A 230,686-nucleotide genomic window follows, 5' to 3' on the forward strand; every position below is an offset into this window, starting at 1 on the left:
AGTAAGAATTGTCACTGCTGCTTCACTTTTTGATGGTCATGATGCTGCCATCAATATTATGCGTCGAATTATTCAGTCAACAGGGGTTGAAGTAATTCATCTTGGTCATGACAGAAGTGTAGAAGAAGTGGTGAATACCGCTATTCAGGAAGATGCCAATGCTATTGCAATGACTTCATACCAAGGTGGTCACAACGAATACTTTAAATATATGTATGATTTGCTTCGCGAAAAAGGAGCAGGCCACATTAAAATCTTCGGTGGTGGAGGTGGTGTAATTCTTCCTAGCGAAATTTCAGAATTGCATGAATATGGTATTACAAGAATTTATTCTCCAGACGATGGCCGTTCTTTAGGACTTCAAGGAATGATTAACGATTTAGTACAGCGAGCTGATTTTCCTATTGGAGATAAACTGAACGGAGAAATCGATCATATCGAAAATAAAATTCCTACCGCAATTGCACGTTTAATTTCTGCAGCCGAAAACTTCCCAGAAATTGCAAAACCAGTTTTTGATAAAATTCACGAAAGCAATGCTTCTTCAAAAATTCCAGTTTTAGGAATAACAGGAACGGGAGGAGCAGGAAAATCTTCTTTGGTTGACGAATTGGTTCGCCGATTTTTAATTGATTTTCCAGAAAAAACAATCGGATTAATTTCTGTCGATCCTTCTAAGAGAAAAACCGGAGGAGCGCTTTTAGGAGACAGAATCCGTATGAATGCTATTAATAATTCTCGTGTTTATATGCGTTCATTGGCGACACGTCAATCAAATTTGGCTTTGTCTAAATATGTAGCCGAAGCGATTCAGGTTTTAAAAGCTGCAAAATACGATTTGATTATTCTGGAAACTTCAGGAATTGGTCAGTCTGATACTGAAATTATGGATCATTCTGATGTTTCTTTATATGTGATGACGCCAGAGTTTGGAGCTGCAACACAATTGGAAAAAATCGACATGCTTGATTTTGCCGATTTAGTGGCTTTAAACAAATTTGATAAACGCGGCGCTTTAGACGCTTTACGCGATGTAAAAAAACAATATCAAAGAAACCATAATCTTTGGGATAAAAGCCCAGACGAAATGCCAGTTTTCGGAACAATTGCTTCGCAGTTTAACGATCCGGGAATGAACACGCTTTATAAAGCAATTATGGATAAAGTGGTTGAAAAAACGGCTTCTGATTTGAAATCGACTTTTGAAATCACTAAAGAAATGAGCGAGAAAATCTTCGTGATTCCGCCGGGAAGAACGCGTTATTTATCTGAAATTGCAGAGAATAACAGATCTTATGACGAAATCGCACTTTCGCAGCAAAAAGTAGCGCAGAAATTATACGGAATTTTCAAAACCATCGAATCGGTTTCTGGGAAAGTGCCTCAAATAAATAAAGCTGGAATCGACGATTCTACAGTTTTACCAAGCGGAATTCAAGAACACGACGAAAACAGAATCTTTTTAAATCTTTTACTGAATCAATTCGATAAAGTAAAAATGGATTTAGATCCCTACAATTGGGAAATTATTCTGAATTGGGATGAAAAAGTAGCGAAATACAAAAATCCAGTTTACTCCTTTAAAGTACGTGATAAAGAAATCAAGATTGCAACACATTCTGAAAGTTTATCACATTTACAGATTCCGAAAATTGCTTTGCCTAAATATGAAGGTTGGGGTGATATTCTGCGTTGGAATTTACAGGAAAATGTTCCTGGAGAATTTCCGTTTGCTTCTGGATTATATCCGTTTAAACGTGAAGGCGAAGATCCGTCGAGAATGTTTGCCGGCGAGGGCGGACCAGAAAGAACCAACAAACGTTTTCATTATGTAAGTGCAGGAATGCCAGCAAAACGTCTTTCGACTGCTTTTGACAGTGTTACTTTATACGGAAACGATCCAGATTTGCGTCCAGATATTTACGGGAAAATTGGAAATGCAGGAGTTTCAATCTGCTGTTTAGATGATGCGAAGAAACTATATTCAGGTTTCGATTTGGTTCATGCTTTAACTTCGGTAAGTATGACGATTAATGGACCTGCGCCAATGCTGTTAGGTTTCTTTATGAACGCGGCAATCGATCAGCAATGTGAGATTTACATCAAAGCAAATGATTTAGAAAAAGAAGTTGAAGCTAAAATCAACAAATTATATAAAGACAAAGGAATCGAAAGACCGAAGTACCAAGGCGAACTTCCTGCTGGAAATAACGGATTAGGATTAATGCTTTTGGGTGTTACGGGAGATCAGGTTTTACCATTGGACGTTTATAACGAAATAAAAGTAAAAACGTTAGCTCAAGTTCGTGGAACGGTTCAGGCTGATATTTTAAAAGAAGATCAGGCGCAAAATACTTGTATTTTCTCAACTGAATTTGCTTTGCGATTAATGGGCGACGTTCAGGAATATTTTATTACTAAAAACGTTCGTAATTTCTATTCGGTTTCTATTTCAGGATATCATATTGCAGAGGCAGGAGCAAACCCAATTACGCAATTGGCATTTACGCTTTCAAATGGTTTCACTTATGTGGAATATTATTTGAGCCGTGGAATGAACATCAACGATTTTGGACCAAATTTATCTTTCTTTTTCTCAAACGGAGTAGATCCAGAATATTCAGTTATTGGACGTGTGGCGCGTAAAATTTGGGCAAAAGCCATGAAAAATAAATACGGAGCCAACGAAAGAGCACAAATGCTGAAATATCATATTCAAACTTCTGGACGTTCGTTACACGCGCAGGAAATTGATTTCAACGATATTAGAACAACTTTACAAGCTTTATACGCGATTTATGACAACTGTAATTCATTGCACACAAATGCTTACGATGAAGCGATTACAACGCCAACAGAAGAATCTGTACGTCGTGCAATGGCAATTCAGCTGATTATTAATAAAGAATTAGGTTTAGCGAAAAACGAAAACCCAATTCAAGGTTCATTCATCATCGAAGAATTGACTGATTTAGTTGAAGCAGCTGTTCTTCAAGAATTCGACAGAATTACAGAGCGTGGAGGAGTTCTTGGCGCAATGGAAACGATGTACCAGCGTTCTAAAATTCAGGAAGAAAGTTTGTATTACGAAACTTTAAAACACAATGGCGATTTTCCAATTGTGGGTGTAAATACTTTCCTGAGTTCAAAAGGTTCGCCAACGGTAATTCCGGCTGAGGTTATTCGCGCAACCGAGGAAGAAAAACAATATCAAATTACGATGTTGGATAACTTGCACAATTTCCACGAAGCAAAAGTAAACGAGCATTTGAATACCTTACAGCAAGCCGCTATTAAAAACGAAAATTTGTTCGATCATTTAATGGAAGCTACAAAAGTTTGTTCTTTGGGTCAGATTACTTCGGCGTTGTTTGAAGTTGGTGGGCAGTATAGGAGAAATATGTAATCTTTGATTTTTTTAATGATATGGAAAACCTCTCAAGATTATTGGGAGGTTTTTTTATTAGAAATTTTCCAATAAGGCCAAAGGCCTAAAAGCATTTTAGCATTGGGCAAACGCCCAATGTCTGTAATAGGATTGAATAAGAAAGCCCTGAAAGGGTGTAAGCAATTAGATGACAAGAATGTCTATTGCCCTTTCAGGGCTTCGAGTTGTATTGAGTTTTAGCTAATAGGGCGTTGCCCTATTTTGGAGCTGTTAGCCTTTCAGGCTTTTTTATGCAGACTTTTAAGAATCTAAACCTCTCAATAAATTCTATTAAAAAAGTAGTTCACTAATGCCCCGATAGCGCGAGCGTCTCGCTCGTGAACGCAAAGTAATGCACGAGCGAGACGCTCGCGCCAGCAAAAAAATCCTATTATCAAATATAGCCCGTGGTTTCAACCACGGGTACACAATCGGAGCAAGACAATATTACGTTCCCGTGGTTGAAACCACGGGCTATGTCTATATCGTTTTTGAATAGCAAAGAAGAAAATCACTCAACAACCTCCCCAACAAACCCCAAAAACTCCATTTCATCCATAGGAAACAAATGCAGAATCGTTTCCAAAATCAACGAAACATTAATAGTTGTACTTTTATCTGCTTTAGAAAAATTATGCATATCATTATCAAGTGCCAGAATACATAATTTTAATAAATCGGTAATAAGACAACCGAGTTCTAAATAATTGACAACCTTAAATTGCGCGGTAAAAGAATTGGCTTCGTTGGTTGGTTTTAGCGTTGTAAAATACTGAGCGGTTAATTTTTGCAGTTTTTGTAGCTTTTCTGTTTCGTTAGTTTCCATAAGGCGTATATTTTTAATTAGTTTACAATTTGACTTTTACAAAATTATTATAAGAAAAATTGTACTTTTGTTTGATTCGGCGAAGGAAGAAATAGATTTTGCTGTACCAAATCATTTTTTACTGTATCGCATGGCAAAAAAATCTGTTTTTTACATTTTACCGATTTTGAGACTTTATTATTATCTTTGAATTATGAGCACACTAACAAAACCAAATCATATAGGGCGAAAAATAAGCCGTATTCGTGAACTTCGTGATATGAAACAAGAAGCTTTGGCGCAGGCTTTAGGAACAAACCAACAAGCGATTTCGGCTATGGAAAACAGCGAAACCATTGATGACGAAAAACTTGTTGAGGTTGCAAAAGCACTTGGTGTAACCGTTGAAGCAATTAAGAATTTTTCAGACGAAGCTGCAATTAATTATTTCAATAGTTTTAATGAAGCGGTTCATAATAGTCATTTTGGAAATAATAATCATTGTACTTTCAATCCATTAGATAAATTAATGGAAACGGTAGAAGAAAATAAAAAGCTTTACGAGCGTTTGCTTCAATCAGAAAAAGATAAAATAGAATATTTAGAAAAATTGCTAAAAGATAAATAGTAAGCTTTTTAAGAATATAGAAACCTCTCAGAAATGAGAGGTTTTTTATTTTACAAAAAAATATCGTTTTACGGCTTTCCTCAATTTAGAAGAAATTTGTTTGTATATATTAGCAACCAGAAAAATAGAGATGAAAAGCTTTCTGGGAAAGGCAAATCAATTATAAAAACCAAAAACTATATATAACCTCAAAAATTAATTTTTAAATGAAAAAAAGCATTTTTATTTTAGGATTGCTATTTATTACAAGCTTGAGTTTTTGCCAGACCAAGGTTAAGCAAGACATAAAAGCAACTAATAAAACAGAAAACAAAACATACGACTCAAAACTTTTTGGATGCTGGAAAGGCTCTGAAACAGGACAGCAGCAAGATGGTGTAAGTAAATATTGGGTTTCATGCCGTTTTGAAAACGGAACTAGTACTTTATTATTTGTTGTAATTTATCCAAGCGGTAAAGTCGATCAAACAACTGAAAATGGCAAATGGTGGGTTGAAAACGGAAAGTATTATGAATTACATAACTACGATGGCGTAATTGATGTTTACGATTATCAAGTTACAGAAGAAGGAGTTAATTTTCAATCGGTTGAATTAATGGGAAAAATGGACAATACTTATAAATTTACCGATTATAAAATTGCTGATTAAGTGAAATTGAAAGATTATAATTTAATAGAAAAATCTCTCAGAAATGAGAGGTTTTTTTGTTCATCTATTTTATACTTATATATTTACTTTTAATAAAAAAAACTTGCTAAACAAACCAAATGAAAACAAAACTACTTTTATTTTTTATACTCTGTATTTTTATCGAAACCAGTGCTCAACAGAAAATCTATGATTTAACTAGTAATCCAAACAGTTTTTTAAAATTTAATGGCAATTTATTTTTTGAAGCTAGTGCTGAAAATACAGGTTTTGAAATATGGAAAAGTGATGGAACTCCTGAGAACACAGCTATTCTTCACGCTATGAATGTAAGTAAAGGTTTTAATCCAAAAAGAATATTAAATACAGGTTCAGCTATATTAAATGGTAAGTTGTTTTTTATTGCAAGAGACAATCTTTCAAATGGAGAAATTTGGCGAACAGATGGAATAAATGAAACTGTAAAAATTACAGATTTTCTTAAAGGTAGAGTTGAGAAGCTTACAACTGTAGGAAATTCGATTTTCTTTTTAATGAAAACCAGCGATTATGTATTGCAGATCTGGAAAACGGATGGTACAAAAGAAGGAACAGTATTGATAAAAGATAATTTACCTATTTGGAATAAACCAACTTTTGAAGGTGAATTAAATAATATATTTATTTTTACTTTTCAGGTAGTTAATTCGAATGATTCTAGAGTGTGGAGAAGCGATGGAACTTCAGAAGGGACACATCCTATATCAGATCAAATGGATGGCAATGGTTCAGGATTAGGAGGTACTGCAGCATTTAGTCCATATATTAAAAGCGCTAATAAATTGTATTTTGTTAGCAGAAATTATTTATTTGAGACGGATGGAACTCCTGAAAATACAATAAATAGAGGAAATGTATGGAATGGAAGTTTTAAAATAGCAAATTTTAGTGATGTTATCGAAGTTAATGGAAATCTGTATTTTATGTTTTTTTCTGCGGATTATTTTAATGTAGAAATTTGGAAATTTAATTTAGCGAATAAAAATCTTTCTATGATATATTCGGCTCAAAATTCACAATATTTTTATCCTTCTAGTTTTGTATATAAAAACGATTCTTTAATTTTTTGTGGTCCAAATAGTGCTAATGGTACTTCATTGTTGTCTATGAAGCTTAGTAATAACGAGATATCTGAAATAAAGGAAATGCCATCAAGATCAAAGCCTTTTGTCTTTTTTGCTTATGAGTCTGCTGCTTTAATTTATAATATTAATAACAATGAATATTTTATCACATCACCTGAAGATGAAAAGCAAGAAAGAAGTGGTTATATTTTCAATTATAATTTGCAAAAAGTTGAAAATATTACTGCATTAGACAATGTTTCGGAGGCGATTAGTTATAATGATTATTTATATTATTCAAAAGACAACAAATTGTGGAAATATGCAAGTAATCTGAATGTAATATCAATAGATAAGCAACCATCATTAACTTTATATCCAAATCCTTCAACTGATTTTGTTCAAATTAATCTGCCTAATAGTGAAAGCATCCAAACGGTTAATATTTTTGATATAAATGGAAGATTGGTAACCGATTTATCGACTTTTCATGATAATAGAATTGATGTATCAAGATTGACTAAGGGAATTTATAATGTTCAGATTAAGTATGGAAATTCTCTTATAAATAAGAAAATTGTAAAGATATAAATTGAAGATTTGTAAAGTATCCTATAACGAAATTTCATGAAATTTGTCATTTCGACCGAAGGGAGAAATCACACTAGAAGCTTGACAAAGTAAGTCGCCAATCTTTGCGGAATTACGTGTGTGATTTCTCCCTTCGGTCGAAATGACAAAAATTGTGTTTAAATAATATCATCCATTTCGCTTATATCGCAACGCATGGTAGTAAGTATTGGTTTAAATCCTGCCTTTTTATAAGCGTTGACAGCGGCTTCATTGTCATGATATACCTCTAATCTAACTTCGGTTATTCCTTGAGATAAAACCCATTTTTTAAGACGGTCAATTAATAGATTATTAAGACCTTTTCCTCTAAATTCTGGATCTATAAACATAAAACCAAGATACCCGAAAAATTCATGCTTTTGAAAGGGCTTAGCTTGTCGGATTTGGCCATATCCACAACCAACGATTTGAGTGTTAAAATCTATAACCAAAAGTTCTGATTTGGGGTCAGAAATAAATTCCTCTATACTATAATAAAAAATCTCTCCTTCTTTTAATGTTACGTCGAAAGGTCTTTCTGCGTGCACTAAATGTTGCAGAAATTCGGCAAGTTTAGGTAAATCTGTATTTATAGCTTGCCTGATCAATATGTCTTTATTTTCATTCATATCTCAAATATATTGAAAATAAATTTTCCTTGCTCTGGATTTTTCCCTTAGATCAAAATGACAAGATTGTGTGTTTTAAATATAAAAACCTCCCATTTCAGAGAGGTTTTTATATATCAATTCAGGTTCTTTTATTAAACTTTCTTTTTTATCGAAGTTTTTGGTTTACGTTTTAATTTTTCAATCAGAGCATCGGCTTTTTCGTTTTCAGAAATAGAGCGTAAAGATTCTGCGTAGCGGTAATAGTAAACGGGATCTAAATCTGTGGTAAGGGCAAAGAGTTCGCTGTACCATTCGGCTGCTTTTTCAAGTTCGCAATTCGAGTACGATGAATTTCCTAATTTTTGAAACAAGTCTACAGATTTGTAGCCCTTTGCAGCGACTTTTTCGTAGGTCTTTATAACGTCAACATAAGCGTATTTTTCGCCGACTTTTTCGGTTCTATAATAAGTTTCATTTTGCGCCGTGGCGCGAAATGAAAATACGATTAACAATACTAAAATTGCTAAATGTTTTTGCATAGGTTTAGTTTTGGTTGTGGTATTTAATCGTATTTTTTAAATTGTTTTTGAAAATATTTTCAGCTCGATAAAAGCTTGCTAAATCAATAAACGTCAATTTTGGTCTATTATTTTGCATTTAATGATGCTTTTATTATACAAAGATATGTAACTCAGTAATATAAAGTGTTTTTAAACGATGTTTTTTTGATTTGGTCGATTATATTATGTTTTTGTAAATAATTGATTTTGTTTGATTTATATGTTTTTTTGAAAGTGAAAAACGATTTTGAGGTAGGTATTTTTATTTTTTAAAAAGAATATAATTTAACTTTATATCAGAAAGAACATTACGATGACAATACAGGATTATCTAGATAAAATAGAAAGCTTGCAACGCGAAAAGACTAAGATTACATTTTCTGACAATAATGATCTTGAGCTTTACGTTCAAAAAATGCAGCAAAGTGCCACATCCTTTTTTATGCTTGATGATGTATTGCAAAAAACTTCGGAAAGGATTCTTTTAAATAACGAAGCATTAAAATTGTTTGCGAATCGCTTAGGTTTGTTATTCTTAGAAGAAAAAGAATCAGGAAATGTATGTTTTGCCAATAGCGAAGAAGTGCGTCCAGAATATCGGCAAAGTTTCAGATTGATAGATTTCTTAGATTATATTTATGCTTTTATGCATTCTATGGTATATAAAGAAACAAAAAAAATAATCATCTTATCAGAGTCAGTAATTTTTTGGAAACTGGTAAAAATTGGTTCAGATTTGAATAGAAAATGTAAATAGGAGACAATTTATTTGAGTTGGTTTTCTGCTTAAATTTGTAATGTATTGGTGAGAACTTATTATTAACTTGTTAATTAATTGTGTGTTTTTTCTTATTTTTGTAAAAATAAAGAATGTAAAGAAAAATGAAAGAAGAAGGTGCTATTCAAATATTTGAAAAGAAGAAAGTAAGGGCAATTTGGGATGAAGAGCAAGAAAAATGGTATTTTTCTATAGTTGATGTTATACAAGTATTAACTGATAGCCCTAATGCAAGGAAGTACTGGAGTGTATTAAAACTTCGTTTAAAAAAAGAAGGAAGTGAGTTGACTACAAATTGTAGTCAACTGAAAATGCAAGCCACTGACGGTAAATATTATAAAACAGATGTTGTAGACACAGAACAAATATTTAGATTAATACAATCTATTCCATCGCCTAAAGCAGAGCCTTTTAAATTATGGCTAGCGCAAATTGCATCTGAACGTTTAGATGAAATGCAAGATCCTGAAATTACAATTGATCGAGCTTTAGAACAATATATGCAATTGGGTTATTCAGAAAGTTGGATTAATCAGAGATTAAAAAGTATCGAAATTCGGAATGAATTGACTAGAGAATGGAAAAGTAGAGGTATAAAGGAAGGAATGGAATTTGCTATTTTAACAGATATTATTTCAAAAGCTTGGTCAGGAAAAACAACTAAAGAATATAAAGTACTGAAAGGGCTTAAAAAGGAGAATTTGCGAGATAATATGTCTAATACTGAATTGATTTTAAACATGCTGGCAGAAGCATCTACAAAAGATATTTCAAGTGCTACAAATCCAGAAAATTTTGATGAAAGTAAAGAAGTAGCAAAACAAGGAGGAAATGTTGCTAAAGTTGCTTTAAACGAATTGGAATCTAAAACAGGAAAAAAAGTAGTAACTTCTTTAAATTCAAAAGATTTTATAGAGAAAAGAATTGAGAAATAAAAAAAAGCAGCTCCTGGTACGAGCTGCTTTTTTAATTTTTAGGGCAAAAAATTAACGACGGAAAGAAGGACTCTGGTTTACAGATTGGTCTAACTTTACAGTCTTAATTTTTTTAGCAGCAACTTTAATTTCGTGTTTCGCCACTTTGTCGTTTGCTTTCAATTCAAGAACATAAGTTCCAGCTGGAAAACTTTCTAAACTAATAGTTTTTGAAACCTCCAATTTGTCTGCTGCAGCGTCTCCTGCATAAAGTAAATTGTGATTCTCGTCATAAATAGAGAAAGATGCATTTTCTACAATGTCTAAAGTAAAGCTAACTACTTTTCCGTTTCCTGTTTTAATGTTTAAAATATAATCACCTTTTCCATCAATGGCATAGGTAAACACAGTCGCTAAAAAAAAGGCAGCAACTAAACCAGCTTTGGTAAATTTTGTCATGTTTTTTTTAAATTGTTAATTACTAAATGTGGAACGCGTAAAACTACAAATACAAATTTAATTTTTAGCAAAATATTGGCACTTTTCGATGTATAAGTTGCTGAATTGTAATTATTTCGGTATTTTGTTTAAACTATGTACGTAATTACTGGGTTTTCGGATTTGTTTTTAGAAAACATTTTTTAACACTTAAAAATCAAAGGGTTGAATTAATAAGAATAATTTTCAGAAATTTTCTGTTTCATCATCTCTTTTGATTTTTAAACAAAAAAAACAGCTCTGTAACCGTCAAGAGCTGTTTCTTATAATCGTAATTTTTAAAATTTTCTAACCTTAATTTATACCTTTTTGTGGTATAAAATTTTAGCGTGTAGCAACACTTGTATTTTTAGCAAAACCTGCTTTGTAAACATAAGAAACTGCATTTCTAGATAAAGATGCGTTATCTCCTATTGTGATTTCGTATTTTGCTTTTTTTACACTGTCTTCTACTTCTAAAAAATAAGTTCCTTCAGGAAATTCTTCTAGACTAAAAGTTCTTAAAATTCCATCTTTTCCAGATGCTGTTTCAGAATAGATTAAAGTCCCGTCTGTGTCATAAATAGCTAAATTGGCTTTCTGTACTTTGTTAAGTGCGAAAGTGATCAGTTTTCCATTAGCTTTTAATACATGAAGATTAAAATCTCCATTTCCATCAATTGCGTAAGTGCTTATTCCTGTGAAAAGCAACGCTGCTACTAAACTCAATTTTGCAATCTTTTTCATGGTACTTCGTTTTTAAATTATTAGTTCTAATTCTCTGATGCTAAATTACTTATGTAATACATGAAAAAGCGCAACTGTATTTTCCTATTTCTATGCTATATTCTCATTTACGAAACCGTTATAGGTTAAAACATGAATTATTTTTAACGTTTTTGTTAATTAGATTATTATTTTTCAATGTTTAGCTTCATTTTAAGTTTACAATGGATTAAGGATTTATTTACAAAAAAAGATGCTAAGGTACTAAGATGCTAAGGTTTTAAGTTTTTGAAAGATCTTGAGATTCTAAGCCTTTTCTTTTTTTGTTTTAGCTGTAGAGGCGCACTGCAGTGCGTCTTTTTTTTACGAACAATTTATATTTATGTGTCAAGATTTAGATCATAAGAAAAAAAACTTAGAACCTTAGCATCTTAGTATCTCAGAACCTTACATAAGTATAAAACAAAAAAAAACAGCTCAATAACCACAAAGAGCTGTTTTTAAAACTTTTGAAAGTTTTTAAACTTACTAACTATCTAACCTCACTTTTATACTTTATGAAAGCATAAACTTTTTAGCGTGCTGCCACGCTTGTATTTTTAGCAAAACCTGGTTTGTAAACTGAAGAAACTGCATTTTTAGATAAAATAGTAGCATCGTCAGTTATTGTGATTTCGTATTTTGCTTTTTTTGCATCGTTTTCTACTTCTAAGAAGTAAGTTCCTTCTGGAAATTCTTCTAAGCTAAATGTTCTTAGAATTCCATCTTTACCTGAAGCAGTTTCAGAATAAATAAGAGATCCGTCTTTGTCATAAATAGCTAAGTAGGCTTTTTGTGTTTGGTTAAGACCAAATGTGATCATTTTCCCATTAGCTTTAATAACATGCAGATTAAAGTCTGCTGTTCCATCAATTGCATAAGTGCTTATTCCTGTGAAAAGCAATGCTGCTACTAAACTCAATCTAACAATCTTTTTCATGGTATTTAGTTTTTAAATTAATAGTTCTAATTCTCTGATGCTAAATTACTTCAGTTGTAAGTAAAAAAGCAATACTATATTCTCCAATTTCTATGCTATATTCTCATTTACGAAACCGTTATAGGTTAAAATTTGAATTATATTTATCGTTTTCGTTAATTAGGTTATTATTTTTCAACGTTTTTGATGATTTTTGATTTACATTGAGATAACGATTTGTTTAAAAATGTAAGAAATTGTAAAGATGTTAAGGTGCTGAGGCACTAAGCTTCTAAGTTTTTAATTTGAATGTGTATTTAACCGCAAAAATCACAAGGTTTTTTTCTTCGGATTGTGAATATAAACGCAAAGTTCGCAAAGCTTTGTCAAAAAAAACTTTGCGAACCTTGCGTTCCCGATAGCTATCGGGATTGCGCGCTTTGCGGTAAAAAAAACTTTACTGTTAAGAAAGTATAAAGCAAAAAAAAACAGCTCAGTAACCACAAAGAGCTGTTTTTAAAACTTTTGAAAGTTTTTAACTTACTAACTATCTAACCTCACTTTTTATACTGTATTAGAGTATAAAGTTTTAAGTGCCGTGAAGAAAATTGCACTTAACCTTAATATTTTCTTAGTTAACAGAAACTGTTCCTTTTGAAGACAAAACAGAACTATTAGCGTTAACAGTGATATCGTATTTTACTTTTTTGAAGCTGTCAGCAACCTCTAAAATATATTTTCCTTGAGGGAATTCTTCTAAACTGAAAGTTCTTAAGATTCCGTCTTTACCAGAAGCATTCTCAGTATAGATTACATTACCATTTGTATCAGATATACTAATAACTGCTTTTTGTAATTGATTAATTCCAAAAGCAATTACCTTGCCATTTCCTTTTAATACATGAAGATTTAACGCTTCATTTCCATCAATTGCATAAGTACTCATTCCTGTTAGAAGTACTGCACATACTAAACTTAATTTCATAACCTTTTTCATATTCTATAGTATTAAATTTTTTTCGTTCATTTTTCTAAGGCAAAGTTATGGCAGCATGTGTGGTATTTTAACATCTATATTTTCCAATTTATATGCTATATTCTCATTTACGAAACCGTTATATGTTAAAATTTGACTTTAATGTTGTGTTTTTGTTAATTTGATTGTTTTTATTCAAAGTTTTTCAAAAACTGAATACTTCTTAAAATTTCCATTTTTCTTACAATTTTTAACAAATTGGTATAAAATCGAGTTTTAAATAGGATAAATAGAAAAAAAGTCAGGAAAAAAAATAAGACCCTAAAAAAAAGCCGATTTTGATGTAAATTATTCAGTGTTAAGAACGTTATTTTAATGTAAAATTCGCATTTACGAAACCGTTATAGGTTAAAATTTAAATTATTTTAGGTGATTTTGTTAAATTTGCTATTATTTTTTAAAGAAATTATCATGAAGACAATTGCCCCAGCTCTTGAAGTGATAACTAACTCATACGGAAGTTCTTTTACCTACGCTAAACACGCCGAAAAGACCAATAGTAAAGCTCATTTATGGCACTATCATCCAGAAATTGAGTTGGTCTATATAAACGGTGGGGCAGGGAAGAGACAAATAGGAAGCCATGTTTCTTATTATACCAATGGTAGTTTACTTTTAATAGGAGCTAATTTGCCGCATTGCGGTTTTACAAATGAGCAGACTGGAAATACAACGGAAACCGTTATCCATATTAAGCCTGAATTTTTAGGAAGCGACTTTTTTGTGGCTCCCGAAATGAGAAAAGTTCAGAATATTTTAAAGCAAGCTAAAGGCGGAATCGCTTTTGGTGGCGAAACGAAAAAGCGTATCGGAAAGAAAATTGAAATGATGGAAAATGAACCGCCATTTCAGAGATTAATGACGCTTTTGAGTGTTTTAGACGAATTGGAATCGGCTGAAGAATATACCATCTTAAATGCTGACGGGTTTTCGATGGAATTGCAAACGCAAGACAACGATCGTATGAATGTGGTTTTCAATTTTGTGAAAGATCATTTTCAGGAATCTATTTCTATAGATGAGGTTTCGAGTCTGGTAAGCATGACTACGCCATCTTTCTGCCGTTATTTCAAGAAGATTTCAAACAAGACATTTACTGAGTTTGTAAATGAATATCGTTTAGTGCACGCTTCAAAACTTTTGGCAGAACAGCCTATGAGTATTAATGAGGTTTGTTACGAAAGCGGTTTCAATAATTTCAGCCACTTTAGTAAATCGTTTAAACAATACACCGGTAAAAGCGCTTCGCAATACCGTCATGAACATAAGATTATTATTAGTTGATAATTTTATGCCACAGATTACGCAGATTTAAATGATTTTGTATTATTCTGGATTGAAGTGTAAATAAAAAAAATCCATAAAATCATTTTAATCTGTGGCTAAAAAAGAAATCCGACTAGTTAGAACCTAGTCGGATTTTTCATATATTTTATTCTGAAAAAAGTTATATTTACAAACCCTAATCAGAAAAAAAAAATATCAAAATGAAGAAATTTAAAATGCTATTGTCTGCATTTTTGCTTTGTCTTACCACCATGACATACGCTGCAAAAGTAGACACACTTCAAGTTGCGAGTACCGCTATGGGTAAAACCTATAAGGCAGCGGTAGTTTTACCAAATTCTTATGCAAAAAGCAAATCGACTTTTCCGGTAATGTATCTTCTGCATGGTGCGTACGGACATTTTAGCGATTGGCTAAAAAATACGCCAAACAAAAAACTGGTTCATAATCTAGCAGATCAATACAATATGATTATTGTAATGCCAGAAGGAGAAACGTTTAGTTTTTATATTGATAGTCCTGTAAATAAAGAAAGTCAGTTTGAAACTTTTATTACGCAGGAAGTTATTCAGAAAATAGATAAAACATACCGAACTATTGCTAATAAAAACGGAAGAGTAATAACAGGACTTTCTATGGGCGGACACGGTGCATTGTATTTGTCTGCGAGACATCCAGATTTGTTTTGTGCAGCTGGAAGTATGAGCGGTGCTGTAGATATGAGTACGATGCTTAATAGAGATTCTTCGGCTCAAATTGTAAAATTAATGCAGCCTGTTTTTGGTGATAAAAGCGGAAACACCGAATTGTATGAACAAAATTCTGTTTTAAGAATGGCGGATAAACTCAAATCGAACAAATTACCTTTAATAATAGATTGCGGAGTAGACGATTTTTTGATTGAGCCAAATAGAGAATTACACAGAAGATTGGTTTATAATAAAGTGGATCACGATTATACAGAACGTCCAGGAGCTCATACTTGGGATTATTGGGAAAATTCACTTCCGTATCACGCTTTATTTTTTAATAAAATACTAGCTAAAAATCAGGTGACTGCAAAAAAATAAGGGCATTTTTGTTTTAAAATTATCCAAATCACTTTTTTTGGTTTAATTTTTGGAATACCTTTATATAGTATAATCCTTAAAAAAAATAATTATGAAAAAGATACTTACCTTATTTGCAGTTATCGGTTTAATTGCATTTTCTAGTTGTGAAGGGCCAGAAGGGCCTCCAGGACCTCCGGGATATGATGGAGTTGGAACAGTTTATGAAAATGCACCTCCTAATTATTATAATTTCAATTCAAGTTCAGATCCACTTAAAAATTTTAGAGTTAGATTTGTTTTTCCACAACGAATTTTTGATTCAGATGTAGTTTTGGTGTATCGATATGGAGGTGTGGATAGTGGCAGAGATGTTTGGGAATTTTTGCCTGAAACGCATTACTTTGATGATGGTACAAGGGACTTTTCTTTTGATTTTACATTTAGTGATTCTTTTGTGGATATTTATTTAAATGGTAATAATCTAACTGATTCAGCACTTGATCCTTACAGATTTAATCAGATTTTTAGAATTGTTGTAGTTCCTGCTGATTTTGCAAAATCTGTTAATAAGGCTAATTATTTGGAAGTTATGAAAGCAGCTAACTTAAGTGAAAGTCAAGTACAAAAAATTAAGCTTTAATTTCTCTTAATTATAAATAAAAAAAGGAAATCGTAAGATTTCCTTTTTTTATGAATATATGTTTTGAAGCTAATTATTCTTCGCTTGACGAATCATTTAAAACCTTTTCTGGGCCAAATTTAAGAGAAACTAGAATTCCTACTAGAAGAGATAAAGCAATAAATCCTAAAGAAGCCCATTCTGGAACGTGGAAGAAATCGTGTAAAAGCATTTTTAATCCAACGAAAGCTAGAATTGCAACTAAGCTGTATTCTAAATAACTGAATTTTGCCAGCATATTTGCTAAGAAGAAATACATAGAACGTAATCCAAGAATCGCAAAAATATTCGAACTAAATACTAAAAACGGATCTTTGGTAATAGCAAGAATTGCTGGAACACTATCTACAGCAAATAAAACGTCCATCACTTCGATAACAATTAAAGCTACAAATAATGGAGTAGCTGCTTTTTTTGCAGTTTTGGTCGAAATGAAAAACTTCTCGCCATCTGTCTCTGCTGTAATCGGCATAACTTTGCCTAAAGCTTTATAGATAAAAGAATCTTTTGGGTGGAAATCTTCTTCTTCTCCCGAAAAAAGCATTTTTATTGCGGTAAATATTAAGAAAACTCCAAAGACATACGTTGTCCAAGAGAATTTGTTAATTAGCATAACTCCGAAGAAAATCATTAATCCGCGGAAAACAATAGCGCCTAAGATTCCCCAGAATAAAACACGGTGCTGGTATTTTTGCGGAATTTTGAATGAAGCAAAGATAATAGCGATAACAAAGATATTATCGACACTCAGCGAAAGCTCGATCAAATAACCCGTAATAAACTTCATTGAAGCGACAGCTGGTTTCAAATTGTCTGGATTATCAATATAGTCTGTGGTGTAAAGCCAATAAATTACTCCCGAAAAGAGGAAAGATAAAGTAACCCAAACTAAGGTCCATTTGCTGGCTTCTTTTGTACTAATAATATGTGGCGTTTTATTAAAGACACCTAAATCTAAAGCAAGAATAAAAACTACAGCAAGTAAAAAGAGTGACCAGACTATCATAATGATTTTTTTTAATGATTTACAAAGATAAGTTTTGATGTTTAACTTAAAAATTAAATTTAATCCTAAAATTAAGTAATATTTGTTATTTGTAAAGTGTTAAGTATTATAAAGTTATGAGGTTTTTTGAGGCTTAATTTGTTTTGTTTTTTTAGTTTATAGAATTTTGCTCTTAGTTTTGTCATTCCGAGGAACGAGGAATCACACTAGAAACTCCGCAAAGAATGTCATCAATCTTTGTCGAATCCCGAGTGTGATTCCTCGTTCCTCGGAATGACAAACAGTGTGGCTCGTTATGTCGGGTTTATGGTAAAAAAAATGCCAGCAAATAATGCTGGCGTTTTTAGTATATAATTTAAGCTTAAAATTATAGCGCTGATTTAACAGTTTTGATAATTCTAGCAGCAATTTTGTAAGGGTCTCCGTTTGAAGCTGGTCTTCTGTCTTCCAACCATCCTTTCCAACCTTTTTGAACAGTCATTAAAGGAATTCTGATAGAACATCCTCTGTCTGAAACTCCATAAGAGAAATCGTGGATAGAAGCAGTTTCGTGCTTACCAGTTAAACGCTGATCGTTGTAAGCTCCGTAAACTGCAATGTGTTCAGCAGTAACAGGACGGAAAGCTTCACAGATTCTTTCGTAAGTTGCTTGGTCTCCACATGTTCTTAAAACTTCGTTAGAGAAGTTAGCATGCATTCCAGAACCATTCCAGTCTGTATCTCCTAGAGGTTTTGGGTGATATTCAATATAGTAACCATATTTCTCAGTTAAACGGTCTAATAGGTAACGAGCAACCCAGATTTCATCTCCAGCTTTTTTAGCACCTTTAGCGAATAATTGGAATTCCCATTGTCCGCAAGCAACCTCTTGGTTGATTCCTTCAAAGTTGATTCCAGCAGCGATACATAAATCAGCATGCTCTTCAACTAATTTTCTACCGTGTGTGTTTTTTCCACCTACAGAACAGTAGTACATCCCTTGTGGAGCAGGGTATCCTCCAACTGGGAAACCAAGTGGAAGTTGTGTTTTAGTATCCATAATGAAATACTCTTGTTCGAAACCAAACCAAAAATCATCATTATCATCATCAATTGTAGCTCTACCGTTAGAAGGGTGTGGAGTTCCGTCTGCGTACATAACTTCAGACATTACTAACCATCCGTTGATACGAGTTGGATCTGGATAAATTGCAACAGGTACTAAAAGACAGTCAGAAGAACCACCTTCAGCTTGTTTAGTTGACGAACCATCAAATGACCAGTTTCCAAGTTCTTCTAATGTTCCTTTGAAGTTTTCGTGCTCTTCAACTTTAGTTTTACTTCTAAGATTTTGAGTTGGTTCATATCCATCTAACCAAATGTACTCTAACTTAATTTTAGCCATAATAATATAAATTAATTTTTTTGTTTTTTTCGTTGGGTCAAATATAGATTTATTTTTTTAGTCCTAAAAATTAGGGGGCTATTTTGTTTTGTGAAGTATAATTTTTTGGATAAGCGCAATTTTGTTAGGGGTATATTTTAAAAAAAGCAATTTTAATTACCTTAAAAAAATAAATTCGTAATAATTACGGCTCATTTTTGAATTTATGGGTTAAGAAATTATGAAAAAATGTTTATTTAATCAATAATACCGTACAGTTTTGTTATATTTCTGTGATTTGAATTCATTATTCTTCGAAAAAAGCATTTTATGTTGAAAAATCATTGGCTAAAAATCTAAAATTTATATTCCAAACAGGTACTTTAATTGTTTATATTTGCTGATCATTTTTTAATGAAAATTAGTACGAATTTAAAATATACATAACCATGTCAACATTACGTTTTCAAGCTTTACAACAAGCTTCTAACAGAAAGCCGGTACATTTTGAAGAAATTGGCCGAAAATCAAATCTTTTTGGTGCAAATGTGTTTAATGAAAAGGCGATGAAGCAATATTTAACTTCAGATGCATTTAAAGGAGTAAGAGATGCTATCCAGCACGGAACTAAAATCGACAGAAAATTAGCAGATTATATTGCCATGGGAATGAAAGAGTGGGCTCTTTCTAAAGGTGTAACACATTATACGCACTGGTTTCAGCCACTTACAGGAACTACTGCAGAGAAACACGATGCTTTTTTTGAAACCTCTTATGACGGAAGCGAATCTGTAGAAAAATTTGGAGGCGCACAGTTAGTGCAGCAAGAACCAGATGCATCTAGTTTCCCGAATGGCGGAATCAGAAATACTTTTGAGGCAAGAGGTTATACAGCTTGGGATCCGACTTCTCCAGCTTTTATATATGGTACAACTTTATGTATACCAACAGTATTTATTGCTTACACAGGTGAAGCTTTAGATAATAAAATACCTTTATTAAGAGCATTATCTGCAATTGACGAAGCGGCTACAGAAGTTTGTAAATATTTTGACAAAAACGTAAAAAAGGTAACAGCAACATTAGGCTGGGAGCAGGAATATTTCTTGATTGACAAAGCTTTGGCAAATTCTCGTCCTGACTTAATGATGACAGGAAGAACCTTATTAGGACACACTTCTGCAAAAGGTCAACAATTAGATGATCATTATTTCGGATCTATTCCAACTAGAGCTCTTACTTATATGAGAGATTTAGAGCAGGAATGTATGCTATTGGGTATTCCGGTAAAAACGCGTCATAATGAAGTTGCGCCAAATCAGTTTGAGTTAGCGCCGATTTTTGAGGAAACGAATCTTGCTGTAGATCATAACTCTTTATTAATGGATGTAATGCAGAAAGTGGCAGAACGTCATGACTTTAAAGTATTATTTCACGAAAAGCCTTTTAAAGGAGTAAACGGTTCTGGAAAACACAATAACTGGTCGTTGGCTACAGATACAGGAGTTAATTTATTGAGTCCGAGCAAAACGCCAATGAGCAATTTACAGTTTTTGACTTTCTTTATTAATACAATCAAAGCGGTTAATGATAACGAAACTTTATTAAGAGCTTCTATTGCAACAGCAAGTAACGATCATAGGTTAGGAGCAAATGAAGCACCACCAGCAATTATGTCTGTATTTATTGGAGCGCAATTGACAAAGGTTTTATCTGAATTAGAAAGTGTAACTACAGGAAAACTTTCGCCAGAAGAAAAAACAGATTTGAAATTGAACGTGGTGGGTAAAATTCCAGACGTATTATTAGATAATACAGATCGTAACAGAACTTCGCCTTTTGCTTTTACAGGAAACAAATTTGAGTTTAGAGCTGTAGGTTCAAATTCAAACTGTTCAAATGCAATGACAACTTTGAATGCAATTGTAGCAAAACAGTTAATTGACTTTAAAAATGAAGTAGAGAACTTGATTGAAAATAAAGACATGAAAAAAGACGATGCGATCTTTAATGTCTTAAGAGAGTACATCAAACAATCTAAAAAGATTCTTTTTGAAGGAGACGGTTATAGTGAAGCTTGGGAAAAAGAAGCGGCTAAAAGAGGATTGAGCAACTTTAAAACTACTCCAGAAGCTATTAAAGCTAAGGTTTCTAAACAAGCTTTAGAATTATTTGAACAATTAGGAATCTTTAATCACGTAGAAGCCGAGGCTCGTTATGAAATCGAATTGGAAGAATACACTAAAAAAATCCAAATTGAAGGTCGTGTTTTAGGAGATATTGCTAGAAACCATGTAATTCCAACTGCAATTCGTTATCAGAATACATTAATTGACAATGTAAAAGGATTAAAAGAAATTTTCGGAAAAGATTTTGAAGCATTGGCTAAAGAGCAGATTGTTTTGATTAGAGAAATCTCAGGTCATATTGAAGGAATCAATTCTAAAGTATTGGCAATGACCAATGAGAGAAAGAAAGCCAATCAATTGACAGATGCTCAAAAAATGGCTGAAGCTTACTGTAATAAGGTAAAACCATATTTTGAAGATATCCGTAATCATTGTGATAAATTAGAATTATTGGTAGATGATGAAAGCTGGACATTGACCAAATACAGAGAATTATTGTTTACGAAATAATGCTAACGTAACAATTTGTTAAAGCCTGTCTCAAAAAGACAGGCTTTTTTTTGAGATTATACTAAAAAAATGGTTTAAGAAGGACTTTTTTGCTAGTTATACACCTTGAAATGTAAAGAAATTGTATTAAGTATCTTTTTTCCTATAAAAATTTTAAAGTATTTTGGCAGTTCATCGAGATAGTTTTACAGTTCATCGAAAAGAGGTTAATATGTTGTAAAATAGGTATTTATACGTGAACCGATTTTACAGAAAGTTTTCTAATTTTGGTCATGAAGTTGAGAAAATAGGATTAAAAAACTATTTCAAATGATGTTCTGGAGCCCCCTCCCGTTTCCCCCAAATTGTCAACCTGCAAGTACCTACATAATAATTTGTATTAATAACCAATTAAATATATTTATTATGAAAAAAGTAATTTTAAGCATCTCAGCGATGCTGTTTGTAGGGTTTGCTGCCGTTGCGCAGAATAACACAAGTAATGTTGACCAACTTGGAAATACTCAAGTATCTTCAGTAACTCAACATGGTAGTTCAAATGATGCGCAAGTAAGACAAGGGGTTTTACCAAGTCAATTAGCTGCGTCAAACAATAATACCACAACAATTTTTCAACAAGGATCAGGTAATGCTGCCTTTACTTCGCAAAACAATTTACAGAATGATGCATATCAAACTCAATATGGTAACAGTAACCAAGCTACTATTTGGCAAGATCAGTTGGAAGGTAATGCAAGTCAAGGATATGATTTAGCAGTTCAATACCAAAGCGGAAGTAATAATAAAGCAACTATTGATCAAGGAACAACGGGTAATAACCCTAAACCAACAAACCCTCCTTTTTCTGCAGCACAAAAACTTGTAATTGATGCTGTTGTTGTTCCTGCAGCTCCACATGCGCTTAATGATGCATACCAAACACAAACTGGTACTTATAGTGTGGCTTATGCTAGCCAAGGTGGTTGGGATAATTACTCAAATCAAGTGCAAAATGGTACAGGTGGAAATGATAGTGATAAAAACGTTTCAAACCATTATCAATACGGAAATTATAACCAAGCATGGTCTAATCAAAATGGTTGGGACTTAACTACTGATACAGTTCAAATTGGAAACTATAACTTTTCATCAGTTACTCAAGCTAATAATGGTCATTCTAGTGTTGTTTTCCAAAATGGAACTGCTAACGTTTCAAATGTTGCACAAACAAATTAGATAAATAATTGAAAAGAATATAATAATGGGAAAGCGATTAGCTTTCTCATTATTTATATTTTAAAAATATCAGAAAATGAAAAAAATACTTTTAATCTTGATTCTATCATCTGGTTTTTGTACTGCTCAAAATCAAAGTGATTATAAGAATGATGATTTTAAAAATTATAGTTCTTCTATTTTTAATTCAGAAGAGAAAGCTTTAAGTGTCGTTACTGGTATGAATACAAAAGCACAAGATAATTTAAAATCAAAAATTCAGACTGGTATCCAAATACAGCAAATAGGAGATTTAAATAAAGTGCATGCAAATTTAAAATCAAATGAGACAAAAGTTGCTGTAACTCAAAATGGTGATTACAACACTTTATTGCTAGATAAAAATGCTAAAACAATTACTCAAAATGTTGTGCAGCAAGGAAACAACAATCGGATCACTGATTATACATTGTACACTAAATACAATGTAAATATGGAAATGATCCAAAATGGTGATAATCAAAATATTCAAAACATTGGAACCAATTCACTGTCCAAAAACATGAAAATTACCCAGACAGGAAATGGCGCTTCAATAATTCTTATAAATAAATAAAAGATGCGTTTTATAAACAGGCATATCATACTCTTTTTAATGTTTTTTTCATTTATAATGTTAGGACAAGTTCCGCAAGATAAATTCAAAGCAAAAATCGAAGTAGAGAAAGTTGAAAACAGTGTAAAAATCACTGGTACTGCAGAAAACCTAACAGATGTTATTCGCAGTGCGGGCTATCGCTTGTCTGTTATAAAAAATAATGATAAAAGTAATAATCAATCTAATAATGAACAAGTTGGTGTTTTTACCTTACAGCCCAATGAGATTCAAAAATTATCTACTTCTCAGATTAATTTGACCGCAGAAGATGAAGTAATTGTTTTGCTATTGTTTTATGATGAAGACAAACAAATTGTCGCAAAAGACCGTGTGGTATTAGGTGAAGAAAAAAAAAAGATAATGTAATAGTCCTTCCCACTGATGGATTTGTTTTAAGGGGTATCATTACCGATGATACTAAAACAAAAGCAGGAAAAGATTTTTACGATAGATATTATTACAAATACAATGAAATAGGGATAAACGCCGAAAAAATAGTGACAATAGGTGAAGAATATAGTTTTGCCAGAAATACAGCAATATCTATAACTATAGATAATGAGGTTATTTATAATTTTTTAATTAGGCCAGACGACGAATTTTTAGATGCGGTTGCAGAAGAAGCTGTAAACGCAACCTTTACTTATTTGAAAGAAAAAGAAAAACAACGCAAATATTTCACTCAGTATTAATTTTATTATTAGCGACATGAAATTTATTTTAACCTTCGCAATGGTACTCTGCATTTCTCCGTTTATAAACGCGCAGGCACTAGTTTATAAACCAGTCAACCCGGCTTTTGGAGGAGATACTTTTAATTATCAATGGCTTTTAAGCAGTGCAGAAGCACAAAATAAACAAAAGGATAAAACAGCAGATGCTAAACCACAAACTGATTTAGAGCGATTTAAATCGAGTTTGAATTCGCAATTATTAAGTCAGATTTCCAGTCAACTTTACAAACAGCAATTTGGTACAGATGGTATCAAAGAAGGCTCTTATACTTTTGGGAGTTATTCGGTTGATGTGTTCCCCTCTTCAGGTGGACTGACACTCAATATTCTGGATACCAATACAGGAGAGCAAACTCAAGTAATCATCCCAAATCAATAACATGCGATTACATTACTACTCATTTATCTTAATTGGATTTCTTTTTACTGGCTGCGGCGCTTACTATAATCAACCCACTGGAGTTCAAAAAGCTGTTTTGGGAGAAGGAACGCCTGCGACGTCATTATTAAAAGATCTGCCAAAACCTAAGGAACCAGTTGTGGTTGGTGTCTATAAATTTAGAGACCAAACGGGACAGTATAAACCTCAGGAAAACGGAAGCAGTTTTAGTACAGCTGTAACTCAGGGAGCGACTTCTATTTTGATAAAAGCGCTGGAAGATTCTAAATGGTTTGTTCCCATTGAACGTGAAAATATTGGAAACTTATTGCAGGAACGAAATCTTATTCGTGCAACAAGACAGGAATATGTAAAAAATGCTAATCCCAATGAGCCGCAACTAACACCTTTATTGTATGCGGGAGTTTTATTAGAAGGAGGAATTGTTTCCTATGACTCTAATATTATTACAGGCGGATTTGGCGCAAGATATTTTGGTGCGGGAGCATCTGTAAAATATCGTCAGGATCGTGTAACAATTTATCTGAGAATGATTTCTACATCAAACGGAAAAATTTTAAAATCGGTTTATATATCAAAAACTATTTTGTCTCAGGCAATTGACGAAAGTCTTTTCAGATATGTCAATTTTAAAAGACTTTTGGAAGTAGAAACAGGTTACACGACTAACGAACCCGTACATATGGCTGTTACAGAAGCTATAGAAAAAGCCGTTGAATCTTTGGTTTTGGAAGGAATAAAGGACAATATTTGGGAAGCAGACGCGCCAAAATGGGAAGTTGATAATTTATTAAAAGCTTACGCTGAAGAAACAAAAACTGCTGATGTGACTGGTTTGTATGACCGTGTACTTGAAAACAGAAGAAGTAAATTTGGCATTGAGCTTTCTGGTGGTACTACTTTAATGGATGGAGATTATCAAGATCCGCTATTAAGACCTTTTGGACGTGGAGCCTTAAAATGGATGCTTACTCCAAGTTTTACGGTAAGTGCTTCTACGAACGTTGTAAACCTTGCTAATAAAAATTTGCTTGATGTTGGCTACATTACCTACGACCTGAACATGGAATGGATCATTCTTCCAAAAGACCGTCTTACTCCATATTTATATATTGGAGGAGGGTATGGTATGAATAGGAAATTTGAAAATACGTATGGAAAAATTCAATATGGTGCGGGCTTAGAATATATGGCATCAGACCAAATCGGAATTAAATTGTTTGCTGAACAGAATATTAATTTCAGTGACAATCTTGATTATATCGTAGCAGGAACTCGTGATGATTACTATTATAAATTCGGGTTAGGACTAACGTTTTACTTTGGTAAAAAGAAAAAGTAACAAGTTAGAAATTTCGAAAATAGAAGACACACGTTTAAAATTTAAAGCAAGCTAATCATGAAGAATTTATACAAAATAATAAGTGCAATTTTTTTAGTGGTTTTGATTTCCTGCAGCGAAGAAAAAATAGGAGATTCTGAATTTGGAACTGTTACAGGAAAAGTCGTTAACAGCGAAACCTTTGAGCCAATGGAAAATGTAAAAATTATGTCTAGTCCAACTACCAGTACAGTTTTTACAGATGTAGAAGGGAAGTTTACAGTAACAAATGTCAAAGTTGGAGAATATTCTTTTCAAGCCCAAAAAGAAGGCTTCATTGCAAAATTTGAGGCAGCTAGTGTGACGGCAAATAGTACATCACAAATTGTTTTTGAATTAAGTAAATCTACTGCAAATAATAAACCGCCAACAGTTCCTGTTTTAGCAGCTCCTGTAGATAATAGTGTAAGTCAGCCAGTAAATTTAGATTTAACATGGACGGTGACAGATCCAGATAATGATACAATGACATACACCGTGACACTCAGAAACGATAAAAACAGTGATGTAGCGGTTTTTAATGACATCAAAGATAAAAAATTGACTCTCACAGATCTGATTTTTGGAACTAAATACTATTGGCAAGTTTCTGTAAGTGATGGGGTGAATACTCCTGTATTAAGCACTATCAGCGCTTTCTCTACAATAGCTTTTCCGGCAACAAGAAATTTGTTTGTCAAAAGTATTAGCGGTAATAATGTGATTTTCGCTGCAGATGACGCAGGTAAACAATATCAATTGACAAGTTCAGATAAAAATAGCTGGCGCCCTAGACGAAACAACCAAGCTCAGAAAATTGCTTTTATCGGGACAAGTGGTTCACAAAATGATATTTACACCATGGATTTTGATGGGACTAATATTAAAAAAGTAACAAGTTCGGTCCCTATTGCAGGATTTAATGCTGATTTTTTAGGGTACTCATGGAATGCATCGGGAAGTGAATTTATCTATCCAAATTTTGATAAATTATACCGAATAAAGAGCGATGGCAGCGGATTGACCAAAATCTTCCAGACTCCAAATGGTAAATTTATTTCAGAATGTGATTGGAGTTCAGATGGCAGTAAAATAGCCTTAAAAGTGAATGATATAAATGGGTATAATGTGGAAATTTATGTTATAAATCCGTCTGGTGCAGTTGTTACACCCATATTAGCTGGAGAGACAGGAGCCGTTAGTGGCTTGAATTTTTCTGTTTCAGGCTTAAAATTGGTTTACACAAAAGATGTCTCGGGATTTGAAAGTTCCAATTATCGCCAGTTGGATTCTAAAATTTTTGAATATAGTTTTCTTCTTGGAAATTCATATCAATTGGCTACTGAAAAACCAACAGGGACAAATGATTTAGATGTTCGATATTCTCCTAATGAAGCAGAGCTAATTTTTCTAAATACTTCAAATGATGGTATTTCTGTGAAGAATGTTGTAAAATGTGGTATTGGAATTGTGAATTCAAGGGTGACATTGTACACAGGTAGCTCAATGCCCGATTGGGAATAAAAATAAACAGCCAAGAGCTTCATAACCAATTTTATTTCGGGAAATCGGCAGGAAATAATCTTCTGCCGATTTTTTTTAGAATCAAATAATCGAATAAGTCAAAGAATTAAAAAAAGGGATTATCTTTGCAGCACATCAACACAAACTAATTTTCATGAGTTCAGATTCTAGCAAAAGATATGCACAAAGAGGTGTTTCGGCATCAAAAGAAGACGTACATAACGCTATTAAAAATATTGACAAAGGTTTATTTCCGCAGGCATTCTGCAAAATTGTTCCAGATTATTTAACGCAAGATTCAGAACACTGTCTTATCATGCACGCCGATGGAGCTGGAACAAAATCGTCTTTGGCTTATATGTACTGGAAAGAAACTGGAGATCTTTCTGTTTGGAAAGGAATTGCTCAAGATGCCTTAATCATGAATATTGACGATTTATTATGTGTTGGTGCAACAGATAATATTTTGCTTTCTTCTACTATTGGAAGAAATAAAAATCTAATTCCTGCCGAAGTTATTTCTGCAATTATCAACGGAACAGAAGAATTAATCAACGAATTAAAATCATTCGGAGTTACGATTCATTCAACAGGAGGAGAAACTGCTGATGTTGGAGATGTAGTTCGTACTATTATTGTAGATTCTACTGTAACAGCAAGAATGAAACGTTCTGATGTTGTAGACAACGCAAACATCAAAGCTGGAGACGTAATTGTTGGTTTGGCTTCTTTTGGTCAGGCAACTTACGAAAAAGGATATAACGGCGGAATGGGAAGTAACGGATTAACTTCTGCACGTCATGATGTTTTTGGCAAATATTTGGCTAAAAAATATCCAGAAAGTTACGATGCAGCCGTTCCAGAAGAATTAATTTATTCGGGACAAGTAAATTTAACCGATGAGGTTGAAAAAAGCCCAATAAATGCTGGTCAATTAGTACTTTCTCCAACTAGAACTTACGCTCCAATTATCAAGAAAATTTTAGATAAATATACTCCAAAAGAGATTCACGGAATGGTGCATTGCAGTGGAGGTGCACAAACTAAAATTTTGCATTTCGTAAAAGATTTGCATGTTATAAAAGACAATTTATTTCCAGTTCCGCCATTGTTCAAATTAATTCAAGAACAATCAAAAACAGATTGGAAAGAAATGTATCAGGTTTTCAATTGCGGTCACAGAATGGAGCTTTACGTTCCAGAAAGTATTGCGCAAGATATTATCGAAATTTCGAAATCTTTCAATGTTGATGCGCAGATTGTAGGTAGAGTAGAAGCTTCGGATTCTAAAAAGCTTACAATTACTAGCGAATACGGAACATTCAACTATTAAAAAAATAACCATATAAGTGATATAAGTTCATTTTAAGTTAGATTGTCAGACTGAGCGAAGTCGAAGTCCTATTTTGATTTGACAGCTTTCTATTTCACTCAGAAAGAATTTATATTTTCTTATATCACTTATATGGTTTAAAAATATTTAACTATGTACGAATTACTTTTCTGGAAATATCTAGACGAAATTTACCTGAACAATCAGGAAGTTTATGAAGCGCTTGTAGAAAAACAAGAGGTTGAAGGTTTAGCAGAACTTCAAGTTGAAGTAATCGTAAATAGAATTAATTCAGTCTTTTCAGATTGGGAAAGAGTAGATGAAAACAGCTGGAAAAATCCAAAAGGGAAAGGTGCATTTCAAGTAATCACTACTCCACAAAGCATAAAAATTGACTGCTACGGAACAGAAGGAAAAACCATGAATAAATTGGTTGATATCATGGAAGAATTCAAATGTCCGCTTTACGATCCGCAAGTTCCAGAACGTTATGATGAAATGAACGAGTAAAAAATAATTGTAAATTGTTAATTGTAAATTGTAAATGGCGAATTATGAACAGCTATCAATCATTTACAATTTACAATTCACAATTCATAATTAAAACTACCCGTTTTTCAAAAGTACATCCTGTTCTTTTCTCATTTTAGCTAGCAATTGATCAACATGTGTTTTTATTTTCTCCGGAAGCATATTCCAATTTTGATCTTTTTTGAAACTTCTGCAATCGTCTAAATCACATTCAACTGCGCGAATAGCGTATTTTTTGTTTTTATAAACGGTAATTACTTTTACTCTTCTTATATAGCCGTCTTCAGTTCGTGTTCCATAGACAATAATAGGATCAATAAATCCATCTCCATCAATATCTTTTGTACTGCAATATTTTGTCCAGAACCAGATATTAGTTTCTTTAGGGAGATTATCTTCAAGAAGATCATTTATTCTCCATTTTTCTAAAAATCCGCCGTGATCATTAATTACACAAATTGCTTGTATTTTGGTATTTAAAGTATCTTTTTTAGAAATTGTTTTTTGATTTTCGCTCAAAACCAATTCGTAAACACCACCTTTATCCTGAAATTCAAAAGCTCTGTAAATAGGAAAATCAGTTACGTTTTCAAGTTCCCTTTCTGAAATTTCCTTTTTCGTTAATCTGTGGCTTTCAATTTTTTGAGAAAAAATAAACGATGAAGAGAAAGAAAGTAAAATTAAAATATATTTTTTCATGTTTTGGCTTGGCTTTTAGTATGCCAAAGATATTTAAACCTTTTGAGTCAGCTAAATTTATGTTTTTTAAAAATAGATTTTGTTGTACTTTTCTGCATTCAAATGACAACAAAGATTTCAAAGAAAAACTATAAAAATGATCAAAATAAAACGCGGTAATTTTCTTCTTGTATTAATATTGCTTTCAGCTGTTAATGTAATGGCGCAAAAAAAAGTAATTCAAAGTAAAAACCTTATCCAGTATGTAGATCCAATGATTGGAACGGCAAAAATGGGACATACCTACCCAGGAGCAACAGTTCCTTTTGGGAGCGTGCAATTGAGTCCAGAAACCGATACAATTGCTTACAGTTTAAACGGAAAGTATAATGGTGAAGTTTATAAATATTGTGCAGGATATCAATATGAAGATAAAACGATTGTAGGTTTCAGTCACACGCATTTTAGCGGAACTGGACATTCAGATTTAGGCGATTTCTTGATTATGCCAACAACAGGAAAACTGCAATTAAATCCGGGCGTGGCGTCTAAACCATTGTATGGTTATAGATCGGCATTTTCGCATGCAACAGAAAAAGCAGAACCCGCTTATTACAGTGTTTTTCTAGAAGATCATAAAATTAAAGCAGAATTGACCGCAACGACTCGCGTTGGAATGCATCAATATACTTTTCCAAAATCTAATGAAGCCCATATTATTCTCGATTTGACTTCAGGAATTTACAATTACGATAAAAAGAATGTCTGGACATTTGTTCGTGTAGAAAACGATACTTTGATAACAGGATATCGCCAAACAAATGGCTGGGCAAGAACTAGAACGGTTTATTTTGCAATGTCATTTAATAAACCAATTAAAAGTTATGGACAAGCAGCTCAGGAAAAAAGCGTTTATAGAGGTTTTTGGGGAAGATTTGATCAGACTAAAAATTTTCCAGAAATGGCAGGACAAAACCTAAAATTATTTTTTGATTTTGATACCAACGAAGGAGAGAAAATCAAAATGAAGATGGCATTGTCACCAGTCAGTTCTGCTGGAGCACTTGAAAATATGAAAAAAGAAACACCAGATTGGGATTTTGAAAAAGTAAAAAAACAAAGTCAGGAAGTTTGGAATAAAGAATTGAATAAAATTCAGATAGAAACCATTCAAAAAGAAGATCGAGTCAATTTTTATACCGCAATGTATCATGCCTTTTTGGGACCAACAGAATACATGGATTTAGACGGAAGTTATAAAGGATTGGACATGAATGCTCACAAAGCTGAAAACTTTACAAATTATACCAGTTATTCACTTTGGGACACCTATCGTGCTTTGCATCCATTATTTAATATTGTGCAACCCAAAAGAAATGGAGATATGGTGAGTTCCATGCTGGCACATTCAGAACAAAGTGTTCATAAAATGCTTCCAATCTGGTCGCATTATGCCAATGAAAATTGGTGTATGATTGGTTACCATTCGGTTTCTGTTGTAGCAGATGCTATTGTAAAAGGCAATATTAGTTTTGATGCTGAAAAAGCACTTCAGGCTTGTGTTAATACTGCAAAAGTTCCATACTACGATGGATTGGAATTTTATATGAATAAAGGATATGTTCCAGAAGACAAAAGCGGTGCTTCGGTTTCTAAAACCTTAGAATATGCTTATGATGACTGGGCAATTGCGCAAGCTGCAAAGAAATTGGGTAAAACCGAAATTTATAATGAATTCATCAATAGATCAAAAAATTATAAAAATGTTTACGATGAGAAAACAGGTTTTATGCGTCCGAAATTAAACGATGGGACTTTCAAGAAAGAATTTGATCCATTAGATACACACGGACAAGGTTTTATTGAAGGGAATTCTTGGAATTATAGCTTGTACGTTCCACAAGATCCAGCTGATATGATTCAATTGATGGGAGGAAATGAGAAATTTAAAGTCCGTTTAGATTCGTTATTCAATATGCATCTTCCAGATAAATATTTTGAAAATACTGAAGACATAACAAGAGACGGAATCATTGGAAATTATGTTCACGGAAACGAGCCTTCACACCATGTTGTCTATTTATACAATTGGACAGATTCTCCATGGAAAGCTCAAGATAAAATCAGAATGATTTTAAAAAAAATGTACAAAAATGGTGCTGATGGTCTAGGAGGAAATGACGATTTCGGGCAAATGAGCGCTTGGTATATTTTTAGCAGTTTAGGATTTTATCCAGTTGCTCCCGGTTCTGATGAATATGCATTGGGAAGTCCGCTACTGAAAAATGCTGTTTTGAATTTAGAAAACGGAAAAACTTTTGAAGTCGAAACCGTAAATCAATCTGATAAAAATGTATTTGTGAGCAAAGTTTTGCTGAACGGAAAGCAATTGGAGAAACAATTTTTAAAGCATTCAGATGTTATAAATGGAGGGAAGATTACGTTTTATATGAGCAACAAACCAAATAAAAAGCAATATCAAAATTAGTTTTACGTCTGTCACCCTGAGCGAAGTCGAAGGGCTTTATAGCTTAAAAAAGGCTTCGACTCCGCTCAGCCTGACAAATGATAATATTTTAATTCGTGAAAATTTGTGTAATTCGTGGCTAAACAACAAAAAACTTCACGAAATTTGCACTTCAAATAAAGACAATCAATATGAAGATCAATTTAAAATCAGGAATAGATAAACTGCTTTTCGGAATGAAGCAGAATGACGTAACAGCTGTTTTAGGAAAACCTGATAAAAATTATAAAGACGAAGATGACAACGTGATTTTTGTTTATAATGCATATAAAATCAGATTGACATTTTATCAGGAAGAAGGTATGAAATTAGGTTATTTAGTAGCTTCAAGTAATGATCTAGAAGTTTTCGGATTCAAATTAATCGGAAGAAAAATTGCTGATGTAAAGAAAGATTTTGCTGCAAAAGGAATTACAAAGTACAATCAAGAAACTTTTGATACTTTCGAAAATTACTTCAACGAAGACAATTGGTTTATCCTTCAAACAGAATTTGATGAGGTGGTGAAGTTTGAAATTGGCGCAATTATCAATAGCAAAGACGAATTTGACTGGAAATTTCCTGTGAAGAAATAGCATATTTTTTGTCATCCTGAGGAACGAAGGATCACACAAGAAGCTCCGCAAAGTATGTCGGACAATCTTTGTCGATTTACGTGTGTGATCCTTCGTTCCTCAGGATGACAAACAATAAAAAAAACCGACAATCACTTGTCGGTTTTTTTTATTGTCTTTAAAAAGAAATTATCCTTTTAACCAAGCATTTTTAAGTTTCTCTTTTGAAGCATCAGTTGCTTTAAAAGTTTCAGATTCTTCAAATGGTAACTTTACGGTTCCTTTGATGGTTTCTTCTTTTCCGCCACGTTTTACTTTCAAAGTGATTGGGTCATTATCTTTCCAGTTTTCACTTTCAGTAATCAAATCATAAATGTTATCTAAATTATATGATTTATTGTTTACAGCTAAGATTTTATCTCCACCTTTTAAATTTAAGTTTTTGAAGAATTCAATTGATTCTGATTCAGGACGAACAGCAATTTCTTTTGTTGCTTTGTCAATAGTAATATTTGGAGTTTGTCCTTTAATAAACGGATTTCCTGTTTTTTTCTCCATTGCTTTGGTCACACCAACTTTAGCTAAATAGAAATCGTAAGGAATTGGAGTCGTTCCAGCAACATATTTGTTTAAAAATTCTCCAACTTCAGGGTAAGTTAAAGAAGTGATTTTAGCGAATAATTCATCATCATTAAATGGTTTTTCAACACCATATTCGTCAGATAATTTATGCATTAAGTCAAGAATTCCTCTTTCTCCATTACTTTTTTCTCTAATGATAATATCGATGCACATACCAATTAAAGCTCCTTTTTGGTATACGTTTAAGTATTGGTCTTTGTAAGGCTGTTCTAATACATTTTTACTCATTACAGTAAATGACATTGTATCATTTAAGCCCTTAGCTTGCTCAATTTTATCGGCAATACGAGAGTAGAATTCAGCTTCGTCAATCAAACCTTGGTTGATTTGGAAAAGATTTGCAAAATATTCTGTTACCCCTTCATACATCCATAAATGCTCAGACATTTTTGGTGCATTGTAATCAAAAAACTGAATTTCTTTTGAATGAATAGTTAATGGAGTAACAATGTGGAAGAATTCGTGAGAAACTACATCTTTCATAGATTCTACTAATTTTTCTTTTGGCATCGATTCTGGTAAAACGACAGTTGTAGCAGTTGGATGCTCTAAAGCTCCAAAACCATGTGCATCGTCTTTTGCCATGCTTGATAAGTATAATAACACCGTATATTTTTTAGTAGAATTTACTTTTCCTAAAAAGTTTTTCTGTGCTGTCATCATTGTTTTCATCTCTGGAGTGATGCTTTCAGCTGTATATTTTCCAGTAGGAGAGTACACAGCAATTAAGATGTCCATTCCGTTTACATTAAAAGTAGTGTAGTCAGGTTTAGAATACATAATTGGGTTTTCTACCAAAATAGCATAACGAGCAGTGGTAAACACATCAGAAGTATTGCTTGCATCTTGATCTGTCATAGAAGTTGCTCCCCAAAGTGTTTCAGGATGCGTGATAGTAACTTTGTACGGAACGTCTAATTTGTCTTTAAAATATCCGACAAAACCATGCGTGTTAACCATGAAATTTTTTCCTGCATCGATATTTGTTCCTGCTGGAGAAAAAACGTCATCATTTCCAAATCCAGTTCCTTTTTCAGTATCGAAAGAATCGTTTACTAAATAAGTGATTTTTTTTAGTGCTTTTGCGTTTGAAATAGACCAAGAATTATCGTCTAATCTTTTTACTGTAAGCGGATTTCCTTTAGCATCAAATGCCTTGAAATCTTCTGAGTATTTTCCGTAATTATCTGTTGAATAAGTACCAGGGACAGTTTTTGGAATACTGTAAACAACTTCATCTGTTTTAAAGGCTGGCGGTGTAACGGTTACCAAAACTTTATCATCTTTAACATCGGTTAAATTGATATTCACTTCAACGATATTGCTTTTTGCGGCTCCAGTGCTCCCTGTTTTACAGCTCCAAAAGGTGACCGCTAGAGTTAAGGTGTAAAGTATTTTTTTCATTTCTATATGTTTAGTTAATTGTATTTGACTCAAAAATCACCAAAAAGTTACTAAAAAATTACATTAAATTGAAACATAAAAAAAAACTCCTGAAAAACAGGAGTTTTATGTTAGTCTAATTTATTCTTGATATAATATTTTCCGTCCAAATCTTCATCAAAATCATCTATTTTAACAGGTTTTGGTTTTGGTTTATTTGCAATTGCCTTCTTTTTCCACATCTCAAATTTTTCAAGAGGCATTTTCTTTTTCATGATGTCTAGGACTTCTTTTTCTGCCAATCCAAATTCTTTCTTTATAATTTCAAATGGATTTCTTTCTTCTAAAGCTAACGAAACAAGTCTTTCAATTTGTTCCGGAGTTAATTCTTTGCGGCTACTCTTTTTCATCTCGTGAAAATTAATTCAAAATAGGGTGTTAATTATTAATAGATTGATTTTCAATTCTTGTATCAATATTAAAAAAAAAAATAATAAGTTGGTTCAGTAAAGTGCACTTTTTTTAGAGAATTTAGCTGTTTTTAAAGGATCTTGATTTTTGAAATGGAATTTTTAGCAGATTCTTCAATTCATTGTTTTCTTCTGGAAGCATATGAGTGTCTACACCGTATACCAGCTGCTCTTTGGGTAAGTAAGAGAATGTTCCAAAAAGTCTGTCCCATATAGAAAAAATATTTCCATAATTACTATCGGTGTAAGGCAGCACATAATGATGATGTACTTTATGCATATTCGGAGAAACAATGAAATAGCTTAAGAATATATCCAGCTTTTCAGGAAGCGAAATATTGGCATGATTAAATTGTGATGCGATAACCGATAATGACTGATAAAGAAAAACCATCCACATTGGTGTTCCAACAATTAAAACTCCTAAAGTGGTAAAAACAAAACGAACTACGCTTTCTCCAGGATGGTGTCTATTGGCTGTCGTAGTATCAATCCAAGTATCTGTATGATGCACCAAATGAAATTGCCAGAGAATTTTTACTTTGTGTTCTACTAGATGAGCTAAATAAGCTCCAATTAAATCCAAAAGTAATAAACCAATTATAGTATATAGCCAGATTGGCATTTTTGGGAGCCATTGCAGAATTCCGAAATTATGTTCGATTGTCCAAGCAGCAGTTCTTATTAAAATAAATGCTAGAATAAAGTTGACGACAATGGTAGTGAAGGTGAAAAAGAAATTTATTCCAGCGTGAGGCCATTTTTTATAGTGCATTTTAAACAGGGGAAAACTGTTTTCAATAAGCCAGAAAATAGTAATGCCTCCAACCAAAATAAGGCTTCTGTGAGAAGAAGGAATGGTACTGAAGTAAGAAATGATTTCGTTCATAATACATAAATATTTGAGTTGAAATAAAATTTTCTTGTCGATTTCATCCAAACAAAAAGAGAAAATCAAATATAAATATATCAGATTTTCTCTTTCGAATTTAATTATGTACTAATAATTGCGTATTATTTTTTGATGAGGCTAATTATAAATAATAAAACCCATGCACCCCCTACAGCAATCAGAATCTGCCACAGAAGGCCTCCGCCTCCAATACCAAGTTTTCCGGCAATCCATCCTCCGATAAAACCTCCTATGATTCCGACGATAATATTGCCAATTAAACCAAAGCCGGCACCTTTCCAGATTTGACCAGCTAGCCATCCAGAAATGGCACCTATAAGTAAGAAATATAAAAATTCCATATTTTTTTTTTTATGATGTGTCGATTTCTTCTTTCAGCTACTATGCTTCTGCATGATTTTGAAGCAGTGTTTTATATAGAAAACCTGCAGCTAATGCACCAAGAATAGGGGCGACCCAAAACAGCCAAACCTGAGATAATGGTTCTCCTCCAACAAAAATTGCCTGAGATAAAGATCTCGCTGGATTTACAGAAGTGTTCGTAATTGGAATACTGATTAAGTGTATTAAAGTCAGTGCCAAACCAATTGCGATTCCAGCAAATCTGCCATTTGCAAATTTATCAGTTGCTCCTAAAATCACCAATAAAAAGAATAATGTAAGGACAAATTCTGCAATAAAAGCAGATTGTAACGAATAACCATCAGGAGAAAAAGCTCCAAAACCATTAGATGCAAAGGCGCCAGCTTTTGTATTGTCTATTGCAAAACCAGCCTTTCCAGAAGCTATTGTGTATAAAGTTCCTGCAGCTGCTGCGGCTCCAACACATTGTGCAATAATATACGGAATAAGATCTTTGGCAGAAAATCTTCCGCCAGCCCATAAACCAAAAGAAACAGCGGGATTAAAGTGACCACCAGAAATATGGCCAACAGCATAAGCCATTGTAAGCACAGTTAAACCAAATGCCAGCGCAACACCAGCAAATCCAATTCCTAGGTCAGGAATTCCGGCAGCAAAAATAGCACTTCCGCATCCTCCAAAAACAAGCCAATAAGTTCCAAAAAACTCTGCAAATAATTTTTTCATAATAAAATAATTTAATGGTTAATGTTTAGAATGTATATTGGTAAGCCCAATAAATTAAAACAAATTGTAAGGGCAAACGTACAAATAAAATCCATCTTGGTAAACCAAAACCTGCTTTTTTATTTTGAAACATGTACAAATTGGCAGGGAAAACAGCAATTAACAGCACTATAATTCCCCACGCGGCAAAATTTGATGAAAAAGGCAGGACTAAAAAGATGCCCAGAATAATCTCGGCGGCACCACTTAAAATATTTATTAATTTGGGGTTTTTAAATGCGGGTGGAATGATTTTTATATACATTCCAGGATTTCTAAAATGATTTAGCCCAGCAAGAATATAAAGGAAAGCCATTAAATACAAATGCCAAGGTAGAATCATGATATCTAATTGTTTATCACGAATTTATAAAAAAATTAACAATTATTGCATTACAGTACTTCTTTTTTTGAAACTATGTATTTTGAGTTATTTTTTTGACTTGAAATTTACATTCATAATAATTATGGCCAGAATAATTAATGCAATACCAAGCCATTGAGAAAAGATTACTTTCTCGTTTAATAAAACATAAGCCATCATTACAGAAACTGGCAGTTCAAGGGCAGACACAATGCTTCCCAGTCCGATTCCAGTTAACGGAAATCCAGCTGTCATTAATAGGGGTGGAATGATAGTTCCGAATAGTGCCAATACAATTCCCCATTTTAAGAAGATTTCCATATTGAAGGCTGTAACCTGCGTTGCAAAAGCAAACGAAAATACAATTATAGCTCCACCTAAAAGCATATAAAGGCTTCTTTGCGCAGACGAAATTTCGGTTGCAACACTATTAGCAGTAAACATAGTTGTAGTGAAAGACGCAGCAGCCAACATTCCCCAAACTAAACCTCTCCAGTCTAATTGGATATCACTATTGATAATATTTGTGGCTAAAACAGTTCCGAAAAGTACAATAAAGACAGCAATGACTTTTTGTTTTGAAGGCAGTTTTTTTTCTAAAATCATTTCAAGTAAAACACCCATCCAAACGGTTTGCATCAATAAAACGATTCCGATAGAAACAGGAATGTATTTTACAGCCAAATAATAAAATAGGCTGGTCATTCCTAATGAAGTTCCTGCAAGCATTAAACTGAAAATATTTTTACGAGATGCTTTTATGGCAGGTTTGTTTTTATTTTTAATGCGCTGAAAAAGATTGATTAGAAGAATTCCAAGAATTCCGTAAATAAATTGTGAGGTCGTTACTTCTGCAGTTGTGTAGCCTTCAGAATAAGCTATTTTTACAAAAGTAGCTAGCATTCCGTAAGTAGTTGCTCCCAAAGCAACAAGAAAAACACCTTTTAATACATTATTTTGCGACGTCATAAATTATCTCTTTTTAAAAAATTAAGCCGGCAAAGGTAAGCTATTTTGTTTAGGATTCTCTTGTACTATGTTGAAAATAGTGATTTAATTACAATAGAATTGGTTTTTAAAGGCTTAAATTAGGAATTCATTAAAAAACGAGATACCGAAAAACAAAAAAGCCATCAAAAATAATTCTGATGGCTTTTTATATGTATAAAGAATTAATCTTCTTTGTTTCCTAATTACTTAGGTTGGTTTTGATAGGTTTCGATTTCAAAAATTAAAGTTGCATTTGGTGGAATAACTCCGCCAGCGCCTTTTTCGCCATAAGCTAAATTTGAAGGTAGGAAGAAAGTTGCTTTTTCTCCGTCTGTCATCATATCAAGGGCTTCAATAAAACCAGGGATCATTCCATCTTTTTTACCAACTGTAAAAGGAAAAGCTTTGTAACCGCCTTGTGCATCTCTGTTTGCATCATATTTACCGTATGCTTTTGCTACTTGAGCCATGCTGCTGTCGAATAGAGTGCCATCTTCAAAATATCCTGCATAGTGAAAATAGATTGTAGAACCTTCAGCACCTTTAACGCCAGTACCTTTTTGAGTTACTACGTATTTTAAACCAGAAGTTGTAGTGGTTGCTTTAGCTTTTAAGTCTTTAAAATACGTAGCTTTAGCAGTCACTACTTTTTTAGCTTCTTCTTTTTTAGCAGCCTCTTTTTTTACATCATCACTTAAAACTTTTAAAGCATCAAATTTCTTTGCTGCCGCACCTTTACGTGTAATAACAATTTTTGTCATTACATCGTCCTGAACAATTTTATTTACATTATCCATCCCAGAAACAACATGGCCAAAAATAGTATGTTTTCCGTTTAACCAAGGAGTATCTTTATGAGTAATGAAAAATTGGCTTCCATTGGTTGCTGGGCCAGAATTTGCCATTGCTAGAACACCGCCTTTTTCGAATTTTAAATCGTCTACAAATTCATCTTTAAACGAATATCCTGGGCCTCCAGAACCATTTCCGTCAGGATCACCACCTTGAATCATGAAATCGTTAATAACTCTGTGAAATTTTAATCCGTTGTAAAATGGTTTTCCTTTAAGCGACGCTTTGACATTAGGATTTGTACCTTCTACCAAAGTAATAAAGTTTGCTACTGTTACAGGAGCTTTTACATATTCTAAAGAAAGAACAATATCTCCTTTTGAAGTAGAGATTGTAGCAAAAATTCCGTCACCAGGATTTGCGGCTACAACTGCTTTGCTTGTAGGTTTTGCTGCTGGTTTTGTTGCAGGCTTTTTAGTTTGAGCTTGAATATTTACTATTGCTAAGCAAAATAAAAATAGAAATTTATATTTCATTGCTTTTAAAATTTTAAGTCTTTAATTCAATTACTGTTTGTCTGAGATCTGGATTTCGAAGATGATATTAGCATTTGGCGGAATCACACCTCCAGCACCAGTTGCTCCATAAGCTAAGTGAGATGGAATGAAAAGAACTGCTTTGTCTCCGTAAGATAATTGCTCAACTCCTTCAATAAAACCAGGAATTAAACCATCTTTTTTACCAGCTTGAAATTGAATTGGTTGGTAGCCGCCTTGTGCTGCTCTCGCAGGATCGTATTTTCCGAATTGTTTTGCCACTTCTTCAATACTAGCGTCAAATAAAGTTCCGTCTTCAAGGAAACCAGCGTAGTGAATGTAAATTGGACTTCCTGCAGCAGGTTTTTTACCGCTTCCTTTTTCTGTAATTACATATTCTAAACCACTAGTAGTCTTGGTTGCTTTTGCTTTTAAAGCCGCATAATAATCTACTTTTTCTTTTTGAACGCCAGCGTATTTGCTTTGTTCTTTTGCAATGTCAGCAAAATAATCATGGAATACTTTTACAGCATCAAATTTCTTAGCGGCTTCACCATTTCTGATAATAGTTATAGAAACGATATTGTCGCCTTGTACCACTTTGTTTACTACTTCCTGATCTTTTGCATCTACAACATGGCCAAAAATGGTGTGTTTTCCGTCTAGCCAAGGAGTTTCAACATGTGTGATAAAAAATTGGCTGCTGTTTGTGCCTGGACCATTATTAGCCATTGCCAAAACACCTGCTTTGTCAAATTTTAAATCTGAAAATTCATCTTTAAATTTATAACCAGTATCTCCAGAACCAGTACCTAATGGATCACCACTCTGAATCATGAAGCTTTCAATAACTCTATGGAATTTCAAACCATCAAAGAAGGGCTTGTTTTTAAGGTTTTCATGTGTTACAAACTCGTTTTTACCTTCAGCCAAAGTCACGAAGTTAGCGACCGTTATTGGGGCTTTTTTGTAATCAAGTTCTACAATAATGTGACCTTTGTTTGTCTCGATGTCAGCATATAAACCATCTGGCAGATTGCTATGGTCGTCTTTACAAGAATAAAATGAGCTTACGGCTATTAGTAATAATAAAATACTCTTTTTCATTTTAAGATATTGTTTATTGAGTTAATGTGTCTTTTTTAGCTGGCGCTGCAGGCTTTGCAGCTGCAGGTTTTGGTGCTACGGTTTGAGTAGGCTGTGCAGCAGGTTTTACCGTTTGTGCAGTTGGATCTGGGACAAAATTTCTAAGCGTAACGGTAACAATTAAAGATTCGTTCGTACCAATTTTTTTATTGTCTCCATGATATCCATAAGCCATATGTGATGGAAATAAAAACGTAACAGTTTCATTTTTATGCATTCTTTTGATTCCGTCACGCAACCCCATCATAATGTCTTGTTTGTCTACATAATAAGTTTGAGGTCCAAGATCAGATTCTGAATAAATGACGTTGCCTTTTATGTCTTTTATTTCCATGTTAAAATAGGCAATATCGCCTTTTCTAGGAGCTAGAGTTTCTGTCGCATTCTTTTCTTCATAACAAAACCAATATCCTTTTGGAGTGGCAAAATATTTTACTTTCGGATTGCTTTTGATTATTTTTTTTATGACTTCCTCTTCGTTGGCCACTAATTTTTTATTTCGGTCTGCCGATTTTTTCATGAATGTTCCCGAAGCTCTAGAAATTGGTCTTCTGGCTTCTTCATGATGCTTACAGCTGCTTATTAAAACAGCAAAAAGCAAAGTGTAAATGCTAAGTTTTAGGTAATTCATGATTTGGACTATAATTTTAGTTTTTTTACTAAATCTTCAAATTTATTAATGGTGTTTTCCATAGAATCTTCAGATCTTCCTCCAGCTGCATTAACATGTCCGCCTCCGTTAAAGTGATCTCTTGCAAATTGATTTACATCAAATCCTCCTTGAGAACGGAAAGAAATTTTAATTATTTTTTCTTCTTTGTTTTCAATAAATATAGCTGTAAAAACAATTCCGCGAATGCTTAAGCCATAGTTTACAATTCCTTCAGTATCTCCTTTTACATAGTTAAACGAATCCAGTTCTTCCTGTGTAAGAGTCATGTAAGACGTTTTATGTTCTTCAAAAATTTTCATATTTTGAAGTGCACGGCCTAATAACTGCAAACGGCTAAAAGAACTATTATCGTATAGTAAAACCGGAATTTGAGTGTTTTCAACTCCTAAATCAATTAATTCGGCAATAATTCTATGCGTGTTTCCTGTAGTTCCTGGAAAACGGAATGAACCAGAATCAGTCAAAATTCCAGTATAGATACAAGTTGCTATGGTTTTATCGATATCTTCTTTTTTATTTAAAAAGGCAATAAAATTATAAACCATTTCACAAGTAGATCCGAAAGAAGTGTCTGAGTACGTATAAGCAGCATAATCATGAGGTTTTTCATGATGATCGATCATGATAAATGGTGCTGTAAGTTTTGCCAGAGTATGCTCCATTTCGCCAGTGCGATGAAAAGCATTAAAATCCAGCGTAAAAATAAGTTCAGCTTCTTCTAATATTTTAATGCAGTTTTGAGTGTCTTTTTCATAAACTTTAACTGTTTCTGAACCTGGAAGCCAAGCTAAAAAATCAGGAAAATCATTTGGAGAAATAACTGTTGGCTGATGATTATTTTTGAGTAAAAAATGGTATAAAGCTAGAGTCGAACCCATGGCGTCACCATCTGGTCCTCTGTGCGGAATAATTGCAATTTTCTTTGGCGTAGCAAGCAATAATTGAATTGCTTGAATATCTTGTATTTTCATAGTTTGCGAATTTACATTTTTTTAATGTAATGCTGAAAATATTTAGTCGCAGTTTTCAGTTTCAGTTTTCAGATATTTTAGGGGTAAAAAAAATGTACGTGGATGAAACTGATTCGCTATCGTGAAAACGCGGATTTGGACGGATTTTTTTATTTTGAAACTGAGAGTGTAAACTGCGACTGCGACTGAAAACTCCGTTTAAAGAAACCTCTGATACAATTTATATTTCGCACCTTTTACAATTTGAGATTTGTAAATTCCGACAGAACCAGAAGAAAAATAAGCAATTGTACAGGCGATTGCGATGAAGATTCCGGGAGCAATTCCGAACAATTCCATTCCCATAACGGTACAGGCAATAGGAGTGTGGGTTGCGCCTGAGAAAACCGCAACAAATCCGATTCCTGCTAAAAGAGCAATTGGCATCGGAATTACAGTTGATAAGGCACTTCCTAAAGTAGCTCCGACAAAAAATAACGGCGTTACTTCGCCACCTTTAAATCCAGCTCCTAACGTGAATCCGGTGAATAAAATTTTTAGCAGGAAATCGTACCATTGGTTTGTATTGGAAAAAGAATCGACAATAACGGGAACTCCCAAACCAGAGAATTTTGTAAATCCGAAACCAGCAATGGCAATAGCCAAAACTACACCACCAATTACAGGACGAAGTGGAGGATATTTAATATTTTTTGAAAAAAGAGAACCCCAGAAATGTGTGCTTCTAGAAAATAATAGAGCAGCAAATCCAGATAAAATTCCAACAATTATAGTAAAAACAATGTTGTTTAAACTAAGTTCTGGAACAATTGGAATACTGCAATGTGTATGTTTAATTTCCCAGAATTCTACAGTAAAATAAGCTGCATAAGCAACTAAGAAAGAAAGAAGAATGCTTTTAAAATTAATTTTACTGAAATATAAAACTTCCAAAGCAAAAATAGCTCCCGCAAGAGGAGTTCCAAAAACAGAAGCAAATCCAGCACTGATACCTAGAATGATTAAAATTCTGCGTTCAGAATTATTTAGATTGAAAAACTTTGTGAATTGATCGGCAATTGCGCCTCCCATTTGAACGGCTGTTCCTTCGCGTCCTGCAGATCCTCCAAATAAATGAGTCAAAAGCGTTCCTAAAAGAACTAATGGAGCCATTTTAAAAGGAATGACTTTTTTAGGGTTTTCGTATTCTTCCAGTAAAAGATTGTTTCCTTTTGCAACTGATTCTCCCCAATAATAATAACTCAATCCAACTAGAAATCCGCCGAAAGGTAAAAGCCAAATAATCCAATCATGCTGAATTCTAAATTGCGTCACCCATTCTAAAGAAACTAAGAAAAATGCTGAAGCCGATCCGGAAAGTATACCTATTAATGCACAGATAAGAATCCATTTTGGAAGAGAAAGCAGGAATTGTTTTGGATTTAATGAAGTCATTAATGAATTCTAAAAAGTTTGCCACGAATTTCGCCAATTTTCATGAATTAAAAGGGAAAAAACAATCATTTTAATCCATTATCCCGATAGCTATCGGGAGTGCCATAAGAAAAATAATTAGTAGAATTAGCGAAATTCGTGGCAAAAAAAATATTATACTACAGCTGTAAATTCGATTTCCACCAAATATTCTGGAGCAACCAATTTACTGATTCCGTAAAATCCTGTAGTTGGTTTTACATCTTTAAAGAAAGCAGAGTGTGCTCTAGCTACTTCTTCGAAAGTAGAAACGTCTGTTGTGAAAATTCTTGTTCTAATAACGTCTTTCATGCTTACATTTAAATCTTCTAAAACTTTTTCTACTCGTTCCAAAATATTATACGTTTGAGCATAAGCGTCATCAGCTTTTACTTTATCGCCGTCAACAATGGCTACAGTTCCAGAAACTTCCACAATATTGCCAATTCTTACGGCACGGCAATATCCCATTTTGTCTTCCCACGGAGATCCAGTTAAGATGTTTTCTCTTTTCATTTTTTATAATTTTTGCGAATTTGTCTGTATGGTTTTAAAAGCAAATTCAGGTTGATTAAAGATGCTGCAATTTAAGAATTATGGTTTTTACAGCGATTAAAAAAAGCTTGAAATCAATTCAGAAATCAAGCTTTTTTGTGATATTAATCGTTATTCAGTTTCTTTTTCTTCGTATAGTCGAAGCTTGTTTTGTACCGTATTTAAATTTTGCTGTAAGGCCTCAATCTTATTTAATAAATGTGCAATTGCATCAATTCCTTCCAGATTTATTTTAAGATCGTAATGCATTCGAATCATTTTTTCGACCGTTGGAAGCTGTTCTGGTTCCAGAAATTCGTCATTTTCTTGTGTAATAATATGAATGAGTCCATAATTATTAAGTTCGGTTATAAAAGTATTTTCAATTTCGTGGTAAATACAAAACTGTTTTATCTGGATCAAATTTTTATTTTTCATGACTTCTGAGTTTTGCTAATTCTTCAAATAATTCTTTTTCTTTATTCGACAGTTTTGTTGGGAGTTTTATAGTGTATGTTATGTATAAATCACCAAACTGATTTTCTTTTTTATAAACAGGAAAACCTTTTCCTTTCAACTTCACTTTGGTTCCAGGCTGTGTTTCTGGCGGCACTTTAATTTTTAGCTTTCCGTCAAAAGTATTGATGTAAGTTTCTCCGCCTAAAATTGCCGTGTATAAATCAATTGGAGCCTCGGCATAAAGATTGTTGCCTTCTCGTTTAAAATCTGAATTGTTAGAAATTATAAAAGTGATGTATAAATCGCCATTTGGTCCGCCATTAACACCTGGACCGCCATGATTCGGAATTTTAATAATCTGTCCATTTTCTACACCAGCAGGAATTGTAATTCGAATATTTTTTCCGTTTACAGTTAAGTTTTGTTTGTGCGTGGTATAAGCGGCTTTAAGATCCAGTTCCAATTCGGCATTAAAATCCTGTCCTCTATATTTAGCCTGCGATCTCGATTTTCCGCCTCCATACATCGAATTGAAAAAATCTGAAAAGTCGCTTCCAGAAAAATCTCCGCCTCCAAAACCAGAGAAATCACCTTCAGAATATTGATAACCACCTTGCTGTCTGCTTTGCTGCTGATTAGGATCGTAACCTGCTTTTTCAAATTCGTCAGCATGTTTCCAGTCTTTTCCGTATTTATCGTATTTTTTTCGATTTTCAGGATTGCTTAAAACTTCGTTGGCTTCGTTTATTTCTTTGAATTTCTTCTCGGCTTCTTTATCATTCGGATTCAAATCAGGATGGTATTTTCTCGCCAGTTTTCGATATGCTTTTTTGATGTCTGCTTCAGTAGCCGATTTTGTAACATCTAATACTTTGTAATAATCGATATAATCCATTTTTCTGAGATTTATAAATGGTAAATAAAGTCTTCAAGTTAAGAATAAGTTGTTAATAATCAAAATGCTGAATGTTTTTATAAAGTGATTTTTTGGAATTTATAAGATTTGAAATTTGAAATTTATTTTTTTTGAAATAAAAAATTTTGGCAGGTTTTTTGATTCCAAAAATTAGCTTAATTTAATGTTATAAAACTCCTAAAGTTGTAGCAAGTAAGTAAATTATACTATTTTTGTGAAGCTGGACTTTTGATTTATATTAATTATAAAAGGCGATTCGATAATACTTTTTCAATGAAGCACATTTTATTTTTCATATTATTTTTTACTGCACTGTCTGTATCAGCCCAAATAGAGTCTAGTACTAAATTTAAAACTATTCCTGGAGGGAAATTTACTGCCAAGCCTAAAAAGACTCCAGTTCCTGAAGTCAAAGACCCGCAGGCAAATTTTAATGATATGCCAGCAATTAAAACTCCAAATGTTTTTGAAAATACGACTATAACTCCAAAATCAAAATTTCAGATTGGCGAAGAAAAAAGCAAATTTACCATGTCTACAGAAACCGATTTTGCTAATCCAGGCGATCGATATGTGGCAAAAATGGAGAAAGATTTAGATAAATCTTTAAAAGATGCCGGACTAAGAGAAGGTCGTGGAGTATTGGTAAAGAAAAATATTTCTTTAGGAGATTTTAGAACCAAATCGGAATTCTTTATTGTTAAGTTCCGAGATTTCGGAGCAATTGACGGTGATTTAGTAAAAGTTTCTTCAAATGACAACATAATTCGCGATAGAATTTTACTGGATTCTAATTTTCAGCAAGTAAAAATTAATCTTACACCAGGCTTTAATAAATTAGATTTCGAAGCCCTAAATATTGGAACATTAGGAGGAAATACAGCCGAAATTCAAGTCTATGATGATAAAGGCAATCTGGTAACAAATGATTATTGGGATAATCTAGCTGCAGGATTTAAGGCATCTATTATTGTTACGAAAGAGTGATTTTTTTAAGATGCTAAGACACTAAGGTTCTAAGATACTAAGTTTTTTTTCAGAAGCTTTAATACAAACAAAAAGGAGATTCTATTTTTAGAATCTCCTTTTTTTATACAATCTGATTAAAATCTCAGAATCTCAGAACCTTAGTGTCTTAGCATCTTAGACTAGAATGGATCGGCAGTCACCTTAAATTTCATTTCTGCTTTTACTGTAACATCTTTAGTTAAAGTTTCTTTTAATGTTACCTGTGTTCTTATTTTGTAACTATTTGCTTTAATGTATTCATCTAATCGTTTATCTGTACAAATCAAATCAACTGAATTGCTCGATACATTAATGTTGTCTGCATACGCTAATTCAATTTCTTCTGAATTTGCTGTTGAGATATACAAATGAACCGATTTTAGAAATGTGAAAGTTTTATCGGAAGGATCTGTAATCGAAAGTTTCAGCGATCTTAGCTTTACATCTTTTACTAGATTTGCTTTTGTTTTGTTGTTTTCAAATTCCGCAGATGAATTGGTTGTAACCTCGGGCGTAATAATCTCCGATGGCAAGTTAATTGGTGAAGTGCTTTGAATTTTAATCGAAGCATTGTTCGAAATAGTAAAAGTTAGCAAATCATCAACAGTGTCGCACGAACTAAAAAAGATGGACAAGAAAGCTGTCAGGGCAATAATTTTTGATTTCATAGTTAAATTTAATATCGGTTTTTCGTTAGATACGAATTTTTGGATTGTTTGGATTTTTTTTTGAGGTTCAAAGTTACAAAGGTTTAAAGGGAGCAAAGAAAAAAAACTTTGAACCTTTGCTACTCAGAACCTTTCAGTCTAAAAATCGGAACATTGAAAAAAAATATTTATTTTTTCAACGTTCCGATTTTTGAATTTCGAATATAAAAAGTACTTTTGCGCATGCAACACAACGTACTTATTTTAGATTTCGGGTCGCAATATACTCAGCTTATTGCGCGTAGAGTTCGCGAATTAAATATATTCTGCGAAATTTTTCCTTACAATCACATTCCAAGTGATTTATCAAGTTATAAAGCCGTAATTTTAGGAGGAAGCCCTTTCTCTGTTAGAGGAGAAGATGCACCGCATCCTGATTTATCGCAAATTAGAGGTAAAATGCCTTTACTTGCTGTTTGTTACGGAGCACAATATTTAGCACACTTTAGTGGTGGAGAAGTTGCTGCTTCAAACACAAGAGAATACGGAAGAGCAAACTTGTCTTATATTAAAGAAGGTGAAACTTTTTTTGAAGGAGTTTCAGAAAATAGCCAAGTTTGGATGAGCCATAGTGATAGTATCAAAGCGCTTCCAACAAATGCTGTAAAGCTTGCAAGCACACATGATGTAGAATATGCAGCTTACAAAATTGAAGGCGAAACTACTTATGCAATTCAATACCATCCAGAGGTTTACCATTCAACAGATGGAAAGAAAATGCTGGAAAACTTCTTAGTTAAAATTGCTGAAGTTCCTCAAAACTTTACTCCAAATGCTTTCGTTGATGAAATGGTAGCAGAATTAAAAGAGAAATTAGGAAACGATAAAGTAGTTCTTGGTTTATCTGGAGGAGTAGATTCTACTGTAGCAGCAGTTTTATTAAACAAAGCAATCGGACAGAATTTATATTGCATCTTCGTTAATAACGGTTTACTTCGTAAAAATGAATTCCAAAATGTATTAGATCAATACAAAGGAATGGGATTGAACGTAAAAGGTGTAGATGCTGGAGATCGTTTCCTTGGCGAATTAGCCGGAATTAGTGATCCAGAAACAAAACGTAAAACAATCGGTCGTGTATTTATCGAAGTTTTTGATGATGAATCACACTTGTTAGAAGACGTAAAATGGTTAGCGCAAGGAACTATTTACCCAGACGTTATCGAGTCTGTTTCGGTAAAAGGACCATCTGCAACAATTAAATCGCACCACAACGTTGGTGGATTGCCAGATTATATGAAATTAAAAATTGTAGAACCGCTTAGAATGCTTTTCAAAGATGAAGTAAGAAGAGTAGGAGCTACATTAGGAATAGATCCTGAATTGCTAGGAAGACACCCTTTCCCAGGACCGGGATTATCAATTAGAATTTTAGGAGATATTACTCCAGAGAAAGTACAGATTTTACAAGATGTAGATTCTGTATTTATCGAAGGATTAAAATCTTGGGGATTATACGATAAAGTTTGGCAGGCTGGAGCAATTTTGCTTCCTGTAAACAGTGTTGGTGTTATGGGTGATGAGCGTACTTACGAAAAAGTAGTAGCGCTTAGAGCTGTAGAATCAACTGACGGTATGACTGCTGACTGGGTTCATTTACCTTACGATTTCTTGATGAAAGTGTCAAATGACATCATCAATAAAGTAAAAGGCGTGAATCGTGTAGTTTACGATATTAGTTCAAAACCACCTGCAACAATTGAGTGGGAATAGTAGCATAATTTAAAATTAAGGTCTTACATTTGTAAGGCCTTAATTTTTTATAACCTACTATTTATGAGAGAACTTTTAACGATTTCTCTTGTGTTTATTTTGTCTTTTAACAAAATAACTGCACAAGATGCAATAATTGAACACAGAATTCAACAAGGAGAAACCGCTTTTTTCATTGCCCAAAAATACAAGGTTTCTGTAGACGAGATTTACAAACTCAACCCCGAATCGCAAAACGGAATCAAAGACAATCAGGTTTTAAAGATTCCAATTCACCACTCAGAAAACACAACTTCAAAGCAGCAAACCCATATTGTTGCGCCAAAAGAAACATTGTTTGGTTTGTCAAAGCAATATCATGTTTCAGTTGAAGCACTTCAGAATGCCAATCAGGAAATTTTGGCCAGCGGACTTCAAATCGGTCAAGAATTAATTATTCCTCAAAATTTAGAGTATTCTTCAAAACAAGAAAATGTTATTTCGTCTAAAACTTCTCATCAGGTTTTGGCTAAAGAATCGCTTTTTAGTATTGCAAGACAATACAATGTTTCGGTTGAAGATTTAGAAAACCTAAATAAAGATATTTTAATTAACGGATTGCAAATTGGACAGACGATTTCAATTCCAAACAAAAGAAAAACATTAGACGGAAGGGTTCGTGTTATTAATCAGGAAACGGTTTTTCATGTTGTTGAACCAAAAGAAACCAAATTTTCGATTGCAAAGAAATACGGCATTTCAATCGATCAATTAGAGTCTCAAAATCCCGAAATCGTAAACGGATTAATTGTCGGGAACAAATTGGCTATTAATACTACAGCAATAAAGCCTGCAAACGAGAGCGAAGAATTGATGTTGGCTTTAGCTGAAAAACAGGTTGTGGTTGAAAAAACAAAAGCGAAAACAGTAGAAATTGAAGATTTGAAAGACCGTTTGGTTGTTCAGAAAGAAATGAATCAGAAAATTATAAAAATTAATGATTTGAAAGTAAATCTGAATGATATGAATGGTTCTAAAGAAAACTCTGTTGAAAAATTGCGTCTGGTTTTAGAAGCCAATAAAAATGTTCAAGATGTTTTAATGGCAAAATTAGATTCGCTTGTCAGTTCAATGAACGACGATTTGAAGGAATTGAAGCGAATGGATTTTTTAAATGTTGAAGAATCAAAAAGATTAGAAAAACAATCTTCAGAAGGAATCAATAAAACCAATGAATTATCGTCTCAGCTGAAAAAAGAATTGGCTGAAAACAGAAAAGTTTATGCCGGATTGATGAACAAAGTAGAGAAAATTGCTGTTGAGGAAAATCAGGAGTATAAAAAGAAAATCCGCGAAAGCGAAAAAAAGGCAAATACAGAGCCTTTGCAACAGCGTTTATCTTTAGAAGAAATTAAACGCTATAAAGAAGACCAGCAAAAAGGAGATGAAAAAAATCAACTTTTGATTGCTAAAATTGATTCTTTGGATACTCAGAAAAAAATTGAAGTAAAAAGACACATCAGCAAAGCTGCTTATTATAGTATGGAAGCTAGAAAATTTGATGATAAACTGGCTTTGGTGAAATTAAAGAAATATCAAGACGAAGCGGTTAAAAAACAGAGGAAAAATAATACCGCTGAAAATTCAAAAATAATTTCATTAGAAGAAATGAAACAGGAATTGAAAGACAATCCTTTAAGAACAGATAAAACAGTAAAAGTAGAAGTTTATGATAATCTTAGAGAAGTTTCAAACGGGTATTACTTAGTTTTAGGTATATTTACAGACGCAGTTGACCGCGATAAGTTTATTATGAAACTCATTGATTCTGGTGCTTTTAATGCTAGTTTCTTTTTCAATATTAACAGTCTTTCGTACTATGTTTATACCGATAAGTATGAAAACATGGAAGAAGTGCTTTATAAATGCAAGAAAAAAGAAGAAGATGAGTTATATAAAGAAATCATAATTGCCAAAGTAGAAATCGACTTGAGGTAAATTTGATTGCAATAAACAAACGGCGCGAATTTTGCTTTTAGCAGAATTGAAACTTATTTTAGAATTAGAAATTAAATTGTTTTAAGCCTTATTATGAAATATTATTTAACATTATTATCCTTTGTATTCTTTATTAGTTCAAGTGCTTTTTCGCAGGAAAAGGTGGTTAAGTATAAAGTATCAAGCGGTGAGACTATTAATCAGATTGCACAGAAATTTAAAGTAACACCTTTTGATATTTATCAACTCAATCCTGACGCTCGAACAGGATTGGTGCCAAACTCTGTGCTTTTAATTCCAACAAAAACAGGGGAAGCAAAAAAAGAGGTTGTTGAAACTAAATCTGTAGCTTCAGGAAAAGAAATAATCCATGAAGTGCAGCCTAAAGAAACATTTTATAGCATTGAACACAAGTACGGAATTTCAGATGAAGCTTTAAAAGCGGCAAATCCGTTTTTAGAAAAAACAGGAGTTCAGATTGGACAGAAACTAGTTATTCCTGCAAAAGGAACAACTCCAAAAACAGCTGCCAAACCTACTAAAGAAAAAGGTGCTGAAAAATATGTTTACCATGATGTTCAGCCAAAAGAAACAAAATTTGGAATTGCAAAACAGTACAATATGACTGTTGATGAATTGGAAAAACGCAATCCGGATATTGTTTCAAGCCTGCCAGTTGGTTACAGATTAACCATAAAAGGAACCGCACCAAAAACGGATAGCATTCCAGCAGAAACAATAAAACCTGCTGAAAGTAAAAAACCTGCTGAAGCTTCTAAAAAAGCAGTTACTTACATGGATTATCAGGTAAAGCCAAAAGAAACTTTTTATAGTTTAGGAAGAGTTTTTCATTTAACACAAGATGAATTAGTAGCCTTAAATCCGTCACTTTCTGAAGGTGTAAAAGAAGGAATGGTTTTGAAAGTTCCTGCTGGATACATAGCTCCTGCGCCAATTATAGCAGCACAAGTTCCTACTGAAAAACCAGCTGATTCTTCAATAAGCAAACCAATGGAAACTACTGGGGGTGGAATTAAGATTGTCGATAAAGTAAAATCTACAGAAAACGAAAATGCAGAAATTGTAGAATTAACCAAAAAAAGAGGGATTAACGAGCGTAAAAAAGTAGTTTTATTGCTTCCTTTTAATATGGCAAAAGTACAAAGCGATACGTCTGGAACGGCTAATAGAATTAAAAACGATAAGTTCTTAAATATGACTCTAGATTTTTATTCTGGAGCTTTGATGGCGATTGATTCTGCAAAAACATTGAAACTGCCAATTGATGTTGCTATTTACGATTCTCAAGAAACTAAAACAACTTCTAATGTTGTAGGTTTAACTCCGAAACTTCAAGATGCAGATGCTGTAATTGGGCCATTTTACCAAAGTAACGCAGAAACGACAGCAAACATGTTGCGTTCGTATAATGTTCCTGTAATTTCGCCTTTATCAAAAGATAGTGCCAATCCGATTGACAATTTATACCAAACAATACCTTCAAATGATGTGATTAGAAATTCGGTTTTTGATTATATGCGTTCTAAAAACGGTAATATTGTTGCGGTAGTAGACAAGAAAAAAGAATCGGTTATCAATTATATCAAACAAAATCAAAAAGGGGTGGCATTTGCTTCTTTGACTGAGACTGGCGGACTGGATGTCGCTAATCTAAAAAGTTTGTTGCTGCCAAATCGAATGAATTATGTTGTAATGGAAACAGGTAATACGGCAATGGTTAAAGCAACAATAAAAGCTCTACTTGATTCTCAGAAAACATGTCAGGTGCAATTGGTGATTTTGGAACCAAATAGCACATTAGATACAGATGAAATTAGTTTTGATAATTTGGTAAAACTGAAATTAATGTATCCATCTGTTACTCGAGAGAGCGACGAACAGCCAGTTTTAATTTATGAAAAGCAGTATCGTCTGAAAAACAAAGCTAATCCAACGACTTATGCAACGAGAGGTTTTGATGTGACATTTGACACTATGATGCGTTTGATGCAGGGAAAAACATTTCAGGAAACAGCTGACTTGATGACGACTCAGCAAGTAGATAATAAATTTCAATATTATAGAAAAGAAGATGGCGGACACGCTAATAAAGGCGTTTACATCTTATATTATGATAGTGACTTAACTTTAAAAGTAGCAAATTAATGACATCAAAAGTAACCTATTTAGGAGATTTAAGAACAAGTTCAATTCACGTGCAATCAGGAAGCGAAATCATTTCTGACGCACCAGTAGATAATAACGGAAAAGGAGAAGCATTTTCTCCCACAGATACTGTAGCAAACGCATTAGCAAGTTGCATGATGACAATTATGGGAATCAAAGCTCGTGATTTAGAAGTTGATTTTGTTGGTTCAACAGCAGAAGTAACTAAAATTATGAATGCAGAACCTAGAAGAATTGGAGCAATCGAAATTGTATTTCAAATGAAAAGCAACGCTGACGAAAAAAGCAAAACTATTTTAGAACGTGCTGCAATGACTTGTCCAGTTTTTCTAAGTTTAAGCAGTGAAATCGAAAAGAAAATTACGTTCAACTGGAATTAATTTTTTATCAAAAATAAAAGAAGCCATCTGAGAAAATCAGGTGGCTTTTTTGTTTTACGAATTGTCTAAAACAGACAAGAGAGCAACATCTACTTTGCTCTCTTGTCCCCACTTTAACTAACCAATAATATTTATTCTGAAAACTCTAATTTTTTAAGTTTGTTCCAGCCTCCGCGAGTAAAATCTGGGATTTCAACAGGTGCTGAATTATGGTCTAATGAAATTTCAGTTAATGGGCCAAGGCAAGACCATTCGGCTAAATCGTAAACGTCCATGTCAAGCGGAAGTCCTTTTTGAAGGCAGTGAATTAAACGATAATCCATAATAAAATCCATTCCGCCGTGACCGCCTACTTTTTTGGCTTGTTCTTCAATTCCTTTGGCAATTGGGTGTTTGTATTTTTCCATCAATGCTTTTTTCACTTCTTCTGGAACAAAAGAATGAGCACTTAATTTTTCGTGATTTGGTTTTACGTCATCACCTAATTCTTTTCCATCCAAAGCATAACCTTCTAATGGATATTTGTTGGCAAATCCTTTTGTACCGCTCAACTGATACATTCTGCTGTAGGGACGAGGAGAAGTCACATCATGCTGAATTTGGATTGTTTTTCCGTTTTCAGTACGAATCATTGTCATCGTGTGATCTCCATTTCTAAAATCTTTAATTTCCTGTCCTGATTTTTCTTTAATGTAAGCAGGATTTCCCACGGCTTTTGTATCCATAGAAACTAAGAAATTCATTTTGTCACCACGGTGAATATTTAGTGCCTGACACGCAGGCCCCATACCGTGTGTCGCATAAACATCACCGCGGTGTTTGATGTTGTAATCCATTCTCCAGTTGTTCCAGTATTCTCCCCAAAAAGGCTGTAAACCATGAATATAAGAACCTTCTGCATGTAAAATTTCGCCAAAAACACCTTGTTGTGCCATGTTTAATGTTGTTAATTCGAAGAAATCGTAAACGCAGTTTTCCAATTGCATACAATGTTTTCTCGTTTTTTCCGAAGTGTCGATCAGTTCCCAGATTTCTTTCATAGTTAAAGCGCCAGGAACTTCTATTGCAACGTGTTTTCCATCTTTCATAGCCTGAACTCCAATTATAGCATGATGTTTCCAATCTGTGGCAATATATACTAAATCTACGTTTGGCAAGGCCGTTACTTTTCTCCAAGCATTTTCGTCACCGTAGAATTCTTGTGCTTTTGGAAAACCTGCTTTCGTTAAAATCTCATTTGATTTTGCAGTATTTTCTTGAGTCATGTCGCACAACGCTACAATTTCTACACCCGGAATATGTGTCATACGTTCTACCGCGCCAGGTCCACGCATTCCAAGTCCGATGAAAGCAACACGAACGGTTGGAATTGGATCTGCGGCCATTCTCAATACATCTTGCTGTCCTTTGGCACGTGCAGGAGTTTTAGTCTTAATCATTTGTGCAGAGGCAATTGTCCATCCGAACAAAAGAAAAAGGATTGTTATAGGTTTTAAGAAAGTGATTTTCATGAGTGATTATTGTTAGATAATTTTTTAAAATAACCTCTCTAATGAACCAAATTAGAGAGGTTTTCAAAAACAAAACAGATTCTAAGAATTCCTATAATTATTTTTGACTACTAAATCTTTTCATTAAAGGCGTTACATGTTTTTTGGTATCGTCATCTAATGAAGCCAATGCTTTATCTGCTTCGGCTGGTGCGTATTTTGTTAATCCCGCTAATCCTGCTGCAATTACGTTGTATGATTGTTCTTTAAGGCTTTCGTCCATCAATGCTTTATAAGAAGCATCTCCTGTTGAAGCTAATTTTACAATAGCATTTGCTCTTGCAATAGTTTTTTTGTCATTTTTAGCAATATCAAGAAGCGTTTTTAAAACCTGATCTTTGTTTTGTTTTTCATTTAAATCAATTGCTTTGATACTCAATACTCTTAAATCTTCTTGAGGATCTTTTAAGCCTTCTAGTAAAATAAGCTGGGATTCCTGACTTCTATCTTTTGAAGCAAATTTTATAGCTTCAATTCGGTTATAATACGATGGTGCATTTTTATATTGATAAAGATAATCAGCAGCCGTTTTTTTATCGACATTCATTTCTCCAACTAAGATTTTATCTGGATCTAAATCAATAAATTCAGGTTTTGAAGGAAGATCAAAACTGAAACTTTGTTGTCTTTTATCAATTAAAATATCCTTTCTGATTTTAGTTCCGTTTACGTAAAAATCAACTTTTAAAGGTAGTGTAAAGGTTTGCACCGAACTATCTTGCGATTGACTTATTGTAATGGTAACTTTTCCATTAGCGTATTTATAAGTCACATCCAGAATCGGACTTCCAGCATTATAATACCATTGATCGAAATATGGCAACCAGTCTTTTCCAGTCACTTCTTCCATCGATAAACGCAACTGATGCGGTTCGCCAGATTTATATGCATTTGTAGTCAAATAATGATTTAGACCTTTAAAAAAGGCTTCATCACCCATTTGATTTTTCATGGCATATAAAATAATTGAACCTTTAGAATAGCTGATATTATCAAACATATCATCTGCGTTTCTGTAATGAAAACGTGCTAAAATAGGGCTGTCACCATTTTTTTGAGAACGTAAATAATTCTGCAATTTTTCATAACGAGATCTGTCTTCACCATCTTGTCCGGCATCGTGTCCGTGCCAAAGCACTTCTCCAAAAGTGGCAAACGATTCATTCATGGTTAAGTTTGACCAAGATTCAGCCGTTACATAATCGCCAAACCATTGGTGAAAAAGCTCGTGAGCAATGGTGCTTTCTTGATTATCATCTAATAATTCTCGTTCTGTTTTCTGAACATATTCGCCATGAACAGTTGCAGAAGTATTTTCCATCGCACCTCCAAAATAGTCTTTCACCACAATTTGCGAATATTTTGCCCAAGGATATTCTACACCAAGCATTTTGCTGTAAAAATTCATCATATCTGGCGTTTTATAAAAAATCTGTTTGGCATATGGTGCATATTTAGGTTCTAAATAATAGCTGACTTCTTTACCGTTATAAGAATCTTTATAGATTTTAAAATCACCAACGGCCATCATAAACAAATAAGGCGCATTTGGCTGTTCCATTTTCCAGATATCAGTTCTTGTCCCGTCTTTATTTACTTTTTGGGAGGTTAATTTACCGTTTGAAAGTGTCGTATATTTTGCCTCAACAGTCATCGCAATTTCAGAAGTTGTTTTCTGATTTGGTTTGTCAATTGTTGGGAACCAGCAAGAAGAAGCTTCTGTTTCGCCTTGTGTCCATATTTGTGTTGGTTTGTCACCTTTTCCGTCAGGATTAATAAAATACAATCCGTTTGAGTTGGTAATCGATTCGCCTGCTTTACTTTTCAGTTCTGCTGGTTTTGCAGTATAATTAATGAAAATCGTATACTTTTCTGTGCTTTTGTATTTTCTGTTTAAAGCGATTGAAAGTTCTTCGTTATCGTATTTGTATTGCAACGGAATGCTTTTTTTACCGTCAATAATGGCGATTTCTTTGAAATCCATTCCTTTTGCATCCAACTTAAGCGAATCAGTTGCATAGAAATGAGGTTTTAAAGTAATCCATTCCTTTCCGTACAAATAACGTTTTCCGTAATCGAAAGAAACTTCCAGTTTGGTATGAATTAAATCGTGTGTTTTTAATGGAGTAGCGCGGTAAATAGATAATTCATCAACCTTTTCTGCTTTGTTTTGTGCCTCAATTTTTGGACTCATCAAAACGACAAGACCTAAAAAAGTATATTTTAAAAAATGGTTTTTCATTTTTATTTTTTTTGAAAGTTCTTTACAATTTTTCGATAATTCTAACTTCGCCGTCTTTTTCATCTTCACTCAAAATATTCGATGGTTTTTTCGTGTAAGACAATAAAGTCCACTGCACTATTTTATTTGCTGGATATAAATCTGCCTGAGTTTTAATCCATTTTTCTGCCTCTTGTGAAGAAGACGTTTTCTCAATTGCCCAAGCCGAAACAAGGTTGTTCGCCGGAAGGAAATTCATAACCGTATTATCCACTACAGGACGGAAAGCGACAATTTTATCTAAAGATTTAGAAGCCATTTCTTTATTTCCAAGACTGTTGTAGCATTGATAATCCAGCCAGTTTTCTAGTCTTTCATCTATGTTTTCGTCATACGGTTTTCCAACGCCTAAATTCTCTGGAAACAATTTGGCATCTGAAATAAATTGTAATGCTTTTTTGTATTGCTTGTTTTTGATTTCTGCTAAAGCCTGCATCAATTTAGCTTCGTGATACAATTGTCTTCCTGCTGTTGCGCCTTCAAACGGAAGGATTTGCAATTTGGTCAAGAACGAATCGGCTTCGCGGTATTTTTTATTTAGCAATAAAGTTTTAGCATACAGCATTCCAATCAAATAATTGTCTTGATGTTTTTTATAGAAAGATTCAGCCGTTGTAAGCGCTTTATCAAATTGTTTTTGAGCGATATAATGTTCCGCAAGCATTTTATGGTATCTCCAGCCTTGCGGATCCAATTTTATAGCTTGCTGAAGACTTGCCAATACTATTGAAGCATCGTCTTTAAACAAAGAAGCTTTTGCGCCATAAAAAGCTGGATCGATTGGTTTTGCACCGCATTCTGAAAACAATCTTTTAGCTTCTGAAATACTGTTACGATTCCATTCAATTAATCCTAAATGATATTTTAATTGGTATTGATCATTTGTTTTAATTAATGATTTTAAAATTTCAGCAGTTTCATTTCTAAAAGGGAAACTAGTTCCAGGTTTGATTTTGCTTACATCAACAGGTTTGTTTTCTAAAAAGGCTTTCCAATAAATAATTTCAGCACTTGGTTCTGCAATAGAAAACACTTTTAAAGCTTCTTCTTTACGACTTATATTATTATACCAGATTCCTAATTCAAGAAAAGTTTGTTCTGGCATTTCGTTTTGAATGGCAGCGACAAATGCATTTTTTGAATCGTTTGAATTGTTCGAAAGGTATTTTTCAAAATCAGCAAAATGATTCAGCGGATCCAATTTTGTAATGGTTTTTAAAACTGAATTTGCTTTATCGGAATTATTTTGAAGACGATATAAAACCGCTAAAACCTGTAAACCTTCTATGTTGTATTGATTGAATATCAAGCTTTTTTCAGCATATTCAACCGCTTTTGAAAGATCGTTTTCGGCCAAATAAATTTTGCTTAAAGCAGTATAAGCTGGACTGCGAAATTCGACACTTGCAGCCGCAATGTCAAAACCATCTTTTGCATCGGTATTATTTCCTAAATGGAAATTAGCCAAAGCATAAAAATAATTACCCGCAGGATCATAAGTGTCTATCGATAAAGCTTTACTTGCCGAATTTACAGCCGCTTTGTAATCTAATTTTCTGATTTGCAAAGAAGCCAATGCAGAAAGAGCAGGAGCGTAGTTAGCATCTAATTTTATACAGGCATTTAGTTTTTCTTCGGCAAGTACATAATCTTTAAAACTGATGTAATTTTTCCCCTGCAAATACAATCCATAAACCGAATTATGATCAAAATCTTTTGGAATTTCTACAGGGCGATTGATGTTTCCATCTTCTGGAGCAGAATTCCAAACCAATTTATTGCCGCCCAAAACAAATTTCAATTTATTAGAATCAACTTTTATTTGAATTGAATCTTTAAAAGTTTGCATCGTATTCAGTGCAATATCTTTAGAATATACTTTTTTGTCATTTTCAAAAACTTCAATTTTTTCGTTTAATTTTTGAAGCGGAGAAAAATAGATTTTCAGCCAGCCGTTTTCGTTTTTGATATTTACAGAACCATAATTATTCGCTTTCACAAAACCTTTTGTCTGTTTTACAGGAAACCAATATTCTGTCCAGGTATCGGTTTGATATGGTGCGAATGAACGCTGTTTGAAAGGTGTAAGATTACTGCCTTCGCTCGCCTGATTAAACAATCTACCGCTTTGCACTTCTACATATTGTCCGTCAGTATCGGTTAATAATTTTTCCCAAATCATTCCTTGTTGCGACAATCCCCAAATCCAGATTTTTTTGCCCGGTTTATCGTCGTGATTGCCGTATCTTCCCATTCCGAAATCTTCGTCATGGTAATATCCGCCAAAGAAATCATCGTATTTCCCGAAAACATGATACGATTTGTAACCGCCAAAATTGTTGTTTTTGTAGAAAGATAAATCTTTGCCGTTTTCTTTGTCAATTGGCCATGCATGGTAATCTCCGTTATGACCAATATAAGTTTGTCCTGGATAAATAAACTGCAGATTTTCGGCCGCTTTAATTCCCGTATTCATCCAAGTATAGTAAGGCTGTTCGAATTCGGTTGTGTTAGACCAAAACGAATTTGTGGTAAAATACGCTTTATCTTTTGGCAGATTGATGTCTAATTTCCAAGAAGTTCTTGTCAATAAATCTAAAACCCCAATAACGCAGCTGATGCTTCCGTCTTCTCGGTTTATGATTTTATAATCGACGGGAGTTGCGCAGTTTGGCGTATGGCCTATAATTCCGTAATTGCCTTCAACACCGCCGCTTGTCCACGGTCCGCGCATGGCAATGTCTCTAAATTTTACCACATGATTGTTGTAAACGATGTCTTTTCCTGTAGATTTTTCTATAGCCGACCAGACTTTTCCACCAATTTCTGGTAGAATCATCAGTTTGATATAATCGTTTTCAATTTCGATTACTTTCCATTCTTTCTGAATCGGTTTATCGGTAAAACCATCAAAACGGAAATACGGATAAAACTTGGTATCTGGTTTCGGAATCGGATCAGGATCTGAGAACGGATATGTTGTAAATACTTTTTTGTATTCTTTTATAGTGGGTTTGTTTTGTGCTGAGACAAAAAGGCTTCCAAGGAGTAAAAAGGATAGTAGTGGTCTAAATTTCATGGTGGAGAGCTAGTTTTTGTGGTTGTTTTTTTGCCACAGATTACACAGATTAAAATGATTTTTTTTAATCTGTGTGGACAAATTAATCTGTGTTAATCTGTGAAATCTGTGGCATTATTTTTTTAAGCTTTTTTGTCATTTCGACGAAGGAGAAATCTTCGTGAGAAACTCCGCAAAGTATATCGTCAATCTTTGTCGATCTACTAGTGTGATTCCTCGTTCCTCGGAATGACAAATAAAATGCTGTAATTGTTGATTACTTCACAATCAATAACCATCCTTTTCCTTTAGGAACAGTTATTTCGTCTTTTGCTGTGAACGTTTTTGCAGGTTGGAAATTGGTAACTTCTGGAGCAGTAATAGTTGCTTTTGAAGGATTGATTCCTAGCTTTTTCCAGTCGATATTTAGTTTCACATTTACATCAGCATCTGCCCAACTTGCGATTGAAATTAAAGCCGTTCCATTCTTTTTGTAAACTGTTGCAAGAACTTTGTCGTTGTTTGTTTTTACAGGACAGTTTTCGCTCCAATATCCAATCATTTCAGAGCCTTTAATTCCGAAAGAATCCCAAACTTTCCAGATGTTTCTTGGGTCAGCACCGTCGCTCCAAGGCAATCTGTTTGTCATTCCGTAAACCATTCCTCTCCAAGGATTTCCACCATCTTGAAGCATTTCTCCCATTAATCCAAACGGAATTCCGCTTACTTCTGTCAAGAAAAAGTCAGGCTGATTTTTTTCATAATCAAAATATTCTCCAAACCATAATTTATTGATGTACGGGAAGTGCTCCATGTATAAGTTGGCACTGTTATTAAATCCGTCGCTTTTGTTGTATTGGTTCGCACTATGCAAATCGATAATTCCAGGGTGACCATCTTTAGTTAAAACTCTTTTGATGCGTTTCATCGTGATTCTATCAAAAGCAACATCATCTAGATAAATTCCGTCAATACCAACATTTTGAGTCAGCCAGTTCATTCCTTCAACATAATAATTATGCCAACGGTTCATACCGCTGTTTACAATCGCAGCATCTTTAATTTCAGGAACAAACCAAGCAGCGATATAATCGTCTCCAACATGCTCTTGCAACCAAGAGAATCCGCCACCTTTTCCTGGAGAATAGATTTCGTGACCTAAACTTCTTAAAGCGAAAGTCTCATAAGCCTTGTTAGAAACCTCTCTAACTGTGTTGTAGATTTTTACTTTTAATCCTTTTTCGTGTGCTTCATCGATATACGTTTTCATCTTTTTAAATTCGATAAAAGGATAATTGATATACGGATTGATTGCATTTGCGTGGTGAATATTAATTACCGTTGCTCCAGTTTTAGCAATAGAATCGATTGGGCTGTATTTGTGGTAAAACTTTGTATCCCATTGAAAATCGGTATTTATGGTATGGAAAGGTGTAATCAATAAGTTGAAGTTATAGTACAAAACATCGCCTTTTTTCATTGTTCTAGCACCGCTGTACGCATTTACTAGAACCGATTTTTGGTTTGGCGCAATTGTAATACCGCCCTTATTTTCGTTACCCCATGAAGTAGGCAGTAATAAAGGTTTTTGTAAATAGAAATTAGTATTTAAAGGGCGGCTATATTTTTCATCTCTTAAAGAAAATTGCAATCCAGAATTTACAGCTCCAATCCAAGCGCCGTCTTGGTTTTTATGCGCTACATCCCATTTCCAGTCAAAAGTTGCAGGACGATCGCCTCCTTTTTGACCTAATCCCATCATGTATTTTGCAGATGTTGGCTGCATTGGCATTTGGAAATTAATGTCATTAAAGGCAACATCTTCAAGAGCTGTGACTTTCACGATATAATGTACGAAACCATCAAATTCAACAGATGCGTTAACATCCATTTGAACCGATTTTGAAGTCGAAGTGCTTTCCCAAGAAACCGTTCCAGCTTCTTTTTTAGTGAATTTTACACCACTGTTTTTCCATTGCACTTCTTTTCCTGATGCATCAACAAAATGAAAATCGATTGGTGAGCTTAAAACGTCATTTGCTTTTGCTGTTACAGAAGTCATTTCTGGAGTAAAGAAAGTCTGGATTTGGGCAGGGAATCCGTTTGGTGCTAAGATCAGTTTTCTACCTAATAAAGCAATTTCAGAATTGTTTACTGTTAATGGAGTATAAGGAGCAATAACCGTATTTTCTTGCGCTAAAGTTGAGTTTAACCATTTTAGACGCGTCATTTTTTCTGGACTGTCGATGCCTCCGTTTTTCGTTACTTGGTTAGAAACCGTAATTTGAAGATTGATTTCTTTTGATTTTCCATCAGCAATAACAGTTGCTTTTCCGTTGTACGTTCCAGCAGCAGCTGTTTGCGGAACATCGATACCGCACCACATTGCCTGAATTTTTCCTTTTGAAACAGAAACAGTATTGGTGAAAGGATTACCGTCATATTTCGTTCCGTCAGTATTGATACAGCTGATATCTTTCGCTTCGATTGTTGCGCCAGTTGTACTAACTAGATTGGTAAAAGTTACTTTTATGTTTTTTAAATCTTCAAGAGCATAAACTCCCAATTGAAAAGCTAAATATTCACCTTTCATTGCCGTATAAGAAAAGCTGTTTTGAACGCCTTTCTGAATCCATCTTTGTGGCAAATCTGATTTTAATTTGATAGAATGTTCTCTGTCTTCTGGGAAAACTAAGAAAGAATTTCCGCTGTTTTTTGCCACAAGAGCCGAAGTTTCGGCAGCTGTAGCAATTACTTCCATCGGGTAAAAACTATTGAAAGCATTCACGCTCTGAATTTCTGTTACAGCCGCATTGTCTTTTAAGTTTGCTTTTACGTTAGAAAGCCATTTTGCATCGGCTTTGTCTTCAGGTTTCTGATAAATTCCTTTTGGATAATTTGCAGTTCCTTCATCAACATAAGGCATATAATAAACGTAGTATGTTCCTTTTCCCGAAATTGGTTCAAAGAAAATAGTTCCGTTTTCTCTATTGATGTTTTCGGTTTTTATATTCTGAATTTCTTTTCCAGACGCATCCTGAACGATAATTTTTTTAAGTTCTGGATTAGTGTCTCTTCTTCGCCATTCGATAGTTGTTTTAGCAACATTTCCTGAACCAGAAAAAGCAACTACAGCACGGTGATTCCCTAATTTATTCGGATTCCAGCTGTCATTTCCGTCTGAATATTTAATTTGTGCAGTTAGAGGAATGCTGATCGTGATAAAACACATTATCAATATTCTGCTTAAAAGCGTTGTGTTGTTTAGGTTTAGTTTCATTGTATTGTATAATCAGGTTAAATAGTATATTTTGATTTTAGTAAACGGCTTTCCATCCTTGTTTTTTCCAATAAGCTATAATAGGTTTATAAGGGCCGTATTTATGCTGTTCTTCAGAGAAATTATCATTAAACGGACTGTGTGCATAATCGATTGGTTTGCCCATTTTATCAGGATAATCCAATGTTTTTGGGTTTGGTCTTGAATGTTGAGAATCGTCATTTACATAAGCCGCAATGTCAAGTGCTTCTTTGTCTGTAAGATACGGTTTTCCTAGTTGAACTTTATCATAAGGCATATTGCTTTTTAACCATTGCGCCTGTTTGATTACGCGGTGCATGCTTGATCCTGGCTGATAACCGTATTGTCCCCAAAGTGGAGGATAAGTATAGCCTGATTTATCTGCATTGTAAACTCCCTCTCCATTATTTCCGTGGCATCTCGCGCAGTTTTCAGCAAATAAAACTTTTCCTCTTTCTGGGCTTGCAGCAACATCTGGAAATGCGATTTCTAAATTTTTGGCTCCTTTAAATTTACCGTCTTTTGGAACAAATTTACTGATCCATTTAAAGTACGATAAAAACGCCACCATTTCTTTGCTGTCCAGCGGAAGCGGTTTTCCAGAATGCGGACGCATAATGCAGTTATTAACTCTTTCTGCTAAAGTAAGGACTTTGTTTTCGCGTCCGCGATATTGTGGATAATTGTCATGTGAAGACATTAAATTGAATGCATGAGGTTTTGTTCCTGCATCTTGATGACAATTGGTGCAGTTCATTTTATTACCTAAATATTGTCCGTTTTTTCCATTCGGACCAATGTAATAGGCGGTTTTCATCATTAATTCTCTTCCGTAACGAACCGATTCTCCAAATTGATCATCAGGAATTTGAGAAGTATCAATTGTGATGTAACCTTCATCTTCTTCTCCTTCTTCGGTTGATTTTGAAGCCAAAGTTTGAGAATTGGTTTTGGTGCAGGAATTGAAAACAGCCATTGATAATGCTGAAAAAAGTCCGATAAGAATTGTTTTTTTCATGGTTACTATTTTTTAATTTAGAAGAAAAGGTTTTAGTTTTTCTTCAGGAATAAAGATGGTTCTGTATGGCGGAATTTCAGATTCTAAAGCCCATAGCAAAACACCTTTTTTATTGGTTAAAACGGTAATATGTCTTTTTGAACAACAAACCAAAAAGAGGTCTTTATTGATCATATAAGCACTTCCCATTCTATCGTTGTATATATCTTTTGGTAATTTGATATGAAAATCAAGTTTTACATCATTATTTTTTTCATCCACTTTTAAGGCAAAAACAGAAGATTGTTTGATGTTGACTCCATTATCAAAAAACAATAAACTTCCTTCTTGATCAATATGTGCGGCATGTGCCTGAGAGAAATTAGTGGCTGGAGCCATTTTCATTGTGCCTCCTTTTCCTAATTTCCAGATTACTTTTCCAGTTTTAGAATTGATTTTCCAAATCTGACCATTGTTGTAGAAAGAAATTAAAAAGTTTCCATCTGTATCGTAGCTCAAACTGTTGGCATGCGTCCAATCCTTTTTGGTTTTTAGTAAATCCTTATCTTTAAACGGATCTAAATCATCAAAAACACTCCATTTCCAAAGCTGTTTTCCTTTTTTATTTAAGATTATAATTCCGTCTCCGTTGATGGTATCTTGTTTTTTTCCTCCGATAGAAGTCAAATCGATTATTTTTTGCTCAACAGTTAAAGCGACAATTTCGTCAGCCGATTTTTTTATGATTTCATGATGAAGAACCTGCTTCAAATCGCCTTGTCCTTTTTTGATATGAGTTAAAGTATCGCCTTGAAGGTTAATTTCTAAAATCTCACTTCCATAACTTGTTGGTTCATCATTTGTACCCAAAATAGAAAGAATCGTTTGGTCTTTTGTAAAATGAGTTACTTTAAATCCAGTTCCTTCGAGCGTATGGTACCATCTTAGATTTCCTTTGTAATCAACAATATAAGCAGTTCCCGGAGTTTCTCTTTTCGCTAAAAGTAAAAATCCTTTTTTGAAATTTTCAGGAAGCAATTCTGGTTTCGGACAATTGGCTTTGAATTGTTTCTGTAGCCATTCTGGAAGTTTTCTCGATTTGAAAGTATAAACTTTGCTGGTTTGTTTATTGCCTCCTTGAACCGTAATTAATTGAAAACTATAATTGGTTTCTGGAATAATGTTGCAAAGTACCAACGAATGTTTAAGACCAGATTTTGAAATAGGAGAGGTTATTTTATGTTCTATTCCTTTTTTGTCAGACCAATATTCTGCATATACCTGAGCTTGGTCATTCGTAGTAACATCGATCTGAATTTTCAGTTCGTTGTTGCCATGAGTGCCAATATTGATATTGGAGATAATTTGGTTGTTAGAACAACTTGCCAATGCAAGCAGGACTAAAATAAAACTTCCGTATTGTATTAATTTTTTAATCATCTGAAAAGCTTCTTTTGTGAAACAGAAAAGTACTTTTATTGTTGTAAAAAATCAAGAATAGACAGACATTTAACTGTCTATTCTTGATTGGGTATTTTTTATTGTCTGTCGGAGTTGCTTAAGTTTGGATTAAGATCAACCTGACTTTGTGGATAAGTATAATATTTGTTTTGTGGCATTTTGATTAAAGCTGCTTCTCCAACTCTAAGGTGATATGCATTCACCAAAACATCATATTTGTTCATTCTGATTAAATCTGAACGGCGTTTTCCTTCGTAGAAAAGTTCCCAACCTCTTTCCTGTAAAATGGCATCTCTTAAACTAGTTTGCGTGTGATCTGATAAAACTAGAAGTTTTGCATGTGATCTTCCTTTTACTTGATTGATAAGGTCAATCGCTTCTTGAGTTGGCCCGCTAATTTCGTTTAAGGCTTCAGCTCTGCTCAATAAAACATCAGCATAACGAAGGATGTTTACACTATGGCCATCATAATAAGTAGTCGTTTCGTCGTCAGCATATTTTTTTGTAGAAACATCTTGCATGTAGAATTCTCCAGCTGGCGGTTGAGCTCCCAATGAAGGTGCTTGTTTATGAAGAAGACCGTCTGTACCCATAAATTCTGGAAAGAAACATTGTTTTCTTTCATCTTCGTCACCAAAAGTGTTGTAGAAATCCCAGTTTACAGTATAATATTGCCATCTGTTTTGAACAACAGGGTGATCAACAGGACCAAAGTGATTTAGTAATTCAGTTCCGTTTGTGTTGGCATCGCTTAAAGAAGAGAAGATGTTTTCGCTGCACCATTTGTTACTTTCTTTAAACAAACCTAAGTAAGAAGGATATAAATGATATTCGTTTAAATCCATTACTTTTTGTGTATAGGTAACCACTTTTTGCCAATCATGGCTTCTCAAGTATAATTTTGCCAATAATGTAAGAGCAGCACCTTTTGTAGCGCGTCCCACATCGTTTGTACCATAAATATCATTGTTTTTATAATTAACTGGAAGCACATCAGCAGCTTCGGTTAATTCTTTAATCATAAAAGCATCGATTTCTTCTACAGAAGATGGTGGAGTTTGATCTAAATAACCTGGATTTCCTAGATTGGCTTCTGTAATTAAAATTACTGGTCCCCAAGAATCTGTTAAATCCATGTAAGCAGAACATCTTAAGAATTTAGCTTCTGCAATAAATTGTGCTTTTTCTGCAGCTGTAATTCCACCCATTGGTGTAATGTTGAAAATCGCATTATTAGCATTGGCAATCAATTTATACATCGCGTTCCAATCTTCTTTTAGAAGACCGTTTGCTGAGTTCCAAGTTCCTAATGATAATTGTCCTGGATCTCCTCCAAATTGGCAATGTCCTAAATCTGTTGCGATATCAGTAAGGGCAAAGTGTCTTGTAGCCCAATAAGAAAAGTTATCGCCTACAGAAGGTCCTTTTAATCTTCCATAAATGGAATTGATAGCCGCAATAGCATCCGATTTTGTCTGATACCCATTGGTATTAGTCAAGCTGCTATATACCGTGGGATCAAGATCTTGATTGCAAGAAACTTGTGTTCCAGCGGCAAGTAAAAGTAATAAGATTGTATATTTTTTCATTTGAATCAATTTAATGTTACTATAAAGCATTTTAGACTAGTGAATTGCTACTTTAATTCCAAGTATAAAAGTTCTTGAAGCTGGGAATGAGTTAAAGTCGATTCCTCCACCTAAATTTTGTTTTGTTGCATTGTCGGGAGTAAAATGTCCATTAACCTCAGGGTCATTTCCAGAATAGTTTGTAATTGTCAAAAGATTTTGTCCAATCGCATACAATCTAATGCTATCAATAAATTTTACTGTTTTTAATGCGCTTTCAGGAATTGTATATCCGATAGAAACATTTTTCAGACGCAAATAAGACGCTTCTTCAACAAATTTAGAGTTCACATAACTTCCGTAAGTGCTTTTGTAATAACCATCTCTAGGAATATCTGTGTTTTCGTTTTTTCCAGCAACCCAACGGTTTAGAGCATCAGTGCTTGTAGAAGACTCACCAACCATTTTAGTCATATTGTAAACTGAATAATCAAAAGCGCCTTGGAAAAAGATATTCATATCAAAATTTCTATATCTGAAATCGTTATTAAAACCAGCCACATAATGCGGGATAGAATTTCCTAAATATGTTCTATCTTTTGCTGTAATTTTACCATCGCCATCAACGTCTACATACTTAGGATCTCCAGCAACAGATAATGGTTGAGGAGCGTAAGTTTCTCCAGTTTTGATAACTCCGGCGTATTTGTAACCAAACAAAACTCCCATTTCTTTTCCTGGTTCCAATCTAGTAAATTCTTGACCAGAAACCGTTCCGCTTGGATTTGAAGTATTTGTACTGATGATTTTTACATTGTCAGCTAGAGATACCACTTCTTGTTTGTTATATGCAACATTTAAAGAAGTCGTCCAAGTAAATTTATCATTTCTATAGTTTGTTGTGCTTATTCCTAATTCGACACCGTGGTTATCAATTACTCCAGAATTAATTCTTTGAGTATCAAATCCCCACCATCCTCCAACAGGAACATTTAAAAGGGCATCACTAGTTCTTTTTTTGTAATAATCGAATGTAATAGAAAGTTTGTCATTAAATAAACCTAAATCTAAACCAATATCAGTTTGAGCAGTTTGTTCCCATTTTAGATTTGGGTTTGCTAAGTTGGCAGGCTCAGTTCCTGATACGAATTGATCTGGAGAAATAGTTACACCCCAAGAAGACAATCGGCTCATATAAGCATAATCCCCAATACCGTCACTACCTGTGATACCATAACTTGCTCTCAATTTAAGTTCAGAAACTGCTTTTACGTTTTGCATAAAAGATTCGTTAGATATTTTCCAGGCAACGGCTCCAGAAGGGAAAATACCAAATTTGTTATTTGGACCAAAACGAGAAGAACCGTCTTTTCTAATAGTAAAGGTTGCTAGGTATTTATCATTGAAAGCATAATTTAACCTTCCAAAATAAGATGTCAATTTCGTTTCTGTTTTTTCTGTTTCAGGTTTTAAATATACTGAAGCTCCTTGCAGGTTGTAATAAGTCAATAAGTCACTAGAAAAACCAGTACCTGCAGCTCTCATTCTTTCGTACGTATCTTTTTGGTTAGAAGTACCGATCATTGCAGTAATTGCATGTACTTCTTTGATGTCAAATTTATACGTTAAATATTGTTCTGTACTCCATCTGAAATATGTTTTGTTTTCTTCTGAACCAGAACCTTTTAATGCAGCTCCTGCTACTAAAGTACTTGGAGTATATTTTCCTTGAATGTTTTCCTGCCATTCTGCACCAGCACCAAAATGATATGTTAATCCTTTAATAATTTGATAATCTAAAAACATGTTTCCGTTTACCAATCTGTTGATTGTATGATCTGTCGGTTCAAGTAAAAGTGCTAATGCATTGTCTTTTCCTTGAAATTTATAATAAGAACCATCTGCATTGTAAATTGGAATAGCTGGCGGAGCAGTTTGGATAGAGAACATTGGAGACAAAATATTATCGCCAAAATCACTATTATTTCCTTCAGCAAAAGCGCCATAAGCATTCATACCCATGGTCAGCTTATCGTTGAATTTCTTTTCTGCACCCATTCTCACAGTATATCTTTCAAAATCAGTATTAACTATAGCTCCAGTTTGTTTTAAATAGTTTCCTGAAAGAAAGAATTTTGAAGTTTGGTCGCTTCCGCTAAAAGTAAGCGTTCTGTTAAGCACTTCGCCAGGACGAGTTGCAGCGTCAAACCAGTTAGTGTTGGCAACAGGGAAGCTTGAAGGGAAAAGTGGAGGTCTTCCGTTTTCAGCATTAAGAGCATTTTGATAATCTGCATATTGCTGTCCAGTCATTAAAGATGGTTCTTTTATGATATTTTGAAAACCATCAGAAATCTCAGCTTCCACATTCATTTTTCCAGCTTTTCCTTTTTTAGTTGTAATCAAAATTACCCCATTTCCTCCGCGAGCACCGTAAATTGCAGTAGAAGCGGCATCTTTTAGAATCTGAATATTTTCAATGTCGTTTGGACTAATTGAAGCTCCAGTACTAGTAATGAATCCGTCAACAACATATAACGGAGCATTAGAAGTATTGATTGAGTTTCCACCTCTAATTACAACCTGCGGATTTGTTCCCGGTGCATAACTATTTTGCTGAACCTGTACTCCCGAAGCACGTCCTTGAAGAGCTTGTCCAACATTTGCAACCGTTCCGCCTAAGTTTAAATTGTCTTTGCTAAGTGAACTCACAGAACCAGTAAGGTCTTTTTTTTTAGATTTTCCGTATCCAATAACAACTTCTTCTAGTTTTTGTCCAGCTTCTTTCATGACAATTTTTAAAGGAGAGCTTCCAATGCTTACTTCTTGATCTTCCATACCAATGAAAGTAATCACAAGTTTTGTAGCATTATCTGGAACTGTAATGGCAAAAGTCCCGTCAACATCTGTCTGAACACCTTTTGTAGTTCCTTTAACTACAACATTGGCGCCAGGAAGAGGCATGCCGTTTTGATCTGTTACAGTACCTTTTACAGTTTTTTCAAAAAATAGTGCCGTATTGTTTTTATCAGAAATATTTATAGAAGAAGCTGCAGAGGCTTGAAATGTAAAAACTAATAACGAGAGAACCGTTATTCCGATTTCTTTACGGGATAAATTGTTAATCCGAAAATCTCTTGGCTTTTTTTGGGTTAATAATTTCATACTTTGAATTGGTTTTGGTTAATGTTTAATTGTTTTTTCTTTGTTTGTAGGTTTTAGATTTCTTTTTTGATCTGGAAATTCATTTTGCCTTTTTAATTGTGTTGTGATTGAGTTGTTTTTTAGATCAATCAGAGCTTTTGTTTTTTGCTTTAAATACTGCTTGTTTAGCTCAATTTTTTACTTCCTGAAGCGTGAAAATCACCGAATATTTTTCATAATTAACTTAGTTTTAAGATTAATCTCTGACGAAACTAGAGATTATATTTTTATAAAACAAGAAAAAATACAAAAAATGTGCTCGAACACACAAATTTTATGTTCTCGAGCACATAAAATTGTGTGAATCATTTTTTTTGACTTAAATTGCTGTGATATTTTTAAAATAATTTAGAAAAAACAGTGTGTGTAATATTGATGGTTTTTTGAATTATAAATAAGGATTTATTAAAAACTTATGAATTTCGCAATCACTAAACGAAAAACGTAAAAATTAAGCAGTCTTTTCTTATGCTGAAAAGAGCGGAATTTTTGGTTTTAATTATGAATTCGGTTTGTTTTTTAATTCGATTTTTGAACTATATTGGTCACGAAGAAAAAGGACGAAAACGCGAAATGAATTAATGGTCATTTTGACCTTTTTTGAAAATGAAAAATTAACAGATTTTAAGAAGAAGAATTTTGAAAGAATACCACATACAAATAATAGATAAAAATCAAGAAAATGCAACCCGTATTTTAGATTCTTTTTTTTGGGAAAAAGCAAATTGTTTGACCGATTTTACTTCTCCATGGAATAATGATCCAGTTTTAAGAATTGAATTTCGTGCACTCTGGGATAAGGATAATTTCTATTTTAATTTTAGGGTTTTTGACACGGATATCTATATAGATAAGAAAGATAATAGTGTAGACAGTATTTGTGAGTCAGATAGAGTGGAGCTGTTTTTTAGGAGTAATGATAAGCTTAATCCTTATTATTGTTTAGAAATAGATCCTTCAACTAGATTGTTGGATTTCGAAGCGCGTCCAGATAAAATTTTTGACTATGACTGGAAGTGGGCTGAAAACCATATAAAGTTGGCATCTTCAAAAGACGAAGTTTCTTTCACGGTTGCGGGATCAATTAGTATTGCATCTTTAAAAGAATTGGATTTAATTCATGATAATATTATCGAAACTGGGGTTTACAGGGCTAAATTTGTCAAGCAAAAAGGCGGAAATTACGAACCAACCTGGATAACGTGGGTAGATCCTAATACTGCAGAACCGAATTTTCATATCGCTTCTTCTTTCGGGAAATTTGTTTTGATGGAATAGTTTTGCCTGCCACAAAGGCGCGAAGACGCAAAGGTTTTTTTTAAAGGGAATAATCTAATTTGGATTGCCTCCAGCTTTAACTTTTGTTGTTTTTTTGCGTCTATTTTTAAACACAGTCCGTGGTTGAAACGATGAACTAAACTGGAATACAAGTAAAGTATTGAAAGTATAAAAAAACTTTGCGCCTCCGCTCCCGATAGCTATCGGGATTGCGAGATTCAAATAAAAAAAACTTTGCGTTCTAGTGGCTTCGTGGCAAAATCCTAGCTAATGTAAAAAGAAGCGTTTTCGACATTTATAATATCAATAGGAAGCAAAATAGTTTCCGGAATATCTTTTCGGAATAAAAAGTGTTCGACTAAAGTGCTGACTCCCAAATAAGCTTGTCTCTTCTGATTCTGATGAATTAAAAAATGAATCAATCCCTGATTAAGAAAGCTGACGTTTTTATCAACTAAGTCGTAACCGATCAAAGCGATTTTTTCGTCTGTTATATTTGAAAGCGTAGAAGCGATTTGGTAAGCTTTTGAAGTGGTGATGAAAATACCGCTTAAATCTGGATTTTCATTTATAAAGGCAGGAAGCTTAGTTTCGATGTTAGAATATTTGAGTTTTAAAGTGGTTAAAGAAAAATCTGAAAGGTCTTTTTCTTCAAAATAACTTCTAAAACCTCGTTCTTTTTCCTGCATGTGAATCGCGTTTTTAAGGCTTTCATCAATATGGATAATGGCGATTTGGCCTTTCGACAGAATTAAATTCATTAAACTTGCAGCAACTCGGCCACTTTTGTATAGATCTTGCCCAACAAAGCTTTTTATTGACGAAGATTCAACTTGATTGTTGAAAGTGTTTACCATAATTCCCAGTTCCTCATATTGTTTTATGATTTCTATGGTTTCTTTATGGAAAAGCGGTGCTAATAAAACAGCATCTGGCGATTTGGCTACAATAGCTTCATGAGTCTTTAAAAAAGATTTTGTGCTTTCAGGATTGAAATAATGCGTTTCAATAACCACATTATAAGCCTTGAATTCTGTTATAGCGTCTTGGATTCCGTTAACACATGGAAGCCAGTATGGGTCAAATACAGGATCTGGAAGTAAAACGCAAATGCGGTACACTTTTGTGCTTTTTAAATTTCTAGCAATTAAGTTGGGTTCGTAATCAATTACATTCAAAACTTCATTGATTTTTTCGAGTGCAGCAGGAGAGACTTTTCCTCTATTATGCAGCACGCGATCCACAGTTCCTTTAGAAACTCCAGCCATTTGTGCTATATCCTTAATTGTGTACTTTTTATCCATATAGACAAATATAAAAACTTTGATTTAATAAATGCATTTTTTCTGTAAGAATTATAAAATGTGCTCGAGAACATAAAAATAGTGTGTTCGAGCACATTTTTGTATTTTTTCTTGTTTTATAAAAATATAATCTATAGTTTCGTGAAATCAAAACCGAAAAACTAAAATAAAAAGATAACCTAATAATATTGTAATTTATTGAATTGCAATATTTTAACACAATGTGTTTACGTGAAAAAAATTACCTCATTAGCTCCCGGCCGAACCTGTCTTTTTGGAGATCATCAAGATTATTTAGGATTGCCTGTTATAGCCTGTGCGATAGATAGAAGTATTAAATTAATAGCAAAAGAAAATCAGACCGACACATTTGTTCTGAATATGGTTGATATTAATGAAATTCGAGTTATCAATATACACGAGGCTTTCGAAAAATTAGAACCAAGAGATTATTTTGCATCCTCGTTGCGTGTCTTGCGCAGATATGGCTGTAAACCAACATCTGGTTATACGATTACCATTACTGGAGATATTCCAATTAATTCAGGAACTTCGAGTTCGTCAGCCTTATTAATGGCTTGGATTCGTTTCCTGATAGAAGCTTTCGGAATAGATCATGAAGTTACGCCTGAATTTCTTTCTAAATTAGGTTATGAATCTGAAGTGTTAGAGCACGGAGAGCCAGGCGGAATGATGGATCATTTTAGTATTGGCGTTGGAAATATTGTCTACATTAATACCAAAAAACCGTTTTCTTTTAATGTAATAGGAACGGAGTTAAAAGGTTTGATTACAGGAGTTTCAGGTGTTCCAAAGGAAACTATCGGACTTCTTGGTGAGCTGAAAGGAAATGCTTTAATGGCAATTGATATTGTGAAACAGAATTATCCGCAGTTTGATTTAAATGCTGCTGAAATAGAAGATTTGGATAAATACAGAAATTGTCTGCCAGATCGCATGATTCCGTTTTTTGAAGCGGCAATCAAAAATTATCATTATACCAAAGAAGCATTAAAGGAATTTGAGAAACCGGTTTTAGATCTAAAAAAAATAGGTGCATTAATGAATGCCCATCATGAAGTTTTGCGTGATTTACTGAAAATAACTGTTCCGAGAATAGATGCAATGGTTAACGCTGCATTAAAAGCAGGAGCATACGGAGCAAAAATTGTGGGCTCTGGCGGTGGTGGAAGTATTGTTGTAATTGCTGATCCTAAGTATGAAGATGTGGTTATAAAAGCGATTTTACATGCTGGAGCACAAGAAGCTTATGCGGTAAATGTTGATCCCGGAGTACGAATTATTAATAATATTGAAAATTAAATAAAATGCACGACAATTTAGTGATTTTAGCAGGTGGAGCTTCTTCTCGTATGAAAAAAGAAGCAGTTGCCAATAATCTTTCTCCAGAAGAAATTGCTCAGGCTAATGAAAGGAGTAAAGGCTTAATAGGTGTTGGTGCAAGCGGAAGGCCTCTTTTGGATTATCTTTTATGGAATGCAAAAAAAGCAGGCTATAAAAACATTTATATTATAATAGGAGAGCAAGGAGAATTGTTTAAAGAATTTTATGGAAGTAAAATGAAGGATAACGATTTTCACGGACTCAATATTTCATTTGCTGTTCAGTATATTCCTGAAGGAAGAGTGAAGCCTTTTGGAACTGCAGATGCTCTGTTTCAAGCTGTAGAGCAATATCCAGAACTAAATTCGCAGTTTTATTCGGTTTGCAACAGCGATAATTTGTATTCGGCTGAAGCATTGCTTGCTTTGAGAGAAACTGAAAGTCTGAATGCTTTTATTAGTTATGATCGTGATGCAATGGATTTTCCGCTGGAGCGTATTTCGCGTTTTGCAATTGCAAAATTGGACCAGAATAATCAGTTGCTGGATATTTTAGAAAAACCTACAGAAGAAGATTTGGAGCAATATAAAGATACGGAAGGAAAAATACGTGTTAGTATGAATGCTTTTAAGTTTAATGGCAAGACCTTATATGTGCATCTTAAAAATTGTCCTGTTCATCCAGAGCGTGATGAAAAGGAGCTTCCGACGGTTCTTTTGAATTCTGTTAAGGAAAATCCGAATACAACGATCGGAATTCCGTTTTCTGAGCACGTTCCAGACCTAACCGCAAAAGAAGATATTGCCGAAGTAAAAACATATTTGGCAAAATATTATCCTGATTTAAATTGGAATAATAAAAATTAACAAAACTTTCATATCTAAATTAGAGAATAAGGAAATTTAATGTAGTACTTTTGTTTTGCAAAAAAAATGCAGATATTTGCATAAATTACGCAATCAATAATGTGAGAGTTGATTCTAATTTAGATTTTGAATTAAATAAATCTATAACTAAATCAACCAAAAATTATGACAAACATTCAAAGTACATTACAGCTGGAGAAAAAAAGTACCATTGTTCCTATGGTAATTTTAACCTTATTGTTTTTTATTCTAGGATTTGTAACCTGGCTTAACGGACCACTAATTCCGTTTTTTGAATTAGCTTGCGAATTAACTTCTTCGCAAGCCTATTTTGTGACTTTCGCATTTTATATTGCCTACTTCGTAATGGCAGTTCCTTCTTCTTATATTATTGAAAAAGTGGGGTATAAAAACGGAATTTCTTTAGGATTGTTGATTATAGCCGCAGGAGCTTTTATGTTTTATCCAGCGGCTTCAAGTCGTACATTTCTCTTGTTTCTATTAGCTTTATTTATCATGGGAACTGGTTTGGCAGTTTTACAGACAGCTTCAAATCCGTATGTTGTTGTAATTGGCCCAAGAGAAAGTGCTGCTGCAAGAATTAGCGTTTTAGGAATTGCAAATAAATTGGCAGGTTTTGTTGCGCCAATTGTGCTTACTATTTTGGTTTTGTCTAATATGCAGGACTTTACCGCAGACAAAATTGCCTTGATGGATGAAGCTGCAAAAACTAGCGCATTAAATTCTCTTGCTTTACAATTACAAACGCCGTATCTTTATATGGGGTTGATTATTACTGTTTTAGCTTTAATGGTGAAATTTTCTCCTCTTCCAGAAATTGATTTGGGCGAAGATGGAAATGTGTCAGAATTGAGTGTTTTTAAACAAATTAAAAATGCTTTTCAGCACCCGCAGTTAGTTTTAGGAGTAATAACTCTAATGTTGTATTTATCTGCCGAAGTTTTGGCGGGAGATTCGATTGGAGCTTTCGGAAAACAGCTGGGAGTTTATGGTGAAGAAGGGAATTTTTATCTCAAATTGACCTCATTTACCATGTCAGCAATGGTGATCGGCTATATTCTTGGTATAGTTTTGATTCCTAAATATGTTTCGCAGGTCACTGCTTTAAAAGTGTCTGGATTGCTTGGTTTGGTGCTAGTTATGGCAATTGTTTTGATCTCTCCAAAGATAATGATTGCATTGCCAGGAACTCCAAATATACCATTGGTGATACTTTTAGTAGCGCTTTTAGGACTAGCAAATGCTTTGTGTTGGCCAGCAATATGGCCAATGGCTCTGCAAGATTTAGGTGGTTATACAAAGATTGGAAGTGCTATTTTGATTATGGGAATTATCGGTGGAGCAGTTTTTCCACTTTTTTACGGAATGATCACCGAAAGTATCAATTCTGCAAATGTTGCAAAAAATATGCAAGAGGTTTCGAAAAGTGGAAATCAGTTAGCATATTTAATGCTGTTGCCTTCTTATGCAATGATTTTGTTTTATGCTGTTAAAGGGCATAAATACAGGAAATGGAATAGTTGAACAAAAAATAAAAATTAATATATCATGTTAAAAAGTAAAATCGACAAAGCAACAGGTTTCGAAAAACGATTCGAAAACATTAACACAGTTGTTTTTGAAAACTCAACGGATGCTTCAAAAGAAGTAGCGCAAGAAATTGCGTCTTTAATCAAAGAAAAACAAAAAGAAGGAAAGCCTTGTATTTTAGGATTAGCTACTGGTTCTTCTCCAAAAGGTTTGTATGCTGAATTAGTGCGTCTTCATAAAGAAGAAGGTTTGAGTTTTAAAAACGTAATCAGTTTTAACTTGGATGAATATTATCCAATGGAACCAAATTCAATCAACAGTTATGTTCGTTTCATGAAAGAGCTTTTGTTTGATCATGTCGATATTTTACCTGAAAACGCTCACGTTCCAGACGGACTTTTAACAAAAGAACAAATTGCAGATTATTGCCACGAATATGAAGCTAAAATTGAAGCTTTGGGCGGAATCGATCTTCAGATTCTTGGAATTGGAGGAAACGGACACATCGGATTTAATGAGTCTGGTTCGCTTCAAAACTCTAAAACTCGTTTGGTGGCTTTAGATCATATTACAAGAGTTGCGGCAAGTAAAGATTTCTTTGGTTTAAATAATACGCCAAGAACTGCGATTACGCTTGGTGTTAAAAAAATCATGGAAGCAAAAAGAGTGATCTTGTTAGCTTGGGGTGAAGGAAAAGCAAACATTGTAAAAAAATCTGTTGAAGATGAAGTTACAAATCGAGTTCCTGCTTCATTCTTGCAAGAGCATAACAACGCAGTTTTTATTTTAGACAAAGAAGCTTCTTCAAAATTAACGAGAATCAACAAACCTTGGTTGGTTGAAAAAATTGTTTGGACAGATAAATTGACTCGTAAAGCAGTTTTAGGATTAGCATTAGATCTTAAAAAACCAATTTTAATGCTTACAGATGCTGATTATATCGAGAATGGTATGAGCGATTTGTTGGCGGATTCAGGTCCAGCTTACGATACTAACATTAAGATATTTAATAAATTACAAAATACAATTACAGGTTGGCCAGGTGGAAAACCAAATGCAGACGATACAAACCGTCCTGAAAGAGCAGAGCCGGCTAAAAAACGCGTATTGATTTTTAGTCCGCATCCTGATGATGATATTATCAGTATGGGAGGAACTTTCATGCGTTTGCAAGAGCAAGGACATGAAGTGCATGTTGCATACCAAACTTCAGGAAATATCGCTGTCGCAGATGATGAAGCTTTACGTTTCGCAAGATTCGTAATTGATTACAATGAAAAGTTCGGAATTAAAAGTGCGGAGGCAGATAGTATCTACAAAAAAGCAGAAGCATTTTTACAGAACAAAAAGAACAGCGAAATTGATATTCCAGAAGTTCGTTATATTAAAGGTTTAATTAGAAAAGGAGAGGCGAGAGCTACAAGTCATTTTGTTGGTCTTCCGGATTCTCAAATTCACTTTATGGAATTGCCTTTTTACGAAACAGGAACAATCGAGAAAAAACCAATCGGTCCAGAAGATATTCAGTTGACAGTTGATTTAATTGAAAAAATTAAGCCACATCAAATTTATGCCGCTGGTGATTTAGCAGATCCACACGGAACACACAAAGTTTGTTTAGATGCTATTTTTGAGGCAGTTAAAGTTTTAAAGCCAAAAGAATTCATGAACGACTGCTGGTTATGGTTATACCGTGGAGCTTGGCAAGAGTGGGGAATTGACGAAGTTGAAATGGCAGTTCCAATGAGCCCAGACCAAGTTTTAGCAAAACGTCACGGAATCTTCAAACACCAGTCACAAAAAGACGGAGTTGTTTTTCAAGGAACAGATGCAAGAGAGTTCTGGCAGAGAGCGGAAGACAGAAACCGCGAAACAGCAGAATTGTACCACCAGTTAGGTTTGGCAACTTATGCTGCAATGGAAGCTTTCGTGAGATGGCATTACTAAAAAAAGGTTCTAAGGTGCTAAGTTGCTAAGGTTCTAAGTTTTTTTAATCTTTTGAAATTTAGTGCTTAGTCTTAAATAATATTTTTGAAGCAGGAAGAGGGAACGAAAATAAGTTCTTTTTTCTTGCTTCTTTTTTTAAAAGGTGCTAAGGTTCTAAGATTCTGAGGTTCTAAGTTTTTTAATTTTTGATTTAATAATCTGTGAGAATCCTTTTAATCTGTGGCAAATTAATAATAGCTTTGCAACTAATTGAAGCAAGAAGAAGGCATTGGTCTTTCTTCTTGCTTCTTTCTTCTTAAAAACTATGGATCAAGATAAAAAGCAACTTATAAAATTAGCTCACACCAAAATGCCTTTCGGAAAATATGAAGGTAGATACTTAATTGATTTGCCTGAATATTATGTGGTTTGGTATCATAATAAAGGATTTCCTAAAGGAGAATTAGGCCAGCAGCTACAGCTTATTTATGAATTAAAATTAAATGGTTTGGAGGAGTTAATAAGGAATATAAAGAAGCAATATCCTAAGAGTTAAAAAAAAAGAGTACTATGCACTAGTAACTGAGTAAAATTATTTCTATATATTTGTAAAAAAAATCTTATATAAATGAATAATAAAATGTATTCTTCAAATGCTGGACAAAACATGGGTATTTTGGCTTTAGTATTTGGTATTATGGCTTTAATAGTTGCAATTATACCGTGTTTCATCGCATTTATTTCTGTTATCTTAGGGATTATCGCATTAATTTTTGGAACTATAAGTTTTTTTCAGGCAAAAAAAAATAACGCTTCAACACAATTGTCAAAAGCAGGTTTAATTTTGGGTATTGTAGCAATTGTAATTAATATTATTTGGGTTGCATCTTTCTTTAGTTTTTTTAAATTTCTTGATTCTAAACAAGACGAAATAAATAAAATAGACTCAATAGAAATACATACTGTAAAAATAGACTCTGCAAGTACTAAAATAATAACTGATTCAATCCAAATTAAATAAATCTTGTAACCTGTTGAATTAGAAATTATTTATAAAATGAATTCTTATAAAAAAATAAATTTAATTTTTATTTTATTAATTCTGTTTATCTTTTTTTATTGTTTTTTTCTTCCCTATTTAAATTTTGGTTTGCGTTCATCCTGTGAAGGATTTCCATTGATGTACTGTAAAAGCCGTGGACTTACGAGGGCTTTTTCTCAAATTCTTAGAATGAATTTTCAGCATGCAATAATTTACAATCCATTTAGTCTAAAAATTTTTAGTTTCTTTTTCTTTCAGCTTCTTGCAAGGTTTTTCGTTAACTGTATTATTTCTTTTTCTGTATTTAAAAGACTATTGATTTTTGATGTTTTAGTAGGTGCAATTTCTTTTTTCTTCTGCTTTTATAATTTAATATTTCCTTATTAGAAATCAATTAGATTGTATCCTTAGGTTTAGTTATGTATTGTTGCTGTAAAAAGGCAATATCCCAAACCAATTTAAATAGTAAGAAAAATCTTTGGCAGTTTGATTTTTTTTATATAAGTTTGAAATACAAAATATTATAATTTCCAAAAACAAAGTGATACCACAGAATTCCAGCCTGAATTCATAAATGTGTACAAGTCAGTGTTTTTTAAATTATAATATTTTTTTTTGCTCAAAACTTACCTCTGCAGCAAGTATTGTCTGCTTGCGTGAAAAATTTCAAAGGGATAATCCCGATTTTATATTACATGTATAAAAAGGATCTATAATGATTGTCCAATACAATAAAAAAATCGGATTTTTAAATTGTTAAGGTTATTGTTTATTAGTTGCGAATTTGCAGCTAAAAACAGAAAAATCTTTCGTTTTCTTATGGAGGAACTTTAAACCTTTATTTAAATCGAAAGAACTCTAAAAATTTAAAAATTATCTCATTCTGGAATTGATAAATTGTCTAATTAAATTTGTACTTTTGCCAAGTTTTTTACACAACTACTTACAAACAACAACAGAATGAATCAAACAAAATATATTTTTGTTACAGGAGGTGTGACCTCTTCATTAGGAAAAGGGATTATCGCGGCATCTTTGGCAAAATTGTTACAAGGAAGAGGATACCGTACAACTATTCAGAAATTTGATCCATACATTAACGTTGATCCAGGAACTTTAAATCCTTATGAGCACGGAGAATGTTACGTGACAGATGATGGAGCTGAAACTGACTTAGACTTAGGACACTACGAGCGTTTCTTAAACGTTCCTACTTCTCAGGCTAATAATGTTACTACAGGAAGAGTTTATCTTTCGGTTATTGAAAAAGAAAGAAGAGGAGAATTTTTAGGAAAAACGGTTCAAGTTGTTCCTCATATCACAAACGAAATCAAAGACAGAATGCAGTTGCTAGGTAAATCTGGCGATTATGATATTGTTATTACTGAAATTGGTGGTACAGTTGGTGATATCGAATCTCTACCTTATATAGAATCTGTTCGCCAGTTAGTTTGGGAGTTAGGTGAAAATAACGGAATCGTAATTCATTTGACATTAGTTCCTTATTTGGCTGCTGCAGGTGAGTTGAAAACAAAACCAACACAGCACTCGGTTAAGACTTTAATGGAGAGCGGTATTAAAGCAGATATTTTGGTTTGTAGAACAGAGCACGAATTGTCTCAGGAATTACGCCAGAAATTAGCTTTATTCTGTAATGTGAAGAAAGAAGCGGTTATTCAGTCAATCGATGCTTCTACTATATATGAAGTTCCAAACTTAATGCTTGAAGAAGGATTAGACGTTGTAGCTTTAAAGAAATTGGATTTGCCTAAAAAAGCATCTCCAGATCTTAAAAACTGGAATACTTTCTTAAAAAGATTAAAAAGCCCAAAACAAACGGTAAATATTGGTTTGGTTGGGAAATATGTAGAAATGCAGGATTGTTACAAATCTATTTTGGAGGCGTTCATTCATGCAGGAGCTGCAAACGAAACAAAAGTAAACGTAATTTCTATTCACTCAGAGCATATCAATGCTGATAATGTGGAAGAGAAATTAGGTTCTCTTGACGGAGTTTTAGTTGCTCCAGGTTTTGGTGAAAGAGGTATTGAAGGAAAAATCGAAGCAGTTCGTTTTGTACGTGAAAACAATATTCCTTTCTTCGGAATCTGTTTAGGGATGCAAATGTCTGTTATCGAGTATTCTAGAAATATTTTAGGTTATGCAGAAGCGAACTCTACAGAGATGAACGATAAAACGTCTCATCCGGTTGTGAGTTTAATGGAAGAGCAGAAAAATGTAACCGATAAAGGAGGAACAATGCGTTTAGGTGCTTGGAAATGTGATATTAAACCAGACACTTTAGCATATAAAATTTACGGACAAAAAACTATTTCGGAGCGTCACCGCCACCGTTATGAGTATAACAATAAATATGCTGATGAATTACAGAAAGCTGGTTTAAAAGCTTCAGGAATTAATCCTGATACAGGTTTAGTTGAAATCGTAGAGCTTGAAAATCACCCGTTCTTTATTGGTGTACAATACCATCCAGAATACAAAAGTACAGTTGCAAATCCGCACCCGATCTTTGTAAACTTTGTGGCTGCTGCGGTAAATGCGCATAAAAAATAATAATTATATTCTGAGAAGATGTAACATTTGAGTCAGACTCATTACTAATAACCTTCAACGAATAACTTTTTAAATTAATAATGGAAGAAAAAAAATTAGACTTTAATTCGATCATTGGTTTTGTATTGATCTTCGGAATTTTGATTTGGATTATGTATCAAAATCAGCCTTCTGAAAAAGAAATTGCTGCTGAAAAAGCCAAGAAAGAATTAGTTGCTAAACAAGAAGCACAAGCAAAAGCAGATAAAGCTAAAACTGCGTCATTACCAGCTGCAGCTGTAACTCCTGGAGATACAGTTCAATTGGCGCAATTGCAAAAAACTTTAGGAGGATTTGCTTATTCTGCAACCCTTCCTTCTGCTAAAGAAGCTTTTACTACAATCGAAAACGAAAAATTAAGATTAAAGATTGCTAATAAAGGTGGTTATATTGTTGAAGCTACTTTAAAAGAATTCGAAAGATTAAAAAAAGGTTCTGGACAATTAGTTGAGTTAATCAAAAACAACAACTCTAACTTAAATTTACAACTTCTTACTACAGATAATAGAACATTAAACTCTAAAGATTTGTACTTTGAACCAACTTTAGAAAAAATTGGTGCAGACCAAGTTTTGTCTATGCGTTTGAAAGCTGGAGCTAATGAATTTTTAGAATATAAATACATTCTTAAACCAAACGATTACTTAGTTGGTTTTGATATTCGTTCTCAAGGATTAAATAGAGTTTTAAATTCTGCAAAACCAATTGATTTGCAATGGGATTTAAAAACATACAGAAATGAGAAAAGTATTGCGTATGAAAATCGTTATGCACAAATTGATTTTAAATACGAAGAATCAAAATACAACAACGTAAGTTCGCACGGACAAGGGAAAGAAGAGACGCCTACAAAAGTGAGTTATGTTGCTTTCAAACAGCATTTCTTTACTACGATTTTATCTACAGACAAACCTTTTGAAACTTCAAAATTACAATCTGACGATTTAGTTAAAGACGAAAAAATCGATACTGTTTTCACTAAGCAGTTTAGAGCTAATTTGCCTTTAGCGTTTTCAAATGGAGAGATCGATTACAAAATGAATCTGTACATGGGTCCTGCAGATTACAAAACATTAAAAGCTTACGATAAAAATTTCGAAAAGATTATTCCATTAGGATGGGGAATCTTTGGATGGATTAACAAATGGATCTTTATTCCTTTATTTGGATTCTTAAGCTCAACAATCGGATTATCATTAGGTATCGCGATTATCATTTTTACAATTATCATCAAATTGGCCATGTCGCCAATTACCTATAAGTCATTCTTGTCTCAGGCTAAAATGAAAGTTTTAAGACCTGATATTGCTGAGTTGGGAGAAAAATTCAAAAAAGACCCAATGAAGAAACAGCAGGAAACAATGAAGTTGTACAACAAAGCAGGTGTAAACCCAATGGCAGGATGTATTCCGGCATTGATTCAGTTGCCATTTATGTATGCATCGTTCCAGTTTTTCCCTGCGGCGTTTGAATTAAGACAAAAAAGTTTCCTTTGGGCAGACGATTTATCTTCTTTTGACTCGGTTGTAAAATTACCATTCACTATTCCGATGTATGGAGATCACATCAGTTTGTTCCCAATCTTGGCGGCAATTGCGATTTTCTTCTACATGAAGATGACTTCAGGAGATCAGCAAATGGCAGCTCCTCAACAAGAAGGTATGCCAGATATGGCAAAAATGATGAAAATCATGATTTATGTTTCGCCATTAATGATGTTAATTTTCTTCAACAATTACGGTTCAGGATTATCTTTATACAACTTCATTTCGAACTTAATTACAATTGGAATTATGTTCGTAATTAAGAATTATATTGTAGATAGTGATAAAATTCACGCTCAGATTCAAGAAAATAAACAAAGAGAGCCTAAGAAGCCAAGTAAGTTCCAACAACGTCTTCAAGAAGTAATGGAACAGCAGGAAGCCGCAAAAGCTCAGAATAAAAAGAAATAATTCTCAATAAAAAAATCTCGATTTATCGGGATTTTTTTATACCATTATACTTTATAAGTAAGATTTTCGTTAAGCTTAAAAATTAGAACTTATTATGATCTCAAAAAAAATCATGTTTGGATTATTATTACTGACAACATTAATGTCAAATGCCCAAACCGATATAAATAAAGTTGATGCATCTGGAAAAAAAGATGGACTTTGGAAAGGTACTTATGCGGAATCTAAACGCCCTCGCTACGAAGGAACTTTTGATCACGGAAAAGAAACAGGTGTTTTTAAATTTTTTGATGATACAAAAAAGGGAGACATTGTAGCTACAAGAGATTTTAGTGCCAATGATGGAAGTTCATACACAATTTTTTACGATCAGAGCAAAAATAAAGTAAGTGAAGGAAAAGAGATTGGAAAAGCTCGTGAAGGCGAGTGGAAATACTATCATAAAGCGTCTAAAGTTTTAATGACGGTTGAGAACTACAAAAATGGAAAACTAGAAGGCTTAAGAACGATTTATTATCCAAATGCTCAAATTGCAGAAGAGATGACGTATAAAAATGGTTTAAAAGAAGGACCATATAAAAAAATAGGTCAGGATGGAACGCTTTTGGAAGAATCGAACTTTATGAATAACGAATACAATGGAGAATCTGTTTTTTATGATTCAGACAAATCTATTGCATCTAAAGGTAAATTTGTGAACGGTAAAAAAGCAGGAATCTGGCAATTTTATCAGAAAGGAAAATTGGTAAAAGAAGTAAATATGAGTGATCCTAAAAACACGAATAAAGCTTCTGAAAAAGGTGCAGCGTCGAAAAAGTAGTAGTCTAAAAAGTTCAGAATTCAGTCATTAAAAAATAAAATAGGTAAAGAATAAATTGATTACATTTGATTAACCAATTATTCTAACCAATGGATTTAAATGAACTTTTAGGACGATTTTTACTGTTGTTTTGCTCAATTTTAGTTCTGTATTTTTTCTCCAATAGAAAAGATAACGCCACCATAAATCCGTTGATGGTCATTGTTGGGCTTTGTACTTTTTCTCTTTGTTACCTTTTTACTAAAATCGAAATTGGCGTCGGAATAGGGTTTGGATTATTTGCGATTTTTTCAATACTCCGTTTTAGGACACAATCCTTTACTGTAAATGCAATTATATTTCTGTTTGCAACAATCACATTGTCTATTTTAGACATTATGTATCCGTTTGAAAAGATTGAATTATTACTATTCTTTCAGATCATAATCATCGGATTTTACATCGCAGCTTCGATTATTGTCAATAAAAAGGCTTCAAAATACCTGAATTCAGTTGATGTGAAAATTTCGCTTGACGAAAATTTTTCATTAAACTCCGAAGTAATTAGAAAATCAATTCAGCAGAAAATTAAAATTGAAGACTTTGATTTTCGAATTGTATTAATCAACACAACAGCCAACGAAATAGATTTATTAGTATTCTATTAATCGTTGAAAGGACGAACTTGTTTAATGTATAAATCTCTTTTTTCGCCCACAATTTTAAACTCAATATCTACCGGATGAAATTGGTTTTTACGCCAATATCGATACATTTTGGTTTCAATTTTTTTGCTGACATCATACAGATTACTCATTTCTTTTCTGGTCAATAAAGGCTCATTATTGTTTAAATTGGAATTGGAAGTATAATCGATATCAAAATCGGTTTCGTCTTTTCCGTCATTAAAATGATAAGCGACAAATTGTTCGCAGATTTCTCCTTTTTCGGGTTTTACAACAGAGTTTTCTCCTTTTTGAACATTAACTGTAATTCCTGGAAAGTTTTCTCTAAATATATTTTTGGTGATAATAACGCCATTTGCTAATTCGTCAGGAAAAGAGCGATGCACTAAAACGCCCATTGCAATATTCTGCTGATCGATTCCAAAAAGTTCTCTTTCGTTATACGAAGCTTCATTCCAGACACTTGCCCATACTTGTTTTATAGCTTTTTCGAAAGTTTTGATAGAATCGCCTATAATTCCTGTTTTTGAATCGTACAATCCAGCGCCATTAAAGTCATCCAAATCTTCTGCGTTTGTAGAAGAACGAAATCTGAAATTTTTGAATTTAGCATCTTTAAAAGCAATGTTCAATTTCGAAATCAATTCAGGATCAATAGGCTCTTTTTTGATAGCGTCTCTAATCTTCTTAAGCTGTTTATTAATCCAAGCCGTAGAATCTTTTTTAGAGGAAGCCAAAAGCTCTGTAATTAATGAAGAAATAGCAGGATTCTGAATGTGCTTTGTATAATAGTAAAACGGAATAGCGTGTGCATTTTCGGGTACTTTAAACGGAATTTCTTTTGAAATCGCAATTAAATACGCCATGTTTTGTGCTTTTGAACCAATATAATTCACTCCTTTTTTTGGAATTTCAGCCAAGTTCACTAATTCAGTAACGCTATTATCAATAATGAGTTTTTTCTTTTTTCCAGAGGCTTTTACTGGAATCTTTTTGGTTGTTTCTTTGAGGAAAAAAGTATCGACTTCGATTTTTAGTTCTACTTTTTTAGATAGCAGTTTTTTGATATTGTTGTCTTTTTCAATATCGGTGTAAGCCATAATCGGAATCTTTCTATTTTTTCCTAGAAGAACCAAATGGCTTAAAGGCGTCTGGAGTTCATTTACAATAATTCCTCGCACATTTGGAAGAACATCAGGTGTTCCGTCCAAAATAATGATTTCATCAGAATTAGGTTTTGTGGTTTCTAATTCCTTGATTTTGTATTGCTTCAAAATTCCAATATTGGTTCCTCGAACAACTTCTTGATATTTGATTTCGCCAAAAATATAATCTGATTTTACGCAAGGGATTTTGAATTTCTGTTCTTGATACCATTGCATCATATCTGGATTGTTCAGATAAAATTTCAGTTTTTCTCCAATAAAGGTGGAATTTTTAACCATACCAAAAAAACGTTCAATTAGTGGAACTGGCATATGATCAGATGCAGCAAGTTCGAAAATCCATTTATCTGTTCCTTTTATGTGGTTTAAATTTCCGAGAAGAAAATCTCTGTTTTTTTCTGTATCGCTGTAATTTTCATTGTTGAATACTTCAAGATCTTGGCTGTAGCCTAAATAGTTAACCACAAAATCATAATGAAGTAAAATAACACTACTGTTGAAATAATACATTTTCTGTTTTCGCATATCATAAATCACTTTTACCGATTCGATATTCGAAAATTTATCAGACAAAGGTTTTCCTCTAAATGCCTTGTAAGCTTCATAATTTGACAGGGACGCGCTAAATCGCTGTGCACTTAAAGAAGTTAAGGCAAGAAAGAAAAACAGGCTGTAAATGTATTTTTTCATGTTTTAAAAATGTATGACTAAATGTAATTAAAAAAGTAATAAGTTTTATCTACCGCAGGATTGCTTAAACTAATGAAAACCATGGTGAAATTTTCTATTATTTGGTGTACCTTTGCAACCTTAAAAAATTAAACATTTCAAAATGAAACGAGTAGTTGTTGGACTTTCAGGTGGAGTAGATTCTAGTGTTGCAGCATATTTATTGCAGCAGCAGGGATACGAAGTTATTGGCCTTTTCATGAAGAACTGGCACGATGATTCGGTTACTATTTCGAACGAATGTCCTTGGCTGGAAGACAGTAACGATGCTTTGCTTGTTGCTGAAAAACTGGGTATACCGTTTCAAACTGTTGATTTAAGTGAAGAATACAAAGAAAAAATCGTTGACTACATGTTTAACGAATACGAAAAAGGAAGAACTCCAAATCCTGATGTGCTTTGTAACCGCGAAATCAAATTTGATGTGTTTATGAAAATCGCTTTAAGCCTTGGTGCAGATTATGTGGCAACAGGACATTATTGCCAAAAAAGCGAAATTGAAGTAGACGGAAAACCAGTTTACCAATTAATTGCTGGAAATGATGTGAACAAAGATCAATCGTACTTTTTATGCCAGTTGTCTCAAGAGCAATTGTCAAAAGCTTTGTTTCCTATTGGAGCTTTAACAAAACCAGAAGTACGTGAAATTGCTGCCGAAATGGAATTGGTTACAGCTGAAAAGAAAGATTCTCAAGGTTTATGTTTTATTGGAAAAGTTCGTCTTCCAGAATTTTTACAGCAAAAACTACAGCCTAAAGATGGTAAAATTGTTCAGATTGATAAAAATGATCCGATTTATACTGTTGAGAAATCGGCTGAACTTTCTTTGGAAGAAAGACTAAAATTAGAATCTCAAAAATTAGAATATCTTCCAACAATGGGAAAAGTAGTTGGAAAACACCAAGGCGCACATTATTTTACAGTTGGACAAAGAAAAGGTCTGAATGTAGGAGGTACAATAGATCCTTTATTTGTAATTGCTACTGATGTAGAGACTAATACCATTTATACAGGTATGTCAAGCCAGCATCCAGGTTTGTTTAAAAAAGCACTTTTTGTTGGAGAATCTGAAGTACACTGGATTAGAGAAGACATGACTCTTAAACCTGGTGAGAAAATGGAAGTGATGGCTAGAATTCGTTACCGTCAGCCTTTGCAAAAAGCTGTTTTATATCAATTTGAAGACGGAATGTATGTAGAGTTTGAAGAGCCGCAGTCTGCTATTACAGAAGGACAATTTGTTGCTTGGTATTTGGAAAATGAATTAGTTGGTTCGGGAGTAATTTCTTAGCTTTATACTTTATTTGGGAGTAAATCCCTTAAAGGTATAAATTGATGAGATGTAGCTTTACTTTTCTTTTATTACTTCTTTCGTTTACAGTATTTTCACAAGAAGATGCGTGGGTTTATTTTAATGGTAAACCTAATGCACAAGCTTTTTATGACAATCCATTAAGCGAGCTTTCGCAAAGAGCCTTGGATCGAAGAACGAGCCAGAATATTGCTTTAGCTATTACAGATGCTCCTCTAGAAATCTCTTATGTAAATCAAATTGCTTCAAGCGCAGGAATTACTATAAAAGCGCAATCAAAATGGTTGAATGCACTTCATATTCAAGGAACTCAATCGAATATTAATGCCTTAAAATCACTGTCTTTTGTTTCTAGAATTGAGTTTGCAGATAGAACTTTAAATACTACAGGGAAAAGAGTTTCTGAAGCTTCTATAAACCAAGTTCACGAACAGTTAAAGACTACAATTTATTATTCTTATGGAAATTCTGCGAATCAAATTCAGATGCTAAACGGACAAGTTCTCCATCAGCAGAATTATACAGGAGAAGGAAAAATTATAGCAGTTATGGACGGCGGTTTTCCTGGCGTTAATACTGCGCAGCCATTTGAAAATCTTAGAAATAATAATAAGATTCTAGGTGGTTATGATTATACGACCAGAAACAGCAATTTCTATACGGGCGATTCTCATGGAACTTCGGTGCTTTCAACTATGGGCGGTTATAAAGCAAATTCTTTAGTAGGAACTGCTCCAAATGCATCTTATTATCTTTTTATTACAGAAATTCAAGCTCAAGAGATTCCGTTGGAAGAATCGCTTTGGGTTGAAGCTGCGGAAAAGGCTGATGCTTTAGGAGTCGATATAATTACTACTTCATTAGGCTATTTTTTGGATAGAGACGAAATTAGGTACAATCACACCTACAGCGAGATGAATGGAATTACGACTTTTATTTCTCGCGGTGTTGAAATTGCTTTTAGTAAAGGAATTTTGGTTTTGGCATCTGCTGGAAATGAAGGAACTCAAGTAGAAAAACATATTGGTGCTCCTGCAGATGCGGTTTCTGTGTTGACAGTTGGTTCTGTTAATGCTTCTAAAGTAAGAGCTAGTTCTAGTTCTATCGGACCAAGTTACGATGGAAGAATAAAACCAGATGTTATGGCGCAAGGAGCATCGGCGGTAGTTTCCGATGCAAATGGAAATATTGTGACAGCAAGCGGAACGTCATTTTCTTGTCCAATAATGGCGGGAATGGCAGCTTCTTTATGGCAGGCATTTCCAACTAAAACCAATAATGAAATTAGACAAATGATTTTGCAATCTGCCGATAGATATGCGAATCCTGATAACAATTACGGATACGGAATTCCAAATTTTGGTGCTGCATTGAGTGTTGATGATTTTATTGCCGAAACTGCTTTTTCGGTTTATCCAAACCCAACTCAAACATCGATTACTTTTTCTTTTTTAAACGAAGACAATACAGCATCAGTAACTATTTATTCTGTTTTAGGACAGAAGTTAATTGAAGAAAAAATTAGTAATTTAAATCCCGTTCTGTCTTTACAATCTTTACAAAGCGGACTTTATTTTTATAGTTTTGACGCCAATAAACTGCATAAGACAGGAAAGATAATCAAGCAATAATTTTCTTAATGAATAAAATCACCCAACTTTTCAATATAAAATATCCAATCATTCAAGGCGGAATGATCTGGAACAGTGGTTATAAATTGGCTTCGGCAGTAAGTAATGCTGGAGGTTTAGGGCTTATTGGTGCAGGTTCGATGTATCCAGAAGTTTTAAGAGAACACATCCAAAAATGTAAAAAAGCAACTGGCAAACCTTTTGGTGTCAATATTCCGATGTTATATCCAAATATCGAAGAAATTATGAATATTGTGGTTGAAGAAGGCGTTAAAATCGTTTTTACGTCGGCTGGAAATCCTAAAACCTGGACTTCTTTTTTGAAAGAAAAAGGAATTACAGTTGTACATGTAGTAAGCAGCAGTATTTTTGCTTTGAAAGCGCAAGATGCTGGTGTAGATGCGGTCGTAGCCGAAGGTTTTGAAGCGGGAGGTCATAACGGACGCGAAGAAACCACTACTTTGACTTTGATTCCAATGGTGAAAGAAAAAATAAAAATTCCTTTAATTGCAGCGGGAGGAATTGCTACAGGAAGAGGAATGCTTGCTGCAATGGTTCTTGGAGCAGATGGTGTTCAGGTTGGAAGTCGTTTTGCGGCATCTATAGAATCTTCTTCACACAATAATTTTAAAGAAACTATAGTTAGTACTATAGAAGGCGGTACGCAGTTGACTTTGAGAGAATTAGCGCCTGTTCGATTAATAAAAAATAAATTTTATCAGGATGTTCAGGATTTGTATCAAAAATGTCCATCCAAAGAAGAATTGGTTCAGCTTTTAGGAAGAGCTAGAGCAAAAAAAGGAATGTTTGAAGGAGATTTGGATGAGGGAGAATTGGAAATTGGACAAGTAGCAGGTCTAATTCATGAAATCTTACCAGTTGAGCAAATTGTTCAACAAATGATAGCCGAATTTGAAGTCGCATCCAAAGAAAAGAGTACTTTTGAGTTTTAATTACCTGCAAGAAATATTTTATGAATTTCCTACGCCCCTACATATTGTTACTATTTTTAGCTTTTGGATTGCAACAGGTTCAGAGTCAGTCTTATCATTTTAAAACCTCAGGATTTAGTGTTCTGGAAAAAAATGAAAGAGGCAAGTGGGGTGAGTGGTCCAATCTAGATCTGGTAAATCTTTCGGTGGTTTTAGATACCAATAAACATAGGATTGTTGTGTATTCTCAAGAAATCCAGCTTTACAGTATTTTAGATTATATAGAAAGAGAAGAAAACGATACCGACATTGTATATTCCTTTATGTGTAAAGATAATGACGGAAAAGAATGTAAACTGTCAATTATTACTCGAAAAAAACAAGACTATAGAAAACAGCTTTATATCAATTATGACGATCATATTATTGTGTATAATATTATTACAGTATAATAAGGTTCTAAGATACTAAGGTTCTGAGGTGCTAAGTTTTTTATATAGCAAACCCGACAGGTTTTTAAACTGTCGGGTTTGTTGTTTTATTTAAGCTCAAAAGGCTTAGAACCTTAGTATCTCAGAACCTCAGAACCTACAAAGAATCCACATCCTTAATAAACTCATCATATTCTAAATAGAACATTTCTAGAGCGTGCATATTTTCGTTGAAAAAATCAAAAATAGTATCCCAAGTATTTTTATTGCTGAAACCAACGCCTAGTTTTTCAACCCAAATTCTGCTGATGGTTTTACCACTTTCTAGAGTATGATTTTTCTCAAAGACTAAATCTTTAATAAATTCTTCTTCTAAAATATTTTTTAAAGCTTCCAGTTTTTCGAAATACGCAATGCGTTTTTCATCGCTTCGCTGTTCAATGTCAATTAAAACTTGAGCCTTTTTGTTGTCAACATAAAACTTAAAAGAAAAGTCTTTGATCTTTGTATCATAAAGCACCCATTTACGAGGATATTTTTCGGCAAAAGCTACCCAAAATTCTCTTTTTATTCTTTGTGATTCTTCTTTGCTGTACATTTTTTTAGGCTTTAATAATAGAAAACTTGTGGTACTGCGTTTTCTGGAGTATATTTATGTTTTATTTGAAAGTACAAAAATAAGCTTTGATTATGAATTTTCAAGACTTTTTGAAATATGTTCCCAATATAATTCCTGTAGAGCTGCCAGCAGTAACCTCACATTTAAAAATGGCACCCAAAGAACGTATAGAAGGATTAAAAAATCTTGATATCGAAGCGCTAAATGCCAGAATGGCTGGAGTAATGATGCTGTTTTATCCAAAACAAGAAAAAACACATCTCGTTTTGATTGTGAGAAACGCTTATGATGGTGTTCATTCGGCACAGATTGCATTTCCGGGAGGAAAGTATGAAAAGGAAGATTTAGATTTTGAAACCACAGCACTTAGAGAAACACATGAGGAAGTAGGAATTACTAGTGACAAAATAAATATAGTTAAGCGTTTTTCTCCAATGTATATTCCGCCAAGTAATTTTTTGGTACATCCGTTTTTAGGAATTGCAACAGAGGAACTTTCTTTTTACCCTGATATAAGAGAGGTAGCCGGAATTATAGAATTGCCTTTGTCTGTTTTTTTAAATGATGATATTGTTATCGAAGCCAGATTATCAACTTCTTATGGAGCAAATATTTTAGTTCCAGCCTTTAATATTCAGAACCATATTGTTTGGGGAGCCACAGCGATGATTTTGAGTGAATTGAGAGATGTTTTGCAAGCAGTTATTGCAAAATAAATTTGATAAAGTTTATTTAATGATTTGATATTCATTTGGATAACTCTTAATTGGAGAAATTGTTTTATACTGTTGCTAAAAGAATAATTTTTGTATGTTTGCGACCTAACAAAAAAATAAGATAAATTAGTTATGGGATTGTTTAAACGAAATCCTTTTGGGCATATATTATTCATCAAGAAATGGTTAATCCGTATTTTGGGGGCCATGACTCATAGAAGATATAGAGGTTTTAATGAATTGCAGATTGAAGGATCTGAGATTATTAAAACGCTTCCAGATAATAATGTTTTGTTTATATCCAATCACCAGACTTATTTTGCAGATGTGGTAGCGATGTTTCATGTCTTTAATGCCAGTTTATCTGGACGTCAGGATACAATTAAAAATATTGGTTATCTGTGGCAACCTAAAATGAATATTTATTATGTTGCGGCAAAAGAGACTATGCAAGCTGGTTTGCTGCCGAGAATTTTGGCTTATGTCGGTGCAATTACCGTTGAACGAACATGGCGCGCTAAAGGTGTTGATGTTACCGAAAAACGTGAGGTAAACCCAAACGATACTGAAAATATTAGAATTGCCCTTGAAGACGGTTGGGTAATTACTTTTCCTCAAGGAACTACAAAATCATTTAAGCCTGTTCGTAAAGGAACTGCACATATTATCAAACAGCACAAACCAATCGTTATTCCAATTGTAATTGACGGCTTCCGTAGATCATTCGATAAAAAAGGACTTCGAATGAAGAAAAAAGGAATACTACAATCTTTCATTATCAAAGAACCTCTAGATATTGATTATGAAAATGATACAATCGAACAAATTGTAGAAAAAGTAGAATACGCAATTGAACAACATCCATCATTTTTAAAAGTTATTCCTGCTGAAGAAATCAAAGCACAAGAAGAACTTAATGAAATGAGAAGATGGAGTTACAAGGATTCTGAAAATGAATATTAGATTTAAAAATCAATTTTTTTCAATTCTTTATAATTAGCATATAATCTGCGTAAAAGTGTTCCGTAAATCACTCTGTAGAAACACCAAAATAATCCGAAGAAACCTAAAATTACTAAGATTAGGATGCCTATTGTTACAAACATAGCTTTTCCGTTCATGGCTAATTTTTCTCTAAGAAACTCCATGTCTGGATTGTACACAAAAGCAATAAAAAAGCTCAGAATTGCTGTGATTACAATCATTCCCAAGTTGTACCAAACATAATATTGCACCGTTTTACGGGTTTTTAGGATAGCGCTCATCAAAGATTTTGTGGCTATTGTAGTCGAAATTGTTTTGTAATTTTTATAGAAGATGTAAACAAAAATTAAAACAACCACATAATTGAAATAGGTTAGAAACTCTAAAGCAGTTACAATTTCAGGATGGTTCATTTTGTGCAATACATCGTCTGTATTGATGAAAATATTTGAAAATGTCCAAAACGAAATTTCCAAAATGCTGATAATCAAAATCCATTTTACAATGGAAGATGACTTTCTGTGAATCATCTTGTAGATTTCGTTTTCAGAAATTTGTTGAAAAGAACCTGAGTTCTTTTGCCAATCTTTTTTTAATAAATCCAGTTCTTTCATAATAATTTTTAAGGATTTAGTATTTTTTTAAGTTTCCCCTTAATTCTGTTCATTTTCACGCGCGCATTCACTTCGCTGATTCCTAGGGTTTCAGCTATTTCTTGATAATCTTTGTCTTCTAAATACATAAAAACTAATGCCTTTTCGATGTCATTTAATTGATAAACTGCTTTGTACATCAGTTTAATCTGTTCTTCTTCTTCATAATTATAGTCAACATCTTTTACAAAATGCTGATGGTTTTCATAATCTACGGTCGATATAGTTCTTTTGGTTTTGCGGTATAAGGTAATCGCTGTGTTTAAGGCAACACGATATGTCCAAGTCGAAAATTTACTGTCGCCTCTAAATTTTGGATAAGCTTTCCAAAGCTGTATGGTAATCTCTTGAAACAGGTCTTTATGAGCGTCTTCTCCAGCAGTATATAATCTACAAATCTTGTGGATTATATTCTGATTTGCCTGCAGCTGCGCAACAAATGACTGTTCTAGATTTTCGCTCATAATGTATTAGTAGTTATGAAATCATTTTTGTTACAGTTGAGTTTATTTTTTTTGCCACAGATTGAACAGATTTTAATGATTTCTATTTTTAGACTAAATGATTAAAAGAGATTAGAAATCATTTTTAATCATTTAATCTGTGGTAAAAGAAATTATAGTTCTCTTGTTTTATAATAATTAATAGTCAAATCGATGAATTTACTATAGCTTTTCATTCCATCTTTTTGGTTATTTGTTTTTAAAAAACTATCCCAAAGAAAATGAAAACCTTCGTCTATAAATGTGTCATATTTTTTCCAGAAATCTTGGTCTTCTTGATAGTTTTTTAAAATTCCAGTATTTACTTGTTTCTTTAGTATTTCAAAAATTTTCTCGTTTTTAAACTGCCAGATTCCGAGACAATAACGTAATGCAAAACTATATCCTGCATATTGATAATATAAATTGTCATTTTTGACAGAAGCCAAAAGACCAATAAAATTGCATTCGCTTTCACTTGCAAAACCAATCTGATGCGCCATTTCATGAGATGTAGTTAGCGGAAAAGTGTACATTGGCAATAAGTCGTTAATTTGCGCTTCGTTTGTAAATGGATTTAAATAGCCGCCAAATCCCATATAAGTTAAAGGAAGGCTGAACAATGATTTTTTTACGCTTAATGTTTTGTATTCAAAATAAGGATGTTCTTTTGCTAAATTATCATAACCGTTTAAAATCATGTTAAATGACTCTTTCTGTGAATATGGAAAGACAATTTTAGAGCTATTATTTTTTGTGATTTGAAACTGAACTTCATTCGTCTTTGCAATTAATCTTTTGGTGAAAGCCAAAAGATCAGCATCGGTATATTCTCTTTTGATTTCCATTTTCTCAAAAAGAGGTTTGCGATAATAATTGAAAGCCCAAAGCAGATGGAAGAAAAAGTAAAAAACAGAAATTTTGCCTATTATTTTTAAAAGATGATCTTTCCAATTAGCCTTCCATGTTCCTCTTATTTTCCAAAACCAGCTAATTATAGAAATCATCAAAATAGCATAAATTATGTCGCCGACAGAAAACGGAATATTGCCTAAAACTGTTCTAGAAAAATGTGAAATCCTGGCGAATAAATTTTTACTGTAAAAACCTTCAACAAAATCTGGGAAGTATGGAAGGATTTTATAAAAGATGATTTGAACTATTAGAAATAAAGGTAAAACGTATTTTGATTTCACAAGGTAAATTTTAGATACGTAAATATAAACACAATTATTTGTAACTAAAAAAGAATAGTATTTGTGAAATTTGATTTTAAAGTGGATAATTAGTGCTAATTCGTGAAATTTGTGGCGAAAAAAAATATAAACTTTGTAACTTTGAAGCTCTTAATTGTTAAACATCAAACAAAATATAATGAGTCAAGAAATTAGAAATCTGGAACCAAAAGCACTTTGGAACAAATTTGCAGATTTAAATGCTGTTCCTCGTCCATCGAAGAAAGAAGAGCGTGTAATTGAGTTTATGAAAAACTTTGGAAACAGCTTAGGTTTAGAAACTTTCGAAGATGAAATTAGAAACGTAATCATCAGAAAACCGGCAACTCCAGGAATGGAAAACCGTAAACCAATCGTAATGCAGGGGCATTTAGATATGGTGCACCAAAAAAATGCAGATACCGTTTTTGATTTTGATACACAAGGAATCGATATGTATGTAGATGGTGACTGGGTTCGCGCGCGCGGTACAACACTTGGAGCTGATAATGGGTTAGGAGTGGCGACTATTATGGCAATTCTAGAAAGCAAAGATATTCCGCATCCTGCAATCGAAGCTTTATTTACAATTGATGAAGAAACAGGAATGACTGGAGCTTTAAATCTAAAAGGCGGAATTTTGCAGGGTCAGATTTTATTAAATTTGGATACAGAAGAGGATGATGAAATTGATATTGGATGTGCGGGTGGAATTGATGTAACGGCTACAAGAACATATCATGAAGAAGAAGTTCCAGAAGGTTCTGTTGGTTATACTATTACAGTAAAAGGCTTAAACGGAGGGCATTCAGGAATGGATATTCATAAAGGTTTAGGAAATGCCAATAAAATCATGAATCGTTTATTGTTTGATGCATTTGAAAACTTTGGTTTGCAGATTGTAGAAATCAATGGTGGAAGTCTTAGAAATGCAATTCCGAGAGAAAGTGTTGCTAAGGTAATTATTTCTCAAATGTTTGATGAGGCTTATGTTTATGATATGCAGGAAATCATTTCTGATATCAAAGCAGAATATAAAACAACTGAACCAAACTTATCAATTGAAATCGTAAAAGGCGATTTACCTGAAAAAGTAATGGAACTTGGTGTTCAAGAAGGAATCATCAGAGCGATTTACGCAGCGCAGAATGGAGTCTATAAAATGAGTGCTGATATGGCCGATTTGGTTGAAACTTCAAATAATATTGCTCGTGTAGTAATTAAAGACGGTGAAATTTTAGTTGGATGTTTAACGCGTTCTTCTGTAGAATCTTCAAAATTTGATTTGGCTAATTCTTTGCGTTCTGCTTTTGAATTGGTTGGATGCGAAGTAGAACTTTCTGGTTCTTATCCAGGTTGGACACCAAACGTAAACTCTGAAATTTTAGAAGTTCTAAAAGAAATCTACGAAAAACAAAATGGAGAACAGCCAAAAGTTGTGGCTTGTCACGCTGGTTTAGAGTGCGGAATTTTAGGAACAAATTACCCAGATATGGATATGATTTCTTTTGGTCCAACAATTCACGGAGCGCATTCTCCAGACGAAAGAGCAAGTATTTCTTCTGCTCAAAAATACTGGAAATTTGTATTGGAAATTCTTTCTAATATACCAGTTAAATAGTATTAGTTTTCAGTCACAGTCTCAGTACTCGGTTTTATAAAACTGTATACTGAGATTGTATACTGAGACTAGACTAAACTAGAAAGTCCCCGTCTATTATTAGCAATTCGACACCTTTAGTTGTAACGGAGCGATGAGAACTCATATCGTCAGAAACGATATAGGTCATCCCCTTTGTTAATATCATTTTTTCACCGTTATCTAATTCATTGATGAAATTCCCTTTCAAACAATGCACGATGTGTCCTTTTTGGCACCAGTGATCAGCAAGATAATTTTTACTGTAAACAACTTTTCGAACACGTAAACCTCCTAATTGTATGGTCTGCCAATAAGCAGTTCCGGTTTCTCCTGTGTGTTCTGTTTTTTCGATTTCACTCCAATCAATCGTCTGAAAAGGTATTGTAGACATTTTTTTTTGTAGTTTTGTTAGTTAGTAGTTATATTTAAAACAAAAAAAAATCCTCAGTTTTAAAAATGAGGATTGATTTTTTATGTTGTGAGTTTAATTTCGTTTCAAAACTTTATACTGTTCGTAACAAGCGCTGATTGCATCCATAATCTGAAGATCGTTTGCAGATTGAATGAAAGAATCAGAATAATTGCAACGGTGCATAATTTCAGGGATTTCATCCTTGCTGATGCCTAATAATACTGCAACCGTTTCACGATCGTATTTAGATTCTAAAAGCGTTCGTACGGTATCGTCTTTTTTCATTTCCTTTAGCTTCTTGAGTTCTTTTCCGTTCTTACCAAAGAAATTATAAAGCATGTCGGCAGGGTTAAAGATCGAACCGAGGACTTTTCCAAAAGCATTTGGAGCATATTCTCCAGCTTCGTAACCTTGTGTTAAACCTGAAATGCTATAACGGTAGTTTTCTTTTGTTGGAATTAATTTAGAGTCAATTTCAAGATATCCAGTCAAAGAGAAAGGTGCAATAACAACTTCTTCCAAAGCAATTGCTTTTTCAGTAAGCTGAATTCTAGTTACTTTATTTTTTATCCAGTCATTTGTGACCCTGATTCTTAGCGATTGAAATCCTAGAATAGAAAAATGAAGCGTGTCATTGACTTGCACATCAATTTCAAAATACCCTTTTTCGTCAGATTTTGCACCACGTACTTTATTGGTGTTAATGATATTTACGCCAGCAAGCGGTTGTTTGCTGTCGTCGTTAATAACATAACCTGAAACTCTTTGAGGAACTGTTGGCTGCTCTGTGTCTTGTGCAAAACCAATGTGAGCGAGAAGTGTAAAAAAGAAAACTGCGAAATATTTCATATCCTGATTTAAAGCTCTAAAAGTAGTAAATCGGGATTAAATATCTCATAGTCTTGGAATTTAATTATAAGAAAATTAACAAAGACATTGATAAGATTATTAGATATAAGAAAAAATCCCAAATTCCATATAAAAGTAGGAATTTGGGATTTATATTTTAAGATCTTAAATGATTAATCTCTTCTAGATCTTCTTGGTCTTGAGCTATCGCCGAAGTTTTCTGAACGTCTTGGAGCTCTATCTGAACCTCCTTCGCTTCTTGGAGCAGAGCTTCTGAAACCACCTTCTCTTCTAGGAGCTGAGTTTCTATCACCTCTAAAACCTCCGTCACGAGATCCGCCTTCGCGTGATCCACCGTCTCTTGAAGAATTTCTATCGCTTCTGAATCCGCCGTCACGTCTAGGAGCAAAGTTTCCTTCTCTTCTTGGTCCACCAGAATTACGTCCGCCACCACGGTTGTTGTGATCACGTCTTCCGCCACCATCATTTTTAGAAATCTCAACATTGATACGACGACCCTCTAATTGTACGTTGTTTAAAACGTCCATTACTTTGTCTGTATGCTGTGGATCTGTGTTGAAGAAAGAGAATCCTTCTTTAACATCTACTTTAAAGATATCATCACGACCTAAATCTAATGTTTCTTTTAAGTAATCTTTTAATGACATCCAATCGAAGTTGTCTCTAGAACCGATGTTTACAAAATAACGAACAGCTCCGTTGTTGCTGAATTCTCTTGGTTCAGAATCACCTCTTTCGCGTCTTTCTCCACCTACAGAAATATCTCTATTTTTCTTGTAATAAGTGATGAAACGGTTAAATTCTACTGAAACCATTTTCTTAATCAATTCTTCTTTAGATAAATCTTCAAGAACATTGTTGATTGCTGGTAAATAGTTGTCAATTTCGTGATCAACCTCAGTATCTTTAATTTTGTTTGCTAAGTGTAATAACTGAATTTCGCAGATTTCGATTCCAGATGGAATAGTTTTTTCTTCGAATTTTTGTTTAATGATTCTCTCGATAGAAGAAATTTTACGTAACTCGCTTTTTGTAACAATTACAATAGAAGTTCCTAATTTTCCAGCTCTACCAGTACGGCCAGAACGGTGGTTGTAAGTTTCGATTTCGTCAGGCAATTGGTAGTTCACAACGTGAGTTACGTTGTCAACGTCAATACCACGTGCAGCAACGTCAGTAGCAACAAGCATCTGAATTTGTCTTCCACGGAACGATTTCATTACACCATCACGTTGCGCTTGAGATAAATCTCCGTGTAACGCAGCGGCACTATATCCATCTTCAATTAATTTCTCTGCAATAGCTTGCGTGTCTCTTTTTGTACGACAGAAAACTACAGAAAAAATATCTGGATTAGCATCAGCTAAACGTTTTAAAGCTTCGTAACGATCACGAGCATTAACTAAATAAAATTCGTGAGAAACTGTAGATGAACCTGAATTTTTAGTTCCTACAGTAATTTCTAGAGGATCGCTCATAAATTGTTTTGCAATTCTAGCAACCTCTTGTGGCATAGTTGCAGAGAACAACCATGTGCTTTTTTCATCTGGAGTATCTGATAAAATAGATACGATATCATCATAGAATCCCATGTTTAACATTTCGTCAGCCTCATCCAAAATACAGTAATCTATATTTTTAATGTTTACTAGACCTCTGTTAATCATGTCTTGCATTCTTCCTGGAGTTGCCACAATAATTTGTGCCCCTCTCTTTATTTCTCTTGCTTGCTCTGTTATACTAGCTCCTCCGTAAACTGCTACCACATTAATACCTTTTTCGTATTTTGAGTAGTTTTTAAGTTCGTTAGTAATCTGTAAACATAACTCGCGTGTTGGCGATAAAACTAATGCTTGTGTATTTCTGTTGTCGGCATCAATTTTTTGAATTAGCGGAAAACCGAAAGCTGCCGTTTTCCCTGTCCCTGTTTGAGCCAACGCAACCATATCCGTGTCTTTTTCCAATAATAGGGGAATCGCCTTTTCCTGTACCTCTGACGGATTTTCAAATCCTAGATCTAAAATCGCCTTCAGTAACGATTCATTCAATCCTAATTGTTCAAATTTATTCATATGTGTTTTAAAATAGGGTGCAAAATTACTGCTAATTATTCAGATAAACTAATGCAATTTTAAGAATTATGTATTTGTTAAGAATTGATTATCAAAAAGTTACATTTTTGTTGAAATAAATTTTCGTGTTAAATGAAGAAATATGCCAAAAAACACGTCTCAAAATCTAAAATTTAGCTAATAAAATGTTGTATTTTAAACAATTATTTTGTGGTGCTCAGAAAATCAATGAGTTGCTTAACTGCTTTTCCGCGGTGACCTATAATGTTTTTAGTTTCCAAAGGCAGTTCTGCAAAGGTCTCGTTAAAATTTTCTGGTTTAAAAATAGGATCATAACCAAAACCATTTGTTCCTGTTTTGGTTAGCGTAATTTCTCCTTTTGCAATTCCGGTAAACAAATATTGCTTTCCATTCAAGTTTAAAGTGATAACGGTCTTGAACTGGGCGCTGCGATTTTCTTCATTTTTTAATGCGTCTAAAAGCTTGTTCATGTTGTCGTCTGCATTTTTTTGTTCGCCTGCATATCGCGCAGAATAAACTCCAGGTTCTCCATTTAACGCATTTACTTCTAGGCCTGTATCATCTGCAAAACAATCGTAACCATATCTTTGAGTTACATAATCTGCTTTTAGAATAGCATTTCCTTCTATAGTGTCAGCTGTTTCTGGAATATCTTCTAAACAATTAATATCTTCTAAACTCAATATTTTGATGCTTTCAGGAAGCATACTTTGAATTTCGGCGATTTTATTTTTGTTATTTGAAGCGAAAACGAGTTTCATAAGTATAATGTGTTTAAATGATTTTCAACACAAATTTAGAATTCTTATATTTGATATGTTGGCTAAAATTCAAATAAATGCAATTATCAGTACTTTATAAAAAAATCTTGCCTTTTGTAAAGCCGTATCGAAAAATGGTAATTGCAACTTTACTGTTAACTTTCTTGGGTTCATTTGCGGCGCAGGTAAATGCTGTAATTTTAAAATATACTGTAGATACCATAAACAATTTGATGGTTGCCCACGAACCTTTATCCAAGGGATTTCATTTACTCGGAATTATTAGTATCGTCTTGTTAACTAAAGAATTGGTTAATTCTGTGGTTCAATTTGGGCAGAAATTCTACGGAGAAAAACTCCGAATTTTCATTACGCGTGATATTTCGCAAACTATAGTAGAAAAAATTCTAAGTTACCGAATGGAGTTTTATACTTCTGATGAAAATGAAAGCGGAAAATTGCAAACCAGAATTGACGCTGGAATTAGTAGTTTGACCAGATTGGTTCAAAATTTCTTTATTGATATTCTGCCTTTGTTTGCCAACGCTTTTGTGGCTTTGGTTATTATGTTTTATGCCAATGTTTATGTGGGTTTGGTAAGTTTATGTATTATTCCAATTTATTTTTATATCAGTCAATTGCAAGCGACAAAATTGAGTGGATTCAGACGCCGAATGCGCAATTATCGTGAAACTAAGAACAACGGAATTATCAGTTTAATTGAATCCATAACGGTAATTAAATCCTTTGTACGTGAATCTACAGAAGCCGATCGTCATGAAAAGATTCAGTTTGAAATGACCGAAAATCAGCTGCAGACAAGAAAGACTAGCTTTATTTTTGAAAGCATTAAAAGCTTTGTCGAACAGATTGGAGTGGTAATTATCATTATTCTGACTGCTTATTTTGTTTTGAATAATCAAATGACAATTGGAGCGATTATGTTTCATATTATGCTCTTCAATAATGTTTCGTCGCCAATTAGACAATTACACCGAATTTATGACGAGGTAAATGACGCTTTGATTTATTCTGAAGGATTCTTTGATATTTTAGAAGCAGAAAAAGAAGTGGAAACGAGCGGTGATTTTATCCCGGAAAAAGTTGTTGGATTGATCGAAGTAAAAAATGTAGATTTTGTATATCCAAACGGAACTCAGGCGCTTTACGATATTAATTTCACTGTAAAACCAAATGAAACAACAGCTTTGGTTGGATTAAGCGGAGCTGGAAAAAGTACGATTATTAATCTATTGGATAAATTCTACTTGCCTTCGTCTGGTCAGATATTTTTGGATGGAGTTGATTTAGTGGAATACAATACAGATTTTTTGCGTAAAAATATTGGTTTGGTACTTCAGAAAAACCACATTTTTAAAGGCACAATTGCAGAGAATATTTTGTACGGAAAACCTGAAGCTTCCAAAGAAGAAGTTATAGAAGCGGCAAAACAAGCCTATATTCACGAACAGGTAATTCAGCTGCCAAAAGGATATGATTCTGATGCACATTTGCTTTCAGGCGGCCAGCAGCAACGTATTGCAATTGCTAGATTGTTTTTAAAAAATCCGCCAATCATTTTCCTCGATGAACCCACAGCAAGTTTAGATGCTATTGCAACAGAGCAAATTAAAAAATCTTTGGACGCCATCAAAAAAGATAGAACCGTGATTATTGTATCGCACAGTATTTCGCAGATTATTGATGCTTCTAATATTATCGTTTTAGAAAAGGGAAGATGTGTAGAAAAAGGAACGCATGATGAATTATATGATAATAAAGGAACGTATCATCAGATATTTATGGCAATGGCAAACAGTTTAAATATCGAAAAAATTACGCAGACTTTTGATTGAGATAATGCAAGGTAAATTTCTCAGTTATAAAAACCACAAGAATTCCAAAAGTATAAGCCAGAATATCTTCCCAAAGAAATCCCTGTCCTAAAACGTATCTTCCAAAAAGTGTTTTTCTGAGTTCTATCATCCATTCACCTTGATACAATTGTAGAAATTCAATTCCGTAACAAATCAATAAAGAAAGCAATGCAATTCCGAAAGCATTTTTAAACGGAAGAAATATTCGAACCAAAAAATAAATCATCACAGCATATAGAAAATCACCTATCCATAATGGAATAAACGATATTTTTCTTGAAAGGATTCCGAGGAAAATGATGCTTATAAAAGCTAAGAAATAGTAGATTCTGGTTTTTTTCAAGTTGAGATTGGGTTTTGGTTAAAGCAAATGTATGTAATCAGTTGTAATTTTTCTTTGTCAAAGTTTAAAAACAAGAGTGTAAGAAATCTTTAGTTTTACACAGAATAGCCACGATTTTTGTCATTTCGACGAAGGAGAAATCTTCACAAGTAACTCCGCATCGAAAGTCCAATCTTTGTCGAGCTTCTTACGGAGATTTCTCCTTCGTCGAAATGACAAAAATGCGTAAAAAGCAACTTTATCATTTATTTTTTATTAAAATACCTTATAACCTTAGTCTTAAACTTTGACAAAGAGGAAAGAGGTATAGAACATGAATAAAGGTTAATAAAATGGTACATCAATAATCCACTTTTAGGTAACAAAAAGTACAAAAACTTAAAGGGTTCACTTTATTTCATAAATTTATCGATTAAACAAACTATCAACCACATGAATGCAAAAAAAATTGCCTTGCTTGCCGTTTTCTTTATTTTAGGAAATCAGGGTTATTGTCAAAAAGACAAAACGTTTAATATTAAAAAACAGTTAGATTATTGCGCAGAACAAGCTTCTAAAACTTTAAAAGTAATTCCAAGCGACGGTACTTCTCCGAGAACAGTGCCAAACGGAAGTAAAGAATGGAAATTTGTCGGTTATAAAGACTGGACAAGCGGATTTTGGCCTGGAGAATTGTGGTTTTTATATGAAGCTACAAAAGATAAAAAATGGGAGAAAGAAGCTGATAAATTCAGTCGCTTTTTAACGCCTCTATCAGTAAGCAAAGCTGCGGATCACGATTTAGGTTTTCAGATTTTTAATAGTTTTGGAAATGGATATAGATTGACTAAGAATCCAGAGTACAAACAAATTATTTTAAAAACAGCCGATACGTTGGCAACACTTTTTAATCCGAAAGTGGGAACAATCCAATCTTGGCCTCATAATAAAATGGGCGGACACAATACTATTATAGATAATATGATGAATTTGGAGCTTTTGTTTTGGGCTTCAAAAAATGGCGGAAGTAAAAGTTTATACGATATAGCGGTTAAACATGCCGAAACCACATTGGCCAATCATTTTAGGTCAGATAATACTTCGTATCATGTTATAATTTACGATTACGAAACTGGAAAAAAGATAAAAGGAAGAACAGCGCAAGGATACAGTGATGATAGTATGTGGGCGCGTGGTCAGGCTTGGGCGATTTACGGTTTTACAATGACTTACAGAGAAACAAAAGACGTTAAGTTTTTAGATTTTGCCCATAAATTAGCACGTGTTTATTTGGATAAATTAACTACCGAAGATTTGGTTCCGTATTGGGATTTTAATGCGCCAAATATTCCTAACGAACCTCGAGATGCTTCGGCGGCAGCGATTGTTTCGTCTGCACTTTTAGAATTAAGTTCGTATACAAAAGATAAGAATTTAAAAGATGAATATTTGACAAAAGCTAAAAAGATGATCGTTTCGCTTTCAGATAATTATCAGAGTCATGATGTCAATTCGGCATTTTTATTACATTCAACAGGGCATAAACCAGCAAACAGTGAGATAGATTGTTCTATAAATTACGCAGATTATTACTATCTTGATGCATTATTAAGACTTCAAAAACTAAAATAGAAGATTATGCTAAAGAAAATAAGCCAGATTGCCTTTGCAATAATGATGGTATTGATGCTTGCAAGTTGTAAAAATACCAAACAGAAACTTCAAGAGTATGTTGTTACGTACAACAAAAACATTGCTCCAAGTTTTAGAGCCGAAAATGTAACGCTTACTACAGCAAGAGGTTACATTAATGATAATAAAATTGAATTGAGATTTGAAACTGGCTTAGACCAAAATGAAGGCAATAAATTAGCTTCTTCTATATCATTTGTCAAGTTGATAAGATCGATGATTGAAAAAGATCAGATTCCAAGACAATTAATAGAAGAGGGGGTGCAATTTGATGTTTACTTTTTGGCAAATGATAATACTGTTTTAGATAAAGAGGTGATTACAGGGGAATCTCTTAAATATATTTTGAAATAATAAATCACATTTTACAGAAAACGGATCATTTTGATTCTTACATATTAAAAGTCTCTTTAAAGTTTATTTAAAGAGACTTTTTTGTATTTACAGTTAAAAATTAAGTGGAAAGGAAATGTTTTTATTCTTACAAATATTTCCTTTTCACGAATATAATCAGTTTGAATTCAAAGAATTACAGGTGTTTTTTTGTAAAAGTATATTGGTTTTATGTTATAAATTAATTATGTTTGAGTTAAAAAATAACTATTAAACCAAAAATTTATGAAAAAAATTACCCAAATCGCATTTGCGCTAGCTTTTGCATTATTTTTAATTAGCTGTAAAAACACCAAACAGAAAATTCAGGAACATGTAAGTAATTACAATAATTCATCTTCTATAAAAGGAAGCGGTATTACTAGTACAACAGCAAAAGCTTTTCTAGACGACAATAAAATTGAAATCAGAATTGAAACGAATTTAGAGGAAAACGATGCAAATAAATTAGCCTACAAAGAATCTTTTCCAGGCTTATTAAAAGAGATGATTAAAAACGATCAGATTTCATCTTCTCTCATTGCAGAAGGTGTAAAGTTTGATGTGTATTTCTTAGCTTATAATAATGCTATTTTGGCTCAAGAATTGGTAGATCAAGAAGAATTAGCCGCTTTAGAAGGAAATACAAGCGCAGGTAAAGAAACAGCAAAATTGTAATTAAAATAGATTTTTAGAAAAAGCCTCTTCAATTTTGAAGAGGCTTTTCTGTTTATGAGAATTGAGTAACGTTTTTCAAATTGTCTGGGAAATAGAGTTCCGATAAATTGGTAAACTCATCTCCACGCATAAATATGTTGATATCAACATCTGCAAATGAGGTTTTTCCGGCTGCAGCCAAAAGTTCATTTGCCGCATGAAGCGTGTTTTTATGAAAATGATATACTCTTTCAGATTTATCTGTAACAACCAAACCTTTCATCAGCATTTTGTTTTGCGTTGCCACTCCGGTTGGGCATTCATTATTATGACAGCGTAAGGCTTGAATACAGCCTAAAGAAAACATAAATCCTCTTGCACTGTTACACATATCTGCACCTAAAGCAATGGCGTGTAAAATAGAATAGCCAGAAATGATTTTACCGCTTCCAATAATGCGCATTTTATCGCGAATACCTAAACGTACCAAAGTTTTATTTACAAAAATCAAAGCAGGTTCAAAAGGCATTCCTACGCCGTCTGCAAATTCAAGAGGAGCAGCTCCAGTTCCGCCTTCTGCACCATCGACAGTGATAAAATCGGGATAGGTATCTTCGTTGATCATTTCTTGGCAGATTGCTTCAAACTCCTCAGTATTACCAATACATAATTTAAATCCGATTGGTTTTCCGTTAGATAGCTCGCGTAATTGTTTAATAAATTGAATTAATCCATTGGCATCAGAAAAAGCATGATGGCCTGGAGGAGAAAGAATCATAGTATGTGGCACAACGCCTCTAATTTTAGCAATCTGTTCTGTGTTTTTAGCCGCAGGCAATACACCTCCATGACCTGGTTTTGCACCTTGAGAAATTTTAATCTCGATCATTTTTACATTTGGAAGATTTGCTTTTTCAGAAAAATTTTCAGGACTAAAATTTCCTTCTGCATCACGACAGCCAAAATATCCTGTACCAATCTGCCAGGTAATATCACCGCCTCCTGCAAGGTGAAATTCAGTTAGTCCACCCTCTCCTGTGTTTTGATAGAAATTCCCCTTTTTTGCTCCAATATTAATGGCGCGAACTGCATGTTCGCTCAGCGAACCGAAACTCATTGCCGAAACGTTAAACAAAGAAGCAGAATAAGGCTGTTTACAATCTTTTCCCCCAACTAATACACGAGGTAATTCTTCGTTTACTTTTGCTGGAAAAATAGAATGTTTGATTCCTTCGTAGTTTTCAGTATTTAAGTTTAATTGTGTTCCGAAAGGTGTACTAGAATCAATGTTTTTAGCTCTTTGATAAACTAAGGAGCGCTGGTTTCTAGAAAAAGGTTTTCCGTCTGTAGATCTTTCAATAAAATATTGCTGAATCTCAGGTGCAATCATTTCAAATAAATATCTGAAATAACCTAGAACAGGAAAGTTCCTTAAAATAGCATGTTTTTCTTGAGATGCATTATAAACTCCTACAATTAGTAAGATTGGGATAATAAATACGAGCAAATAACCTCGTCCAGTATAGTAATAAATTGCAGCAACAATTAGAAACAATAAGAATCCGTAAATAAAAAATTTTTTTCTCATGATGTATCTTTGTAATATGTGATTTTTTTAGTTTTTTTTCAAACAGAGAGTTAATTAAGTTTTTAACTTTGAGGTTTGTCTATAAAAAAGAAATCAAATCTAATCTTTAAAATATTCAAAACCAGTAGTGTTTATATAGCCCCATTTTCCTTTTAATTTGACTTTCAGCAAATCGTCATAAGAATATTTTAAAAAATCATATTTCGGTTTGATTTCGGTTCCTGTTTCTAAATCAAAATAACCATACTTTCCTTTGTCTTTAATGAAAATATTACGATATCCTAATTTGCTGTAATCTTCATAAATTGGTGGTAAAAGGACATTATTATTAAAATCAACAACAGTAATTTTATTGCCATTTTTTGCTAAAAAGAACCTTGGAATCATAGCCGGCTCATCAAAACGAATATCAATTATAGTATCGTATTGAGGTACGATCAATTTTTCTATTTTATATTTCAGCAATTCATCAATTTCAACGAATCCAGATTTGCCATTTTTATAAATTTTAACCAAATTAGAAAATGCTCCCCAAATTTCATAAGGTTTAGTCGAAAAGGAATCTATCTCCGTTTTATTGTTTTCTATTATTTGTCGTTTGTTCTGTTTTATATAGTCCCATTTTTCGTTTTCTAATTTTTTGAGATCATCTGGAAAATAACCCATCACGTATTCGTGATTTTTTGAATCGTAATCTGTTTTATTTATTTTTTTGACACTAAACTGAGCATCAATAATAAAGTAATCTTTTCCAATTTTTGATAAGTAATAATATTCTTTAGAAGAATTTTTACTGTATTCATAATTTTCAGCAATGCTATCATAAATCATAGGAACTACAATTTTGTTTTTGCTGTTTATAATACCATATTTGGTTTTGTTTTTAGCAATTAACAAGCCCTTGTGTATCAATTCTAATTTTTCATATTGAGCAGGGATAATTACTTTGTCATCATTACTTATTAAGCAATATTTTTTATTAATGATATTGATTGCTACATACTTATTGAAAAAATTGTCTTCATTGAAAAAGTTTACAGAATCATATTTCGCGGGTATAAATAATTTCCCTTTACTATTTGAGTACCCCCATTTGTCTTTAATTCTATAAGGAACTAGATTTTTTAAATCTATTTTTAATTGTATTTTGTTGAATAATTCGGTCCAGTTTTTATTATTATGTAAACTTTCTAAATCCGTATCTTTTTTTAAATGATCGACATTTGTCCAGCCTCCATCTATTGCTTCATTTAAATATTTAAATGCTTTACTTGGAATATTTGCCAAAGCAGCGGTACATGCAGCATTGTAAATATCTACATATTCATCTGTATTTATTTTAAAAGCTTCTTCGTATAATGCTAAAGATTTATTGTAGTCTTTAGACTGATATAAAGAATTGGCTTTTTTTATTGTTTCCGAGTAATTCTGTGCATCTGCTTTATAAAAAGTAAAACAAAAAAGCAGAAGTAAAAGAGGTATTCTCATTTAGTTTCAGTGTATAAATATTAAAAGTTTAATTGAATCTTAAACGTACATAAACGTGCTTGATTCCTTTTTTGTCTGACTCTCTTTCGTCGATTTCCAGAATATCAGTTAATGATTTAAGCATTGGTGTCAATTTAGAGAAACCATAGTTTCGAGGGTCAAATTCGGGTTTTTTCTTCACGATCAGATTTCCGACATCACCCAAAAATGCCCAACCATCGTCATCTTCAATATCTTCGATTGTAGCCTCAATAAGTTCAATAGTTTGTTTATCAATTTTATGAAGTGCTTTTTCGGCAGGTTTTTCAATTGGCTTTTTGGTATCAGTGGCGGTTGTTTTAGGTTTTTTCTTTTGAATAGCTCCATCCAAAACCTCAATATAAATAAATCGGTCGCAGGCCACAATAAACGAGTTTGGCGTTTTCTTTTCTCCAATACCAATTACTTTCATACCCGATTCACGAAGTCTCACAGCAAGCCTTGTAAAATCGCTGTCACTGGAAACAATGCAAAAACCATCTAATTTTCCGGAATAAAGTAAATCCATTGCATCAATAATTAGAGCAGAATCTGATGAATTTTTCCCAACGGTATAACTATATTGTTGAATAGGGGTAATGGCATGTTCCAGTAAAACGCCTTTCCATCCATTTGCATTTGGTTTTGTCCAGTCGGCATAAATCCTTTTCGTAGTTGGCGTTCCAAGTTTTGCAATTTCTTCCATCATGCCTTTTACATTGCTATATGGCACATTGTCTGCATCAATAAGGACTGCCAGTTTTAAATCTTTTGAATTGCTTAAAGGCATTTGTTAAATATTTAAAATTTAATACTCTCAAAGTTAAAATTAAAATTGGTTTTTATCAGAATTGAATGATGAATATGTGTAATTATTGATACTAATTAGTTTCATTATAAATAAGATCTGATCTTTAGAAAAATAATTAAAGATAAATTTGTCTTTTATTTAAAACCTGTATATCTTTGTGTGGAATTAATTAGGGATGTATGTTTTCAAAAGCGTGTGAGTACGGAATAAGAGCTTCAATATTTATTGCAACCAAATCTTCTAAAGGGATTAGGGTTGGAATAAAAGATGTTGCTAAAGAAATTGATTCGCCAGAACCATTTACAGCCAAGATTATGCAGGTTTTAACCAAAAGCGGCATAATTCATTCAACAAAAGGAGTTGGGGGCGGATTTGAAGTTTCGCCAGAAGCATCGAAAAAAATAAAGTTAATTCAGATTGTAGATGCTATTGACGGAAATAAAATATACAGCGGTTGTGGAATAGGATTGAAAGAATGCTCGGAAGAACATCCTTGTCCCGTTCATCATGAGTTCAAGAAAATAAGAGGGCTGCTGTTAGAAATGCTTAAAAACACAACTCTGGAACAGCTAGCTTCTGATGTAAAATCGGGAGATTTCTTTCTTAAAGCGACAAATGCGAACAATTAATATTATTAAATATTTTAAAAATGAATACAAAAACCAAAATTTCAGTACTAATCCTAATGGGATTTTTAGCAGTTACTTCTTGTGGTAAAAAAGAAACAACTCCAGCTGAACCGACAGAAACAACCGAAACGTCTACCGAAGGCGAACAAGCTCCAGTAGCTGCAGCCACAGAGGAAAATGTTTTAGTTATTGAAGGAAATGACCAAATGCAATTTAATGTAAATGAATTGAAAGCTGTTGCCGGAAAACCAATCAAATTAACTTTGAAACACGTTGGTAAAATCCCGAAAGAAGCAATGGGACATAATTTAGTTATTTTACAAGAAGGAACAGACCAAGCAGCTTTTGCTTTAAAAGCGAATGATGCCAAAGCAACTGATTATATCCCAGAATCTGAAAAAGCTTCAATCATTGCGCACACTAAATTAATTGGTGGTGGAGAAGAAGATACAATCGAGTTTACAATTGATAAAAAAGGATCATATCCATTTATTTGCTCTTTCCCTGGTCACGTAGCCATGATGAAAGGTGTATTAATTGTAGAGTAAATATTCAAAGCTCCAAATGCTTTAACAGCTTTGGAGTTTTTTTAAAAACTAATAAAAGATAAAATTGTCTTTTATTGAATAAGAAAAGAATGAAAAGAGAAAAAAAATTATGGCTGGTTTTTGCATTGGTAATGAGTATATCATTTGCAGTGCTGGGTTATTATGGTTATGAGATTTATCAGCAGGCACCACCAGTCCCAAAAGAAATTGTAACCGATTCAGGTAAAGCCGTTTTTAGTGAAAGCGAAATTAAAGACGGGCAAAATATCTGGCAAAGTATAGGTGGCCAGGAAGTGGGATCTATCTGGGGGCACGGAGCTTATGTGGCCCCAGACTGGACCGCGGATTGGTTGCACAGAGAAGCCGTTTTTATATTGGATATTTATGCTAAGAAAGATTTCGATAAAAAATATAATGAATTAGACGCCGAAAAACAATCGGCTCTTAAGGTTCGTTTGCAGAAAGACTTAAGAACCAATCGATACGATGCTGAGACAGGAGTGCTCACCATTTCTGAAAATCGTTTGGCCGCAATTGAGTATTTAAGCGAATATTATAAAGGTCTTTTTACGAATGATCCTCAATTTGATAAGTTGAGAGAAGAATATGCGATTCCGAAAAACTCGATTAAAGATGTAGAGAGAATGCATAAAATGAATGCCTTTTTCTTCTGGGCAACATGGGCAACAGTCACCAATCGTCCTAATGGAGATATTTCGTATACACACAACTGGCCGTCAGATGAATTGGTTGGAAATACCGCCACAACCGAACTTTTAGCTTGGTCTGGAGTAAGTATAATTTTACTGATTTTGAGTGTCGGAATCTTGGTTTTCTATCATGCAAAATCGGGTGAAGAAGAAGAATTTCCGCTTCCAAAAGAAGATCCGCTGATCAAGCAGGGGAAAACCAAATCGATGGGTTTGGTAACCAAATATTTCTGGATTGTAAGTCTGCTGATGGTTCTGCAGATGGTTTTCGGAATCATAACAGCGCATTATGGAGTAGAAGGAAATGGTCTATATGGAATCCCGATTGATAAAATTCTTCCTTATGCTGTAACGCGTACATGGCATACACAATTGGCGATTTTCTGGATTGCTACGGCTTGGCTGGCAACAGGATTGTATATCGCTCCAGCAGTTTCGGGTAAAGATCCTAAATTTCAATGTTTTGGTGTCAATTTCTTGTTTGTTGCACTGTTGATTATTGTTTTAGGTTCTATGGTTGGACAATGGTTTGGAGTAATGCAGAAATTAAATTTAGTTCAAAATTTCTGGTTTGGACATCAAGGTTACGAATATGTTGATTTAGGACGTTTCTGGCAGATTTTTCTTTTAGTTGGACTGTTTTTATGGCTGGCTTTAATGATTCGTCCGTTGCTTCCAGTTTTAAAGAAAAAAACAGAAGAGAAAAACCTAATCATTTTGTTTCTGGTTTCTTGTACTGCAATTGCCATGTTTTATGGAGCTGGATTAATGTGGGGAAGACAAACTAATTTAGCTATTGCTGAATATTGGAGATGGTGGGTTGTTCACCTTTGGGTTGAAGGTTTCTTTGAAGTATTTGCAACAGTTGTAATTGCCTTTCTGTTTGTTCGTTTGGGATTATTAAAAACTAAAACGGCCACTTTAAATGTGCTTTTTGCAACCATTATTTTCATGTCTGGAGGTATTTTAGGAACATTCCATCACTTGTATTTCTCAGGAACGCCAACGGCAATTATGGCTTTAGGAGCAACATTTAGCGCTTTAGAAGTGGTTCCGCTGACTTTAATAGGTTTTGAAGCGTATCAAAACTATAAAATTTCAAAATCAACACAATGGATTGCAGATTACAAATGGCCGATTTACTTTATGATTTCGGTGGCATTTTGGAATTTCCTTGGAGCCGGAATTTTCGGATTCATTATTAATCCGCCAATTGCCTTGTATTATGTTCAGGGATTAAATACAACACCATTACACGGACATACCGCTTTATTTGGAGTTTACGGAATGCTAGGAATTGGTTTGGTATTATTTGTATTGAGAAGCTTATACCGAAATGTGACTTGGAATACCAAATTGCTTAAAATTACTTTCTGGTCTTTAAATATTGGTTTATTCCTAATGGCAATCTTAAGTCTTCTTCCAATTGGAGTTTGGCAGGCTGTGGAAAGTATTAATCACGGAATGTGGTATGCTCGTTCATCAGAATTAATGCAACAGCCAACAATGATTACTTTAAAATGGCTTCGCGCTATTGGAGATTCAATTTTCGGAATCGGGTTTATAACAATGGCCTGGTTTGTATTTGAACTGACATTAAAAAACAAAAAATAAAAACACACAAAAACAAATAGATTATCATGGAAAATTTAAAAAACAAAACAATAGGATCATTTGTGGCTGAGGATTTTAGAACCGCTGCAGTTTTTTCAAAATATAGAATAGATTTTTGCTGCAAAGGAAACCGAACAGTTACTGAAGTATGTGAAAAACAAAATATTGATGCAGATGCTTTATTAGAAAGTGTTTCGGAAGTTTTAAAATCAGAAAATAGCGGAAGCATTGATTTCAATTCATGGCCATTAGATTTATTGGCAGATTATATTGAGAAAACACATCACCGCTATGTGGAAGAAAAAACGAATGTTTTACTGCCGTTTTTAGATAAATTATGCAAAGTTCATGGAGCAAATCATCCTGAGTTATTCAAAATCAATGAGTTGTTTATTGGTTGTGCAGGAGAATTATCTCAGCACATGAAAAAAGAAGAATTGATTTTATTTCCATTTGTAAAAAGAATGGTGAAAACAAAAGATACAGACGGAGTTTTACATCAGCCATCTTTTGTAACCGTTTCCAATCCGATTGCGATCATGATGCACGAACACGATAATGAAGGCGAACGTTTTAGAGAAATCGCTGCGTTGACCGATAATTATACTCCGCCAGCAGATGCTTGTACGACTTACAAAGTGACTTTTGCCATGCTGAAAGAGTTTGAAGCTGATTTGCATAAACACATTCATTTGGAAAACAATATTTTATTTCCAAAAGCTGTGATTTTAGAAAAAGACTTTGTTGAAGTAGAATAAAGGTTAATTTTAATAGTTAGAAAACATCGGTAATAATCCTCTAAAATGATAATTATCGGTGTTTTTTTTAACCATATAAGTAATATAAGTTTATTAAAAACAGACTTATAATTTCTTATATTACTTATATGGTTTAATAATTTTATAGGTTTAAAAGTTGCAATATGAATTCTCAAAAAGCTTGGATACTTTGCTGTTTTTTTAATTTTCTGATGGCCTGTGTTTTTGGATTATTAATGCGGTTTATGTATCTGTTTCCTTTAGATTTTTTGAACTATAGTTTTTTGCTTCATGCGCATTCGCATGTTGCCATGTTAGGCTGGGTTTATATGATCGTTTATGTTTTGGTAGTTCATTTTTTTATTCCAAAAGAAAAAAGCCAGAAACCAATTTATAACCGTCTTTTTTGGCTGACAGAATTTTCAGTTATCGGAATGATGATTGCTTTTCCAATTCAAGGATATGCTTTGTTTTCGATTGTATTTTCAACCATGCATATTTTGCTGAGCTATTTTTTTTGCCGTTTGGTTTGGAAAGATTGTTTAAGAGATAAATCTCCATCGCAAAGACTTTTGTCGATTTCTATTTTATTTATGGTTTTATCGACTTTTGGAGTTTGGTGTCTTGGTCCGGCCGTGAGCACGTTAGGAAAACAAAGCGATTTTTATCAGATCGCGATTCAGTTTTTTCTTCATTTTCAATTTAATGGTTGGTTTATATTGGCAATTTTAGCTTTGTTTTTAAAACAATTTCAAAATAAAATTGATGAGGTAAAGTTTAAGAAGCTTTACTTTTTGATTATTATTTCTACACTGTTAACAGTCGCTTTTCCTGTGAGATGGTTTATAGAAAATGACATTTTTAGTTATGTCAATGCTTTAGGAGTTTTAATTCAACTTGGCGCTTTTGTTTATTTCTATAAAATGTTGCAGCCTGAAATTAGTCATTTTAAAAGCACTTTAGATAAATCGACTAAAATAGTTTATGGTTTGGCATTATGTTCTTTGTTTTTGAAAGTAGGAATTCAATTGCTGACTCTTTTTCCTAATCTGGCAGAAGTTTCACATCAAATCAGAAATTTTGTAATCGGATTTATTCATTTAACCACTTTAGGAATCATAACGGGATTTTTGTTTGGAATTTTATTGCAGAATAAAATGCTTTCTGCTGATTCTTCAATATTGAAAATAGGAGTGAAGTGTTTTATTTTAGGATATATTGCAACCGAAGTTTTATTGTTTCTGCAAGGATGGTTTTTCTTTTTTGGAGAAGGAACAATTTCAGGATATTTTCAAAGTATTTTGATATTGAGTATTCTTTTGGTTTTGGGATTGGTTTTAATAATGGCATCACTAGTAAATTTTCGTTCCAATAATTTCAATAAATAAGTTTCGGTGAAACGGCATATTTATAATAGAGGGATGACACATTATAAAGCTTCGAAGAAGCGAAATATTTATAGAAAACGTTTTGACAAAGATGAAAGAGGCCCCAGCGGAGCGACATATTTATAGAATCATATTAGGATTGTAATTTGTTAACCTGATAAATATTTCGCTCCGCTGGAGCTTTCTATGTGGGTGATTTAGATTTTTCTATAAATATTTCGCTTCTCCGAAGCTTAACTTAGCTTTTTAGATAAATAAAAAACAAGAGTCAACTTTATTTCTAAATCTGCTCTTGTTTCCTTACTAATTAACCTATTTAAATATCTATATTTTTGCTGCTTCCTGATTTATGGTTTCAATTGTTTTTTCATTATTAACTCCTAAACCTTCTTGCTGAAATACCAATTCTCCTTCTGGATTAAAAACGCTAATAATATTAGAGTGCGAAAAATCTATTGGAGAGATTTTTTTATAATTGACAGCCAAAACTGCCGCAAACTCTCTCGTGTTTTCTTCAGATGAACGAAGGAAAATCCAGGGGTCTTGATTCATTTTATTTTCAATTGCAAACGATTTTAATCTTTCGGGAGTATCTGTTTTCGGATCTATACTGACCAATATTAATTTTACATGCTGTTTTGTCTTTTTCTCCAGTTTTGATTCAATATCGCGCATATCGGCCACTAATCTAGGGCATGCCGCTTTACAGCTTGTGTAAATCATTACCATTACGAGAACATTCCCTCTGAGCGATTTTAATTCAATGTCTTTTCCATTTTGCGTTGTCCATTTTGATGGCAGATTATAAATTGATAAATCGCTGATTTCTTTATTTGTTTCTGCTTTAGTTTCTTTATTATCTGCTTCTTTACAGCTGTAAAATGAGAATAGAAGAAGAAAAGCAATTGCTATTTTTTTCATTGTAAACTAATTTAAATTAGATTTTCGGTTTTGTTGAACTGGCGCATCTAAACCCAAGATTTCGTGTTGAATATTGCGCTTTCAAGCTTCCTCGGAATGCATAGCGCATAAAAGCGGCATAATCCATTAAATCGGAAGCATTAACTGATCCGCTTCCGCAGAAAAGATTTTTGTCAGTGCTTTTGTCTTTTCTAGATTCTCCTGATAAAAAAATACTATTGAAATCAGATGTCCATTCCCAAACTAAACCATGCATGTCATACACTCCCCAATAGTTTTTGAACGTTTTTCCTATCTCGTTTTCATAAGTTCTTGATTTCTCGTACCAAGACAAAATGTATTCGTTGAATTCTTTTTTGGTTCTAGCATCTATTTTTTTTGTGTCTGCCATTGCCACATATTCCCATTCGTCCATTGTTGCCAAACGTTTTCCTTGACATTCGCAGTATTTTTTTGCAGCAAACCAAGAAACACTTGTTACGGGCGATTTTGGTTTTGCATTTCCAAAATCAAAATCGTTTGTCCAGTAAGACAAATAACTTTTATCGGCAAAAATTCCTTTAATTTTTGATTTTTGATAAGAAGGATTTCTTTTGATAAATTCTAAAAACTCACTATTTGTTACAGGATAAATGTCAATATAGAAAGATTTTACCGTAACAGGTTTTTGAGAAACAGTTCCATAAAGAGGGATATAAGATCCCTCTTTTATGAAAGCCATTCCTTTTTCTTGCGCCTTCATGACACTAAACACAGAGAAAAAGATAGTTAGTATGAAAATGTATTTTTTCATGCTGAATGTTTGCTGTTTATCTTAATGATTTTACCATTTCTGGCGTAACTTCAGTTTTGTTATTTCCCCAACTGTTATAAATATAGGTCAGTACATTTGCGATTTCATCATCAGATAAATTCTGAGCAGGCATTACGTTATTGTATTTTTTACCGTTAACGGTTACTTCTCCAGTTAAGCCATGAAGGATTGTTTTAATCGCGCGTTTAGAATCGGCATTTAAATAATCTGATTTTGCTAAAGGTGGGAAAGTGCTCGGAATTCCTTGCCCTTCAGATTGATGGCAGGCAAAACAGGTTGTTCCGAAAATTTCTTTACCAATATTAATTTTCTCAGCAACTGTTCGTTTTGGAATTGCAGTTTTTACAGCAGATCCGCCTGGCATTTTTTGTATGGTTCCACCTTCAGGCAGGTAAATACCTTCTTGGATTGTTCCAGAATAAATGTTTTTATTTTCTTTTCCTTCCACTTTCAACATTCCCAACGCACCTTTATTAAATGCTCTAAAAATTGAGTGATCAACCAGAATAAAAGTTCCCGGAGTTTCGACTTTAAAATCTACAATAGCAGCACCACCAGCAGGAATCAAGGTTGTCTGCACATTTTTATTGATTGTACTTCCACCTTCAATATGTACACTATCGAAAATTTCTCCAATAACGTGGAAAGAAGAAACTAAATTTGGCCCACCATTTCCAACAAATAAGCGAACCGTTTCTCCAACTTTTGCTGTCAATTCATTTCCATTAGTTAAAGAACCTACTTTTCCGTTAAAAACAACATAATCAGGAGTTTCTTTTACGGCTTTGTTCATATCAAACGGCTGAAGACCTTTTGCGCCGTATTCACCTTGAGTGTAAAAATCACCTTGCATTACATAATATTCTTTATCAACAGGAGGAAGTCCGCCTTCTGGTTCAACCAAAATCAATCCATACATACCATTTGCAATGTGCATTCCTACAGGAGCTGTCGCACAGTGATACACATACAATCCAGGATTTATCACTTTAAAGCTGAACACTTTTTCATGTCCTGGCGCTACAAGAGAAGAAGTGGCTCCACCACCTGGCCCTGTTACAGCATGTAAATCGATATTGTGAGGTAGTTTGTTATCAGGGTGGTTTTTTAAGTGAAATTCGACTTCATCGCCCACACGAGTTCTAATAAAACTTCCCGGAACAGAACCTCCAAATGTCCAATAGGTATATTTTACGCCATCAGTCATTGTACCTTCTTGTTCCTTAATTTCCATGTTTAGTTTTAGCTTCATCGCTGTTCTGTCTCCAACAGGTTTGGGTACATGAGGAGGTGCAGTAAGTTCGGCATCCATTTCGCCTTCTGTCATAATATCTGCATAAGCTTTCTCTTCGTTTTTCTTGCAGCTTCCTAAGAGGAGAAGCAAACAAAATAAACCTAAAAGGACACGCAGTTTGCTTAGGGTTTTGTTTTTGTTTTTCATAATTGTTTGATTTTGTATTGGTTATAGTCTAATTTAAAAGTGCTAAAATTTTATTCAAAAATAAAAGACATATTTATCTTTTATTATGATAAAAATCATACTTCCTAAAGAATTAGTATATTAAATTAGATTTGGCAATTATTACTTTAAAAACTAACAGTGTTAAGAATAATGTTTCGAATATTTTTTAATAAAAATAAATGAGGGTCTGAATTTTAGAAGAATAATGATTATTTTTGCTCGCTGATAAAGTAAAAAAAACTACTACATTATATTATGGTAAAAGATTTATTCGAAAGAATTCAGGACAATAAAGGACCTTTAGGAAAATGGGCTTCTCAAGCAGAAGGTTATTATGTTTTCCCAAAGTTAGAAGGAGAGTTGGGTCCTAGAATGCAATTTCACGGAAAAAATATTTTAAACTGGAGTTTAAATGATTATTTAGGTTTAGCTAATCATCCAGAGGTTCGTCAGGCAGATACAGATGCAGCAATTCAGTTTGGTGCAGCTTATCCGATGGGAGCTCGTATGATGTCTGGACACACTACGTACCACGAACAATTAGAAAATGAGTTAGCTGAATTCGTAATGAAAGAATCTGCTTATTTATTGAATTTTGGTTACCAAGGAATGGTGTCTATTATTGATGCTTTGGTTACTAAAAATGACATTATTGTTTATGATGTTGATTCGCATGCTTGTATCATTGATGGTGTTCGTTTACACATGGGTAAGCGTTTCACATACAAACACAATGATCTTGAAAGTATGGAGAAAAACTTGCAGCGTGCTACTAAAATGGCAGAAGAAACAGGTGGAGGTATTTTATTTATTACTGAAGGTGTTTTTGGAATGCGCGGACAGCAAGGGAAATTAAAAGAAATCGTTGCTTTAAAAGAAAAATACAATTTCAGACTTTTGGTAGATGATGCTCACGGATTTGGTACATTAGGTAAAACTGGTGCTGGAGCAGGTGAGGAGCAAGGAGTTCAAGATGAAATCGATGTTTATTTCTCTACTTTTGCAAAATCTATGGCTAATATCGGAGCTTTCGTAGCGGCTGATAAAACGGTTATCGATTATTTGAAATACAACTTGCGTTCTCAAATGTTTGCTAAAGCATTACCAATGATTCAGACAATTGGTTCTTTGAAACGTTTAGAATTATTGCGTAAATCTTCTGCAATTAAAGATAAGCTTTGGGAAAACGTAAATGCATTGCAAAACGGTCTTAAAGAAAAAGGATTTAATATTGGAGATACCAATACTTGTATTACTCCAGTTTACTTAGAAGGAAGTATTCCTGAGGCAATGGTAATGGTAAACGATTTAAGAGAAAATTATGGTATTTTCCTTTCTATTGTTGTTTATCCAGTTATTCCAAAAGGAATTATCTTATTGAGAATGATCCCGACAGCTTCACATACATTAGAAGATATCGAAGAGACTTTAACAGCTTTTGAGGCAATCCGTGAGAAATTGACAAACGGAACTTATAAAGAAATTGCAGAACGTACAACTGTTGACGTTTCGTAATGACTTAAAAAATAAATTCTCAACATGGGAATTATGTAAAAAAATCCATTCGTTATGCGAATGGATTTTTTTTATTTAAAGTAACTTTATTTCATAATCAACAAAATAAAAAATAAAGATAAGTATGAAAAAAGTTATAACAATAACAGCTCTTATACTAGTAGTTTTCACATCTTGTAAAAAAGAAACCACTACTATAGAGCCAGTACAAATTACGCCAAGTCCGCCAAAAGAAGCTGAAATTGTAGAACCCGCAGGAGATCAATGTTATGCTTGGAAATCTAATGGAAGTGTGATAGAAATGAGTTTTAATGTTAATTCTCATCAAGAAGTAAACGGAAAGCTAAGCTATAATTTGGTTGGAAAAGATAAAAACGAAGGAACTTTGATAGGAAACATGAAAGGCGATACATTAATTGCCGATTACACCTTTAATTCTGAAGGAGTTTCATCTGTTCGAGAAGTTGCTTTTCTGCAAAAAGACGGGGCTTTTATTGAAGGATATGGCGATGTCGTAACAGCTAATGATAAGGTTTCTTTTAAAGATAAATCAAAACTAAATTTTGATGCAAAAAATACTTTGACAAAAGTAGATTGTAAAGTAGAGTAAATGATGTGTTTATGAAGTGAAAAATCCATTCGTTTGGGGGCGAATGGATTTTTTTTATTGTTAATTTTCTAAAACTGAAAATTGCGATTGCGACTGAAAACTAAAATTAAAGATATTTTAAATAAGTCTTTCTTTGGCAGTGAATAATTGGGTCAAAGTTTTTCCAAAGCAAATGAATAGCATTATTTTCTAATAGCTCAGGCGTTCTGATACAATTTCTAATTCCTTTCTCCGAAAAAGTTTTATAATATTCATCAAAAATAAGTGCAGTAACACCTTTATTTTGATAATCAGGATGAACTCCAATTAAATAGAATACAACATCTTTGCTATGCTTTTTTGCTTTTAGGAGCTCTAAGAAGCCAAATGGAAATAGTTTTCCTTTTATTTTTTGCAATGCTTCCGTAAAACTTGGCATTACAATACTAAAAGCTATTAAATTGTCATTTTTGTCAACTACAAACTTGATATACTCAGGATTAATAAAGCTGATGTATTTCTTTTTAAAATATTCTTTTTGAACGTCAGAAATAGCAACAAACGAAGCTAGTTTTTCATAAGACTCGTTAAACAAATCAAACATTTTGTCAACGTGTGGCATAATGTCTTTTGTTTTGGTAAAAGTTAGCGTTTTTAGTTCATAACGCTTTTTAATCAATGCGGTGGCCTTCTGGAAAAATTCAGGTTTTACATTTGAAAAAGGGAAAATACTTTCGATATACTGTTTTTCAACTTGAAAGCCCAATTCTTCAAAATGTCTTACATAATACTCGTGATTGTACCATGTAATCATGGTTCCAACTTGATCATAACCTTCGGTCAAGACGCCAACTTTGTCTAAGTTAGAGAATCCCATTGGACCTTCAGCGTGTTCTAAGTTATGCTTTCTTCCTAATTCATACACTTTTTCAAGAAGCGCTTTGGTAACTTCAATATCATCAATTACATCAAACCAGCCAAAACGGACTTTTCTTTTATGCTGATTGTTAACCTCAGACCAGTTGATGATCGCAGTAATACGGCCAACAATTTTATTGTCTCTGTAAGCCAGATAAAAATAAGCTTCGGCATTATCAAATGCAGGATTTTTCGTTTTGTCAAAAGATGCCAGTTCATCTGAAATAATAGGCGGTACCCAATACGGATTATCTTTATATAATGAAAAAGGAAATTTAATGTATTCGGTTAATTCTTTCTTGCTTTTGGCTTCTTTAATTGTAATCATTAATATGGTATTGAGAGGCCTAAATTATAAAAAAGGCTCCAGTTATTTACATTTTATTCGTATTTTGCTTTACGCTTTCTCTCTTTTTCTTGATAGTCAACTTTTTTCTCATTATCTGGATTCTTTTTAGCTCTGTCTGCTGCTTTGTTTATTTCTACTTTTTCTTTATACCATCCGTCATAGCGCCATGATATTCCAACTCCTCCATATAATATAGAAGGTGTGTTTTTAAAGTTTGTACTTATAGAAGCATCAACCTGCATGTTTGAAGAAAGAAGAAAAGCAGCCCCTCCGCGAAGAATCGAATCACTGTAAAAGTCGCTTTTATATCCTTGATTTTCGACAAAACCAGACCATCTGTCATTGAATCCGTGCGTCAAAGTTAGTATATATCCGTAAGTTGGATAGTCAGTACTGATATAATCTGCAAAAATATTGGTGACAAAAACCCAAGATCCGCCTCCAAGAAGGTTTTGTGTAATAAGCGAAACTTTTGGAGAAATTTCACCGTTTGGAGAAAAATAGTAGGGATTATCTGCTCCAATAAAATTTGCTCCTGCAAAAACTGAAACAGCTGGGATTAATTCTCGCCATTGAAAATTTCGGTTGGCTCTGTAGCTGTAAATATTCACTTCACGTTTATAGTTTTTATAAGGATCGTAAACAAGGTACTTGGCTCCTAAGACAGTTTGTCTAAAATTGTTTTTTTTGTAGCTAGTGTATGGAGTGTCAAAGTTTTCCGATTGGTATTGTAAATCAACGATAAATTCTAATTGTTCTAGAAAAGCACCGTATCTTAAGGTTAGATCGGTACCAAATCCGCTGGCATCGTAATCTAGTAAGTCGTGTTTTTCTTTAATGCCATAAATACCAAATTCAGCTTGAATTACAGATTTACCAACAGCATAAGCAGACATGGTTTCTCCTGGGCGGTTAGAATTAATAACATCAGTATATTGCGCAAAAAACAGTTGTGGAATAAAAAAAAGTACCGGGGCAAGTAAGTTTTTAATTTGGAACATATAATTTTTTTTGGATTAAAATATAATAACGCATATCAAATGTACATATTTTATTATTTATTTAAGATTCATATTTTATTTTTAAACAACGGATTTATTAATTTTGGAAAAAAATATATAGTTATGCAAGAAGCGTCATTTTCGGGTTTGTTTAAGACCATCATGTGGGTTATAGCTTTTTATTACATTTTTAAATTTTTAGCTAGAATCTTTTTGCCAGTATTGGTTAAAAAGGCAGTAGAGAATGCCAGTGAAAATTTTCAAAGACAACAACAGCAGTATAATCAGGGCAATACGTATCAGAATAATCGCAATACAAATAATAATGATGAAATAATCATTAATACTGCCAATGCTAAAAACCCGCGCGAAACCAAAAAAGTGGGAGAGTATGTTGATTACGAAGAAATAGATTAGATTTGTGTCCTGAAAATTTAGGATTCATTTTAACCCAAACTAGCCAAAATTGAAAATAGTAAATAAGTTCTATCCGCATGCCCTTGTTATCTTGGGCTTTATTTTTGTTTCGTTAATTTATTTTTATCCAGTCTTACAAGGAAAACAGATCTTCCAGTCTGATATTGCTCAATACACCGGAATGGCAAAAGAGCAAAACGATTTTAGAGCAACGGAAAATGCTGAACCTTATTGGACAAACTCCGCTTTTGGAGGTATGCCAACGTATCAGCTTGGAGCAAATTATCCGAACGATTTTATTGGTAAAGTTGATGACGTATTACGTTTTCTTCCGCGTCCTGCAGATTACTTATTTTTATATTTCCTTGGTTTTTATGGCTTACTATTGGTTTTAAAAACAGATCCTTTGAAAGCCTTTATAGGTTCAATTGCATTTGGTTTTTCAACTTATATGATTATTATTTTAGGTGTTGGGCATAATGCCAAAGCACACGCTATTGCTTATATGCCTTTGGTAATTGCTGGGTTTATACTCGTCTTTCAGAAGAAATACATTAAAGGAGGTTTGCTCACTATGTTTGCCGTGGCATTAGAAATTAGTGCCAATCACTTCCAAATGACCTATTATTTATTGATTTTCTTATTGATTCTTTCAGGTTATTACGCTTACAACTTTATCAAAGAAAAAGATTTTAAAGGTCTTTTAATTTCTTGTGGAGTTTTATTGGTTGCAGGAATTTTTGCCTTAGGAGCCAATGCTGGTAATTTAATGGCAACAAATGAATATGCTAAATATAGTATTAGAGATAAAAGTGAGCTGACCTTTAATCCAGACGGATCTAAAAATGAGACCACTGCTTCTATGACCACAGATTATATCACAGAATATAGTTATGGTATTGCAGAAAGTTTAAATTTAATTGCTCCAAGAATTTTTGGAGGTTCAAGTCACGAAAATGTGGGTACAGATAGCAGTATGTACGCATTTATGCTTGAACAAGGAGTTCCAGCTTCTCAAGCTCAAGATTTTGTTTCGGGAATGCCAACGTATTGGGGAGATCAGCCAATTGTTTCTGCACCAGCTTATATTGGAGCTGTAGTTTTCTTTTTGGCAGTTTTAGCTTTATTTATAGACGAAAGAAAAATCAAATATGTTTTCCTTGCTGGAGCACTTTTTACTTTAGTGCTTTCATGGGGTAAAAACTTTTCTTTATTGACAGACTTTTTTATTGAATATGTTCCTCTTTACGATAAATTTAGAGCGGTGTCTTCAATTCAGGTTATTTTAGAATTATGTTTCCCTGTTTTAGCTGTTATGGGATTGCAATCATTTTTTAAAGCTAAAGATGAGCCAAAATTACAGCAGAAAGCATTAATCCAAACAGGAGTTTTTGGCCTAGGAGTACTTCTTATTCTTCTAATAGCAAAAAGTTTCTTCCATTTCACAGGAATGAACGATAATGCTTATTTGGAAAGCTACGGACCAGGTTTCGTTGATGCTTTAAGAGAAGATAGAATGACGATGTATTATGCGGATTTACTAAGATCTGGATTCTTAATTATAATTGCGTTTGCTGTTCTTTGGATGTTTGTAAAAAATAAACTTTCTCAGACAACAACTTTAATTATAGTTGGTTTAGTGATGATTTTCGACTTGTTTTTTGTAGACAAGAAATATGTTTCTGCTAAAGACTTTGTAAGCCCGGTTCAGATTGCGGCACCTTTTCAAGAAACACAAGCAGATGCTCAGATATTAAAAGATACTTCAATATACCGTGTATTTGACCTTCAAGGGCAATTGCAAGGAAGATCTTCTTATTTCCATAAAACAATTGGAGGTTATAGTGCTGTAAGACCAAGAAGAATGCAGCAATTGTACGATTATCAAATTGCTAAAAATAATTTAGAGATACTTAATATGTTGAATGTTAAGTATGTAATTCAAGTGGATAAAGACGGAAATCAGATTCCTGCAGTTAATCCAGATGCGAACGGAAATGCTTGGTTTGTAGAGTCGGTAAAATTGGTAAACAAACCAGACGATGTAATGAAAGCGCTGAATACTTTGGATACTAAAAAAGTGGCGGTTTTCAATGTTCACGAACATGAAAGCAAGTTCCAAAACGCGAGATTAAAGAAAGCTTTTGATACAACAGGAACTATTAAAGTTGTTACTTATAAGCCAAATTATATCAAATACAAATCAGAAAACAATGGAGATGGTTTAGCTGTTTTCTCTGAAATGTATTATAAAAATGGTTGGAATGCTTACATAGATGGAAAACTAACAGATCATTTCCCTGTTGATTATGTTTTAAGAGCAATGGAAATTCCTGCTGGAAAACATACTATCGAATTTAAATTTGAGCCTCAGATTATTAAAACTGGAGGAACAATTACTTTAATTAGTTCAATAGGAATGTTACTTCTTTTAGCTGGAGGAATTTATTTTGAGAGTAAAAATTCTAGCAAGAAAAAAGAAGCCTAGAACTTCTAAACTCTAAATTTGCACTTTAAAATAGAAAACTGATTTCCATTGGAACAAAAAAAACTCTTAATAATTACCTATTATTTTCCACCTGCGGGAGGACCTGGTGTACAGCGTTGGCTGAAATTTGTAAAATATCTGCCAGAATTTGATGTTCAGCCAATAGTTTATGTTCCAGAAAACCCAACTTATCCAATTGTTGATGAAGGTTTGGTAAGTGAAATATCAGATAAAGTAATTGTTTTAAAGAATAAAATTTGGGAGCCTTACCAATTGGCTTCCATTTTTTCGAAGAATAAAACCAAGAAAATCAGTTCTGGAATTTTTCCGCAAAAGAAAAAACAGACCTTCTTAGATAAGACTTTTCTTTGGGTTCGAGGAAATCTTTTTATTCCGGATGCCCGCGTTTTTTGGGTAAAGCCATCTGTTTCTTATTTAGAAAAATACATTCAAGAAAATAATATTGATACGATTGTGACTTCTGGGCCGCCGCACAGTTTGCATTTAATTGGTTTAGAATTACAGCAAAAATTAAAAGTAAAATGGTTTGCCGATTTCCGTGATCCTTGGACAACAATTGGTTATCATAAAGCACTTCGTCTATCTTCTTATGCAGAAAAAAAACATAAGAATTTAGAGCATAAAGTACTTAACTCAGCAGATGAAATCATTGTAACCAGTAAAACCACAAAAGCTGAGTTCGAGGCTATTACCAATAGGCCAATTACGGTAATTACAAACGGTTATGATATTGAAACTGTAGAAAGACAAACTTTAGATACGAAATTTACTTTAGCTCATATTGGTTCTTTCTTGTCTGATAGAAATCCGCCTTTTTTATGGGAGGTTTTGGTGGAATTACTGCAAGAAGTTTCAGAATTTAAATCTCATTTAGAAATTAAATTAATAGGTGCCGTAAGCCAAGAGGTTTTAGATGCTATTCAAGAACATCAATTAAATGATTATTTAAATTTAGTGGGTTACGTTTCTCATAAAGAAGCTGTCGCGCATCAAAGAAAATCTCAAGTCTTACTTTTAATAGAGATTAATTCCGAAGATACAAAAAGCATTATTCCAGGAAAATTATTCGAATACATGGTTTCAAACCGACCGATTATTGCCATTGGACCTCAAGGTTCTGATTTTGCAGACATCGTAACGCAAACCGATACCGGAGTATTTTTTGATTATTCTGAGAAAGCGAAATTAAAAAGTGTAATTTTGGACTTTTTTAATCAGTTTTTGGAAGGGAAGCTGCAATCACATGGGATTGGTTTACAGCAATATTCAAGAAAAAACCTTACCAAACAATTGGCACAGCTGATTAAAGGATAATCAATTAAACATTACATACAATCTAAACTCAAGAAATGGGTATTGTCTTAAATCAGTCTTTTAAAAACACTATAATTACATACATTGGTTTTGGTATCGGAGCCATTAATACATTATATCTTTATCCCGTTTTTCTTGGGGCAACATATTACGCCTTAACAAATTATATTACATCTGCAGCAAACGTAATTATGCCTTTGTTTGCAATTGGAATGCAAAATACACTTGTAAAATTTTATTCGCAATATAAAACAGAAGAAGAAAGAGAGCAGTTTTTGTCTTTTACAGCACTGTTTCCAATTTTAATGTGTATTCCGCTAGGACTTATCGGAATCTTCTTTTACGATGATATAACCGATTTTGTTTCTAAAGAAAATCCAGTCGTTCGTGAATTTATGCTTCTTATTCCGTTTATCGGAATCTGTATGGCTTACTTTGAGATTTTTTATGCGTGGGCGAGGGTTCACATGCATTCTGTTTTCGGAAACTTTATTAAAGAAGTTGGTTTAAGGCTGCTTTCTACATTTGCTTTAATTGGATTGTATTTTAACTGGATCAGTTTGGTTGAGTTTGTCTACGTAACTGCAGGTATTTATTTTTTGGCTTTCATTGTTACAATGTTTTATGCATTTTACATTAAAAAGCCTAATTTCCAGATTACAATACCAGAAAATGTAAAAAGTGTAATGGAGTATACTTTTTATATTATCTTATCAGGAAGCGTTGCTAATTTACTTCTAGATGGAGATAAGCTTATGCTGAATCAATACATGAAGATTGAAAATATTGCTTATTATTCTGTAGCAACATATATCGCTTTGGTAATTTCTGTTCCAAGCCGCGCGATGCACCAAATCGTGTATCCGATTACAGCAAAATTAATGCATGAAAACAAGCATGATGAGTTAAATCAGCTGTACAAAAAGACGTCAATTAATTTACAGATTGTCGGCGGATTTGTAATGCTGTGCATTTTTGTGAATATAAGGCAATTGTATGAATTAGTTCCAAAAGATTACAGCGGTGGTATCTCAGTTGTATTTATGATTGGACTTTCTAAATATTTTGACTTGATCTTAGGAAATAACAATGCTATTATTTTCAATACGAAATATTACCGAATGGTATTGTATTTAGGATTAATGTTGGTTGTTTTAACTGTAATTTTAAATATGTTGTTCATTCCTCATTTTGGAATTATGGGTTCAGCGTTTGCTACACTTTTATCTATTACATTATACAGTTTGGCAAAATTACTTTTTGTAGTTAAGAAGCTTGATTTGTATCCTTTTACCAAACAGACGATTCATTCAATACTGCTAACATTTGCATTGTTTTTAGTATTTTATTTCTGGGAATTTCCATTTTTTCAATTAATCAGTATTGCTTTAAAATCGATATTAGTAACTATTTTATATGTGTATCTAAACTATAAGTTCAAGATTTCGTCAGATATCAATAATGTTATTGATTCTATTTTCAAAAAGTTAGGTTTTAAAATTTGATCTGATTTTTCTGTAAAAAAGAAAACAATTTAAAAAATCGTAGCTTTTTTGTTTTTATATTTGTTAGAAAGGATAACTAATTTATTTCTAAATTTAATATGAGGATAAAAGTACTTAGGTTATTAGCTTTCTTTTTTGTTTTGTTTTCTTTTTCAGTAATTGCGCAGACCAAAAATCTGAAAAGCTCTGAAAAAGAAGCAGTGACAGTGAAATTAAAAGGTTATCCTGTAAAGCCTTTTAACGATACACTTTTTCTAGTATATCATAATGTCGGTTCTTTTTCTGCAAAAGAAAGAGCGCAATATATTACCAATAAGATTAAAAGGCTTTATAATGAGTCGTTCTTCGAAAAAGACTCTATAAAAATCATTCCTTCCGATGTTTCTATGGATATTGTATACCAGAGCGATTTGGTGATAATGTCTGTTTTAGAAGCCGATGCAAAAGCCGAAAACAGCACGGTAAGTGCAATTGCTAATCGTAATTTGGCTAAAATTAAAAGTGCAATAATTTATCAGAATGAAAATTATTCGCAGCTTCCTAAACGAATTGGTTATACGGTATTATTAACGCTTATAATTGGATTAGTCTTATTTTTGATATCGAAAGTTTTCAATTTCATAAAAAGATATATTGTAAAAAATAGAGTTAGGTATTTTAAAGGAGTCAGTTACAATTCAATTAATATATTATCTCCAGACAAGCAGCTGTTTTTGTTCCTTCGAATTTTTGGGATTATAAAGATAATTACGCTTATTTTAATAGTATATCTATCGCTTCCTGTTTTGTTCAGCATATTTCCTGCTACAAAAGAGTATACGACAACATTGCTCAAATGGATTTTAACGCCTGCTAAATTGGCTTTTATGGGATTTATAGGCTTTTTGCCAAGCTTGTTTACCATAATTGTAATCATCATTATTTTTAAATATTCACTGAAGGTTATTAAGTTTTTCTTTGATGAAATAAAATCAGAAAAAATTAAAATTGACGGTTTTTATAGCGATTGGGCACTGCCAACATTCAATGTTATCAGACTTTTAATGTACGCTTTTATGCTGGTCATTATTTTTCCGTATTTGCCAGGTTCAGATTCGCCTATCTTTAAAGGAGTTTCAGTATTTGTCGGAGTTTTGTTTTCGCTTGGTTCTTCAAATGCTATTGCCAATATGGTTGCAGGTTTGGTTATTACATACATGCGTCCGTTTAAAATAGGGGATTTTATTAAAATTGGAGAGGTAAGTGGAGAAGTAATCGAAAAAACCGCCTTAGTTACTCGAATTAGAACATCAAAATTTGAAGATATTACGATTCCAAATGCTACTGTTTTATCAAGCACCTCTACCAATTACTCGGCAAACACAAATCAGTCCACAAACGGATTGTTAATTCATACCACGGTAACAATTGGATACGATGTGCCATGGAAAGATATACATGCAGCTCTGATAGAAGCGGCTCTTAATACTGAAATGATAGAAAAGGAGCCAAAACCGTTTGTTTTACAAACTAGTCTTGATGATTTTTATGTTTCGTATCAGATTAATGTTTATACAAAAGAACCCACAAAGCAGCCTCGTATTTATTCGTCGCTTCATCAGAATATTCAAGATTCTTTTAATGCTGCTGGTATTGAAATTATGTCGCCACATTACGGTGCTTTGCGTGACGGAAACACCACAACGATTCCGCCTAATTATTTAAAAGAAGATTATGAATCTCCAGTTTTTACTTTTAAGAAGAAAGGTTAAATAATTGATAACGAGTGATTAAATTTAAAACTTTAACACTTGAATACTTTGTAATTAATTTAATAAAAATTAACTTTATCATGAATGTTTAGCAGTACTTTGCTCAAAACGTAGTTTTTTTTCTAACAAAATGACTAAATGTAGGTATTTTTTTTATTTTTTAGAATTAAGTACTTTTGCAGGAAATTACAAATAAAAGTGTAACCAGAATTAATTGTAGATTAGAAATTATGAAGTACAATCATCTCAGCCATGAACAAAGCATGCAAGTATTTTCTAATATGATATCAAACAAAGTTCATAATGGATTTACTTTAGAAGAAAGAAATGATGAACTGCTTTTTGCGGTTTTATCTAAAGGTGGAAAAGTGGTTAATCACAGTTTAAATTTTTTGATTTTTTGTTTAACTCTAGGTTTATGGTCATTTGCATGGCTGTATCTTACTTTTGAGGCTTCAAAACAGAAAAAGATTTTAGTGGCTATTGACGAAGATGGTCTTCCTTTTGAGGAAAGATGTCTGGTAGCTTAAGAACATTAAAAAAGTGAAATAAAATACAAAGCCATAAATACAAATTAATCCTTGTATTTATGGCTTTGTTATTTGAAAGCGATCACTATTATAATTTATCTTTTAAATAAACTCCCGTTACAGATTCTTTTACTTTTACAATTTCTTCTGGAGTTCCAGATGCCAATAGGTGACCTCCGTTTTCTCCTCCTTCAGGACCTAAATCAAGAATCCAATCGGCGCATTTTATTAAATCAAGATTATGTTCGATTACAATGATCGAATGTCCTTTTTCGATTAAAGCATCAAATGAAGCTAAAAGCTTTTTGATATCATGAAAATGAAGACCCGTAGTAGGTTCATCAAAAACAAATAAGGCTTTGTCTTTTGTAGCGCCTTTTACTAGAAAAGAAGCCAATTTAATACGCTGTGCCTCTCCACCAGAAAGAGTAGAAGAGGATTGCCCTAATTGAACATATCCTAAACCAACATCTTGCAATGGCTGTAACTTTTGAGTAATTTTTGCTTGCTTATTTTTTTCAAAAAAAGCAATCGCATCATCAATGGTCATGGTTAGAATGTCATTGATATTTTGATTGTCAAAAGTAACTTCTAAGATTTCTTTTTTAAATCGTTTTCCACCACAGGTTTCACAAGGCAACGAAACATCGGCCATGAAAACCATTTCAACATTTATAGAGCCTTCTCCTTTACAAGTTTCGCATCGACCTCCATCAACATTAAAAGAGAAATGTTTGGCCTGATAACCTCTTATTTTTGATAATTTTTCTTTCGCATATAAATCACGAATATCATCATAAGCTTTGATATAAGTAACAGGATTTGATCTTGAGCTTCTTCCAATCGGATTTTGGTCTACATATTCAATATGTTTAATTTGTGAAAATGATCCCGAAATCTCAGTAAATTGTCCTGCTTTTTCAGAAGCACTTTCCAATTTTTTCTGAACGGCAGGAAATAAAATTTTCTTTATTAAAGTACTTTTTCCACTTCCAGAAACACCTGTAACAACCGTTAGAACATCTAGAGGAAAAGTAACATTTATGTTTTTTAAATTGTTTTCGCGTGCGCCAATAATATCAATATGATTTTTGAATTTTCTTCTTTTTTTCGGAACAGAAATTTCTAAATCACCATTTAAATATTTTGCTGTTAAAGAATCCGATTTTAAAATTTCATTATAAGTTCCTTGTGCAACCAATTTTCCTCCAAAAGTTCCAGCTTCTGGACCAATGTCAATAATCATATCGGCAGCTTTCATAATATCTTCGTCATGTTCAACCACAATTACGGTGTTGCCAAGATCACGAAGAGAAAGCAGTACTTTGATCAGTCTTTCAGAATCTTTTGGGTGCAGACCAATACTTGGCTCGTCGAGAATATACATGGATCCAACCAAACTGCTTCCAAGAGAAGTTGCAAGGTTAATTCGCTGAGATTCTCCCCCCGAAAGAGTTGCAGAATTTCTATTGAGAGTAAGATAATCTAATCCAACTTCGGTTAAAAAAGACAAACGATTATTGATTTCGACCATTAATCGTTTGGCAATTTGCTGTTCGTACTGATTTAATTCAATGTTTTTGAAGAAAGTAACCAAATGTTTAATTGGTAAATCAACAAGATCAGAAACCGTTTTTCCATTAATTTTTACGTAAGATGCTTCTTCACGCAGACGTTTGCCTTTACAGACATGACATTTCGTTTTTCCGCGGTAACGCGAAAGCATTACACGATTTTGGATCTTATAATTTTTTTCTTCTAATTCTCTAAAGAAATCATTTAGCCCTTGGAAATATTGATTTCCAGTCCAGATTAAATCCTTTTGTTCTTCTGTTAGTTGAAAATAAGGCTTGTGAATTGGGAAATCAAATTTATAAGCATGTTTTACCAATTCATCTTTATACCAGCTCATGCTTTCGCCGCGCCACGGATAAATTGCACTTTCATAAATAGACAATGCTGTGTTTGGAATTACAAGGTCGGCATCAATACCGATTATATTTCCATAGCCTTCACAAACAGGGCAAGCTCCGTAGGGATTATTAAAACTGAATAAATGAACATTTGGCTCTAGAAAAGTCATTCCGTCAAGTTCAAAATTATTCGAATATGAAAATCTTTTCTCTGCATTTAATTCTTGCAAATAACAGAGTCCCTTGCCTTCAAAAAAAGCGGTCTGAACGGCATCTGCCAGACGATTGTAAAACTCTTCTTCTTCCTTTACAACAATACGGTCAATAATTAACAATATGTCTTTATTGTCGAATTGATGTAAATCTGAAGCCGAAAATTCATCTAAACGAATCATTTCATTATCAACCAAAATACGAGCAAAACCTTGCTGTAAAAGTACTTTTAGTTTGTCTTCGAGCTGTCTTCCTTCTTCAAGATGAATAGGGGCAAGCAACAGCCATCTGCTATCGAGCGGAAGACTTTTAACGTCGGAAATAACATCAGTAACTGTATTTTTTTTGACTTCCTGTCCAGAAATAGGAGAGTAGGTGCGTCCGATTCTAGCAAACAAAAGTTTGATGTAATCGTAAATTTCTGTCGAAGTCCCAACTGTAGAACGGGCATTAGTTGTATTTACTTTTTGCTCAATCGCAATAGCAGGAGCAATACCTTTTATGTATTCTACTTTTGGTTTGTCTAAACGGCCTAAAAACTGACGAGCATAAGATGACAAGCTTTCTACATAACGTCTTTGTCCTTCGGCATATAAAGTATCAAAAGCTAAACTCGATTTTCCTGATCCTGAAAGACCTGTAATAACTACCAGTTTATTTCTAGGAATAACAACATCTACATTTTTCAAGTTATGTACCTGTGCTCCTTTAATTATAATATTTGATTTTGGATCTATTTTAGAAAGGTCAATTTGCATAAAAAAGTCAATTTTTACAAAAGTAAACAATTTTGAATTGGATTTTGTTAAGGATTTAGTTCCAAATCTTAACTATTTTATCATAATTAAAATGCCTTTTGGTCGGCCTATTTAAGTTCAAAGAATTTGATTCTAGTATACAAAAACATGCTGCTTAAAGTCTTTTTGAGAAAAATATCAAATAATAATCAATTTATTCCGATAAAATTTGTAATTTGAATTTAGATTTAGTGCAATCGTTAAGTTTTATCTTGCTAATTATAAGTAAATTACGCTTTGTGTTTGAATTTTTTCACGAGCTTTTGTTTTACGGATTTTTAGCTCTTTTTAGGTAAAATTTATATTTATTGTACATTAATAAAAGTTTTACTAATAATAATTAATGATTTTATTTGCTTTTTAAAAGTAAAATTTGTTAAATTTGGTCACAATATTAACATAACCCAAAAAAGGCACGCCTATATAAGAAAACTACTTTTTAGAAAATACTCCAAATTTTAAAACAAAACTAAAAAAGTAGTTATTATGGCTGATCTGCATACTCCAGACGCTCTATTAGTAAAAAATTATGTTGACGGTAGCGAAGCTGCACTGGCAACATTAATAAAAAGGCACGAATCTAAGATATATGGTTTTATATATTCTAAGATTGCTGATAGAGATATTTCAAATGATATTTTTCAAGACACATTCATTAAAGTTATTAAAACTTTAAAAAGCAATTCGTATAATGAAGAAGGTAAATTCTTGCCTTGGGTAATGCGTATTTCTCATAACTTAATCGTAGATCATTTTCGAAAAACTAAGAAAATGCCAATGTACAGAGAAACAGAAGAGTTTTCTATTTTCTCTATTATGTCAGACGATGCATTGACAATAGAAGGCAAAATGATTGTAGACCAAGTCGAGATTGATTTAAAAAAACTAATCGAAGAACTTCCAGAAGATCAAAAAGAAGTACTGGTAATGCGTATGTATCAGGATATGAGTTTTAAAGAAATCTCAGAAGTAACTGGCGTAAGCATCAATACTGCACTAGGGAGAATGCGTTATGCGTTAATGAATTTGAGAAAAATAATAGAAAAACATCAAATTATTTTAACCAACTAATACTATTTTGATAATTAGCCCGTTATACTAGTATAAAACATTTTGAATAGTATGGGGAAAATTTACTCAAAAAAAGCACAAGCTTCTAAAAATCTTAAACCTAAAAAAGAAGTCGTTTCTTTTTTATTGAATTATTCTAAAGCCTTGACAGTAGTTAAGATTGACGATAAAAATTTTGAGATTATAGCTAACTAAACAGCCCACTGCTCCTGTCGGATGTTTATTAAAACAAACCAAATGGTCGTTTTGGTTGAAGAACTCACTGTTCGTATATTTCATTATACAAACAGTGAGTTTTTTGTTTGTTTATATTCATAAATAAAAAATATAAGTATTTTACAGCATTTTTCTTCTGTTTTGTTAAAATTTAATATTATGATGGGAATTAATGTGTTTATTTGTTTTTTAATTCTATTTTAGTTAAAAAACTATTTTTTTATTCGTTTAATGTGCTTTTTATAAGTGTTATTCGTATTGAGAAATTTGTTTGTTTAAAATAATAAACTAAGAATTAAATATTTAACCCCAAAAAACTATTTATGAAAAAAAACTACCCTACTTTATTTCGTTAGGTTTTGATGCTAATTTGATTTTGAGGAAAATATTTGAACCAGCAAATGTTTACTCAAGAAAATAGTAAGGATAATTTTTAAACCAGTTTAATTATCTGTTTTGCTATTTCTTAAAAGAAAATAAGAAAATCATTTAACCACCAAAACTCAACCGCAAAATGAAAGACAATATTAAAGTGCTGTCATGCTTATTGATGATAAGTATTGGCGCATTTGCACAGAAAGACAAAATTAAAGAAGCTCAGTCTTTATTTGATAAAGGAAATAGCCAAGAAGCTTTGGCAATTTTAACTAAAACAGAATATCTTATTCTTAATGCTTCTGATGAAGATAAATCAGATTACTACTTCTTAAAAGGAAACGTTTTAAAAGACTTAGCTGTAAAAAATATTGATGCAGCTAATAATTTTACATTAGCGTCGCAATCGTACCAAGATGTGTTTTTATACGAAAACGAATCAGGAAAATTTAAATGGACAGTTAAAGCAAATATGGCTTTAAAAGATATGAAAGCCAGTCTAGTAAACGGAGCAATGGCCGATTTTAATGCTGGAAAATTTAAAGAGAGTGCAGAAAAAAGTTATAAAGTATATCTGTTTGACAAAAAGGATACCCTGAACTTGTTTAATGCGGCGTCTTCATCTATCAATGCAAAAGATTTTAGTTCGGCAGTTACTTATTATGAACTTCTAAAGAAAATTAATTTTTCAGGAAAAGGGGTTTTGTACTATGCTACAAATAAGAAAACAAAAGAAGAAGATGTCTTTGTTTCGCCAAAAGCTAGAGAATCAGCAATTCAACAAGGATTCTATGAAAAACCAAGAACAGAATCTGTACCGTCTAAAAAAATAGAAGTAAACAATAATCTTGCTTATGCATACCTTGAAAGAAAAGATTATTCTAAAGCCGAAGCGGTATATAATTATGTTTTAGAATTGAATCCAAATTATGTAGATGCCTATATTAATCTGGCTTACTTAAAACTACAGATGAAGAAAGATTTAGCCGATGAAATTTCTTCATTGGGAACTACTCCAGCTGAGATGCAGAAGTACGATAAGCTTAGTGCAAGAAAAGATGATATTACAAGAAGTGCGATTCCGTATCTGAAAAAAGTGCTTACACTAGAGCCTAAGAATTCAGATGCAACAAAAACATTGCTAGGTGTTTATAGATCGCTTGATATGACAGCAGAATATAATGCTTTAAAAGCGGGAATGTAAATAAATTGGGTAATGAGAAAATTTGATAATTAGAAAATTTCTATAGATTCCGAACACATTGCCTAATTTTCTAATTGGCACACTATAGCACAAAGATTTTTAATCTTTGTGCTTTATTTTTTTGAAACTGTTTTTTCAAGTTCTTCAATGAGAGATTTCTTTCCGACCGTTTTGGTGATAATATCTTTTTCAAGATTCCATCCACGTGCTGGAGAATATTCTCGGCCATACCAAATAATTTGTAAATGCAAGTCGTTCCATAATTCTCTCGGAAATAATCTTTTAGCATCTTTCTCCGTTTGAGCTACATTTTTTCCATTAGATAAATTCCATCTGTACATCAATCTGTGAATGTGTGTGTCAACAGGAAAAGCTGGAACACCAAAAGCTTGCGACATTACTACACTTGCTGTTTTATGGCCAACCGCTGGTAAAGCCTCAAGCGCTTCGAAACTCTGCGGAACCTCGCCATTATGTTTTTCAATTAAAATTTCAGATAAACCGTGAATTCCTTTAGATTTCATTGGAGATAAACCACACGGACGAATAATTTCTTTAATTTCCTCGACCGACATTTTAACCATATCATACGGATTATCGGCCTTTGCAAATAATAAAGGTGTAATTTGGTTTACACGAACATCGGTACATTGTGCAGATAATAAAACAGCGATCAAAAGCGTATAAGGATCTTTATGGTCAAGCGGAACAGGTATAGTAGGGTAGAGTTCTTTTAATTTATCAATAACAAATTGTACACGAGCTTCTTTATTCATTTTCGTATTTTTAATGTTGTAAAAATAGTATAATTTTAATGATGTGCCTAATCCAGCTTTTCGTTTCAACTCCTCATTATGATAGCAACATTTTTAAGTATTTAAAAGAGCTTCCTTCGGTCGCTTTTTAAATACAAAAAATGTAAGCTATCATAATTCCGGGGTTTTCACTGCAATCTGGGGCATGAAAAAAGTTATGAGTTATAAGTTATGAGTTATCTTTGTTAATCTAAAGGCTAAAATCAACAATCTAAAATATAAAAATATGACAACATTAAAAGCAGGAGATAAAGCGCCAAATTTTTCAGGAATAGACCAAGACGGAAAAACACACAAACTGGTAGATTACGCAGGAAAAAAATTGGTTGTTTTCTTTTATCCAAAAGCGAGCACTCCAGGGTGTACAGCGGAGGCATGTGACTTGAGAGATAATTTTCATCGTTTTCAAGCTAATAATTACGAGCTTTTAGGAGTAAGTGCCGACAGTGCAAAAGCACAAATTAAGTTTAAAGACAAATATGAATTACCTTTCCCGTTAATCGCAGACGAAGACAAATCGGTTATTAATGTATTTGGAGTTTGGGGACCAAAGAAATTTATGGGAAGAGAATACGACGGAATTCATAGAACAACTTTTGTAATCGACGAAAAAGGAATTATCGAAGAAGTAATCGAAAAAGTAAAAACAAAAGAACACGCTTCGCAGATTTTGAAATAGAGATTTTTGTTTCAAGTTTTAAGTTTCATGTTTCAAGTTATCTGTTATGACTTATATTTAAACGCAAAGCACGCTAAGATATACGCAAAGTTCGCAAAGCTTTATATAGATTAAGCTTTGCGAACTTTGCATTTTTGGCATAAACGTAGACAAGAAAACTTAACGTGCTTTGCGTTAAAACTAAACGTCATGTAAAACAACTTGAAACCTGAAACAAAGAAAACTTGAAATAAAAAAAAGTCCCAAGGAGGGACTTTTTTATTATTGTTTATTTTGTTCTAATTCTTTCTCAGGATGATATCCAAAAAGATGATGTTCTTTAATGATTTCTGGAATTCCCGGAGGCAGCATTGGTTCCCAGCCCGTTTTACCTTGATTAATCATTTTTAAAATTTCTCTAGAGAAAACATCTAGAATATTTGGATCGTAATCTTCAATGTCAACCACTTTTCCGTTGAATTTAAAGAATTTGTATAATTCTTTCATTCTAGGATGAACCTTCAAATTGTTTGAATTCATTAATGAGCCATCTTCGTCTAACATTGGATATAAGAATACTTTCATATCGCGATAGAATAATTTTCCGAAAGCTTCCAGAATTCCACCACTTAAATGGCGGTAGTACTTCTCGTCAAAAATATCAACAAGGTTATTTACCCCCATTGCCAATCCCATACGAGCTTTGGTGTAGTTTGCAAAGTATTCTACAACTTTATAATATTCTTGGAAATTCGAAATCATAACGGTTTGACCAAGAGAACAAAGCAATTCGGCTCTATCCATAAAATCTCTTTCATCAATTTCTCCATCTGATCTTAAATTCGAAAGAGTAATTTCAAAAATTACAAGCGTATTGTTCTTTTCAACCTTATTTTCTTTAAGAAACATTTCTAAAGATTTCTCATACATATCCATGTTTACCTTTGTAACAGGACGGAAACTTCCTCTCAAAGCTAAAAGGTTCTTTTTGTATAAGATAGCTGCTGGTAAAATATTTTTTCCTTCTGGGTTAAACATTACGGCATCTGTCATTCCGTTTTTAACCAATTGTAAACTCATTAAACGATTGTCTACATCGGCAAAACGAGGTCCAGAAAAGTTGATGGTGTCGATCTCTAATTGATCTTTATCTAAGTGATCGTATAAATATCTAAGTAATCGTTTTGGATCATTGTATTTGTAAAAAGCACCGTAAATTAAGTTAACTCCTAAAATTCCCAGTGTTTCTTGTTGTAATCTAGCGTCAGTCTCTTTAAAACGAATATGAAGTATAATTTCGTTATAAGCTTCGTCTGGTTCAATTTGGTATCTAATTCCAACCCATCCGTGACCTTTAAATTGTTTGGCAAAATCTATTGTTGCAACGGTATTGGCGTAACTGAAAAAAAGTTTTGTTGGGTGTTTTTCTCGGCTTAAACGCTCTTCGATGATTTGTCCTTCATGGGTAAGCATTTTTTTTAAACGCTCTTCGGTGACATATCTTCCGTCATTTTCGGCTCCATAAACTGCATCACTAAAATCTTTATCATAGGCAGACATAGCTTTTGCAATGGTTCCCGATGAACCTCCAGATCTGAAAAAGTGTCTAACGGTCTCTTGTCCAGCGCCAATCTCAGCAAATGTTCCGTAAATATTTTCGTTTAAATTAATGCGTAACGCTTTGTCTTTTATAGAAGGAATCTGTTCGATGACCTTGTCACCCTTGAGTTTTATTTCTGTACCCATTTTGTTTTAAATAGATTTGTTACAAAGTTAGTAAATTAGGAGTCTAATGAAAGAGAAATAATCTATTTTTGTAAAAAAATTAAGTTCAATTGAAGGTTTATTTTTTAGGTACAGGTACTTCTCAAGGCATTCCAATTATCGGAATCGATCATCCAGTTTGTAAAAGCACTGATGCTAAGGATAAAAGGCTTCGTGTATCCATTTGGATAACATGGGACGAGCATTCTTATGTTATTGATTGTGGTCCCGATTTCAGGCAGCAAATGCTTTCTTGTGGATGTCGAAAACTCGATGCGATTCTTTTTACGCATGAGCATTCCGATCACACTGCAGGTTTAGACGATATTCGTCCGTTTAATTTCCGACAAGGAGAAATTCCGATTTACGGACATAAACGTGTTTTAGATAATCTAAGACGCCGTTTTGATTATGTTTTCGAGACCGTAAATAAATATCCAGGAGCTCCAAGCGTAAAAACAATCGAAGTGCAAAATAATGCGCCTTTTGCCGTTGGAGATAAAATGGCAATTCCGATAAATGCTATGCATGGTGATTTACAGGTTTTCGGGTACAGAATTGAAGATTTTGCTTATTTGACCGATGTAAAAACTATTGAACAAGCTGAAGTTGAAAAACTGAAAGGAATTAAAGTTTTGGTGGTGAATGCTTTGCGTGTTGAACCTCATGATACTCATTTTAATCTTCAAGAAGCGCTTGATTTTATTGATCTGGTTAAACCTGAAAGAGCCTATTTAACTCATATTAGCCATGTTTTGGGTTTTCACGAAGAAGTCCAGCAGAAGCTTCCTGAAAATGTTTTCTTAGCGTACGACAATTTAGAAATTACAATTTAATTATACCACACAATGAAAAAATCCTTAATGCTTTATCTTTTTATTCTTGCCATTTTAATGAATGTCTTTACTTATGCGTTCTACAGCGGTGAAGTAAAATTTGCGCAGAATAGATATGATAAAACAACTAAGAAACTAAGAGATAGTATTAATCTAGTAAAGACTCAATTGGCAGAGGCTGATTATTTTTCTTTAGAACATAATGAAAATGCACAAAATTACTTTGATAATAGCGCTTCTGGCGGAAAAGTGATTTTATATGAAAAATTGATTCCAGTTGTGACCGAAAAGTTATTAGATCTCAATTCAAATCCAAAAGGGAATCCTTATACAGGACAGGATATGATTGATGGAAAGAAATTCATCATCAATAAAGTAAAAATTTTAAACCACAGATGGATTATTGCAGATTACAGTAATGGTGAATTATGGGGAGAAGTCTTGTTAAAGTACTTTGTAGATAACGACGATAATATTACCTTTGAAGTAAATCAAACTTGGTTATATCAAAAATAGGATTTTATAATCCTATTTTTTTTTGAACTTTAAATAAATTTAGGATTATGAAAAAGATGTTTTTGTTTTTGATTATAGCAAGTGCAATTTCTTGCGGAAAAAAAGTTTCTCAAGAAAATACAAGTACAACTCCGAAAGAGACGCAAAAAGAAGTTGCGGTAGGAGGAGATTCCGATTCGCATGGTTGTAAAGCTTCTGCTGGATATACTTGGTCTACGCTTAAGAAAGAATGTATTAGAGTTTTTGAAAACAGCACAAGACTAAATCATGCTGAAGATGGAAAAACGTATTCTACTGTTTCCTACGTAATTTTTGACGGAAATAAAGCTGAGCTTTTTCTTGATACTCAAAAAGAATCAATCATCCTTGAAAGAAAATCGGAAGGTGATTCTTGGAAAAAAGATGATTTGGAATTAATTCCTTGGAAAGGGTATGTTTTAAAGAAAGCAGGAAAGATTATTTATACAGGAGAATAAAAGTAAAATGTAAAAAGTGAAATGTAAATTGGTTCAATCATTTTGCATTTCACTTTTTACATATTTAAATGATTTCTTTAATAAAATCAGAAGCAACAACCTGAGCAAATTCTTCATTTAAACTTGCTAAAGCTGTCTGGTGTATTAATTCGGCAGAGAAATCTTCTCCGTTTAAACCTTTTTTATTAAAAGTTGCTGTTGCATCAGAAACTAGGTAAACATTGTAACCAAAGTTTCCTGCCATTCTTGTTGTGGTAGAAACGCAATGATCTGTAGTTAAACCGACAATTACAAGATTTGTGATTTTGGCAGTGTCAATTAGCTCTTTTAAATTCGTTCCTATAAAAGCACTATTGACATTCTTTTTGATTACTGTTTCTCCTTCAAGAGGTTTTACTACATCTTGAAACTCATTTCCAGGATTTGTCTCGTTTAAAATCGAATTTGGATTTGAAGAACAATGCTGAATATGAAAAATAGGCAGTTTTTTGCTTCGCCAGATCTTTAGAAGTTCGCCAGCTTTTTCTTCTGCCGTAACATTATTACGTTCTCCGCCCCAATATGCAACATCATGAAAACCTTTTTGAATATCAATTAAAATTAATGCAGGGTTGTTAAGTTTTGTATTCATTTTAATTAAGATTTTAAAAATGATTTAGTTACTTTATCTAGTAGGCTATAACGTTCTAAGACGATTCCTAAGTATTTATGATACCTCAAGCCAGAGGTTTCTGCGTTTGCATTTTCATTTGCCATTTCAGCATATTTTTTGCCAATCTCTGCTTTAGAATTGTAAAAGTTTATTATTGCAAGTAAAGAGAAAGCAATATATTTTTCATTAGGAAATAACAATCCTGAAATTTTATTTTCCAGCATTTCTTCAGCTACTGGATATAAATCTTTGTATTGATTTTTAACTACAATTTCAGCATAATCTAAATACGATTGAGTAATTACATTTGGATATGTTTTTTCAAAATCAACAGCGTTTTTAAAATATTCAAGTGCTTTCTCGATATTGTTTTCAAGTTGAAAAATATTTCCAAAAGTATGATAAACAGCACCTTTGTTGAAGTTGTCGTCTGGATATTCATTTAGAACTTTACTTAATAATTCCTTCGCAACTTGTAAAAGCTTAGGCTTTTTAGTGTCAACTAATTCTATTGCTTGAATTTTAAGATATTGAGCTCTTCCATCTTTTCTGGCACGAGAAAGTTTCGCAAAGAATTCTTCTTCATCTGTTTTTGACCAAGATTTTCTACGATACCAATCTGTTGCCATAAAAAAAATATTTAGTTAAAAATTACGACCATAAACTACGACTGAATGCTAACTAAGCAACCAATTCTTAAAATCAAAGAAATTCTGAGGAGCAACTCCATGTCCAACGGGATATTCTTTATAAGTAAGCGGAATATTTAATTTTTCTAAGGCAGCAGGTGTTTTTCTAGCCCATTCAATTGGAATAACTTGATCTACAGTTCCGTGTGAAGCGAAAAACTTTAAGTCTTTGAAATCATTGTTTTCAAAACCTTCTTTGATGATTTCTTCGTTGAAATAACCACTCATTGCCACAACTCTTTGAATTTTTTCTGGATAAGAAAGCGCGGTTGCATAACTTAATATAGATCCTTGGCTGAATCCGATTAAAGTTACATTATTGGCATCAATTGGGTAATTTGCTACTAGTTCATCAATAAAAGTTGCAATTAAATCTCTTGAAGTTCTAGCTTGCTCGTTATCTGAAAATTTATTTTGGTCGGCATCAAAATTAATGGCATACCAAGCGTAAGCACCATATTGTAAATCGTAAGGTGCTCTTGCGGAAATGATGTAATAATTATCTGGAAGTTCAGAAGCAAAAGAGAATAAATCGGCTTCATTGCTGCCGTATCCGTGCAACAAAAGCAACAACGGGTTTTTATCTAAAATTACTTTTGGTTCTCTTATTTTATATTCTAAAGATAGATTCATTTTTTAATTGTGAGTTGTAAGTTGTGAATTGTAAATTTTTAGTCTCAGTCTCAGTCTCAGTTTTCAGTTCTTAACTTTGACAAAGTTTTTGACGTTTTTAGTTTAGAATTTGGTTCTTAAAAATTAACCAATCTTTTTAAACCATTTTTGAAATAAATTTCCAACTAACGGAATTGGTCTCATTTGTCCTTGAATGGCATTAAAGATTCCGAAAGTCCAAAGAATTGAAATACAGATCCACATTGGGAAAGTAATGAAGAAACTATCAAAATTGCTAATGATTGCTCCTAAAGAAATAAAGGTTAAAGATAAGCCTAAAGCCTGACGGATATGAAAAGAAGCAAAACTGTTTTTGTTTTCAGAGTTCATACTCATGGCGATTAAAACACCAATGATAAGAATGTAACTTGTAATAGCAATTGGTTTTCCTTCTTCGACTGAATTATTCATTTTATTATTTTGTAACTAATTGATTTTGATTTAAAATTCCATACACAGAACCTTTAAGTTCAGTTCCTAAAAAAGCAGAATTTTTAGATTTTGAAAGAATGTTTTCTTTTGTAAAAATTGATTTTCCTTCTGTTGCAAACAAAGTTAAGTTTGCTTTTGCACCTTCTTCGATAACATTGTTTTGTAAACCAAAAACGTTTCTTGCAGCAGTTAATTTTGCTACAATCGTTTCTACAGGTAAAACTGTCAATAAAGCTCCAAAAGCACTTTCTAAACCAATTGTTCCGTTTTTGGCAGTATCAAATTCCATTTTTTTGAATTCAATATCAATTGGGTTGTGGTCTGAAGTAATCATGTCGATTGTTCCGTCAGCAATTCCGTTAAGCAAAGCTTGTCTATCAACTTCTGTCCTTAATGGCGGAGTAACTTTAAAACGAGTATCAAATCCGTCCAGTTTTTCATCAGTTAAAACCAAATGATGTACAGATGCACTGCAAGTTACGTTTAAACCTTTCGCTTTCGCTTCTCTAATCAATTCAACCGATTTTGCTGTAGAAATTGTCGGAATATGAAGTTTTCCTCCAGTATATTCCAGTAAAAATAAGTTTCTTGAAATTTGCAGTTCTTCGGCTAGGTTTGGAATTCCTTTTAAACCTAATCTTGTAGAAACAATTCCTTCATTAGCAACTCCATTTCCTTTAATGTTTGGGTCTTGAGAGTAAGCAATTACCAATCCGTCAAAATCTTGTACATATTGTAAAGCGATTTTAAGAATATTAGCATTGTCAATACTTTTGTTATAATCTCCAAAAGCGATTGCTCCCGAGTTTTTCATATCAAAAAGCTCTGCCATGTCTTTTCCTTCACTGGCTTTTGTTAAAGCGCCTATTGGGAAAATTTCTGTTGCAAAACCATTTGCTTTATTTTTTACAAAATTTACTTGTGACTGATTGTCAATAATTGGCAACGAATTCGGCTGTAATGCAATTGCTGTAAATCCACTTTTTGCTGCCACGTTCAGTCCGTTTGCGATCGTTTCTCTGTCTTCATAGCCAGGTTCTCCAAGAGAAACACTGCTGTCAAACCATCCTTGAGAAACATGAAGATCGTCAAATCGTACCACTTCTGCATCGTCATTTGGAAGCGAAACGCCTATTTTTTCTATTACACCATCCGCAATTAAAAGATCAACGGTCTGATTGTGAAACGGACTTTTTGAGTCGATAATTTTGGCGCTTTTGATGATTAGTTTCATATGTAGATATTTTTTTGTCGTAAAATGATTTTTGTAAAAAGTAAAATGCCTTTAAAAGAAGCGCAAATTCTATTTCACAAATTTTATAATTGCCATTTCTAATGCTAAAAATAACAGTGCAAAGATAACAAACCATTTCCAAATTTGGCTGTCAGTTCGTTCTGTTTGTAGTGTATTAAAAATAGTTGAAATGGTATCGGCTGTTTTGAAATCAGAAACTACATTAGTGTTTACTTGACTCAAATCACTTTCGGTTCTTTTGTAATTAAAACTAATGTTTTCAACCCATTCTTTTTTATCGAAAACACTATAATTTCCAGCTGTTTCAGGGAAATCATTAAAGGTTAATTTGACTTTATTATTTAAAATCTGCTGAATCGGAATAAACGAATCGTCTGTTCCTTTTACTTCCAAAATAGCATCTTTAGTCAATAAAACGTCAACAAAATAAGGCTGATTATTTCCAATTGTTAAAGCATTTACACCAGTTTTTTGATTGTTTTGAGCGATTTTATAAAATAACGGAACAATTAAAGGCGATTGCTGAAAATTTGAGTTGGCACTGTTTATTGGTGCTGTAAAAACCGTTATTCCAGAAACCTGATTTTGAACAGTAGTTACAAAAGCGGTTTGATCTTCAAACGAAAGAACGGCAGGATAAGAACTCGAAACGGCAAATGAACTATTTACTTTAGGATATTGGAAATTGGTTATTTTGTTTTCGAAAACGCCCGAAAACAAGGGATGATCAAAATTAATTTTAGTAATCAATTTAGCGTTGGTCTCTAAATTTCCAAATTGAATTTTTCCGAAATTCCCCAATAATGCATTTAAGCTAGAAAGAGAAGTTTTCTCAGACGGAATCACAACTAAATTTCCGCCTTTAGAAACAAAAGCTTTCAAAGTGGTTTGTAGTGCTTGCGGAATATCAATTAATTCATTTAGAATAATAGTATTTTGCTTTTCTAAACTATTATAATCTAAAGCACTAATTGAGTAGTTGTTATAATTGAATTCTGCTGAAGTATAAATTCTCGACAAGAAATTGCTTTTTTCGGGTTCGCCAATACTGATAACGTTTGTTTTTTTGTTTTTTGAAATGCTAAAAAATAATTTGTTGTCGTAAGTAAGACCGTTGTCTTCAATTAGTACATATCCGTGAAAAGCTTCTTTCGGAATGGTAAAATTGATTTTCTTTTTCTTCGTATCAAAATTGACAATAGTTTTGGCAATCAGTTTGTTTTGATTGTAAAGTGCCGTTGAAACAGGTTTGAAATCTTCGCCATAAGCTGATAAATTGATGCCAATTTCGTAGAAGTTTTCTAAAGTTTGATTGATGTAGACGCTGTCAATTGAAACATTGTTTTTTTGTTCTGCTTCAGGAACTATGAAGTATGGTTTTTCGTCGAAATCTATAGTTTTAATAGCTGCTTCTTTTAAACCAACAGCATCGGTGATAATGACAATGTCTTTTTTATGAGCCGATTTGTGTGCTTTAATTTTGGCTGTAATTGCTGAAAGATCAAAAGGAGAAGCGCTGTATTTTAAGTTTTGTAAAGCGCTCTTAGACGATTTAATATCGGTATTCCAGAAGTTTTCGGTGTTGGTTAAAAGTGAAAACTGAGTGTTTTCTGGAGTGTTTTCAAGTAATTCTTGAACGGCTCTTTTTAGTAATTCTCCCTTTTTGCCTTTTGCCTGCATACTGAAAGAATTATCCAATACAATATACATCTCATTTGAAGCGTTCTTACTGTCGGCAGCTTCAAAAAAAGGCTGTGCAAACGCAATAATGGCACAGGTAAGCAACAGTAAACGTGTCGCTAATAAAAGACGCTTTTTAATTTTAGAGCTTTTACGAGTCTGAATAGCAAGCTCTTTTAAAAATCGGACGTTGGTGAAATAGGAAGTTTTAAATCGTCTTAATTGAAATAAGTGAACCAAAATTGGAACAATCAATAAAAACAGAAAGTATAGAATTTCGGGATGTTTAAAATGCATTCTGGCTTCGATTTACTTCACTACGTTTTGTTTTTCGCGAAGATGCAGGTCAAAAATACAAATTAAAATTATTTAAACCATATAAGTTCATATAGAGATTATAAGGAAATAGCAAATAAAGACTTACATAACTTATATGAACTTACACGGTTCTAAAAAAATATCAAAAAATGTAACTTTTGTAATTTCTTTGTAACTTAGGAGTTCCTTCAAGCAGATATTATTGCTTATTTTAGCTAATTCAAAAAAAATAAAAATAAACTATGAAAAAAATATATCTAGTATTATTTTCGGCTTTATCATTAACTGCGGTTAAAGCTCAAAATAAATTCAATTTATTGGTTGGAACTTATACCAATACTTGTCAAAGCAACGGAATTTATGTGTACGATTTTGATGCTTCGACAGGAGATTATAAATTGAAGGGATCTTCAGAGAATGTTGTAAGTCCGAGTTATTTGTCGGTTTCAGCAGATAATAAGTTTATTTATGCCGTAAACGAAAATGGAACTCAAAGTACAGTAAGTGCTTTTTCATATGATTCGCAAGCTGGAAAGATCAATCTTTTGAATAAAAATGATGCTTTAGGGGCAGATCCTTGCCACTTAATAAATGATGATAAAAATGTAATTGCTGCCAATTATTCTGGCGGAAGTATTGCTGTTTTTAAGAAAAATCCAGACGGAAGTATTACAGAAGTTCAGCAGTTGATTCAGCATGAAGGAAAAGGACCAAATGCAGCACGTCAGGAAAAAGCTCACGTGCACATGGTTATGTTTTCTCCAGACAAAAAGTTTGTATTGTCAAATGATTTAGGTTTGGATAAAGTGTTTATTTACAAATACAATCCAACTGCAAAAAATGAAATTCTGACTTTAAAAGGAAGTGTTGATGTAAAACCAGGAAGCGGACCAAGACATTTAACTTTCAGTAAAGACGGAAAATTTGTGTATTTGGTTCAGGAATTGGATGGAACTTTAACAACATTAAGTTGGGATAAAACGGGAAGTTTAAAAGTAGTTGCAGAAACAAGTATCCTTCCAAAAGATTTTAAAGGAGGAACAGGAGCAGCGGCAATTAAACTTTCGCCTGACGGAAACTTTTTATATGTTTCAGACCGTGTAGATGCCAATGCTATTTCAGTTTACAAAATTCTTAAAACAGGAGCTTTAGAATTGGTAGAGCAGCAAAGCACTTTAGGAAAAGGTCCACGCGATTTTGCAATTGATCCAACAGGAAATTATCTTTTAGTAGGACATCAATATACTAATGATATAGTTATTTTTAAGAGAGATATAGCAACAGGAAAAATTACAGACACTGGAAGACGAATCCAGATGTGCTCGCCAGTTGGGCTGTTGTTTACGAAAATTTAGTTAAAAAAGGTTCTAAGGTGCTGAGATGCTAAGCTTCTAAGCTTTTAATAAAAAAGGGTAAAGATTCAAAGAATCTTTACCCTTTTTTAGTGTTATATAAAAAACTTAGAACCTTAGCAACTTAGTAGCTTAGCATCTAAAAAAAAATTATTTTTTCTTCTTCTTTTCATTTCTCGTCTTCAGCATATTTCTGTTAACAGAACCATGTGTTTTCTTTTTTGTTTTTGAAGGCCCGCCAAGATTGACTTTTTGGTTCTTTTTAGATTTTTCGTGAAAAGCGCCGTCACCTTCTAGTTTCGGTTTTTTCATTAAAAACTTTCTTGGTAATTTATCTTTTTCAGCTTCAATAAGCTTTTCTGAAATTTCTACTTCTTCAGGGAAATCAGCGATTTTAAGTTCCTGATCCATTAAAAGTTCTGTTGCTATTTTGAATTCTTCTTCTCTTGGAGTAACAAAACTGATTGCTGTTCCTGTTGCGTCTGCACGTCCTGTACGACCAATTCTGTGCATGTAAAGCTCTGGTTCTTCTGGAAGTTCAAAGTTGATTACGTGTGTAATATTAGAAATATCCAAACCTCTCGCCATAACATCGGTTGTAATTAAACCACGAAGATTTCCTTCTTGGAATTCAGCCATTGTACTCAAACGATAATTTTGAGATTTATTAGAGTGAATTACACCAAATTGTCCGTCAAAAAGCTCATCAATACGATTGAAAAGCATATCTGAAATCTTTTTGTTGTTTACAAAAACTAGAATACGACTCATACTTTCGTCAGTTTCTAGTAAGTGCTTTAAAAGATTTACTTTGGTATTGAAATTCGGAACATTATAGGTAATCTGAGTAATTTTCTCAAGAGGAGTTCCTGATGGTGCTAATGTTACTTCTTCAGGAAAATCAAAATAATCATTTAAAAGATCATCAACTTCATCTGTCATCGTTGCCGAGAATAGAATATTTTGACGTTTTGTTTTCATCATTGCAAAAAGCGAAGTTAGCTGTGGTCTGAAACCTAAATTTAGCATTTCGTCAAACTCGTCGATAACCAGTTTTTGTGTTTCGTCAAAGCGAACTACGGCATCAAGAGCTAAGTCCATAGTACGTCCAGGAGTTCCAACTAAAATGTCAACACCTTCGTAAACGGCTTTTTTCTGTGTATTTATGTTTACGCCTCCGTAAATACCTAAAGTTTTAACCGACATATATGTAGTCAATTTTTCTACTTCTTCAACCACCTGAACTACTAATTCGCGGGTTGGCACAAGGATTACGATTTTTGGGGTATTGGTATGTGTAAATTTGTACAGCTTTAAAAGAGGTAGTAAATAAGCAAATGTTTTACCGGTTCCGGTTTGTGCAATTCCCATCATATCACGACCAGACATGATTACAGAAAAAGATTTTTCTTGAATAGGAGTAGGCGTAACAAATCCTAATTCGTCAACTGCTTTTTGTAATGATTTTGGAAGATTAAATTTTTCGAAAGTGCTCATTTGCTTTAAATTTTGTGCAAATGTACGTTAAATTCATGGTTTGTTTATCAAATTCTTAAAATCATCTGATAATTTATTAATCTAACTGTTTAATTTTCAATATTAAAATCCTTCAAAAACTCCTAATCCAAACAAAGCAAAATCGTATTTTACAGGATCTTGGGCATCCATTTTTCTTAATTTGGTATCTAATTCCAATAAAGCTTTAGCATCATTTTGCTTTCGCGAAAGAATTCCAAGTTTTCGAGCAACATTTCCAGAATGAACGTCAAGAGGACAGGATAAAACAGATGGTGAAATGCTTTTCCAAATTCCCAAATCGACTCCTTTTGTGTCTTGACGCACCATCCATCGCAGATACATGTTGATTTTTTTTGCCGCTGAATTGTTTAACGGATCTGAAATATGTTTCTGAGTTCGAGCTAAATGATCTGTTTCGAAGAATATTTTTTTGAATTCACTTATACTTTTCTGTAGACTGTCTTTTTCCTGATTTTTAGCAAAAACAGATTCTAGTCCGTTGTGATTTTCGTAGATATGTTTTAGGCCTTTTATGAAACCTGCAAAATCATGTCCGTTAAAGGTTCTGTGTACAAAAGTTTCTAGTCTTGCCAAGTCTTCATCGGAATGTGACATAACGAAATCGTAAGGTGTGTTTCCCATTAATTCCATCATTTTATGCGAATTCTTAATAATCATTTTACGGTTTCCCCAAGCAATAGAAGCACTAAGAAAACCAGCAATTTCAATATCTTCTTTTTGAGTAAAGATATGCGGAATTTGAACAGGATCACTTTCTATAAAATCCTGATTATTATATTGGATGACTTTTTCGTCTAGAAATTCTTTGAGTTCTGTACTATTCATTTTTAGTAAGGTCTTTGGCGTAAAATCCGTCTTTTAAATTATTGGTGCGCATTTGCGGAATAATATGATAATATTTTTCAAAATAATCCAGTTGCTGTTTGTCAACACAAGGAAGCCCACCATTACCATTTGCCCAGAAAAAATTATTTTTTACAGGAGAATTATATTTTAGATTTCCTAACTGAATAGATTCAAAGGTAGTGTTGCTTTTTGAGTTTTGATACGGAAAAAAAATATTTTTTATGGAAAAATTGCTGATTTTCAACATGAATTTATGACTGGAAAATCCATTAAGATTTACAGAGAAAAACAGTACAATGCAAGTTGGAAAAAGGGATGCGATGAGAAAATATTTGATTGTATTTTTGCCATAAAAAATACATGTAAAACAAAAGAGGGAAAAAAACAATATAAAGTTCATAAAGAATCGATACTGAGGCGAAGTCAATCCTAATAGGAGTAATTGTAAGACCATTACAAAATAAAGAATCCAAAGCGCTTTTTTGTTTTGGTATTTATAAATGAAAAAAGGCACAATCAGTATTAAAAAAACACTTATTTTATTGAATAACCCGTGCAATTTTGGCATAGAGAGCCAATGTAAAAATAATTCGGCAAGAGTCATTTTATTGTATTGTGCTGCACTTACAAAAAAGCCATAGTACTTAACCTGATCGTAATAAAAATCTTGTATTACATTCGGAATTGCATAATCTGCTGTAAAAGAATTAATCTTTGAAGGAAAAATTGGCGACCCGCAGATAATCATATTTTTTATTATAAAAAGAGCGGCAATCAAAATGGTGAGCATCGCTGGTTTTAGCAGTTTTTTTGAAAGTGAGCTAAAATGATAACCCAAAAGAATAATTGGGATTACAGCAAAAGTTAAAGTCGTATTTTTTATATAAAGCAGAAACAGAACAAGTATTAAAATAAGATTGAAAGTTTCAGAATTTGTGTTTTTAAAATTTTCTAAGAAATAGAAGAACAGAATAAATGAAAAAACATAAACGGGAATATCTGGGGAAGGCGCACTTATGAATTGAAAAAAGAAAATATTGAATAAAGGCAGTAATCCGACTAGTAAATAGTTTTTATTGTCATTTTTGTTGTATTCGTTGAGTTTTTGAATAGAAAATACATTTCCTAATAATAAGCAAAAGCCACTTAAATCATTAAAATTTTTGTATAAAAAAGAAAAGCTAAAAACACTTTGCGTAATATGCCAACCGCTTGTCTGTCCATAAAATAAATGAAGATTTACAAGTCCTTTTACAAAGCCATATTCGTTAAGCCATTTTATAGTTTGAATATAATAGGATTCATTATCAATTACAAAAGGAATTGAAGAACATTGTAAAATAATAAGAACTGAAATAACAGTTAGAATAATTTGTAAGCTTTTTTGTAACTGCTGTAATTCTAATAAAAATGACTTATAAACATTAATAATCTGATTGTAAAATTTCAGCAATAAAAAAACATTCAGAAGTAATAAAACGATATGAAATTCAATATTAATTCTTCCAAAAATAGCCCAAATGCTTGCAAGAATAGTTGCTGAAAATAATCCTAGGATAGAAGTAATTACAAAATTTTTAGTATTGAGGTTTAGTATCTTATCCAAACCAAAACCTAAATTAATGGTTGTAAATAAAATATATATCCAGCTAATCGCAATTAGAATCATTAATTAAGAATTTGTCCGTCGGACATTACTAATTTTCTATCGGCCATATTAGCTAATTCTTCGTTGTGGGTTACAATTACAAAAGTTTGTCCGAATTCGTCTCGAAGCTGAAAAAATAATTGATGCAAGTTTTCGGCAGAATGTGTGTCCAGATTTCCCGAAGGTTCGTCTGCAAAAATGACATCTGGTTTATTGATTAAAGCCCTTGCAACTGCTACACGCTGCTGTTCTCCGCCCGAAAGTTCGCTAGGTTTATGATTGATTCTATGTGAAAGTCCGAGATAAGAAAGGAGTTTTCTTGCTTCTTCTTCCGTTTCGGCTGTTTTTTTTCCTGCAATATGAGCCGGAATACAAACGTTTTCTAAAGCTGTAAATTCAGGCAATAGCTGATGAAATTGAAAAATGAAACCTAAATTCAAGTTTCTAAAATCAGATAAAACTTTGTCTTGCTTGCTTTTCTTTTTGAAGTAACGATTATAGTAAAAAAATAATAGAAGAGAAGGTATGAGAATTATTGTCCAAGTACCATAGCCGAAAATGTTGTTTTCTATTTTACTTCTAAAAAACAATACAAACACTGCCAATAAAACGAAATAAAAGACTCCTAACCAAGTAATGATTTTGAAGGCTTTTTTCTGATTTGAATTATCGTTTTTGATGTCTTGCAGTTCTAAAACATTTTTACCATTGATGGTTAGAGATGAATCTGGGTTATGGTCTGGTTTATCAAGAGTTCCTAAAATCTGCAATAAAGTAGTTTTACCAGCACCCGAAGCTCCAACTATAGAAACAATTTCGCCTTTTTTAATATGTAAATCAACTCCTTTTAAAACTTCAAGTTTGTCGTAGAATTTATGTATGTTTTTTGCGTGTATCATGTAGTGAAACTGTTTTTACAAAGAAACGAAGATTATGGTCAAAATCAAATTCTAAAAATCAAATTCCAATATGTAAAAATCCAAATTCAAAAAGAGCGGAGTGACTTTTCTAAAATCGGTACATAAATTGATATGGGAATCTTGGAAATTAAATTTAATAAATAAGTAAAACTACTTTGCAGAATTATTTTTAATTTCGATTAACTTAAAAGTGAATGTGTTATGCAAGATTTAGAAGTTGCAGAAGATGATAGAATGTCAAAACTGCTTATCGGGTTGGTTTTGGACGGAATTGGTATGATTTCTTTTTCGATCCCGTTTCTAGGCGAGTTTTCAGATGTTATCTGGGCGCCAATTGCTGGTATTATAATGGCAAGAATGTATAAAGGAAGAGTAGGTAAGGTTGCCGGGGTTTTAACTTTTCTGGAAGAGATTATTCCGTTTACTGATGTGATCCCGTCTTTCACTTTGACGTGGATTTATACTTATTTTTTTCAGAAAAAATAAAAAAGACGGCTCAAAGCCGTCTTTTTCTGTATGTTGCTATTGCACAATGATTTTCTTCACATATTGTGTTTTCTTTGTCTGAGGATTTACGACTTTAATCAAGAAAACTCCTTTTGAGTGTAATTGAATATTCTCTTGTGTGTTTCCTCTAATTTTTTGCTTTAGCAATTCTTTTCCAAAAAGATCATAGATTTTTAAATCTGAAACTTCTGTTTCTTCGCTCTCAATCAGTACTGAGAAAGTTCCTTTACTTGGAATTGGCCAAACGTTAAAAGCATTATTTTTATTTTCTTTAATACTATCGTCTGTTCCCAAAGTTAAACTTTGTCCGCTAATGACGTTTACTTTTCTTTTCATAGTTCCTCCTTCAGAATCGGTTACAGTAAATTCAAAAGAGCACAATCCGTTTGAAGCAGGAGTAAAGGCAACAACATTAGTATTTAGAGTTGCGTTTCCGTTTATTGCATTTGAAATTGCATAAGAAACACCATTTGTAAAACCTCTAGATAATTTTTGAATATTGATGTCTATTTTGTTTCCGTTTGGAGATTCGTAATGAGGCAAAGACATCCATTGTAAATATTTGTCTAGATTGGTATAACCATCTAAATCAGGATCTGCGTTAGCGTCTGAGAAATCTCCAATTGCAGAGTTTACATTTGTTCCAATGATGTTTTCCCACCAATTTGGCAGTCCGTCCTGATCTGAGTCCCAATTTGAATCTCTAACTTCTGTTGGATAACTTTCAAAACCTCCAGCATCAGCTTCATTATCAGGGAATCCAGGTTTTCCTGTTACGCTTCCAACTGCAGAATATGTTCCGTTTAATGTTTCTGAGATGATTCGCTGATCATGATCATCAAATTCAGGCTGTGTGCATCCAACATCAGAAAGAACAATTTTATATGCATTTTTTGCAGATTGGGTAGTTACATAAGAAGGAAAAAATGGTGTATTGACGAAGTTATCGTAGGGAACTGTATTGCCTGAGGCTTTTCTTCCAAGGGTTTGATTGTTCTCATCGAAATATCCGGGCATTACATTTCCGTTAAAATAGCATCGCTGCATTCCTGTTCCAACGCCTTCATTTTGCTGATTGAAAGCAACGAATATTTTTGATCCAGCTCCAGGTTTATAATAGTTGTTTACGAAATTAACTTCTTTTGTTCCTCCGTCAGTTGTTCTTCCTCCCCAGTTGTAAACCACATTATTGGTAATATCCATTCGTCCTGTATAAGCGCCACTGCCGTCTAATCCGCCACCAAGACTCCAATTTCTACCATAACAATGTGCTAATAGATTATGATGAAAACTTCCTATATCGCCGCCAATTGTGGCAGCATAACCGTGTTCTGTTCCTGCTGGGTAATTTTGGTGATTTGCTGCATTTAGAGCTTCAGAAATAAGTGTTCTTTGAAGAGTTATATTTTTCCCAGATCTTGAACTGAAAGATTCATCAATCGTCCAACTAATAGAGCAATGATCAATGATGCTATTATCAGCTCCTGTAAGTCCCATTCCGTCATAAGTTGGTCCAGCGCCAATTCTAACTCTTAGATTTTGCACGACGGCATCATTTCCTGTCACGCCAAAAGGAGCAGAACGAATACAAATTCCTTTTCCTGGTGCAGTTTGTCCAGCTACAGTTACGTAAGGCTGGCTTAAAACAAGTCGAGATTGCAATTGAATGACTCCAGAAGTATTAAAAACAATTGTTCTTGGACCAATATCATTTGTAACAGCTTCGCGAAAACTTCCTGGACCGCTGTCATTGAGATTAGTTACAGCCACTACTTTTCCGCCACGTCCTCCACGTGCAAAACGGCCATATCCTTCAGCATCAGGGAAAGCGAGTTGGGCTGGACGAAAACGCCAAACATTTCCCTTTTCAACTCCGTTTGCTAAAACTTCGTCAATACGCCAATAATAAGTTGCGCCTGTATATAATCCATTTACTTGATAAGAATTGTTGGCTAGAGCTTGATTTCCTTTGAATTCTGGAGAAGATGTTGTAGCATTGTCAACAGCTGTTTGGTCTGTTCCAAAATAGACATTATGAGAAACAGCACCAGAACCGACAGTCCATTGCAATAATTTCCCAGTAGATGTTAATTCTACATGTTCGTCGTTTTGTTTCGGATCCGGATTTGTTGCTTGATGCGAAATATTAGGTGTATTTAATTCAAAACCATTAAAGATGAAGTTTTTAACACTTTCTGTTCCTGAAGTTTCTGCGGCGATTAGAATTACAACATCGTTTCCTGTCGTAGCTTGAAATTTTAAATAACTAGATGCTGCATCGGCAGTTTTTGTAGCTCTTACGGTCGGAATTAGATTATCAACTACCAAATTTCCATTAACAGAAATATCAATTGGACTGAAGGTACTTGTCGTTGGGCTGTCAACGTTGTTGAAGAAAGTTAATAATGTATGTTCTCCTGTAGCTAAACCGCTTATTTTAAGTTCGATTTGAGCACCTAGATTTGCGGTCGTGCCTTTTACTGTAAGTCCGTCACAGACCAATCTGGCATAGTAAGGAGCCTGAATTCCCGCTTTATACCAGTTGGTTCCTAAAGCATCTCCGTTGTTTCCAACGCGAGTAATGGTAAATGTAACTCCATTTTCAGTATAGGCGCTAGTGTTGCCAGAAGCGATTACCCAAGCGGTATAATCAGGGTCGTTTACTTCTGCTTTAGGTCTTCCTGACTGATCAAAATCAATTTTTACAACCGGATTTTGGGCAAAAATTTTGTTTACCGGAGTAATTAGGCAGATTACTGCCGCTACTACGGAGAGTTTTAAGTAATTTTTCAGCATGTCAAATTGTGGTTTGGTTAGTAAGCAATAATTTATGTCGAAGAAATTAAAAGACTGATTGTCAGTTATGAATAATTAATTTCGACTATTGTAAAGTTTATTATTACTTAAAATAAAACCATCCTGCACAATGCTGTTCTGCTTGATGCATTATTGTGAAATCTAGCTAAAAACAATAGTATTCTCTTCTTTTGCGATAATTTTTTTAATACTCGATATCTGATAAATATAGGGATTGATCAAAATAAAGCTTATAAAATATAATTAATTGAAGAAAATGAAAAGGAATTAAAAAATAAGAATGAAGGAAAATCTTAACCAGAACAGTTTTTGAAATTTAAAAGAGAAGAAGAGGAAGGTTAATCTTTAAATAAAAATCCAAGTCCCATATTTTTAAGCATTTTCTTTTCGAAGTTCCAAAAGAATTTGAACTGTCCAAAAATTGTTCCGATGGCTACCAATAAAACCTGATAAATTGGAAAGATAATAATAAGGCGGATAAGTGTAAACCAACCTCCAAAATCTTCTTTAGTAATTCCTAGCCAAACGCAGAAAGGTTTAGACAGCCAAGCAGATGCCGATCCTGTGATGGCAAAAACGATAAGTATAATTACGGCTTGTAAATTGGAGGTGATTCCCCAACGCTTTTTTAATCTGTTCATTGCTATTTGTAATGATTACAAATATAGTGTATTATCTTGATGGAACATAACCCCAAAGCTTTTGTTTGTAAGTATTTTGAAAATAAATCATGTAATTGTAAATTAAGTAATTTACTTCGTAGCCATAATGAATGTCTGGACGATAATCTATTGACATTTCATACAAATTTGGGTTATAACGCTGTGGCTGTAAAACACGATTATTCCATTCTGTAACATATAAAATGTTTTTGTTTTCAAGATATTGTAATGAATGATAATTTCGAGGGTAGGCTCTGGAAACAAGCCAATTGCTAAATCCGTTGTCAATAATTATTACTTCGTATTCAAGAGAATCATTTGCAATTCTGACAGTATCACTTATTTTTTTTGCGGCGACATTATCCGTACTTGCAACCTTCTGAGAAGAAGAAGAACAAGCAATAATAGTAAGTAAAACAATTAATATGGAAATGCATTTTTTCATAGCCTAAATTTACGATATTTTTTTTAGGTTAAGAGAGGCAAAGGTTCAAAGTAACAAAGGTTTAACATTCTTTTGAAGGTTCTAAGGTGCTAAGTTTCTAAGCTTTCTTTTTGGTTGTGTGCATAAAAGTAAAAAGCTGTTTGCGAAGCAAACAGCTTTAAAAACTTAGTATCTTAGAAGCTTAGAACCTTAGTGTCTTAACTATTTACTCCCAAACAATTTTCCAATAAAACCTGCAATTCCTCCTTTACTTTTGGTAACTACAAGAACATCGGCAACATCAACTTTTCCGTCGTTATTTTGGTCGAGGCCGAATTGCATTCCGTATTTTGAAATGGTATCCATTATTCCAGAAGCTTGTCCGCTGTTTCCTGAAATGGAGTTTATAATATCTGAAATTTGAAAACTGTTATCGTTTGGGTCTTTTGCTTTATTTACTAAAGAGCCTAAAATCTGCGGAATTAAGTTGGAAGCAACTCCATTTGAATCGGCACTACTTAATCCGAATTTTTCTCCAAGATTTCCGCTCAATTGCTGCTGAATCTGTTGCACAACAGGATTACTGCTATCAATAGATGAGCTTCCACTGAATAAACCGGCAATTTGATCTGTGTTTCCTTCAGAAACAATCTTTTTTAAGCCTTCAAAAATAGAACTGCTTGTTTCGTTAATTACGGCTTCATTATGTTCATTTGGAACAGCAGAATTGTTTACAACTGCATCACCTCCATATTGTTGTACTAATTGGGTTAATTGTTCAAACATGATATTTAGGATTTAGATTAGAACTCAAATTTAAACAAAAAAAGAAAGGGATTTATTAAACTGTGTTAATAAATCCCTTTAAGTATTTTAATTATAGTTAATTAGCTTAACAAAGTAATAATCTGTGATGCTAATTCTGTACCAATTCTGTCTTGTGCTTCTCCAGTTGCAGCTCCAATATGAGGAGTCAAAGAGATTTTAGAGTGCATTAAGATTGCCATTTCTGGTTTTGGCTCGCTTTCAAAAACGTCTAAACCAGCAAAAGCAACTTTTCCAGAATCTAAAGCTTTTACTAATGCTACTTCATCAATAACACCACCACGAGCACAGTTTACAATTCCAACACCATCTTTCAAGATTTCAAATTCTTTCTCTCCAATGATGTATCCGTTTTGAGCAGGAACGTGTAATGTAATGAAATCTGATTCTTTAAATAAAGACTCTAAAGATTGAGAAACGATTTTAGTTGTAATTGACTGTCCGTCAAAAAACTCAACTTTTACATCAACTTCAGGAATAAAGCTATCAGCTGCGATAACTTTCATTCCTAAACCAAGAGCCATTTTTGCAGTAGCTTGTCCGATACGACCAATACCAACAATACCTAAAGTTTTTCCTCTTAATTCAGTTCCGTTTGCGTAAGCTTTTTTCAAACCATCAAAGTTTGAATCTCCTTCAAGAGGCATATTTCTGTTAGAATCATGTAAGAAACGAACACCAGAAAATAAGTGTCCAAAAACCAATTCAGCAACAGATTCTGAAGATGAAGCTGGAGTATTAATTACATGGATTCCTTTGCTTTTAGCATAATCCACATCGATATTATCCATACCAACACCACCACGTCCGATGATTTTGATACCAGGACAAGCATCGATAATATCTTTACGAACTTTAGTTGCACTACGAACTAAAATTACGTCGATGTTGTTTTCGTTTATATAGTTGGCTACTTGTTCTTGAGCTACTTTTGTAGTGATAACTTCAAAACCACCTTTTTCTAAGGCTAGAATTCCGCTTTTAGAAATTCCATCATTTGCTAATACTTTCATTGTATTTTATTGTTTATTTGGTTAATCGTTTAATCGATAACCAAGCTATTTGATTTTTCTTTTTTGTAAACTGAGACTGAGACTGAAAACTAAACTTTAGATTCTAACGCTTTCATTACATCAACCAAAACCTGAACGCTTTCGATTGGCATAGCGTTGTAGATAGAAGCTCTGTAACCACCAACAGAACGGTGTCCTGGCAATCCAGAAATATTTGCAGCTTTCCATAAAGCGTCAAAAGTTTCAGTGTGATCAGGATTGTTCAATAAGAAAGTCACATTCATGTTAGAACGATCTTCTACTGCAGCCGCACCTTTGAATAATGGGTTTCTGTCGATTTCAGCGTAAAGTAATTCAGCTTTAGCGTTGTTTAATTTTTCAACAGCAGCGATTCCGCCTTTTTCTTTAATCCATTGTAATGTTAAAAGAGAAACGTAAACAGCAAATACAGGCGGAGTATTGTACATACTTTCTCCTTTAATGTGTTTAGCATAATCTAGCATGCTTGGAATAGTTTTTCCGTTTTTGCCTAAGATTTCTTCTTTAACCACTACTAATGTAGTTCCAGCAGGTCCCATATTTTTTTGAGCTCCAGCATAGATTAAGTCAAATTTAGAAAAGTCTAATTCACGTGAAAAAATATCAGAACTCATATCGCAAACAACAGGAACATTTGTTGCTGGAAATTCTTTCATTTGAGTTCCAAAGATGGTATTGTTACTTGTGCAGTGGAAATAATCAGCATCAGCTGGAATTTCGTAACCTTTTGGAACATAAGTATAATTGTCTTCTTTTGAAGAAGCTACGACAACAGTCTCACCGAAAAGTTTAGCTTCTTTGATCGCCGCAGTTGCCCACGTTCCAGAATCTAAATAAGCAGCTTTTCCGTTTTCTTTCATTAAGTTGTATGGTGCCATTAAGAATGCTGTACTAGCACCACCTTGTAAAAATAAAGCCTGATAACCTTTTCCCTGAAGACCTAATAATTCTAAAGCAAGGGAACGAGCTTCCTCCATAACTGCAACGAAATCTTTGCTTCGGTGCGAGATTTCAAGGATAGATAACCCTGAATCATTAAAATTTAAAATTGCTTTTGATGCCTTCTCAAAAACTTCCTGAGGTAAAATACTTGGTCCTGCGCTGTAGTTGTGTTTTTTCATGGTTGTTGTTAATAGTCGAAAATTTTAAAGACGCAAATTTCGGCAATAAGAGCCGAAAAAGCGTTAAAATATTCGAAATAATTAAACAATTTATTACTTTGTTGTTAACAAAAACGTTATAGTATCGACATTGTCTGCGTAATCCCACAATTGCGGTTTTTGGGTTTCGCCAAATGCTGTACTATTTGCAATTAAATTAGTGCTAACAATACATTGAATTTGATCTGTGTCTTCCTGAAGGCGTTTTTCTAATTCTTCAAGATTTTCATAATATTCGTAAAAAACACTCGAAATAGGCGAAGCATAACTTGAATCTTCTTTTAAAGTCAAAAATCCGTTGTCTAATAATTTGAAATTACTCATTAAAAATACAGCTTTATTATAATCATAATTATTAGCATATTTTTCATAATGAATAATATCTTGATATTTGAATATTGCCTGAAAAAATGCTTCAAAAGAGTAGTCTTTTGGAATAAAAAGTTTAGAAACATTTCGGCATCCTAAACCAAAAAATCTGAAAATATCTTCTCCAAGTGCTTCCAATTCTTCAGTAGTTTCTTTTCCAGTCAAAATCGCAGCCGAATTTCTGTTTTTACGAATAATTGAAGGCTTATCTTTAAAATAATATTCAAAATAACGAGCAGTATTATTGCTTCCCGTTGCAATTACGGCATCAAAGTTTTCAAGTTTTCCTTCTACGAAAGTGATTTTATCTTTGAAATTTTCATCAACAGCAATTAAATATTTAGCTAAAAATGGCAATAAATGCTGATCGTTTGACGAAGTTTTGATTAAAGCTCTGTTTCCTGTAATTAAAACCGATAAGAAATCATGAAAACCAACCAGTGGAATGTTTCCAGCTAAAATTAAAGCAACGGTTTTTGGATTTTCATTATTTTCATCAATTTTATAAGCCGAAAGCCATTTGTCAATGTTTTCTTTTGTCAAAGCTTCAGCCCAAGATTGTATAGAGAAATACACTTGTTCAGGAGTATACCATCCATTATGAGATTGCGATAAATGAATCAGGTTGTTGAAATCATCAAAAAAGATATCATTATATAATACGTCAGATTTTTGCGAAGAAGAGTCTTCAGAAAACTGACTTAAAAATTTTCCTAATTCAACAAAAACACTTTTTTTTGTTTCTAATGTCATAATGTTTGTTTATGAATTGTTTTGATTGTAATTTTGCACAAAAATAAGCATAATTAAGTCGAAAGACAAAAAGTCCAAAGTCGAAAGTCCAAAGTTGAAAAGGCTTTTATCCTTTTTACTTTAATCCTTTCAAACTTTATGGCTTTAAACTTTATGACTTTTAAACTTTAAGACTAAAAAGATGGCAATTATTATAACTGACGAATGCATCAATTGTGGGGCTTGCGAACCAGAGTGCCCAAATACAGCAATATATGAAGGAGCAGATGATTGGAGATATAAAGACGGGACAAGTCTTTCTGGAAAAATAGTTTTACCTGACGGAACTGAAGTTGACGCTGATGATGCGCAAACTCCAATTTCTGATGAAATTTATTATATCGTACCAGGAAAATGTACAGAATGTAAAGGTTTTCACGATGAGCCGCAGTGTGCTGCTGTTTGCCCTGTTGACTGTTGTGTACCTGATGACAATCACGTTGAAGACGAAGAAACTTTATTAGAAAGACAAGCTTTTTTACATAACGAGTAAAAATTGCTGTAGAAATAGTATAGAATCCTGAGTTGAAAAACTCAGGATTTTTTTTACCCTGATTTCAGGTATTTATGAAAGTCAGTTTCTTGATAGTGAATGTTTTATTTTTAGACTATTGCTTAATTGTTAGAAAAATAATACTTTAGTTGAAAAAATAACAATGCCTATGAAGAAATTGCTACTTTTATTTATTGTTTTGCTCAGCTACGTAAGCGTTTTTGCACAAAAGGAAGAGTATTCTATTATTGTTAAAGATATAGAAACTTTGGAGCCAATACAAAATGCCACGGTTAAAATAATGAAAACCCAGCAGATTTTATTGAGCAATGAAGAAGGAAAAGTTACTTTTATGCTGACAGGAGGATCGAATGTTCAGGTTTCTGAAACTAATTATGAAGATCTGACTGTGCGCTGGACTTCTTTAAATGGAGATCAAAAATTTGTTATTTATTTAAAGAGTAAAAACAATAAATTAGATGAAGTAGTTTTGTCTAAGGAATCTCCAGAAAAAATTCTGCAGAAATTGGTTAACAATTCTACAAAGAAAATCAGTATTTCCCATAGGCAGAAAGTATATGTGAGAGAGTTTTTTATGCTCGACAATCAGTATACATATTATAATGATGGATTGGTAAATTTTCAATTTGATAAAAATAATAATGCAACCACTTTATTGGTTGAACAAAATCGCTCCTACGGACTATTAGAAGCAGATGTAAGTGCCGATTTAAAAGGATATAATCTGAATAATATAATGGAGAATTATTTAAATTTTAAATACTTAGAACCATTATTAGATCCAAAAGCCAAAAAGGAATATGATTTTACAACCAAAGGACATTCAAAAAACAAAAATTACTACATAATGTCAGTTGTTCCGTTGGATAAGGCCAAAGAAGCGATTGATAATTTCGAAATCATTTATGATCCATTAAAAAAGATTATTGTAGAATATACTATTTCTGTTACTCCTGCTACTCTTGATAAAGTGGAAGAGAAGACAAAAGAAGGTGAAAAAAACATCACAAAATCGTTTGTCAAAGTAAATTACAGATGGGATGGAACCGATTATTATTTACTAAGTTCAAATGAAGAAATTGGTTATAATGTTGTTTTAAAGGACAAAAATAAAAATATACAGGTAAGAAATAGTTTTGTCACGACAGGTTTTAATAAGCAGAATTTTACTTATAATGAAAGTGACGTTTTTAAAGAAAAATCACTTTTCAATAAAAAGAATAAAATCTTAACGAATTACTGGGATATATCTGGTTTTACGGCTACCGATGAAGAAAAAGCAATCATCGCATCATTAGAGTTTAAATTGTAATTAAATAAATAGGAAAGAAAAATCTCGAACTTCATTTGTTCGGGATTTTCTTTTTTTAGAAATAACGTTAATCGATGGAGCAGAAAAAGAACTCTTTATCAAATTGCATTAATGTAAATATTTAATTCGCTAAAGAGTTATTAAATCTTATATTTGCAAAATTTTATTGCCGAAACGATTCATTTTGACAATAACCCAAAAAAGCATATAACAGGTCTGAGTATTTAAAGGCCGATTAAAATAAATAGAAACAAACAGATGAAAGCAGGAATTGTAGGATTGCCAAATGTTGGAAAATCAACATTATTTAATTGTTTATCTAATGCAAAAGCGCAGAGTGCAAACTTTCCGTTTTGTACTATCGAACCTAATATTGGTGTTGTAAACGTTCCAGATCCAAGAATCAATAAATTGGAAGAATTGGTAAAACCAGAGCGCGTTCAAATGGCAACTGTAGATATCGTAGATATTGCAGGTTTGGTAAAAGGAGCAAGTAAAGGTGAAGGTCTTGGAAACCAGTTTTTAGGAAACATTAGAGAGTGTAATGCTATTATTCACGTTTTGCGTTGTTTTGACAATGATAATATTGTACATGTTGACGGAAACGTAAATCCAATTCGTGACAAAGAAACTATCGATATTGAGTTGCAGTTAAAAGATCTAGAAACTGTTGAAAAGCGTTTAGAAAAAGTAAAACGTGCTGCAAAAACAGGAAATAAAGAAGCTCAGGCAGAAGAAGCTTTATTGAACAGAATTAGAGAAGCTCTTTTGCAGGCAAAATCTGCAAGAACAATTGTTCCTCAAAACAACGATGAAGAAGTTTTGATGGAAGCTTTCCAATTAATTACAGCAAAACCAGTTTTATATGTTTGTAATGTTGACGAAAGTTCTGCTGTGAACGGAAACAAATATGTTGATCAAGTTCGTGAATTAGTAAAAGATGAGGAGGCTGAAGTTATTGTACTTTCAGTAGGAGCAGAGGCAGATATCACAGAATTAGAAAGCTACGAAGAGCGTCAGGTGTTCTTAGAAGATATGGGATTAGAAGAGCCAGGAGCATCAGTTTTAATTCGTGCGGCTTACAAACTATTAAAACAGCAAACTTACTTCACAGCTGGTGTAAAAGAAGTTCGCGCTTGGACAATCAATATTGGAGCAACTGCACCACAAGCAGCTGGAGTTATCCATACCGATTTTGAAAAAGGATTTATCCGTGCAGAGGTAATTTCATATGACGATTACGTTCATTATGGTTCTGAAGCAAAAGCAAAAGAAGCAGGAAAATTCAGAGTTGAAGGAAAAGAATATATCGTAAAAGATGGTGATGTAATGCATTTCCGTTTTAACGTTTAGTCTTTTTAAAGAAGAAAGAGACAAGAAGAAAGATAATAGACTAAAACTGCTGGAGAGATTCAGCAGTTTTTTTTGTGCTTAAAATTAAAGTTCTGCTTTGTCAGGCTGAGCGAAGTCGAAGCCCGCACAAAGAATGGAAATGTTTTATGGAGCTTCTTACGTGTCCTTCGACTTCGCTCAGGAAGACAAAAAAATAAGGTGAAAATCCGTTTAAATCTGCGCTTTCGCGAAAGCGAATCTGTAAAATCCGCGTCCCATTTTAGCAACTGAAAAATTTTTGGCTCAAAAATTGGTTACAGAAAAATTAACCAATTACTAATCTAAAAATCAACCAATCAAAATGCTAAAAAAATCATTCAAAATTCTAGGCTGGACGCTTTTCGGAATTTTCAGTTTTCTTGCTCTGTACATTTCTTCTGTTTTAATTATTTCAAAAATTACAGTCAATTCAGATATTGCAAAAGTCGAAGAGCAAGATGCCATTCCCATTTACATTCTTTCAAACGGAGTCCATACTGATATTGTTGTTCCGATAAAAAATGAAATCAAAGACTGGCGAAACGAAATTCAATTCAGCCAAACCCAATCAAAAGATTCGTTGATGAATTATATCGCATTTGGTTGGGGTGATAAAGGTTTTTATCTTGAAACTCCAGAATGGGCAGATTTAAAAGCGAGCACAGCTTTTAAAGCCGCTTTCGGAATCAGTTCATCTGCTGTACATGCTACATTTTTTAAGCAGTTAAGAGAAGGGGATGATTGTAAACGTATTTTAGTTTCTAAAGAGAATTATCAAAATTTAGTTAATTACATCTCTAATAGTTTTAGCGATTCAATTCATCCAGAATGGATTCAAGGTCACAGTTACGGAAAAAAAGATGCTTTTTATGAAGCTAAAGGAAGTTATAGCCTTTTTTATACTTGCAATACTTGGGCAAATAATGCTTTAAAAGCAGCGAACCAAAAAGCAAGCTTATGGACGGTTTATGATAAAGGGATTTTCTGTCATTATAAATGATTCTGCTATGAAAAAGATAGTTTTAATTGTAGCAATACTAGCAGTAAGCATTTCTTGTAAAAAAGTAGACGCACCAGCAGAATGCGTAGAAGGATGCGCGACTTTTTATTTTGAAAAGCCACAGCCTGACAATGATTCTGAGTTAGATCGTTTTCCGAGTAAATTTAGAGGATTGTATGTAAACAATGATTCAACTTTTATAAGAATTGAAGAAGATAGAATTCTAGAAGAATATTTTTGGAAGTTCAAAATTCATAAGTTTAAATTAGATTCACTAAAGGCTGAATGCGATATTGTTGATGGCAAATTAGTGGTGAAGGAGACAAGATATACTTATGATATGCTACCAAAAGGCGATTCAATTGAATTAATTCAAAAAAGTATCGATACGCTGTTTAGGTTTTCTCTTTATGAAAAAGCAAAGCGAATTGATGGACAATTAATTTTGAGTAAAAAAGATTCTATATTTTGGAAAGTTCGATTTGTTTCACTTGATAAAAACACAATCAAATTTAAAAATCTGTACGATTTGAAAGATTTGAAAAAACTTGATTCTGTAACTAAAATAAAAGCAAAAAAGCTTGATTCTATTTCGTATTTGATGAAACCAGCAAGAAGCGAATTCAAAAAGATCTTTAAAATTAAACATTTAGGATACGATCAGGAATATAAAAAGGTATCTAAATAAACATGGGAAAAATATAAAATTCGGCTAAAATCCAAGAAGTACGGAATTTTCATTAATGCTTAAATTTGAGTGAATATCAAAAATAAGCAAATGAAAAATCATAATATCTTTTCGAAAACTTGGTATTTATTAAAAACAACATTTTTAGAATTCAACGATGACAATGCGATAAAGTTAAGCGCGGCGTTATCTTATTATACCATTTTTGCTTTGCCTCCTTTGTTGATCATTATAATTACCATTTGTGGCTTCTTTTTTGGGGAAGAGGCAGTCACAGGTCAATTATATGGTCAGATAAATCGATTGGTCGGGAATAATGCTGCTGTACAGATTCAGGAGGCAATCAAAAATGTTCAATTATCAGACAGTAATGTCTTTGTAACCGTATTTGGAGTTGTGATGCTTTTAATTGGAGCATCAGGAGTTTTTGCAGAAATTCAGAGTTCAATTAATTATATATGGGGACTTCGAGCAAAACCAAATAAAGGCTTGAAAAAATTTATTCAAAACAGATTAATGTCATTTTCGATGATCGTTTCTGTTGGATTTTTAATGTTGGTCAGTTTAATGGTCAATGCTACACTCGACGTTTTAAATGCCCGTTTAAAACTTTATTTTCCAGACACAACAGTTTATTTTTTTTATGTGGTTAATTTGGTGATTGTTTTTGCCAGTATTACATTGCTTTTTGCTATTATATTCCGAACTTTACCAGACGGCATTATCAAATGGAAAGATGCTTTTATTGGAGCATCCAGCACTGCGATTTTGTTTATGATAGGTAAATTTGCAATTGGCGTTTACTTAGGAAATTCAACCGTTGCAAGTGTTTATGGCGCAGCGGGTTCTGTGATTATAATTTTGGTTTGGGTATATTATTCGGCTATTATTTTATATTTTGGAGCAGAATTTACAAAAGTTTATGCCAAAGCTTTCGGTGGAAGTATTTCGCCAAATGATTATTCTGTAGAAATACAAAAAGAGATTTTTGAAATAGAAAATTAATAGTAAACCATATAAGTAATATAAGAAAATTTAAGTTTTCACTTAATTAAAGGCAAAGTAAATTTAAATGAACTTATGTTACTTATATGGTTAAAAAAACAAATACCACAAATATGAAAATAATAGCCTTTGGAGGAAGTAACAGTAAGCACTCAATCAATAAACGTTTAGCTACTTATGCATCAAGTTTGTTTGAAAATGCCGAAGTTGAAATTTTAGATCTTAACGATTTTGCAATGCCAGTTTTTAGTGTAGATCTTGAAAAAGAAATAGGTCAGCATGAAGTGGCGCAAGCATTCCTGAATAAACTTAAAGAAGCCGATATTTTGGTGGTTTCAATGGCAGAAAATAATGGAAATTATTCGGTTGCTTTCAAAAATGTTTTCGACTGGAGTTCTCGAATCGAAAAAGACGTTTTTCAGCACAAACCAATGTTATTATTGGCAACTTCGCCTGGAGGCAGAGGAGGCGCATCTGTTTTAGGAATTGCGCAGAATCTTTTCCCTCGTTACGGGGCAGAAATTAAAGGCAGTTTCTCATTGCCAGCATTTGGCTCGAATTTTGATTTGCAAGAAAATAAAATCTCTAATCCAGAATTGGATCAGGAATTGAAAGATATTATTAAATCAAATTTTTAAATGCCACAAAAAAAGATTGCCCTTATTTTCTTTTTATTAAATAGTATTTTTATCAATTTTGGTTTTTCTCAGAAGATCAGCGAAGTTGATAAAATAGTTGCAAAATACCCAAAAAGCTTTGATAGCACAGAGAAATTAGCTGACAAAATCGAAAAAGATTTTGATTCGGATTATGATCGTGCGCGCGCTATTTACAGTTGGATTGCCTTCAATATAAGATACGATTATAATGCGTATTTGAATCCGCCAAGAACACAAGGTTTCAGCTATTCTTCTGAAGCCGAAAAACAGCGAAAAATTAAACAATTAAATGATAATCTAATTCAGAAAGCTTTTAAATCTAAAAAAGCGGTTTGTGAAGGGTTTACAGCTTTGTATCAGCATTTAGCTTCTTTGATGGGAATTAAATGCGAAATTATTCGTGGCGATTCTAAGATTTCAGTCCGAGATATAGGTAGAAAAAACACTTCATCCAATCATGCATGGAATATCGTTTTGATCGATAAAAAATGGCGCTTAATTGATGTGACTTGGGGACAAGGCTATTATGACAGCAGTAAAGGCAGAATGGTCAACGATTTTAATCCTGCTTATTTTGATACTGATCCCGATTATTTCTTTGCCAAACATTTTCCTGATTCTGGAACTTTTTTAGGTAATAGATTAAGTAAAGATGATTTTCTGAATGGTCCGTTAATTTACAATACAACAGTTGAAAAAGATTATAAAATTAAATCGCCCGACTCTGGAATAATCGAAGCTAGAAATGGTGATAAGATTACTGTAGAAATTAAAAATCTCTCAAAATCCAATCAGGTTTTTTATTTAAATAAAAGAAATCAGCCAGTAAAAGTTCAAAACCCAAAAGAAAAACGAGGAGGATTAGAATTCCAAATTGGCATTGATAACAATATTGGAGATTATATTACTGTTTTTGTTGATGGTAATAGTGTTGTTTCTTTCAAAATAACTTCAAAATAATCGATTAAGAAACCAGCAATTTTCATCTTTTCTGAAATTGGCGTATCTTAGCCAGAATGATCCGAATTTGAACACTATGGAAGCGACTTTTCTGAAATCAATCTTAGATAATGATTTCTATAAATTTACAATGCAGCATGCTGTAATTAAACTTTTTCCAAAAGCAAAAGTTCGTTACGGATTTATAAATCGAGGTAAACATGTCTTCCCAGAAGGATTTGCAGATTTACTTCGAAAATCTGTTGATGCATTATCTGAGCTTCGTTTAACAAAAGAAGAAAAAAGTTATTTAGCCCATTATTGTCCTTATCTTGATCCGACTTATTTAGATTTTCTGCAAGGATATAGTTTTGATCCGTCTGAGGTTGAGATTAGTCAGGAAGGTTCAGAAATTTCAGTAACAGTAGAAGGTTATTGGTATAGGACTATTTTATGGGAAGTTCCTTTAATGGCGCTTATTTCAGAGCTTTTTTATAAATCAAATCATTTAATTCGTTTAAATGATGAAGCCATAAAAGAGCTGACAAAAGAGAAAATCGATAATTACAATAAATTAGGAGTTTCGATTTTAGAATTTGGCACTAGAAGACGTCATTCTTACGATGTTCATGATTTAGTCAATGAAACTTTAAGAACTTACGGCGGAAACAGTTTTATTGGAACCAGTAATGTGCATTTTGCAATGGTTAACAATAGAAGGCCTTTAGGGACGCATGCTCACGAATGGTTTATGTTTCATGCCGCGCAATATGGCTTTCAGGTGGCGAATTTTATAAGCCTCGAAAACTGGACAAAAGTTTATGGCGGTGATCTCGGAATAGCTTTAACGGATACTTATACTACAGAAATATTTTTCAACCAATTTGATAAAAAATATTCTAAGCTTTTTGATGGCGTTCGACATGACAGTGGCGATCCAATTGAGTTTGCTCAAAAAGTAATTGCTCATTATAACAAAATGGGAATCGATCCAAAATCAAAAGTTATTGTTTTTTCAGATTCACTCAATTACGATAAAGTAAAAAAGATTGTCGATTTCTGTCAAGACAAAATAAAAATGTCATTTGGAATCGGAACAAATTTCACTAATGATGTTGGACTTCCTGCTATGAATATGGTTATAAAATTAACCGATACAAAACCTGATAATGTGCATTGGCAAGGAGTGGTAAAACTTTCTGACGAGAAAAACAAAAACACAGGAACGCCCGAAATGATTGCCTTAGCAAAAGAAGTGCTCGGAATCAAATAATATTTTTTTTGACAAAAAAGCAGTTTTTTATAATTTTACATTCCATTTTATTTTAAAATCAATTTAAATAGATTTCAAACTGTTATTATTCATAACAAAAAGAAAATACGCTTTCATTTTTTGCTAAGAAATGGTACATTAGCAAAAAATCCTAAATTCATATATGCTAGAGCAAAATCAATATACCGAAGATAATATTCGTTCACTTGATTGGAAAGAACATATCCGTATGCGTCCGGGAATGTATATCGGGAAACTTGGAGACGGTTCTTCTCCAGACGATGGTATTTATATTCTTTTAAAAGAGGTTTTAGATAACTGTATCGATGAGTTTGTAATGGGCTCTGGAAAAACTATTGAGGTAACGATAAAAGATAAAACGGTTTCGGTTCGTGATTACGGACGTGGAATTCCGTTGGGGAAAGTGGTCGATGTAGTTTCGAAAATGAACACAGGAGGAAAGTACGATTCTAAAGCTTTCCAGAAATCAGTTGGTTTAAATGGTGTCGGAACAAAAGCAGTAAATGCACTTTCAAATTATTTTCGCGTAGAATCTGTTCGTGAAGACAAACAAAAAGCAGCGGAGTTTTCTGCTGGAAATTTGGTTTTAGAAGAAGATGTTATTGAGACCACAAAACGTAAAGGAACAAAAGTAACTTTTACGCCAGACGAAACGATTTTCAAAAACTATAAATTCCGTCTAGAATATGTGATTAAAATGGTTAAAAACTATTGTTATCTAAACAATGGTTTGACTATTATTTTCAACGGAGAAAAATACTATTCAGAAAACGGACTTCGTGATTTATTAGAAGAAACAATCAGCGAAGAAGATTTAGAATACCCAATTATCCACTTAAAAGAACATGATATTGAGGTTGCGCTTACTCACAGTAAAACGCAATATAGCGAAGAATACCACTCTTTTGTGAACGGTCAGAATACAACACAAGGAGGAACGCACTTAGCCGCTTATCGTGAGGCGGTTGTAAAAACGATTCGTGAATTTTACAATAAGAATTTCGAAGCATCAGACGTTCGTAAATCGATTGTGAGTGCGATTAGTATTAAAGTAATGGAACCGGTTTTTGAGTCTCAGACCAAAACAAAATTAGGTTCTACAGATATGGGTTCTGATGATGGAACGCCTGCTGTTTCTGTTCGTACTTTCGTTAACGATTTCATTAAAACGAAACTAGATAATTACCTGCATAAAAATCCAGCAACTGCCGAGGCTTTATTGCGTAAAATTCTTCAGGCAGAACGTGAGCGTAAAGAATTATCTGGAATTAGAAAACTGGCGACAGATCGTGCTAAGAAAGCCAATCTTCACAATAAAAAATTAAGAGACTGCCGTGCGCATCTTCCAGATACCAAAAACCCAAGAAACTTAGAAAGTACGCTTTTCATTACCGAGGGAGATTCGGCTTCTGGATCGATTACAAAGTCGCGTGACGTAAATACGCAAGCGGTTTTCAGTTTGCGTGGTAAGCCTTTGAATTCATACGGAATGACAAAGAAAATCGTGTATGAAAATGAAGAGTTCAACTTATTGCAAGCAGCGCTTGATATCGAAGACGGATTAGAAAAATTACGTTACAATAATATCGTAATCGCAACCGATGCCGATGTCGACGGAATGCACATTCGTTTGCTTTTGATTACGTTCTTTTTACAATTTTTCCCAGAATTAATCAAAGAAGGACATTTGTATATTTTACAAACACCGCTTTTCAGGGTTCGTAATAAAAAAGAAACCATTTATTGTTATTCTGAAGAAGAAAGAAAAGACGCCATCGAAAAATTAAAACCAAAACCAGAAATTACCCGATTTAAAGGTTTGGGAGAGATTTCTCCAGATGAGTTTAAAAACTTTATTGGAGATACGATCCGCCTTGATCCGGTTATGATGGACAAGCATACTTCAATCGAGCAGTTATTATCTTTCTACATGGGTAAAAATACACCTGACAGACAAGATTTTATTATCAAAAATCTGAAGGTTGAGATTGATGAGCTAGAGGAGGTTTAAAAGAAAGAATTATAGAAGAATTTTTTAGTATTTATACTGAACAAAATATATGAAAGACGAAGAAGACGATAACATAATTCCAAGCGACGACGAGAATAATCAAGATGAAAACCATATTGATGACAATCAAAATGGAGATGACGATGAGATTATCGATGTAGATGCGAAGCATTTCGAAGGACAGCATTTTTACGAAAATCAGGAAGAAGAAGGAGAAGACGTTATTACGAAAGTAACCGGAATGTACAAAGACTGGTTTTTGGATTACGCTTCGTATGTAATTCTAGAACGTGCAGTTCCTGCTATCGAGGACGGATTTAAACCTGTTCAGCGTCGTATTATGCACTCTTTAAAAGAGTTGGATGATGGTCGTTATAATAAAGTTGCCAATGTTGTTGGTCACACCATGCAGTATCATCCACATGGAGATGCGAGTATTGGTGACGCCATGGTGCAGATTGGTCAGAAAGATTTATTGATTGACTGTCAAGGAAACTGGGGAAATATTTTAACGGGTGACGGAGCAGCTGCTTCGCGTTATATTGAGGCACGTTTATCTAAATTTGCTTTGGAGGTTTTATATTCTCCAAAAATTACCGATTGGGGTGTTTCGTATGATGGTCGTCGTGCAGAACCAAACAATCTCCCTGTAAAATTCCCATTGCTTTTAGCACAAGGTGCAGAAGGTATTGCAGTTGGACTTTCTACAAAAGTATTGCCTCATAACTTCAATGAATTGATTGACGCTTCGATCAAGATTTTAAAAGGAAAATCGTTTACGCTTTATCCAGACTTCATGACTGCTGGTATTGCTGACGTGTCAAATTATCATGATGGAATGCGTGGCGGACGTGTGCGTGTGCGTGCTAAAATTTCTCAATTAGACAAAAATACATTGGTCATTACGCAAATTCCGTTTTCGACTAATACATCGAGTTTAATTGACAGTATTTTGAAAGCCAATGAAAAAGGTAAAATCAAGATCAAGAAAATCGAAGACAATACGGCTGCCGATGTTGAAATTTTAATTCACCTTTTCCCAGGTGTTTCCCCAGACAAAACAATCGACGCACTGTTTGCTTTTACAGCCTGTGAAACTTCTGTTGCACCTTTAGGATGCGTTATTGAAGATAACAAGCCGTTGTTTATCGGAGTTTCTGAAATGTTGAAAATTTCAACGCACAGAACAGTCGATTTACTTCGTCAGGAATTAGAAATTCAGTTAGAAGAATTAAAAAACAAGTGGCATTTTTCTACTTTAGAAAAGATCTTCATTCGTGAAGAAATGTATATCGACTTCAAATTATATGGAGATAGAGAATCACTATACAAATATTTATACGATCGTTTTGAGCCTTTCAAAAAATCATTTGTCAGAGAAATTAATGATGATGATTTACAGCGTTTGACTCAAATTCCGATGATTCGTATTACACGTTTCGACTCTGATAAAGCCGATGATTTAATTGCTAAGTTAGAAGACGAAATGAAAGAAGTAGAGCATAATCTAGAACATTTAACAGATTTTGCAATTGCTTATTTTACCAAATTAAAAGAAAAATACGGAAAAGGACGCGAACGCCAGACAGAACTTCGTGTTTTTGATAACGTTGAAGCTACGAAAGTAGTTTTAAGAAATACAAAACTATATGTAAACCGTGAAGAAGGTTTCGTAGGAACAAGTTTAAAGAAAGATGAATACGTAGGAGACTGTTCTGATATTGATGATGTTATCGTGTTTTTACGAGATGGAACATTGATGATTACAAAAGTCGATGCCAAAACCTTTATTGGAAAAGACATTATACACGCTGCAGTTTTCGATAAAAACGATAAACGTACTATTTACAATATGATGTACCGTGATGGTAAATCTGGACCGTCATATATAAAACGTTTTAATGTTACGGGAGTTACGCGCGATAAAGCTTACGATTTGACTAACGGAACAAATGGTTCGCAAGTTGTTTATTTTTCGCACAATCCAAATGGAGAAGCTGAGGTTGTGACTATTTTGCTTCGTCAGGTTGGAACAATCAAGAAACTGAAATTCGATATTGATTTTGCTAAACTGGCTATTAAAGGCCGTGGCTCTAAAGGAAATTTGGTGACCAAATATCCAATCAAGAAAATCGAATTAAAAGAAAAAGGAATTTCAACTTTATTGCCAAGAAAAGTTTGGTTTGACGATACTGTAAAACGTTTAAATGTTGATGCAAGAGGCGAATTGTTAGGTGAATTTAAGCCAAGCGATAAAATTTTAGTAATCAGCCAAAGCGGTAAATTAAAAGTTATTATTCCAGAATTATCAACTCATTTTGAGGAAGATATGATTGTCCTAGAAAAATGGAAGCCTAAAAAACCAATTTCTGCTATTTATTATGATGGTGAAAAAGAGCGTTATTTCTTGAAACGCTTTCTGGTAGAAAATGAAGGAAAAGAAGAGAGTTTTATTACAGACCATCCAAATTCACAACTAGAGATCGTTTCTACAGATTATCGTCCAGTAGCGCAATTGATATTTGCAAAAGTAAAAGGAGTCCAAAAAGACGATTTACATATTGATGTAGAAGACTTTATAGCCGTAAAAGGTTTTAAAGCTCTAGGGAATCAATTGACAACAGATAAATTAAGGCAAGTTAACTTGTTAGATCCGCTTCCTTATGAAGAGCCAGTCGAAGAAGTTCCTGAAAAACCAGAAATTCCAGAAGATGATTCTGTGGAGACAGAATTAGATGACGACGGCCAGATAGGCTTGGTTTTAGAATAAAAAAAGAAAACGCTAAGATTAATTTCTTAGCGTTTTTTTTATAGAGTTAAATTAATTTTCAATCACGACAGACTCTGCTATAATCCATTTCACTTCGTTGTTTTCAATAATTACCGATATGTTGTCGTTGTCTTTAACTTCTCCAGAGATAATCTTTTTAGCTAGAGTCCTTCTTAAATGTGTCCTAATGATGTTTTTGATAGGTCTTGCGCCATATTTAGCATTATAGCCGTTTTCAGCTAAATACAGTTTAGTTTCTAAAGGAATTTCTACTGTAATTTTACTATTGTTTAATAAATCAATGAATTCTTTTCTAAGGTGAATCTCAAATATTTTTAGCGCATTTTCTTTATTAATTGGAGCAAAGGGTACGATTTCGGTCAATCGCCCTAAAAATTCGGGCCTGAAATAATTTGCCATAATTTCCATTAAAGAACTAGAAGTTGGAATGTCACCATTATTAAATGTATTGACGATATGATCTGCGCCAATATTTGAGGTAAAAAGAATTATGGCATTGGAGAAATCTCCTTCTTTGCCTAATCTATCGTGCAGTTTTCCTTCGTCCATAATCTGTAGAAATACGTCAAAGACAGAAGGATGTGCTTTTTCAATTTCATCAAACAAAACAATAGAATATGGTTTTTGTCTAATCTTGTTTACTAATAACCCACCTTCTTCGTAACCAACATAGCCAGGAGGAGCGCCGTATAATAAAGCTGCCGAATGCTCTTCTTTAAATTCAGACATATCAAAACGAATAATAGCGTTTTCATCCTGAAAAAGAAATTCAGCTAATGACTTGGCCAATTCTGTTTTTCCTGTTCCTGTTGGCCCTAAGAAAAAGAAAGAAGCAATTGGCTGACCTGCTTTGCTAAGTCCCGAACGTGATTCTAAAATAGATCCAGCAACAGTCTCAATGCAATGATCTTGACCGATTACCCTTCGGCATAAAACTTCTTCAATAGTATTTAGTTTTAGTTTTTCTTCTTCTTTGAGTTTTCCTGCGGGAATTCCTGTTTTTTTAGCAATAATCAATGACAAATCAAAAGCTTCAATATGGGAGCGTTTGTCAAGCGCTTTTTCCTCAAGCGTGCTAATTAGGTTCTCAATATAATTCAGAATAGATTCTGATGTTTCAAAATTTATTTTTTCATTTTGTTCATCAATATCTATCAAAAATGCTGTTTTGTTTGTTAAATCATGAAGAAACCACTTATATTCCTTTAGCAATTGATTTTCAGATAAATTGTCTTTATTTTCTTTTAAAAGATTTAATTTATTGGTAATGGACTGTTTCTCATTAAGAAAAGTTTCTCCCGAAGTTTTTAAAACCGACATTGTATGGTCGATCAAGTTAATTGCTGATTCAGGAAGACTTTTTTCCTTTAAATACCTTTTAGATAGTCGAATAGATTCTGAAATCGTTTCATCATCTATTTGTATTTTATGATGTTCTTGATAGCTTTTGATAGATTCACGAATCATGCGAAACAGAGTTTGATCATCCGCTTCTTCTAATTTTACAATTTCAAACATTCCAGCAAGCCCTTGCTCTTTTTCAATTCTTTTGGAATATTCATCAATTGTAGAGGTTGCAATAATATTTAACCCCTTTACCAGCTCACCTTTAAGAACATTTGAAACACCTGAATCTCCTCCATGTTTATCAAGTAAAACATGAATTTCTTCAATAATTAAGATGGCTTTTGGATATTGCTTAAGTTCCTGAATACAGTTTTTTAAGAGATCTTCTATTTCGCCTTTGTATGAAGCTCCAGCAATAAGTGACGACAAATCAAGTTCAAAAAGCTGTACTTTGTTTAAAACATCTGGAACTTGATTGGCTATTACATCTTGAATAAGAGTGTCGATTAAAATTGATTTCCCAATGCCGCGATCGCCTATAAGCAGAACATTTGGTTTAGAAAATCGGCAGAGTATTTCTTTTATGGCATTCAATTCGGTTTCACGACCAATCGCAGATGCTCTTTTTTTAATTTTTTCAAGGTTTTTATGAACACAATATTTGCTTAAAAAACCTTTTTTAACTTCTTGTTTTGTACCATTATCAGTTTGCGGAAGTATAATTTGATCCTCTAATAATTCATTTCTTGAGATAGGGTAAGATTTCATTTGATCAAAATTGAAACCTACGCCGGGAGAACTTAAAGCAATTATAGTGGAATAAAGACTAATCTCATCTTCATTCAAAGCTATTCGCACAGATTCTGCCTCTTTTATGACATCATCAATCAAATCACTAGGCTCAGCATCAAGTACATGAATGGTTTTGGGCTCTTCTTCGATTCGAACTTCTGCCCATTCATCAAGATAATAAACATCTTTGCCCATAGATTCAAGCCGTTTCAAAAGTGATAAATCTCTGTTTAAAATGGCTTTTAATAAATGGGATGCCGAATAGTATTTATTTGAATTGTTTTTAGCAATTTTCTTAGCAATTTCTAATGCGCTTAATAGTTCTGCACTGAAAACATTTTTTTCTTCTTCCATATCAAGTTTAATCTTTAGACCAGATCAGGTATTTTTTTACTTTATAGCTGATATTCAATCCTTTAATGCAATTAGTTTGTTTGTCTTTATTTAAACGTATTGATTCGATTTTTATCTTTTTACCTTTTACAGAAGAACATAATTGAGAGAAAGTCATTAAATCTTTATCATTTTTTACAACAGGAATGTCTAAGTCATCACACAAAAAATCGGCAAAATCATCTTTTACTTTACTGCCTTCTGCTACTTTTTTGAATAAAATTTCAAACTGATCTTCAGACATTTTAGGCGCTTTTTTAATTACAGCAGTACTGTCTTTTACCGTTTTGGTTTTTGGTGCAACTGGAACATATTGAAGCATTTCTTCAAGAGGATCCTTTTTTACAGATCCCCGTGGCAATGCAAAATCTTCTGCTCTTTTTTCAAATTCATATGAATTTACGTCCAGAGGATTAGTCTTTTTAATAACTCTTGGATGTACATAAATAATCTTTTTTGCCACGCGGCTAAAGTCCCCATTTATAACTAAAGTGATTGTTTTTTCACCTGGAGTAATAAAACTGTAAACTGGATTAGATGAGGTTTCATCAATACCTTTATTCTCTCCAAACGCCCATTCCCAAGTTCGTGCATTATCTGAAATGGATTTAAAATAAGCGGGTTGTCCAACTGTAATAGTTTTTGGCGCAATAATTTTTGGCGTGCCCATTTTATCAGCAGCAAATTTGTCTTTTATGGTGATTTCTTTTGTGTGGGTGCAATTACCATTAATTGTTAAAGTAACATAGTATTTTCCTGCATTTTTATAGATGTGAAACGTGTTTTTTCTGATATCTTTTTCTGATCCATCCCCAAAGTCCCAAACCCATGATTTTGCATTAGGAGTTTTGTCATAAAACTCTATCGATTCTTCTGATTGTGAATGATCTGTGAAAATGTAAAACTTGACGTCTTCGCAGTCTACATGATTAAAAAATTGTATGATAAACGCAATGACTCCAGCTAGTAAGAGAAGTGTAAAAAAAAATAAAACCCTAACATCAATATTTTTTTGATTCATTTCGACATTTTTCTATGTAAGATAAATTTTAATAAAAATAAAAAGCAAATGTAATTTTATTTATTTTAAAAAACTTAAATTTTGTAATATAATTTTTACAAATTTATTTGTATTCTTACAAAATATTTCACTAGGTTTGTGTTCGATTCAATCAAAAAGTAAGTAAAGTTGTAATAAATGAATAATTTTCAAAAATAAGAATTTTCGTATATTAAAAAAGAAAGTAAACTGAAAAGTTTTGAGGTTTGAATAATGTTGAATTTTTAAGAAAGACTAAATAATATTTTTATGAAGCAGTTTGTTATAATAATTCTGGTAATGCATTTATTTACAGAAAGCCATGCTCAAAAATATATTTCGCAAATTCCCTTCAAATATGATTATTCTTTAGAGCTGTTAAAAAAGCAGACACAAATGAATGAAACAGGTTTGAAAAATAGAATTATCGTTAATGATAATTCAGAGAATTTAAGTGATGAAGTACTTGCCTTAAAAGAAAAATACTCCATTATTCTGGCTGTTATTCCAAATAAAATCACCAACTATAAATTGTATTCTTATATAGACCCATGGCTTAATACACCATACAAAGAAAAAAGCTTTTCTAAAAAAGGAATCGACAGTTCTTATTTTCTGCAGTCTTTATATAGCGACGTTTACAAGGTTACGCTTCCGAAAGATCCTGCAGGTATGTGGAAGTCTAAATCTATACAAATTTTTACTGGCCGCAGTTTCCTTGCCGAAGGTGATCTTGTTTTCTTTCGATACGATAAAGACCATCCGATATCTGATGTTGGTTTGTACCTGCATAATGACAGAATTCTGGCTTGTACAGAGAAAGGTCTTGAGATCTATAATTTCAATGATGAATATTTTCAGTTGCGATACATAGGCGCAGGGCGAATTAATGAGGATGGAAAGAAGAAGTAAAAAAAGTCTTGAGGATCTTGCATTCGAAATTGAAAATATTTCGTATGACATTAGGGCTGAAGTTATTGCTAACGAACTTCTTGAGTCCGGGGCAGTTGTGCAGGATGAAATTACGGTTTCTAATCAGGGGCAATTTTCGCGTGCCTACAGAAGCGACATTTTGGAGGCGGTAATTCAGGATGATAATTATGATAAACAGGAATATTTAAATATACGATTATCACGAGATAGTATGTATGATGCGCTTCCAGAAGGTTTTGTGCATAGCTTGACTGAGAATAATTCTGATAAGTCTGTAAAACAGATGATAAGGGAGCATAAACATCAGAAAAAGCAAGAAGCTGAAGCTCGTGTTTTTTTTACTCCTTTTGAAAATGAAATTTTTCATTATCGCACTAAAGTAGAAAGTATTGAAAGGAACTTTTTATATAAACTGAACGGAAGCAAACCGTTGGATTTTTTCTATGATTTTTGGGGATTATCACACATTTACCCTGAAACTTTAGTTTCAAAATTTATACAGCTGCTGCCATATGCGTACAAAATAGTGGGAGACATTGAGCTTGCCTGCCATTGTTTATCAAGTATTATTGAAGAAAAAGTAACCTATACAACAACAAGTTCTAAAGAATATAGCGAAGAAGGGGAACAGGTCAGGTTAGGAGAAAACAGATTGGGAGTTGATTTTATTACTGGAAAAGATTACATGGATTATTCCATGAATGTAAGGATAGAAATTGGTCCAATAACCAATAAACCTTATCAGCATTATCTTAAAAACGGGGACATAAAAATATTTATAGATTGTTTTTGCGAACATTTTTTTCCAATGGAAGTTGACATAAAAACAGTCTTACTGATTAATAAAGAAACAGAAGAGTTTAATTTTAGTAAAGAACCTGTGTTAGGGTATACAACACGAATTTAGTAATGGTAAAGAAGCATTTATTAGCCCTTATTGATATTAGGCTTATTGTATTTTTAGTAGTAATTATAGCGGTAAGCTTTATACTTACGATGGTATTCAGCGATAAAATAAAAGAATTTGCAGTACAGTATAAAAGAAAGTTTTACATCTATATTTTTTCATTTGTATTGATTTATGCATTGGTTGGCTTTTTAGGCTACAATAAATTATTTACAGAGCTTTCAGACGAGTTTCGATTTTATCAAATTGCCTCGCTGTTATTTGGAATCCTTAATGTGTATTTATATCGATGGTACTTTAACGAGTTTAACCTAAAAGGCGTTGTGGGTATCGAATTATTGTTTTCATTTTTAGTAACACTTTATTCAAATGTATTATTTGTGATTATTTATACCGCCTTAAACGGAATTGCACTAACATTTTTAATGTGCTCCCATTTTTTGATATTCATAGTGCCAACTGGAGTTTATGCTGCTTTTAATTACATGATGCAGATTCCTCCTAAAGAATATGTGACTTGGAAAATTCCAGAAAGAAAAAATCCCTTTCCTGAGATAGAAAATGTTCAAATGAAAGATTTGTTGTTGATTACCTTATTAATCCAGAAAAAAGAAAGTGACACTAAATATACTTCTATAAGATCTAAAGGTCCCGTAAGAATTGATTTTGGGGCGTTGTTCTATCATACTGTTTCAGGATATAATCAGCATAATGCTGAAAGTAAAATTGATTTAAAAGAAAACGGTGAAAATTGCAGTTGGGTATTCTTTTTACAGCCAAAATGGTATCAAACAGCCAAATATATAGATGCAAAATATACTTTAGGTATGAATGGTATTACTGAGAATTCGGTGATTATTTGTAAAAGACAGAAAAAAGAAGAAACCAAAGTAAATAAAAAAGGTAAGGATAAAGAAGGGTTTATGTTCGAACCTAAGATTGAAAATAAAGAAAAAGAGGTTGAAGCTTAATGTTGCTGAGAAAATATGTATTACGAAGACAAACCCGAAGAATCCCCATACAATAAGTTTCGTACTTATAAAATCCAGAAAGGAGATACTCTGGCAAGTGTTGCTCAAGATCTTGGTGTTGAGGCTGATGAGCTTAGATGGTATCATAATATGTATTGTGAGATTCAGGATTTAATAGAAGCAGATTTCAAAAGCTATTCTCAGTTTTTAATTCTGGCACCGGAAAAATATATTGAAGAAAGAAAAGAAAAAGAGGAGAAAAATGCTCAAAAAGTAAGTTTGGGAAGTGATTATACATTGCCATTTGTTGCAGACAAAATTAATAATGATTTCCACGTTAATTACACCACTGTTTTTGGAGATGCTGTTGATACAATAGAAATGAAAGTAAGTGTAAAATGGCTTGCTACTGATAGAAACAATTATCATTTGTTTGAAATAGAAAAAGGATCTATTTATGTAAATAATAGTATACCAGATACCATTATGGATGAACTGGCTGCAAAAACTGCTGCTGTTTTATATCCATTAAAAATTGTGGTGGATGAATCTGGAAAGTGGGTTGATATTTACAATTATAGTGAAATAGAAAGCCGATGGAAAGATACTAAAGAAGAAGTTCTGGATTATTTTGAAGGGGAGGTTGCCGAAAATTATATTGAATATTCAGAATATGCTTTAGAAAATTCTGAAACATTATTTAATTCTCTTGCTTCAGATTATTTTTTGAGAGCTTTTTTTAACGGCATTTACGTTGGTTATACCTCAAATTATTCGTTTCAAAAAGAAGTCTTTTTTCCATTAGAAAAAGAAGAAGAATCGAAGTTTGCGGTGCAGCAAAAGATAGATTCTATTTTAGATGATTCAAATTTGGTGAAAGTAGAGCAAAAAGGAGATTTTGTAGATTCTGGTGGTGAAACCAGTTTTGGATTTGACCCGTGGAAAGGAAAATTCAACGCTTCGTATTTTCTGGATGAACATAGTTATTGTATTGAAAAGATAGATTTAGAATGCAGTATTGAGTATGATGAACCAATAAAAGTGATCATACAAATTGAATCTTTAAAGAAAGAAGAAAATCAGAAGTAAAGAGTTAAAACAGAATAGTTAAGTGAATATAATATTTATAATGGTAAGGCAATGAGTGAGAAACATATAGTAGTTCAGGGAGCTTCACTAAAATGTAAATTTAGCGTAGAACCTAAAAAAGATATATTAAAAGTAAAATCGCAGAATAAGCATTATGCTAATGATAAAGATGCTGAGAAAAAACTCATTGCGACCGACAAAGAAATTGGACAGACTTTAGAGAAAAATACTTTTGGGAAATGCAAAATGCAGCCAAACGGAAGCGGTGATTATCTGCCGTGTCAGGCCACAATTACTAAGTGGATTGCTTTTTACGAAAAAGTAACCTTGAGTAATCAAGGGAAGATTTTACTAGAAGACAGTAAAGGAACCTGTCCTATTGGAGGGCCAGATTGTATAGAAGTTGATAAACATGGTCAAAAAGCAGAAGCGAGCAAGCAAAATGCTAAAAAAGCGAAACCGCAGGTAAATAATCAAATAAATCCTTTGGTTAATACCTCAAAATTTCAGGAGAGTTTAGAAGAGAGTGATTCTATTTGTAAATAAAATAAAATAGTATGTCAGATTTTAAAATAATTGGAAATCCGGATCCTGTTGTAGGTAAGGAAGAATTCTATTCGGTAAATACTTTTTTACCCAATGTTCTGCCTTTTCAAAACCCAGTTTCTAGCAATAGTTTTGAACAGCCAGTAAAATGGGAAATATACATTCTTGAAAATGGAAGATGGCGCAAGACAAAAGAAAATGATAAAACGGGAAAAAGAATTTCTTATACATTCTTGCAAAAGAGTTTAAATAGAAAAGGTATCCGTATTTTGGCAAGAAGAGGGCAAGATGTGGCACGTCTTAATGTAACCACACATCCAGCCGAAAAACCAAAAATTGAGAGTATTGAATTACTGGATAAAAACGGACAAAAACCAGCAAAACCGCTTTCTTACGGACAGACTCTAAAAGCAAGGGCTCACTGTCTTCATATGGAAAAACAAAAGGTATATGTTACCTTGTGGGAAGATGATGCTACTGGTGCCGGACATAACAAAGCAAACGAAAAGAATCTAATACAAACACTCTCAGGAGTTGTTGCAAACGGTAAAGCAGATGTTGACTTTTTGCTGAGACCAAGTTTTGCTAAAATAGCAAATAGAAGTAAAGACGAAGGCAATATTCATGAGTATTATGTTACTGTAGATTTTAATAAAGAAAAAATTGCAAGTAACAATGTGAATGTGCATGACCTTGAAGCACCGGTTGCGCCCTATAAGGCAACGACAACACCAAAAGAAGCTGAAAAGCCAAGCAATCCTACCAAGAAAGATTCTCCAAAGCAAGATGCATCAGGTGCTAAAAAAGAAAAGGGGCGAATCAATTCAGTGAATCTTACTGACACAGCTGGAAATAAGATTAAAGGAACGTTTAAAGAAAAACAGATTAAAGTCTGGATTAACTCAACAGGGTTAAAAGGAAAGGATATCAGCTTAAAACTATATGACGAAGATGTAGCTAGCAACGATTTACTGTTTCAGCAGGAATTTACGCTAAAATCTGATTTGCATGCGATTGTTGTGCCTCTAGATACAATTCCTCGAAGCCTTGGAGGAAATTTTTGGACTGAAGGTGCAGAACAGGAACTGTTTGCAGAAGTAAAAGTGTTGCAGGCAAATGATTTAAAAAAGAGTGAGGTCGTAGATGTAGATGCTGAAGTTTTTAAACAGGATCCTGTAGAGCAGACTAATAAGACTGCGAAGGTTGGAGAGGGTGAAAAGAGTGGCGGGAAAAATGAGAAAAAGGGCACTTGTGATGAATGCACTAAGCCTATAACAGCTAAGCAATTAAAAGATATTTTCCCTAAAGCTGATTCAGCAAAATTAGAGAAAGTAGCCGCAACGTATACTAAATATATGAAAGATTTAGGAATGGATACTTGTTGGAATAAAGCACATTTATTTGCTCAGGCAAGAGTTGAGTCCGGTTTAAGTTTAGAATTAAAAGAAGGAGAAGGATTTAATTATTATTATGAGAGTTTATCAATTTTTAAAGCATTTCAAACCAAAGAAGGGAAAGAAAAAGCAAAATTATGGGGTAGACCAACAATCAGACCTAAAAAGCCAGGAGTTTCGTTAGAGGATCAAAAAAAAATAGCTAATTGGGCATATTCTCCTCCAGCAAAAAAAGCAAAAGAAATAGGGAATACTGAAGCAAATGATGGTTGGAACTATAGAGGTAGAGGATTAGTCCAAGTAACAGGAAAAGGTTTTTATGAGTATTGTAATTTATATACAAAAAAAAATAGTTTAGATGTTGTTAAAAAACCAGACTTAATAGGCGAAAGCATTGAGTTATCTATATTGAGTTCTATGATTTTCTTTAAGTGGAAGAATTTGAATACAATCGCAAATAAAACACATGATGTAGTAAATAAAATCTGTCCTAAAGTTGGTAATGATGTAAAAATTAAGGATGAAAAAGGTAAGTCTTCATCAAATTATATAGAAAAGCAAAAAGCATTTAACGAAGTAACATCTGAAGCATTTAAAATTGATAACTGTAAATGGGGAGAAAAAGTTGAAATTCCTAAAACAAAGGGGAAATTTTCGACATATGATAATGAGTATTCAGCAGAATCAAAAACCGCATATATTAATGTTATTGTTCCTAAGGATAGAAGAACAGAAGGAATGTTTGTATTTTTTGATGACACAGAAATAGTGCAGAAAGGTTACGCGTTAGCAATGGGAACAGTTAACAATAATTTCTTTGAGAGAAATGGAAAAGGAAGTACCCCTACTGGACTTTGGTCATCTTCTTATTCAAAAACTCACATTGGTGAAGCGAGTTATGGAGATTATGGTTTAATTCACATAGATGGAATGACTGGAGATGCAAAAAAAGCTACTGCACCTGGGAAAAGAGATGGAATTGCTATTCATAGTGGACACACTACTAAAGTTGGAATAAATGATAATGGCCCGTTAATGGTTACTTATGGATGCATTAGAGTATATAATGCTGACATGAAAGAATTAGTTGAAAATTATAATAAAGTTAAGGGCAAAGGAAAAACAATTTATGTCTATGTTGAAGAAGTAGATTCTATGGATGATGTATACAAAGACTACGATATGGTTGTTGATCCCAAAGATAAAAGAAGAAATTATAGTAAAAATGCAAAACAATAATTCAATGAAAAGAACAATTATTTTATCTATTATAACGATGTTAGTTATTAGTTGTAATTCTCAAACAAAGGAAAAAAAAATGGAAGTTAAAGGGTCAATAAAAAAAAACGAAGATAAGTTATATGCCGAATATATACCATTAATGAGAGATTTGTTAAAAGGCAATGGTTATAAATTCCTAGAGCATAGTGAATTTAAGAATAAGGTTGTTGAATATTTCGGAGTTGATATTGATAATGCAAAATTTAATGATGTTTATTTAGAAAGTGGGCTTGGATATACAGCTTTGAGTTATGAAGGTTTTATAGATACTTATCAAGTTGATAGAGGTGTAATTGATGGAGCTGGAGATGCTTTTGCAGATATTTTAAAAGATGGACTGAATAATGATTATAATATTGATTTTATAAACTACAATAAGATTTTATTTAATGATGATTTATCTGCAATATCAAAAGTAAACTTAGATAAAGATAAAGTTGAAGATATTGTTGTGTATTTAAATTATGAAAAAAACAATCTTTTAAATAATTCATTTGTAAAGAATATAAAGAAGGTTGACAATTATAATGAAAGTTTTAAATGGCATCTTCTATGGTATAATAATAAAACAAAACCAGATGTAATTAGAAAAAAAATATTGCAAGATATAGCTAATAAAAAGCCTGATTTTATTTTTGATTTAGCTTATTTTCTGAAAAACAATTCTAATAAAATTAAAGAGAAAACAGATGGTTCATTGATTGATGCCACACTAGCTTTTTTAATAGAAGTTGAATTGCAGCATTATGAAGATAAGGATTTGAATGATAATAAAGGTTACAGTTTGCTTAATAATTTTTATATTCAAAATCCTAAGATGTTAGACAGATTTAAATCTCAAAAATTTTATGGATATCCATTAATTGACAGTTATACTAAAAAGTACTTATTAATGTCAGAAGAAAATGAGATTTCTTATGGTAAAGTTATCGATCCTGATGGCTACACTAACGTGAGAAAAGATAAAAATAGTACATCAGCTATAATTGAAAAAATTAAATCAGGCGAAAGAGTTGAAATATTAAATGATTCAGAAAATTGGTGGCTGATAAAAACAAATTCTGGAAAGAAAGGATATGTTTATAAAACCAAAATTAAATCTGAATAATATAAAAAAGCATATATGCTCCTTGACATATTGAAAAGAAAAGCCATGGCTAGCAAAAGTTTTATGCTTTTATTGCAAATGTAAATAAACCTAGAGATCAGGTTATAGGTTTAATGGAAGCAAAAATAAATGCTTTAGGTCCATCAACAGTTTCAAAACATTGTGCAAATTCTAGTATAATTAATGTATTCGATATATCAATTAGTAGACTTAGTAATCCAAATGATTTTTTAACAGAGATTCAAAAAAGGTCAGAAGTAGATCAAGTTTTAATTGAGAACGCTGTTTATCATGTTGAAATTACTCAATAAAAAAATATTTATAAAATGAAATATATATATATAATTATTCATTTATCAATCTTAAGCACTTTTACTTCCTGTAAAGGACAAGAGAAAGAAAATGCCAACATAATTACAAATAGTCGTGTTCAAGCGACTATAACAAAAAGCGGAGTGTATTATTATACGCCAGGTCTAAAAGAAATAGATTCCCTTAAAAAAGTTATGGGGGAAAAGAATTTTTATGTTATAGCCGACGATAACAACGCTTATTTTTCGGAGATATCCCAAAAACTAGGTAATAATCTCATAAAATTAAAATCCAGAAATGTTTATTTTGAAAATGAAAACTTCAATCTAAATATAAACTCTTTAAAAAATAATTGGGGAATTGTAAAGTATATCAAAGGAAATAAGCCTGTAATTTATTCTTTTATCGACTATAATTTGCTTTTAAATGATAGGAGTGAAAAAGTTGGTTCACTAAAAAACAATGATTTAATAAGGATTGAGAATACGTCATTATTTGTAAATCAAAAGGAGTATAAAGGTTTGATAATTAATAAAATGTCACTGACTACAAGTTTAGAAAAAGTAGATAAGCGAAGTTTTGTTTTAACATATGAATATAATGGATCTTCCACAAAAATGAAACAAGTTTATAGTTTTACATGTAAAAATGATGCTGTTTATTTAACATCTAAAGAAATTCTAAAATATAGTAAAGAAGGTTTTTTATCTAATAAAGTGTATTTGAAAAACTATAAACTAATTAATCAGTTGTATAGTGATTTGGAAGGCATAGGAAGTTCTTTACATGACTCATTTACAAAAAATAAATCATTTGCTTTCACAAATCTATATGACAGTTTTTATAAAAAAATTGGTATTCTAAATTTTACAGTAACAAATGATGATAAATTTATAGAAGCTCCACTCAATGAAGATAAACATATACAAGACATTAAAATAATAGATACAGATAAATTAAATGATGTGGCGTATTATTTAGAGCAGTCAGGAGCTTATAAAGAGTCTATATTTTTTTTAAATAAAATTATAGATGATAATCCTGAAAGGGTTGTGGCATGGTTGAATTTGGCAGATGCTCAATGGGGAGATAATAGAAAAAAGGATGCTAAATTATCATATCAGAAATATATTCATTTAATGGAAATTCAAAACAAGGATATAAAGAAAGTACCTCAAAGAGTTTATGAAAGGATTAAATAATTCTTTGAATTAATAATTAAGGTTCCTTGATATATTGAAAAGAAAAGCCCTAGCTAGCAAAAGCGCAATCCTTTTATTAGCTGAGGGAATTAAATGAAAAATTATGAAATTATTATTAAAAATATTGATATTAAGCCTCTTAATAAATTTCATGTAATGGGCAAGTTTCAAATAAGAAAAATCAGGTTTCAAATGAGAATAGAAACATTGCATATTTTTATGATTATGATTTAGATCAAGACGGAATAAAAGATAAAATTATACTTTATACAAATGATGAAGAAAAAGGAGAGTTTGAGAGAATTCATTTTGGACTTTCAATGGAAATAAAAAATGGGTTGCCAAATAATACTTTTCAAACGTGGTATGAAAATAATAATATTATTTCCAAGAACGATTTTAACTGTGCTGCAGAAGGATTTAATAGAATTGTATTTAAAGGGAATTATTTTACAATAGAAGATTATATATGTTCTGATAATATATCTATTTCAACTTATATTACTTTCAACGTATTTAAGGACAAAATACTTCTTCATAAATACAGTCAAACCTACTTTGACAAAGCCGATCACGATAAAAAAATACCATCAAAAACTTGGACAAAAAAAGATTTTAATGATATTAATTTTGAAGATGTTACTGAAGATTTTTTGCTAAAGTTAAGTCAAACAAAACCGAAAAAATAATAATGAAGTTTAATGCAAATTTCCCTGATAGAGCGAGCATCTCGTTCGTGATAATTTGTATTAGATTGTATTTTAAGCACCTCAGGGACTATCTAGAGAGACACTTCCGCTAGCAGAGGAGCAAACTTGGAGTTTTTGTTTCTAATAAACACTAACCAATACAAAAATATGAATTCTAATTATATAAAATACTTAAATCAAATAGTTATTACCACCGCTATTATAACCTTATTTACAGCTTGCAAAATAAATAAATCTCTCGTTGAAGAAAGTAGTAGTACAAAAGATGTCAATATATATGTCACAGGATATGAATATAATGACAGTAAGTTTGAATCTTCAATTGAGGAAATGGCTGATGAAGTAGGCATGAAACATATTGTAAAATTGTGGAAAAACGGGAAAGATATTGACTTAGAAAGTAAAGAACTATATTCAGACGCAGAATCAGTAGTTGTAAACAACAAAGATGTTTATGTCGTCGGATCTGTTAGACCAAACAAGGAGTATATTGCAGTTATTTGGAAAAACAGAAAAATACAAAAGTTAACAGATGGTAAAACAACTGCTTATGCCAATTCTTTGTTCATAGAGAATAACAATGTTTATATTTTAGGTGCCCAGTTTAATAAAAGTAATTATACTATAAAAGTTTGGAAAAATGGGATTCCCATAGATGAAATTAATGGAGAAAATTGGGTGGATGCTTCTTCATTTTTTGTAGACAAAGGAGATATCTACATTTGTGGATATGAAAATATAATGAATAAATCCACAGCGAAAATTTGGAAAAACGGGAAGCCACAAAATATTACAGATGGAATGAATAATGCTTACGCACTATCTTTATATGTAGAAAAAGGCATTGTTTATACTGTAGGTTATGAAATAATAAACAATAAATATATACCAAAATTATGGATAAACGGAAAGGCTCAAAACCTTTCTGATAATCCAAACAATTCAACTGCAAGAGCAATATATGTAAATAAAAAAACTGCATATATTGTTGGAAGTGAATTTATTAATGGAGTTGAAACAGCAAAGTTATTTATAAATGGTAAACCTAAATATATTACAAATGGTAAAAAAAGGGCCTATGCTACTTCAGTGTTTGTCCATAAAAGCAATATTTATATCACAGGATTTGAGACAAATGATGTAGATAGAACGGTCGCAAAACTATGGGTAAATGGTGTTTCTGAAGACCTAACAGATGGAACAAAAAACGGATTTGCAAATTCGATTTTCATTGAGGAAAAAAAATGAAAATCAATTGTTGAATAAAAGTCTTTTCTCCGGTAAGAGGATGTTCAAAATTTAATAACATTTTTCAATTAAAAATTGACAATAACCCCATTCTCACGAGAGTCCTTTCGTTTGGCATTTAAAAAATGTTAATCTTGAATGTTTTAGGATGAGTAGAAATTATAAATTTTATAAAAGGTAAAAGATTTGTTTTTATAAAGTTTAGAGTATTTCAATTCTGAGAAATATAGTAGGATAAGACTAATATTAATCTAAAAAAGGAAAAGAATAAAAAGCTTTTCGAGAACAAAATTAGTATGCAGACAATAAGTGTAAAATGGAAAATAATTGTTTTTTTGTTCATAACAAATATCAATTTACAAGCGCAATTAAAAAGGTATATGTGTGATCAACATTTTGTCTACCAAGTAGGGCAAACTACAGAACTAAGATCTTTACTTTTTAGTGATAAAATTGATTCGCCAGTTTTTAGTTTACAATACGATCAATCATCAAGTTTTTTAAACTGTGATTATTTAGATTTTTGTTATCAATTTGAAGGTAAAACTTATAATTTACAGGGAAAAATATTTAATAAAAAATACGTGTTGGCTACAACGACATCACAAACCGATATTCAGTGTGAAAATTTACTGCCTGTAGATGGTATTTTTAGTATTGGAAAGTTTAATTGCAAGAAATATCAATCAAAAGTTGGAGAGGAAGGTAAACTTGTAGTTTTATTCACGACAAACTTGAATAATAGTATTGATTACAATAAGCCAATGAAAGAATTTGAAGAATTTTCAAGCGTCGAAATTCCTATTCTAGCGAAAGGAGAGATTATAATACAAATTGGGGTGGAATTTAGAGAAAATGGATATTATAAAATTATTGAACTTGTAAGAAATGAAGAAATCAACCAGGAGTTAATAATATCTGAAAAAAATTTAACTGATACTTATAAGTCACTAATTCTAAATGAAAGATTAGATGAAGAGGAAAATGTTTTATTATCTCCAAGTTATTGTTCTATTTTAGATCTTAATGAAAATTTGGGTCAAGATGTCAGAGAGAAAACAGAAGAATTTTTAAGAAATATGTGTATATATTTTGATAATTTTGGAAATATCAATAATAAAGATTTTTGCAGTTATTATAATAGAGAACTTGAAAGAGAGGCAACTTTTTTAAATAAGCATAAAATTTTAAATTCTTTACAAATCGAACAGTTTAAAAAAGAATTAGAGCGTTATAAAGACTCAAATCGAAAAGAAAACTTCATGTAGATTTATTATATTAAGTTTTCAAATATTAAATATACTAACAAACTACAATTTCCAAAAACAAATAAGCACTAATTACTAACCACCACTGCTAGTAATTATTTCAAAAACCTTATGTAATCCAATTACATGAGGCATTTTGCTATGGGAGTAAATCAAAAAAATATAAAGAATAAAAAATCATGATAGAAAAATTAAGTCATTTTCCCGTAAACTGGATTGATGGGATGAAGATAAATAAGAGTCATTTTTTATCTATTCAGGACAATGTTTCTGAGTTGGTAAATGATGCAATTGGTATTCATACCACACCTATAAGTTATGGTCTGTTGGATTCTGGAAACCAAAATAAAGAGGCTACAAAAATCACTTTAGGAATCGATAATCACAAACTGCTTCGCGTTCGTGTAGAAGAATGCCACGCCATAACGCCAAACGGATCAAGAATAGAAATCAGTAAAAGCAATACGGACACATTAGATCTTCAGATTCCGTATCCAGAAGATACTTATGAGATAAAAGACGGCGAACAATTGGTTTTATTGGCTTGTATTTCGGTTAATTCTAAAAAGAGAATTCCTTTTGGCGAACCAGATCCAGATGAAGTACCGCCAAGATATCCGTACACACAGCCAGAATACAAACTGCATTTAATTAAAGCCGAAGAATTCCGCTCAGGAATTGGATACGGTGGTTTTTATCTCGCAATTGGTAAAATCTTAATTGGAGATACTACAGTTTTAGACGAAGACTATATTCCGTCTTCTGTAACAGTATCCTGTCATCCAAAACTGGTTGATATGCAAGCGCAGATTGCCCGTTCGTTTGGTCAGATTGAGATTTACTCAGTTCAGATTTCTCAAAAAATAAACAGAGGACAGCAGACAGGACTTTTACCACAAACGGTAATGCAATTGGCAGACAATACAGGATACTACTTAGGCAGCTGTTTAACTCAGTTCCGCTGGTTTTCATTGCACCAGCATCCAGCTTCGATGTTAAGCACTGTGGTTGCATTTGCTAGAGTAATGAAGAATTTTATCGATTCAAAATCAGGAGCAGGAAAAGAAGAGCTGTTAAACTATTTTGCCGAATGGTGTGATATCTCGCAAGGAGATTTCGAAATATTGTTTACCACGCTTATAAATGCTGGCTACGATCATGTGCATATCGATAAAACAGCTTCACTGGCTATAAATGCTTTAAATAGAATAGAGAGATTATTCGAAACATTAAGCAAACTGGATTACATCGGTAAGAAAAAAGAAAATATTGAATTGTTTGTTGCTGAAACAGAGAAAAAAGACATCGTTCATAACCCGAAACGTCACGGTTTCTTTATAAAAGACTAAAAAATAAAATAGTAATATAATTATGGAAGTATTAAATAAACAAGAACGCCAAAAAGCATTTATTGCTTTTTTAATTGCCTTTATCTTGACTTTTTTGGTTATGCTGATTGCAGTTTCGTTCAACTTTTACATGCCCGTAGCAGAAAACAAAATGCTGAAAGCAGAAAATGAAATGATGAAAAGAGAATACGATTATCAAACTAATTTTTCGGTTAAAATTGACAGTATCAGAATGACAATCGATTCAATCAATTCGCCAAAAGTAGATAACGATTTTCAGCAGCGACTGGCAAATGTTATGATCGCCAATATTTATCAAAAAGTTCCCAAAGACACTACCGAAAACAAAAAATTATATAACAATGTTATTCTAGCCTACAAGAATATCATTGATTACAAAAAACAAATTAGAAGCCTTACACACAATTCGCACCTAATAGACAGTTTGAACCAGTCGGCTAAAACCTACAAAGAAGAGTTAGAAAAAGTAAGCAGAGACTTAGATGTATGTCGTCAGGTTTACCAAAATCAATAATTAGAAATTTAGAGTAAAGAAATTAATAAACTAATCATTTAAAAATTTGAAATTATGTTGTCAAACTATGGAATTGGAGGTAATGAAGTAAAAATTGATGCAGATGAAGCGATCACTGCAATCCCTCAGAACAGAACACTTGTTGCTCAAAAATTAACAGTAGATGCTCCGGTAAAACCAGAATTGGTAGAAGGAATTACAAGCGTTGAAAAAGCATTCGAACATTTTAAGCCAGAAGTAAAAGTAAATTTTGAAACTGCTGATGGCGCTACTAAAGTTGAGCCTTTAAACTTTAAAAACTTAGGAGATTTTGGCATAAAAGGAATCACAACACAAAGTAGTTTTTTATCTGATCTTGAAACAGAAAAAGATCAGTATCAAAAAATTATCCGTCAGTTAAAATCAAATAAGATTTTAAAAGCGGCTTTAGAAGACGGAGAAGCAAAACAAGCTTTATTAGAAAGCCTTGGAGCATTGATCAATGAGTTAAAAGAGAACAAATAAGAAATTAAAATATTTTAGATATGTCAAGTAAAGAAGCATATAAAGGTGATCTAGATACAGCAGTATTAGAGCCAAAAGCAGTAAAAGGAATTTCAATTGAAAGAAATGTTGAAAAACTGGCTAAATACGGCGGTTTTGATTTATTAGAAATGGCAATTGAAGGAGTTCAGAACCTTAATCCAGAGAGAAAAGCAAGAAGAAAAATCTTTTTAGGTGAAGTAAACAAAGCAAAAGAAAGAGAAACACTTTTAAAAACATTAGAACTTTGGACTTCGGTTTTAAGCAATAATGAAGCTTTGACTGACATGGTAGCGCAAAGTGAAGACAAATGCAAAGAATCTGAAGCTTTATTGCAAAAAAACCTTGCGAAAGCTGTTGAAGATACACGAGAAATTGAGGCAGCTTACAGAACGTTAGCTTTATTCTTTAAAAATACAGAATCTGATAAAGTAAAAAATGTTACGATTGTAAACGCAGAATTAGATCAGTTAAAAGATCTTGACAATACTCGTTTTATTGATGCAATTCACTCAGAATTAGTAGATAATTACGATCGTTTAGATCTTAAAAACAACTACGGTATTTTGGTAATTCCAGGCTATTTAGGATCAAATAAAGTAATCGAAAAATGGGCGAAAATTGCGCATGAAAACAAAGTAATGTTGGTTACAGATTTCGAACATCTTGACGAACCGGATGATGTAATGGAAATGTTTGACGCTGCTTCTTTAACAGGAGGAGATGTGTACCGTTCTAACGTAATCATGACTTGCAACTGGCTTGTTGGGCGTGGAAGATTTGATCAAATTGAAGAAAACGAAGATTTGCACATTGCGCCTTCTGCAGCATTAGCAGGAAAAATTTACAAAACATTAATGTCTCAAGTTACTGCGGGTAAGAAATTTGGAGGAATTAATGAAGTTGACGGAGTGAAATTTGATCTTAAGAAAAGCGAAATCGCTAATCTTGAAAACTTAGGATTGGTTCCGATGGTAAATGAATACGGAAAAGTAATGGCTTTCTCTGCTAAAACATTATTCAGCGGAGATAACTTAGGATTACAAACTTATTCTGTAGTTCGTGTTTTTGACTATGTGACTAAAGTATTAATGGATTTCCTTAACCGTCGTGCTTTCGAAAACTTTACTGCTAAAACACGTAAAGAAATTATGAATCAGATCGTTGCTTTCCTTGACGGAATCACTGGTCCAGATAAATTAATTGAGAATTTTGAAATCCGCAGATTCGAACAAGATCCAATTCAAAAAGACAGAATTTATATGGATATCCATATGAAACCGTATTTCCCGGCTAAAAACTTCCTTATTAAAATGGATGGTCACAAAGGTGATGACGGAACAGAATGGGATACAGATTACGAACAAAAATAATTGTACAGTAAATAAAAAAAGGAAGCACATAAAATTGTGCTTCCTTTTTCAACAAAACATTGATCTTTTGAATGATCAAACCAAATAATTCAAATTCATGAACGTACTTAAAATTTTACTTTTAGTCGGTTTGTTTTCAATATCAAATTCGATTAAAGCACAAAAAGTAAATCAAATTGATACTTTAAGCTGTCCTATTACGCAAAATGATTTATTGCTTTCAGGAAAGTTATTTGCAAGTGCGACACCAATTTTACTTCGTGTATACAATGAAGATTACGAATATGCTGTTTTTCAGTTAGGTAAAAGAAAAAGCAGCATCTATCTATATTTTAAGATTTTCACAGATAACGTCTGTGTAAAACAAGAACAGCCTCTGGAGTTATATTTTAAAAATGGAGAACGCTATTTGTTAAAAAATAGTTTTAACGTTAATTGTGACGGAACTGCAGCTTTACAGCTTGGAAGAAAGGATATTAAAAAGTTAATGTCAAACTCTATAAACACAATAAAGTTTTTTACGCTTAAAAAGGACTATGAATTTAGTCCCACAGAAGTTGACAATCAAAATATAAGGTTTTATCTGCACTGTTTAAAGCTCTACAAAGTGAGGAAGAAAAAATAAAATAAATTGTGGAAAATTGATATCACCTCAATATAATCTCTAAAAAAACAAAATATGCCATTTCCAGAATTGAACCTTTCATTAGGGCTTACAGATAACGACGGTTCTGTTTTTTATGCAGGAAGCGGAGAAGGAAAAGTAATTGTAAAAACAGATTCTGCTTTAAAAAAGCATACTATCAATATCACCATTTCGGAACAGGAGGTGGGATCTGTTTATTTGAAAACGTATTTGGAAGGTGCTGAAATTCCTGCTGAAATTGAAGTTCCGGTTTATCAAATGATCGTTACAGATGATAAAACAAACGAGAAAGAAGTATATAAAGTTACCCGTGACACTTTTTTCTATAAAGAACAGACAAAGAAAAAAGGATTGTGGAGTTTTTTGGGCTTAAAGTTTTTAGCTCCAAATAACTTTCTATTTGAAAACATCCCATTTGAGCCTTTAAAAGAAGAAATGGAAACGTATGATATTTCAAGATATAGAAAATTAAATGAAGATAAACTTACCTATAGTTTTCAGAAGGAAGAACAAAATATTCAGCTTTTTGCGGGTGATATTAATACACTAAAAGTGGAGAAGGGAATAAGCTATTTTGTAATTGTGGATGAGAAAAAAGGGCAGAGGTTTATTGGCGATATCTTATACAGAGAAAAACTTCTAAAACTCACGCCATCAGTTAAACTGCACATCATAAAACGCAAGAAGATTTCTAAGGAAATGGAAACAGATAAAAAAGGCCGAGCTAATAAGTTGATTTATATTTAAAAAATAAATTATGAAAGGAGCATTTTACAAACTTCCGATAGATTTTAATAGCGTAATGCAAAAAAAAGAGCTTGAAAAAACCTCTATCGAGCATTCTATCGCGCAACAGATCATTTTACTGGCCACGACGACATTTGGTGAGTGCAAGTTTGATGAAACCTTTGGATCAAAAATTTGGGAAATCGACTTTGATTTACTGATGAATGAAAATACGCTAAAAGAAATTATTTCAAAAACCATGAAACAGACTCTGGCTTTTCATGAAAAAAGAATAAAAGTAAAAGAGCTTATTGTTGAATTATCAGAAACCATGTATTTCGTTGATGATGTCAGCAGGTCAAAAAAGAAAGTTGATATAATATTAGAAGCCACTATAAAAAGTACAAACCGTGATTTTGACTTTAGGGGTTACTTTTTTGTCGGACCATTATCTTATAAATAAATGCTTTTTTAATATTTTATTTCAAGAGCTTAAAAAAGAGTTTGTTGATTTTAGAAATTTGCTTACTTGTGATATTTAATTTATAGATAAAAATTTATTAAAAATCAAATTAATGTAAGATTTTATTTATATATTTACGACATAAATAAATTAATAATTAAAAAAAATTCATTATGTCGTTTTTAACATCATTAACAGTAGCAGGAAAAGATTACAAAGTATTAAACGTTAGTTATGATTTAGCTCAAGAAACAGATGCTTCTGGGCGTCCATCTACAGTAACTCGTGGAGGAAGAATTATGATTGAGGTTGAATCAACTGGAAGCACTGAATTGTTTGAGTGGATGACTAACAATTTCGAAAGAAAAGATGGGTCTGTAAAATTTATCAAACGTGATTCAAATGCTACTTTAAAAGAGCTAAAGTTTACAGAAGCTTACATGGTTAAGTACAAAGAAAACTTTGATCATAACAGTGAAAATCCATTAACTGAAACTTTTATGATTTCTGCTCGCAAAATTTCGATGGGTGGAGGAGAATTTGATAATGCTTGGGTATAATCCTTTGGACTTTATCAATCTTTATGAAACTGAAAGGAAGTCCGATAATGGGACTTCCTTTTTTTGTTTTTCTATTTTGGAGTATCCAGTTTTAAATTGTTACGAATTGGATTTTCGCACTTTCTAAATTAATTATCTAAACAAATCTACAAAATGAGTTTTTTATCTAAATTACAAATAGACGGAGAAGAATTTAATGTTCTTGAATTTAATATTGGTTTTAAACAAGAAATTGATACAACAAGTAAACCTACGGGAAATGCTAAAGGTGGAGTTATAAAAATGATAATTGAAGCAAGTCAAAACAGTCATTTTTTATCTTGGATGTTAAATGGTGATTTGACCAAAGACGGGAAAATTGTTTTTTATAGAAGAGATGCTTTAAGTAAAATGAAAGAACTTACGTTTACGAAAGCATTTTGTATTGCTTATGACGAACAGTTTACAAGCACTACCGAAATTCCAATGAGAATTACTATGGAATTAGTGGCAAAAGAGTTGACTTTTGGAGATGCTAAATTCTCAAATAATTGGATTGCTTTAGATTAATTCTTAAAAGCTAATTAAAAATTAGGACATATTATTATGGCACATTTTTCAGAACAAGTACATATAACTATAGGAGGTTTCACCCAAAACGTTGTTTATTATGATCTAAAGCTATCTCAAAAAATGGCCGACCATCATCATTTTTCTTTCGTTTGGCAATATACTGGCAAAGCGGTAATTAAGCCTGCTGACCAAGCCAAGGCACTTAGAACCTATCTTGGAGATGAGGTAATTTTTACTTTTAAAAGTCTTACAGGAATTAGACTAATGAGCAAAGGTATAATTACAGAACTTTCTTCTATTGATGTTGATGGAAGCCCAGCAGGATTGCACGTTTCTGGCATAAGTCACAGTATCGTTATTGATGATATGAAAAAAGCAAGAACATTTAAAGAGCGCAGTATGGATGATATCGTGCTGAGTATTTTTGCTGAAGGCCCAGGAGAATTTTATCAAAGGGAGTCTATTAAATCAACTTATCTAAAAGAATTTAAAAACCTTTTGCAATACAACGAAACCAGTTTTGAGTTTCTAAAAAGACTAGCAAAACGCCATGGACAATGGTTTTATTTTGATGGAATGCGTATGCAGTTCGGACAAACAAAAAATAGCCAGACCAAATTGATTAATGGCGCTTCGCTGCATAGTTTTAAGATACAGGCTAATATGAGTTCGCATAAAATTTCGCTGAACGGTTACGATTATAAAAACGTATCGACTCTTCGGGAAGCAGCGACTAAAACTTCGTTTGGCAGTAAAGACAGTTTCGCTACTATTGTAGGTTACAATCAAGGAACAGTAGCAAATTCTGATTTAAACAATGCTGCTTACACTACAAATGCCGTAAATAAAGACGAACTCGATGAGATGGTAAAACTGCAAACTGCGGGCAATGATGCCAACAGTATATATTACAGCGGTATTTCTTATTTTCCAATTGGTCTAGGACAGGTTTTTACAATTCAAAATCAAACGGTACAGCACGAATTAATAGCTGTTGAAGTGATACATCATTCTCAAGTGCACGGAAATTACTCTTGCGAGTTTAAAGCAATTCCAGCAGATGTATCTGCACCACATTATACCGATGTATTTGTTTACAGTAAAGCAGAAACGCAGCCAGCACGAGTAAAAGACAATAATGATCCAGAAGGATTAGGACGTGTAAAAGTAGAATTTTACGGTGCAAGCGGTACGGCAGTCACAGATTGGATAAGAATGGTACAGCCTTATACTGGTGCAGGAAAAGGATTTTATTTTATTCCTGAAATTGGAGAAGAAGTCTTAATTGGTTTTGAAGGCAATAATGTGCAGAATCCGTATGTAATTGGAGCACAGTATAACGGACAAGATTCAAGCGGTTATGCTGATGCACAGAATAATGTAAAAGCAATTCATACTAGAAGTGGTCATATAATAAAATTTACCGAAGATGAAAGTATTATAATTACCGACAAAAACAGTAACGAAATAGTAATTGATACTGTTGCAGGAGATATTAATATTACTGCCAACAACACGATTAATTTTAATGCGAAAGATATTAATCTAAATGCTTCTCAGAATATTACGGCTAATGCTGGAATGAATATTACAGAAAGTGCTGGAGCCGATAAAATGAGTATTGTAGGTATGATGCTTAATACTACTGTTGGTGGTGATAATATGTTGTCAGTTACTGGGAATTTTATGGAAAATATTGAGGGTAATTTGGAATCGCATACTGCTAAAGAAAGACAAGAAATTGCAGTTAAAGGAATTGATAATAGTAGTGAAGGTGGAATAAATAAACACTCTAAAAAAGAAATGCAGGTTAATAGTGCCGAAAAATCTAAATCTTACTAATGTATGAGCAGAATAAGAATTGTAGGAGGCACTATAACAAAAACTACTGGAGGAGATCATAATATTTATTCGGAAGGCAATATTGTTTATAATTCTGGTACGTCAGTTAGTTTAACAAGTGATGTAGGTATTAGTTATGGAGAGCCGAAAAATCCTCCAAGACAAGAAATTGTTGAGAGCAAATATAAACTTGAAAGTATATATGCACATGAACAGCTTTCAGCTTTGGCAAAACAACTAGATGAATTGCCTTTTATGTTTTTTATGGTTGGAGTTTTTGGTGAAGAAATTGAAGCCAGTGCATTAAGTAAATTATACAGAGGACTTAGTGATAAGTCTATAATTTCACCAGAAATTGTAGTTACAAAATTTCCTGCTCGAGGAAGAAAAGCCAATTACAGCAATAGTAGGAAAAAAATACTGGTATGGGAACATTTTATCGATCTAGCTGTAAAAGACAATGATGCAAGGGCAGAATTAATGTCGGCTTTGGTGGAAGAATATGGTCATCATATTGATAATTTGTTAAGAACAGAACTCGCAACTAATGGCAAGGAAGATACAGATTATATAGACGAAGGTGCGAAGTTTGCCTATGCTTTATTTAATTTTGATATTTTTAAAGAAACACAGCTTTGTTTTGCCAAAGCAGAAACCCCAAACTTTACAGGAGATTTAATAATAGATTTTTCTGAGCTACATACACAAGTAAAAGAGTATGTAAGCGAGGATAAACAATATGATGCCAACCCAAAAGAAGATGAGGAAGGTTTTGGTGCAGGGTTTGAGGCCGGAATGCATGGAGGGATAGAAAAAGAGGCATTAGAGGAATTTGTTAGAAGTAAAAAGATTACCGAATTAGAAGTAAAGCAAATTTATTATGGAAACTGGCTACGTGATTATTCTCAAATTATATTAGAAAGTACAATACGACTTGAAAAACCTGATATTGATAAAATAAAAAAGAGTGGAATTGAGCATCTTAATGGGCTGTTAAAAATGAATCCATACAAAATGTCTCACGAGGGTTTGGTAAAGCTTTTGGAAATATTGGCGGCCAAAGAATTTGTATTTGGGTCTGATAAATTTACTCCTAATTATAAAAACCATGTTAGGGCTTTTCAAAAAGAGTATGGGGTGCTTACTAAAGATATTTTAGGTATATACCGACCAGAAGAACATATAGACAATCCGAAAGGTCTTAAAGATTTTAGTAGTTTAAGTGTTTCTTTTCAATACGAACATGCCAAAGGAAGCTTTGTTACTAGAAAGTTGTATGCAGGAGAAGATGCTAAATCGCTTGCAATAAACGAACTGAACGTAAAAAATTATATAGCTACAAAAGGTGGTGGCGCGACAGATCCTGAAAGGCCAACATCTGATGCATATATGACTCAACAGCTAAAACTTGCGGTACAGTACGGTAGAAATAAAGATGGTTTTAGACATTTGGGAGCAGCTTTTCATGTACTTGAAGATTTTTTCTCACACACTAATTTTATAGAAATAACTTTAATAAAGGCAGGAAGTATGCTTCTTGACAAAAACGAGAATAGTACCTTAGGCAAAGAATTAGTTTTGGTTTACCCTTGGGTACAAGGTATGCAGGGGCAGGATTATAGTACGATACCTATAATAACAGGCAAGTTTTTATTAGATGACACTATGGCAAGTGTGTTGCCTAAAGCGGGTGAAAAAATGTTTCCAATTGGTATACAGGATTATGTACAGCGAAAACCTGGTGATAGAACTTTTCAAGATGCTTTTATACTTACCACTTTAGAAGATTTATCTACTGGGCAACAGACAGATGGCCTAGAGAAAGATCCTGTTTATATGGGGATGAAGAGTTCGGACTTGCTTGCTATGTATAAAAATTATTTAAAACTGATTGATACCAAGGCCGCTGCTGTAGAATATACTGGCTGGTTAGGAAGAACAATAGACAAAGGGTTAAGTTATATGGGAGATTCCTTAACGACTTTTAATAATATCGCATACAATTTGCTCTTGGGGTCAGTAGATGATGATGTAAAAATAGAACAAACAGAAAATAGCAATAAAAATTATGGCACCGACCCAACGCATACACAAGTAGCCAAAGATGCTCTTAACCATCCATTAAACCCACTTGCGTCTGAGCTTGCTAAAATAGCAGTAAAAGATGTCGCGACAAGAATTCTGGATATCTGGAAAACGGGGAGTGATCCTACAGGCGAAGAGCTTGCCAAATATGTGATAAATAAATATACTTTGCATCCCGTTTATCAGGTTACAGATTGGGCTAATGAAGCAGTTAATAAATGGGCAAAAAAAAATGATATAGAGGTTATTAAGAGACTTCAGAGTACTACTCCATATGACCATGCTGAGAAGGTTACACAAAGAGCGATTAGCAACAAAAAAGTGCAGGAAATTTTAAATTATTTTAAATGAAACAATTCGTAATAATAATATTGAGTAGTTTTTTTATGCAATGTCAAACTTCAAAAAAAGAATCCATGTCAGAAACCGATTTTTATATTAGTGAACATAGTATTACTTACAAAAACAAGGAATTGCCATTTGGTAAACCTGTGAGCGAATGGGTGAAAATTTTTGGAAAATATAGTAGAATATATCAAACAAGTGTATATATCTGGGACGATTTAGGAATTTATGTTTCTGAATCAGAGAAAAATAAAAACATTGATGAACTTCATATCTTCTTTATGAACCTTGACAGTCCTTTGGGGCAGATGGGAAAATTAGAAGAAGCTAGAGGTAGAATGTCAGTAAAGTTTGTCAAGGAACGTAATCATAAAGATGGATGGTTTCCTGAAAAAACAGATCCTGAATTCTATGTTGAGATGTTAAATGACGAGAGAAATGGCTCAGACGCTCCTAAAAATTTTATTTATCCCTTTAAAATTTATGCAAAACCGTTGAATATAGAGGGAGCAGAAGTAAAAGCAGGTATGAAAGTGTCAGATATTAATAAGAAAAGAGAAGCAGTAGATTTACCCGTTATCAAGTATTACGATGCTGATTTAAATACAAAACTAGAAGATGGTTCTGTTACTACTTTGTCCAATGGTTATTTTACAACATTTAGTGGTTTCCTGACTCCCGAAGAACAAGCCAGAGCCAATTTTTATAATATCATGTATCGCCAAACCGAAGGCGAGATAGAGTACATTCGTATTGTACATGATAAAGGGCAGGAGTATTCTAAATTTTAAGAAATGAAATGTTTTTTAATATTTTTTTTAAGCATCATCTTAATACAATGCCAAAGTAAAAATACGGATATGCCAGAAACCGATTTCTACATCAGCGAACATAATATTACTTACAAAAAACAAGAATTGCCTTTTGGTAAACCTGTCACAGAATGGGTAAAAGTTTTTGGTAAGTATGATAGAGTTAATCCTCCTTTAGGAAAAGAGGGAGTTGTACGTCGGGACTATATTTGGGATAATTTAGGATTGGCTGTAGAAGAACATGGTGAAGATGGGAAAAAGAAAATTATACCAGATTTTTATATTTTTTTTATGAATCTTGACAGTCCTTTAGGTCAGATGGGAAAACTGAAAGAAGCTAAAGGAAGAGTATCTGTAGCATTTATAAAGGAAAAAGACAAAAGAACAGGATGGTTTACTTCTGATGCAGATTATGTCGAGATGGAAAAAAGGATAACAATAGGTTCAGATGCTCCGCAAAATTTTATTTATCCATTTAAGATTTATAGTAAATCGTTAAACATAGAGGGAGCAGAAGTTAAAGAAGGTATGAAAGTGTCCGATATTAATAAAAAAAGGATGGCGGCAGATTTGCCTGTCATTAAGTATTGGGATGCCGATATGAATAACAAGCATGAAGATGGCTCTACAACAACTTTGTCAAATGGCTATTTTACCTCTTTTAATGGTTTTAGTAGCCCAGAAGAACAAACCAAAGCCGATTTTTATAATATAATGTATCGCCAGACAGAAGGTGAGATAGAATATATTCATATCGTGCATGATAAAGGGCAGGAATATTTTAAGTTTTAAATTGGAATTAAATTATATCTTAATTTAATTCCCATTTAAACAATAATAGATAAAAATACTATGATTCATGAATGAACAATTAAAATATTTTACAAAGATAACATCAATAGCTGTTTTCAGTTTTTTGAAAATTAATTTATTAGGTTTCATTAATACTATAATCTGCTGTACAATTGGAGCGTTTTTATTGTCGGCAAATATTGGTCATGCAGCACATACCAATTCGGGAGCATTGATATTATTAGTGTTTTTTTCAAGTAATCCTATTGGAACAATCTTGTTTGCGCTAATCTTTTTAGCGCCATTTTTAAACATAATAGTAGGGAACAAATATATTGTAAGTAAAGTTGTATATCGTTTGGTAAAAGACAAATCAGAGAGTACGATCACACCACTATTGGATACTGTTTTGACCAAATTTAAAAATAAGCAACCTGATGGAATTAAAAAAGGAGCCGATTTGGCACTGGCTAAAATAAAACTTTTAAATCAGGTAAAGTCTGAAAAAGGCAATAAATTGTTAAAAAAAGTATTGTCGTTTGGATTGAAAAAAATAAAATTAGATGATGTTGATTTTAGTCAGAATCATGTTGATTTTAAAGAGGTTGTGAAAATAAAAATTATCAATGCTTTGCATAATTGTACAGAACCTAGCAGGAAAGGGATTTTAGCAATTTTAATTTTTCAATGGATTTTTTTATTGCTGATTTGGATTGTTAAATTTTAAATAATTGACAAAAAATATTCCAAAAATCTCCCCCGCTCTGCAAAGTGTTCTTTGTCAAAAGCTATGCAAATGTCTGTGACTTTGTGCCATTCTACAACATCAAATTTAAAAGATCAAATTGTTTAAAATCGGAGACTTTCAACAATTTGATCTTTTAAAAAAAACGTTACAATGATGGACTTTAATAAAAGCTCCAATTAAGAAACAGTTAGTTTGAAATAAGACTAATAAACATAAATAAGATTTAAAATCACAGAATCATAAAGTTAATCTTTATGATTGGAATTTCGTTTGTGAAATATGATTGATGAATGGTATAGCATCATTTCTATTTCTGATATTTTATAAAATTTAAATTCAGTACTAAACAAACAGAAATATCTTAATAAATTACTCAATCTTAATTTTTAATTCTTTATGAAATCAAAATTAATTTTAGCGATATTACTGTTAAGCAGTTGTACCAATAACAAATTTTCGGGCTATGTCTATGATTATGATACCGGAAAGCCAATTCAAAATGTTATGGTAAATATTATTGGGAATGTCACAAGAACAGATAGCATTGGATATTTTGAGTTAGAAGTAAACTCAAATTCCAATTGTGCTATAAACTTAAAACGGCAGGGCTATGCTGTTAAGATCATGTTACGAAAACCTGATTTTGCAGAGGGAAATAAAAATAAAAAGCCAAAAAAAAATACCATTTTTATGTTTAAGAGCGACAGTGATTTCTCTAAATAAAAATCATTCAGTAATTCTAACAGGTTTAAAGAAATCAAGCAATGAGACAAGATCGAATAAAAGATAGAGTGCTAAAAAGAGCAGCTAGATCATGGGGCTTTTCAGATGTTGAGATGGAAACATCATTTGATCCTGTGGTATCAATGATGCTTAATGCATTGTCTTACGAATTGGAGAAAGTAGCCCATGAACTTGAAGACTCTAAAACAAGAGTAGTAGAAAGAGTTTTGGAAATTATGTTTCCTGAAGTTACGACAGGAGTAAAACCTGCAAGAGCAATTTTGCATGCGTTGCCAATAGAGAATAATATGAAAGTTTCCTTGCAGAATCAAATGACTGCAAATCGAAGAATTCATAATATTTACAATCCTTTAGCGCCAATTATTAAAGAAGTTGCCCTGTCGCCAACATTAGAAGTAAAGCTGTCATGTGCAGAGGTAAAATATGTCGCGTATGAGCGTAATTTGTTCGAGATTTCGAATCTTTTTTACAAAGATGCCATACGAGGCTATAAGAATTCACTACCTTCTGGTGTCGTGTTTTTAGGACTTGAATTAACAGATCCGAAGGTCGAAGACATTGAAGATTTGATGTTATATATTGACATTAAAAATATACATCAGAAAGAGATGTTTCATTACTATTTAAAACAGATGAAATGTTTTCAGGATGATGTGCAAATTGGGGTAGAAGAAGGTTACAATGTTCCTGTAAATAATATTGATATCGAAAATATTATCAATCGTAATTACACGCATTTGAGTGAAATTATGCAGGAAGTGAATGAGTTTTATTTTGATAATTTTTATACGCTGAAAGGATCATTAAAGTATAAACCTTTTAATGAATACAGTTCAGAATATAAATGTTTTGAAGCTGTAACAGAGAGAAATGATAATCCGATTATTTGGATAAAAATGGTTTTTCCAGAATCGTTAATTCCGCAAATATTAGATAATGTTTCTTTTGCGGCAAATTGCTTTCCTGTAATTAACAAAAAGAAGCATATTATTAGTAAAACCTTGGGGAATTTCTTGTCTTATATAGCATTAGAAACAGACAATAATTTCTATCTGGATGTTGATAAGGTTGTCGACGGATTCAATAATCATTATGAAATAAAGGAATTTAAAGATGGAGTACTTGAAGAAGGAAATGCAGTATTAAGAACAGGCGGCGTATCCAGATTCGATTCTAGAAGTGCTTCAGAATTACTGCAAAATGTATTGGACTTGTTAAAGGACGAAAGTTCTTCTTTTGCAGGTTTGGGTAAAGACTTTATGAACAGCTCTTTGGTTGAAATAAACCAGCTTTTAGCTTCTGTCGAACAGCAAGCGAGAGAAAGCAGTTTTTCTAAAAATAATGATCCTTATCTCATGATTAAACCAAAAATTGATGAATCTATAGGAAAGTCATTTTGTATACATTATTGGTCTACTTGTGCAGAAGAAGGAAATGATATCAAAGCAGGAACTGTTTTAGAATCTAAAGAGGATATGCTGTTTGTAAGTAAAGAGGCAGTTTTGGTCACCAATACAGTAGGCGGTATGAACAAGCAGAATAATAAAGATCGTATTTTAGCTTATCGAAATGCTTTACTGACTCGTGGCAGAATTGTAACATTTGCAGATATAAAAGCATTTGGATTTAATCATTTTAAAAGCTGTGTAACAGATATTAGAATAGAAAAAGGAACGCGAAAAGAAATTTCTGTAAAAGCAGGTTTTAGCAGAACAGTAGATATTTATCTAAAAATTGATGCAACAGAAAGAAACTATCTATCCGCTACAGAATGGGATTATCTGTCTGAAAGTTTTATAAAGAACTTAAAAAATAGGTCATCAAATGTATTTCCTTATCGTCTTTTCATAGAAGAATAAAACAAAAAACGCCGAAAAACTACTTTTCGGCGTTTTGCTTAATTGGGGATTTATTTTGGTTTTACTGGTATTTTTTATCCGTTAGCGTTTTCATAAAAGTAACTAGAGCCTTTTCTTCTTTTATAGTCAAATTCAGTTTGTCAAAAGGAAGTGTTTGATTTTCTACTTCGTAGCCTAAACCAATTCCACCGCCTTTATTGTAGAAAGAAACTACTTCTTCGAGCGTCTTAAAAACTCCGTTATGCATATATGGCGCTGTAACAGCAGCATTTCTGACAGTTGGCGTTTTAAATGCTCCAACTAATTGTGGCATTTGGTTGTAGATGTAACGGCCTTTATCTGGGCTTAAAGTTTTTCCGGAAGCTTCACTTGGAGTTCCGATAACTTCATGTTCGGTTTTGGAATAACTTGGCGGAACTGTTCCGTTAAATAATGGCGTAAAATGGCAAGTGGCACATTTTGCTTTTCCCATAAAAAGGTTCATTCCTTCGATTTCTTGGCTGTTTAAAGCTTTTTTGTTTCCTCTCATATAGTCATCAAATCGAGAATCAAAAGCATTTAAAGAGCGTATATAACTCGCAATAGCATTTTGAATCTGCCACGCTTCTGGTTTTGATATTTTTGGATAAGCTTTTTTGAATAGTTTTACATACTCCTTGTCCAGCTGAATTTTAGCATGAATATTTTCCATCGAGCCATGCATTTCGTCTTTATTCTGAATCACATCCACACTTTGTTTTTCTAGATCCAACTGACGCATATCCCAAAACTGAGCATTCTGCAAAGAAGCATAGGTTAGAGTAGGAGTGTTTCTTGGTAAATTCATTCCAGTAAGTGAAATGTTTGTTTTTAATCCGTCTGTAAAAGCTTTTTCAGGATTATGGCAAGTTGCACAGCTTCGATCATTGTTTTTTGAAAGACTTGTATCATAAAACAATTTTTCGCCTAAAATGGCTTTTTCTTTAGTAAAATTATATTCTTTAGAAAGAACAAAAGCATTCACATCAAAAGCATCTTTATCAAATAAAGTTTCAATTGTTGGTTTCAGCGGACTGCTTTTCTTTACATTTTTAATATTCTCTTCTTTCTGAAAAGTTTTCAGTTTTTTCGAAATCGGATTTAGATATTCAGATATAAAAATAGCACGATTAAAAGCATTGAAATTATTATTTTCAGTGCAGTATTTTTGTGCGCTTTTGGTCAACTCTTTTAATTCAGATACTGATTTATTATCAGCATCAATCTTTTCAAGCGTTTCTGGAATTGAGATTAAACTCTGGCCAGCTTCTGGAATTGAAGACTGCAAAATCGGACTATCAAAACCAGTTATTCCTAAAGCAATAACTCTAAAAACATTCTGCTGCATAGCATCCAAAACGTAATCATCACTAATGGTAATAACTTCAAAAGTGCTTTTGAGTTGTTTAATATTCGATTGAAAAATATTCAATTCTCTCGTTAAACCTTCTTTACTTTCAGGATTGTATTCAGGATAAATCATTTCTTCCATAACTTGAAAACCATGGGGTTCAAAAGATCTGTTTTCTTCCAATTCCATTTCGTCAAGAGCAGGACCGTTCATAAATCTACCAGTTTCAGGAATAAAATATTCAATTGCCCATTCGACTTTTTTGTATGCTAGACGTGACTTTTTAAATTGTGCTACAATTTCTTTTTGTGAAGAATTGCTGGTTACAAGTTTTTGAAATTGTGAAATTTCATTACTAAGTTTATTTAAGTCTACAAGTAATTCTTGTTTGATCGTTGGTTTTGAAGCTTCGCTTTCTTTGCATGAATAGAAAAAAGAAAGCAGTATAAATAGAAAAGTAAAATATTTTAATTTCATAGTGGAGTTGTAATAGAAACAACCCTTATCGAAAAATAAGGGTTGTCAATAGATTTTGGTAGAAATTATTAGCGTTGTACGTTTCTAATAATTACAGTTTGTCCTCCCTCTTTGTTAGTTTGAGTTCCTGAACCGTCAGCATTTTTAAATGCATCACTTTGCCAAGTGTGAGGGTGAATATTTACAGTGAAAGTATCTGGAACACCAATGATATCTGAAATGTCTTGCATAGCTCCAAATTCCCAGCTTCCAAATCTCATTTCGCCAGTTTGGTTATAAAGTGTATTCCAAGCTGTATCTGTTCTTTTGTGGTTCATGTTTAACCACGGTTTATTCTGTTTTGTAGCAATATTGTACTGCCAGATGTAAGAATCGTGTTTTGCATCTGCATAATAGCTATCACCATCTTCTTGAATGTAAACATAGTTTTCAGTCACACATAAGTTATCAGGATTGATAATTCCAGTTCCAGGAGTACTGTCTCCTTCAACAGCCAATTCTAAAGTTCCTTTTAATGGGTTTGTTGCATCTAATTTTACTTTATAAACTCTTCCCCACATTGTATATCCTTCAACAGGAGCATTATTTGTTGCTTGACCAGTTGCAGTAAAGTAAATTTCTCTATTGTTGCTTGCACTTCCTTTTCTGTAATCTACGTCTTCAACTCTTGAGAAACGAATTGCTTTTAAATCATTAACTGTTGTATTGATTACCGCACCAGTTAAGTTTTTAGCATTCGGAATTTCAACAAATTCAACTGGATATGAATTGTTTAAAGTGATAGTTGTTTCAACTTGATTTCCGTCAGTTCTTTTTAAAGCGTATAATTTTCCATTAGATAAATCGCCAACTGTGCTAACATACATGATTAACTGACCAGCACTTACGTGAGAAGTTGCATAAGATTGATCTTCTCCAATTAAAATAACTGTTTTTCCTGGGTAAGCTTCTTTTGGAAGCGGAACAGCGTTTTCCATACTCGCTTTTCCTAAAGCTGGCAACACTCTGTCAGTTCTAGCTTTATCAGTAGATAATCCAAGAGGATTAATTCCGTGAACCATACTTTCCTGACCGCTTTCTCCAGCAGTTAAAAAGATTGGCCCAAATCCGTGGATTTCTGGAGTTGCCAAAGTAGCAGAACACAAACGAGTAAGACCTCCAACACCATCAACGATATAGTCTCCTTTTACAGGCTTGAAAGTTTTGTCTAAATATACTCTTGATACCGATTGAATAATTTCATGGTTAGTAATCATAATGTATCCATCACCTTTAGGATCTTTCATTATTCCAGCTCCGTCAGGCTGTGCGCCATAAACAAAAGATGGAGAATCTGGAAGTACATCAGCGCTTGTAATTAAAGTGCTGATTTTTAAGTTTTCAAAACCTGTCTGAGCATAAACAAAAGGAGGTATTTTTGAATGTGAAGTAAAATCGATGCTTGCGTTTACATCGTTTTTTGAATCTTTGTCATCATTTTGACAGCCAATTGCAGTAAGACCTGCAATTCCAAGCAAGGTAATCGATTTTAAGAAGTTAGCTTTCATAAAGTGTTTTTTTGTGTTTTTTTTGATTAGAGCAAAGCTATCTTTCAAAAACAAAATACATGTTATGAGTATTTTTTCTTTTTGCTAACTTTTATAAGTCTTGTATTACTAAATGGTAAATTAAAAGTTTAGAATGTAAATTTTAGATTCCTAAAAAAAATCTTAAAGCGGTTTAAAAAGCTGATTTAGATTGACCGCCTTTTTCTCTTTTAGCTTTTTTACAATCTTAAGAAAAGCAATCGCAGTAATATAAGCATCACCCAAAGCAGTGTGACGGTCTTTTTTTGAAATATCAAATTTGTCAGCCAAATCATCTAAGGTATAATGATCTTTTCTCTCGAATAAATGCGATTGAATCAAAGTCTTTTTGTACAAATAAGCCGTATCTAAAGTTTTATTGGTTAAATGCGGAAGGCCATTTCGTTCTAAAGCTTTATTAATCATGGTAACATCAAAAATTGTGTGATGCGCAATGATTATAGAATCTCCTAAAAAATCTAAAAATTGCTTTAAAGCCTCTAACTCGGTCGGACGTTTAATCAATAAATCTTTTAAAATACCATGAATTTGAGCAGTCGTTTTATCATAATGATCTTGTTCGAGATAAACTTCAAAACTATCCTGAACATTAATGATTCCGTTTTGAAGAACCAATGCGCCAATACATAAAATACGATCGTTATCATAATCAAATCCTGTAGTTTCAGTATCTAAAACAACAAAACGAGTTTCTTCGATGGTAATATTTTCATCGAATAGATTAGTCTCTTCTTTTTTCCAAAAATTGAATAAACTCATAATTATACCAGATTTGAAATATTAAAACGTACCGAAATAAGTTCCTGAAGTTCTTTGATGGTTTTAAAAGTACGTTTCAGCTTAATTTTTTCCATTTTTGTTAAAGACTCCAATTCGATAAACTGACCCGAATCATGGTGTAATAATCCTTGTTTGGTTCTAAATTTCAGTAAAGCTTTAAACGAATAAGAGCATGATAAATACAATTCTCTATTATTTGGTTCCAGTTCAGCCAATTTCTCAAAACGTTCAGCCGTATTGCTGATTCCTTTTACCGAATGGGATAAAATTAAAACACGCGCTGCATCTGTTAAAGGCATTAAGGCTCTTCGTTTGATGTCGAAATTATCTTTGTTTGCGCCATCTTGTTCCACTAAAAATTGTCTAAAGAAGCCAGTAGGAGAAGGGCTTTGCAAAGCACCGCTCACCAAATGCATATAAAAAATCGGATTAGCTTTTACATTTTCAAAAATGGAATCAGACAATTCGTTAACGATTTCAGAATCGCCATAAGTTTTACTGTAATCAAAGAAAATAAAGGAAAGTAAAACCTCATTTTTCCCTGGATTTGTAATCCAATGATGCACCTGAGCTTTCCATTCATCCAGACTCATACACCATTTCGGACTAGAAGCCATCATATCGGCAGGACAATAATCGTAGCCAATTTCAAATAGGCCTTTATTGACAAGACCGGCAAATTTTAAGAAATATATTTTCGTTTCATCTCTAAAAACTTCATTTACATTTTCATAAACAATTGCATTATCTTGATCGGTATGCAACATTTGTTCGCCGCGTCCTTGGCTTCCAAGCGCCAACCATGCAAATTTTACAGGCGGCGGACTGCTCATTTTTTCCAAACAGATCTCGATAACTCGAGTAGTGCAGGCCTCGTTCAATTCAGTAATGATTTTGGTAATCAAAGTCATCGGAATATTTTGATCCAGATAACCTTGAAGCAGTTGCATAATTCGGTTGCGGATTGGTTTTATTTCCTTGATTTTTTTAGTGCGTTTCAGCGCTTTTATTAAAACCGCAGGATTATTTCCAAGCGCTACCATAACGTCGTGTTTCGATAAAATTCCGACCGCTTTAGTATTTACCGTTCCATCTTTCGTTAAACACAAATGGCTGATATTACTTTTCATCATCGCCATTTGAGCCTCGGTAACCGTCATTTTTTTCGGATATGTAATAACAGGTTTCGTCATTATCGTTTCGGCAGTTGTCGTAATTGGAAAATCGCCGGTAACAATTTTATTTCGAAGGTCTTTATCAGTTAGAATACCAATCGGAAGCATTTCATCAACAATCAGAATAGCACCAACTTTCTTTTTATTCATAATCTTAGCCACTTCCTTAACAGTCGTTGTCGGACCGCAGGTTACGATTTTTTTTGAATATTTGATGGGTGCTAAATCAAAAGAATGATTGCTCGAATGCAGGTTTTCATTTAACTGATCATCGCCATATAATTTATCTTTATGAATGTCTGAATACGGATTTCGAGTATTTGAAGCATAACTTTCAATTAGAAAATTGCCAATGTTTCTGTTTTCAAGGGCGTAAGGTTTAAAAACCGCAATAGGAATAGCGTAAAGAATACTTTCTTCATGCGCTACAGCCTCCATAATGTAATTTTCTTGTGCCAAAAGCGGACGAAGTCCAAAAATATCGCCTTCGTCACACATGTCTAAAACGGTGTTTTTAGTGCTTTTTTTCAATGCGATCGCACCTTTATGCACTACATAAAAAGAATCGTGCGTTTTATCATTTTCGGCAAAAATTACTGAATCTTTTTCTTTATAAATAATAGAAATCTGCTCAGATAGCTTTTCTAAATCTCTCTGATGCAAAAAATTAAACGGCGGATAATTCTTTAAAAAGTCGGCAACACGTTGCGAAATGGTATTTTTCATTTGGTTAGATTAGAGTTCTAATGTACTATTTAAAATAGAAATGTAAAAGAAACATTTTTGTTTTTTGAGTTGCAAAGAAACAGAGGGGCAAAGGGATAAAGGTTTTTCTGCACAGTTTTGTCATCCCGAGGAACGAGGGATCTCCGTAAGAAGCTCCACAAAGTTTTGTAATAAAAAAAGCTCCAAAATTGGAGCCTTCAATATTTTAAATCAAATCTTAATCAACTTTATAAACAGTACCTCGCTGTTTCTCTTCAGAACCAACCAAGCCAAATTCAAACGTATAAGAATCTTTAGAAGTTGTTAAAATCTTCATGCTGATTGCTTTTTCTTCAGCCATGTTTTTTGGATGCTTTTTCTGTAGTACATATTCACAGTCACTTACCCAACGAATGGTTGCTGTATCTGTTTTTCCTTCAAAAGTTTCGATTTCGATATCGTCTTTGCGTTCAAAATAAGTTGTTTTTTTCTCGCCGTTGACTTCTGTCTCAAATTTAAATTTTCCGGTTTTAAAATCTTTACAATTGTGTTCGGCGTTATAACATGAAACTAAAGCCAAAACAGGTAATAAGAAAATTATTTTTTTCATTTTAAATAAGTTTTTTTAGGAGCTGATTCCCGCTGTCCGCTATATCTTTTGTGGTGAACCCCACCACAAAAGGATGTCGCTACCATCGGGGCTAGGACTTTGGTTTTCAAAAGTCCTTTTTTCAATTAAAGAATAAAAAGAAAATTACAAGAGTTATAAAAGCTATAAAAAGTAAATTTCGTTTTTTGTTTTTAGAACTCTGCTCTTCGGTTAAATTTGTTTTGCAGAATTTAATTAAGATCCACCAACATGTCCCGCCAAAATTTGCATAATATTCGATCATTTCAATCTCTTTAATTCATCATCGGTAAAGTTCTTAATTTCTTTCTCTTTGGCAAACTTTTCAGCATTGTAATTTCCCGATTTATTCTTCGGAATCGATAAGCTATTCCATTCGCTGTTTTTCAATTGTTTGGCGTAAAAAACAATCTGACCAACATGATAAGGATAATGTGCCAATTGACGATTTATAGCTTCAATAACCGTATGACCTTCATTTCTAATGTAAATGATATCTGAAAGCTGTTCTGGTTTTAGACTTCCCAAAGCATTTTCAAGACAATTCCATCCTTTGTTCCAGACTTCCAGAACTTCTTCTTTAGACTGTAAATCGTTTTCAAATTCTGCATCACGATTTCGCCATTCTTTCTCTCCATCAGAAGTCAGAAAATCGGTCCAACGCGAAAGCATGTTGCCTGAAATGTGTTTTATAATGGTAGCAATGCTGTTGGTGTCGTCATTAAACGATACAAAAAGTTGCGAAGGCTCAAGCTGCTCTATAGCTTTTTCTCCAAGCATTTTATAATATAAAAATTGCTTTTTGACACTTTCAAGGTAAGATTCAGATAATTTCATAGCTATTTTTTTTGCCACAAATAGTACAAGTTTTAATTGTATCGCAAATTGATCGAAATCTCAATTCGTGTTAATTCGTGTAATTCGAGGCGTTTTTTTAAACAATTTTGATATCGTATTTGTCTAATAATCCAACAATTCCGTCTGTAGAAAATTGTGCTTTTTTCATCGGATTAAATTCAGGATCGATTTTATAATTATAAGCTGTTTTAAAATTAACTCCAGCCAATTGTGTTTCGTTAAAAATAGCGCCATCAAGATTGCAATTATCAAAAATAGAACTCGTTAAATTCGTTCCGATAAAAGTTACTTCACGCACAGAAGAATTGATAAATTTGGTTTTTGGCATTTTTTTATTCGAAAAAAGCGCATAATCCAAAACGCAATCTTCAAAATATACCTGAAATAAGAAATCGTCACATTCGTTAAAAGCGATTCCCAGAAGTTTACAATTTTTAAAAGTGACATTTTTTAAACTTGTTCCAGCCAAACTTGTCATAGAGAGATTGCAGTCAATAAATTCGCAGTCAAGAAAAGTATTAGAACTAAAATTGCTGTTGGAAAAATCACAATTTTTAAACACACAATCTTCAAACTCCCGATTGTTTATTCGTTTATCAATATAAACAACTTTGTCAAATGTTTTCTGAATGTGAATTATGCCTTCCATGTTTTATTTAGCTTAAAAGTTTAAATGAGATCTGACAGTATTTTTAATCCGTCAGGTTTATTTTAGAAGACTAAATTAGTCATTAAATATACCTTTCATAATGGTTTTCAATCCCAAAAAGATCAAAACCATAGAGCTTAGACAAGCTACAATTCCGATTGCTAAAACAAGATAGTGCCAGTTGTTGCTTTGATTCTGAAAAGCATTATAAATTAACGATGGACCAAGAAACATTAAAGGCAAAGCACCTGTTAAATATTTAATTCCTTTTCCTAGTAATTGTCTGTTTGTTGCCATTTTGTTTTTGTTTCAAGTTTTCTTTGTTTCAAGTTTCAAATTGCAGTTTGAAACAACATTTCACATTTCAAAGAAAACTTTTTACTTATTATAATTATCGACAGCATTTCTCACGCTGCCGTATTTTTTTAATAATTCTGATGCTTCATCATACGATACTGGAATCTCGTCCATAATCATTTTTACGCCACGGTCAACCAGTTTAACATTACTTAGCTGCATATCCACCATTTTATTGCCTCTTACTTTTCCTAGCTGAATCATTGCAGCAGTAGAAATCATATTTAAAACCAGTTTTTGAGCAGTTCCAGCTTTCATTCTCGAACTTCCTGTAATAAATTCTGGTCCAACAACAACTTCAATAGGGAATTGAGCTGTCAATGCCAAGGGACTTCCGGCATTACATGTAATACATCCTGTAATGATATTATTTTCATTACAAGCTTCTAAACCACTAATTACATAAGGAGTTGTGCCAGATGCCGCGATTCCAATTACAACATCATTTGAATCTATATTATGATTTTGAAGATCGATCCAAGCATTTGTTGTACTGTCTTCAGCGTTTTCAACAGCACGTCTGATAGCGGTATCTCCACCAGCTATAATACCATTTACTAAATCAAAAGGTACTCCAAATGTAGGCGGACATTCAGAAGCGTCAACAACACCAAGTCGGCCAGAAGTTCCCGCTCCAATATAAAACAATCTACCACCCAGCTTTAATTTGTCGACTATTTGCGGAATCAAAGCTTCGATCTGTGGCAAAGCTTTTTCGACAGCATAAGGAACAGTTTTGTCTTCTTGATTAATATTAGATAACAATTCATGAACAGACATTTTCTCTAAATGTTCATATTTTGATGCTTGTTCCGTGGTTTTTGTAAATGTCATTTTATAGTTATTTAGACGCGCCAAAATTAATATATTTTATCTCAATCTCGCAAAGTTCAAAGCTTTATAATCTTCATTTTCTTTTATTTTTTTGAATAAAGACGCTTCTTTCTCATCATTGTTACATAAACTAAAATATTATATTTGTTTAATATAAAAAGATAAATGGATAAATTAGGATTTTTAGATAGCGTTGCCCGTATTGCTGTCTTTGTTTCGTTATTATTGGCACTTTTTTTACTTACTGTAAAGACGGAGAATAAATTGGCTAACCGACTTTTTGCTTGTTTTATTATTTTGTCAGCGATTGATTTTAGCGGATTAATGGATTATTCATTTCCTATAGAATATATAAATATAGATTTGTTTAGAAGTACAGTGTGTTTGTTAGAAATGCCTTTGATTTATCTCTATGTTTTGGCAGTTTGTTATTCTGATTTTAGACTAAAATGGAGGCATTTAATCTATACACTTCCATTTATAGTGATGAATTTTGTTTTAATGCCGAGAATTTATTTGAAATGGGGTGCTGAAAAGCAGTTTATTTTAGAACATTACAGTACAATGTTTGAAATTTACTTTTTTCAAATTCTAATCGAATTTCAGTATTGGTTTTATATTGTGAGTATATTCTTGATTTTAAGAAAATACAAAAGAATTTATCTCGAAAATTATACGAATCCTAGTACGTCTACCTACAAATGGCTTTTTCAGATGAATTGTGTTTTTGTAGTTATGCATTCTATTACAGCTTCAAAAAATTTATTGCGCTATACCGCTTCCAGAGATACTTTTTTGTGGGGAAATGTTTTAATGGTGATTATGGCTTTAAGCGTAATATGCTGGTTTGTTATGAAAGCATTAAATCACCCAGAGCTTTTTAGAGGAATTAATTCAAGATTGACGTTAACTAAAGACTTTCTTCCTAAAGAAAATAATGAAGCCATCGAAATTACAAACAATCAGGATGAAGCTGTTTCTGCCCAAATCTCAGCATTAAAAAATTATATGGTTGAAAAAGAGCCATTTCTAGACCCATCGCTTACAATTCAGGAATTGGCAAATCAAATTAATATGCCTGTTCGAGATTTATCTATTTTGATTAATCATCATATGGACCAGCATTTTTTTGATTTTGTGAATGAATACCGCATTCAGAAGGCGATGACTATTTTGAAAGACTCTTCAAAAAATCAGTTTACAGTTTTAGAAATATTGTACGAAGTAGGTTTTAATTCGAAATCATCGTTTAATACTTCGTTCAAAAAATATACAAATTTAACACCGACAGCGTACAGAAATAGCTAAAAATAAAGGCTTTGTAAAAAGTCGAACGCATTACAAAAAAAGGTCGAACCAATTTCTATTTTAGAAAATGGTTCGACTTTTTTTTGTCGGTCGCATAGGCAAATTTTCTAAGGCAACTTTGCTTCAAATTAATCGAACAAGTTAAAAATTAGAAATCATGAAAAAATTAAATCTCCTAATCTTTTTACTATTGCCTTTATTTTGTTTAGCACAATCAACATTAAAAAGCAAAGTAGCTAGTGAAACAAAAGCTTTAGAATGGGCAGAAATTTCAATATTAAATAAAGAAGGAAAAATTATCGATGGAACTACAACTAAAGAAGATGGTTCTTTTGAAATAAAACTTAAAAACGGCTTTTATAAAATACAAATCGATCTTTTAGGATTTACTAATTATGAAAAAGAAATTTCGCTAGAAAAAAATACCGATTTAGGAACTATTATTCTCAAAGAAAATGAAACCAAATTAGTTGAAGTTGTAGTTCAATCTAAAAAGAAAACCATCGAACAGAAAACAGATCGCTTAGTTTATAACCTTGAAAACAATGTTACAACAACTGGCGGCGATGCTTTAAGTGCCATTAATACAGCGCCTGGAGTTGTGGTAAAAAATGATGTAATTACCATTTTAGGAAAAGGAACTTCACGCGTCATGATAGACGGGCGTTTGATTGAATTGACTGGCGAGGAATTGAATAATTTCTTGAAATCGATTTCTGCAGCAGACATTAAGAATATTGAAATTATAAGCAATCCGCCAGCAAAATATGAAGCCGATGGTACTGGAGGATTGATAAATATTATCATGAAAAAAGGAGTTCGTGATTCGTGGAAAAATTCGACAACAGTTTCTTACGATCAGAATAAATACGGGATTTATACTTTAAGAGATAATTTCTTTTATAATAAAAATAAGTTTCGTCTTTCAGCAAGCGTCAACGGAAAAACAGGATATATGAATATAGATGAAATTTCAAAAGTATATTTTGAAGACGGAATTTCAAATATGAGTGCGACGACAAAAATGAAAAATGAAAATCTATCAGGGAAATTTGCTTTAGATTATGATTTTTCAGAAAAAACAACAGCGGGTTTTCAATTTATAAACGATAGAAATAATCCGGATTTTCAATCGGATATTGTGATAGACAGATATGATACTGAGAATCAATTAAAAAATTATACAATCAATAAAAGTTACGCAGACAGAGCATCGGGAAGTTTAACGTATAATGCGCATTTGATAACAAAACTGGATTCGCTGAACCGAAAATTGTCTTTTGATGTGGATTACTTTAATTACAATTCAAAATTTGATCGTGAGTTTATCGCAAACGACTATTTAGCAGATGGAACTTTTGTTACAGTGAATCAGTCAGGGCAAAATATCTCAAACCAAGATATTCATAATTGGAGTTTTAAGGCAGATATGGAACATCCGTTTGAAGTCCTGAATTTATCTTATGGCGCGAAAATGAGTTTTACAAACAGTGTAAGTGATGTACTTTATTATAATACGATTTCGGGAACTCCAGAATTAGATCCTTTACAATCAAACCGATTTAATTATACGGAAAATAATCAGGCGTTTTATGTTAACGGAGATAAAAAAATCAATGAAAAATGGAATTTTCAAGTTGGTTTGAGACTGGAAAATACGCAAACAAAAGGTTTCTCTGAAACTTTAAACCAGGAAACGGTTAATAATTATTTGAAATTGTTTCCAACGGTTTTTGCATCGTATAAGAAAAATGACAACAATACTTTTACCTTAAATTACGGAAAAAGAATCAATAGACCACGTTTTGATTTATTGAATCCGTTTCGAATTTATATAAGCAGTAATAGTTATTCAGAAGGAAATCCGTTTTTGCAGCCTTCGTTTAGTGACAACTTTGAGTTTGGATATTCTTATAAAGAAATATTGCGAACTACTGTTTTTGTCAATTCAATTACAAATGGCTATGGCGTTTTGTTTACCTCAAATCCGGCAACAAATACACAAATTGTAACAAGAGATAATTATTTCAAAAGTTTGAATTATGGAGTTGGAGAATCATATTCGGCAACTTTTACAGATTGGTGGACAAGTGAAAATTCTTTGTATTTTTTAGGCGCAAAAACAGAATTTATTAAAGAGATCAATGCAACTCCGTCAAATAGTTTAGAAGTAGATTTTTCGACAAATAATACTTTTGTTTTAGGAAAAAATTCTAAACTTCAAATTGATTTTAGCTACACTCCACCTTATGAAAGCGGTTTATACAAAATAGGTTATACATCAAGTTTTGATATTGGTTTTAAGCAGGATTTGTTTAATAAAACAGTGCAAATTGCCTTTTTGGCAAATGATATTTTTAATACTTCTTACTTAAAAGATTTCACTTCTGTGGTAAATGGCGTAAAGCAAGTTTACAGTCAAAACAATAGCAACCGATTTGTTCGTTTGTCTGTGGTTTATAATTTTGGAAATAAAAAGATCAACGTTAAAGAACGCAATTTTGGAAATCAAGAGGAGAGAAAAAGAGCTAATTAAATTAGATAATTAGAAAATGTGCCAATTAGATAATAATAATTTTCTAATTGGCACATTTTCTAATTGACACATTATAAAAAGAATGCCAATAAAATTCCGAGAACGATCATAGAAACTTTGGCGATATTAAATTTATGCCCTTCGCTGCTTTCAAAAATAATCGTTGATGAAATGTGGAATAAAATACCAATTACGATTGCCGTTATTTCGGTGTAATATTTACTTAAAAAAGGCAAATATTCAGATGCTACAGTTCCTAGTGGCGTCATAATGGCAAATGTGAGCATGAAGGCAAAAATGGCTTTTTTGTTTAAATCGGCATTAATGAAAAATGTTGTTAAGATAACAGCAATTGGCAAATGATGAATGGCAATTCCGACGGCTAAGCCATGATGATGGCTTACTGGAAAACCTTCTAAAAAGGCATGAATGCAAAGACTGATAAACAATAGCCACGGAATCTGAGACATTTTTGCATGTCCGTGTACGTGTCCGTGTTCGGCACCTTTTGAGAAAAATTCGAGAACGATCTGGAATAAAATCCCGACCATTATGAAGATTCCGATATTGTGATTATGCGATTCGTAAACATCTGGTAGCAGATGCATTACTGTTAAAGACAATAAAAAAGAACCGCTGAATGCAAGCAGCAGTTTTAAATTGGTTTTGTTTTCTGGTTTTATAAACAAAGCCACACTATATCCTAAAAGTACAGAAATTAAGGGTAGTAAATAGTTCATTTTTATTTTGTTTAATCGTTGATTCGTTTAATCGGTTAATTGTTTTTTTGTTTAGCGATTAAACGGTTCAACAATTAAACGATTAACCAATTTATTTAAAAATCATGATTAATCTTTCGCTTTCGGTTTTATGGAATTTTTTGAGTTTATAGTCTCCAAAAATGTCCAGCAGGAAAATTCCAGCCTCGTCCATTAAATCCTGAAAGTCTTTCAAAGTTAGTGCTTTTACTTTTTCTGTAAAATGATATTTTCTGCCTTGGTCTTCAAAATCAATTTCTTTGAAAATATGCCCGTCTTCTACATATCTTTTGATGTGAAAATCTATTTCGTCAACCGTTTTTACTTCTTCTGGAACAAGGTTTTCAATTACGTTTGCAACATTCATAAAATCAATAACCGCAAAACCATATTCAGATAAGCTTTCTTTAATTGCTTTTAAGGTTGTTAGATTATCGTCGTCGCTTTCGAAGTAGCCAAAACTGGTAAAAAGGTTGAAAATGGCATCGAACTTTTCTTCAAAAGGTTCGCGCATGTCGTGCACTTTAAAATGCAGGGTTTCATTACTATTTTTACTAGCTTCAGTAATGCTGTTTTCAGACAGATCGGCTCCTAAAACATCGTAGCCTAATTGATTTAAATAAATAGAATGACGGCCTTTTCCGCACGCTAAATCCAATACTTTTGCTTTCTCAGGCAAATTAAGGTAGTGCGTTAAATTGTCCATGAAAACTTGAGCTTCACGATAATTACGATCCTTGTAAAGAATGTGATAATAAGGCGTGTCAAACCACGAAGAGTACCAGTTTTGATCGTCGCCTTCTTGATTTGGGATGGAGTCGTTATGCTTTTCGGACATTTATTCTATTTCAATTAATTCAAAGTCCGGCAAATTTAGTGTATTTTTGCCGAAAAATTACTATTTAGCAGCGATACATTGTTGCATTATGCAAAGAGATGCAGGAATGCATCTTTTAAATTTTTAGTTTTTTTTAATTTAAAAGACAAGATGGAAGAAAATTTTAAAATGATTGCCAAATGTTTTTTTGGCTTTGAAGAAATATTAGAAAAAGAATTACGTGCACTTGGCGCTCAAGATGTCGAAAAGGGGGTGAGAATGGTGAGTTTTAAAGGAGATAAAGGTTTTATGTATAAAGCCAATTTGTCTTTGCGTACCGCGCTTAAAGTCTTAAAACCAATTTATTCTTTTAGAGCAAATAATGAACAAGCGTTGTACAAAGGTATTTCGGGTTTAAACTGGTCTAAACTTTTAAATGCGAATCAGACTTTTGTGATCGATGCAACGGTGCATTCTACTTATTTCAATCATTCTGAATTTGTTTCGCAGAAATGTAAAGATGCGATTGTAGATCAATTTAGAGAAAGAACTGGTCAAAGGCCGAGTATTGATAAGCAATATCCAGATTTACGCATTAATATTCATATCGACAAAGATCAGGTTTCTGTGGCTTTGGATACTTCTGGAGCTTCGCTTCATCAGCGTGGTTATAGAACAGCTACCAATATTGCTCCGATTAATGAGGTTTTAGCGGCTGGAATTCTTTTACTGTCTGGCTGGGACGGACAAAGTGATTTTCTTGATCCAATGTGCGGTTCTGGAACTTTCTTAGCAGAAGCAGCAATGATTGCCTGCAATATTCCGGCAAACATTAACAGAAAAGAATTTGCTTTTGAAAAATGGAAAGATTGGGACAATGATTTGTTCGATACAATTGTTGATAGTTTAATGAAAAAAACAAGAGAGTTTCATTATACAATTAAAGGTTTTGATAAAGCGCCAAGTGCTGTAAGCAAAGCCAAAGACAATATTAGAAATGCCAATTTAGAAGATTATATTAAAATTTACGAAGAGAATTTCTTTGATACGGAAAAAGAAACAGAAGGAAAACTTCATATTGTTTTCAATCCGCCTTATGATGAACGTTTAGATATTCATATGGAAAGATTTTACGCCAGCATTGGAGATACCTTAAAGAAGAATTATCCAGGAACAAACGCTTGGTTTATTACAGCAAACCTAGAAGCTTTAAAATTCGTAGGATTAAAACCTTCAAGAAAAATTAAACTTTTTAACGGAAGCCTTGAAGCACGTTTGGTAAAATACGAAATGTACGAAGGAAGTAAGAGAACGAAATTTCAGGTTTCTGAATAGGTGCAAAGTAACAAAGGTTCAAAGGGACAAAGTGAAAATCTTTGTCGATTTGAAAATCTTAACTTTAACCTAAAAGAATATTTAGAATATAATTTGATTATGAGTTCAAAGAACTAGGCTTTAAAACTACAAAGAGAAGAAACTTTGCCTCTCTGAACCTTGCAACTCTGAACCTTAAAAAAAATAATTTAAAATAAATAGTAAGCTTCTAAGAATATAAGCTGCAAGAAGAAAAACTTAGCAGCTTTGCATCTCAGAACCTTAGCAACTCTAAAAAAAACATGTCAAAACTACAACTACGCGCTTTTTTATACCAATTGGCAGCTTTTGCCATTTTATTTCTTGCATTTAGATATTTGATTGCTGCTTACACAGGATTAACTGGAATCTGGATTCCGATGACGGCATTTGTAATCGGAACTATTATTGGACCTAAATTCCAAGCTGTAAGAACCAAAGACGGTGAAAAGCTTTTTATGAAATGGCTTTTTATAAAAGGAATTAAAGAAATAGGATAATTTGGAAAATATATGAGGAAAATTGGACTTATCGGTGGAATCAGCTGGGTTTCTACATCTGATTATTATACTTTGATTAATAAAGGAATTAATGAGAAATTGGGCGGACTGAATTTCTCGGAATGTCTAATCTACTCTTTTAATTATTCCGATATTAAAAAGAATAACGATGCTAACGATTGGGATTCGACTTTTAATATGCTTTTAAAAGCTGCTGAAGTTTTAAAATCGGGTGGGGCAGAAGCTATTCTTTTATGCGCCAATACCATGCATTTAATTGCTGATAGGATACAAGAAGCTATTGATATTCCTCTTATTCATATTGCAGAAGAAACAGCGATTGAAATTCATAAAAAACAATTGAAAAAAGTTGGTCTGCTAGGAACGAAATTTACAATGGAATTGGATTTCTTTAAAGATAAATTGGCTGAGAAAGAAATTGAAACGATAATACCACTAAGCGAAGCTGATAAAGATTTTATTCATTACACCATTTTCGAAGAATTAGGAAGAGGAATTGCAACAGAAGAAACGAAAAAGCGTTACTTAGAAATTGTAAATGAATTAATTCAAAACGGAGCAGAAGGAATCATTTTAGGATGTACCGAAATTCCACTAGTCATAAAAGAAGGCGACTTAAATGTTCCAATTTTTGATACTACTTTAATACATACACAAGCAGCGATTAATTTTCAGTTAACTTAGTTTTAGGTGCTGAGGTTCTAAGCTACTAAGGTTCTAAGTTTTCTTAACAACATAAAAAAAAGCGGTAAATTCAACTTGAATTTACCGCTTTTTTTACCCTTAGTCCCTTAGTATCTTAGCATCTTAAAAAAGAACTATTTCTTCTTCTTAGGTTCTTCTTTTTTTGCAGTTTCAGACGCCATCGTTTTTTTCTTATAAATCGGAATAAAGTAAGAAACTGTGTAGTTGAAACCAATTCCGAAACTTCCATCATAAGTTCTATTGAAGCCAGGAATATAAAGGTTTTCAAAATTATTAGGCTCTTTATTGGTTGCCAGAAGTTTAAGCTGTACGCCAAAACCAACAAATACATTTTTAAAAACCTGTGCTTTTAATCCCATGGCAACCTCGATCCAAGTTGCTGTAAGGCCGTTATATTTTTGACCTTCTGCTATAGGCGGTAATTCTCCCCAATACGGATTCGGATTATAGATTTTGTAATTAATCAGTTCTTGGCTAAAAGTACTGAAACCGCCTCGCATTCCAATCGTAATTAAGTTTTCCATATCCAACCAGTTTTGATAAAAATTATAATCAAAACCTGCTTTTATGTACGTTCCGTTAGCCGAAGAGGTTAATCGGTCATCCTCGGTAGTTTTGTCCTCGTAGCCTAGTTCTGCAGCTATATAGTATTTTTTTGTCAAGCGCCAATCTCCAACAAATTCGACTCCTTTATAATCTTTGTCATAAAGCCCGCGCGTAAGTTTGTACAAATCGACACCTACACGAAGCCCGTAGCGATCTGTTTTTACAACGCTGTCTTTTTGGGTTTCCTGAACTTCTGGTTTTGCCGTCTTTACAGTTTTTTCTGTTTGAGGCTTTTTAGTCACTATTGTATCTTTATTTTTAGAAATCTCAGGAACATCCTGAGCGTAACCTAAAAACATTGAAAACAATAATGAAAGACTAGAAATAAACTTTAATGTGTGTTTCATTTTCAGATTCAATGTTAGGGTTTTCTAATACAACGTCGGTCATCCAAATACTACCGTCTGGATCAGTTTGAACAATAGGTAGAACGTTTCTTAACTGAAATATAGTTTTAAATCCACATGCTCTAGAGACGTATACATTTTGCGATGTATAATTAAATTTTAACACATCAGTATTGATTGAAGCAGGATTAAATGAATTGGAAATAAACTTGAAGGTTGTTGTACTGTCGTTTACTTTTAAAGGAATCATAACAGTGCTTCCATTGGTTACATATCGTAATGAATCATCAACTGCAAGACTTTCATTAAAAACAATTCCCTGTTCCATTCCTTCACCAATAACTTTTAAGTTACTCACATTTCTGGTTTTGGTAGGATTGGAAATATCATAGAATGTAATCACCAATCTAGGTGTAGTTGGTGTATTAGGATCACAGACATCATCTTTCTCGCAGCTAGATAAGCCAAAAGTAAAGAGCAGTAAAAGAGAGATTAGTTTTTTCATCTATTTTTATCGAAGTTCTAAAAGTACAACATTTTCAACATGATGCGTCTGAGGAAACATATCTACAGGTCTCACACGTGTTACTTTGTATTTTTCATCCATTAAAGCCAAATCACGTGCTTGCGTTGCAGAATTACAGCTTACATAAACAACTCTTTTTGGTGCAATTTTTAAAATTTGCTCCACTACATCTTTATGCATGCCGTCACGAGGCGGATCTGTAATAATAACATCTGGTTTTCCGTGCTGTGCAATAAAAGCTTCATTGAATACCACTTTCATGTCACCAACAAAAAACTCGCAATTTGTAATATTATTGCGTTCTGCATTGGCTTTAGCATCAAGAATTGCTTCAGGAACACTTTCTACTCCGATTACTTTTTTTGCTTTTTTAGAAACGAATTGAGCAATTGTTCCCGTTCCTGTATACAAGTCATAAACTGTCTCGTTTCCGGTAAGACCAGCAAAATCTCGGGTTATTTTATATAATTCGTAAGCTTGGTCAGAATTGGTCTGGTAAAAAGATTTTGCGTTAATACTGAATTTTAGACCTTCCATTTCTTCTAAGATGTAATCTCTTCCTTTGTAAAGAACAACATCTTGATCGTAAATAGTGTCGTTTGGTTTTCC

Annotated in this window: 202 protein-coding genes and 2 pseudogenes (2 of these 204 cut by a window edge); 114 read left to right on the forward strand and 90 right to left on the reverse strand. The window is 33.0% G+C overall.

What is annotated here, in order from left to right; genetic code table 11:
* A protein-coding gene (locus OZP10_RS16485) for a methylmalonyl-CoA mutase family protein (RefSeq protein WP_281631858.1) crosses the window boundary here: on the forward strand, positions 1–3,406 show its 3' portion. The gene continues 35 nt to the left of window position 1, outside the view; only the last 3,406 of its 3,441 coding nucleotides appear in the window; the start codon falls outside the window, past its left edge; its stop codon occupies positions 3,404–3,406.
* Positions 3,407–3,938: 532 nt separating this feature from the next.
* On the opposite strand, the gene OZP10_RS16490 is transcribed toward OZP10_RS16485, so the two are convergent.
* Positions 3,939–4,253, reverse strand: a complete 315-nt coding sequence (locus OZP10_RS16490; protein WP_281631859.1) for a hypothetical protein — start codon at positions 4,251–4,253, stop codon at positions 3,939–3,941.
* A gap of 193 nt (positions 4,254–4,446) precedes the next feature.
* On the opposite strand from OZP10_RS16490, the gene OZP10_RS16495 reads away from it, so the two are divergent.
* The 3 genes from OZP10_RS16495 (at position 4,447) to OZP10_RS16505 (ending at position 7,204) form a co-directional block, all read left to right on the forward strand.
* Positions 4,447–4,860: a helix-turn-helix domain-containing protein gene (locus OZP10_RS16495; RefSeq protein WP_281631860.1), complete on the forward strand. Its 414-nt coding sequence runs from the start codon at positions 4,447–4,449 to the stop codon at positions 4,858–4,860.
* Between the two features lie 206 nt (positions 4,861–5,066).
* On the forward strand, positions 5,067–5,510 hold the full coding sequence (locus OZP10_RS16500) for a hypothetical protein (protein ID WP_281631861.1): 444 nt from the start codon (positions 5,067–5,069) through the stop codon (positions 5,508–5,510).
* A 119-nt stretch (positions 5,511–5,629) separates the two neighbouring features.
* A complete protein-coding gene (locus tag OZP10_RS16505; RefSeq protein ID WP_281631862.1) occupies positions 5,630–7,204 on the forward strand; it encodes a T9SS type A sorting domain-containing protein in 1,575 nt (524 codons plus the stop codon).
* A gap of 158 nt (positions 7,205–7,362) precedes the next feature.
* Here OZP10_RS16505 and OZP10_RS16510 read toward each other — a convergent pair whose 3' ends face one another.
* On the reverse strand, positions 7,363–7,854 hold the full coding sequence (locus OZP10_RS16510) for a GNAT family N-acetyltransferase (RefSeq protein WP_281631863.1): 492 nt from the start codon (positions 7,852–7,854) through the stop codon (positions 7,363–7,365).
* A 134-nt stretch (positions 7,855–7,988) separates the two neighbouring features.
* Complete coding sequence (locus tag OZP10_RS16515; RefSeq protein ID WP_281631864.1) at positions 7,989–8,375, reverse strand: tetratricopeptide repeat protein; 387 nt, start codon at positions 8,373–8,375, stop codon at positions 7,989–7,991.
* A gap of 334 nt (positions 8,376–8,709) precedes the next feature.
* On the opposite strand from OZP10_RS16515, the gene OZP10_RS16520 reads away from it, so the two are divergent.
* Entirely contained in the window at positions 8,710–9,153 is a 444-nt protein-coding gene (locus tag OZP10_RS16520; protein ID WP_281631865.1) for a hypothetical protein, read from the forward strand.
* A 125-nt stretch (positions 9,154–9,278) separates the two neighbouring features.
* Entirely contained in the window at positions 9,279–10,109 is an 831-nt protein-coding gene (locus OZP10_RS16525; RefSeq protein ID WP_281631866.1) for a BRO-N domain-containing protein, read from the forward strand.
* A 51-nt stretch (positions 10,110–10,160) separates the two neighbouring features.
* Here OZP10_RS16525 and OZP10_RS16530 read toward each other — a convergent pair whose 3' ends face one another.
* The 4 genes from OZP10_RS16530 to OZP10_RS16545 all read right to left on the reverse strand — a co-directional run bounded on the left by OZP10_RS16530 (position 10,161) and on the right by OZP10_RS16545 (position 13,246).
* Positions 10,161–10,547: a secretion protein gene (locus OZP10_RS16530; RefSeq protein WP_281631867.1), complete on the reverse strand. Its 387-nt coding sequence runs from the start codon at positions 10,545–10,547 to the stop codon at positions 10,161–10,163.
* A 363-nt stretch (positions 10,548–10,910) separates the two neighbouring features.
* On the reverse strand, positions 10,911–11,312 hold the full coding sequence (locus tag OZP10_RS16535; protein WP_281631868.1) for a T9SS type A sorting domain-containing protein: 402 nt from the start codon (positions 11,310–11,312) through the stop codon (positions 10,911–10,913).
* A 553-nt stretch (positions 11,313–11,865) separates the two neighbouring features.
* Complete coding sequence (locus tag OZP10_RS16540) at positions 11,866–12,270, reverse strand: T9SS type A sorting domain-containing protein (protein ID WP_281631869.1); 405 nt, start codon at positions 12,268–12,270, stop codon at positions 11,866–11,868.
* 610 nt (positions 12,271–12,880) lie between these two features.
* Positions 12,881–13,246, reverse strand: coding sequence for a T9SS type A sorting domain-containing protein (locus OZP10_RS16545; protein ID WP_177210326.1), 366 nt, complete (start codon positions 13,244–13,246; stop codon positions 12,881–12,883).
* Between the two features lie 450 nt (positions 13,247–13,696).
* Here OZP10_RS16545 and OZP10_RS16550 point away from each other — a divergent pair, with 450 nt between their 5' ends.
* The 3 genes from OZP10_RS16550 to OZP10_RS16560 all read left to right on the forward strand — a co-directional run bounded on the left by OZP10_RS16550 (position 13,697) and on the right by OZP10_RS16560 (position 16,264).
* Positions 13,697–14,569: an AraC family transcriptional regulator gene (locus OZP10_RS16550; RefSeq protein WP_177210325.1), complete on the forward strand. Its 873-nt coding sequence runs from the start codon at positions 13,697–13,699 to the stop codon at positions 14,567–14,569.
* Between the two features lie 203 nt (positions 14,570–14,772).
* Positions 14,773–15,642 (forward strand): alpha/beta hydrolase, encoded by an 870-nt coding sequence (locus tag OZP10_RS16555; protein ID WP_281631870.1) that lies wholly within the window; start codon positions 14,773–14,775, stop codon positions 15,640–15,642.
* 91 nt (positions 15,643–15,733) lie between these two features.
* Positions 15,734–16,264 (forward strand): hypothetical protein, encoded by a 531-nt coding sequence (locus OZP10_RS16560; protein WP_281631871.1) that lies wholly within the window; start codon positions 15,734–15,736, stop codon positions 16,262–16,264.
* A 73-nt stretch (positions 16,265–16,337) separates the two neighbouring features.
* Here the strand turns inward: OZP10_RS16560 and OZP10_RS16565 are convergent, their stop codons facing one another.
* Together OZP10_RS16565 and OZP10_RS16570 are read right to left on the reverse strand one after the other, a co-directional pair.
* Positions 16,338–17,309: a TerC family protein gene (locus tag OZP10_RS16565; RefSeq protein WP_281631872.1), complete on the reverse strand. Its 972-nt coding sequence runs from the start codon at positions 17,307–17,309 to the stop codon at positions 16,338–16,340.
* 367 nt (positions 17,310–17,676) lie between these two features.
* Positions 17,677–18,693, reverse strand: coding sequence for a glutamine synthetase beta-grasp domain-containing protein (locus tag OZP10_RS16570; RefSeq protein WP_012024410.1), 1,017 nt, complete (start codon positions 18,691–18,693; stop codon positions 17,677–17,679).
* A 428-nt stretch (positions 18,694–19,121) separates the two neighbouring features.
* Here OZP10_RS16570 and OZP10_RS16575 point away from each other — a divergent pair, with 428 nt between their 5' ends.
* From OZP10_RS16575 to OZP10_RS16620, 10 genes are all read left to right on the forward strand, one after another.
* Positions 19,122–21,311, forward strand: coding sequence for a glutamine synthetase III family protein (locus tag OZP10_RS16575; protein WP_281631873.1), 2,190 nt, complete (start codon positions 19,122–19,124; stop codon positions 21,309–21,311).
* Between the two features lie 405 nt (positions 21,312–21,716).
* Complete coding sequence (locus tag OZP10_RS16580; protein WP_281631874.1) at positions 21,717–22,526, forward strand: hypothetical protein; 810 nt, start codon at positions 21,717–21,719, stop codon at positions 22,524–22,526.
* A gap of 76 nt (positions 22,527–22,602) precedes the next feature.
* A complete protein-coding gene (locus OZP10_RS16585; RefSeq protein ID WP_281631875.1) occupies positions 22,603–23,121 on the forward strand; it encodes a hypothetical protein in 519 nt (172 codons plus the stop codon).
* A 3-nt stretch (positions 23,122–23,124) separates the two neighbouring features.
* Complete coding sequence (locus OZP10_RS16590) at positions 23,125–23,529, forward strand: hypothetical protein (RefSeq protein WP_281631876.1); 405 nt, start codon at positions 23,125–23,127, stop codon at positions 23,527–23,529.
* Positions 23,530–23,567: 38 nt separating this feature from the next.
* The gene (locus OZP10_RS16595; RefSeq protein ID WP_281634771.1) at positions 23,568–23,855 is read left to right on the forward strand and encodes a CsgE family curli-type amyloid fiber assembly protein; all 288 of its coding nucleotides are present in this window, start codon (positions 23,568–23,570) and stop codon (positions 23,853–23,855) included.
* Between the two features lie 40 nt (positions 23,856–23,895).
* Positions 23,896–24,276 carry a curli production assembly/transport component CsgF gene (locus OZP10_RS16600; RefSeq protein WP_349293736.1) on the forward strand — a complete coding sequence of 127 codons (381 nt, stop codon included), beginning with the start codon at positions 23,896–23,898 and terminating at the stop codon, positions 24,274–24,276.
* A 1-nt stretch (position 24,277) separates the two neighbouring features.
* On the forward strand, positions 24,278–25,639 hold the full coding sequence (locus OZP10_RS16605) for a CsgG/HfaB family protein (RefSeq protein ID WP_281631878.1): 1,362 nt from the start codon (positions 24,278–24,280) through the stop codon (positions 25,637–25,639).
* 57 nt (positions 25,640–25,696) lie between these two features.
* On the forward strand, positions 25,697–27,181 hold the full coding sequence (locus OZP10_RS16610) for a carboxypeptidase regulatory-like domain-containing protein (protein WP_281631879.1): 1,485 nt from the start codon (positions 25,697–25,699) through the stop codon (positions 27,179–27,181).
* 154 nt (positions 27,182–27,335) lie between these two features.
* On the forward strand, positions 27,336–28,514 hold the full coding sequence (locus OZP10_RS16615) for an AIR synthase related protein (protein ID WP_281631880.1): 1,179 nt from the start codon (positions 27,336–27,338) through the stop codon (positions 28,512–28,514).
* Between the two features lie 153 nt (positions 28,515–28,667).
* On the forward strand, positions 28,668–29,024 hold the full coding sequence (locus tag OZP10_RS16620) for a hypothetical protein (protein ID WP_177210311.1): 357 nt from the start codon (positions 28,668–28,670) through the stop codon (positions 29,022–29,024).
* A gap of 96 nt (positions 29,025–29,120) precedes the next feature.
* On the opposite strand, the gene OZP10_RS16625 is transcribed toward OZP10_RS16620, so the two are convergent.
* Entirely contained in the window at positions 29,121–29,744 is a 624-nt protein-coding gene (locus OZP10_RS16625; RefSeq protein ID WP_281631881.1) for a M949_RS01915 family surface polysaccharide biosynthesis protein, read from the reverse strand.
* A gap of 136 nt (positions 29,745–29,880) precedes the next feature.
* Between OZP10_RS16625 and OZP10_RS16630 the strand changes: the two genes are divergently transcribed.
* Together OZP10_RS16630 and OZP10_RS16635 are read left to right on the forward strand one after the other, a co-directional pair.
* Entirely contained in the window at positions 29,881–32,211 is a 2,331-nt protein-coding gene (locus tag OZP10_RS16630; protein ID WP_281631882.1) for a GH92 family glycosyl hydrolase, read from the forward strand.
* A gap of 170 nt (positions 32,212–32,381) precedes the next feature.
* Positions 32,382–32,825, forward strand: coding sequence for a hypothetical protein (locus OZP10_RS16635; protein WP_281631883.1), 444 nt, complete (start codon positions 32,382–32,384; stop codon positions 32,823–32,825).
* A gap of 168 nt (positions 32,826–32,993) precedes the next feature.
* Here the strand turns inward: OZP10_RS16635 and OZP10_RS16640 are convergent, their stop codons facing one another.
* The 15 genes from OZP10_RS16640 to OZP10_RS16710 form a co-directional block, all read right to left on the reverse strand.
* Positions 32,994–34,850 carry a M61 family metallopeptidase gene (locus OZP10_RS16640; protein ID WP_281631884.1) on the reverse strand — a complete coding sequence of 619 codons (1,857 nt, stop codon included), beginning with the start codon at positions 34,848–34,850 and terminating at the stop codon, positions 32,994–32,996.
* Positions 34,851–34,960: 110 nt separating this feature from the next.
* The gene (locus OZP10_RS16645) at positions 34,961–35,239 is read right to left on the reverse strand and encodes a DUF2805 domain-containing protein (RefSeq protein WP_095929894.1); all 279 of its coding nucleotides are present in this window, start codon (positions 35,237–35,239) and stop codon (positions 34,961–34,963) included.
* Positions 35,240–35,360: 121 nt separating this feature from the next.
* On the reverse strand, positions 35,361–36,188 hold the full coding sequence (locus tag OZP10_RS16650; RefSeq protein ID WP_281631885.1) for a sterol desaturase family protein: 828 nt from the start codon (positions 36,186–36,188) through the stop codon (positions 35,361–35,363).
* Positions 36,189–36,313: 125 nt separating this feature from the next.
* Positions 36,314–36,553 (reverse strand): GlsB/YeaQ/YmgE family stress response membrane protein, encoded by a 240-nt coding sequence (locus OZP10_RS16655; RefSeq protein ID WP_111286841.1) that lies wholly within the window; start codon positions 36,551–36,553, stop codon positions 36,314–36,316.
* Between the two features lie 40 nt (positions 36,554–36,593).
* The gene (aqpZ, locus tag OZP10_RS16660; RefSeq protein WP_160782335.1) at positions 36,594–37,301 is read right to left on the reverse strand and encodes an aquaporin Z; all 708 of its coding nucleotides are present in this window, start codon (positions 37,299–37,301) and stop codon (positions 36,594–36,596) included.
* A gap of 25 nt (positions 37,302–37,326) precedes the next feature.
* Complete coding sequence (locus OZP10_RS16665) at positions 37,327–37,683, reverse strand: DoxX family protein (protein ID WP_177210304.1); 357 nt, start codon at positions 37,681–37,683, stop codon at positions 37,327–37,329.
* Positions 37,684–37,770: 87 nt separating this feature from the next.
* Positions 37,771–38,673: an EamA family transporter gene (locus OZP10_RS16670; RefSeq protein WP_281631886.1), complete on the reverse strand. Its 903-nt coding sequence runs from the start codon at positions 38,671–38,673 to the stop codon at positions 37,771–37,773.
* Between the two features lie 224 nt (positions 38,674–38,897).
* A complete protein-coding gene (locus OZP10_RS16675) occupies positions 38,898–40,022 on the reverse strand; it encodes a peptidylprolyl isomerase (RefSeq protein WP_281631887.1) in 1,125 nt (374 codons plus the stop codon).
* A 30-nt stretch (positions 40,023–40,052) separates the two neighbouring features.
* Positions 40,053–41,129 carry a peptidylprolyl isomerase gene (locus OZP10_RS16680; RefSeq protein ID WP_281631888.1) on the reverse strand — a complete coding sequence of 359 codons (1,077 nt, stop codon included), beginning with the start codon at positions 41,127–41,129 and terminating at the stop codon, positions 40,053–40,055.
* 13 nt (positions 41,130–41,142) lie between these two features.
* Positions 41,143–41,799 carry a gliding motility-associated peptidyl-prolyl isomerase GldI gene (gene gldI, locus OZP10_RS16685; protein WP_281631889.1) on the reverse strand — a complete coding sequence of 219 codons (657 nt, stop codon included), beginning with the start codon at positions 41,797–41,799 and terminating at the stop codon, positions 41,143–41,145.
* 8 nt (positions 41,800–41,807) lie between these two features.
* Positions 41,808–42,812, reverse strand: a complete 1,005-nt coding sequence (locus tag OZP10_RS16690) for a DHH family phosphoesterase (RefSeq protein ID WP_177210299.1) — start codon at positions 42,810–42,812, stop codon at positions 41,808–41,810.
* A gap of 198 nt (positions 42,813–43,010) precedes the next feature.
* The gene (locus tag OZP10_RS16695; protein WP_281631890.1) at positions 43,011–44,246 is read right to left on the reverse strand and encodes a voltage-gated chloride channel family protein; all 1,236 of its coding nucleotides are present in this window, start codon (positions 44,244–44,246) and stop codon (positions 43,011–43,013) included.
* Between the two features lie 153 nt (positions 44,247–44,399).
* Positions 44,400–44,780 carry a RidA family protein gene (locus OZP10_RS16700; protein WP_281631891.1) on the reverse strand — a complete coding sequence of 127 codons (381 nt, stop codon included), beginning with the start codon at positions 44,778–44,780 and terminating at the stop codon, positions 44,400–44,402.
* A gap of 150 nt (positions 44,781–44,930) precedes the next feature.
* The gene (locus tag OZP10_RS16705) at positions 44,931–45,236 is read right to left on the reverse strand and encodes a chaperone modulator CbpM (protein WP_281631892.1); all 306 of its coding nucleotides are present in this window, start codon (positions 45,234–45,236) and stop codon (positions 44,931–44,933) included.
* Positions 45,226–46,152 (reverse strand): DnaJ C-terminal domain-containing protein, encoded by a 927-nt coding sequence (locus OZP10_RS16710; RefSeq protein ID WP_281631893.1) that lies wholly within the window; start codon positions 46,150–46,152, stop codon positions 45,226–45,228. Before OZP10_RS16710 ends, OZP10_RS16705 begins: the two co-directional genes overlap by 11 nt.
* A 294-nt stretch (positions 46,153–46,446) precedes the next feature.
* Here OZP10_RS16710 and OZP10_RS16715 point away from each other — a divergent pair, with 294 nt between their 5' ends.
* The gene (locus OZP10_RS16715) at positions 46,447–47,160 is read left to right on the forward strand and encodes a hypothetical protein (protein WP_281631894.1); all 714 of its coding nucleotides are present in this window, start codon (positions 46,447–46,449) and stop codon (positions 47,158–47,160) included.
* A gap of 161 nt (positions 47,161–47,321) precedes the next feature.
* Here the strand turns inward: OZP10_RS16715 and OZP10_RS16720 are convergent, their stop codons facing one another.
* Positions 47,322–47,849, reverse strand: coding sequence for a hypothetical protein (locus OZP10_RS16720; RefSeq protein WP_281631895.1), 528 nt, complete (start codon positions 47,847–47,849; stop codon positions 47,322–47,324).
* A 222-nt stretch (positions 47,850–48,071) separates the two neighbouring features.
* On the opposite strand from OZP10_RS16720, the gene guaA reads away from it, so the two are divergent.
* The 4 genes from guaA to OZP10_RS16740 all read left to right on the forward strand — a co-directional run bounded on the left by guaA (position 48,072) and on the right by OZP10_RS16740 (position 54,145).
* Complete coding sequence (guaA, locus tag OZP10_RS16725) at positions 48,072–49,601, forward strand: glutamine-hydrolyzing GMP synthase (protein WP_012024443.1); 1,530 nt, start codon at positions 48,072–48,074, stop codon at positions 49,599–49,601.
* Between the two features lie 63 nt (positions 49,602–49,664).
* Positions 49,665–51,578 (forward strand): LysM peptidoglycan-binding domain-containing protein, encoded by a 1,914-nt coding sequence (locus tag OZP10_RS16730; protein WP_281631896.1) that lies wholly within the window; start codon positions 49,665–49,667, stop codon positions 51,576–51,578.
* A gap of 93 nt (positions 51,579–51,671) precedes the next feature.
* Complete coding sequence (locus OZP10_RS16735; RefSeq protein WP_281631897.1) at positions 51,672–53,744, forward strand: PBP1 and LysM peptidoglycan-binding domain-containing protein; 2,073 nt, start codon at positions 51,672–51,674, stop codon at positions 53,742–53,744.
* A complete protein-coding gene (locus OZP10_RS16740; RefSeq protein WP_111378679.1) occupies positions 53,744–54,145 on the forward strand; it encodes an OsmC family protein in 402 nt (133 codons plus the stop codon). Before OZP10_RS16735 ends, OZP10_RS16740 begins: the two co-directional genes overlap by 1 nt.
* Before the next feature lie 131 nt (positions 54,146–54,276).
* On the opposite strand, the gene OZP10_RS16745 is transcribed toward OZP10_RS16740, so the two are convergent.
* The 8 genes from OZP10_RS16745 to OZP10_RS16780 all read right to left on the reverse strand — a co-directional run bounded on the left by OZP10_RS16745 (position 54,277) and on the right by OZP10_RS16780 (position 71,523).
* Positions 54,277–55,656, reverse strand: coding sequence for a Gfo/Idh/MocA family protein (locus OZP10_RS16745; protein WP_281631898.1), 1,380 nt, complete (start codon positions 55,654–55,656; stop codon positions 54,277–54,279).
* Positions 55,657–55,753: 97 nt separating this feature from the next.
* Positions 55,754–57,937, reverse strand: a complete 2,184-nt coding sequence (locus OZP10_RS16750; RefSeq protein WP_281631899.1) for a M1 family metallopeptidase — start codon at positions 57,935–57,937, stop codon at positions 55,754–55,756.
* A gap of 22 nt (positions 57,938–57,959) precedes the next feature.
* Positions 57,960–61,055: a DUF5107 domain-containing protein gene (locus OZP10_RS16755; RefSeq protein WP_281631900.1), complete on the reverse strand. Its 3,096-nt coding sequence runs from the start codon at positions 61,053–61,055 to the stop codon at positions 57,960–57,962.
* A gap of 256 nt (positions 61,056–61,311) precedes the next feature.
* A complete protein-coding gene (locus OZP10_RS16760) occupies positions 61,312–64,314 on the reverse strand; it encodes a glycoside hydrolase domain-containing protein (RefSeq protein ID WP_281631901.1) in 3,003 nt (1,000 codons plus the stop codon).
* 37 nt (positions 64,315–64,351) lie between these two features.
* Positions 64,352–65,353, reverse strand: a complete 1,002-nt coding sequence (locus OZP10_RS16765) for a c-type cytochrome (protein WP_281631902.1) — start codon at positions 65,351–65,353, stop codon at positions 64,352–64,354.
* A 12-nt stretch (positions 65,354–65,365) separates the two neighbouring features.
* Complete coding sequence (locus OZP10_RS16770; protein WP_281631903.1) at positions 65,366–66,772, reverse strand: aryl-sulfate sulfotransferase; 1,407 nt, start codon at positions 66,770–66,772, stop codon at positions 65,366–65,368.
* A 98-nt stretch (positions 66,773–66,870) separates the two neighbouring features.
* Complete coding sequence (locus OZP10_RS16775; RefSeq protein WP_281631904.1) at positions 66,871–68,382, reverse strand: RagB/SusD family nutrient uptake outer membrane protein; 1,512 nt, start codon at positions 68,380–68,382, stop codon at positions 66,871–66,873.
* A 36-nt stretch (positions 68,383–68,418) separates the two neighbouring features.
* On the reverse strand, positions 68,419–71,523 hold the full coding sequence (locus tag OZP10_RS16780) for a SusC/RagA family TonB-linked outer membrane protein (RefSeq protein WP_281631905.1): 3,105 nt from the start codon (positions 71,521–71,523) through the stop codon (positions 68,419–68,421).
* Between the two features lie 678 nt (positions 71,524–72,201).
* On the opposite strand from OZP10_RS16780, the gene OZP10_RS16785 reads away from it, so the two are divergent.
* Positions 72,202–72,840 carry a sugar-binding protein gene (locus OZP10_RS16785; protein WP_281631906.1) on the forward strand — a complete coding sequence of 213 codons (639 nt, stop codon included), beginning with the start codon at positions 72,202–72,204 and terminating at the stop codon, positions 72,838–72,840.
* Between the two features lie 263 nt (positions 72,841–73,103).
* Here OZP10_RS16785 and OZP10_RS16790 read toward each other — a convergent pair whose 3' ends face one another.
* On the reverse strand, positions 73,104–74,144 hold the full coding sequence (locus OZP10_RS16790) for a LacI family DNA-binding transcriptional regulator (RefSeq protein WP_281631907.1): 1,041 nt from the start codon (positions 74,142–74,144) through the stop codon (positions 73,104–73,106).
* A gap of 231 nt (positions 74,145–74,375) precedes the next feature.
* Here OZP10_RS16790 and OZP10_RS16795 point away from each other — a divergent pair, with 231 nt between their 5' ends.
* The 10 genes from OZP10_RS16795 to OZP10_RS16840 all read left to right on the forward strand — a co-directional run bounded on the left by OZP10_RS16795 (position 74,376) and on the right by OZP10_RS16840 (position 86,908).
* Positions 74,376–75,467: a GHMP family kinase ATP-binding protein gene (locus tag OZP10_RS16795; RefSeq protein WP_281631908.1), complete on the forward strand. Its 1,092-nt coding sequence runs from the start codon at positions 74,376–74,378 to the stop codon at positions 75,465–75,467.
* A gap of 5 nt (positions 75,468–75,472) precedes the next feature.
* On the forward strand, positions 75,473–76,354 hold the full coding sequence (locus OZP10_RS16800; protein ID WP_281631909.1) for a sugar phosphate nucleotidyltransferase: 882 nt from the start codon (positions 75,473–75,475) through the stop codon (positions 76,352–76,354).
* Between the two features lie 165 nt (positions 76,355–76,519).
* Positions 76,520–77,899 carry a sugar MFS transporter gene (locus OZP10_RS16805; protein WP_281631910.1) on the forward strand — a complete coding sequence of 460 codons (1,380 nt, stop codon included), beginning with the start codon at positions 76,520–76,522 and terminating at the stop codon, positions 77,897–77,899.
* A 24-nt stretch (positions 77,900–77,923) separates the two neighbouring features.
* Positions 77,924–79,852, forward strand: a complete 1,929-nt coding sequence (gene nagB / locus OZP10_RS16810) for a glucosamine-6-phosphate deaminase (protein ID WP_281631911.1) — start codon at positions 77,924–77,926, stop codon at positions 79,850–79,852.
* 304 nt (positions 79,853–80,156) lie between these two features.
* Positions 80,157–80,387, forward strand: coding sequence for a DUF3820 family protein (locus tag OZP10_RS16815; RefSeq protein ID WP_281631912.1), 231 nt, complete (start codon positions 80,157–80,159; stop codon positions 80,385–80,387).
* A 72-nt stretch (positions 80,388–80,459) separates the two neighbouring features.
* Positions 80,460–80,852 carry a hypothetical protein gene (locus OZP10_RS16820; RefSeq protein ID WP_281631913.1) on the forward strand — a complete coding sequence of 131 codons (393 nt, stop codon included), beginning with the start codon at positions 80,460–80,462 and terminating at the stop codon, positions 80,850–80,852.
* 981 nt (positions 80,853–81,833) lie between these two features.
* Positions 81,834–83,447 carry a CTP synthase gene (pyrG, locus tag OZP10_RS16825; protein WP_281631914.1) on the forward strand — a complete coding sequence of 538 codons (1,614 nt, stop codon included), beginning with the start codon at positions 81,834–81,836 and terminating at the stop codon, positions 83,445–83,447.
* An 80-nt stretch (positions 83,448–83,527) separates the two neighbouring features.
* Positions 83,528–85,441: a membrane protein insertase YidC gene (gene yidC / locus OZP10_RS16830; RefSeq protein WP_177210270.1), complete on the forward strand. Its 1,914-nt coding sequence runs from the start codon at positions 83,528–83,530 to the stop codon at positions 85,439–85,441.
* 94 nt (positions 85,442–85,535) lie between these two features.
* Positions 85,536–86,261, forward strand: coding sequence for a toxin-antitoxin system YwqK family antitoxin (locus tag OZP10_RS16835; RefSeq protein WP_281631915.1), 726 nt, complete (start codon positions 85,536–85,538; stop codon positions 86,259–86,261).
* 89 nt (positions 86,262–86,350) lie between these two features.
* On the forward strand, positions 86,351–86,908 hold the full coding sequence (locus tag OZP10_RS16840; protein ID WP_281631916.1) for a DUF4956 domain-containing protein: 558 nt from the start codon (positions 86,351–86,353) through the stop codon (positions 86,906–86,908).
* Here the strand turns inward: OZP10_RS16840 and OZP10_RS16845 are convergent.
* Positions 86,905–88,782: a PEP/pyruvate-binding domain-containing protein gene (locus OZP10_RS16845; protein ID WP_281631917.1), complete on the reverse strand. Its 1,878-nt coding sequence runs from the start codon at positions 88,780–88,782 to the stop codon at positions 86,905–86,907. The genes OZP10_RS16840 and OZP10_RS16845 overlap by 4 nt on opposite strands.
* A 142-nt stretch (positions 88,783–88,924) precedes the next feature.
* On the opposite strand from OZP10_RS16845, the gene mnmA reads away from it, so the two are divergent.
* The 4 genes from mnmA to OZP10_RS16865 are packed head-to-tail and all read left to right on the forward strand — an operon-like array spanning position 88,925 to position 93,148.
* Positions 88,925–90,112 carry a tRNA 2-thiouridine(34) synthase MnmA gene (gene mnmA / locus OZP10_RS16850; RefSeq protein WP_281631918.1) on the forward strand — a complete coding sequence of 396 codons (1,188 nt, stop codon included), beginning with the start codon at positions 88,925–88,927 and terminating at the stop codon, positions 90,110–90,112.
* Between the two features lie 44 nt (positions 90,113–90,156).
* On the forward strand, positions 90,157–91,764 hold the full coding sequence (locus OZP10_RS16855; RefSeq protein WP_281631919.1) for a S8 family serine peptidase: 1,608 nt from the start codon (positions 90,157–90,159) through the stop codon (positions 91,762–91,764).
* A gap of 8 nt (positions 91,765–91,772) precedes the next feature.
* Positions 91,773–92,717 (forward strand): NAD(P)H-dependent flavin oxidoreductase, encoded by a 945-nt coding sequence (locus OZP10_RS16860; protein WP_281631920.1) that lies wholly within the window; start codon positions 91,773–91,775, stop codon positions 92,715–92,717.
* Positions 92,718–92,737: 20 nt separating this feature from the next.
* On the forward strand, positions 92,738–93,148 hold the full coding sequence (locus OZP10_RS16865; RefSeq protein ID WP_281631921.1) for a hypothetical protein: 411 nt from the start codon (positions 92,738–92,740) through the stop codon (positions 93,146–93,148).
* A 136-nt stretch (positions 93,149–93,284) separates the two neighbouring features.
* On the opposite strand, the gene OZP10_RS16870 is transcribed toward OZP10_RS16865, so the two are convergent.
* Positions 93,285–93,725: a DUF4268 domain-containing protein gene (locus OZP10_RS16870; RefSeq protein ID WP_198857029.1), complete on the reverse strand. Its 441-nt coding sequence runs from the start codon at positions 93,723–93,725 to the stop codon at positions 93,285–93,287.
* Positions 93,726–93,817: 92 nt separating this feature from the next.
* Here OZP10_RS16870 and OZP10_RS16875 point away from each other — a divergent pair, with 92 nt between their 5' ends.
* Entirely contained in the window at positions 93,818–94,462 is a 645-nt protein-coding gene (locus OZP10_RS16875) for an NUDIX hydrolase (RefSeq protein WP_281631922.1), read from the forward strand.
* A 132-nt stretch (positions 94,463–94,594) separates the two neighbouring features.
* A complete protein-coding gene (locus OZP10_RS16880; RefSeq protein ID WP_281631923.1) occupies positions 94,595–95,425 on the forward strand; it encodes a lysophospholipid acyltransferase family protein in 831 nt (276 codons plus the stop codon).
* A 2-nt stretch (positions 95,426–95,427) separates the two neighbouring features.
* On the opposite strand, the gene OZP10_RS16885 is transcribed toward OZP10_RS16880, so the two are convergent.
* The 3 genes from OZP10_RS16885 to OZP10_RS16895 form a co-directional block, all read right to left on the reverse strand.
* Entirely contained in the window at positions 95,428–96,060 is a 633-nt protein-coding gene (locus OZP10_RS16885) for a DUF8845 family protein (RefSeq protein ID WP_281631924.1), read from the reverse strand.
* 8 nt (positions 96,061–96,068) lie between these two features.
* Complete coding sequence (locus OZP10_RS16890) at positions 96,069–96,563, reverse strand: RNA polymerase sigma factor (protein ID WP_008462500.1); 495 nt, start codon at positions 96,561–96,563, stop codon at positions 96,069–96,071.
* Positions 96,564–96,715: 152 nt separating this feature from the next.
* Entirely contained in the window at positions 96,716–97,777 is a 1,062-nt protein-coding gene (locus OZP10_RS16895; RefSeq protein WP_281631925.1) for a DUF3810 domain-containing protein, read from the reverse strand.
* 178 nt (positions 97,778–97,955) lie between these two features.
* Here OZP10_RS16895 and OZP10_RS16900 point away from each other — a divergent pair, with 178 nt between their 5' ends.
* The gene (locus OZP10_RS16900) at positions 97,956–99,416 is read left to right on the forward strand and encodes an aminoacyl-histidine dipeptidase (RefSeq protein ID WP_281631926.1); all 1,461 of its coding nucleotides are present in this window, start codon (positions 97,956–97,958) and stop codon (positions 99,414–99,416) included.
* Positions 99,417–99,489: 73 nt separating this feature from the next.
* Here OZP10_RS16900 and OZP10_RS16905 read toward each other — a convergent pair whose 3' ends face one another.
* The 4 genes from OZP10_RS16905 to OZP10_RS16920 all read right to left on the reverse strand — a co-directional run bounded on the left by OZP10_RS16905 (position 99,490) and on the right by OZP10_RS16920 (position 103,573).
* Positions 99,490–99,828 carry a DHCW motif cupin fold protein gene (locus OZP10_RS16905; RefSeq protein WP_177210255.1) on the reverse strand — a complete coding sequence of 113 codons (339 nt, stop codon included), beginning with the start codon at positions 99,826–99,828 and terminating at the stop codon, positions 99,490–99,492.
* Positions 99,829–99,921: 93 nt separating this feature from the next.
* A complete protein-coding gene (locus OZP10_RS16910) occupies positions 99,922–100,698 on the reverse strand; it encodes a carboxypeptidase-like regulatory domain-containing protein (protein WP_177210254.1) in 777 nt (258 codons plus the stop codon).
* A gap of 173 nt (positions 100,699–100,871) precedes the next feature.
* Positions 100,872–102,791 (reverse strand): DEAD/DEAH box helicase, encoded by a 1,920-nt coding sequence (locus tag OZP10_RS16915; RefSeq protein ID WP_281631927.1) that lies wholly within the window; start codon positions 102,789–102,791, stop codon positions 100,872–100,874.
* Positions 102,792–102,994: 203 nt separating this feature from the next.
* Complete coding sequence (locus tag OZP10_RS16920; RefSeq protein WP_281631928.1) at positions 102,995–103,573, reverse strand: non-canonical purine NTP diphosphatase; 579 nt, start codon at positions 103,571–103,573, stop codon at positions 102,995–102,997.
* Positions 103,574–103,650: 77 nt separating this feature from the next.
* On the opposite strand from OZP10_RS16920, the gene OZP10_RS16925 reads away from it, so the two are divergent.
* Entirely contained in the window at positions 103,651–105,429 is a 1,779-nt protein-coding gene (locus tag OZP10_RS16925) for an ABC transporter ATP-binding protein (protein ID WP_281631929.1), read from the forward strand.
* Here OZP10_RS16925 and OZP10_RS16930 read toward each other — a convergent pair.
* Positions 105,410–105,793 carry a ribosomal maturation YjgA family protein gene (locus OZP10_RS16930; RefSeq protein WP_281631930.1) on the reverse strand — a complete coding sequence of 128 codons (384 nt, stop codon included), beginning with the start codon at positions 105,791–105,793 and terminating at the stop codon, positions 105,410–105,412. The genes OZP10_RS16925 and OZP10_RS16930 overlap by 20 nt on opposite strands.
* A gap of 432 nt (positions 105,794–106,225) precedes the next feature.
* Here OZP10_RS16930 and OZP10_RS16935 point away from each other — a divergent pair, with 432 nt between their 5' ends.
* The 3 genes from OZP10_RS16935 to OZP10_RS16945 all read left to right on the forward strand — a co-directional run bounded on the left by OZP10_RS16935 (position 106,226) and on the right by OZP10_RS16945 (position 108,514).
* A complete protein-coding gene (locus tag OZP10_RS16935) occupies positions 106,226–107,404 on the forward strand; it encodes a glycoside hydrolase family 88 protein (protein WP_281631931.1) in 1,179 nt (392 codons plus the stop codon).
* A gap of 6 nt (positions 107,405–107,410) precedes the next feature.
* Positions 107,411–107,818: a hypothetical protein gene (locus OZP10_RS16940; RefSeq protein WP_281631932.1), complete on the forward strand. Its 408-nt coding sequence runs from the start codon at positions 107,411–107,413 to the stop codon at positions 107,816–107,818.
* Between the two features lie 264 nt (positions 107,819–108,082).
* Positions 108,083–108,514, forward strand: coding sequence for a hypothetical protein (locus OZP10_RS16945; RefSeq protein WP_281631933.1), 432 nt, complete (start codon positions 108,083–108,085; stop codon positions 108,512–108,514).
* 52 nt (positions 108,515–108,566) lie between these two features.
* Here OZP10_RS16945 and OZP10_RS16950 read toward each other — a convergent pair whose 3' ends face one another.
* From OZP10_RS16950 to OZP10_RS16960, 3 genes are all read right to left on the reverse strand, one after another.
* Positions 108,567–110,081: an FMN-binding glutamate synthase family protein gene (locus OZP10_RS16950; protein WP_177210246.1), complete on the reverse strand. Its 1,515-nt coding sequence runs from the start codon at positions 110,079–110,081 to the stop codon at positions 108,567–108,569.
* A 99-nt stretch (positions 110,082–110,180) separates the two neighbouring features.
* Positions 110,181–111,569, reverse strand: coding sequence for a WG repeat-containing protein (locus OZP10_RS16955; RefSeq protein ID WP_281631934.1), 1,389 nt, complete (start codon positions 111,567–111,569; stop codon positions 110,181–110,183).
* Between the two features lie 28 nt (positions 111,570–111,597).
* A complete protein-coding gene (locus OZP10_RS16960; RefSeq protein WP_281631935.1) occupies positions 111,598–112,377 on the reverse strand; it encodes an NYN domain-containing protein in 780 nt (259 codons plus the stop codon).
* A gap of 200 nt (positions 112,378–112,577) precedes the next feature.
* Between OZP10_RS16960 and OZP10_RS16965 the strand changes: the two genes are divergently transcribed.
* The 5 genes from OZP10_RS16965 to OZP10_RS16985 all read left to right on the forward strand — a co-directional run bounded on the left by OZP10_RS16965 (position 112,578) and on the right by OZP10_RS16985 (position 118,045).
* Positions 112,578–113,027 (forward strand): RrF2 family transcriptional regulator, encoded by a 450-nt coding sequence (locus tag OZP10_RS16965; RefSeq protein WP_198857047.1) that lies wholly within the window; start codon positions 112,578–112,580, stop codon positions 113,025–113,027.
* A 20-nt stretch (positions 113,028–113,047) separates the two neighbouring features.
* Positions 113,048–113,575, forward strand: a complete 528-nt coding sequence (gene azu / locus OZP10_RS16970) for an azurin (protein ID WP_281631936.1) — start codon at positions 113,048–113,050, stop codon at positions 113,573–113,575.
* Between the two features lie 89 nt (positions 113,576–113,664).
* Positions 113,665–115,899 (forward strand): nitric-oxide reductase large subunit, encoded by a 2,235-nt coding sequence (locus tag OZP10_RS16975; RefSeq protein WP_281631937.1) that lies wholly within the window; start codon positions 113,665–113,667, stop codon positions 115,897–115,899.
* Between the two features lie 26 nt (positions 115,900–115,925).
* A complete protein-coding gene (gene ric / locus OZP10_RS16980) occupies positions 115,926–116,657 on the forward strand; it encodes an iron-sulfur cluster repair di-iron protein (RefSeq protein WP_281631938.1) in 732 nt (243 codons plus the stop codon).
* 164 nt (positions 116,658–116,821) lie between these two features.
* On the forward strand, positions 116,822–118,045 hold the full coding sequence (locus OZP10_RS16985) for a hypothetical protein (protein ID WP_281631939.1): 1,224 nt from the start codon (positions 116,822–116,824) through the stop codon (positions 118,043–118,045).
* Positions 118,046–118,369: 324 nt separating this feature from the next.
* Here the strand turns inward: OZP10_RS16985 and OZP10_RS16990 are convergent, their stop codons facing one another.
* The 3 genes from OZP10_RS16990 to nirK are packed head-to-tail and all read right to left on the reverse strand — an operon-like array spanning position 118,370 to position 121,221.
* Positions 118,370–118,966, reverse strand: a complete 597-nt coding sequence (locus OZP10_RS16990) for an SCO family protein (RefSeq protein WP_281631940.1) — start codon at positions 118,964–118,966, stop codon at positions 118,370–118,372.
* Positions 118,967–118,982: 16 nt separating this feature from the next.
* Positions 118,983–119,759, reverse strand: a complete 777-nt coding sequence (locus OZP10_RS16995; RefSeq protein ID WP_281631941.1) for a formylglycine-generating enzyme family protein — start codon at positions 119,757–119,759, stop codon at positions 118,983–118,985.
* A 16-nt stretch (positions 119,760–119,775) separates the two neighbouring features.
* Positions 119,776–121,221, reverse strand: coding sequence for a copper-containing nitrite reductase (nirK, locus tag OZP10_RS17000; protein ID WP_281631942.1), 1,446 nt, complete (start codon positions 121,219–121,221; stop codon positions 119,776–119,778).
* 276 nt (positions 121,222–121,497) lie between these two features.
* Here nirK and capB point away from each other — a divergent pair, with 276 nt between their 5' ends.
* The gene (gene capB, locus OZP10_RS17005; RefSeq protein ID WP_177210237.1) at positions 121,498–122,757 is read left to right on the forward strand and encodes a cysteate-C-fatty acyltransferase; all 1,260 of its coding nucleotides are present in this window, start codon (positions 121,498–121,500) and stop codon (positions 122,755–122,757) included.
* Positions 122,758–122,881: 124 nt separating this feature from the next.
* Positions 122,882–123,367 (forward strand): hypothetical protein, encoded by a 486-nt coding sequence (locus tag OZP10_RS17010; protein ID WP_281631943.1) that lies wholly within the window; start codon positions 122,882–122,884, stop codon positions 123,365–123,367.
* Between the two features lie 106 nt (positions 123,368–123,473).
* On the opposite strand, the gene OZP10_RS17015 is transcribed toward OZP10_RS17010, so the two are convergent.
* Together OZP10_RS17015 and OZP10_RS17020 are read right to left on the reverse strand one after the other, a co-directional pair.
* Positions 123,474–124,592 carry a GTP cyclohydrolase gene (locus tag OZP10_RS17015; protein WP_281631944.1) on the reverse strand — a complete coding sequence of 373 codons (1,119 nt, stop codon included), beginning with the start codon at positions 124,590–124,592 and terminating at the stop codon, positions 123,474–123,476.
* A gap of 53 nt (positions 124,593–124,645) precedes the next feature.
* Positions 124,646–125,614 carry a transporter gene (locus OZP10_RS17020; RefSeq protein ID WP_281631945.1) on the reverse strand — a complete coding sequence of 323 codons (969 nt, stop codon included), beginning with the start codon at positions 125,612–125,614 and terminating at the stop codon, positions 124,646–124,648.
* A 123-nt stretch (positions 125,615–125,737) separates the two neighbouring features.
* Here OZP10_RS17020 and OZP10_RS17025 point away from each other — a divergent pair, with 123 nt between their 5' ends.
* The 6 genes from OZP10_RS17025 (at position 125,738) to OZP10_RS17050 (ending at position 133,640) form a co-directional block, all read left to right on the forward strand.
* Complete coding sequence (locus OZP10_RS17025; RefSeq protein WP_111378714.1) at positions 125,738–126,031, forward strand: DUF4834 family protein; 294 nt, start codon at positions 125,738–125,740, stop codon at positions 126,029–126,031.
* A gap of 49 nt (positions 126,032–126,080) precedes the next feature.
* Positions 126,081–128,519 (forward strand): YfhO family protein, encoded by a 2,439-nt coding sequence (locus tag OZP10_RS17030; RefSeq protein ID WP_281631946.1) that lies wholly within the window; start codon positions 126,081–126,083, stop codon positions 128,517–128,519.
* A gap of 48 nt (positions 128,520–128,567) precedes the next feature.
* Complete coding sequence (locus OZP10_RS17035) at positions 128,568–129,854, forward strand: glycosyltransferase family 4 protein (RefSeq protein ID WP_281631947.1); 1,287 nt, start codon at positions 128,568–128,570, stop codon at positions 129,852–129,854.
* Between the two features lie 35 nt (positions 129,855–129,889).
* Positions 129,890–131,359 carry an oligosaccharide flippase family protein gene (locus OZP10_RS17040; protein WP_281631948.1) on the forward strand — a complete coding sequence of 490 codons (1,470 nt, stop codon included), beginning with the start codon at positions 129,890–129,892 and terminating at the stop codon, positions 131,357–131,359.
* A gap of 98 nt (positions 131,360–131,457) precedes the next feature.
* Complete coding sequence (locus OZP10_RS17045; protein ID WP_281631949.1) at positions 131,458–133,110, forward strand: mechanosensitive ion channel family protein; 1,653 nt, start codon at positions 131,458–131,460, stop codon at positions 133,108–133,110.
* A 230-nt stretch (positions 133,111–133,340) separates the two neighbouring features.
* A complete protein-coding gene (locus OZP10_RS17050; protein WP_165352478.1) occupies positions 133,341–133,640 on the forward strand; it encodes a DUF8108 domain-containing protein in 300 nt (99 codons plus the stop codon).
* An 88-nt stretch (positions 133,641–133,728) separates the two neighbouring features.
* On the opposite strand, the gene uvrA is transcribed toward OZP10_RS17050, so the two are convergent.
* On the reverse strand, positions 133,729–136,524 hold the full coding sequence (gene uvrA / locus OZP10_RS17055; RefSeq protein WP_281631950.1) for an excinuclease ABC subunit UvrA: 2,796 nt from the start codon (positions 136,522–136,524) through the stop codon (positions 133,729–133,731).
* A gap of 525 nt (positions 136,525–137,049) precedes the next feature.
* On the opposite strand from uvrA, the gene OZP10_RS17060 reads away from it, so the two are divergent.
* The 3 genes from OZP10_RS17060 to OZP10_RS17070 all read left to right on the forward strand — a co-directional run bounded on the left by OZP10_RS17060 (position 137,050) and on the right by OZP10_RS17070 (position 139,429).
* On the forward strand, positions 137,050–137,634 hold the full coding sequence (locus OZP10_RS17060; protein ID WP_281631951.1) for an RNA polymerase sigma factor: 585 nt from the start codon (positions 137,050–137,052) through the stop codon (positions 137,632–137,634).
* A gap of 51 nt (positions 137,635–137,685) precedes the next feature.
* A complete protein-coding gene (locus OZP10_RS17065) occupies positions 137,686–137,829 on the forward strand; it encodes a hypothetical protein (protein WP_167511684.1) in 144 nt (47 codons plus the stop codon).
* Between the two features lie 535 nt (positions 137,830–138,364).
* Complete coding sequence (locus OZP10_RS17070) at positions 138,365–139,429, forward strand: tetratricopeptide repeat protein (protein WP_281631952.1); 1,065 nt, start codon at positions 138,365–138,367, stop codon at positions 139,427–139,429.
* Between the two features lie 113 nt (positions 139,430–139,542).
* Here OZP10_RS17070 and OZP10_RS17075 read toward each other — a convergent pair whose 3' ends face one another.
* Positions 139,543–140,205: an endonuclease III domain-containing protein gene (locus OZP10_RS17075; protein WP_177210224.1), complete on the reverse strand. Its 663-nt coding sequence runs from the start codon at positions 140,203–140,205 to the stop codon at positions 139,543–139,545.
* 265 nt (positions 140,206–140,470) lie between these two features.
* Between OZP10_RS17075 and bcp the strand changes: the two genes are divergently transcribed.
* Positions 140,471–140,923 carry a thioredoxin-dependent thiol peroxidase gene (gene bcp / locus OZP10_RS17080; RefSeq protein ID WP_281631953.1) on the forward strand — a complete coding sequence of 151 codons (453 nt, stop codon included), beginning with the start codon at positions 140,471–140,473 and terminating at the stop codon, positions 140,921–140,923.
* Between the two features lie 261 nt (positions 140,924–141,184).
* Here the strand turns inward: bcp and OZP10_RS17085 are convergent, their stop codons facing one another.
* Entirely contained in the window at positions 141,185–142,648 is a 1,464-nt protein-coding gene (locus OZP10_RS17085) for a TonB-dependent receptor (protein ID WP_281631954.1), read from the reverse strand.
* 89 nt (positions 142,649–142,737) lie between these two features.
* Between OZP10_RS17085 and OZP10_RS17090 the strand changes: the two genes are divergently transcribed.
* Genes OZP10_RS17090 through OZP10_RS17100 form a run of 3 tightly spaced genes read left to right on the forward strand, consistent with a single transcriptional unit; the run spans position 142,738 to position 144,494 of the window.
* Positions 142,738–143,502, forward strand: coding sequence for an MBL fold metallo-hydrolase (locus tag OZP10_RS17090; RefSeq protein ID WP_274256025.1), 765 nt, complete (start codon positions 142,738–142,740; stop codon positions 143,500–143,502).
* Positions 143,503–143,514: 12 nt separating this feature from the next.
* A complete protein-coding gene (locus tag OZP10_RS17095; protein ID WP_281631955.1) occupies positions 143,515–144,018 on the forward strand; it encodes a hypothetical protein in 504 nt (167 codons plus the stop codon).
* A gap of 47 nt (positions 144,019–144,065) precedes the next feature.
* On the forward strand, positions 144,066–144,494 hold the full coding sequence (locus OZP10_RS17100) for a hypothetical protein (RefSeq protein WP_281631956.1): 429 nt from the start codon (positions 144,066–144,068) through the stop codon (positions 144,492–144,494).
* Between the two features lie 64 nt (positions 144,495–144,558).
* On the opposite strand, the gene OZP10_RS17105 is transcribed toward OZP10_RS17100, so the two are convergent.
* From OZP10_RS17105 to OZP10_RS17130, 6 genes are all read right to left on the reverse strand, one after another.
* Positions 144,559–145,125, reverse strand: coding sequence for a cysteine hydrolase family protein (locus tag OZP10_RS17105; RefSeq protein WP_281631957.1), 567 nt, complete (start codon positions 145,123–145,125; stop codon positions 144,559–144,561).
* Between the two features lie 5 nt (positions 145,126–145,130).
* Positions 145,131–145,775, reverse strand: a complete 645-nt coding sequence (locus OZP10_RS17110) for a hypothetical protein (protein WP_281631958.1) — start codon at positions 145,773–145,775, stop codon at positions 145,131–145,133.
* A gap of 48 nt (positions 145,776–145,823) precedes the next feature.
* Positions 145,824–146,468, reverse strand: coding sequence for an alpha/beta hydrolase (locus OZP10_RS17115; RefSeq protein WP_281631959.1), 645 nt, complete (start codon positions 146,466–146,468; stop codon positions 145,824–145,826).
* A gap of 123 nt (positions 146,469–146,591) precedes the next feature.
* Positions 146,592–146,918 carry a hypothetical protein gene (locus OZP10_RS17120; RefSeq protein ID WP_281631960.1) on the reverse strand — a complete coding sequence of 109 codons (327 nt, stop codon included), beginning with the start codon at positions 146,916–146,918 and terminating at the stop codon, positions 146,592–146,594.
* Positions 146,919–146,922: 4 nt separating this feature from the next.
* Positions 146,923–148,173 (reverse strand): dihydroorotase, encoded by a 1,251-nt coding sequence (locus OZP10_RS17125; RefSeq protein WP_281631961.1) that lies wholly within the window; start codon positions 148,171–148,173, stop codon positions 146,923–146,925.
* Positions 148,174–148,242: 69 nt separating this feature from the next.
* On the reverse strand, positions 148,243–150,171 hold the full coding sequence (locus OZP10_RS17130) for a vWA domain-containing protein (RefSeq protein WP_281631962.1): 1,929 nt from the start codon (positions 150,169–150,171) through the stop codon (positions 148,243–148,245).
* A 263-nt stretch (positions 150,172–150,434) separates the two neighbouring features.
* Here OZP10_RS17130 and OZP10_RS17135 point away from each other — a divergent pair, with 263 nt between their 5' ends.
* Positions 150,435–151,547, forward strand: a complete 1,113-nt coding sequence (locus tag OZP10_RS17135) for a lactonase family protein (protein ID WP_281631963.1) — start codon at positions 150,435–150,437, stop codon at positions 151,545–151,547.
* A 147-nt stretch (positions 151,548–151,694) separates the two neighbouring features.
* On the opposite strand, the gene OZP10_RS17140 is transcribed toward OZP10_RS17135, so the two are convergent.
* From OZP10_RS17140 to OZP10_RS17160, 5 genes and pseudogenes are all read right to left on the reverse strand, one after another.
* Positions 151,695–153,041 carry a DEAD/DEAH box helicase gene (locus OZP10_RS17140; protein ID WP_281631964.1) on the reverse strand — a complete coding sequence of 449 codons (1,347 nt, stop codon included), beginning with the start codon at positions 153,039–153,041 and terminating at the stop codon, positions 151,695–151,697.
* 102 nt (positions 153,042–153,143) lie between these two features.
* Positions 153,144–153,908 (reverse strand): TIGR02757 family protein, encoded by a 765-nt coding sequence (locus OZP10_RS17145; protein WP_281631965.1) that lies wholly within the window; start codon positions 153,906–153,908, stop codon positions 153,144–153,146.
* Positions 153,901–155,598: an LIC_10190 family membrane protein gene (locus OZP10_RS17150; protein ID WP_281631966.1), complete on the reverse strand. Its 1,698-nt coding sequence runs from the start codon at positions 155,596–155,598 to the stop codon at positions 153,901–153,903. Before OZP10_RS17150 ends, OZP10_RS17145 begins: the two co-directional genes overlap by 8 nt.
* Positions 155,598–156,047: pseudogene (locus OZP10_RS17155) on the reverse strand (ABC transporter ATP-binding protein); the annotation flags it as partial. The pseudogene OZP10_RS17155 and the gene OZP10_RS17150, both read right to left, overlap by 1 nt.
* A gap of 216 nt (positions 156,048–156,263) precedes the next feature.
* Positions 156,264–156,476 (reverse strand): annotated as a pseudogene (locus OZP10_RS17160) (ATP-binding cassette domain-containing protein); the annotation flags it as partial.
* Between the two features lie 222 nt (positions 156,477–156,698).
* On the opposite strand from OZP10_RS17160, the gene OZP10_RS17165 reads away from it, so the two are divergent.
* Positions 156,699–156,983, forward strand: coding sequence for a hypothetical protein (locus tag OZP10_RS17165; RefSeq protein WP_281631967.1), 285 nt, complete (start codon positions 156,699–156,701; stop codon positions 156,981–156,983).
* A gap of 36 nt (positions 156,984–157,019) precedes the next feature.
* Here OZP10_RS17165 and OZP10_RS17170 read toward each other — a convergent pair whose 3' ends face one another.
* The 7 genes from OZP10_RS17170 to OZP10_RS17200 all read right to left on the reverse strand — a co-directional run bounded on the left by OZP10_RS17170 (position 157,020) and on the right by OZP10_RS17200 (position 165,066).
* Entirely contained in the window at positions 157,020–159,800 is a 2,781-nt protein-coding gene (locus OZP10_RS17170) for a T9SS type A sorting domain-containing protein (protein WP_281631968.1), read from the reverse strand.
* Positions 159,801–160,159: 359 nt separating this feature from the next.
* Positions 160,160–160,462, reverse strand: a complete 303-nt coding sequence (locus OZP10_RS17175) for a DUF6787 family protein (RefSeq protein WP_281631969.1) — start codon at positions 160,460–160,462, stop codon at positions 160,160–160,162.
* A gap of 31 nt (positions 160,463–160,493) precedes the next feature.
* Complete coding sequence (locus OZP10_RS17180) at positions 160,494–160,928, reverse strand: DUF6146 family protein (RefSeq protein ID WP_281631970.1); 435 nt, start codon at positions 160,926–160,928, stop codon at positions 160,494–160,496.
* A 201-nt stretch (positions 160,929–161,129) separates the two neighbouring features.
* Positions 161,130–161,693 (reverse strand): DUF937 domain-containing protein, encoded by a 564-nt coding sequence (locus tag OZP10_RS17185; protein ID WP_281631971.1) that lies wholly within the window; start codon positions 161,691–161,693, stop codon positions 161,130–161,132.
* A 101-nt stretch (positions 161,694–161,794) separates the two neighbouring features.
* Entirely contained in the window at positions 161,795–162,745 is a 951-nt protein-coding gene (locus OZP10_RS17190; RefSeq protein WP_281631972.1) for a D-2-hydroxyacid dehydrogenase, read from the reverse strand.
* Between the two features lie 89 nt (positions 162,746–162,834).
* Complete coding sequence (gene serC / locus OZP10_RS17195) at positions 162,835–163,905, reverse strand: 3-phosphoserine/phosphohydroxythreonine transaminase (RefSeq protein WP_281631973.1); 1,071 nt, start codon at positions 163,903–163,905, stop codon at positions 162,835–162,837.
* A 93-nt stretch (positions 163,906–163,998) separates the two neighbouring features.
* Positions 163,999–165,066: an acyl-CoA reductase gene (locus OZP10_RS17200; protein WP_281631974.1), complete on the reverse strand. Its 1,068-nt coding sequence runs from the start codon at positions 165,064–165,066 to the stop codon at positions 163,999–164,001.
* A 181-nt stretch (positions 165,067–165,247) separates the two neighbouring features.
* Here OZP10_RS17200 and OZP10_RS17205 point away from each other — a divergent pair, with 181 nt between their 5' ends.
* The 11 genes from OZP10_RS17205 (at position 165,248) to OZP10_RS17255 (ending at position 178,668) form a co-directional block, all read left to right on the forward strand.
* The gene (locus tag OZP10_RS17205) at positions 165,248–165,598 is read left to right on the forward strand and encodes a 4Fe-4S dicluster domain-containing protein (protein ID WP_111366760.1); all 351 of its coding nucleotides are present in this window, start codon (positions 165,248–165,250) and stop codon (positions 165,596–165,598) included.
* Positions 165,599–165,767: 169 nt separating this feature from the next.
* Entirely contained in the window at positions 165,768–166,931 is a 1,164-nt protein-coding gene (locus OZP10_RS17210) for a hypothetical protein (protein ID WP_281631975.1), read from the forward strand.
* A gap of 258 nt (positions 166,932–167,189) precedes the next feature.
* A complete protein-coding gene (ychF, locus tag OZP10_RS17215) occupies positions 167,190–168,284 on the forward strand; it encodes a redox-regulated ATPase YchF (RefSeq protein ID WP_177210201.1) in 1,095 nt (364 codons plus the stop codon).
* Between the two features lie 340 nt (positions 168,285–168,624).
* Positions 168,625–169,302, forward strand: a complete 678-nt coding sequence (locus tag OZP10_RS17220) for a TIGR02117 family protein (RefSeq protein ID WP_281631976.1) — start codon at positions 168,625–168,627, stop codon at positions 169,300–169,302.
* Positions 169,303–169,309: 7 nt separating this feature from the next.
* Complete coding sequence (locus tag OZP10_RS17225) at positions 169,310–169,990, forward strand: hypothetical protein (RefSeq protein ID WP_281631977.1); 681 nt, start codon at positions 169,310–169,312, stop codon at positions 169,988–169,990.
* Positions 169,991–170,080: 90 nt separating this feature from the next.
* Positions 170,081–170,995 carry a YihY/virulence factor BrkB family protein gene (locus OZP10_RS17230; RefSeq protein ID WP_281631978.1) on the forward strand — a complete coding sequence of 305 codons (915 nt, stop codon included), beginning with the start codon at positions 170,081–170,083 and terminating at the stop codon, positions 170,993–170,995.
* Positions 170,996–171,108: 113 nt separating this feature from the next.
* Positions 171,109–171,633 carry an NADPH-dependent FMN reductase gene (locus OZP10_RS17235; protein WP_281631979.1) on the forward strand — a complete coding sequence of 175 codons (525 nt, stop codon included), beginning with the start codon at positions 171,109–171,111 and terminating at the stop codon, positions 171,631–171,633.
* Entirely contained in the window at positions 171,634–172,614 is a 981-nt protein-coding gene (locus tag OZP10_RS17240) for a transglutaminase domain-containing protein (RefSeq protein WP_281631980.1), read from the forward strand. It begins immediately after the preceding gene.
* Positions 172,615–172,690: 76 nt separating this feature from the next.
* Positions 172,691–173,866, forward strand: coding sequence for a nicotinate phosphoribosyltransferase (pncB, locus tag OZP10_RS17245; RefSeq protein WP_281631981.1), 1,176 nt, complete (start codon positions 172,691–172,693; stop codon positions 173,864–173,866).
* 163 nt (positions 173,867–174,029) lie between these two features.
* The gene (locus OZP10_RS17250; RefSeq protein ID WP_281631982.1) at positions 174,030–175,898 is read left to right on the forward strand and encodes a DNA topoisomerase IV subunit B; all 1,869 of its coding nucleotides are present in this window, start codon (positions 174,030–174,032) and stop codon (positions 175,896–175,898) included.
* Between the two features lie 49 nt (positions 175,899–175,947).
* Positions 175,948–178,668, forward strand: a complete 2,721-nt coding sequence (locus OZP10_RS17255) for a DNA gyrase/topoisomerase IV subunit A (RefSeq protein WP_281631983.1) — start codon at positions 175,948–175,950, stop codon at positions 178,666–178,668.
* A 51-nt stretch (positions 178,669–178,719) separates the two neighbouring features.
* Here the strand turns inward: OZP10_RS17255 and OZP10_RS17260 are convergent, their stop codons facing one another.
* Together OZP10_RS17260 and OZP10_RS17265 are read right to left on the reverse strand one after the other, a co-directional pair.
* Positions 178,720–181,182, reverse strand: a complete 2,463-nt coding sequence (locus OZP10_RS17260) for an AAA family ATPase (protein WP_281631984.1) — start codon at positions 181,180–181,182, stop codon at positions 178,720–178,722.
* A 7-nt stretch (positions 181,183–181,189) separates the two neighbouring features.
* Positions 181,190–182,242 carry a PKD domain-containing protein gene (locus OZP10_RS17265; RefSeq protein ID WP_281631985.1) on the reverse strand — a complete coding sequence of 351 codons (1,053 nt, stop codon included), beginning with the start codon at positions 182,240–182,242 and terminating at the stop codon, positions 181,190–181,192.
* Between the two features lie 288 nt (positions 182,243–182,530).
* Here OZP10_RS17265 and OZP10_RS17270 point away from each other — a divergent pair, with 288 nt between their 5' ends.
* The 28 genes from OZP10_RS17270 to OZP10_RS17405 all read left to right on the forward strand — a co-directional run bounded on the left by OZP10_RS17270 (position 182,531) and on the right by OZP10_RS17405 (position 211,182).
* A complete protein-coding gene (locus tag OZP10_RS17270) occupies positions 182,531–183,172 on the forward strand; it encodes a C40 family peptidase (protein ID WP_281631986.1) in 642 nt (213 codons plus the stop codon).
* Complete coding sequence (locus OZP10_RS17275; protein ID WP_281631987.1) at positions 183,156–184,100, forward strand: type VI secretion system baseplate subunit TssG; 945 nt, start codon at positions 183,156–183,158, stop codon at positions 184,098–184,100. Before OZP10_RS17270 ends, OZP10_RS17275 begins: the two co-directional genes overlap by 17 nt.
* Before the next feature lie 2 nt (positions 184,101–184,102).
* On the forward strand, positions 184,103–185,071 hold the full coding sequence (locus OZP10_RS17280; RefSeq protein WP_281631988.1) for a TssN family type VI secretion system protein: 969 nt from the start codon (positions 184,103–184,105) through the stop codon (positions 185,069–185,071).
* A gap of 15 nt (positions 185,072–185,086) precedes the next feature.
* Positions 185,087–186,160, forward strand: coding sequence for a LysM peptidoglycan-binding domain-containing protein (locus OZP10_RS17285; protein ID WP_281631989.1), 1,074 nt, complete (start codon positions 185,087–185,089; stop codon positions 186,158–186,160).
* 51 nt (positions 186,161–186,211) lie between these two features.
* Positions 186,212–186,706, forward strand: a complete 495-nt coding sequence (locus OZP10_RS17290; RefSeq protein WP_281631990.1) for a DUF4280 domain-containing protein — start codon at positions 186,212–186,214, stop codon at positions 186,704–186,706.
* Between the two features lie 11 nt (positions 186,707–186,717).
* Entirely contained in the window at positions 186,718–189,339 is a 2,622-nt protein-coding gene (locus OZP10_RS17295; protein WP_281631991.1) for a L,D-transpeptidase family protein, read from the forward strand.
* A 4-nt stretch (positions 189,340–189,343) separates the two neighbouring features.
* Entirely contained in the window at positions 189,344–190,489 is a 1,146-nt protein-coding gene (locus OZP10_RS17300; protein ID WP_281631992.1) for an SH3 domain-containing protein, read from the forward strand.
* 113 nt (positions 190,490–190,602) lie between these two features.
* Positions 190,603–190,800, forward strand: coding sequence for a hypothetical protein (locus OZP10_RS17305; RefSeq protein ID WP_281631993.1), 198 nt, complete (start codon positions 190,603–190,605; stop codon positions 190,798–190,800).
* Positions 190,801–190,815: 15 nt separating this feature from the next.
* On the forward strand, positions 190,816–192,003 hold the full coding sequence (locus OZP10_RS17310; protein ID WP_281631994.1) for a tetratricopeptide repeat protein: 1,188 nt from the start codon (positions 190,816–190,818) through the stop codon (positions 192,001–192,003).
* 320 nt (positions 192,004–192,323) lie between these two features.
* Positions 192,324–192,692 (forward strand): hypothetical protein, encoded by a 369-nt coding sequence (locus OZP10_RS17315; protein WP_281631995.1) that lies wholly within the window; start codon positions 192,324–192,326, stop codon positions 192,690–192,692.
* Between the two features lie 168 nt (positions 192,693–192,860).
* Positions 192,861–193,961 carry a hypothetical protein gene (locus OZP10_RS17320; RefSeq protein ID WP_281631996.1) on the forward strand — a complete coding sequence of 367 codons (1,101 nt, stop codon included), beginning with the start codon at positions 192,861–192,863 and terminating at the stop codon, positions 193,959–193,961.
* Positions 193,962–194,257: 296 nt separating this feature from the next.
* Positions 194,258–195,229, forward strand: coding sequence for a hypothetical protein (locus OZP10_RS17325; RefSeq protein WP_281631997.1), 972 nt, complete (start codon positions 194,258–194,260; stop codon positions 195,227–195,229).
* Positions 195,230–195,408: 179 nt separating this feature from the next.
* Positions 195,409–196,578: a hypothetical protein gene (locus OZP10_RS17330; RefSeq protein ID WP_111424121.1), complete on the forward strand. Its 1,170-nt coding sequence runs from the start codon at positions 195,409–195,411 to the stop codon at positions 196,576–196,578.
* A gap of 22 nt (positions 196,579–196,600) precedes the next feature.
* Positions 196,601–197,113: a type VI secretion system TssO gene (tssO, locus tag OZP10_RS17335; RefSeq protein WP_281631998.1), complete on the forward strand. Its 513-nt coding sequence runs from the start codon at positions 196,601–196,603 to the stop codon at positions 197,111–197,113.
* A gap of 54 nt (positions 197,114–197,167) precedes the next feature.
* Positions 197,168–197,617: a hypothetical protein gene (locus OZP10_RS17340; RefSeq protein WP_281631999.1), complete on the forward strand. Its 450-nt coding sequence runs from the start codon at positions 197,168–197,170 to the stop codon at positions 197,615–197,617.
* Between the two features lie 20 nt (positions 197,618–197,637).
* Positions 197,638–199,008, forward strand: a complete 1,371-nt coding sequence (locus OZP10_RS17345; protein ID WP_281632000.1) for a DUF5458 family protein — start codon at positions 197,638–197,640, stop codon at positions 199,006–199,008.
* 97 nt (positions 199,009–199,105) lie between these two features.
* Positions 199,106–199,633 (forward strand): hypothetical protein, encoded by a 528-nt coding sequence (locus OZP10_RS17350; RefSeq protein WP_281632001.1) that lies wholly within the window; start codon positions 199,106–199,108, stop codon positions 199,631–199,633.
* A 54-nt stretch (positions 199,634–199,687) separates the two neighbouring features.
* Complete coding sequence (locus OZP10_RS17355; RefSeq protein WP_281632002.1) at positions 199,688–200,401, forward strand: hypothetical protein; 714 nt, start codon at positions 199,688–199,690, stop codon at positions 200,399–200,401.
* Positions 200,402–200,411: 10 nt separating this feature from the next.
* Complete coding sequence (locus OZP10_RS17360; RefSeq protein WP_281632003.1) at positions 200,412–200,843, forward strand: GPW/gp25 family protein; 432 nt, start codon at positions 200,412–200,414, stop codon at positions 200,841–200,843.
* A gap of 173 nt (positions 200,844–201,016) precedes the next feature.
* Complete coding sequence (tssD, locus tag OZP10_RS17365) at positions 201,017–201,403, forward strand: type VI secretion system tube protein TssD (protein WP_012025247.1); 387 nt, start codon at positions 201,017–201,019, stop codon at positions 201,401–201,403.
* Positions 201,404–201,556: 153 nt separating this feature from the next.
* Positions 201,557–201,952: a type VI secretion system tube protein TssD gene (tssD, locus tag OZP10_RS17370; protein WP_281632004.1), complete on the forward strand. Its 396-nt coding sequence runs from the start codon at positions 201,557–201,559 to the stop codon at positions 201,950–201,952.
* A 36-nt stretch (positions 201,953–201,988) separates the two neighbouring features.
* Entirely contained in the window at positions 201,989–203,797 is a 1,809-nt protein-coding gene (locus tag OZP10_RS17375; protein ID WP_281632005.1) for a type VI secretion system Vgr family protein, read from the forward strand.
* 3 nt (positions 203,798–203,800) lie between these two features.
* Positions 203,801–206,233, forward strand: a complete 2,433-nt coding sequence (locus OZP10_RS17380; protein WP_281632006.1) for an HET-C-related protein — start codon at positions 203,801–203,803, stop codon at positions 206,231–206,233.
* A gap of 65 nt (positions 206,234–206,298) precedes the next feature.
* Positions 206,299–207,018 (forward strand): DUF7738 domain-containing protein, encoded by a 720-nt coding sequence (locus tag OZP10_RS17385; RefSeq protein WP_281632007.1) that lies wholly within the window; start codon positions 206,299–206,301, stop codon positions 207,016–207,018.
* A gap of 69 nt (positions 207,019–207,087) precedes the next feature.
* Positions 207,088–207,831 (forward strand): DUF7738 domain-containing protein, encoded by a 744-nt coding sequence (locus OZP10_RS17390; protein ID WP_281632008.1) that lies wholly within the window; start codon positions 207,088–207,090, stop codon positions 207,829–207,831.
* A 187-nt stretch (positions 207,832–208,018) separates the two neighbouring features.
* The gene (locus OZP10_RS17395) at positions 208,019–208,558 is read left to right on the forward strand and encodes a hypothetical protein (protein ID WP_281632009.1); all 540 of its coding nucleotides are present in this window, start codon (positions 208,019–208,021) and stop codon (positions 208,556–208,558) included.
* 417 nt (positions 208,559–208,975) lie between these two features.
* The gene (locus OZP10_RS17400) at positions 208,976–209,302 is read left to right on the forward strand and encodes a hypothetical protein (RefSeq protein ID WP_281632010.1); all 327 of its coding nucleotides are present in this window, start codon (positions 208,976–208,978) and stop codon (positions 209,300–209,302) included.
* A gap of 41 nt (positions 209,303–209,343) precedes the next feature.
* Entirely contained in the window at positions 209,344–211,182 is a 1,839-nt protein-coding gene (locus tag OZP10_RS17405; RefSeq protein ID WP_281632011.1) for a type VI secretion system baseplate subunit TssF, read from the forward strand.
* Between the two features lie 61 nt (positions 211,183–211,243).
* Here the strand turns inward: OZP10_RS17405 and OZP10_RS17410 are convergent, their stop codons facing one another.
* The 9 genes from OZP10_RS17410 to murQ form a co-directional block, all read right to left on the reverse strand.
* Entirely contained in the window at positions 211,244–213,028 is a 1,785-nt protein-coding gene (locus tag OZP10_RS17410) for a cytochrome-c peroxidase (RefSeq protein WP_281632012.1), read from the reverse strand.
* A gap of 68 nt (positions 213,029–213,096) precedes the next feature.
* The gene (locus tag OZP10_RS17415) at positions 213,097–214,575 is read right to left on the reverse strand and encodes a PhoX family protein (protein ID WP_281632013.1); all 1,479 of its coding nucleotides are present in this window, start codon (positions 214,573–214,575) and stop codon (positions 213,097–213,099) included.
* Between the two features lie 162 nt (positions 214,576–214,737).
* Positions 214,738–215,373 carry a 3'-5' exonuclease gene (locus tag OZP10_RS17420; RefSeq protein ID WP_281632014.1) on the reverse strand — a complete coding sequence of 212 codons (636 nt, stop codon included), beginning with the start codon at positions 215,371–215,373 and terminating at the stop codon, positions 214,738–214,740.
* A gap of 2 nt (positions 215,374–215,375) precedes the next feature.
* Positions 215,376–217,295 (reverse strand): DUF294 nucleotidyltransferase-like domain-containing protein, encoded by a 1,920-nt coding sequence (locus OZP10_RS17425; RefSeq protein WP_281632015.1) that lies wholly within the window; start codon positions 217,293–217,295, stop codon positions 215,376–215,378.
* A gap of 217 nt (positions 217,296–217,512) precedes the next feature.
* Positions 217,513–217,884, reverse strand: a complete 372-nt coding sequence (locus OZP10_RS17430; RefSeq protein ID WP_281632016.1) for a DNA topoisomerase IV — start codon at positions 217,882–217,884, stop codon at positions 217,513–217,515.
* A gap of 279 nt (positions 217,885–218,163) precedes the next feature.
* Positions 218,164–218,739: a DUF1572 family protein gene (locus OZP10_RS17435; protein ID WP_177210188.1), complete on the reverse strand. Its 576-nt coding sequence runs from the start codon at positions 218,737–218,739 to the stop codon at positions 218,164–218,166.
* A 97-nt stretch (positions 218,740–218,836) separates the two neighbouring features.
* Complete coding sequence (locus OZP10_RS17440; protein WP_281632017.1) at positions 218,837–219,409, reverse strand: pentapeptide repeat-containing protein; 573 nt, start codon at positions 219,407–219,409, stop codon at positions 218,837–218,839.
* Positions 219,410–219,484: 75 nt separating this feature from the next.
* Positions 219,485–219,706, reverse strand: coding sequence for a DUF6095 family protein (locus OZP10_RS17445; protein WP_281632018.1), 222 nt, complete (start codon positions 219,704–219,706; stop codon positions 219,485–219,487).
* Between the two features lie 81 nt (positions 219,707–219,787).
* Entirely contained in the window at positions 219,788–220,600 is an 813-nt protein-coding gene (gene murQ, locus OZP10_RS17450) for an N-acetylmuramic acid 6-phosphate etherase (protein ID WP_281632019.1), read from the reverse strand.
* 165 nt (positions 220,601–220,765) lie between these two features.
* Here murQ and OZP10_RS17455 point away from each other — a divergent pair, with 165 nt between their 5' ends.
* Positions 220,766–221,908: a helix-turn-helix domain-containing protein gene (locus tag OZP10_RS17455; protein ID WP_281632020.1), complete on the forward strand. Its 1,143-nt coding sequence runs from the start codon at positions 220,766–220,768 to the stop codon at positions 221,906–221,908.
* A gap of 157 nt (positions 221,909–222,065) precedes the next feature.
* A complete protein-coding gene (locus tag OZP10_RS17460) occupies positions 222,066–224,444 on the forward strand; it encodes a TonB-dependent receptor (protein ID WP_281632021.1) in 2,379 nt (792 codons plus the stop codon).
* Between the two features lie 71 nt (positions 224,445–224,515).
* Here the strand turns inward: OZP10_RS17460 and OZP10_RS17465 are convergent, their stop codons facing one another.
* Both OZP10_RS17465 and OZP10_RS17470 read right to left on the reverse strand, forming a co-directional pair.
* The gene (locus OZP10_RS17465; protein WP_177210180.1) at positions 224,516–225,184 is read right to left on the reverse strand and encodes a ZIP family metal transporter; all 669 of its coding nucleotides are present in this window, start codon (positions 225,182–225,184) and stop codon (positions 224,516–224,518) included.
* A 91-nt stretch (positions 225,185–225,275) separates the two neighbouring features.
* Entirely contained in the window at positions 225,276–226,040 is a 765-nt protein-coding gene (locus tag OZP10_RS17470; RefSeq protein WP_281632022.1) for a class I SAM-dependent methyltransferase, read from the reverse strand.
* A 150-nt stretch (positions 226,041–226,190) separates the two neighbouring features.
* Here OZP10_RS17470 and OZP10_RS17475 point away from each other — a divergent pair, with 150 nt between their 5' ends.
* The 3 genes from OZP10_RS17475 (at position 226,191) to OZP10_RS17485 (ending at position 228,577) form a co-directional block, all read left to right on the forward strand.
* Positions 226,191–227,354 carry a THUMP domain-containing class I SAM-dependent RNA methyltransferase gene (locus OZP10_RS17475; protein ID WP_177210178.1) on the forward strand — a complete coding sequence of 388 codons (1,164 nt, stop codon included), beginning with the start codon at positions 226,191–226,193 and terminating at the stop codon, positions 227,352–227,354.
* Between the two features lie 281 nt (positions 227,355–227,635).
* Positions 227,636–227,872 (forward strand): hypothetical protein, encoded by a 237-nt coding sequence (locus tag OZP10_RS17480; RefSeq protein WP_177210177.1) that lies wholly within the window; start codon positions 227,636–227,638, stop codon positions 227,870–227,872.
* A gap of 12 nt (positions 227,873–227,884) precedes the next feature.
* Positions 227,885–228,577: an aspartate/glutamate racemase family protein gene (locus OZP10_RS17485; protein ID WP_281632023.1), complete on the forward strand. Its 693-nt coding sequence runs from the start codon at positions 227,885–227,887 to the stop codon at positions 228,575–228,577.
* A 134-nt stretch (positions 228,578–228,711) separates the two neighbouring features.
* Here the strand turns inward: OZP10_RS17485 and OZP10_RS17490 are convergent, their stop codons facing one another.
* The 3 genes in view from OZP10_RS17490 to rlmD are tightly spaced (at most 6 nt apart) and all read right to left on the reverse strand, a layout consistent with a single transcriptional unit that may run on beyond the window.
* Positions 228,712–229,551 carry a DUF6048 family protein gene (locus OZP10_RS17490; RefSeq protein ID WP_281632024.1) on the reverse strand — a complete coding sequence of 280 codons (840 nt, stop codon included), beginning with the start codon at positions 229,549–229,551 and terminating at the stop codon, positions 228,712–228,714.
* Positions 229,523–230,056 carry a DUF6452 family protein gene (locus OZP10_RS17495; protein ID WP_281632025.1) on the reverse strand — a complete coding sequence of 178 codons (534 nt, stop codon included), beginning with the start codon at positions 230,054–230,056 and terminating at the stop codon, positions 229,523–229,525. The genes OZP10_RS17490 and OZP10_RS17495 overlap by 29 nt, the downstream gene beginning before the upstream one ends.
* 6 nt (positions 230,057–230,062) lie before the next feature.
* On the reverse strand, positions 230,063–230,686 hold the 3' end of the coding sequence (gene rlmD, locus OZP10_RS17500; RefSeq protein WP_177210173.1) for a 23S rRNA (uracil(1939)-C(5))-methyltransferase RlmD. Its footprint extends 789 nt past the window's final position; only the last 624 of its 1,413 coding nucleotides appear in the window; its start codon lies beyond the right edge, outside the window; the stop codon is at positions 230,063–230,065.

This window comes from Flavobacterium luteolum, from assembly GCF_027111275.1.
Taxonomy (GTDB): domain Bacteria; phylum Bacteroidota; class Bacteroidia; order Flavobacteriales; family Flavobacteriaceae; genus Flavobacterium; species Flavobacterium luteolum.

Excerpts from the sequence above, each read along its gene's own strand:
- OZP10_RS16960 (WP_281631935.1), bottom strand. The coding sequence starts at position 112,377 with ATGCCTTTAAGCAATTCAAAAGATTTAAAACTGGCAGTCCTTATTGAT.
- OZP10_RS16735 (WP_281631897.1), top strand. The coding sequence starts at position 51,672 with ATGAAATATTATTTAACATTATTATCCTTTGTATTCTTTATTAGTTCA.
- nagB (WP_281631911.1), top strand. The coding sequence starts at position 77,924 with ATGTTAAAAAGTAAAATCGACAAAGCAACAGGTTTCGAAAAACGATTC.
- OZP10_RS17275 (WP_281631987.1), top strand. The coding sequence starts at position 183,156 with ATGGAAAGAAGAAGTAAAAAAAGTCTTGAGGATCTTGCATTCGAAATT.
- OZP10_RS16805 (WP_281631910.1), top strand. The coding sequence starts at position 76,520 with ATGACAAACATTCAAAGTACATTACAGCTGGAGAAAAAAAGTACCATT.
- OZP10_RS17350 (WP_281632001.1), top strand. The coding sequence starts at position 199,106 with ATGAACGTACTTAAAATTTTACTTTTAGTCGGTTTGTTTTCAATATCA.
- OZP10_RS17410 (WP_281632012.1), bottom strand. The coding sequence starts at position 213,028 with ATGAAATTAAAATATTTTACTTTTCTATTTATACTGCTTTCTTTTTTC.
- OZP10_RS17360 (WP_281632003.1), top strand. The coding sequence starts at position 200,412 with ATGAAAGGAGCATTTTACAAACTTCCGATAGATTTTAATAGCGTAATG.
- guaA (WP_012024443.1), top strand. The coding sequence starts at position 48,072 with ATGCAACACAACGTACTTATTTTAGATTTCGGGTCGCAATATACTCAG.
- OZP10_RS16740 (WP_111378679.1), top strand. The coding sequence starts at position 53,744 with ATGACATCAAAAGTAACCTATTTAGGAGATTTAAGAACAAGTTCAATT.
- OZP10_RS17150 (WP_281631966.1), bottom strand. The coding sequence starts at position 155,598 with ATGATTCTAATTGCGATTAGCTGGATATATATTTTATTTACAACCATT.
- OZP10_RS17025 (WP_111378714.1), top strand. The coding sequence starts at position 125,738 with ATGCAAGAAGCGTCATTTTCGGGTTTGTTTAAGACCATCATGTGGGTT.
- OZP10_RS16900 (WP_281631926.1), top strand. The coding sequence starts at position 97,956 with ATGAGTCAAGAAATTAGAAATCTGGAACCAAAAGCACTTTGGAACAAA.
- OZP10_RS17040 (WP_281631948.1), top strand. The coding sequence starts at position 129,890 with ATGGGTATTGTCTTAAATCAGTCTTTTAAAAACACTATAATTACATAC.
- OZP10_RS17305 (WP_281631993.1), top strand. The coding sequence starts at position 190,603 with ATGGAAGCAAAAATAAATGCTTTAGGTCCATCAACAGTTTCAAAACAT.
- OZP10_RS17330 (WP_111424121.1), top strand. The coding sequence starts at position 195,409 with ATGATAGAAAAATTAAGTCATTTTCCCGTAAACTGGATTGATGGGATG.
- OZP10_RS17230 (WP_281631978.1), top strand. The coding sequence starts at position 170,081 with ATGAAAAATCATAATATCTTTTCGAAAACTTGGTATTTATTAAAAACA.
- OZP10_RS17020 (WP_281631945.1), bottom strand. The coding sequence starts at position 125,614 with ATGTTCCAAATTAAAAACTTACTTGCCCCGGTACTTTTTTTTATTCCA.
- OZP10_RS16975 (WP_281631937.1), top strand. The coding sequence starts at position 113,665 with ATGAAAAGAGAAAAAAAATTATGGCTGGTTTTTGCATTGGTAATGAGT.
- capB (WP_177210237.1), top strand. The coding sequence starts at position 121,498 with ATGGTAAAAGATTTATTCGAAAGAATTCAGGACAATAAAGGACCTTTA.
- OZP10_RS17310 (WP_281631994.1), top strand. The coding sequence starts at position 190,816 with ATGAAATATATATATATAATTATTCATTTATCAATCTTAAGCACTTTT.
- OZP10_RS17185 (WP_281631971.1), bottom strand. The coding sequence starts at position 161,693 with ATGTTTGAACAATTAACCCAATTAGTACAACAATATGGAGGTGATGCA.
- OZP10_RS17065 (WP_167511684.1), top strand. The coding sequence starts at position 137,686 with ATGGGGAAAATTTACTCAAAAAAAGCACAAGCTTCTAAAAATCTTAAA.
- OZP10_RS17495 (WP_281632025.1), bottom strand. The coding sequence starts at position 230,056 with ATGAAAAAACTAATCTCTCTTTTACTGCTCTTTACTTTTGGCTTATCT.
- OZP10_RS16840 (WP_281631916.1), top strand. The coding sequence starts at position 86,351 with ATGGATTTAAATGAACTTTTAGGACGATTTTTACTGTTGTTTTGCTCA.
- OZP10_RS17015 (WP_281631944.1), bottom strand. The coding sequence starts at position 124,592 with ATGATTACAATTAAAGAAGCCAAAAGCAAGAAAGAATTAACCGAATAC.
- OZP10_RS16940 (WP_281631932.1), top strand. The coding sequence starts at position 107,411 with ATGCTAAAGAAAATAAGCCAGATTGCCTTTGCAATAATGATGGTATTG.
- OZP10_RS17455 (WP_281632020.1), top strand. The coding sequence starts at position 220,766 with ATGGATAAATTAGGATTTTTAGATAGCGTTGCCCGTATTGCTGTCTTT.
- pncB (WP_281631981.1), top strand. The coding sequence starts at position 172,691 with ATGGAAGCGACTTTTCTGAAATCAATCTTAGATAATGATTTCTATAAA.
- OZP10_RS16705 (WP_281631892.1), bottom strand. The coding sequence starts at position 45,236 with ATGAAAAATAAAAATTTGATCCAGATAAAACAGTTTTGTATTTACCAC.
- gldI (WP_281631889.1), bottom strand. The coding sequence starts at position 41,799 with ATGAATTACCTAAAACTTAGCATTTACACTTTGCTTTTTGCTGTTTTA.
- OZP10_RS16700 (WP_281631891.1), bottom strand. The coding sequence starts at position 44,780 with ATGAAAAGAGAAAACATCTTAACTGGATCTCCGTGGGAAGACAAAATG.
- OZP10_RS16965 (WP_198857047.1), top strand. The coding sequence starts at position 112,578 with ATGTTTTCAAAAGCGTGTGAGTACGGAATAAGAGCTTCAATATTTATT.
- OZP10_RS16530 (WP_281631867.1), bottom strand. The coding sequence starts at position 10,547 with ATGACAAAATTTACCAAAGCTGGTTTAGTTGCTGCCTTTTTTTTAGCG.
- OZP10_RS16535 (WP_281631868.1), bottom strand. The coding sequence starts at position 11,312 with ATGAAAAAGATTGCAAAATTGAGTTTAGTAGCAGCGTTGCTTTTCACA.
- OZP10_RS16815 (WP_281631912.1), top strand. The coding sequence starts at position 80,157 with ATGGATCAAGATAAAAAGCAACTTATAAAATTAGCTCACACCAAAATG.
- OZP10_RS17320 (WP_281631996.1), top strand. The coding sequence starts at position 192,861 with ATGAATTCTAATTATATAAAATACTTAAATCAAATAGTTATTACCACC.
- OZP10_RS16620 (WP_177210311.1), top strand. The coding sequence starts at position 28,668 with ATGTACGAATTACTTTTCTGGAAATATCTAGACGAAATTTACCTGAAC.
- OZP10_RS16925 (WP_281631929.1), top strand. The coding sequence starts at position 103,651 with ATGCAATTATCAGTACTTTATAAAAAAATCTTGCCTTTTGTAAAGCCG.
- OZP10_RS16765 (WP_281631902.1), bottom strand. The coding sequence starts at position 65,353 with ATGAAAAAAACAATTCTTATCGGACTTTTTTCAGCATTATCAATGGCT.
- OZP10_RS17485 (WP_281632023.1), top strand. The coding sequence starts at position 227,885 with ATGAGGAAAATTGGACTTATCGGTGGAATCAGCTGGGTTTCTACATCT.
- bcp (WP_281631953.1), top strand. The coding sequence starts at position 140,471 with ATGACAACATTAAAAGCAGGAGATAAAGCGCCAAATTTTTCAGGAATA.
- OZP10_RS16605 (WP_281631878.1), top strand. The coding sequence starts at position 24,278 with ATGCGATTACATTACTACTCATTTATCTTAATTGGATTTCTTTTTACT.
- OZP10_RS16760 (WP_281631901.1), bottom strand. The coding sequence starts at position 64,314 with ATGAAACTAAACCTAAACAACACAACGCTTTTAAGCAGAATATTGATA.
- OZP10_RS17430 (WP_281632016.1), bottom strand. The coding sequence starts at position 217,884 with ATGAAAAAAATAATTTTCTTATTACCTGTTTTGGCTTTAGTTTCATGT.
- OZP10_RS16750 (WP_281631899.1), bottom strand. The coding sequence starts at position 57,937 with ATGAAAAACCATTTTTTAAAATATACTTTTTTAGGTCTTGTCGTTTTG.
- OZP10_RS16665 (WP_177210304.1), bottom strand. The coding sequence starts at position 37,683 with ATGATTCTACCTTGGCATTTGTATTTAATGGCTTTCCTTTATATTCTT.
- OZP10_RS16720 (WP_281631895.1), bottom strand. The coding sequence starts at position 47,849 with ATGAAATCAAAAATTATTGCCCTGACAGCTTTCTTGTCCATCTTTTTT.
- OZP10_RS17465 (WP_177210180.1), bottom strand. The coding sequence starts at position 225,184 with ATGAACTATTTACTACCCTTAATTTCTGTACTTTTAGGATATAGTGTG.
- OZP10_RS16675 (WP_281631887.1), bottom strand. The coding sequence starts at position 40,022 with ATGAAATATAAATTTCTATTTTTATTTTGCTTAGCAATAGTAAATATT.
- OZP10_RS17270 (WP_281631986.1), top strand. The coding sequence starts at position 182,531 with ATGAAGCAGTTTGTTATAATAATTCTGGTAATGCATTTATTTACAGAA.
- OZP10_RS17125 (WP_281631961.1), bottom strand. The coding sequence starts at position 148,173 with ATGAAACTAATCATCAAAAGCGCCAAAATTATCGACTCAAAAAGTCCG.
- OZP10_RS16790 (WP_281631907.1), bottom strand. The coding sequence starts at position 74,144 with ATGGATAAAAAGTACACAATTAAGGATATAGCACAAATGGCTGGAGTT.
- OZP10_RS17130 (WP_281631962.1), bottom strand. The coding sequence starts at position 150,171 with ATGCATTTTAAACATCCCGAAATTCTATACTTTCTGTTTTTATTGATT.
- OZP10_RS16500 (WP_281631861.1), top strand. The coding sequence starts at position 5,067 with ATGAAAAAAAGCATTTTTATTTTAGGATTGCTATTTATTACAAGCTTG.
- OZP10_RS16745 (WP_281631898.1), bottom strand. The coding sequence starts at position 55,656 with ATGAAAATCACTTTCTTAAAACCTATAACAATCCTTTTTCTTTTGTTC.
- OZP10_RS17225 (WP_281631977.1), top strand. The coding sequence starts at position 169,310 with ATGAAAAAGATAGTTTTAATTGTAGCAATACTAGCAGTAAGCATTTCT.
- OZP10_RS17235 (WP_281631979.1), top strand. The coding sequence starts at position 171,109 with ATGAAAATAATAGCCTTTGGAGGAAGTAACAGTAAGCACTCAATCAAT.
- OZP10_RS17325 (WP_281631997.1), top strand. The coding sequence starts at position 194,258 with ATGCAGACAATAAGTGTAAAATGGAAAATAATTGTTTTTTTGTTCATA.
- OZP10_RS16985 (WP_281631939.1), top strand. The coding sequence starts at position 116,822 with ATGAATTCTCAAAAAGCTTGGATACTTTGCTGTTTTTTTAATTTTCTG.
- OZP10_RS16710 (WP_281631893.1), bottom strand. The coding sequence starts at position 46,152 with ATGGATTATATCGATTATTACAAAGTATTAGATGTTACAAAATCGGCT.
- OZP10_RS16670 (WP_281631886.1), bottom strand. The coding sequence starts at position 38,673 with ATGACGTCGCAAAATAATGTATTAAAAGGTGTTTTTCTTGTTGCTTTG.
- OZP10_RS16875 (WP_281631922.1), top strand. The coding sequence starts at position 93,818 with ATGAATTTTCAAGACTTTTTGAAATATGTTCCCAATATAATTCCTGTA.
- OZP10_RS17250 (WP_281631982.1), top strand. The coding sequence starts at position 174,030 with ATGCTAGAGCAAAATCAATATACCGAAGATAATATTCGTTCACTTGAT.
- OZP10_RS16695 (WP_281631890.1), bottom strand. The coding sequence starts at position 44,246 with ATGACTTCATTAAATCCAAAACAATTCCTGCTTTCTCTTCCAAAATGG.
- OZP10_RS17070 (WP_281631952.1), top strand. The coding sequence starts at position 138,365 with ATGAAAGACAATATTAAAGTGCTGTCATGCTTATTGATGATAAGTATT.
- OZP10_RS16570 (WP_012024410.1), bottom strand. The coding sequence starts at position 18,693 with ATGGCTAAAATTAAGTTAGAGTACATTTGGTTAGATGGATATGAACCA.
- OZP10_RS17205 (WP_111366760.1), top strand. The coding sequence starts at position 165,248 with ATGGCAATTATTATAACTGACGAATGCATCAATTGTGGGGCTTGCGAA.
- OZP10_RS16615 (WP_281631880.1), top strand. The coding sequence starts at position 27,336 with ATGAGTTCAGATTCTAGCAAAAGATATGCACAAAGAGGTGTTTCGGCA.
- OZP10_RS16770 (WP_281631903.1), bottom strand. The coding sequence starts at position 66,772 with ATGATTAAAAAATTAATACAATACGGAAGTTTTATTTTAGTCCTGCTT.
- OZP10_RS17315 (WP_281631995.1), top strand. The coding sequence starts at position 192,324 with ATGGAAATAAAAAATGGGTTGCCAAATAATACTTTTCAAACGTGGTAT.
- OZP10_RS16555 (WP_281631870.1), top strand. The coding sequence starts at position 14,773 with ATGAAGAAATTTAAAATGCTATTGTCTGCATTTTTGCTTTGTCTTACC.
- pyrG (WP_281631914.1), top strand. The coding sequence starts at position 81,834 with ATGAATCAAACAAAATATATTTTTGTTACAGGAGGTGTGACCTCTTCA.
- OZP10_RS17075 (WP_177210224.1), bottom strand. The coding sequence starts at position 140,205 with ATGAATAAAGAAGCTCGTGTACAATTTGTTATTGATAAATTAAAAGAA.
- OZP10_RS16600 (WP_349293736.1), top strand. The coding sequence starts at position 23,896 with ATGGTACTCTGCATTTCTCCGTTTATAAACGCGCAGGCACTAGTTTAT.
- OZP10_RS17345 (WP_281632000.1), top strand. The coding sequence starts at position 197,638 with ATGTCAAGTAAAGAAGCATATAAAGGTGATCTAGATACAGCAGTATTA.
- OZP10_RS16575 (WP_281631873.1), top strand. The coding sequence starts at position 19,122 with ATGTCAACATTACGTTTTCAAGCTTTACAACAAGCTTCTAACAGAAAG.
- OZP10_RS17045 (WP_281631949.1), top strand. The coding sequence starts at position 131,458 with ATGAGGATAAAAGTACTTAGGTTATTAGCTTTCTTTTTTGTTTTGTTT.
- OZP10_RS16565 (WP_281631872.1), bottom strand. The coding sequence starts at position 17,309 with ATGATAGTCTGGTCACTCTTTTTACTTGCTGTAGTTTTTATTCTTGCT.
- tssD (WP_012025247.1), top strand. The coding sequence starts at position 201,017 with ATGTCGTTTTTAACATCATTAACAGTAGCAGGAAAAGATTACAAAGTA.
- OZP10_RS17460 (WP_281632021.1), top strand. The coding sequence starts at position 222,066 with ATGAAAAAATTAAATCTCCTAATCTTTTTACTATTGCCTTTATTTTGT.
- OZP10_RS16515 (WP_281631864.1), bottom strand. The coding sequence starts at position 8,375 with ATGCAAAAACATTTAGCAATTTTAGTATTGTTAATCGTATTTTCATTT.
- OZP10_RS17165 (WP_281631967.1), top strand. The coding sequence starts at position 156,699 with ATGCAAGATTTAGAAGTTGCAGAAGATGATAGAATGTCAAAACTGCTT.
- OZP10_RS16835 (WP_281631915.1), top strand. The coding sequence starts at position 85,536 with ATGATCTCAAAAAAAATCATGTTTGGATTATTATTACTGACAACATTA.
- OZP10_RS16495 (WP_281631860.1), top strand. The coding sequence starts at position 4,447 with ATGAGCACACTAACAAAACCAAATCATATAGGGCGAAAAATAAGCCGT.
- OZP10_RS17260 (WP_281631984.1), bottom strand. The coding sequence starts at position 181,182 with ATGGAAGAAGAAAAAAATGTTTTCAGTGCAGAACTATTAAGCGCATTA.
- OZP10_RS16950 (WP_177210246.1), bottom strand. The coding sequence starts at position 110,081 with ATGAGAAAAAAATTTTTTATTTACGGATTCTTATTGTTTCTAATTGTT.
- OZP10_RS17385 (WP_281632007.1), top strand. The coding sequence starts at position 206,299 with ATGTCAGAAACCGATTTTTATATTAGTGAACATAGTATTACTTACAAA.
- OZP10_RS16860 (WP_281631920.1), top strand. The coding sequence starts at position 91,773 with ATGAATAAAATCACCCAACTTTTCAATATAAAATATCCAATCATTCAA.
- OZP10_RS16520 (WP_281631865.1), top strand. The coding sequence starts at position 8,710 with ATGACAATACAGGATTATCTAGATAAAATAGAAAGCTTGCAACGCGAA.
- OZP10_RS16640 (WP_281631884.1), bottom strand. The coding sequence starts at position 34,850 with ATGAAAAAAATACTTTACACCTTAACTCTAGCGGTCACCTTTTGGAGC.
- OZP10_RS16995 (WP_281631941.1), bottom strand. The coding sequence starts at position 119,759 with ATGAAAAAATACATTTTCATACTAACTATCTTTTTCTCTGTGTTTAGT.
- OZP10_RS17170 (WP_281631968.1), bottom strand. The coding sequence starts at position 159,800 with ATGCTGAAAAATTACTTAAAACTCTCCGTAGTAGCGGCAGTAATCTGC.
- OZP10_RS17375 (WP_281632005.1), top strand. The coding sequence starts at position 201,989 with ATGGCACATTTTTCAGAACAAGTACATATAACTATAGGAGGTTTCACC.
- serC (WP_281631973.1), bottom strand. The coding sequence starts at position 163,905 with ATGAAAAAACACAACTACAGCGCAGGACCAAGTATTTTACCTCAGGAA.
- OZP10_RS16690 (WP_177210299.1), bottom strand. The coding sequence starts at position 42,812 with ATGAAAATACAAGATATTCAAGCAATTCAATTATTGCTTGCTACGCCA.
- OZP10_RS17400 (WP_281632010.1), top strand. The coding sequence starts at position 208,976 with ATGAAATCAAAATTAATTTTAGCGATATTACTGTTAAGCAGTTGTACC.
- OZP10_RS17445 (WP_281632018.1), bottom strand. The coding sequence starts at position 219,706 with ATGGCAACAAACAGACAATTACTAGGAAAAGGAATTAAATATTTAACA.
- OZP10_RS16880 (WP_281631923.1), top strand. The coding sequence starts at position 94,595 with ATGGGATTGTTTAAACGAAATCCTTTTGGGCATATATTATTCATCAAG.
- OZP10_RS16920 (WP_281631928.1), bottom strand. The coding sequence starts at position 103,573 with ATGAAACTCGTTTTCGCTTCAAATAACAAAAATAAAATCGCCGAAATT.
- OZP10_RS17105 (WP_281631957.1), bottom strand. The coding sequence starts at position 145,125 with ATGAATACAAAACTTAACAACCCTGCATTAATTTTAATTGATATTCAA.
- OZP10_RS16800 (WP_281631909.1), top strand. The coding sequence starts at position 75,473 with ATGCACGACAATTTAGTGATTTTAGCAGGTGGAGCTTCTTCTCGTATG.
- tssO (WP_281631998.1), top strand. The coding sequence starts at position 196,601 with ATGGAAGTATTAAATAAACAAGAACGCCAAAAAGCATTTATTGCTTTT.
- OZP10_RS17425 (WP_281632015.1), bottom strand. The coding sequence starts at position 217,295 with ATGAAAAATACCATTTCGCAACGTGTTGCCGACTTTTTAAAGAATTAT.
- OZP10_RS16845 (WP_281631917.1), bottom strand. The coding sequence starts at position 88,782 with ATGAAAAAATACATTTACAGCCTGTTTTTCTTTCTTGCCTTAACTTCT.
- OZP10_RS16780 (WP_281631905.1), bottom strand. The coding sequence starts at position 71,523 with ATGAAATTATTAACCCAAAAAAAGCCAAGAGATTTTCGGATTAACAAT.
- OZP10_RS17050 (WP_165352478.1), top strand. The coding sequence starts at position 133,341 with ATGAAGTACAATCATCTCAGCCATGAACAAAGCATGCAAGTATTTTCT.
- OZP10_RS16990 (WP_281631940.1), bottom strand. The coding sequence starts at position 118,966 with ATGAAAAAAATAGCAATTGCTTTTCTTCTTCTATTCTCATTTTACAGC.
- OZP10_RS16655 (WP_111286841.1), bottom strand. The coding sequence starts at position 36,553 with ATGGAATTTTTATATTTCTTACTTATAGGTGCCATTTCTGGATGGCTA.
- OZP10_RS16715 (WP_281631894.1), top strand. The coding sequence starts at position 46,447 with ATGAAGCACATTTTATTTTTCATATTATTTTTTACTGCACTGTCTGTA.
- OZP10_RS17420 (WP_281632014.1), bottom strand. The coding sequence starts at position 215,373 with ATGAGTTTATTCAATTTTTGGAAAAAAGAAGAGACTAATCTATTCGAT.
- aqpZ (WP_160782335.1), bottom strand. The coding sequence starts at position 37,301 with ATGAAAAAATTATTTGCAGAGTTTTTTGGAACTTATTGGCTTGTTTTT.
- OZP10_RS17405 (WP_281632011.1), top strand. The coding sequence starts at position 209,344 with ATGAGACAAGATCGAATAAAAGATAGAGTGCTAAAAAGAGCAGCTAGA.
- OZP10_RS17060 (WP_281631951.1), top strand. The coding sequence starts at position 137,050 with ATGGCTGATCTGCATACTCCAGACGCTCTATTAGTAAAAAATTATGTT.
- OZP10_RS17440 (WP_281632017.1), bottom strand. The coding sequence starts at position 219,409 with ATGGAAGGCATAATTCACATTCAGAAAACATTTGACAAAGTTGTTTAT.
- OZP10_RS16550 (WP_177210325.1), top strand. The coding sequence starts at position 13,697 with ATGAAGACAATTGCCCCAGCTCTTGAAGTGATAACTAACTCATACGGA.
- OZP10_RS17435 (WP_177210188.1), bottom strand. The coding sequence starts at position 218,739 with ATGAAATTATCTGAATCTTACCTTGAAAGTGTCAAAAAGCAATTTTTA.
- OZP10_RS16935 (WP_281631931.1), top strand. The coding sequence starts at position 106,226 with ATGAATGCAAAAAAAATTGCCTTGCTTGCCGTTTTCTTTATTTTAGGA.
- yidC (WP_177210270.1), top strand. The coding sequence starts at position 83,528 with ATGGAAGAAAAAAAATTAGACTTTAATTCGATCATTGGTTTTGTATTG.
- OZP10_RS17415 (WP_281632013.1), bottom strand. The coding sequence starts at position 214,575 with ATGAAAGCTAACTTCTTAAAATCGATTACCTTGCTTGGAATTGCAGGT.
- azu (WP_281631936.1), top strand. The coding sequence starts at position 113,048 with ATGAATACAAAAACCAAAATTTCAGTACTAATCCTAATGGGATTTTTA.
- ychF (WP_177210201.1), top strand. The coding sequence starts at position 167,190 with ATGAAAGCAGGAATTGTAGGATTGCCAAATGTTGGAAAATCAACATTA.
- OZP10_RS16635 (WP_281631883.1), top strand. The coding sequence starts at position 32,382 with ATGAAGATCAATTTAAAATCAGGAATAGATAAACTGCTTTTCGGAATG.
- OZP10_RS17010 (WP_281631943.1), top strand. The coding sequence starts at position 122,882 with ATGAAAAAAGTTATAACAATAACAGCTCTTATACTAGTAGTTTTCACA.
- OZP10_RS16755 (WP_281631900.1), bottom strand. The coding sequence starts at position 61,055 with ATGAAATTTAGACCACTACTATCCTTTTTACTCCTTGGAAGCCTTTTT.
- OZP10_RS16905 (WP_177210255.1), bottom strand. The coding sequence starts at position 99,828 with ATGTCTACAATACCTTTTCAGACGATTGATTGGAGTGAAATCGAAAAA.
- OZP10_RS17490 (WP_281632024.1), bottom strand. The coding sequence starts at position 229,551 with ATGAAACACACATTAAAGTTTATTTCTAGTCTTTCATTATTGTTTTCA.
- OZP10_RS17120 (WP_281631960.1), bottom strand. The coding sequence starts at position 146,918 with ATGAATAATTCAGTCGAAGAAGGAAAACCAATTGCTATTACAAGTTAC.
- OZP10_RS17110 (WP_281631958.1), bottom strand. The coding sequence starts at position 145,775 with ATGGCAACAGATTGGTATCGTAGAAAATCTTGGTCAAAAACAGATGAA.
- OZP10_RS17295 (WP_281631991.1), top strand. The coding sequence starts at position 186,718 with ATGTCAGATTTTAAAATAATTGGAAATCCGGATCCTGTTGTAGGTAAG.
- OZP10_RS16610 (WP_281631879.1), top strand. The coding sequence starts at position 25,697 with ATGAAGAATTTATACAAAATAATAAGTGCAATTTTTTTAGTGGTTTTG.
- uvrA (WP_281631950.1), bottom strand. The coding sequence starts at position 136,524 with ATGCAAATTGACCTTTCTAAAATAGATCCAAAATCAAATATTATAATT.
- OZP10_RS17480 (WP_177210177.1), top strand. The coding sequence starts at position 227,636 with ATGTCAAAACTACAACTACGCGCTTTTTTATACCAATTGGCAGCTTTT.
- OZP10_RS17140 (WP_281631964.1), bottom strand. The coding sequence starts at position 153,041 with ATGAGCACTTTCGAAAAATTTAATCTTCCAAAATCATTACAAAAAGCA.
- OZP10_RS16775 (WP_281631904.1), bottom strand. The coding sequence starts at position 68,382 with ATGAAAAAATATACAATCTTATTACTTTTACTTGCCGCTGGAACACAA.
- OZP10_RS16580 (WP_281631874.1), top strand. The coding sequence starts at position 21,717 with ATGAAAAAAGTAATTTTAAGCATCTCAGCGATGCTGTTTGTAGGGTTT.
- OZP10_RS16915 (WP_281631927.1), bottom strand. The coding sequence starts at position 102,791 with ATGAATAAATTTGAACAATTAGGATTGAATGAATCGTTACTGAAGGCG.
- OZP10_RS16525 (WP_281631866.1), top strand. The coding sequence starts at position 9,279 with ATGAAAGAAGAAGGTGCTATTCAAATATTTGAAAAGAAGAAAGTAAGG.
- OZP10_RS17175 (WP_281631969.1), bottom strand. The coding sequence starts at position 160,462 with ATGAACAGATTAAAAAAGCGTTGGGGAATCACCTCCAATTTACAAGCC.
- OZP10_RS17285 (WP_281631989.1), top strand. The coding sequence starts at position 185,087 with ATGTATTACGAAGACAAACCCGAAGAATCCCCATACAATAAGTTTCGT.
- OZP10_RS16730 (WP_281631896.1), top strand. The coding sequence starts at position 49,665 with ATGAGAGAACTTTTAACGATTTCTCTTGTGTTTATTTTGTCTTTTAAC.
- OZP10_RS17145 (WP_281631965.1), bottom strand. The coding sequence starts at position 153,908 with ATGAATAGTACAGAACTCAAAGAATTTCTAGACGAAAAAGTCATCCAA.
- OZP10_RS16650 (WP_281631885.1), bottom strand. The coding sequence starts at position 36,188 with ATGAACGAAATCATTTCTTACTTCAGTACCATTCCTTCTTCTCACAGA.
- OZP10_RS17380 (WP_281632006.1), top strand. The coding sequence starts at position 203,801 with ATGAGCAGAATAAGAATTGTAGGAGGCACTATAACAAAAACTACTGGA.
- OZP10_RS17280 (WP_281631988.1), top strand. The coding sequence starts at position 184,103 with ATGGTAAAGAAGCATTTATTAGCCCTTATTGATATTAGGCTTATTGTA.
- OZP10_RS17340 (WP_281631999.1), top strand. The coding sequence starts at position 197,168 with ATGTTGTCAAACTATGGAATTGGAGGTAATGAAGTAAAAATTGATGCA.
- OZP10_RS16490 (WP_281631859.1), bottom strand. The coding sequence starts at position 4,253 with ATGGAAACTAACGAAACAGAAAAGCTACAAAAACTGCAAAAATTAACC.
- OZP10_RS17355 (WP_281632002.1), top strand. The coding sequence starts at position 199,688 with ATGCCATTTCCAGAATTGAACCTTTCATTAGGGCTTACAGATAACGAC.
- OZP10_RS17390 (WP_281632008.1), top strand. The coding sequence starts at position 207,088 with ATGCCAGAAACCGATTTCTACATCAGCGAACATAATATTACTTACAAA.
- OZP10_RS16645 (WP_095929894.1), bottom strand. The coding sequence starts at position 35,239 with ATGAAAAAGAGTAGCCGCAAAGAATTAACTCCGGAACAAATTGAAAGA.
- OZP10_RS17290 (WP_281631990.1), top strand. The coding sequence starts at position 186,212 with ATGAGTGAGAAACATATAGTAGTTCAGGGAGCTTCACTAAAATGTAAA.
- OZP10_RS17085 (WP_281631954.1), bottom strand. The coding sequence starts at position 142,648 with ATGGGTACAGAAATAAAACTCAAGGGTGACAAGGTCATCGAACAGATT.
- OZP10_RS16955 (WP_281631934.1), bottom strand. The coding sequence starts at position 111,569 with ATGAGAATACCTCTTTTACTTCTGCTTTTTTGTTTTACTTTTTATAAA.
- mnmA (WP_281631918.1), top strand. The coding sequence starts at position 88,925 with ATGAAACGAGTAGTTGTTGGACTTTCAGGTGGAGTAGATTCTAGTGTT.
- OZP10_RS17265 (WP_281631985.1), bottom strand. The coding sequence starts at position 182,242 with ATGAATCAAAAAAATATTGATGTTAGGGTTTTATTTTTTTTTACACTT.
- OZP10_RS16590 (WP_281631876.1), top strand. The coding sequence starts at position 23,125 with ATGCGTTTTATAAACAGGCATATCATACTCTTTTTAATGTTTTTTTCA.
- OZP10_RS17210 (WP_281631975.1), top strand. The coding sequence starts at position 165,768 with ATGAAGAAATTGCTACTTTTATTTATTGTTTTGCTCAGCTACGTAAGC.
- OZP10_RS17300 (WP_281631992.1), top strand. The coding sequence starts at position 189,344 with ATGAAAAGAACAATTATTTTATCTATTATAACGATGTTAGTTATTAGT.
- OZP10_RS16540 (WP_281631869.1), bottom strand. The coding sequence starts at position 12,270 with ATGAAAAAGATTGTTAGATTGAGTTTAGTAGCAGCATTGCTTTTCACA.
- OZP10_RS17115 (WP_281631959.1), bottom strand. The coding sequence starts at position 146,468 with ATGAATCTATCTTTAGAATATAAAATAAGAGAACCAAAAGTAATTTTA.
- tssD (WP_281632004.1), top strand. The coding sequence starts at position 201,557 with ATGAGTTTTTTATCTAAATTACAAATAGACGGAGAAGAATTTAATGTT.
- OZP10_RS16545 (WP_177210326.1), bottom strand. The coding sequence starts at position 13,246 with ATGAAAAAGGTTATGAAATTAAGTTTAGTATGTGCAGTACTTCTAACA.
- OZP10_RS16585 (WP_281631875.1), top strand. The coding sequence starts at position 22,603 with ATGAAAAAAATACTTTTAATCTTGATTCTATCATCTGGTTTTTGTACT.
- OZP10_RS16680 (WP_281631888.1), bottom strand. The coding sequence starts at position 41,129 with ATGAAAAAGAGTATTTTATTATTACTAATAGCCGTAAGCTCATTTTAT.
- OZP10_RS16910 (WP_177210254.1), bottom strand. The coding sequence starts at position 100,698 with ATGAAATATTTCGCAGTTTTCTTTTTTACACTTCTCGCTCACATTGGT.
- OZP10_RS17240 (WP_281631980.1), top strand. The coding sequence starts at position 171,634 with ATGCCACAAAAAAAGATTGCCCTTATTTTCTTTTTATTAAATAGTATT.
- ric (WP_281631938.1), top strand. The coding sequence starts at position 115,926 with ATGGAAAATTTAAAAAACAAAACAATAGGATCATTTGTGGCTGAGGAT.
- OZP10_RS16885 (WP_281631924.1), bottom strand. The coding sequence starts at position 96,060 with ATGAAAGAACTGGATTTATTAAAAAAAGATTGGCAAAAGAACTCAGGT.
- OZP10_RS17095 (WP_281631955.1), top strand. The coding sequence starts at position 143,515 with ATGAAAAAATCCTTAATGCTTTATCTTTTTATTCTTGCCATTTTAATG.
- OZP10_RS16865 (WP_281631921.1), top strand. The coding sequence starts at position 92,738 with ATGAATTTCCTACGCCCCTACATATTGTTACTATTTTTAGCTTTTGGA.
- OZP10_RS17255 (WP_281631983.1), top strand. The coding sequence starts at position 175,948 with ATGAAAGACGAAGAAGACGATAACATAATTCCAAGCGACGACGAGAAT.
- OZP10_RS16820 (WP_281631913.1), top strand. The coding sequence starts at position 80,460 with ATGAATAATAAAATGTATTCTTCAAATGCTGGACAAAACATGGGTATT.
- OZP10_RS17475 (WP_177210178.1), top strand. The coding sequence starts at position 226,191 with ATGGAAGAAAATTTTAAAATGATTGCCAAATGTTTTTTTGGCTTTGAA.
- OZP10_RS16945 (WP_281631933.1), top strand. The coding sequence starts at position 108,083 with ATGAAAAAAATTACCCAAATCGCATTTGCGCTAGCTTTTGCATTATTT.
- OZP10_RS16560 (WP_281631871.1), top strand. The coding sequence starts at position 15,734 with ATGAAAAAGATACTTACCTTATTTGCAGTTATCGGTTTAATTGCATTT.
- OZP10_RS16505 (WP_281631862.1), top strand. The coding sequence starts at position 5,630 with ATGAAAACAAAACTACTTTTATTTTTTATACTCTGTATTTTTATCGAA.
- OZP10_RS17220 (WP_281631976.1), top strand. The coding sequence starts at position 168,625 with ATGCTAAAAAAATCATTCAAAATTCTAGGCTGGACGCTTTTCGGAATT.
- OZP10_RS16510 (WP_281631863.1), bottom strand. The coding sequence starts at position 7,854 with ATGAATGAAAATAAAGACATATTGATCAGGCAAGCTATAAATACAGAT.
- OZP10_RS17470 (WP_281632022.1), bottom strand. The coding sequence starts at position 226,040 with ATGTCCGAAAAGCATAACGACTCCATCCCAAATCAAGAAGGCGACGAT.
- murQ (WP_281632019.1), bottom strand. The coding sequence starts at position 220,600 with ATGACATTTACAAAAACCACGGAACAAGCATCAAAATATGAACATTTA.
- OZP10_RS16890 (WP_008462500.1), bottom strand. The coding sequence starts at position 96,563 with ATGAGCGAAAATCTAGAACAGTCATTTGTTGCGCAGCTGCAGGCAAAT.
- OZP10_RS17180 (WP_281631970.1), bottom strand. The coding sequence starts at position 160,928 with ATGAAAAAATGCATTTCCATATTAATTGTTTTACTTACTATTATTGCT.
- OZP10_RS17100 (WP_281631956.1), top strand. The coding sequence starts at position 144,066 with ATGAAAAAGATGTTTTTGTTTTTGATTATAGCAAGTGCAATTTCTTGC.
- OZP10_RS16855 (WP_281631919.1), top strand. The coding sequence starts at position 90,157 with ATGAGATGTAGCTTTACTTTTCTTTTATTACTTCTTTCGTTTACAGTA.
- OZP10_RS17135 (WP_281631963.1), top strand. The coding sequence starts at position 150,435 with ATGAAAAAAATATATCTAGTATTATTTTCGGCTTTATCATTAACTGCG.
- OZP10_RS17190 (WP_281631972.1), bottom strand. The coding sequence starts at position 162,745 with ATGAAAGTATTAGCAAATGATGGAATTTCTAAAAGCGGAATTCTAGCC.
- OZP10_RS16870 (WP_198857029.1), bottom strand. The coding sequence starts at position 93,725 with ATGTACAGCAAAGAAGAATCACAAAGAATAAAAAGAGAATTTTGGGTA.
- OZP10_RS17200 (WP_281631974.1), bottom strand. The coding sequence starts at position 165,066 with ATGACATTAGAAACAAAAAAAAGTGTTTTTGTTGAATTAGGAAAATTT.
- OZP10_RS16625 (WP_281631881.1), bottom strand. The coding sequence starts at position 29,744 with ATGAAAAAATATATTTTAATTTTACTTTCTTTCTCTTCATCGTTTATT.
- OZP10_RS16630 (WP_281631882.1), top strand. The coding sequence starts at position 29,881 with ATGATCAAAATAAAACGCGGTAATTTTCTTCTTGTATTAATATTGCTT.
- nirK (WP_281631942.1), bottom strand. The coding sequence starts at position 121,221 with ATGAAAAACAAAAACAAAACCCTAAGCAAACTGCGTGTCCTTTTAGGT.